This is a genomic window from Schumannella sp. GW821-FHT10F01, from assembly GCF_058809295.1.
This window is the reverse complement of record NZ_JBXASM010000001.1, coordinates 1-220,099: the sequence shown is the minus strand read 5'-3', so window position 1 is coordinate 220,099 and position 220,099 is coordinate 1. Positions and strand designations below refer to the sequence as shown.

Annotated in this window: 224 protein-coding genes, 3 tRNA genes and 2 pseudogenes (1 of these 229 cut by a window edge); 112 read left to right on the top strand and 117 right to left on the bottom strand. The window is 72.7% G+C overall.

Translation table 11 applies throughout. From position 1 onward, the window contains the following. Together AC1RSJ_RS01145 and AC1RSJ_RS01140 are read left to right on the top strand one after the other, a co-directional pair. Positions 1 to 482 carry the 3' portion of an alpha/beta hydrolase gene (locus AC1RSJ_RS01145; RefSeq protein ID WP_493116841.1) on the top strand. The gene continues 172 nt to the left of window position 1, outside the view, so only the last 482 of its 654 coding nucleotides appear in the window; the start codon falls outside the window, past its left edge; its stop codon occupies positions 480 to 482. Further along, positions 479 to 889, top strand: a complete 411-nt coding sequence (locus AC1RSJ_RS01140) for a nitroreductase/quinone reductase family protein (RefSeq protein WP_493116477.1) — start codon at positions 479 to 481, stop codon at positions 887 to 889. Before AC1RSJ_RS01145 ends, AC1RSJ_RS01140 begins: the two co-directional genes overlap by 4 nt. A 113-nt stretch (positions 890 to 1,002) precedes the next feature. Here the strand turns inward: AC1RSJ_RS01140 and AC1RSJ_RS01135 are convergent, their stop codons facing one another. The 6 genes from AC1RSJ_RS01135 to ddaH form a co-directional block, all read right to left on the bottom strand. Continuing rightward, complete coding sequence (locus AC1RSJ_RS01135) at positions 1,003 to 2,130, bottom strand: acyl-CoA dehydrogenase family protein (RefSeq protein WP_493116476.1); 1,128 nt, start codon at positions 2,128 to 2,130, stop codon at positions 1,003 to 1,005. Between the two features lie 9 nt (positions 2,131 to 2,139). Further along, entirely contained in the window at positions 2,140 to 3,009 is an 870-nt protein-coding gene (locus AC1RSJ_RS01130) for a GDSL-type esterase/lipase family protein (RefSeq protein WP_493116475.1), read from the bottom strand. A 10-nt stretch (positions 3,010 to 3,019) separates the two neighbouring features. Next, on the bottom strand, positions 3,020 to 4,240 hold the full coding sequence (locus tag AC1RSJ_RS01125) for a low temperature requirement protein A (protein WP_493116474.1): 1,221 nt from the start codon (positions 4,238 to 4,240) through the stop codon (positions 3,020 to 3,022). Further along, a complete protein-coding gene (locus AC1RSJ_RS01120; RefSeq protein WP_493116473.1) occupies positions 4,237 to 5,424 on the bottom strand; it encodes a kynureninase in 1,188 nt (395 codons plus the stop codon). Before AC1RSJ_RS01120 ends, AC1RSJ_RS01125 begins: the two co-directional genes overlap by 4 nt. A 136-nt stretch (positions 5,425 to 5,560) precedes the next feature. Continuing rightward, a complete protein-coding gene (gene rocD, locus AC1RSJ_RS01115; RefSeq protein ID WP_493116472.1) occupies positions 5,561 to 6,823 on the bottom strand; it encodes an ornithine--oxo-acid transaminase in 1,263 nt (420 codons plus the stop codon). Next, on the bottom strand, positions 6,820 to 7,674 hold the full coding sequence (gene ddaH, locus AC1RSJ_RS01110; RefSeq protein ID WP_493116471.1) for a dimethylargininase: 855 nt from the start codon (positions 7,672 to 7,674) through the stop codon (positions 6,820 to 6,822). Before ddaH ends, rocD begins: the two co-directional genes overlap by 4 nt. 106 nt (positions 7,675 to 7,780) lie before the next feature. Here ddaH and AC1RSJ_RS01105 point away from each other — a divergent pair, with 106 nt between their 5' ends. Beyond that, positions 7,781 to 8,218, top strand: a complete 438-nt coding sequence (locus AC1RSJ_RS01105; RefSeq protein ID WP_493116470.1) for an Lrp/AsnC family transcriptional regulator — start codon at positions 7,781 to 7,783, stop codon at positions 8,216 to 8,218. A gap of 520 nt (positions 8,219 to 8,738) precedes the next feature. Then, on the top strand, positions 8,739 to 9,077 hold the full coding sequence (locus tag AC1RSJ_RS01100; RefSeq protein ID WP_493116469.1) for a GntR family transcriptional regulator: 339 nt from the start codon (positions 8,739 to 8,741) through the stop codon (positions 9,075 to 9,077). 76 nt (positions 9,078 to 9,153) lie between these two features. On the opposite strand, the gene AC1RSJ_RS01095 is transcribed toward AC1RSJ_RS01100, so the two are convergent. The 4 genes from AC1RSJ_RS01095 to AC1RSJ_RS01080 form a co-directional block, all read right to left on the bottom strand. Next, complete coding sequence (locus AC1RSJ_RS01095; protein WP_493116468.1) at positions 9,154 to 9,987, bottom strand: aldo/keto reductase; 834 nt, start codon at positions 9,985 to 9,987, stop codon at positions 9,154 to 9,156. Positions 9,988 to 10,039: 52 nt separating this feature from the next. Then, positions 10,040 to 10,798 (bottom strand): class I SAM-dependent methyltransferase, encoded by a 759-nt coding sequence (locus AC1RSJ_RS01090; protein ID WP_493116467.1) that lies wholly within the window; start codon positions 10,796 to 10,798, stop codon positions 10,040 to 10,042. A gap of 54 nt (positions 10,799 to 10,852) precedes the next feature. Beyond that, entirely contained in the window at positions 10,853 to 12,214 is a 1,362-nt protein-coding gene (locus tag AC1RSJ_RS01085) for a D-alanyl-D-alanine carboxypeptidase family protein (RefSeq protein WP_493116466.1), read from the bottom strand. Positions 12,215 to 12,581: 367 nt separating this feature from the next. After that, entirely contained in the window at positions 12,582 to 16,031 is a 3,450-nt protein-coding gene (locus AC1RSJ_RS01080) for a bifunctional proline dehydrogenase/L-glutamate gamma-semialdehyde dehydrogenase (RefSeq protein ID WP_493116465.1), read from the bottom strand. 163 nt (positions 16,032 to 16,194) lie between these two features. Here AC1RSJ_RS01080 and AC1RSJ_RS01075 point away from each other — a divergent pair, with 163 nt between their 5' ends. Both AC1RSJ_RS01075 and AC1RSJ_RS01070 read left to right on the top strand, forming a co-directional pair. After that, entirely contained in the window at positions 16,195 to 16,704 is a 510-nt protein-coding gene (locus AC1RSJ_RS01075; protein WP_493116464.1) for a MarR family winged helix-turn-helix transcriptional regulator, read from the top strand. Between the two features lie 32 nt (positions 16,705 to 16,736). Continuing rightward, complete coding sequence (locus AC1RSJ_RS01070; RefSeq protein WP_493116463.1) at positions 16,737 to 18,338, top strand: phytoene desaturase family protein; 1,602 nt, start codon at positions 16,737 to 16,739, stop codon at positions 18,336 to 18,338. 67 nt (positions 18,339 to 18,405) lie between these two features. On the opposite strand, the gene AC1RSJ_RS01065 is transcribed toward AC1RSJ_RS01070, so the two are convergent. The 5 genes from AC1RSJ_RS01065 to AC1RSJ_RS01045 form a co-directional block, all read right to left on the bottom strand. Then, positions 18,406 to 18,948, bottom strand: coding sequence for an acyl-CoA thioesterase (locus AC1RSJ_RS01065; protein ID WP_493116840.1), 543 nt, complete (start codon positions 18,946 to 18,948; stop codon positions 18,406 to 18,408). Positions 18,949 to 19,022: 74 nt separating this feature from the next. After that, the gene (locus tag AC1RSJ_RS01060) at positions 19,023 to 19,850 is read right to left on the bottom strand and encodes an amino acid ABC transporter ATP-binding protein (protein ID WP_493116462.1); all 828 of its coding nucleotides are present in this window, start codon (positions 19,848 to 19,850) and stop codon (positions 19,023 to 19,025) included. Continuing rightward, on the bottom strand, positions 19,834 to 20,499 hold the full coding sequence (locus AC1RSJ_RS01055; protein WP_493116461.1) for an amino acid ABC transporter permease: 666 nt from the start codon (positions 20,497 to 20,499) through the stop codon (positions 19,834 to 19,836). The genes AC1RSJ_RS01060 and AC1RSJ_RS01055 overlap by 17 nt, the downstream gene beginning before the upstream one ends. Positions 20,500 to 20,529: 30 nt before the next feature. Continuing rightward, entirely contained in the window at positions 20,530 to 21,366 is an 837-nt protein-coding gene (locus tag AC1RSJ_RS01050; protein WP_493116460.1) for an amino acid ABC transporter substrate-binding protein, read from the bottom strand. Positions 21,367 to 21,487: 121 nt separating this feature from the next. Continuing rightward, positions 21,488 to 22,396, bottom strand: coding sequence for a DNA-3-methyladenine glycosylase family protein (locus AC1RSJ_RS01045; RefSeq protein ID WP_493116459.1), 909 nt, complete (start codon positions 22,394 to 22,396; stop codon positions 21,488 to 21,490). A gap of 77 nt (positions 22,397 to 22,473) precedes the next feature. Between AC1RSJ_RS01045 and AC1RSJ_RS01040 the strand changes: the two genes are divergently transcribed. From AC1RSJ_RS01040 to AC1RSJ_RS01020, 5 genes are all read left to right on the top strand, one after another. Next, a complete protein-coding gene (locus AC1RSJ_RS01040) occupies positions 22,474 to 23,499 on the top strand; it encodes a 6-phosphofructokinase (protein ID WP_493116458.1) in 1,026 nt (341 codons plus the stop codon). Positions 23,500 to 23,584: 85 nt separating this feature from the next. Next, a complete protein-coding gene (locus tag AC1RSJ_RS01035; protein WP_493116457.1) occupies positions 23,585 to 24,568 on the top strand; it encodes an MDR family oxidoreductase in 984 nt (327 codons plus the stop codon). Between the two features lie 5 nt (positions 24,569 to 24,573). Then, positions 24,574 to 24,975 carry a DUF1304 domain-containing protein gene (locus AC1RSJ_RS01030; RefSeq protein ID WP_493116456.1) on the top strand — a complete coding sequence of 134 codons (402 nt, stop codon included), beginning with the start codon at positions 24,574 to 24,576 and terminating at the stop codon, positions 24,973 to 24,975. 139 nt (positions 24,976 to 25,114) lie between these two features. Next, the gene (locus AC1RSJ_RS01025; protein WP_493116455.1) at positions 25,115 to 26,203 is read left to right on the top strand and encodes a CAP domain-containing protein; all 1,089 of its coding nucleotides are present in this window, start codon (positions 25,115 to 25,117) and stop codon (positions 26,201 to 26,203) included. 5 nt (positions 26,204 to 26,208) lie between these two features. Further along, entirely contained in the window at positions 26,209 to 27,834 is a 1,626-nt protein-coding gene (locus tag AC1RSJ_RS01020; protein ID WP_493116454.1) for a cellulase family glycosylhydrolase, read from the top strand. Positions 27,835 to 27,886: 52 nt separating this feature from the next. Here AC1RSJ_RS01020 and hemL read toward each other — a convergent pair whose 3' ends face one another. The 11 genes from hemL to hemE are packed head-to-tail and all read right to left on the bottom strand — an operon-like array spanning position 27,887 to position 37,412. Beyond that, positions 27,887 to 29,215, bottom strand: coding sequence for a glutamate-1-semialdehyde 2,1-aminomutase (gene hemL / locus AC1RSJ_RS01015; protein ID WP_493116453.1), 1,329 nt, complete (start codon positions 29,213 to 29,215; stop codon positions 27,887 to 27,889). Positions 29,216 to 29,228: 13 nt separating this feature from the next. Further along, positions 29,229 to 30,209, bottom strand: a complete 981-nt coding sequence (gene hemB, locus AC1RSJ_RS01010) for a porphobilinogen synthase (protein ID WP_493116839.1) — start codon at positions 30,207 to 30,209, stop codon at positions 29,229 to 29,231. Positions 30,210 to 30,226: 17 nt separating this feature from the next. After that, positions 30,227 to 30,985 carry a uroporphyrinogen-III synthase gene (locus AC1RSJ_RS01005; RefSeq protein WP_493116452.1) on the bottom strand — a complete coding sequence of 253 codons (759 nt, stop codon included), beginning with the start codon at positions 30,983 to 30,985 and terminating at the stop codon, positions 30,227 to 30,229. Then, positions 30,982 to 31,950: a hydroxymethylbilane synthase gene (hemC, locus tag AC1RSJ_RS01000; RefSeq protein ID WP_493116451.1), complete on the bottom strand. Its 969-nt coding sequence runs from the start codon at positions 31,948 to 31,950 to the stop codon at positions 30,982 to 30,984. The genes AC1RSJ_RS01005 and hemC overlap by 4 nt, the downstream gene beginning before the upstream one ends. After that, positions 31,947 to 33,122 carry a ferrochelatase gene (locus AC1RSJ_RS00995; protein ID WP_493116838.1) on the bottom strand — a complete coding sequence of 392 codons (1,176 nt, stop codon included), beginning with the start codon at positions 33,120 to 33,122 and terminating at the stop codon, positions 31,947 to 31,949. The genes hemC and AC1RSJ_RS00995 overlap by 4 nt, the downstream gene beginning before the upstream one ends. A 20-nt stretch (positions 33,123 to 33,142) precedes the next feature. After that, positions 33,143 to 33,811 (bottom strand): hydrogen peroxide-dependent heme synthase, encoded by a 669-nt coding sequence (gene hemQ / locus AC1RSJ_RS00990; RefSeq protein ID WP_493116450.1) that lies wholly within the window; start codon positions 33,809 to 33,811, stop codon positions 33,143 to 33,145. Positions 33,812 to 33,869: 58 nt separating this feature from the next. Beyond that, positions 33,870 to 34,103, bottom strand: coding sequence for a DUF3618 domain-containing protein (locus tag AC1RSJ_RS00985; RefSeq protein WP_493116449.1), 234 nt, complete (start codon positions 34,101 to 34,103; stop codon positions 33,870 to 33,872). Beyond that, a complete protein-coding gene (locus AC1RSJ_RS00980) occupies positions 34,100 to 34,534 on the bottom strand; it encodes a phage holin family protein (protein ID WP_493116448.1) in 435 nt (144 codons plus the stop codon). Before AC1RSJ_RS00980 ends, AC1RSJ_RS00985 begins: the two co-directional genes overlap by 4 nt. A 24-nt stretch (positions 34,535 to 34,558) precedes the next feature. Continuing rightward, entirely contained in the window at positions 34,559 to 34,912 is a 354-nt protein-coding gene (locus tag AC1RSJ_RS00975) for a YtxH domain-containing protein (protein WP_493116447.1), read from the bottom strand. A 45-nt stretch (positions 34,913 to 34,957) separates the two neighbouring features. Further along, positions 34,958 to 36,346 carry a protoporphyrinogen/coproporphyrinogen oxidase gene (locus AC1RSJ_RS00970; protein ID WP_493116446.1) on the bottom strand — a complete coding sequence of 463 codons (1,389 nt, stop codon included), beginning with the start codon at positions 36,344 to 36,346 and terminating at the stop codon, positions 34,958 to 34,960. Between the two features lie 10 nt (positions 36,347 to 36,356). Beyond that, entirely contained in the window at positions 36,357 to 37,412 is a 1,056-nt protein-coding gene (hemE, locus tag AC1RSJ_RS00965) for a uroporphyrinogen decarboxylase (RefSeq protein WP_493116445.1), read from the bottom strand. Positions 37,413 to 37,593: 181 nt separating this feature from the next. On the opposite strand from hemE, the gene AC1RSJ_RS00960 reads away from it, so the two are divergent. The 4 genes from AC1RSJ_RS00960 (at position 37,594) to AC1RSJ_RS00945 (ending at position 41,572) form a co-directional block, all read left to right on the top strand. Then, positions 37,594 to 38,871: a glutamyl-tRNA reductase gene (locus AC1RSJ_RS00960; protein WP_493116444.1), complete on the top strand. Its 1,278-nt coding sequence runs from the start codon at positions 37,594 to 37,596 to the stop codon at positions 38,869 to 38,871. Beyond that, on the top strand, positions 38,868 to 39,464 hold the full coding sequence (locus AC1RSJ_RS00955) for a GNAT family N-acetyltransferase (RefSeq protein WP_493116443.1): 597 nt from the start codon (positions 38,868 to 38,870) through the stop codon (positions 39,462 to 39,464). Before AC1RSJ_RS00960 ends, AC1RSJ_RS00955 begins: the two co-directional genes overlap by 4 nt. A 114-nt stretch (positions 39,465 to 39,578) precedes the next feature. After that, entirely contained in the window at positions 39,579 to 39,911 is a 333-nt protein-coding gene (locus AC1RSJ_RS00950; RefSeq protein ID WP_493116442.1) for a DUF485 domain-containing protein, read from the top strand. Beyond that, positions 39,908 to 41,572 carry a monocarboxylic acid transporter gene (locus AC1RSJ_RS00945; protein ID WP_493116441.1) on the top strand — a complete coding sequence of 555 codons (1,665 nt, stop codon included), beginning with the start codon at positions 39,908 to 39,910 and terminating at the stop codon, positions 41,570 to 41,572. The genes AC1RSJ_RS00950 and AC1RSJ_RS00945 overlap by 4 nt, the downstream gene beginning before the upstream one ends. Before the next feature lie 122 nt (positions 41,573 to 41,694). On the opposite strand, the gene AC1RSJ_RS00940 is transcribed toward AC1RSJ_RS00945, so the two are convergent. Beyond that, the gene (locus tag AC1RSJ_RS00940) at positions 41,695 to 42,603 is read right to left on the bottom strand and encodes a serine hydrolase (RefSeq protein ID WP_493116440.1); all 909 of its coding nucleotides are present in this window, start codon (positions 42,601 to 42,603) and stop codon (positions 41,695 to 41,697) included. Next, on the bottom strand, positions 42,597 to 44,564 hold the full coding sequence (locus tag AC1RSJ_RS00935) for a M13 family metallopeptidase (protein ID WP_493116439.1): 1,968 nt from the start codon (positions 44,562 to 44,564) through the stop codon (positions 42,597 to 42,599). Before AC1RSJ_RS00935 ends, AC1RSJ_RS00940 begins: the two co-directional genes overlap by 7 nt. 57 nt (positions 44,565 to 44,621) lie before the next feature. On the opposite strand from AC1RSJ_RS00935, the gene AC1RSJ_RS00930 reads away from it, so the two are divergent. The 6 genes from AC1RSJ_RS00930 to AC1RSJ_RS00905 all read left to right on the top strand — a co-directional run bounded on the left by AC1RSJ_RS00930 (position 44,622) and on the right by AC1RSJ_RS00905 (position 51,109). Further along, on the top strand, positions 44,622 to 45,638 hold the full coding sequence (locus AC1RSJ_RS00930) for an NAD-dependent epimerase/dehydratase family protein (RefSeq protein WP_493116438.1): 1,017 nt from the start codon (positions 44,622 to 44,624) through the stop codon (positions 45,636 to 45,638). Between the two features lie 79 nt (positions 45,639 to 45,717). Then, a complete protein-coding gene (locus AC1RSJ_RS00925; RefSeq protein ID WP_493116437.1) occupies positions 45,718 to 46,092 on the top strand; it encodes a YciI family protein in 375 nt (124 codons plus the stop codon). Between the two features lie 7 nt (positions 46,093 to 46,099). After that, entirely contained in the window at positions 46,100 to 47,371 is a 1,272-nt protein-coding gene (locus AC1RSJ_RS00920) for an RNA polymerase sigma factor (protein WP_493116436.1), read from the top strand. A gap of 9 nt (positions 47,372 to 47,380) precedes the next feature. After that, positions 47,381 to 48,709, top strand: coding sequence for an MATE family efflux transporter (locus AC1RSJ_RS00915; protein ID WP_493116435.1), 1,329 nt, complete (start codon positions 47,381 to 47,383; stop codon positions 48,707 to 48,709). Positions 48,710 to 48,836: 127 nt separating this feature from the next. After that, complete coding sequence (locus AC1RSJ_RS00910; protein ID WP_493116434.1) at positions 48,837 to 49,592, top strand: aminoglycoside phosphotransferase family protein; 756 nt, start codon at positions 48,837 to 48,839, stop codon at positions 49,590 to 49,592. 173 nt (positions 49,593 to 49,765) lie between these two features. After that, on the top strand, positions 49,766 to 51,109 hold the full coding sequence (locus AC1RSJ_RS00905; RefSeq protein ID WP_493116433.1) for an FAD-binding oxidoreductase: 1,344 nt from the start codon (positions 49,766 to 49,768) through the stop codon (positions 51,107 to 51,109). Here the strand turns inward: AC1RSJ_RS00905 and AC1RSJ_RS00900 are convergent. The 4 genes from AC1RSJ_RS00900 to AC1RSJ_RS00885 form a co-directional block, all read right to left on the bottom strand. Continuing rightward, positions 51,106 to 51,573 carry a GbsR/MarR family transcriptional regulator gene (locus AC1RSJ_RS00900; RefSeq protein WP_493116432.1) on the bottom strand — a complete coding sequence of 156 codons (468 nt, stop codon included), beginning with the start codon at positions 51,571 to 51,573 and terminating at the stop codon, positions 51,106 to 51,108. The two genes, AC1RSJ_RS00905 and AC1RSJ_RS00900, sit on opposite strands and share 4 nt — an antisense overlap. Further along, the gene (locus AC1RSJ_RS00895) at positions 51,570 to 53,177 is read right to left on the bottom strand and encodes an ABC transporter permease (protein ID WP_493116431.1); all 1,608 of its coding nucleotides are present in this window, start codon (positions 53,175 to 53,177) and stop codon (positions 51,570 to 51,572) included. Before AC1RSJ_RS00895 ends, AC1RSJ_RS00900 begins: the two co-directional genes overlap by 4 nt. Further along, positions 53,174 to 54,076 (bottom strand): ABC transporter ATP-binding protein, encoded by a 903-nt coding sequence (locus tag AC1RSJ_RS00890; RefSeq protein WP_493116430.1) that lies wholly within the window; start codon positions 54,074 to 54,076, stop codon positions 53,174 to 53,176. Before AC1RSJ_RS00890 ends, AC1RSJ_RS00895 begins: the two co-directional genes overlap by 4 nt. 79 nt (positions 54,077 to 54,155) lie before the next feature. Beyond that, the gene (locus AC1RSJ_RS00885) at positions 54,156 to 55,193 is read right to left on the bottom strand and encodes a substrate-binding domain-containing protein (protein WP_493116429.1); all 1,038 of its coding nucleotides are present in this window, start codon (positions 55,191 to 55,193) and stop codon (positions 54,156 to 54,158) included. A gap of 112 nt (positions 55,194 to 55,305) precedes the next feature. Here AC1RSJ_RS00885 and AC1RSJ_RS00880 point away from each other — a divergent pair, with 112 nt between their 5' ends. The 3 genes from AC1RSJ_RS00880 (at position 55,306) to AC1RSJ_RS00870 (ending at position 58,126) form a co-directional block, all read left to right on the top strand. After that, a complete protein-coding gene (locus AC1RSJ_RS00880) occupies positions 55,306 to 56,532 on the top strand; it encodes an MFS transporter (RefSeq protein WP_493116428.1) in 1,227 nt (408 codons plus the stop codon). Positions 56,533 to 56,542: 10 nt separating this feature from the next. Next, positions 56,543 to 57,238 (top strand): endonuclease NucS, encoded by a 696-nt coding sequence (gene nucS / locus AC1RSJ_RS00875; RefSeq protein WP_493116427.1) that lies wholly within the window; start codon positions 56,543 to 56,545, stop codon positions 57,236 to 57,238. 216 nt (positions 57,239 to 57,454) lie between these two features. After that, a complete protein-coding gene (locus AC1RSJ_RS00870) occupies positions 57,455 to 58,126 on the top strand; it encodes an HAD hydrolase-like protein (protein ID WP_493116426.1) in 672 nt (223 codons plus the stop codon). A 10-nt stretch (positions 58,127 to 58,136) separates the two neighbouring features. Here AC1RSJ_RS00870 and AC1RSJ_RS00865 read toward each other — a convergent pair whose 3' ends face one another. The 3 genes from AC1RSJ_RS00865 to AC1RSJ_RS00855 are packed head-to-tail and all read right to left on the bottom strand — an operon-like array spanning position 58,137 to position 60,825. After that, positions 58,137 to 59,171 carry an NAD(P)/FAD-dependent oxidoreductase gene (locus AC1RSJ_RS00865; protein ID WP_493116837.1) on the bottom strand — a complete coding sequence of 345 codons (1,035 nt, stop codon included), beginning with the start codon at positions 59,169 to 59,171 and terminating at the stop codon, positions 58,137 to 58,139. A gap of 5 nt (positions 59,172 to 59,176) precedes the next feature. Further along, positions 59,177 to 59,758, bottom strand: coding sequence for an isoprenylcysteine carboxyl methyltransferase family protein (locus AC1RSJ_RS00860; RefSeq protein ID WP_493116425.1), 582 nt, complete (start codon positions 59,756 to 59,758; stop codon positions 59,177 to 59,179). 5 nt (positions 59,759 to 59,763) lie between these two features. Continuing rightward, on the bottom strand, positions 59,764 to 60,825 hold the full coding sequence (locus AC1RSJ_RS00855) for a type III polyketide synthase (RefSeq protein ID WP_493116424.1): 1,062 nt from the start codon (positions 60,823 to 60,825) through the stop codon (positions 59,764 to 59,766). Positions 60,826 to 60,959: 134 nt separating this feature from the next. Between AC1RSJ_RS00855 and AC1RSJ_RS00850 the strand changes: the two genes are divergently transcribed. The 7 genes from AC1RSJ_RS00850 to AC1RSJ_RS00820 all read left to right on the top strand — a co-directional run bounded on the left by AC1RSJ_RS00850 (position 60,960) and on the right by AC1RSJ_RS00820 (position 65,637). Then, a complete protein-coding gene (locus tag AC1RSJ_RS00850) occupies positions 60,960 to 61,364 on the top strand; it encodes a YbaB/EbfC family nucleoid-associated protein (protein WP_493116423.1) in 405 nt (134 codons plus the stop codon). A 41-nt stretch (positions 61,365 to 61,405) separates the two neighbouring features. Then, on the top strand, positions 61,406 to 61,726 hold the full coding sequence (locus AC1RSJ_RS00845; protein ID WP_493116422.1) for a hypothetical protein: 321 nt from the start codon (positions 61,406 to 61,408) through the stop codon (positions 61,724 to 61,726). A 4-nt stretch (positions 61,727 to 61,730) separates the two neighbouring features. Continuing rightward, positions 61,731 to 62,834 carry a hypothetical protein gene (locus AC1RSJ_RS00840; protein WP_493116421.1) on the top strand — a complete coding sequence of 368 codons (1,104 nt, stop codon included), beginning with the start codon at positions 61,731 to 61,733 and terminating at the stop codon, positions 62,832 to 62,834. Positions 62,835 to 62,870: 36 nt separating this feature from the next. Further along, positions 62,871 to 63,203, top strand: coding sequence for a hypothetical protein (locus tag AC1RSJ_RS00835; RefSeq protein ID WP_493116420.1), 333 nt, complete (start codon positions 62,871 to 62,873; stop codon positions 63,201 to 63,203). A gap of 106 nt (positions 63,204 to 63,309) precedes the next feature. Continuing rightward, positions 63,310 to 64,680: a polymorphic toxin type 15 domain-containing protein gene (locus tag AC1RSJ_RS00830; RefSeq protein ID WP_493116419.1), complete on the top strand. Its 1,371-nt coding sequence runs from the start codon at positions 63,310 to 63,312 to the stop codon at positions 64,678 to 64,680. Positions 64,681 to 64,693: 13 nt separating this feature from the next. Continuing rightward, positions 64,694 to 65,074, top strand: coding sequence for a hypothetical protein (locus tag AC1RSJ_RS00825; RefSeq protein WP_493116418.1), 381 nt, complete (start codon positions 64,694 to 64,696; stop codon positions 65,072 to 65,074). Further along, positions 65,071 to 65,637, top strand: coding sequence for a T6SS immunity protein Tdi1 domain-containing protein (locus AC1RSJ_RS00820; protein WP_493116417.1), 567 nt, complete (start codon positions 65,071 to 65,073; stop codon positions 65,635 to 65,637). The genes AC1RSJ_RS00825 and AC1RSJ_RS00820 overlap by 4 nt, the downstream gene beginning before the upstream one ends. Positions 65,638 to 65,652: 15 nt before the next feature. On the opposite strand, the gene AC1RSJ_RS00815 is transcribed toward AC1RSJ_RS00820, so the two are convergent. The 4 genes from AC1RSJ_RS00815 to AC1RSJ_RS00800 are packed head-to-tail and all read right to left on the bottom strand — an operon-like array spanning position 65,653 to position 69,929. Further along, entirely contained in the window at positions 65,653 to 66,792 is a 1,140-nt protein-coding gene (locus tag AC1RSJ_RS00815; RefSeq protein ID WP_493116416.1) for a bifunctional 2-methylcitrate synthase/citrate synthase, read from the bottom strand. After that, the gene (gene prpB, locus AC1RSJ_RS00810) at positions 66,789 to 67,703 is read right to left on the bottom strand and encodes a methylisocitrate lyase (protein ID WP_493116415.1); all 915 of its coding nucleotides are present in this window, start codon (positions 67,701 to 67,703) and stop codon (positions 66,789 to 66,791) included. Before prpB ends, AC1RSJ_RS00815 begins: the two co-directional genes overlap by 4 nt. A 25-nt stretch (positions 67,704 to 67,728) precedes the next feature. After that, positions 67,729 to 69,228: an MmgE/PrpD family protein gene (locus AC1RSJ_RS00805; protein WP_493116414.1), complete on the bottom strand. Its 1,500-nt coding sequence runs from the start codon at positions 69,226 to 69,228 to the stop codon at positions 67,729 to 67,731. 26 nt (positions 69,229 to 69,254) lie between these two features. Further along, positions 69,255 to 69,929 carry a TetR/AcrR family transcriptional regulator gene (locus tag AC1RSJ_RS00800; RefSeq protein ID WP_493116413.1) on the bottom strand — a complete coding sequence of 225 codons (675 nt, stop codon included), beginning with the start codon at positions 69,927 to 69,929 and terminating at the stop codon, positions 69,255 to 69,257. 81 nt (positions 69,930 to 70,010) lie between these two features. Between AC1RSJ_RS00800 and AC1RSJ_RS00795 the strand changes: the two genes are divergently transcribed. Continuing rightward, a complete protein-coding gene (locus AC1RSJ_RS00795; RefSeq protein WP_493116412.1) occupies positions 70,011 to 71,444 on the top strand; it encodes a DHA2 family efflux MFS transporter permease subunit in 1,434 nt (477 codons plus the stop codon). Between the two features lie 120 nt (positions 71,445 to 71,564). Here the strand turns inward: AC1RSJ_RS00795 and AC1RSJ_RS00790 are convergent, their stop codons facing one another. Continuing rightward, positions 71,565 to 72,470 (bottom strand): aldo/keto reductase, encoded by a 906-nt coding sequence (locus AC1RSJ_RS00790; protein WP_493116411.1) that lies wholly within the window; start codon positions 72,468 to 72,470, stop codon positions 71,565 to 71,567. 75 nt (positions 72,471 to 72,545) lie between these two features. On the opposite strand from AC1RSJ_RS00790, the gene AC1RSJ_RS00785 reads away from it, so the two are divergent. Then, positions 72,546 to 72,914, top strand: a complete 369-nt coding sequence (locus AC1RSJ_RS00785; RefSeq protein ID WP_493116410.1) for a DUF2255 family protein — start codon at positions 72,546 to 72,548, stop codon at positions 72,912 to 72,914. Here AC1RSJ_RS00785 and AC1RSJ_RS00780 read toward each other — a convergent pair. Beyond that, a complete protein-coding gene (locus tag AC1RSJ_RS00780; RefSeq protein WP_493116409.1) occupies positions 72,911 to 73,900 on the bottom strand; it encodes an NAD-dependent epimerase/dehydratase family protein in 990 nt (329 codons plus the stop codon). The two genes, AC1RSJ_RS00785 and AC1RSJ_RS00780, sit on opposite strands and share 4 nt — an antisense overlap. Before the next feature lie 72 nt (positions 73,901 to 73,972). Next, positions 73,973 to 74,425 carry a rhodanese-like domain-containing protein gene (locus tag AC1RSJ_RS00775; protein ID WP_493116408.1) on the bottom strand — a complete coding sequence of 151 codons (453 nt, stop codon included), beginning with the start codon at positions 74,423 to 74,425 and terminating at the stop codon, positions 73,973 to 73,975. A 108-nt stretch (positions 74,426 to 74,533) separates the two neighbouring features. On the opposite strand from AC1RSJ_RS00775, the gene AC1RSJ_RS00770 reads away from it, so the two are divergent. After that, positions 74,534 to 75,463: an EamA family transporter gene (locus tag AC1RSJ_RS00770; protein WP_493116407.1), complete on the top strand. Its 930-nt coding sequence runs from the start codon at positions 74,534 to 74,536 to the stop codon at positions 75,461 to 75,463. A gap of 259 nt (positions 75,464 to 75,722) precedes the next feature. Here AC1RSJ_RS00770 and AC1RSJ_RS00765 read toward each other — a convergent pair whose 3' ends face one another. From AC1RSJ_RS00765 to AC1RSJ_RS00750, 4 genes are read right to left on the bottom strand one after another with little or no spacing between them, the layout of a single operon-like run. Further along, entirely contained in the window at positions 75,723 to 77,372 is a 1,650-nt protein-coding gene (locus tag AC1RSJ_RS00765) for a glycoside hydrolase family 13 protein (protein WP_493116406.1), read from the bottom strand. 2 nt (positions 77,373 to 77,374) lie between these two features. Further along, positions 77,375 to 78,286, bottom strand: a complete 912-nt coding sequence (locus AC1RSJ_RS00760) for a carbohydrate ABC transporter permease (protein WP_493116405.1) — start codon at positions 78,284 to 78,286, stop codon at positions 77,375 to 77,377. Next, positions 78,286 to 79,206: a carbohydrate ABC transporter permease gene (locus tag AC1RSJ_RS00755; RefSeq protein WP_493116404.1), complete on the bottom strand. Its 921-nt coding sequence runs from the start codon at positions 79,204 to 79,206 to the stop codon at positions 78,286 to 78,288. The genes AC1RSJ_RS00760 and AC1RSJ_RS00755 overlap by 1 nt, the downstream gene beginning before the upstream one ends. A gap of 31 nt (positions 79,207 to 79,237) precedes the next feature. After that, positions 79,238 to 80,509, bottom strand: a complete 1,272-nt coding sequence (locus tag AC1RSJ_RS00750; protein WP_493116403.1) for an ABC transporter substrate-binding protein — start codon at positions 80,507 to 80,509, stop codon at positions 79,238 to 79,240. 180 nt (positions 80,510 to 80,689) lie between these two features. Here AC1RSJ_RS00750 and AC1RSJ_RS00745 point away from each other — a divergent pair, with 180 nt between their 5' ends. The 3 genes and pseudogenes from AC1RSJ_RS00745 to AC1RSJ_RS00735 all read left to right on the top strand — a co-directional run bounded on the left by AC1RSJ_RS00745 (position 80,690) and on the right by AC1RSJ_RS00735 (position 84,552). Beyond that, a complete protein-coding gene (locus AC1RSJ_RS00745) occupies positions 80,690 to 81,721 on the top strand; it encodes a LacI family DNA-binding transcriptional regulator (protein ID WP_493116402.1) in 1,032 nt (343 codons plus the stop codon). Positions 81,722 to 81,782: 61 nt separating this feature from the next. After that, positions 81,783 to 83,045 (top strand): annotated as a pseudogene (locus tag AC1RSJ_RS00740) (M20/M25/M40 family metallo-hydrolase); the annotation flags it as partial. A 118-nt stretch (positions 83,046 to 83,163) separates the two neighbouring features. After that, the gene (locus AC1RSJ_RS00735) at positions 83,164 to 84,552 is read left to right on the top strand and encodes an MFS transporter (RefSeq protein WP_493116401.1); all 1,389 of its coding nucleotides are present in this window, start codon (positions 83,164 to 83,166) and stop codon (positions 84,550 to 84,552) included. A gap of 6 nt (positions 84,553 to 84,558) precedes the next feature. Here AC1RSJ_RS00735 and AC1RSJ_RS00730 read toward each other — a convergent pair whose 3' ends face one another. The 7 genes from AC1RSJ_RS00730 to AC1RSJ_RS00700 form a co-directional block, all read right to left on the bottom strand. Next, a complete protein-coding gene (locus AC1RSJ_RS00730) occupies positions 84,559 to 87,030 on the bottom strand; it encodes a bifunctional lysylphosphatidylglycerol flippase/synthetase MprF (RefSeq protein ID WP_493116400.1) in 2,472 nt (823 codons plus the stop codon). Continuing rightward, the gene (locus AC1RSJ_RS00725; protein WP_493116399.1) at positions 87,027 to 88,364 is read right to left on the bottom strand and encodes an alpha/beta hydrolase; all 1,338 of its coding nucleotides are present in this window, start codon (positions 88,362 to 88,364) and stop codon (positions 87,027 to 87,029) included. The genes AC1RSJ_RS00730 and AC1RSJ_RS00725 overlap by 4 nt, the downstream gene beginning before the upstream one ends. Positions 88,365 to 88,466: 102 nt before the next feature. Then, entirely contained in the window at positions 88,467 to 88,847 is a 381-nt protein-coding gene (locus tag AC1RSJ_RS00720; RefSeq protein WP_493116398.1) for a hypothetical protein, read from the bottom strand. Between the two features lie 10 nt (positions 88,848 to 88,857). Then, complete coding sequence (locus AC1RSJ_RS00715; protein ID WP_493116397.1) at positions 88,858 to 89,256, bottom strand: hypothetical protein; 399 nt, start codon at positions 89,254 to 89,256, stop codon at positions 88,858 to 88,860. Between the two features lie 50 nt (positions 89,257 to 89,306). Continuing rightward, positions 89,307 to 89,660 carry a hypothetical protein gene (locus AC1RSJ_RS00710; RefSeq protein ID WP_493116396.1) on the bottom strand — a complete coding sequence of 118 codons (354 nt, stop codon included), beginning with the start codon at positions 89,658 to 89,660 and terminating at the stop codon, positions 89,307 to 89,309. A 13-nt stretch (positions 89,661 to 89,673) separates the two neighbouring features. Next, positions 89,674 to 91,389 (bottom strand): sodium:solute symporter family protein, encoded by a 1,716-nt coding sequence (locus AC1RSJ_RS00705; RefSeq protein ID WP_493116395.1) that lies wholly within the window; start codon positions 91,387 to 91,389, stop codon positions 89,674 to 89,676. 126 nt (positions 91,390 to 91,515) lie between these two features. Next, on the bottom strand, positions 91,516 to 92,463 hold the full coding sequence (locus tag AC1RSJ_RS00700) for a cation diffusion facilitator family transporter (RefSeq protein ID WP_493116394.1): 948 nt from the start codon (positions 92,461 to 92,463) through the stop codon (positions 91,516 to 91,518). A 49-nt stretch (positions 92,464 to 92,512) separates the two neighbouring features. Between AC1RSJ_RS00700 and AC1RSJ_RS00695 the strand changes: the two genes are divergently transcribed. The 4 genes from AC1RSJ_RS00695 to AC1RSJ_RS00680 all read left to right on the top strand — a co-directional run bounded on the left by AC1RSJ_RS00695 (position 92,513) and on the right by AC1RSJ_RS00680 (position 95,218). Further along, entirely contained in the window at positions 92,513 to 92,869 is a 357-nt protein-coding gene (locus AC1RSJ_RS00695) for a hypothetical protein (protein ID WP_493116393.1), read from the top strand. Positions 92,870 to 93,242: 373 nt separating this feature from the next. Next, the gene (locus AC1RSJ_RS00690; RefSeq protein ID WP_493116392.1) at positions 93,243 to 93,737 is read left to right on the top strand and encodes an RNA polymerase sigma factor; all 495 of its coding nucleotides are present in this window, start codon (positions 93,243 to 93,245) and stop codon (positions 93,735 to 93,737) included. Continuing rightward, entirely contained in the window at positions 93,734 to 94,870 is a 1,137-nt protein-coding gene (locus AC1RSJ_RS00685) for a hypothetical protein (protein WP_493116391.1), read from the top strand. The genes AC1RSJ_RS00690 and AC1RSJ_RS00685 overlap by 4 nt, the downstream gene beginning before the upstream one ends. Before the next feature lie 3 nt (positions 94,871 to 94,873). Next, positions 94,874 to 95,218 carry a hypothetical protein gene (locus AC1RSJ_RS00680; protein WP_493116390.1) on the top strand — a complete coding sequence of 115 codons (345 nt, stop codon included), beginning with the start codon at positions 94,874 to 94,876 and terminating at the stop codon, positions 95,216 to 95,218. Between the two features lie 197 nt (positions 95,219 to 95,415). Here the strand turns inward: AC1RSJ_RS00680 and AC1RSJ_RS00675 are convergent, their stop codons facing one another. The 3 genes from AC1RSJ_RS00675 to AC1RSJ_RS00665 all read right to left on the bottom strand — a co-directional run bounded on the left by AC1RSJ_RS00675 (position 95,416) and on the right by AC1RSJ_RS00665 (position 98,293). Beyond that, positions 95,416 to 95,742: a nuclear transport factor 2 family protein gene (locus AC1RSJ_RS00675; protein WP_493116389.1), complete on the bottom strand. Its 327-nt coding sequence runs from the start codon at positions 95,740 to 95,742 to the stop codon at positions 95,416 to 95,418. 436 nt (positions 95,743 to 96,178) lie between these two features. Then, entirely contained in the window at positions 96,179 to 97,195 is a 1,017-nt protein-coding gene (locus AC1RSJ_RS00670) for a Gfo/Idh/MocA family protein (RefSeq protein ID WP_493116388.1), read from the bottom strand. Positions 97,196 to 97,279: 84 nt separating this feature from the next. Then, positions 97,280 to 98,293 (bottom strand): Gfo/Idh/MocA family protein, encoded by a 1,014-nt coding sequence (locus tag AC1RSJ_RS00665; RefSeq protein ID WP_493116387.1) that lies wholly within the window; start codon positions 98,291 to 98,293, stop codon positions 97,280 to 97,282. Positions 98,294 to 98,461: 168 nt separating this feature from the next. Between AC1RSJ_RS00665 and AC1RSJ_RS00660 the strand changes: the two genes are divergently transcribed. From AC1RSJ_RS00660 to AC1RSJ_RS00645, 4 genes are all read left to right on the top strand, one after another. Next, a complete protein-coding gene (locus tag AC1RSJ_RS00660) occupies positions 98,462 to 99,439 on the top strand; it encodes a carbohydrate ABC transporter permease (protein ID WP_493116386.1) in 978 nt (325 codons plus the stop codon). Positions 99,440 to 99,450: 11 nt separating this feature from the next. Next, the gene (locus tag AC1RSJ_RS00655) at positions 99,451 to 100,386 is read left to right on the top strand and encodes a carbohydrate ABC transporter permease (RefSeq protein WP_493116385.1); all 936 of its coding nucleotides are present in this window, start codon (positions 99,451 to 99,453) and stop codon (positions 100,384 to 100,386) included. After that, positions 100,383 to 101,756, top strand: a complete 1,374-nt coding sequence (locus tag AC1RSJ_RS00650) for an ABC transporter substrate-binding protein (RefSeq protein WP_493116384.1) — start codon at positions 100,383 to 100,385, stop codon at positions 101,754 to 101,756. Before AC1RSJ_RS00655 ends, AC1RSJ_RS00650 begins: the two co-directional genes overlap by 4 nt. Positions 101,757 to 101,819: 63 nt before the next feature. Then, complete coding sequence (locus tag AC1RSJ_RS00645; protein WP_493116383.1) at positions 101,820 to 103,196, top strand: ABC transporter substrate-binding protein; 1,377 nt, start codon at positions 101,820 to 101,822, stop codon at positions 103,194 to 103,196. 268 nt (positions 103,197 to 103,464) lie between these two features. On the opposite strand, the gene AC1RSJ_RS00640 is transcribed toward AC1RSJ_RS00645, so the two are convergent. After that, positions 103,465 to 106,014 carry an MMPL family transporter gene (locus AC1RSJ_RS00640; RefSeq protein ID WP_493116382.1) on the bottom strand — a complete coding sequence of 850 codons (2,550 nt, stop codon included), beginning with the start codon at positions 106,012 to 106,014 and terminating at the stop codon, positions 103,465 to 103,467. A 131-nt stretch (positions 106,015 to 106,145) separates the two neighbouring features. Between AC1RSJ_RS00640 and AC1RSJ_RS00635 the strand changes: the two genes are divergently transcribed. Beyond that, the gene (locus AC1RSJ_RS00635) at positions 106,146 to 106,730 is read left to right on the top strand and encodes a TetR/AcrR family transcriptional regulator (protein WP_493116381.1); all 585 of its coding nucleotides are present in this window, start codon (positions 106,146 to 106,148) and stop codon (positions 106,728 to 106,730) included. Positions 106,731 to 106,832: 102 nt separating this feature from the next. Here AC1RSJ_RS00635 and AC1RSJ_RS00630 read toward each other — a convergent pair whose 3' ends face one another. Both AC1RSJ_RS00630 and AC1RSJ_RS00625 read right to left on the bottom strand, forming a co-directional pair. Next, a complete protein-coding gene (locus tag AC1RSJ_RS00630) occupies positions 106,833 to 107,510 on the bottom strand; it encodes a metal-dependent transcriptional regulator (protein ID WP_493116380.1) in 678 nt (225 codons plus the stop codon). Further along, complete coding sequence (locus AC1RSJ_RS00625) at positions 107,510 to 108,778, bottom strand: calcium:cation antiporter family protein (RefSeq protein WP_493116379.1); 1,269 nt, start codon at positions 108,776 to 108,778, stop codon at positions 107,510 to 107,512. Before AC1RSJ_RS00625 ends, AC1RSJ_RS00630 begins: the two co-directional genes overlap by 1 nt. Positions 108,779 to 109,133: 355 nt before the next feature. Here AC1RSJ_RS00625 and AC1RSJ_RS00620 point away from each other — a divergent pair, with 355 nt between their 5' ends. Beyond that, positions 109,134 to 110,138 carry a hypothetical protein gene (locus tag AC1RSJ_RS00620; protein WP_493116378.1) on the top strand — a complete coding sequence of 335 codons (1,005 nt, stop codon included), beginning with the start codon at positions 109,134 to 109,136 and terminating at the stop codon, positions 110,136 to 110,138. 177 nt (positions 110,139 to 110,315) lie between these two features. Here AC1RSJ_RS00620 and AC1RSJ_RS00615 read toward each other — a convergent pair whose 3' ends face one another. Then, entirely contained in the window at positions 110,316 to 111,050 is a 735-nt protein-coding gene (locus AC1RSJ_RS00615) for an ABC transporter permease (RefSeq protein ID WP_493116377.1), read from the bottom strand. Between the two features lie 50 nt (positions 111,051 to 111,100). Here AC1RSJ_RS00615 and AC1RSJ_RS00610 point away from each other — a divergent pair, with 50 nt between their 5' ends. Both AC1RSJ_RS00610 and AC1RSJ_RS00605 read left to right on the top strand, forming a co-directional pair. Next, positions 111,101 to 112,573 (top strand): NUDIX domain-containing protein, encoded by a 1,473-nt coding sequence (locus AC1RSJ_RS00610; protein ID WP_493116376.1) that lies wholly within the window; start codon positions 111,101 to 111,103, stop codon positions 112,571 to 112,573. 31 nt (positions 112,574 to 112,604) lie between these two features. Beyond that, a complete protein-coding gene (locus AC1RSJ_RS00605) occupies positions 112,605 to 112,994 on the top strand; it encodes a tautomerase family protein (protein ID WP_493116375.1) in 390 nt (129 codons plus the stop codon). Between the two features lie 221 nt (positions 112,995 to 113,215). On the opposite strand, the gene AC1RSJ_RS00600 is transcribed toward AC1RSJ_RS00605, so the two are convergent. Next, the gene (locus AC1RSJ_RS00600) at positions 113,216 to 113,713 is read right to left on the bottom strand and encodes a hypothetical protein (protein ID WP_493116374.1); all 498 of its coding nucleotides are present in this window, start codon (positions 113,711 to 113,713) and stop codon (positions 113,216 to 113,218) included. Positions 113,714 to 113,783: 70 nt separating this feature from the next. Continuing rightward, entirely contained in the window at positions 113,784 to 114,278 is a 495-nt protein-coding gene (locus tag AC1RSJ_RS00595; RefSeq protein ID WP_493116373.1) for a VanZ family protein, read from the bottom strand. A 155-nt stretch (positions 114,279 to 114,433) separates the two neighbouring features. Here AC1RSJ_RS00595 and AC1RSJ_RS00590 point away from each other — a divergent pair, with 155 nt between their 5' ends. Continuing rightward, positions 114,434 to 114,634, top strand: coding sequence for a three-helix bundle dimerization domain-containing protein (locus tag AC1RSJ_RS00590; protein ID WP_493116372.1), 201 nt, complete (start codon positions 114,434 to 114,436; stop codon positions 114,632 to 114,634). A gap of 21 nt (positions 114,635 to 114,655) precedes the next feature. On the opposite strand, the gene AC1RSJ_RS00585 is transcribed toward AC1RSJ_RS00590, so the two are convergent. Further along, positions 114,656 to 115,756, bottom strand: a complete 1,101-nt coding sequence (locus AC1RSJ_RS00585) for an alpha/beta fold hydrolase (protein WP_493116371.1) — start codon at positions 115,754 to 115,756, stop codon at positions 114,656 to 114,658. A gap of 61 nt (positions 115,757 to 115,817) precedes the next feature. Here AC1RSJ_RS00585 and AC1RSJ_RS00580 point away from each other — a divergent pair, with 61 nt between their 5' ends. Then, a complete protein-coding gene (locus AC1RSJ_RS00580; protein ID WP_493116370.1) occupies positions 115,818 to 116,723 on the top strand; it encodes a phosphotransferase enzyme family protein in 906 nt (301 codons plus the stop codon). A 98-nt stretch (positions 116,724 to 116,821) separates the two neighbouring features. Next, positions 116,822 to 117,916 (top strand): SDR family NAD(P)-dependent oxidoreductase, encoded by a 1,095-nt coding sequence (locus tag AC1RSJ_RS00575; protein ID WP_493116369.1) that lies wholly within the window; start codon positions 116,822 to 116,824, stop codon positions 117,914 to 117,916. Positions 117,917 to 118,000: 84 nt separating this feature from the next. Here AC1RSJ_RS00575 and AC1RSJ_RS00570 read toward each other — a convergent pair whose 3' ends face one another. Continuing rightward, on the bottom strand, positions 118,001 to 118,543 hold the full coding sequence (locus tag AC1RSJ_RS00570; protein ID WP_493116368.1) for a TetR/AcrR family transcriptional regulator: 543 nt from the start codon (positions 118,541 to 118,543) through the stop codon (positions 118,001 to 118,003). A gap of 93 nt (positions 118,544 to 118,636) precedes the next feature. Here AC1RSJ_RS00570 and AC1RSJ_RS00565 point away from each other — a divergent pair, with 93 nt between their 5' ends. Next, positions 118,637 to 118,936 (top strand): Dabb family protein, encoded by a 300-nt coding sequence (locus AC1RSJ_RS00565; protein ID WP_493116367.1) that lies wholly within the window; start codon positions 118,637 to 118,639, stop codon positions 118,934 to 118,936. A gap of 42 nt (positions 118,937 to 118,978) precedes the next feature. Here the strand turns inward: AC1RSJ_RS00565 and AC1RSJ_RS00560 are convergent, their stop codons facing one another. Continuing rightward, positions 118,979 to 119,884, bottom strand: coding sequence for a helix-turn-helix transcriptional regulator (locus AC1RSJ_RS00560; RefSeq protein ID WP_493116366.1), 906 nt, complete (start codon positions 119,882 to 119,884; stop codon positions 118,979 to 118,981). A gap of 102 nt (positions 119,885 to 119,986) precedes the next feature. On the opposite strand from AC1RSJ_RS00560, the gene AC1RSJ_RS00555 reads away from it, so the two are divergent. Further along, positions 119,987 to 120,877, top strand: a complete 891-nt coding sequence (locus AC1RSJ_RS00555) for an aldo/keto reductase (protein WP_493116365.1) — start codon at positions 119,987 to 119,989, stop codon at positions 120,875 to 120,877. Between the two features lie 29 nt (positions 120,878 to 120,906). After that, positions 120,907 to 121,878, top strand: coding sequence for an aldo/keto reductase (locus tag AC1RSJ_RS00550; protein WP_493116364.1), 972 nt, complete (start codon positions 120,907 to 120,909; stop codon positions 121,876 to 121,878). On the opposite strand, the gene AC1RSJ_RS00545 is transcribed toward AC1RSJ_RS00550, so the two are convergent. From AC1RSJ_RS00545 to AC1RSJ_RS00535, 3 genes are read right to left on the bottom strand one after another with little or no spacing between them, the layout of a single operon-like run. Then, on the bottom strand, positions 121,848 to 122,441 hold the full coding sequence (locus AC1RSJ_RS00545) for a GtrA family protein (protein WP_493116363.1): 594 nt from the start codon (positions 122,439 to 122,441) through the stop codon (positions 121,848 to 121,850). The genes AC1RSJ_RS00550 and AC1RSJ_RS00545 overlap by 31 nt on opposite strands. Beyond that, complete coding sequence (locus AC1RSJ_RS00540; RefSeq protein ID WP_493116362.1) at positions 122,434 to 123,228, bottom strand: polyprenol monophosphomannose synthase; 795 nt, start codon at positions 123,226 to 123,228, stop codon at positions 122,434 to 122,436. Before AC1RSJ_RS00540 ends, AC1RSJ_RS00545 begins: the two co-directional genes overlap by 8 nt. Next, on the bottom strand, positions 123,225 to 124,748 hold the full coding sequence (locus tag AC1RSJ_RS00535; protein WP_493116361.1) for a glycosyltransferase family 39 protein: 1,524 nt from the start codon (positions 124,746 to 124,748) through the stop codon (positions 123,225 to 123,227). The genes AC1RSJ_RS00540 and AC1RSJ_RS00535 overlap by 4 nt, the downstream gene beginning before the upstream one ends. 259 nt (positions 124,749 to 125,007) lie before the next feature. Here AC1RSJ_RS00535 and AC1RSJ_RS00530 point away from each other — a divergent pair, with 259 nt between their 5' ends. Together AC1RSJ_RS00530 and AC1RSJ_RS00525 are read left to right on the top strand one after the other, a co-directional pair. Continuing rightward, entirely contained in the window at positions 125,008 to 125,745 is a 738-nt protein-coding gene (locus tag AC1RSJ_RS00530) for a response regulator transcription factor (protein ID WP_493116360.1), read from the top strand. Continuing rightward, a complete protein-coding gene (locus tag AC1RSJ_RS00525) occupies positions 125,742 to 127,121 on the top strand; it encodes a sensor histidine kinase (RefSeq protein ID WP_493116359.1) in 1,380 nt (459 codons plus the stop codon). The genes AC1RSJ_RS00530 and AC1RSJ_RS00525 overlap by 4 nt, the downstream gene beginning before the upstream one ends. Here AC1RSJ_RS00525 and AC1RSJ_RS00520 read toward each other — a convergent pair. Beyond that, a complete protein-coding gene (locus AC1RSJ_RS00520; RefSeq protein ID WP_493116358.1) occupies positions 127,075 to 127,770 on the bottom strand; it encodes a phosphatase PAP2 family protein in 696 nt (231 codons plus the stop codon). The genes AC1RSJ_RS00525 and AC1RSJ_RS00520 overlap by 47 nt on opposite strands. A gap of 157 nt (positions 127,771 to 127,927) precedes the next feature. On the opposite strand from AC1RSJ_RS00520, the gene AC1RSJ_RS00515 reads away from it, so the two are divergent. After that, complete coding sequence (locus AC1RSJ_RS00515; protein ID WP_493116357.1) at positions 127,928 to 128,527, top strand: hypothetical protein; 600 nt, start codon at positions 127,928 to 127,930, stop codon at positions 128,525 to 128,527. Between the two features lie 99 nt (positions 128,528 to 128,626). Then, the gene (locus AC1RSJ_RS00510; RefSeq protein WP_493116356.1) at positions 128,627 to 128,965 is read left to right on the top strand and encodes a hypothetical protein; all 339 of its coding nucleotides are present in this window, start codon (positions 128,627 to 128,629) and stop codon (positions 128,963 to 128,965) included. Positions 128,966 to 128,993: 28 nt separating this feature from the next. On the opposite strand, the gene AC1RSJ_RS00505 is transcribed toward AC1RSJ_RS00510, so the two are convergent. Next, positions 128,994 to 129,431, bottom strand: coding sequence for a MarR family winged helix-turn-helix transcriptional regulator (locus AC1RSJ_RS00505; protein ID WP_493116355.1), 438 nt, complete (start codon positions 129,429 to 129,431; stop codon positions 128,994 to 128,996). Between the two features lie 201 nt (positions 129,432 to 129,632). Between AC1RSJ_RS00505 and AC1RSJ_RS00500 the strand changes: the two genes are divergently transcribed. Beyond that, positions 129,633 to 129,806, top strand: coding sequence for a hypothetical protein (locus tag AC1RSJ_RS00500; protein ID WP_493116354.1), 174 nt, complete (start codon positions 129,633 to 129,635; stop codon positions 129,804 to 129,806). Between the two features lie 50 nt (positions 129,807 to 129,856). Beyond that, a complete protein-coding gene (locus AC1RSJ_RS00495; RefSeq protein ID WP_493116353.1) occupies positions 129,857 to 130,222 on the top strand; it encodes a hypothetical protein in 366 nt (121 codons plus the stop codon). Positions 130,223 to 130,269: 47 nt separating this feature from the next. Here AC1RSJ_RS00495 and AC1RSJ_RS00490 read toward each other — a convergent pair whose 3' ends face one another. Further along, on the bottom strand, positions 130,270 to 131,289 hold the full coding sequence (locus AC1RSJ_RS00490) for a formylglycine-generating enzyme family protein (protein WP_493116836.1): 1,020 nt from the start codon (positions 131,287 to 131,289) through the stop codon (positions 130,270 to 130,272). Positions 131,290 to 131,293: 4 nt separating this feature from the next. Further along, complete coding sequence (locus AC1RSJ_RS00485; RefSeq protein WP_493116352.1) at positions 131,294 to 132,280, bottom strand: helix-turn-helix transcriptional regulator; 987 nt, start codon at positions 132,278 to 132,280, stop codon at positions 131,294 to 131,296. A 103-nt stretch (positions 132,281 to 132,383) separates the two neighbouring features. On the opposite strand from AC1RSJ_RS00485, the gene AC1RSJ_RS00480 reads away from it, so the two are divergent. After that, on the top strand, positions 132,384 to 132,803 hold the full coding sequence (locus AC1RSJ_RS00480; protein WP_493116351.1) for a VOC family protein: 420 nt from the start codon (positions 132,384 to 132,386) through the stop codon (positions 132,801 to 132,803). A gap of 96 nt (positions 132,804 to 132,899) precedes the next feature. Here the strand turns inward: AC1RSJ_RS00480 and AC1RSJ_RS00475 are convergent, their stop codons facing one another. Further along, the gene (locus tag AC1RSJ_RS00475; protein WP_493116350.1) at positions 132,900 to 134,222 is read right to left on the bottom strand and encodes an alpha-amylase family glycosyl hydrolase; all 1,323 of its coding nucleotides are present in this window, start codon (positions 134,220 to 134,222) and stop codon (positions 132,900 to 132,902) included. A 72-nt stretch (positions 134,223 to 134,294) separates the two neighbouring features. Here AC1RSJ_RS00475 and AC1RSJ_RS00470 point away from each other — a divergent pair, with 72 nt between their 5' ends. Beyond that, complete coding sequence (locus AC1RSJ_RS00470) at positions 134,295 to 135,305, top strand: aldo/keto reductase (protein WP_493116349.1); 1,011 nt, start codon at positions 134,295 to 134,297, stop codon at positions 135,303 to 135,305. Positions 135,306 to 135,311: 6 nt separating this feature from the next. On the opposite strand, the gene AC1RSJ_RS00465 is transcribed toward AC1RSJ_RS00470, so the two are convergent. Next, positions 135,312 to 135,593 (bottom strand): helix-turn-helix domain-containing protein, encoded by a 282-nt coding sequence (locus AC1RSJ_RS00465; protein WP_493116348.1) that lies wholly within the window; start codon positions 135,591 to 135,593, stop codon positions 135,312 to 135,314. A 90-nt stretch (positions 135,594 to 135,683) separates the two neighbouring features. Here AC1RSJ_RS00465 and map point away from each other — a divergent pair, with 90 nt between their 5' ends. After that, positions 135,684 to 136,457 (top strand): type I methionyl aminopeptidase, encoded by a 774-nt coding sequence (gene map, locus AC1RSJ_RS00460; protein WP_493116347.1) that lies wholly within the window; start codon positions 135,684 to 135,686, stop codon positions 136,455 to 136,457. A gap of 68 nt (positions 136,458 to 136,525) precedes the next feature. Further along, positions 136,526 to 137,017: a GNAT family N-acetyltransferase gene (locus AC1RSJ_RS00455; RefSeq protein ID WP_493116346.1), complete on the top strand. Its 492-nt coding sequence runs from the start codon at positions 136,526 to 136,528 to the stop codon at positions 137,015 to 137,017. Positions 137,018 to 137,050: 33 nt separating this feature from the next. Here AC1RSJ_RS00455 and AC1RSJ_RS00450 read toward each other — a convergent pair whose 3' ends face one another. Then, complete coding sequence (locus tag AC1RSJ_RS00450; protein ID WP_493116345.1) at positions 137,051 to 137,959, bottom strand: helix-turn-helix transcriptional regulator; 909 nt, start codon at positions 137,957 to 137,959, stop codon at positions 137,051 to 137,053. Between the two features lie 126 nt (positions 137,960 to 138,085). Here AC1RSJ_RS00450 and AC1RSJ_RS00445 point away from each other — a divergent pair, with 126 nt between their 5' ends. Both AC1RSJ_RS00445 and AC1RSJ_RS00440 read left to right on the top strand, forming a co-directional pair. Then, a complete protein-coding gene (locus AC1RSJ_RS00445) occupies positions 138,086 to 139,126 on the top strand; it encodes an NAD(P)-dependent alcohol dehydrogenase (protein WP_493116344.1) in 1,041 nt (346 codons plus the stop codon). A 74-nt stretch (positions 139,127 to 139,200) separates the two neighbouring features. Then, positions 139,201 to 139,782: a dihydrofolate reductase family protein gene (locus AC1RSJ_RS00440; protein WP_493116343.1), complete on the top strand. Its 582-nt coding sequence runs from the start codon at positions 139,201 to 139,203 to the stop codon at positions 139,780 to 139,782. Here AC1RSJ_RS00440 and AC1RSJ_RS00435 read toward each other — a convergent pair. Beyond that, positions 139,767 to 141,272: an SPFH domain-containing protein gene (locus AC1RSJ_RS00435; protein ID WP_493116342.1), complete on the bottom strand. Its 1,506-nt coding sequence runs from the start codon at positions 141,270 to 141,272 to the stop codon at positions 139,767 to 139,769. The two genes, AC1RSJ_RS00440 and AC1RSJ_RS00435, sit on opposite strands and share 16 nt — an antisense overlap. A gap of 104 nt (positions 141,273 to 141,376) precedes the next feature. Here AC1RSJ_RS00435 and AC1RSJ_RS00430 point away from each other — a divergent pair, with 104 nt between their 5' ends. After that, positions 141,377 to 142,045: a pentapeptide repeat-containing protein gene (locus AC1RSJ_RS00430; protein WP_493116341.1), complete on the top strand. Its 669-nt coding sequence runs from the start codon at positions 141,377 to 141,379 to the stop codon at positions 142,043 to 142,045. A 33-nt stretch (positions 142,046 to 142,078) separates the two neighbouring features. On the opposite strand, the gene AC1RSJ_RS00425 is transcribed toward AC1RSJ_RS00430, so the two are convergent. From AC1RSJ_RS00425 to AC1RSJ_RS00390, 8 genes are all read right to left on the bottom strand, one after another. Then, positions 142,079 to 142,723: a hypothetical protein gene (locus AC1RSJ_RS00425; RefSeq protein ID WP_493116340.1), complete on the bottom strand. Its 645-nt coding sequence runs from the start codon at positions 142,721 to 142,723 to the stop codon at positions 142,079 to 142,081. A gap of 123 nt (positions 142,724 to 142,846) precedes the next feature. Further along, positions 142,847 to 143,218, bottom strand: coding sequence for an ArsR/SmtB family transcription factor (locus tag AC1RSJ_RS00420; protein WP_493116339.1), 372 nt, complete (start codon positions 143,216 to 143,218; stop codon positions 142,847 to 142,849). A gap of 28 nt (positions 143,219 to 143,246) precedes the next feature. Next, positions 143,247 to 144,146 (bottom strand): cation diffusion facilitator family transporter, encoded by a 900-nt coding sequence (locus AC1RSJ_RS00415; RefSeq protein WP_493116338.1) that lies wholly within the window; start codon positions 144,144 to 144,146, stop codon positions 143,247 to 143,249. A gap of 82 nt (positions 144,147 to 144,228) precedes the next feature. Continuing rightward, entirely contained in the window at positions 144,229 to 145,071 is an 843-nt protein-coding gene (locus AC1RSJ_RS00410; protein WP_493116337.1) for a hypothetical protein, read from the bottom strand. A gap of 58 nt (positions 145,072 to 145,129) precedes the next feature. Continuing rightward, entirely contained in the window at positions 145,130 to 146,317 is a 1,188-nt protein-coding gene (locus tag AC1RSJ_RS00405; RefSeq protein WP_493116336.1) for an MFS transporter, read from the bottom strand. Continuing rightward, entirely contained in the window at positions 146,314 to 146,451 is a 138-nt protein-coding gene (locus tag AC1RSJ_RS00400) for a hypothetical protein (protein WP_493116335.1), read from the bottom strand. The genes AC1RSJ_RS00405 and AC1RSJ_RS00400 overlap by 4 nt, the downstream gene beginning before the upstream one ends. A gap of 23 nt (positions 146,452 to 146,474) precedes the next feature. Further along, positions 146,475 to 147,128 carry a GNAT family N-acetyltransferase gene (locus tag AC1RSJ_RS00395; protein WP_493116334.1) on the bottom strand — a complete coding sequence of 218 codons (654 nt, stop codon included), beginning with the start codon at positions 147,126 to 147,128 and terminating at the stop codon, positions 146,475 to 146,477. A 137-nt stretch (positions 147,129 to 147,265) separates the two neighbouring features. Beyond that, positions 147,266 to 147,817, bottom strand: a complete 552-nt coding sequence (locus AC1RSJ_RS00390) for a hypothetical protein (protein ID WP_493116333.1) — start codon at positions 147,815 to 147,817, stop codon at positions 147,266 to 147,268. A gap of 127 nt (positions 147,818 to 147,944) precedes the next feature. Between AC1RSJ_RS00390 and AC1RSJ_RS00385 the strand changes: the two genes are divergently transcribed. Next, positions 147,945 to 150,599: a family 78 glycoside hydrolase catalytic domain gene (locus AC1RSJ_RS00385; RefSeq protein WP_493116332.1), complete on the top strand. Its 2,655-nt coding sequence runs from the start codon at positions 147,945 to 147,947 to the stop codon at positions 150,597 to 150,599. Then, positions 150,596 to 152,668, top strand: a complete 2,073-nt coding sequence (locus AC1RSJ_RS00380; protein WP_493116331.1) for a hypothetical protein — start codon at positions 150,596 to 150,598, stop codon at positions 152,666 to 152,668. The genes AC1RSJ_RS00385 and AC1RSJ_RS00380 overlap by 4 nt, the downstream gene beginning before the upstream one ends. 39 nt (positions 152,669 to 152,707) lie before the next feature. On the opposite strand, the gene AC1RSJ_RS00375 is transcribed toward AC1RSJ_RS00380, so the two are convergent. Next, positions 152,708 to 152,971 (bottom strand): hypothetical protein, encoded by a 264-nt coding sequence (locus AC1RSJ_RS00375; RefSeq protein ID WP_493116330.1) that lies wholly within the window; start codon positions 152,969 to 152,971, stop codon positions 152,708 to 152,710. Positions 152,972 to 153,136: 165 nt separating this feature from the next. Between AC1RSJ_RS00375 and AC1RSJ_RS00370 the strand changes: the two genes are divergently transcribed. From AC1RSJ_RS00370 to AC1RSJ_RS00350, 5 genes are all read left to right on the top strand, one after another. Beyond that, positions 153,137 to 153,892, top strand: a complete 756-nt coding sequence (locus tag AC1RSJ_RS00370) for a hypothetical protein (RefSeq protein WP_493116329.1) — start codon at positions 153,137 to 153,139, stop codon at positions 153,890 to 153,892. Positions 153,893 to 153,902: 10 nt separating this feature from the next. Next, positions 153,903 to 154,115, top strand: coding sequence for a hypothetical protein (locus AC1RSJ_RS00365; RefSeq protein ID WP_493116328.1), 213 nt, complete (start codon positions 153,903 to 153,905; stop codon positions 154,113 to 154,115). Positions 154,116 to 154,193: 78 nt separating this feature from the next. Beyond that, a complete protein-coding gene (locus tag AC1RSJ_RS00360; RefSeq protein ID WP_493116835.1) occupies positions 154,194 to 154,583 on the top strand; it encodes a phosphotransferase family protein in 390 nt (129 codons plus the stop codon). A 57-nt stretch (positions 154,584 to 154,640) separates the two neighbouring features. Next, positions 154,641 to 155,414, top strand: coding sequence for a class I SAM-dependent methyltransferase (locus tag AC1RSJ_RS00355; RefSeq protein WP_493116327.1), 774 nt, complete (start codon positions 154,641 to 154,643; stop codon positions 155,412 to 155,414). Continuing rightward, on the top strand, positions 155,414 to 156,358 hold the full coding sequence (locus tag AC1RSJ_RS00350; protein WP_493116326.1) for an aminoglycoside phosphotransferase family protein: 945 nt from the start codon (positions 155,414 to 155,416) through the stop codon (positions 156,356 to 156,358). The genes AC1RSJ_RS00355 and AC1RSJ_RS00350 overlap by 1 nt, the downstream gene beginning before the upstream one ends. A 96-nt stretch (positions 156,359 to 156,454) precedes the next feature. On the opposite strand, the gene AC1RSJ_RS00345 is transcribed toward AC1RSJ_RS00350, so the two are convergent. Then, a tRNA-Leu gene (locus AC1RSJ_RS00345) sits at positions 156,455 to 156,538 on the bottom strand. Between the two features lie 332 nt (positions 156,539 to 156,870). On the opposite strand from AC1RSJ_RS00345, the gene AC1RSJ_RS00340 reads away from it, so the two are divergent. From AC1RSJ_RS00340 to pknB, 7 genes are all read left to right on the top strand, one after another. Next, positions 156,871 to 157,560 (top strand): FHA domain-containing protein, encoded by a 690-nt coding sequence (locus AC1RSJ_RS00340; RefSeq protein WP_493116325.1) that lies wholly within the window; start codon positions 156,871 to 156,873, stop codon positions 157,558 to 157,560. Then, a complete protein-coding gene (locus AC1RSJ_RS00335; RefSeq protein WP_493116324.1) occupies positions 157,557 to 158,114 on the top strand; it encodes an FHA domain-containing protein FhaB/FipA in 558 nt (185 codons plus the stop codon). The genes AC1RSJ_RS00340 and AC1RSJ_RS00335 overlap by 4 nt, the downstream gene beginning before the upstream one ends. Before the next feature lie 5 nt (positions 158,115 to 158,119). Then, the gene (locus AC1RSJ_RS00330; RefSeq protein WP_493116323.1) at positions 158,120 to 159,445 is read left to right on the top strand and encodes a PP2C family protein-serine/threonine phosphatase; all 1,326 of its coding nucleotides are present in this window, start codon (positions 158,120 to 158,122) and stop codon (positions 159,443 to 159,445) included. Continuing rightward, a complete protein-coding gene (locus tag AC1RSJ_RS00325; protein WP_493116322.1) occupies positions 159,445 to 160,827 on the top strand; it encodes an FtsW/RodA/SpoVE family cell cycle protein in 1,383 nt (460 codons plus the stop codon). Before AC1RSJ_RS00330 ends, AC1RSJ_RS00325 begins: the two co-directional genes overlap by 1 nt. Further along, the gene (locus AC1RSJ_RS00320) at positions 160,824 to 162,281 is read left to right on the top strand and encodes a peptidoglycan D,D-transpeptidase FtsI family protein (protein ID WP_493116321.1); all 1,458 of its coding nucleotides are present in this window, start codon (positions 160,824 to 160,826) and stop codon (positions 162,279 to 162,281) included. The genes AC1RSJ_RS00325 and AC1RSJ_RS00320 overlap by 4 nt, the downstream gene beginning before the upstream one ends. Then, positions 162,278 to 163,984: a serine/threonine protein kinase gene (locus tag AC1RSJ_RS00315; protein WP_493116320.1), complete on the top strand. Its 1,707-nt coding sequence runs from the start codon at positions 162,278 to 162,280 to the stop codon at positions 163,982 to 163,984. Before AC1RSJ_RS00320 ends, AC1RSJ_RS00315 begins: the two co-directional genes overlap by 4 nt. A gap of 125 nt (positions 163,985 to 164,109) precedes the next feature. Further along, positions 164,110 to 165,831, top strand: a complete 1,722-nt coding sequence (gene pknB / locus AC1RSJ_RS00310) for a Stk1 family PASTA domain-containing Ser/Thr kinase (RefSeq protein ID WP_493116318.1) — start codon at positions 164,110 to 164,112, stop codon at positions 165,829 to 165,831. Positions 165,832 to 165,950: 119 nt separating this feature from the next. Here the strand turns inward: pknB and AC1RSJ_RS00305 are convergent, their stop codons facing one another. From AC1RSJ_RS00305 to AC1RSJ_RS00295, 3 genes are read right to left on the bottom strand one after another with little or no spacing between them, the layout of a single operon-like run. Next, entirely contained in the window at positions 165,951 to 166,583 is a 633-nt protein-coding gene (locus tag AC1RSJ_RS00305; RefSeq protein WP_493116316.1) for an anthranilate synthase component II, read from the bottom strand. Then, entirely contained in the window at positions 166,580 to 166,738 is a 159-nt protein-coding gene (locus AC1RSJ_RS00300; RefSeq protein ID WP_493116314.1) for a hypothetical protein, read from the bottom strand. The genes AC1RSJ_RS00305 and AC1RSJ_RS00300 overlap by 4 nt, the downstream gene beginning before the upstream one ends. 3 nt (positions 166,739 to 166,741) lie before the next feature. After that, positions 166,742 to 167,533 (bottom strand): class E sortase, encoded by a 792-nt coding sequence (locus AC1RSJ_RS00295; RefSeq protein WP_493116312.1) that lies wholly within the window; start codon positions 167,531 to 167,533, stop codon positions 166,742 to 166,744. A 32-nt stretch (positions 167,534 to 167,565) separates the two neighbouring features. Here AC1RSJ_RS00295 and AC1RSJ_RS00290 point away from each other — a divergent pair, with 32 nt between their 5' ends. Next, positions 167,566 to 167,802 (top strand): cell division protein CrgA, encoded by a 237-nt coding sequence (locus tag AC1RSJ_RS00290; protein WP_493116310.1) that lies wholly within the window; start codon positions 167,566 to 167,568, stop codon positions 167,800 to 167,802. Between the two features lie 139 nt (positions 167,803 to 167,941). On the opposite strand, the gene AC1RSJ_RS00285 is transcribed toward AC1RSJ_RS00290, so the two are convergent. Both AC1RSJ_RS00285 and AC1RSJ_RS00280 read right to left on the bottom strand, forming a co-directional pair. Then, complete coding sequence (locus tag AC1RSJ_RS00285) at positions 167,942 to 168,865, bottom strand: hypothetical protein (protein ID WP_493116308.1); 924 nt, start codon at positions 168,863 to 168,865, stop codon at positions 167,942 to 167,944. Continuing rightward, positions 168,862 to 169,404, bottom strand: coding sequence for a peptidylprolyl isomerase (locus tag AC1RSJ_RS00280; RefSeq protein WP_493116306.1), 543 nt, complete (start codon positions 169,402 to 169,404; stop codon positions 168,862 to 168,864). The genes AC1RSJ_RS00285 and AC1RSJ_RS00280 overlap by 4 nt, the downstream gene beginning before the upstream one ends. Before the next feature lie 147 nt (positions 169,405 to 169,551). Between AC1RSJ_RS00280 and AC1RSJ_RS00275 the strand changes: the two genes are divergently transcribed. Continuing rightward, positions 169,552 to 170,118: a DNA helicase gene (locus AC1RSJ_RS00275; protein WP_493116304.1), complete on the top strand. Its 567-nt coding sequence runs from the start codon at positions 169,552 to 169,554 to the stop codon at positions 170,116 to 170,118. Between the two features lie 168 nt (positions 170,119 to 170,286). Here the strand turns inward: AC1RSJ_RS00275 and AC1RSJ_RS00270 are convergent, their stop codons facing one another. Together AC1RSJ_RS00270 and AC1RSJ_RS00265 are read right to left on the bottom strand one after the other, a co-directional pair. Beyond that, the gene (locus AC1RSJ_RS00270) at positions 170,287 to 172,209 is read right to left on the bottom strand and encodes a M3 family metallopeptidase (RefSeq protein WP_493116302.1); all 1,923 of its coding nucleotides are present in this window, start codon (positions 172,207 to 172,209) and stop codon (positions 170,287 to 170,289) included. A gap of 9 nt (positions 172,210 to 172,218) precedes the next feature. After that, positions 172,219 to 173,121 carry an aldo/keto reductase gene (locus AC1RSJ_RS00265; protein WP_493116300.1) on the bottom strand — a complete coding sequence of 301 codons (903 nt, stop codon included), beginning with the start codon at positions 173,119 to 173,121 and terminating at the stop codon, positions 172,219 to 172,221. A gap of 81 nt (positions 173,122 to 173,202) precedes the next feature. On the opposite strand from AC1RSJ_RS00265, the gene AC1RSJ_RS00260 reads away from it, so the two are divergent. From AC1RSJ_RS00260 to AC1RSJ_RS00235, 6 genes are all read left to right on the top strand, one after another. Next, entirely contained in the window at positions 173,203 to 173,757 is a 555-nt protein-coding gene (locus AC1RSJ_RS00260; RefSeq protein WP_493116298.1) for a TetR/AcrR family transcriptional regulator, read from the top strand. A 32-nt stretch (positions 173,758 to 173,789) separates the two neighbouring features. Then, positions 173,790 to 174,332: an AAA family ATPase gene (locus AC1RSJ_RS00255; protein WP_493116296.1), complete on the top strand. Its 543-nt coding sequence runs from the start codon at positions 173,790 to 173,792 to the stop codon at positions 174,330 to 174,332. Positions 174,333 to 174,351: 19 nt separating this feature from the next. After that, complete coding sequence (locus tag AC1RSJ_RS00250; protein WP_493116294.1) at positions 174,352 to 174,912, top strand: TetR family transcriptional regulator; 561 nt, start codon at positions 174,352 to 174,354, stop codon at positions 174,910 to 174,912. Positions 174,913 to 174,974: 62 nt separating this feature from the next. Then, entirely contained in the window at positions 174,975 to 175,421 is a 447-nt protein-coding gene (locus tag AC1RSJ_RS00245; protein ID WP_493116292.1) for a hypothetical protein, read from the top strand. A 71-nt stretch (positions 175,422 to 175,492) separates the two neighbouring features. Beyond that, positions 175,493 to 176,179: a hypothetical protein gene (locus AC1RSJ_RS00240; RefSeq protein ID WP_493116290.1), complete on the top strand. Its 687-nt coding sequence runs from the start codon at positions 175,493 to 175,495 to the stop codon at positions 176,177 to 176,179. Between the two features lie 43 nt (positions 176,180 to 176,222). Continuing rightward, positions 176,223 to 176,777, top strand: a complete 555-nt coding sequence (locus AC1RSJ_RS00235) for a P-loop nucleotide/nucleoside kinase family protein (protein ID WP_493116288.1) — start codon at positions 176,223 to 176,225, stop codon at positions 176,775 to 176,777. On the opposite strand, the gene AC1RSJ_RS00230 is transcribed toward AC1RSJ_RS00235, so the two are convergent. The 13 genes from AC1RSJ_RS00230 to dnaA all read right to left on the bottom strand — a co-directional run bounded on the left by AC1RSJ_RS00230 (position 176,759) and on the right by dnaA (position 188,842). Further along, complete coding sequence (locus AC1RSJ_RS00230; protein ID WP_493116286.1) at positions 176,759 to 176,965, bottom strand: hypothetical protein; 207 nt, start codon at positions 176,963 to 176,965, stop codon at positions 176,759 to 176,761. The two genes, AC1RSJ_RS00235 and AC1RSJ_RS00230, sit on opposite strands and share 19 nt — an antisense overlap. A gap of 5 nt (positions 176,966 to 176,970) precedes the next feature. Then, positions 176,971 to 177,043, bottom strand: a tRNA-Ala gene (locus tag AC1RSJ_RS00225). 74 nt (positions 177,044 to 177,117) lie between these two features. Continuing rightward, positions 177,118 to 177,477 (bottom strand): hypothetical protein, encoded by a 360-nt coding sequence (locus tag AC1RSJ_RS00220; RefSeq protein ID WP_493116284.1) that lies wholly within the window; start codon positions 177,475 to 177,477, stop codon positions 177,118 to 177,120. Between the two features lie 4 nt (positions 177,478 to 177,481). Beyond that, the gene (locus AC1RSJ_RS00215; RefSeq protein ID WP_493116282.1) at positions 177,482 to 177,907 is read right to left on the bottom strand and encodes an NUDIX hydrolase; all 426 of its coding nucleotides are present in this window, start codon (positions 177,905 to 177,907) and stop codon (positions 177,482 to 177,484) included. A 4-nt stretch (positions 177,908 to 177,911) separates the two neighbouring features. Continuing rightward, positions 177,912 to 177,985, bottom strand: a tRNA-Ile gene (locus tag AC1RSJ_RS00210). Between the two features lie 79 nt (positions 177,986 to 178,064). Continuing rightward, positions 178,065 to 178,472 carry a DUF3566 domain-containing protein gene (locus tag AC1RSJ_RS00205; protein WP_493116280.1) on the bottom strand — a complete coding sequence of 136 codons (408 nt, stop codon included), beginning with the start codon at positions 178,470 to 178,472 and terminating at the stop codon, positions 178,065 to 178,067. Continuing rightward, a complete protein-coding gene (gyrA, locus tag AC1RSJ_RS00200) occupies positions 178,472 to 181,003 on the bottom strand; it encodes a DNA gyrase subunit A (protein WP_493116278.1) in 2,532 nt (843 codons plus the stop codon). Before gyrA ends, AC1RSJ_RS00205 begins: the two co-directional genes overlap by 1 nt. Before the next feature lie 44 nt (positions 181,004 to 181,047). Next, the gene (gyrB, locus tag AC1RSJ_RS00195) at positions 181,048 to 183,033 is read right to left on the bottom strand and encodes a DNA topoisomerase (ATP-hydrolyzing) subunit B (protein ID WP_493116276.1); all 1,986 of its coding nucleotides are present in this window, start codon (positions 183,031 to 183,033) and stop codon (positions 181,048 to 181,050) included. A 144-nt stretch (positions 183,034 to 183,177) separates the two neighbouring features. Continuing rightward, positions 183,178 to 183,741 (bottom strand): DciA family protein, encoded by a 564-nt coding sequence (locus AC1RSJ_RS00190; RefSeq protein WP_493116274.1) that lies wholly within the window; start codon positions 183,739 to 183,741, stop codon positions 183,178 to 183,180. Continuing rightward, entirely contained in the window at positions 183,738 to 184,895 is a 1,158-nt protein-coding gene (gene recF, locus AC1RSJ_RS00185; RefSeq protein ID WP_493116272.1) for a DNA replication/repair protein RecF, read from the bottom strand. Before recF ends, AC1RSJ_RS00190 begins: the two co-directional genes overlap by 4 nt. Next, positions 184,892 to 185,779 carry a phosphogluconate dehydrogenase (NAD(+)-dependent, decarboxylating) gene (gene gnd, locus AC1RSJ_RS00180; RefSeq protein ID WP_493116270.1) on the bottom strand — a complete coding sequence of 296 codons (888 nt, stop codon included), beginning with the start codon at positions 185,777 to 185,779 and terminating at the stop codon, positions 184,892 to 184,894. The genes recF and gnd overlap by 4 nt, the downstream gene beginning before the upstream one ends. Positions 185,780 to 185,811: 32 nt before the next feature. Further along, positions 185,812 to 186,957 carry a DNA polymerase III subunit beta gene (gene dnaN / locus AC1RSJ_RS00175; protein WP_493116268.1) on the bottom strand — a complete coding sequence of 382 codons (1,146 nt, stop codon included), beginning with the start codon at positions 186,955 to 186,957 and terminating at the stop codon, positions 185,812 to 185,814. 478 nt (positions 186,958 to 187,435) lie between these two features. Then, positions 187,436 to 188,842, bottom strand: coding sequence for a chromosomal replication initiator protein DnaA (gene dnaA / locus AC1RSJ_RS00170; protein ID WP_493116266.1), 1,407 nt, complete (start codon positions 188,840 to 188,842; stop codon positions 187,436 to 187,438). A gap of 295 nt (positions 188,843 to 189,137) precedes the next feature. Here dnaA and rpmH point away from each other — a divergent pair, with 295 nt between their 5' ends. From rpmH to AC1RSJ_RS00130, 8 genes are all read left to right on the top strand, one after another. Further along, positions 189,138 to 189,275 (top strand): 50S ribosomal protein L34, encoded by a 138-nt coding sequence (gene rpmH, locus AC1RSJ_RS00165; protein WP_003800212.1) that lies wholly within the window; start codon positions 189,138 to 189,140, stop codon positions 189,273 to 189,275. 18 nt (positions 189,276 to 189,293) lie between these two features. Continuing rightward, positions 189,294 to 189,632: a ribonuclease P protein component gene (rnpA, locus tag AC1RSJ_RS00160; RefSeq protein WP_493116263.1), complete on the top strand. Its 339-nt coding sequence runs from the start codon at positions 189,294 to 189,296 to the stop codon at positions 189,630 to 189,632. Between the two features lie 3 nt (positions 189,633 to 189,635). Then, complete coding sequence (gene yidD / locus AC1RSJ_RS00155) at positions 189,636 to 189,935, top strand: membrane protein insertion efficiency factor YidD (protein WP_493116261.1); 300 nt, start codon at positions 189,636 to 189,638, stop codon at positions 189,933 to 189,935. 12 nt (positions 189,936 to 189,947) lie between these two features. Next, entirely contained in the window at positions 189,948 to 190,961 is a 1,014-nt protein-coding gene (yidC, locus tag AC1RSJ_RS00150) for a membrane protein insertase YidC (protein WP_493116259.1), read from the top strand. Between the two features lie 11 nt (positions 190,962 to 190,972). Beyond that, positions 190,973 to 191,620 carry a Jag family protein gene (locus AC1RSJ_RS00145; RefSeq protein WP_493116834.1) on the top strand — a complete coding sequence of 216 codons (648 nt, stop codon included), beginning with the start codon at positions 190,973 to 190,975 and terminating at the stop codon, positions 191,618 to 191,620. Beyond that, positions 191,617 to 192,282 carry a 16S rRNA (guanine(527)-N(7))-methyltransferase RsmG gene (gene rsmG / locus AC1RSJ_RS00140; protein WP_493116257.1) on the top strand — a complete coding sequence of 222 codons (666 nt, stop codon included), beginning with the start codon at positions 191,617 to 191,619 and terminating at the stop codon, positions 192,280 to 192,282. Before AC1RSJ_RS00145 ends, rsmG begins: the two co-directional genes overlap by 4 nt. Positions 192,283 to 193,229: 947 nt before the next feature. After that, a complete protein-coding gene (locus AC1RSJ_RS00135) occupies positions 193,230 to 194,192 on the top strand; it encodes a ParA family protein (RefSeq protein WP_493116255.1) in 963 nt (320 codons plus the stop codon). Then, complete coding sequence (locus tag AC1RSJ_RS00130; protein ID WP_493116253.1) at positions 194,192 to 195,151, top strand: ParB/RepB/Spo0J family partition protein; 960 nt, start codon at positions 194,192 to 194,194, stop codon at positions 195,149 to 195,151. The genes AC1RSJ_RS00135 and AC1RSJ_RS00130 overlap by 1 nt, the downstream gene beginning before the upstream one ends. Before the next feature lie 36 nt (positions 195,152 to 195,187). Here AC1RSJ_RS00130 and AC1RSJ_RS00125 read toward each other — a convergent pair whose 3' ends face one another. From AC1RSJ_RS00125 to AC1RSJ_RS00100, 6 genes are all read right to left on the bottom strand, one after another. Further along, complete coding sequence (locus tag AC1RSJ_RS00125) at positions 195,188 to 196,147, bottom strand: D-alanine--D-alanine ligase family protein (protein ID WP_493116251.1); 960 nt, start codon at positions 196,145 to 196,147, stop codon at positions 195,188 to 195,190. Positions 196,148 to 196,154: 7 nt separating this feature from the next. Further along, the gene (locus AC1RSJ_RS00120) at positions 196,155 to 197,471 is read right to left on the bottom strand and encodes an aminotransferase-like domain-containing protein (RefSeq protein ID WP_493116249.1); all 1,317 of its coding nucleotides are present in this window, start codon (positions 197,469 to 197,471) and stop codon (positions 196,155 to 196,157) included. Between the two features lie 102 nt (positions 197,472 to 197,573). Next, positions 197,574 to 197,897 (bottom strand): thioredoxin, encoded by a 324-nt coding sequence (gene trxA, locus AC1RSJ_RS00115; protein WP_493116247.1) that lies wholly within the window; start codon positions 197,895 to 197,897, stop codon positions 197,574 to 197,576. 56 nt (positions 197,898 to 197,953) lie between these two features. Then, positions 197,954 to 198,958 carry a thioredoxin-disulfide reductase gene (trxB, locus tag AC1RSJ_RS00110; protein ID WP_493116245.1) on the bottom strand — a complete coding sequence of 335 codons (1,005 nt, stop codon included), beginning with the start codon at positions 198,956 to 198,958 and terminating at the stop codon, positions 197,954 to 197,956. Positions 198,959 to 199,055: 97 nt separating this feature from the next. Continuing rightward, on the bottom strand, positions 199,056 to 200,747 hold the full coding sequence (gene murJ / locus AC1RSJ_RS00105) for a murein biosynthesis integral membrane protein MurJ (protein WP_493116243.1): 1,692 nt from the start codon (positions 200,745 to 200,747) through the stop codon (positions 199,056 to 199,058). Then, entirely contained in the window at positions 200,744 to 202,501 is a 1,758-nt protein-coding gene (locus AC1RSJ_RS00100; protein WP_493116241.1) for a DUF6049 family protein, read from the bottom strand. Before AC1RSJ_RS00100 ends, murJ begins: the two co-directional genes overlap by 4 nt. A 77-nt stretch (positions 202,502 to 202,578) precedes the next feature. Here AC1RSJ_RS00100 and AC1RSJ_RS00095 point away from each other — a divergent pair, with 77 nt between their 5' ends. From AC1RSJ_RS00095 to AC1RSJ_RS00060, 8 genes and pseudogenes are all read left to right on the top strand, one after another. Next, on the top strand, positions 202,579 to 204,033 hold the full coding sequence (locus AC1RSJ_RS00095) for a CCA tRNA nucleotidyltransferase (RefSeq protein ID WP_493116239.1): 1,455 nt from the start codon (positions 202,579 to 202,581) through the stop codon (positions 204,031 to 204,033). Positions 204,034 to 204,235: 202 nt separating this feature from the next. After that, positions 204,236 to 204,601 (top strand): annotated as a pseudogene (gene rpsF / locus AC1RSJ_RS00090) (30S ribosomal protein S6); the annotation flags it as partial. 92 nt (positions 204,602 to 204,693) lie between these two features. After that, positions 204,694 to 205,224, top strand: a complete 531-nt coding sequence (locus AC1RSJ_RS00085; RefSeq protein ID WP_493116237.1) for a single-stranded DNA-binding protein — start codon at positions 204,694 to 204,696, stop codon at positions 205,222 to 205,224. Positions 205,225 to 205,263: 39 nt separating this feature from the next. After that, positions 205,264 to 205,524 (top strand): 30S ribosomal protein S18, encoded by a 261-nt coding sequence (rpsR, locus tag AC1RSJ_RS00080; RefSeq protein WP_493116235.1) that lies wholly within the window; start codon positions 205,264 to 205,266, stop codon positions 205,522 to 205,524. Positions 205,525 to 205,536: 12 nt separating this feature from the next. Beyond that, positions 205,537 to 205,989, top strand: coding sequence for a 50S ribosomal protein L9 (rplI, locus tag AC1RSJ_RS00075; RefSeq protein WP_493116233.1), 453 nt, complete (start codon positions 205,537 to 205,539; stop codon positions 205,987 to 205,989). A gap of 514 nt (positions 205,990 to 206,503) precedes the next feature. Then, the gene (gene dnaB / locus AC1RSJ_RS00070) at positions 206,504 to 207,892 is read left to right on the top strand and encodes a replicative DNA helicase (protein WP_493116231.1); all 1,389 of its coding nucleotides are present in this window, start codon (positions 206,504 to 206,506) and stop codon (positions 207,890 to 207,892) included. Positions 207,893 to 208,048: 156 nt separating this feature from the next. Beyond that, positions 208,049 to 208,741 carry a hypothetical protein gene (locus tag AC1RSJ_RS00065; protein ID WP_493116229.1) on the top strand — a complete coding sequence of 231 codons (693 nt, stop codon included), beginning with the start codon at positions 208,049 to 208,051 and terminating at the stop codon, positions 208,739 to 208,741. Continuing rightward, entirely contained in the window at positions 208,738 to 208,971 is a 234-nt protein-coding gene (locus AC1RSJ_RS00060) for a hypothetical protein (RefSeq protein WP_493116227.1), read from the top strand. Before AC1RSJ_RS00065 ends, AC1RSJ_RS00060 begins: the two co-directional genes overlap by 4 nt. 177 nt (positions 208,972 to 209,148) lie before the next feature. Here the strand turns inward: AC1RSJ_RS00060 and AC1RSJ_RS00055 are convergent, their stop codons facing one another. The 4 genes from AC1RSJ_RS00055 to AC1RSJ_RS00040 form a co-directional block, all read right to left on the bottom strand. Next, positions 209,149 to 210,318: a beta-1,3-glucanase family protein gene (locus tag AC1RSJ_RS00055; protein ID WP_493116225.1), complete on the bottom strand. Its 1,170-nt coding sequence runs from the start codon at positions 210,316 to 210,318 to the stop codon at positions 209,149 to 209,151. A 151-nt stretch (positions 210,319 to 210,469) separates the two neighbouring features. Then, positions 210,470 to 211,747 (bottom strand): glycoside hydrolase family 18 protein, encoded by a 1,278-nt coding sequence (locus AC1RSJ_RS00050; RefSeq protein WP_493116223.1) that lies wholly within the window; start codon positions 211,745 to 211,747, stop codon positions 210,470 to 210,472. A 260-nt stretch (positions 211,748 to 212,007) separates the two neighbouring features. Beyond that, positions 212,008 to 213,393: an adenylosuccinate lyase gene (gene purB / locus AC1RSJ_RS00045; RefSeq protein ID WP_493116221.1), complete on the bottom strand. Its 1,386-nt coding sequence runs from the start codon at positions 213,391 to 213,393 to the stop codon at positions 212,008 to 212,010. Further along, entirely contained in the window at positions 213,390 to 213,908 is a 519-nt protein-coding gene (locus AC1RSJ_RS00040) for a low molecular weight protein-tyrosine-phosphatase (protein WP_493116219.1), read from the bottom strand. Before AC1RSJ_RS00040 ends, purB begins: the two co-directional genes overlap by 4 nt. 150 nt (positions 213,909 to 214,058) lie before the next feature. Between AC1RSJ_RS00040 and AC1RSJ_RS00035 the strand changes: the two genes are divergently transcribed. Further along, positions 214,059 to 214,298 carry a hypothetical protein gene (locus AC1RSJ_RS00035; RefSeq protein WP_493116217.1) on the top strand — a complete coding sequence of 80 codons (240 nt, stop codon included), beginning with the start codon at positions 214,059 to 214,061 and terminating at the stop codon, positions 214,296 to 214,298. After that, entirely contained in the window at positions 214,295 to 215,896 is a 1,602-nt protein-coding gene (locus AC1RSJ_RS00030) for a hypothetical protein (RefSeq protein WP_493116215.1), read from the top strand. The genes AC1RSJ_RS00035 and AC1RSJ_RS00030 overlap by 4 nt, the downstream gene beginning before the upstream one ends. Before the next feature lie 17 nt (positions 215,897 to 215,913). Here the strand turns inward: AC1RSJ_RS00030 and AC1RSJ_RS00025 are convergent, their stop codons facing one another. After that, the gene (locus AC1RSJ_RS00025) at positions 215,914 to 216,327 is read right to left on the bottom strand and encodes a phage holin family protein (protein WP_493116213.1); all 414 of its coding nucleotides are present in this window, start codon (positions 216,325 to 216,327) and stop codon (positions 215,914 to 215,916) included. A gap of 106 nt (positions 216,328 to 216,433) precedes the next feature. On the opposite strand from AC1RSJ_RS00025, the gene AC1RSJ_RS00020 reads away from it, so the two are divergent. From AC1RSJ_RS00020 to AC1RSJ_RS00005, 4 genes are all read left to right on the top strand, one after another. After that, positions 216,434 to 217,501, top strand: a complete 1,068-nt coding sequence (locus tag AC1RSJ_RS00020; protein WP_493116212.1) for a histidinol-phosphate transaminase — start codon at positions 216,434 to 216,436, stop codon at positions 217,499 to 217,501. 23 nt (positions 217,502 to 217,524) lie between these two features. Then, entirely contained in the window at positions 217,525 to 218,664 is a 1,140-nt protein-coding gene (locus AC1RSJ_RS00015; RefSeq protein ID WP_493116210.1) for a thiamine pyrophosphate-dependent enzyme, read from the top strand. Further along, positions 218,661 to 219,638 (top strand): alpha-ketoacid dehydrogenase subunit beta, encoded by a 978-nt coding sequence (locus AC1RSJ_RS00010; protein ID WP_493116207.1) that lies wholly within the window; start codon positions 218,661 to 218,663, stop codon positions 219,636 to 219,638. The genes AC1RSJ_RS00015 and AC1RSJ_RS00010 overlap by 4 nt, the downstream gene beginning before the upstream one ends. A 16-nt stretch (positions 219,639 to 219,654) precedes the next feature. Continuing rightward, positions 219,655 to 220,099: biotin/lipoyl-containing protein (locus tag AC1RSJ_RS00005; protein ID WP_493116205.1), on the top strand; the 445-nt coding region annotated here is incomplete at its 3' end.

Here is a 220,099-nt window from a genome sequence, read left to right as displayed (position 1 = left end):
CCGAGATCGCCCGGGTGCGCGCGGCGGGCGCGGACGTCGTCGGTGTGCTCGGCTTCTCGGCCGGCGGCCACGCGGCCGGCTTCGCGGCGCTCGCACCGGACGCCGGACCCGGCGAGCTGCCCGACTTCGCGATCCTCGGCTACCCCGTCACGTCGATGCTGACCTCGACGCACAGCGGCAGCCGTGTGAACCTGATCGGCGAGGACGCCTCGCCCGAGCTGCGGGCGGCGGCGACCCTCGACCGCATCGTGACGGACGGCGCCCCGCCGTTCTTCATCTGGCACACCGGCGAGGACGAGGGCGTGAAGGTCGAGCACGCGTACCTGCTCGGCACGGCGCTCGCCGAGCACGGCGTGCCGCACGCCCTGCACGTCTACCCGCGCGGGCCGCACGGCATCGGACTCGCGGCGGGCACCGGGCTGGCCGAGCACTGGACACGCGACTGCGCGGAGTGGCTCCGCGAGAACGGATGGATCGCATGAGCGACTGGAACACCGCCGTCATCGAGCAGTTCCGCGAGACGGGCCGCGCCGAGCGCTTCGGCGACGGCCTCGTACTGCTGCACACGGTCGGCGCGAAGAGCGGCGAGGAGCGGGTGAGCCCGGTCGCCGCGATCCGCCAGGACGACGGCACGATCCTCGTCGCGGCCTCGTTCGCCGGCCAGCCGCGCAACCCGGCCTGGTTCCACAACCTGGTGGCGCGGCCCGACATCCGCATCGAGACGAGCGACGTGCACGACGGCGTCGGCATCCCGGCCCGCGCCGAGGTGCTGCCGCCCGAGGAGCGCGACGCCGGCTGGGCGCAGTTCACCGCCATGTCGGACGGCTTCAAGGGCTACGAGCAGAAGACGACCCGGGTCATCCCGGTCGTCCGGCTGACGCCGGCGTAGCGCCCCCCGAGCCCGCCGGCTGAGGAGGCGCGCCAGCGCCGTCTCGAAGCCTCGCGCTCGCAGACCTGAGGCTTCGAGACAAGCCGCAGACGGCCTTCCTCAGCCAGCGGGTCTCAGACCGGGCCGAGCAGGTTCGCGGCCACCGTCGAGTGCACCGACTCCGTGTCGCTCGGGTGGTAGATGCCGGCGAGCACGTCGCGCTGCAGCCGCGCGAGCTCGCCGCCGGCGGTGTACCCGCCGCCGCCCGAGAGCCGCATGGCCTGATCGACCACGTACCGCGCCGTCTCCGTCGAGCGGTGCTTCGCGCCGGTGAGCAGCCGGAACCACGCCGCGCCGTGGTCGGCGACCCGGTCCACGTCGTCCGCGAGCGCCTCCAGGTCGGGGCGGAGCGCGTCCAGCGCGAGCGCAGCATCCGCGACGCGCCAGCGGATGTCGGGGTCGGCCGCGTACTCGGCGCCGTCGTTCTTCAGACTGCGCCGCCGGTGCGCAGCGGCGACGGCGAGCTCGAGCGCGCGGTCGGCGATGCCCGCGTAGACCGACCCGATCGTGAGCAGGAAGTTCGCGAAGATGCCGAACACGAACGGGTCGGCGTTCGGGCCGACCGGCAGCATCCGGCTGATCCGCTCCGCGGGCACGACGGCGCCCTCGAGCGCGGTCGTGTGCGACTGGGTGGCGCGCATGCCGAGGGTGTCCCAGTCGTCGAGGCTGCGCCAGCCCGGGGTGTCGCGGGTGAGGAAGCCGTGCACGAGCCGCGGGGCGCCGTCGCCGTCGACCTGCTTGCCGAACACGCCGAGACGCGTCCAGGCCGGCGACAGCGACGTGAAGATCTTCGTGCCGGTGAACGCGAAGCCACCGTCGGCGTCCGGCTCGGCCCGCGTCAGCGAGTCCCAGAGCACGAGGTCGTTCCCCGGCTCGCTGTTGCCGAACGCGAACAGCTCGCCGGCCTCCGCGTCGCGCAGCACCCACGCGAGGCTGTCGTCGCCGCGGTCGTGGAGCACCCGGGCGACGCCGACCCAGACGAGGTGCATGTTGATGCCGAGCGCGGTCGCCGGCGCCGCGGCCGCGAGCCGGCGCTGGTCGCGCGCGCTCGCGAGCAGGCTCCGCGGCGCCAGGTACCCGGCCGCGCGGAGCTCGTCGAGATCCTCGGCGAAGAACGCGTTCTCGCGGTCGTAGCGCGGCGCCCGCTCCCGGATCCGCTCGAGCAGGTCGTCGGCGAGCAGTGACGGGGTCGGCTCCGGCATGGCGTCAGGCTAGCCCGACGTCGCGACCCGCCGCCCGGCATCCGGCAGTCCGGCCGACGCCCACGAGCGCGCCAGCACGGCGTAGCCGCGCTCGTTCGGATGCACCGTGTCGAGGTAGAGGTCGCGCCGCCAGTCGCCGGATGCGGTGACGAACGCCGCGTAGGAGTCGACCAGGTCGATGTCGACGCCCTGGGCGAGCAGGGTCGGCCAGACCTCGCCGACGAGCCGCCGGTTGAAGTCGCGCACCTCGTCGTCGCGGCCGTCCTCGATCGGGATCAGCGTCGAGACGACGATCCGCAGCGAGCCGTCGCGCTCGGCCAGGTGCGCGAGCAGCTCGCCGAGCCTGCCGACCGCGGCCGAGGTGTCGGCGCCGGCCGAGCCGTCGGCGTCGCTCGCGCCGCCGGGCGCGTCCGTCCCGCCGGCCGGGTCCGCACCTCCGAGCAGGTGCTGCTGCAGGATGTCGTTCGTGCCGAGGTGCACGAGCACGACGTCCGGTCGAGCCGAGTCGAGCCAGCCGTCGATGCGCGCCCGCACCTCGTCGATGCGCCAGCCCGGATGCCCCTCCGACCGCGTCTGCCCCTGCAGCGCGAGCCGCTCCGTCGCGTTGCCGCCGCGGCTGCCGACGAAGCGGAAGTCGGCGCCCGCCTCCGACCAGGCTCGGGCGAGCGGATCGCGGTAGGCGCCCGGCGTGAGGATGCCGCCGAAGCCCATGCCGTACGTGATCGAGTCGCCGAGGGGCATCACCCGCACGGCCGACGCGTCCGGCGTGGAGGTCGCGGGCGCGGGGCGGACGACGATGCCCGCCACGAGGAGGGCCGCGACGGCCGCCCCCGCCGCGAGCGCCAGGCGCACCCCGCGACGCGGTCGGCGCGCGGTCACCGTCCCGTCCTCACGCGCGATCGCCCGCGTCCGCGCCGCCCAGCATCCGCCCGACGGGGTTCGCCGCCGGACGGGCGCCGCGCAGGACGGCGATCGCGACGACCGCGATGAGCACGAGGGCGATCCCGACGAGCACGCCGGCTGCGCCGATCGCCCCCGTCGCGGTCGGCAGCACGAGCACGAGCAGCGCGGCCGGCAGCACCAGCTGCGGGGGCAGGCTCGACTCGAGCACGACCGGTCGGTTCAGCACCCAGAGCAGCACCATCGTGAGCGCCACCGGCACCGCGACGACCCAGCCCGCCGTCGACTCCGGGAGCTCGCCGTGGTGACCGGCCACCTCGACCGCCACCTCCAGCCCGGCGCCCACGGCCGCGACGGACGCGAAGACGAGCACATGGCCGTAGCCCCAGAAGTAGGCGAGCCGGCGACGCGCCAGGCCCTCCTCCGGCGAGTCGAGGAAGTACAGCCACCAGAGCCCGACCAGGATCACGAGCCCCGCCACGCCGACCACGACGAGCGTCGCGGAGCCGCCCGCGCCGGCGAGCGCCGCCTGCACCCCGTTGCTCGCGGCGAGCACCCCCTCGCCGAGGATGATGATCACGAACAGCCCGTAGCGCTCGGCGATGTGGCCCGGATGCCACGGGTCGTCGCCGGACCGGTTCGCCCAGACCGGCACCGCGAACTCGAACAGCACGAGCACCACGAACGTGGTCACCTGCCATTCGGCGGGCAGCAGGAGCCGCAGCAGCCAGAGCACCTGCACGGCGGCGATGCCGACGGCGTAGCGGGTGGAGACGTGGCGCGTCGCCGCGTTCTCGACCGCCGCGCGGATCCACAGCACGACCTGCGCGAGCCGCATCACGAGGTAGCCGGCCGTGACGAGGCGGTAGTCGATGTGCTCGAACGCCGCCGGCACGCCCGCCGCGAGCACGAGCACCCCGGCCATCTGGACGACGCCGAGCACGCGGTAGATCGCGTCGCCGGGGTCGTAGCCGGAGGAGAACCACGTGAAGTTCATCCACGCCCACCAGATGGCGAAGAACACCATCGCGAACGGGCCGACGTGATCCGCGAGGTGGCCCTCGACGATCGTGTGGGCGAACGCGGTGACGAGCGAGGCGATCGCCACGACGAAGACGAGATCGAAGAGCAGCTCGAACGGGGTGGAGACGCGGTGCTCCTCGTCGGCGTCCCGGGCGCGCATCCGCACGTGGAGGCGTCCGAGGCTCATCGCCCCAGCTCGTCCGCGATCGCCGCCACCCCGACCTCCACCTCGCCGAACGAGGTCGACAGCGGCGAGAGCCCGAGTCGGATGCCGGAGGGGCGCCGGAAGTCGGGCAGCACGCCGCGCTCCCAGAGGCGCGGCATGATCCGCTCGAACGCCGGATGGTCGAGCGTGATGTGGCCGCCGCGCCGCTCGGGGTCTCGGGGCGTCGCGACCGCGGCATCCGGCAGCAGCGCGTCGGCCAGGTCGAGTGCGAAGCCGGTCAGCGCGATCGACTTGGCGCGGATGGCGTCGACGCCCGCCTCGGCGACGAGGGCGACCGCGTCGACGAGCGGCGTCAGCGCGAGCAGCGGCGGCGTGCCGCTGAGCAGTCGGCGGATGCCCGGGGCCGGCCGGTAGCCCTGCCCCATCTCGAACGGGCGGTCGCTGCCGAGCCAGCCCTGGATCGGCTGGCGGAGGTCGTCGAGGTGTCGATCGGCGACGTACGCGAAGGCGGGCGCGCCGGGACCGCCGTTGAGGTACTTGTACGTGCAGCCGACGGCGAGGTCCGCGCCCCAGGTGTCGAGTTCGACCGGCACGACGCCGGCGCTGTGGCAGAGGTCCCAGAGCATCAGCGCGCCGGCGTGCTGCACGAGCCGGGTGATCGCGGGCGCATCCGCTCGCGCGCCGGACCGGTAGGCGACGTGCGAGAGCGCGACCAGGGCGGTCCGATCGGTCAGCGCGGCGTCCACGGCGTCCGGCGTGACGTCGCCAGGGTCGATCCAGCGCAGGGTCGCGCCGCGCTCCTCGGCGATGCCCTCGAGCACGTAGCGGTCGGTCGGGAAGTCGTCGCGCGACACCACGATCTCGTCGCGGTCGGGGCGCAGCCGCAGCGCCGCGCGAACGAGCTTGTAGAACAGCACACTCGTCGAGTCGCCGACGACCGTCTGGCCGGGTGCGGCGCCGATCACGTCAGCGGCGAGGGCGTCGCCGAGGGCGACCGGCAGGTCCATCCAGCCCTCGTCCCAGCCGCGGATGAGGCGGCCGCCCCACTGCTCCGCCGCGAACCGCTCCACCCGCTCCGCGCTGGCGCGCAGCGGACGGCCGAGCGAGTTGCCGTCGAGGTAGGCGACGACCCCCGGCGCCGGGAGGAAGCGCTCGCGGAACGGCGCGAGCGCGTCGCCGGCGTCGAGCTCCGCGGCGGTGTCCATGGGATGACGCTAGCGGGAGTCCGCGATCTCCGAGCCCGGCGGAGCGACAGCCGCACCCCGGGTTCCCTGAGCCTGTCGAACGGATCCCCGAGCCTGTCGAAGGGGCCCTTCGGCAGGCTCAGGGAACCGAGTGGGGTCAGCCATCCGAGGCGCGCAGCTCCCCGAGCACGGCCGCGAGCTGGTCGACCGCCCAGTCGAGGTCCTCCTCCGAGACCACGAGCGGCGGCGCCAGCCGCAGGGTCGCGCCGTGGGTGTCCTTCGCGAGCACCCCGCGCTCCGCCAGCAGCTCGCAGACGAGACGCCCGGTCGCGAGCTGCGGGTCGACGTCGATGCCGGCCCAGAGCCCCGCGCCGCGGACTGCTGTGAGGCCGTGGCCGACGAGCGCCGTGAGCCGCTCGTGGAGGTGCGCGCCGAGCTCGCGGGCGCGGGCCTGGAACTCGCCCGTCTCGAGCAGCTCGACGACGGCCGAGCCGACCGCCGCCGCGAGCGGGTTGCCGCCGAACGTCGAGCCGTGCTGGCCGGGACGCAGCACGCCGAGCACGTCCGCGTCGCCGACGACCGCGCTGACCGGCACGATGCCGCCGCCGAGCGCCTTGCCGAGCAGGTAGAGGTCGGGCACGACGCCGGCGTTGTCGCACTGGAACGTGGCGCCGGTGCGGCCGAGGCCGGACTGGATCTCGTCCGCGATGAAGAGCACGTTCCGCTCGCGGGTGATGCGCCGCACCTCCGGGAGGTAGTCGGCCGGCGGCACGACGATGCCGGACTCGCCCTGGATCGGCTCGAGCAGCACCGCGACGGTGTCGTCGTCGATCGCCGCGGCGATCGCGGCCGCGTCGCCGTAGGGCACGGTGACGAATCCGGGCGTGAACGGACCGAAGTCCTGCCGCGCGTCCGGGTCGTCGCTGAAGCTGATGATCGTGGTGGTGCGGCCGTGGAAGTTGCCCGCCGCGACGATGATGTTCGCCCGGCCCTCCGGCACGCCCTTCACCCGGTAGCCCCAGGCGCGCGCGACCTTGATGCCCGACTCGACCGCCTCGGCGCCCGTGTTCATCGGCAGCACCATGTCCTTGCGCGCCAGCCGGGCCAGGCCCTCGAGGAACGGGCCGAGCCGGTCGTTGTGGAACGCACGGCTCGTCAGCGTGATGCGGCCGAGCTGCTCCGTCGCGGCGGCGACGAGCGCGGGGTGCCCGTGCCCGAAGTTGACGGCCGAGTACGCGGCGAGGCAGTCCAGGTAGCGGCGGCCCTCGACATCCGTGATCCAGGCGCCGTCGCCGGTCGCGGCGACGACGCCGAGCGGGTGGTAGTTGTGCGCGCCGTAGCGCTCGGTCTCGGCGATGAGCTCCGCGCTGCGGGCCCCGGTGCTCGTCCCGGCGGTGCCGGTCGTGCTCGTGCCGCTCATCGCCGGAGCTCCAGCGTGCAGCACTTCACGCCGCCGCCGCCGAGCAGCAGCTCGGAGAGGTCGACGCCGATCGGGGTGTAGCCGCGCTCGCGCAGCTGGCGCTCGAAGTCGACCGCGCGGCTGGCGATGACCACGTTGCGGCCGTCGCTGAAGGAGTTGAGGCCGAGCACCGCCGCGTCCTCGTCGTTCACCAGGATCGCGTCGGGGAAGCGGCGCTGCAGCCAGGCCAGGGAGTCGGGCGAGAACGCCTTCGGCAGGTAGGCGACGTTCGCGTCCGCGGCGGAGGCCGCCGGGTCGAGCACCGCGAGCGCGGTGTCGAGGTGGTAGAAGCTCGGGTCGACGAGCTCGAGCGTGACGACCTCGCGGTCGAAGAGGCGGCGCAGCTCGTCGTGGCTGGCGGCGTCGCTGCGGAAGCCGGTGCCGGCGAGGATCGCGTCGCCGACCAGCAGGAAGTCGCCCTCCCCCTCGTTGACGGAGACCGGCTCGCGCACCTCGAAGCCGTGCGCGGCGAACCAGTCCATGTAGGCCGGGCCCTCGGGGCCGCGCTCGTCGTACTGGAAGCGCGCGCCGTAGGCGATGCCGTCGAGCGTGAAGCCGCCGTTGGCCGCGTAGACCATGTCGGGCAGGCCGGCGATCGGGTCGATCAGCTCCACCTCGAAGCCGAGGTCGAGGTAGGTGCGGTGCAGCACCTCCCACTGGCGCACGGCGAGGCTGGTGTCCGTGGGGTCTTCCGGGTGCATCCAGGGGTTGATGCGGTAGCTCACGGTGAAGTGCTCGGGTCGGCACATCAGCACGGTGCGGCGAGAGGCGACGCGGTCGGTCGCGGAGGGCGCAGGCGAGGTCATCGTCATAGTGATTCCAGTGTCACACGCGGCATTCCGGTGTTTCCCGCCGCGATGCGCACGGAATCGGCGCTCACGAATAGCCTCGCGCAACGATCGTCCGTAGGCTTCGCGCATGGACAACCTGGACTACGGCATCATCGACCTGCTGCGCCAGAACGCGCGCGCCGGCTACGGCGACATCGGCGACCGGATCGGGCTGTCCGCCTCCGCCGTGAAGCGCCGCGTCGACCGCCTCGTCGCCGACGGGGTCATCCGCGCGTTCACGATCCAGGTCGACCCGGCCGTCGACGGGCTCGGCACCGAGGCCTACGTCGAGCTGTTCTGCCGCGGCACCGTCGCACCGGAGGAGCTCAAGCGAATCCTGTCGGCCGTACCCGAGGTCGTCGACGCCGGCACCGTGACCGGCTCGGCCGATGCGATCGTGCACATGCGCTCGCGCGACATCCCCTCGCTGGAGGACGCCCTCGAGCGGGTGCGCATCGCGCCGAACGTCGACCACACGCGCTCGGCGATCGTGCTGTCGCGGCTGATCCACCGACGGGTGGACTGAGCGGGCACGGCACCGGCGGGTGGACTGAGCGGGCACGGCACCGGCGCGTGGCGGACTGAGCGAAAGCCTCGACGGGGCGCTGCCCCGGAGGCGGAGTGCCCCCGTCCGGCCTCTGGGGGGCCGGACGGGGTGCGTCCACTTCGGTGCTGCGGATTCGGGTCTCGCAGCAACTCGTTGCTGCGGATTCGGGTCCTGCAGCACCGTCCGGGTCCGGCGGGTTCGGGTTCCGTCGGTTCCGGTCTCGCGGCTGGGTTCGGGTTCCATCCGCTTGTATGAAGTATGGGGGACTGGACCGTGTCCTCACAATGGAGGACAGCCCACCAATCCGGGGGGCATCCCAGTGGCCGATACTGCGGATTCCGTCGTTTGACGCACGGATCACGACGGAATCGGCACCTCGCGCACGATTCCGCTATCTATGCGCACGCATGCGAATCGGACCCTGGGACGGCTTTCGGCGCGCATTCCGACGCGTCGACCCGATCGTGACCCGGCGGGACGGAGCGGGCAGGATGGGCGGATGACCGATGCCGTCCCGCCGTCCGAGCGGCTGCAGCGCGACCTCGTCGCCCGGATCGCCGCCGGCGAGCTCACGCCCGGCACCCGGCTGCCGACCGTCCGTGCGCTGGCCGAGGCGGAGGGGCTCGCCGTCAACACGGTGGCGAAGGCGTACCGCCGGCTCGAGCAGGACGGCGTCATCGAGACCCGCGGTCGCGCCGGCACGTTCGTCGCGTGGTCGACCGGCTCGGCGGATGGCGAGGTGGAGCGGGCGGCGAGGGCCTACGCCGAGCTGGCTGCCCGGTCCGGTGTGGACGCCGCCCGGGCGCTCGAGCTGGTGCGCGCGGCGCTGGGCGGCTGATCCCCTCGGTTCCCTGAGCCTGTCGAAGGGGCTTCGGCAGGCTCAGCCGCCCGAGGAATCGGCATGGCCCGCGGCGTCAGTGCCCGGAGACCCGCGGGTCCACCCCGGCACCGGGCGTCGCGAGCGCGTCGATCGCGGCCACGTCGTCCGATCCGAGCCGGAGGTCGAGCGCGCCGAGGTTCTCGCCCAGCCGCTCGGCCGACTTCGTGCGCGGGATGACGACCCGGCCGTGCGCGAGGTGCCAGGCCAGCACGACCTGGCCGGTCGTCGCCTCGTGCGCGCCGGCGATCCGCTCGATCACCGGGTCGCGCAGCACGTCGCCGTTGCCGCCGAGCGGGCTCCACGCCTCCGTGAGGATGCGGTGCTCACGGTGGTACGCCTCCTCGTCAGGACGCTGCACCTCCGGGTTCAGCTGGATCTGGTCGACGACCGGAACGACCCCGGTCTCCGCCTCGAGCACGTCGAGGTGCTCGGGCAGGAAGTTCGAGACGCCGATCGACCGGGCGAGCCCCTCCTCCCGCAGCCGGATGTAGGTGCGCCAGGTGTCGACGAACTCCCCCCGGTCCGGCAGCGGCCAGTGGATGAGCAGCAGATCGACCTGCTCGACGCCGAGCCGGTCGAGCGAGCCGCGGAGGCCCTCGACGGCGCGGTCGGCTCCCTGGTGCTCGCCGTCGAGCTTCGTGGTGATGAAGAACTCGTCGCGCGGCAGCCCGGTGCGGCGCACGCCCTCGCCGACGGCCTCCTCGTTGTCGTAGCGGAGCGCGGTGTCGAGGTGGCGGTAGCCGAGCTCGGCGGCGGCGACGATGAGGTCGGCGAGCTGATCGTCGTGGAGCGAGGCGGTGCCGACGCCGAGCTGCGGGATCGACCCGCTGTCGGAGAGCGGAAGGAGGGGGATCGTGCGGATGCTCATGCCGCAACGCTAGGACCGCGGACGCCCGCGCCGCAGGCTGCGGAGCGCTCCCTCAGGCTCGCGCCGTCGCCACCCAGGCGACCGCCTCGATCGAGCCGGGTCCATCGCCGATCCGCTCGAGGCAGCGAGCCCGCAGCTCGGCGCGATGCGCATCGTCCAGCCCGGCGACGTACTCGCCGACCGGGCCGACTCCGAACGTGTACGGCTCCCACCAGTCCTGCGCATCGAGGTGCGACGCGCTGACCCGCAGCTCGCCCGACTCGACGTCGCGGCCGCCGGCCTCCGCGAGCAGCTCGGCCGCGTGCCCCTCTCGCGCACCGACGCGGCCCGACTCGTCGTCCACGGCCGGATCGAGCTCGGCGGCGACGCTCCAGAACAGCGCCAGCGGCGAGCGCGCGCCGGCGAAGTCCCAGGCCGAGACGGCGACCAGGCCACCCGGTCGCGTCACGCGCAGCATCTCGCGGAGACCGCGCACCGGATCGCTCATGAAGTGGATGACGAGCTGGGCGAACGCGAGGTCGACCGCTGCGTCCGGCAGCGGCAGCTCCTCGGCCGTGCCACGATGCACCTCGACGTCGGGAAGACGCTGCCGGAGCGCGGCGACGAACGCCGCCGACGGCTCGACCGCCACGACGGCGTCCGGGCCGAGCCGCGCGGCCAGCGGCTCCGTCAGCGCGCCCGTGCCGGCGCCGACGTCGACGGCCCGCTGTCCGTGGTGGGCGCCCGCGAGCTCGAGCGTGCGCTGGGCGAGCGGGTCGGCGAACCGCCCCATGAACCGCTGGTAGGCGTCGGCGCCCACATCGAAGGCCATGCGCACACCGTACTCAGCGGCGCCGAGGACGCCAGCCCCTGCACCGGCGCGCACTCACCAGTGCAGCAGCTCCTTCGGATGCGTCAGCCGCCACCAGGTGCTCGGCGGCGCGATGCGGCCCTGCAGCACCACCGGCGCCGTCGCGGTGCTCGTGCCCGCGGTCCAGGTCACGGTCGCGACCTGGTCGCCGTCGCCGCCGTCCGCGAGCACCGGCGTCGTCATCGTCGCCGCGATCGGGGTGTCCGACCAGGTGAACACCGACGCGTCGGCCCCGAGCACCATCTTCGCGGTGCTCCCCCACGGCGTGTGCCAGGTGCCGACGGCCGCGCCCTCCGTGCCGACGACGACGGCGTGGAATCCGGCCTTGATGCTCTCGATCAGCGCCCGCACGTCGCGGTCGAGCACGTCGCGGCTGCCGCCGCCGAGCACGACGCCGATCATCGTGAGCGGCTGGGCGAGCCCGTCGACCGGCACCGTCGCCGAGAAGAGCAGGTTCGACCCGGTCTCCTCGAGCGTGCCGGTCTTGAGGCCGTCGATGCCGTCCTTGCCGAGCAGCGGGTTCGTGTTCGGCATGCCGGCGAGGGTCGGGTTCTTCACGACCGGCTCGGCCACGATCGCCGCGATGACCGGATCGGCCTTCGCGAGCCTGCCGAGCGCGATGAGGTCGGAGGGGGTGCTCGTGTTGCGGGTGTCGAGGCCGGTCGGCTCGACGAACGTGGTGTGCGTGAGCCCGTGGGCGCGCAGCCACGACTTCGCGGCCGCCACGAAGGCGGGCTGCGAGCCGAACGCCCACGTCGACACCGCCTCCGCGTAGTTGGAGGCGGACACGACGAGCATCGTCTCGACGGCGTCGTGCAGGGTCATGGTGCTGCCCGTCGGCATCGGCGCGATCGTCGCGCCGCGCACGTAGTACGCGTCGTAGAGGTCGTGGTCGGCCTTCGAGAACGTGATCGTCGGGCCCTGACCGGATGCGCCGAGCGGCTTGCGCTCGAGCACGGTCATCGCGGTGATGAGCTTGCTGATGCTCGCCATCGGCATCGCCGCGTCGCCGCCGTTCGCGGCGAAGATGCCGCTCGCGCCGGCTCCGAGGTACTCGTCGGCACCCGAGACGCTGATCGCCGACTCGCCGTTCACCGGCATGGCGATCTTCGCCGCCGGCGACACCGCGGCCGGCGGCGGTGTCACGGTCGAGGTCGCGGCGCCGGCGGGTGCGGTCAGCGTGAGCGAGGCGTAGCCGACCACGAGCCCGACGACGGCGATCACCGCGACGAGCACCGTGATCCGGCGGACCCGGCGCCCACGACGCCGGCGCGCGACGACGGCCGGATCGATCGCCGTGGGCGGGGCGTCCTCGGCCTCCCGCATCATCGCGGACAGCCGGGAGACCCCGTCGAGGGGGCGACGGCTGGCGGGCACGGAGATCCTTCGGTCGGAGGGCGGAGCCCGCACATCGTAGGCACGACCGGACCGGATCGGGGTCCGGGCGAGCCCTCGGAGCGGGAGCGGACCCTGGATCGAGGGGGTGGACGGCGGGGGTCGGGGGCTCGCGAAGCTGCCGAATGAAGGAGACCCGCCCCTCCGAGGCGTCCGAATCCCGTATCTCGCGCCGCTTCGCGTGCCGACTCCTGCATTCGGCGCCGAATCCGCCCGATGTTCCCTCATTCGGCAGCGGGCAGGCACGCGAGAGTCGGCAGGAGTTCGGCGCGGCGACCCGGCGACCCGGCGGCCTCGGCCCGGTGACCCGGCGGCTCGGGATCCCGGAGGCCGGATCCCTGTCGACCCCTCAGACGCGGAGGGAGGCCATCGCGCGGTCGGGGTTGCCGAACCGGTGCGCCGTGATCGACACGGCCTGCTCGTGCAGGAACGGCAGCAGCTCGATCCGCCCGGCGGCGGTGACCGGCCCGGCCCAGACGGCGAACGACGGGTCGCCGCCGAGGGCCCGCTCGAGTGCGCGGCCGTCGCCGCCGACGAGGCGGATGCGGGCGCCGGGGCCGCGGGAGATGCGCGCCGCGAACGCGGCATCCGACTCGATCACGGTCTCGGTCACGTCGATGAGCGGCAGCGGGCCGCGGGTGAGCGCACCGAGCCCGGCCGGCAGCGGCACCGCCGAGCTGAGGCGGACGCGGGCGCGGGCGCGCACCGCGCCGACGAGCAGCCGGAGCGCCTCCGGCAGCGAGCCGCCCTCCGCGAGCCGGATGACGGCCTCGGCCGGGCGGTAGCGCAGCACGTTGCGCTCCACGCCGAGCGCCGACGGATCGCGGCCCTCGGCGAACTCGGCGCGCCAGGCCGCCTCGTCGCTGATCGCGCCGGTGCGGATGACCTCGAAGCCGGCGTAGTCGACGCCCGGCTGCAGCGCCTCGATCGTCTCGCGCACGCGGGCGTCGAGTCCGTCGAGGCGGAGCTCGCCGGTGGCCTCCGTCGCGACCGGACGCCACGAGCCGAGCGCGAGCAGCGTGTTCGGTCCGCCCGCCTTGGCGCCAGGACCGACCTGCGAGCGCTTCCAGCCGCCGAACGGCTGCCGCCGCACGATCGCGCCGGTGATGCCGCGGTTCACGTAGAGGTTGCCGGCCTGCACGGTGTCGAGCCAGGTGGCGACCTCGTCGGCGTCGAGCGAGTGGATGCCGGCCGTGAGCCCGTAGTCCACCGCGTTCTGGAGCGCGATCGCCGCCTCGAGCGTCGGCGCGGTCATGATGCCGAGCACGGGGCCGAAGTACTCGGTCAGGTGGAATTCGCTGCCGGGGCGCACGCCGTCGCGCACGCCGGGCGACCAGAGCCGGCCCTCGTCGTCGAGCCGGCGGGGCTGCACCAGCCACGACTCGCCCTCGCCGAGCTGCGTGAGTCCGCGCTCCAGCTTGCCGGCGGCCGGCTCGATCACCGGGCCGACCGTCACGGTCGGATCCTCCGGCCAGCCGACCACCAGGCTCGAGACGGCGTCGACGAGCTGACGGCGGAAGCGCTCCGAGTCGCCGACCGACCCGACGAGGATCGCGAGCGAGGCGGCGGAGCACTTCTGACCCGCGTTGCCGAACGCGCTCTTCACGAGGTCGGAGGCGGCGAGGTCGAGGTCGGCCGAGGGCGTCACGACGATCGCGTTCTTGCCGCTCGTCTCCGCCAGCAGCGGCAGGTCGGGCTTCCACGACCGGAACAGCGCCGCCGTGTCGAAGCCGCCGGTGAGGATGACGCGGTCGACCTCCGGCGCCGTGATGAGCGACTGCCCGAGCGCGTCCTCGTCGACGTCGACGAGCGCCACCAGGTCGGCGGGCACGCCGGCCTCGCGGATGGCCTCCGTCAGCACCGCGCCGCAGCGTCGGGCCTGCGGCGCCGGCTTGAACACGACCGCGCTGCCGGCCGCGAGCGGCGCCAGCACCGACCCGCACGGGATCGAGATCGGGAAGTTCCACGGCGGCACGGCGAGCGTCAGCGCGGCCGGCACGAACTCGGCGTCGGCGATGGACCCGAGCAGCCTCGCCCGCTCCGCGTACCAGTGGGCGAAGTCGACCGCCTCGCTCACCTCCACGTCGGCCTCGGCGACCGTCTTGCCCGTCTCGGACACCATCACCTCGATGAGGCGCCCGCGGTAGGCCGAGAGCACCTCGCCGATGCGGTCGAGCACGTCCGCCCGGCGGCCCGCCGGCACGGCGCCCCACTCCGCGCCCGCCTGCCGGGCACGGCCGAGGAGCGCGGTCAGCGCCGCGCGGTCGTCGATCCGCGCGGCGGCGACGGCATCCGCGCCGAGGCGGGAGGCGGCCGCGCGGCCGAGGATGGCGCGCGCCCAGTCGCGGTTGCCCGCGATCGCCGGGTCGGTGTCGGCCTCGTTCTCGAAGTGCACGGGCGACTCCGGCACCGGCGGGGTGCGGCGGTCCTGGGTGCGGCTCGGCGCCGGCACGGTGCGGTCGAGCGCGGCCAGCGAGGCGCGGAAGCGGTCGGCCTCCCTCGTGAACGCGGCGGGGTCGTCGGCGAGGTCGAAGACCGCCGACATGAAGTTCTCCTCGCTCGCGTTCTCCTCGAGCCGGCGCACCAGGTAGCTGATCGCCGCGTCGAACTCGGCGGGCTGCACGACCGGCGTGTAGAGCAGCAGGCCGCCGACGTCGGCGCGCACGGCCTCCGCCTGGCCGGGCGCCATGCCGAGCAGCATCTCGACGTCGACCCGGGCGCTCACGCCGCGGCGCTCGGCCAGCAGGTGCGCGAAGGCGAGGTCGAACAGGTTGTGGCCGGCGACGCCGATCTTCACCGCGGCGGCGTGATCCGGCAGGAGCGCCCAGTCGAGCATCCGCTTGTAGTTGGTGTCGGTGTCCTGCTTCGTCGTCCAGGTGGCGAGCGGCCAGTCGTGCACGGCCGCATCCACCCGCTCCATCGCGAGGTTCGCGCCCTTCACGACGCGCACCTTGATCGGGGCGCCGCCCGCCGCGACCCGGGCGCGGGCCCAGGCCGTCAGCTGCTGGAGGGCCGCCACCGAGTCGGGCAGGTAGGCCTGCAGCACGATGCCCGCCTCGAGGTGCTCGAGGCCCGGCTTCTCGAGCAGCCGGGTGAAGACCGCGATCGTGAGGTCGAGGTCGCGGTACTCCTCCATGTCGAGGTTGATGAACTTCGGCTCCGCGGCCCGCACGGCCGTGCCGTAGAGCGGAGTGAGGCGCTCGACGACGCGCTCGACCGTCTCGTCGAAGCCCCACATGCTGAGCTGGCTCGCGACCGACGACACCTTCACCGACACGTAGTCGACGTCGTCGCGGCCGAGCAGATCGAGCGTGCCGGTGAGCCGGCGGTCGGCCTCCGCGTCGCCGAGCACCGCCTCGCCGAGCAGGTTGACGTTGAGGCGGGTGCCGTCGGCCCGGAGGCGGCGGAAGTGCTTCTCGAGGCTCGCCGGCGTCGCGTCGATCACGAGGTGCGCGACCATGCCCCGCAGCACGCGGCGCGCGATCGGGATGATCGGCCAGGGCAGCAGCCGCGCGAAGCCGCCGCCGACCGCGATCGCCGCGCGGAGGTGCCACGGCAGGAAACGCGGGATGCGCTGCGCGAGCCGCTCGAGGTTGCGCGCCGCGACCCGCCGGTCCTCCGGCCGCATGACGCGGTCGACGAAGCCGAGCGTGAAGTCGAGCCCCACCGGATCCTTCAAGACGCCGGCCAGGCGGGCGGCCGACGGGTCCGGCGCGGCCTTCGCGCCCTCCCGGGCCCAGCGCCGAGCCAGCTCGATCGTCGCATCCGCGGTGGGCAGGTCGGAGTCGGGGGCGCTCATCCTCGCCAGCGTAGCCAAGCGGGCCGCGCCGTTTCCGTGCTCCGGGCGCAGGATTCCGCCGTCATCCCGGGGTCGACGGGTCGCGAATCGACGTCGCCGGCGCCCCGGACGCGTCGATTCGCCACCCCTCGACGCAGGGGGCCCGGTCGTTAGAATTCCGGCCATGGCGGAGACCCGGACTCTGTCCCCGGAGGAGTGGGACCTGTGGCGCACCTGGATGCGGGCGCAGCGCCTGCTCGCCCGTGAGCTGGAGCGCGGGCTGCAGCGCGAGTCCGGCATCTCGCAGGCCGAGTTCCAGGTGCTGATCGCGCTGCGCGAGGCGCCCGACCGCCGGCTCCGCGTCGGCGAGCTGGCCGAGGTGCTCGGCTGGGAGAAGAGCCGCGTCTCGCACCAGCTCACCCGCATGGAGCACCGCGGCTTCGTCGAGCGCACCGAGTGCGACGCGGACGGCCGGGGCACCTGGATCGGGATCACCGCCGAGGGCCAGCGAACGGAGCTCGCGGCGCTGCGGGCGCACGCCGGCGACATCCGCCGCTGGTTCCTCGACGACCTGGCCGAGGGCGAGGCCGACGCGATGCGCGGCTGGGGCCGCCGCACGATCGAGGGCATCGAGCCGGGCTGCGCGATCGCCGAGGGCGACGGCGATCTCGAGCGCGAGTCCGACCTGGCCTGACCGGCTCGGCCGCCATCGCTAGGCTCGCGCCCATGACGAGCCGCGCCCGCCACGACGTCGCCATCGTCGGCGGAGGCCACAACGCCCTCACCGCCGCCGCCTACCTCGCCCGGGCCGGGCTCCGCGTGATCGTGCTGGAGCGGCTCGACGCCTTCGGCGGCGCCGCGGTCAGCGAGGAGCCGTTCGCGGGCATCCCCGCGCGGCTCAGCCGCTACTCGTACCTGGTGAGCCTGCTGCCGCGGCGCATCGTCGACGACCTCGGGCTGCGCATCCGCCTCGCCCGCCGCCGCTACTCCTCGTTCACGCCGGTGCCCGGCGGCGACCGCGGGCTGCTCATCGACACGGCGGACCCGATCCGCACGGCGGTGTCGTTCCAGATCATCGGCGCGGGCGCCGATGCCCGCCCGTTCGAGCGCTGGAACGAGCGGACGGCGCGCCTCGCCCGCGCCGTGTTCCCGACCGTGACCGAGCCGCTGCCGACCCGCTCCGAGCTGCGCCGCGCGCTCGGCGACGACCGCACCTGGGACGAGCTCGTCGAGCGGCCCGTCGGCGAGGCGATCGCGACCGCGTTCGGCGACGACCTCGTGCGCGGCATGGTGCTGACCGACGGCCTCATCGGCACCTTCGCGCCCGTCGTCGACCGCAGCCTCGCCGCCAACCGCTGCTTCGCCTACCACGTCATCGGGGGCGGCACCGGCGACTGGGACGTGCCGGTCGGCGGGATGGGCGGCGTGACCGCCGAGCTGCGCCGAGTGGCGCTCGCAGCCGGCGCGGAGATCGTCACCGGGGCCGAGGTCACCGCGGTGACGCCGGACGGCGAGCTGGAGGTGCGCGGCGCGATCGAGGGCGTGATCGCCGCGGACCGGATCCTCGCCGGCTGCTCCCCCGCCGAGCTCGCGCGGCTGCTCGCCGTCGGCACGAGGTCGGCGTCCGCGCCCGCGCCGACCCCGGCGCCCGACGACCGCCCGGGCGCTCAGGGCGCGCAGGTGAAGGTCAACCTGCTGCTCTCCCGGCTGCCGCGGCTCCGCGACCCCAACATCGACCCGGCCGCGGCCTTCGGCGGCACGTTCCACATCAACGAGACCTGGACCCAGCTCGACCGCGCCCACGCGGCGGCGAGCGAGGGGCGGCTGCCCGATCCGCTGCCGTGCGAGATCTACTGCCACTCGCTCACCGACCCGACGATCCTCTCGCCGGAGCTCGCCGCGACCGGCGCCCAGACCATGACCGTGTTCGCGCTGCAGGCGCCGCACTCGCTGCTCGCCGGCCGCGACCCGGACGCGGCGCGCGAGGAGCTCGAGCGCGCAGTGCTCGCCTCGCTCGACTCGGTGCTGGCGGAGCCGATCCGCGACGTCGTGATGACGGATGCCGACGGGCGGCTCTGCATCGAGACGCGCACGACGGCCGATCTCGAGTCGAGCCTGCGACTGCCGGGCGGCAGCATCTTCCACGGCGCGCTCGACTGGCCGTTCGCGGAGGACGACGAGGTGCTCGACTCGGAGGCCGCCCGCTGGGGCGTCGCCACCGGCCACGAGCGCATCCTGCTCTGCGGCGCCGGCGCGCGGCGCGGCGGCGGGGTCAGCGGCATCGGCGGCCACAACGCCGCGATGGCCGTGCTCGGCTCGCTGACCTAGGCCACACCTCGGGTGCCTGAGCCTGTCGAAGGCCCTTCGACGGGCTCAGGGATCCGGAAGACGGGGATCAGTCCCAGATGCTCGGAGCGGGCTGCCGGGTCGAGGGCAGCGCGACGTCGGCGGCCCAGCGCGCGAGCGCGGCATCCGGCGGGAAGACCTCGGCGTCGACGCCGAGCAGGCGCACGAGCTCGTCGGTCGACACGACGCCGCCCGCACGCTTGAGGAACCTGCCGCGCACGATGCCGCGGGCGTAGATCTCGCCGCGCACCGTGAAGCGCTGCTCGAGGTAGATCGACCGGTCGTCGTAGCCGACGACCTTCGACTCGAGCACGTAGCGCTGGCCGAGCTGCAGCGACCGGCGGTACGTCATCGTCGACGACGCGACCACCGGGTAGACGCCCTCGCGGAGCATCCGCTGCCAGACGCCCGCCCGCAGCATGAGGTCCCAGCGCCCGAGGTCCATGAGCGAGAGGTAGATGCCGTTGTTGACGTGGCGCAGCACGTCGATGTCGGTCAGCGTCACCCGCATCGGCAGCCGGCCGACGTCATGGATGCCGACCCGGCGGCGGAGGCGCCAGGTGAACTGCAGCAGGAGGGTCCGGAACCACATGTGCACCCCGCGACGGTACCTTCCGTCAACCGCGGTCGCGCATCCATTGGAGGAGCGCTACAACGGCGCCCGGATCAGTCGGCCGCCGGTGTGCCCGGATCGAGCGGACGCAGCAGCCGGTCGAGGAACTCGCGCGTGCGCGGCTCCCGCGGGGCGCGGAACACGTCGCCGGGTGCGCCGCGCTCGACGATCACCCCGCCGTCGAGGAACAGCACCTCGTCGGCGACTTCGCGCGCGAACGCGAGCTCGTGCGTGACGACCACCATCGTCCAGCCCTCGTCGGCGAGCTCCTTCATGATCGTCAGCACGTCGCCGACGATCTCCGGATCGAGCGCGGAGGTCGGCTCGTCGAACAGCAGCAGCCGGGGCCGCAGCGCGAGGGCGCGCACGATGCCGACCCGCTGCTGCTGCCCGCCGGACAGCTGGAACGGGTAGGCGTCCTCGCGGCCTTCCAGTCCGACGCGGGCGAGCAGCCGGCGGGCCTCGTCCTCCGCCTCGGCCCTGGGACGCCCCTGCACGATCACGGGCCCCTCGACGATGTTCTGCAGCACGGTCCGGTGCGGGAAGAGGTTGTAGTGCTGGAACACCATGCCGGCGCTGTCGCGCAGCCGCGCGCGCTGCGCCGTCCGCACCCGGCCGGACACGGCGGCGCCGAAGTCGATCGTCTCGCCGTCGAACTCGATCGTGCCGGCGTCGGCGGGTGTGAGCGCGTTGAGCGCGCGCAGCACGGTCGTCTTGCCGGAGCCGGACGGCCCGATCAGCACGAGCACGCGGCCGCGACGCACCTCGAGGTCGACGCCCCGCAGCACCGCGCGGCCGTCGAACGACTTGGTCAGGCCGGCGGCCCGGAGCACGACCTCGCCGGCCGAGCCGCTTGAGCGGGGATCAGACGTGGGCGACATAGCGGTCGAACCTCCGCTCGAGACGACCCTGCAGGAACGACAGCGCGATGCAGATCACCCAGTAGATCAGCGCCGCCTCGATGTACACGACCATGAACTGCAGCGAGGCCGCGGCGATCCGCTGGGCCTCCTTGAACAGCTCGGGCACCAGGATGAGCGACGCGAGCGAGGTGTCCTTCACCAGGCTGATGAAGGTGTTCGACAGCGGCGGCACGGAGACGCGCGCGGCCTGGGGAAGGATGATGCGCCGCAGCGTGGTCAGGCGCGACATCCCGACCGTGTACCCGGCCTCCCACTGCCCGGCCGGCACCGACAGGATCGCGGCGCGGATGGTCTCCGCCGCGTAGCCGCCGACGTTGATCGACAGCGCGATGATCGCGCTCGGCCACGGCGGCAGGGTGATGCCGATCGCCGGCATGCCGTAGAAGATCACGAACAGCTGCACGAGCATCGGGGTGCCGCGCACCACCGAGATCACGAAGCGCGACGGCAGCGACAGCGCCCGGAAGCGCGACATCCGCCCGAGCGCGAGCAGCAGCGCCAGCACGAGGCCGAGCGCGAACGAGGCCAGCGCGAGCGGGATCGTGCCGACCAGCGCGCCGCGCACGAGCGGCCAGAGCGAGTCGAGCGCGAGCTGCCAGACGTCCATCGCGGTCCGCCCGCCGTCCCCGGCGGAGTCCTACTCGCTCACGTCCTCGCCGAAGTACTTGTCGCTGATCTTCGCGAGCGTGCCGTCGGCCCGCAGCTCGTCGAGGGCGGTGTCGATCGCCTTCACGAGCGTGGTGGAGCCCTTGCGGAGCGCGAACGCGTTCTTCGACACATCGTCGGTCTCGGCGGCGATCTTCAGGCCGTCGGTGTCGCCGGTCTTCTTCGCGTCGAGGTAGGTCAGCTTGTCGTTGATCGTCGCGTCGACGCGGCCCTGCTTCAGCAGCTGGACGGCCTGGGCCCAGCCCTCCACCTGCTCCACCTGGGCGCCGGAGTCCTGCGCGACCTTGTACCAGTTGCTCGTCAGCGACTGCGCGCTCGTCTTGCCCGACAGGTCGTCGAACGAGGCGATCGCGCTGCCGTCGGGCACGATGAGCACGCCCGGCGAGACCGTGTACGGCTCGCTGAAGTCGTACTTCTTCTCGCGGTCCGGGTTGATCGAGATCTGGTTGGCGATGATGTCGAAGCGCTTCGCGTCGAGGCCGGCGAAGATCGCGTCGAACTGCGTCTCCTGGAACTCCGGCTCGACGCCGAGCTTGTCCGCGACGGCGGTGATCACCTCGACGTCGTAGCCGGTCAGCTTCCCGCTGCCGCCGTCCGCGTGGTACGTGAACGGGCGGTAGGTGCCCTCCGTCGCCACGACGAGCTTGCCCGCCTTCTTCACGTCGGCGAGGCTCAGCCCGCCCGAGGAGGATCCGGTGCCGTCCGACGCGCCGCCGGAGGAGCCGCCGGCGGCGCAGCCGGTCACCGCCAGAGCGGCGGCGGCCGCCACGGCGACGAGGACGGTGCGGATGCGGGGCGCGGTGGGCATGCGGGGGCCTCTCTGCCGGGATGCGCACGGAGCGCTGGATCGGGTCACCCTAACCGCGACCTCCGCGGCCGCGCTCGCCGGATGACGCCCGGTGACGCGACACCCAGGCGGGACGCACGGGTCAGCTCGCGCGGTGCGCCGGGATCGTCATGCGCGGGGCGTGCCGCTCGTAGGAGATGCCCGCGTGCGTGATGAGCCGCACCACCCGCTGCCGCTGGCCGCGCCACGGCTCGAGCAGCTCGCGCATCCCGTCGTCGTCGACCCGCCGGCCGGTCAGCGCCCAGCCCACCGTCTTCGCGACGTGGAAGTCGCCGAAGCTCACCGCGTCCGGGTCGCCGTGCGAGCGCTGCAGGGTCTCCGCCGCCGTCCAGACGCCGACGCCGGGCACGCTGCGCAGCTTGCGCCGCGCCTCCGCGGGGTCGTCGTGCGCCGCGCGCTCGAGCGCGTCCGCCACCGCGAGCACGCGCTGGAGGGTGTCGCGGCGCTGCGGCGTCACGCCCGCGCGGTGCCACTCCCACGACGGGATGCGCCGCCACGCCGCGGCCGTCGGGAACGCGCGCATGCCCTGCGGCGCCGGCCCGGGCGCCGGCTCCCCGTGCGCGCGCACCAGCGTGCGCCAGCTCTGCGCCGCCTCGCGACCCGTCACCTTCTGGAAGAACACGGACTGCACGAGCGCGGCCAGCACGAGCCCGGTGCGCGCGAGCCGGAGACCGGGCGCGCGCCGATGCAGCTCCGCGACGAGCGGATGACGGTGCGCCTCGAACGCGGAGTCGTCATCCGACGCCCCGCAGAGCTGCGGCACCCGGTGCAGCGCCTCGCCCGCGCCGTCGCCCCAGGCGGTCGCGAGCACCGCCCCGCCGGCCGCGCGGAGGCAGAGCGTCGCCGTGCCGGCGGGGGTGCGCAGCACCAGCCACCACCGTCCGTCGACGTGCCGCGCGGTCGGGTCGACGCCGAACTGCCCGAGCGCCCCGAGGGTCGGCGCGAGTGCGACCTCCCGGTCGGGCGCGTAGCGGGTGGTCAGCGGCGTCATGTCGCGCCCAGGTTAACCCGGGCGGCGGACAGGGTCCGGGATTGGGGCGAACCCCTCCCGACCGGCAGGATGGGGTCATGAGCATCGGCATCCTCACCTCCGGCGGCGACTGCCCCGGGCTCAACGCGGTCATCCGCGCCGCGGTCCTCAAGGGCGCGATCGAGCACGACGAGACGTTCGTGGGCTTCAAGGACGGCTGGCGAGGCGTCGTGCAGGGCGATGTCGTGCCGCTGGGACGCCCGGAGGTCATGGGCATCTCGAAGCAGGGCGGCACCATCCTCGGCACCAGCCGCACCAACCCGTTCGAGAACGGCGGCGGCCCGGAGCGCGTGGCCGAGGTGATGGAGCAGCACGGCATCACGTCCATCGTCGCCATCGGCGGCGAGGGCACGCTCGCGGCGGCGAAGCGCCTCACCGACGAGGGCATCAAGATCGTCGGCGTGCCGAAGACGGTCGACAACGACCTGTCCGCCACCGACTACACGTTCGGATTCGACACCGCCGTGCAGATCGCCACCGACGCCATGGACCGCCTCCGCACCACCGGCGACTCGCACGGCCGGTGCATGGTCGCCGAGGTCATGGGCCGCCACGTCGGCTGGATCGCGCTGCACTCCGGCATGGCCGCCGGCGCGCACGCCATCCTCATCCCCGAGCGCAAGACGAGCATGGACGAGATCACCGGCTGGGTGGAGTCGGCCCGATCGCGCGGACGCGCGCCCCTCATCGTCGTCGCCGAGGGCTTCAAGCTCGACACCATGGACGACGCCCACTCCGAGCGCGGACTCGACGCCTTCGGCCGCCCCCGCCTCGGCGGCATCGGCGACATGCTCGCCCCCGAGATCGAGGCCCGCACCGGCGTCGAGACCCGCGCCACCACGCTCGGCCACATCCAGCGCGGCGGCACCCCGTCGGCGTACGACCGCGTGCTCGCCACCCGGTACGGCATGGCCGTCGTGGATGCGGTGCGCGAGGAGCGCTGGGGCCGCATGGTCGCGCTCCGCGGCACGCAGATCGTGCACGTGCCGTTCGAGGATGCGCTGGGCCGGCTGAAGACGGTGCCGCAGAGTCGGTACGACGAGGCTGCGCTGCTGTTCGGGTAGGCGGAAGTCGGACGGCTGAGCCTGTCGAAGCCTCACGCCGTCTGGTCGGGACCCGCTCCGCGGGATCCGGGATGAGGGGTCTGAGATGGTGCGAGCACTGGTCGTCGAGCGCGACGGCGATTCGTCCGACGTCAGCGTCGGCATCCGCGATCTGAGCCCGGACGACCTCGGCGAGGGGGATGTGGTCGTCGACGTGGCGTGGTCCGGGGTCAACTATAAGGACGGGCTCGCGCTGAGCGGCAGTCCCGGGGTCATGCGGGTGTCGCCGCTGGTGCCCGGGATCGACCTCGCGGGGACGGTGTCCGAGAGCTCGTCCGACGCGTGGTCGGCCGGCGACGAGGTGGTGCTGACCGGGGCCGGACTCGGCGAGACGCGCAACGGCGGCTACGCGGAGGAGGCCCGCGTGCCTGGCGAGCTGCTCGTCCGGGTGCCCGCGGCGTTCGGCACGCGCGGGGCGGCCGCGATCGGCACGGCGGGGTTCACGGCCGCGCAGGCGGTGCTCGCGCTGGAGCGCCACGGCATCCCCGACGGCCCGGTGATCGTCACGGGCGCGACCGGCGGCGTCGGCTCGATCGGGGTGGCGCTGCTCGCGCGGAGCGGCCGCGAGGTCGTCGCGGTCAGCGGCAAGCCCGAGCAGCACGACCTGCTGCGTCGCCTCGGCGCGTCCGAGATCCTGCCGCGGGAGGCGGTGGCGGAGGCCGGACGCCCGCTCCAGCAGCGGCGGTGGGCCGGTGCCCTCGACGGCGTCGGCGGCGCGGTGCTGCACAACCTGCTCGCGCAGACCGCCCAGTGGGGTGCGGTGGCCTCCTACGGGCTGGTCGGCGACGCCCGCCTCGACACGACGGTGCAGCCGTTCATCCTCCGCGGGGTGAGCCTGCTGGGCATCAACTCGGTCGAGGCGACGCCCGCGATGCGCCGCGACGTCTGGGCCCGGCTCGAGCGCGACCTCGACCCGGCGCTGCTCGAGGAGCTCACGACCGAGGTGGACCTCGACGGGGTCGCCGCGGCCGCCGCGGACATCCTCGCCGGCCGGCTGCACGGGCGCACCGTCGTGCGCGTGCGAGACTGATGGCGATGGCACCACTGACGATCGCCGGCACGGCGTTCGCCGCGATCGCGGCGCTCGTGCACATCTACATCTTCCTCGCGGAGAGCATCCTCTGGCGACGCCCCGCGACCTGGCGCCGCTTCGGCATCGCGAGCCAGGCGGATGCCGACACGGTGCGCCCGATGGCCTACAACCAGGGCTTCTACAACCTGTTCCTCGCCGTCGGCGTGCTCGTCGGCATCATGCTGCTGGCGCTGACCCCGTTCGCGAACGTGGGCATGGCCGTCATCGGCTTCGGGCTGCTGTGCATGCTGCTCGCGTCGATCGTGCTCGTGACCTCGCTGCCCGCGCTCTGGCGCGCCGCGGTGCTGCAGGGCGGGGCGCCGCTGCTCGGGCTGCTCCTCTACATCCTCGGCGCCGTTCTGTAGCACACCACGCCGGTGTACCCCGAAACGGGGGACTCGCGCCGTCTCGTGCGCCGCGGCATCCTTGACGGCGGGGGATGTGTGCCGTGTGCGATCTGCGCGCGGAGGGGCGCACGGTCGTTCCCCCATGGGGGAAATCAGGATGCAGAGCATCATCACGTCGCGGGTCGACCGTCAGCGCCGCAGGACGGCGCTGCTCATCGGGGTGATCGTCGCGACGCTGCTCGCCGTCGTCGCCGCGGTGCCGGCTCCCGCGCAGGCCGCCGCCCGTCCGTCGGACGAGAACGTGATCCTCCGGATCCTCGGCGACACGAACCGCCTCCGCATCGCCAACGGCCTCGCGCCGCTGTACCGCAGCACCGCGATCGACCAGGTAGCCGCGACGTGGTCGCAGCAGCAGGCCTCGAACCAGGCGATGAGCCACAACCCGAGCTTCGCGTCGCAGATCCCGTCGGGCTGGGCCCGCGCCGGTGAGAACGTCGCCTACGGCTACGACCCGGCCGGCACCTCCGAGGGGCGCCTTGCCGTGGTCACCGCGTGGAAGAACTCCCCCGGTCACCTCGCCAACCTCCTCGGCGACTACACCGACATCGGCATCGGCATCGCCTACGGCGCGAACGGCTACCCGTACTACACGCAGAACTTCGGGAAGTACCCGGCCGCACGCGCCGCCTCGACGAGCGCGCCGGCGATGCGGGCCGTGCAGCTCGAGGACGGCTCCACCGTCGACTGGTCGACCGGCCTCGCGCTGCCCGACTCCGGCAGCACGGCGCCCGCGCCGATCTACCGGTTCTGGAGCCCCGTGTTCTCCGGTCACTTCTACACGGCGAGCGCCGCCGAGCGCGACAGCGTCATCGCGAACATGCCCACGATCTGGAACTACGAGGGCGTCGCCTACGAGGCCGCGTCGTCGCCGCGGACGCCGGGCGTCGTGCCCGTCTACCGGTTCTGGTCGGACTCGAAGAAGGGCCACTTCTTCACCACCGACCGCGCCGAGCGCGATCGCGTCATCGCCACCTGGCCCGGCATCTGGAGCTACGAGGGCGTCGCGTTCTACACCTACCCGGCCGACTCGACCCAGGCGGACACGAAGCCCGTCTACCGCTTCTGGTCCGACGTCTACCAGCACCACTTCTACACGTCGGACCCGGCCGAGCGCGATCGCGTCATCGCCACCTGGCCCGGCATCTGGAGCTACGAGAAGGTCTCCTACCGCGTCTCGGCGGGCTGATCGCCATGACGGCGACGCGGCGGTGGCGGCCCTCCCGGGTCGTCAGGACCGCCCTGGTCGCCGGCGCGACCGCGGCTGTCGTGCTCGCCGGGGTGCTGAGCGGCCCCGCGACCCCGGACGCCGTCGCCGCGACCGGCGCGACGGCGCCGACCCCGGTCGTGCAGGGCGCGCGGCTCGTCGACTCCAGCACCGGAACCGCCTGGACCGCGCACGCGGTGAACGTGCCCGGCTTCGAGTACGCCTGCCAGCAGGGCTGGGGCTACTCGGGCAGCGCGACGGATGCCGCCTCCGTGCAGGCGATGCGCTCGTGGGGCGTCACCGCCGCGCGTGTGCCGCTCAACGAGGCGTGCTGGCTCGGAGCGGACGGCGCGCCCGCCTACGGCACCGCGGCCGGCTACCGCGCGGCGGTGACCGCCTTCGTCGGCCGGCTGACCGCCGCCGGCCTCGTCGCGATCGTCGACCTGCACTGGAGCTCGCCGGCCGGCACGGCCTCCGACGGCCAGCGCGCGATGGCGGATGCCCGCAGCGTCGACTTCTGGCGCGGGGTCGCCGGCGCCTTCGCGGCGAACCGCTCGGTGCTGTTCGAGGCGTTCAACGAGCCCTACTCGCGCGGCGCCTTCCGGCTGACCTGGGCGTGCTGGCGCGACGGCGGCTGCGCGGCGCCGGTCGAGAACGACACCCAGGCGACGCGGGGCGCGACGTATCCGGTGGTCGGCATGGCCGCGCTCGTCGCCGCGATCCGCTCGGCCGGCGCGCCGCAGCCGGTGCTGCTGGGCGGCCTCGACTACGCCAACGACCTCCGCGGCTGGCTCGCCGCGCGCCCCGATGACGGGCAGCTCGTCGCCGCCTGGCACAACTACCCCGGCCAGCGCTGCTCGACCGTGACGTGCTGGAACGCGGAGATCGCGCCGGTCGCCGCCACGGTGCCGGTGATCGCGACGGAGTTCGGCGAGACCGACGGCGGATCGTCGTTCCTCACGACGTTCATGAGCTGGGCCGACACCGCGATCTCCGGCTACGCGCCGTGGGCATGGTGGGACGTGGACGCGTCCGAGTCGCTCGAGAACAGCCGCTACGCCCTCATCGCCGACGCGACGACCTATGCGCCGAAGGCGCCGTCCGGCACCGCCTACCACGACCACCTCGCGTCGCTCGGGGGCGCTCCCGGCTCGACCGCGGGCGTGCCGGTCTACCGGTTCTGGAGCCCCGTCTACGCCGGGCACTTCTACACGGCGGATCCGGTCGAGCGGGACCGGGTCATCGCCACCTGGCCGAGCATCTGGCAGTACGAGGGCACGGCGTTCCGCACGCCCGCCGCAGGCACCGCCGGCACGGTGCCGGTGTACCGCTTCTGGTCGGACTCGAAGCGCGCGCACTTCTACACCGCGGATGCCGCCGAGCGGGACCGCGTCATCGCCACCTGGCCGGGCATCTGGCAGTACGAGGGTCCGGTCTGGTCCGCGTTCCCGGCCGACTCGACCGCGTCGGGCACGACGCCGGTGTTCCGCTTCTGGTCCGACCCGTACCAGCACCACTTCTACACCGCGGATGCCGCCGAGCGGGACCGCGTCATCGCCACCTGGCCCGGCATCTGGAGCTACGAGAAGGTCGCCTACCGCGTGCTCGGCTGAGCCGGCGCGACTCCGCCGATCGGCTCAGGTCGCCGCTCCGGCAGGTCGCGGCTCAGGTCGCGGCGGCCGCCGCCCGGGCCGCCCCCGGCAGCGCGGCCAGGATGCGGTCGATCGCCGCGTCGTCGTGCGCCGCGCTGAGGAACCAGGCCTCGAACACGCTCGGCGGGAGCGAGACCCCCTGCTCGAGCATCGCGGCGAAGAACGGGCCGTAGCGCCAGGACTCCTGGTCGCGGGCGTCGTCGTAGTCGCGCACCGGCTCCTCGCGGAACGCGACGGAGAACAGGCTGCCCGCACGCGAGATCGTGTGCGCGACGCCGGCCTCCGTCAGCGCGGCGTCGAGGCCGGCGGCGACCGCGTCCGCGGCGTGGCCCACCCGGCGGTAGACGTCGTCGGTCGCGTTCCGCAGCGTCGCGATGCCGGCCGCCACGGCGACCGGGTTCCCGCTCAGCGTGCCCGCCTGGTAGACCGGGCCGTCGGGCGCGAGCAGCTCCATGATCGCGGCGCGGCCGCCGAGCGCGGCGAGCGGCAGCCCGCCGCCGACGACCTTGCCGAACGTGACGAGGTCGGGCACCCAGCCGGCGCCGTCGGGCACGACGCGCGAGGCCTCGAGGCCCCACCAGCCGGCCGGGCCGACGCGGAAGCCGGTGAGGACCTCGTCGAGGATGAGCAGCGCGCCGTGCTGGTGCGCGAGCCGCAGCAGCGCGCGGTTGAAGCCGCGGGTCGGCGCGAGCACGCCGGCGTTCGCGCCGGCGGCCTCCGTGATGACCGCGGCGATCCGACCGGGGTGCGCCTCGAAGGCCGCCCGAACCGCGTCGAGATCGTTGTACGGCAGCACGAGCGTCAGCCCGGCGATGTCGGAGGGCACCCCCGCGGAGCCCGGCAGGCCGAGCGTGGCGACGCCCGACCCGGCCTCCGCCAGGAGCCCGTCCGAGTGCCCGTGGTAGTGGCCGGCGAACTTCACGATGACGTCGCGGGCGGTCGCGCCGCGGGCGAGGCGGATCGCCGTCATCGTCGCCTCGGTGCCGGTGGAGACGAGCCGCAGCCGCTCGACCTCGCGCGTGCCGTCGACGGTCGTGCGCTCGCGGATCAGCTCCGCCAGCTCGGTCTCGGCCGGGGTGGTGGCGCCGAACGAGAGCCCGCGCTCGGCGGCGCGCTGCACGGCCTCGACGACCGCCGGATGCGCGTGCCCGAGCAGCGCGGGACCCCAGGAGCAGACGAGGTCGACGTACTCGCGGCCCTCGACGTCGGTGACGTACGGCCCCCGGGCCGAGACGAGGAACCGCGGGGTGCCGCCGACCGAGCGGTACGCCCGCACCGGGGAGTTGACACCGCCCGGCAGCACCGCCCGCGCCCGCGTGAAGTGGAATGCGTTGTCGCCCACGGCGGGCCTCCGCTCAGTCCTGGCGGCGGATCAGCTCCGCCGCCTCGATCGCCCAGTAGGTGAGCACGGCCTCCGCGCCCGCCCGCCGGATGCCGGTCAGGGTCTCGAGGATCGCCCGCTCGCGGTCGATCCAGCCGTTCGCCGCGGCCGCCTCGACCATCGAGTACTCGCCGCTGATCTGGTAGCCCCAGACCGGCACCGGGCTCACCGCGGCCGCGTCGGCCACCACGTCGAGGTTGATCATCGCGGGCTTCACCATGACGACGTCGGCGCCCTCCTCGACGTCGAGCAGCACCTCGCGCAGGCCCTGGCGGCGGTTCGCCGGATCGATCTGGTAGCTGCGGCGATCGCCGGTGAGCGAGGACTGCACGGCCTCGCGGAACGGGCCGTAGAACGCCGAGGTGAACTTGGCGGCGTAGGCGAGCAGCGCGGTGCCCGGATGGCCGGCCTCGTCGAGCGCGGCGCGCACGGCGGCGGTCTGGCCGTCCATCATCCCGCTGAGCCCGAGCAGCGCCGAGCCCGCCTCCGCCTGCGCGACGGCCATGTCGCGGTAGCGGAGCAGGCTCGCGTCGTTGTCGACCCGGCCGTCGGCGTCGAGCACGCCGCAGTGGCCGTGGTCGGTGAACTCGTCGAGGCACAGGTCGGTCTGCACGACGAGCGCGTCGCCGGCCTCCTCGACGGCGACCCGGGTGGCGACGTTGAGGATGCCGTCCGGGTCGGTCGCACCGGAGCCGATCGCGTCCTTGCGCTCGGGCACGCCGAACAGCATCACGCCGCCGATGCCGGCCGCGGTCGCCCGGGCCAGCTCGACGCGGAGCGAGTCGAGGTCGTGCTGCACGACGCCGGGCATCGACGAGATCGGCACCGGGCCGCCCGACCCCTCGCGCACGAACAGCGGCAGGATCAGCTCAGCGGGGTGCACCCGGGTCTCGGCGACGAGCCGCCGCATCGCCGCCGTCTCGCGCAGCCGGCGAGGGCGGACGAGCGGATGCAGGGTGCGGTCGACGCCGGTCACGCGCTCTCCACGCAGTCGATCAGCGTGTCGATGAGCGAGTCGACGCTGCGCTCCTCGGCGATGCCGTCGACGACGAGCCCGGCGGCGCGGGCGTCGAACGCGGTGCGCGGGCCGATGCAGACGACGATCGTGTGCTCCGGCAGCGGTGCGAGCTGGTCGGCGACCTGCCGCGCGACGCTTCCCGAGGTCACGAGCAGCGCGCCGATGCGCCCGGAGGCGACATCCGCCCGCACGTTCTCGGCGACCGGCACGCCGACCGTGCGGTACGCGGTGACGAACTCGACGGCGAAGCCGAGGCGCGACAGGCCCGCGACCAGCGTCGGCTCGGCGATGTCGGACTGCGGGATGAGCACGCGGCCGCGGATGTCGCTGTGCGGCCACTCCTTGACGAGCCCGCGCGCGGAGTTGTCGCCCTCCGGCACGAAGTCGACGGCGTACCCGGCGAGCGACAGGGCGGCGGCGGTCGTCTCGCCGACGGCCGCGATGCGCGTGCCGGCGGGCACCCGCACGCGCTGGCTCATGAGCACGTCGACCGTCGTCGCACTCGTGACGACGAGCCAGTCGAAGCGGCCGGCCTGCAGGTCGGCGAGCGCCGCGTCGAGCGCCGCCGGGTCGTCGGAGGAGGCGAAGTTGATGAGCGGCGCGATGACCGGGATGGCGCCGTGCGTCCGCAGCGTGGCGGCGACGCCGTCGCCCCACTTGCCGCCGCGCGGCACGAGCACGCGCTGGCCGGCCAGCGGCTTCGGCGAGGTCACGGGGCCTCCTCGGGGTCGCCGGTGCGCACGGCGGTGCCCGCCGCGTCGGCCGGACCGGACGTGCCGAGCGGCGCGAGGTCCGCGGCGCCGGCCGCGAGCAGCTCGGTGGCGACGCGCTCCGCGAGCTCCGCCGCCGGATCGGCCGCGTCCTCCGGGTACAGCGCGTGCGAGGCGGTGAGCTGCTGGGCCCCGTCGGGCGAGTAGACGCGGGCGGTGAGGAAGAGCAGGCCGCCGTCCAGCACGGCGGTCGCGCCCACCGGGGCGGCGCAGCCGGCCTCGAGCCACGCGAGCACCCCGCGCTCGGCCGCGACGGTGAGCCGGGTCGGGCGGTGCTCGAGCTTCGACACGAGCGCCGCGTCCCCGGCGCGCACCTCGACGGCGAGTGCGCCCTGCCCGGGCGCGGTCGGCCAGTCGCCGAGGTCGAGCAGCTGGGTGATCGGCTCGAGCCGGTTCAGCCGCTCCAGCCCGGCGGCCGCCAGCACGACGGCGTCGAGCGCGCGCTCCGGGTCGTCGGCGCCGACCCGGGCGAGCCGGGTGTCGACGTTGCCGCGGATGTCGACCAGCACCAGGTCGGGACGCGCGGAAGCGAGCTGCGCGCGCCGTCGCGGCGAGCCGGTGCCGACGCGGGCGCCCTCCGGCAGGTGCTCGAGATCGAGCCCGTCGCGGGCGCAGAGCGCGTCGCGGGCGTCAGCCCGCTTCGGGATCGCCGCGATCTGGAGGCCCGGCGCGCTGGCGGTCGGGAGGTCCTTCAGCGAGTGGACGACGACATCCACCTCGCCGGCGAGGAGCGCCTCGCGCAGGGCCGACGCGAAGACGCCGGTGCCGCCGAGGGTCGCGAGCGACTCGGCGCTGCGGTCGCCGTCGGAGGTGATCTCCACCAGCTCCGCGCCGGGCAGGCGCGCGGCCACCCGCCCCGCCTGCGCGAGCGCGAGGGCGGAGCCGCGGGTGCCGATCCGGAGCGTCACGGGGCGATCCCCGCCGCGGCCGGCTTGAAGCCCGCCCGCACGTTCTCGCAGCAGCCGGGACGGCACACGTCGAACCACGGGCCGAGGTCCGTCTCGTGCGGCCGCTCGGCGGTCGGCGTGCCGTTCACGCGCTCGAGCACCAGGTCGACGAGCCCGGTCACGTAGGCAGGGTCGACGCCGGGCGTCGGCGTGCGGATGCCGATGAGCCCGTGCTCCTCGCAGGTCTCCAGCGCCTCGGTGTCGAGGTCCCAGAGCACCTCCATGTGGTCGCTGACGAAGCCGAGCGGCACGATCACGATGGCCGTGGCGCCCTCGGCGGCCGCCGCCGCGATGGCGTCGTTGATGTCCGGCTCCAGCCAGGGCTGCGTCGGCGGACCCGAGCGCGACTGGTAGACGAGCTGCCAGGGCAGACTGCTGCCGAGCTCGCGCATGATCTCGGTCGCGACGGCCTCGTGCTGGGCGGCGTACGCCCCGCCGGGTCCGAAGTCGCGGTCGCGCGGCCCGGACCGCAGCGCGTCCTCGGTCGGGATGCTGTGGGTCGAGAACAGCACGCGGATGCCCTCGTCCGCGACGCCGCGACCGGCCAGGTCGGCGAGCGCCGCCCGCACGCCCTCCGTGAACGGCGTGACGAAGCCGGGGTGGTCGAAGAACTGGCGCACCTTGTCGATGCGGATCGCGCCGGCGTGGCCGGTCTCCTCGAGCGAGCGCGCGAAGTCCTCGCGGTACTGGCGGCAGCTGGAGAACGAGCTGTAGGCGCTCGTCGCGAGCCCGATCAGCTGCGTGAAACCGCGCTCGGCGGCCTCGTCGAGCGCGTCGCCGAGGTACGGGTCCCAGTTGCGGTTGCCCCAGAGCACCGGCAGCGCGACGCCGCGGCGGGCCAGCTCGTCCTCCAGGGCGGCCTTGAGGGCGCGGTTCTGGGCGTTGATCGGGCTGACGCCGCCGAAGTGGCGGTAGTGGTGCGCCACCTCCTCGAGCCGCTCGTCGGGGATGCCGCGCCCGCGCGTCACGTTGCGGAGGAACGGGATGACGTCGTCCTGGCCCTCGGGCCCGCCGAAGCCGGCGAGCAGGATCGCGTCGTACGCGACCGGCACCTCGACGTGCTCGGGCCCGGCGGCGGCCGCCTCGGAGGCGTACGGGACGACCCCGTCCGCCTGCACGGTGCCGTTGCCGATCCCGGTCCCGCCGCCGGCCGTCACGACAGCACCTCGGGCAGGTCGGTCCACTCGATGCGGCGGCCCGCGAAGAACGGGACCTCCTCGCGCACGTGGCGGCGGGCCTCCGTGTTGCGCAGGTGCCGCATCAGGTCCACGAGGTCGACGAGCTCGTCGGCCTCGAGGGCCAGGATCCACTCGTAGTCGCCGAGCGCGAAGCTGGCGACCGTATTGGCCTGCACCTGCGGATACTCGGAGCCCTTGCGTCCGTGGTCGCGCAGCATCGTGCGGCGCTCGTCCTCCGGCAGCAGGTACCACTCGTAGCTGCGCACGAAGGGGTAGACCGTCACCCACTGCTTCGGGGGCAGGCCCTTCATGAAGGCCGGCGAGTGGTCGCGCGTGAACTCGGCCTCGCGGTGCACGCCCATCGCCGACCAGCTCGGCTCGAGCACGAGGAACGGGGGCAGCCGCCGGAGCGAGCGGATGGCCGCCTGCAGCGCCTCCGGCTCCTCGCCGGTCAGCCAGAGCAGGATGTCCGCGTCGGCGCGCATGGCGGAGAGGTCGTAGACGCCGCGGACCACGACGCCGCTCGCGTCGATGTCGGCGAGGGTGCGCTCCAGGCCGGAGAGCGATCCGTCGGAGGGCTCCGTGCGCCGGTACACCGCGTAGAGGGTGTAGCCGAGTCGCTCGGCGGAGGTGTCGGGACTCACCGTCCTATCCTCGCACCGTTCGGCTGAACCCTCCCGCGAGCCGTCTCGGCGACGCGGCTCAGCGCCGCGAGCGCGCGATGCCGGCGGCGATGAGGCCCCCGACCGCGACCACGGCGGCACCGGCCGCCGCGAGGAACGGCACCGGGTTCTCGGCGTACGAGTCCTGCGCCTTGCGGCTCAGCTCGCCGATCTTGCGCGGCACGTTCACCTTGTCCTCGATCGCGTCGAGCGTCTGGGCCAGTCGCTCCCGCGCATCCGCCGCAGCGGCGCGGGCGTCATCGGTGTTGCTCATCGGTAGTCCCCTCGCTTTCCCAGTCCCCTGATCGCACGGACGTCCTTCTGGAGGCTCTCGATCCCCTCGCTGGGGATCGGCGGGATGCCGTGCTTCATCCGCGACCAGCCGAGCAGGCCCAGCACGACCGCCACGATCAGCAGCACCGCGGAGACGATCAGCGCCGCGAGCCACGGGGGCATCACGGTGCCGAGCCCGAGGATCGCGGCCGTGAGCAGCGTGCCGACCATGAACAGCAGCACGCCGAGCGCGCCGACCAGCAGGCCGGCGCCGATGCCGAGCGCCTTGAGCTTGCCGATGAGCTCCGTCTTGAGCAGCTCGATCTCGGCGTGCACCAGGTCGGTGACGAGCTCCGGCAGCTCCGTGACGAGCGTCACGAGCGAGCGGCGGCGCGGCGCGGGGCGCGCGCCGGGTGCGGTGGGGTCAGGCATGAGGCTCGCGCCCTCCTGGTCGGTCTACAGGCTGGAGTCGGAGTCGCCGGAGGCGCTGCCGCCGCGCGTTCCGCCGGAGCGGGTGCCACCGGCGCGGCTCGAGGCCGAGCGGGTGGTCGAGCGCCTCGACGACGTGGCGGTGCCGCGGCGCGTGGCGGCGGTGACGGCCTTCTTGGCCGCCTCGCCGACGAGCTCGGCGACGTCCGGCGCGTGGTCCTTGACGAAGTCCTCGGCCTTGACGACCTGCTTCTGCACGCCCGGGCTGTTCCACAGGCGGGAGGTGGCCTTGGCGATCTGGTCGTAGCGCTCGCGACCCGCCTTCGCGCCCAGCACGTAGCCGACGCCGATTCCCACGACGAGCAGGATCTTGCCTCGCATGCGCTCTCCGATCATCAAGGCGTCCGGAAGGACGCGGTCCCCACGCTATTCCGGCGACGCCGCGGCCCGGTCCGTTCCCAGGATGCGTCCAGCGGCCTCCCGGGCACTCGCCACGACGGCCGCCAGCCCGGTGCTCGACCCAGCCTCCCCCACGCGGTGGCTCCCGTCAACGCCGCTCATGCCGCTCTCGGCATGAGCTCCCGTCAGCACCCGCGACCACGTGCGCACGTCCGACGCCAGCACCTCGCGCACGGTCGACCCGGTGAGCGCGTCGGCGTCGCGACGGGCGGTCTCGACGGCCCCGGCGTCGCCGCCGGCGGGCGCCTCGTCGTAGCTGAGCCGGAGCACGTGCCGGCCCGCCGCGGCCTGCCCCAGCCACGACCACTTGGCCGTCGCGTGCGTGAGGGCCCGGGCCTCGACATCCGGCGCCGCGGCCGCGACGAGCACGCCGGTGCCGCGCGGCGCCGCATCGAGCTCGGGGGCCTCGACGAGCAGTGTGACGAGCGTGATGCGGCGCACCGCCGGGTCGGCGCCGTCGGCGCCAGCGGCCGCGAGCACGACCTCGCCCTCGAGCTCCGTGCCGTCGGCGAGCCGCACGCGGTCGGCGTCCGCCTCGACCACGCGGACGCCGGTGCGGATGTCGCCGCCGAACCGGCGCAGGCTCGCCTCGAGCGCCTCCGCGAGCCGCCAGACGCCGCCGCGGATGCCCGCGACCTGCGAGCCGGCGGGCGCGGTCTCCCGCAGCACGCGCACCGCGTGGGCGAGCGATCCGCGCCGCAGCAGCTCGTCGCGGAGCCGCGGCTGGGCGCGCTCGACGGGCACGTCGTCCGGGTGGGCGGAGTGCACGCCGCGCACGACGGGCGCGACGAGCTGCTCGAGCACGCCGTCGCCCATCCGCCGCCGCACCAGCTCGCCGAGGGTCGCCGCCTTCGCACCGACGACCGAGGGGAGCAGCAGGTCGAGCTGGGCGCGGAACGCGGCCCGGCCCCCGATCGCCGCGATCACGTCGGCGGCCAGCGGGACCCCGGGGATGCCGAGCACGCTCGTCGCGGGGAGCGGATGCGTGCGGCCGTCCTCGCGGTGCAGCCAGGCGGGGTCGTCGCGCGGGGTCACGACGTCGTCGGCGAGGCCGAGCTCGGCGGCGAGCCGTGCCACCGTGCCGCCGCGCGTCGCGAACGACTCCGCCGCGGCATCCGTCACGACCTCGCCGAGGCGGAGCGGCACGACCTGCCCGCCGAGCACGTCGGACGCCTCGAGCAGCACGACCTCGCGGCCACCGCGCGCGAGATCGCGGGCGAGCACGAGGCCGGCGATGCCGCCCCCCACGACGATCACCGGACGGGGCGCCGCGTCCTCGTCGTCGCGCTGGTCCTCGTCCGCGAGCGCCGCGTCGTCCGCCGCCTCGGGACCGAGCCCGTCGCGCTCGTCGCTCACCGGCCGACCGTCACTCGCCGTGGACGGCGCGCACGATGCGGGTCAGCACGTCCGGGTCGGTCTCCGGGGGCACGCCGTGCCCGAGGTTCACGATGTGCGCGGGCGCGTCGCGGCCGCGGTCGAGCACGTCGCGCACGTGCGACTCGAGAGTCGACCACGGCGCCGAAAGCAGCGCGGCGTCGATGTTGCCCTGCAGCGGCGTCGTGCCGCCGAGCCGCTCGTTCGCCACGTCGAGCGGCAGCCGCCAGTCGACGCCGACCACGTCGGCGCCCGCGTCGCGCATGACGTCGAGGAAGTCGCCGCCGCCGAGCCCGAAGTGGATGCGCGGCACCTCGGTACCGCGGAGGGCGCTGAAGGCCCGCGTCGAGTGGGGCGCCACGCGGCGCTGGTAGTCGCGGCGGCTCAGCGATCCGACCCACGAGTCGAAGAGCTGCACGACGCTCGCGCCGGCGTCGACCTGGGCGCGGAGGAACGCGCCGGACACGTCGGCGCACCAGTTGAGCAGCGCGGCCCAGGTGCGCGGGTCCGAGTACATGAGCGAGCGCGCGCGGAGCTGGTCCTTCGACGGCCCGCCCTCCACGAGATAGCTCGCGAGCGTGAACGGGGCGCCCGCGAAGCCGATGAGCGGCGTGGAGCCGAGCTCCGCGACGGTCATCGCGACGGCCTCCCGGATCGGGTCGAGCGCCGCAGGGTCGAGCGGACGCAGCGCCAGCACGTCCGCCGCCGTGCGGATCGGGTGCTCGAGCACCGGGCCCCGGCCCGCGACGATCTCCACGCCGACGCCGGCCAGCTTCACCGGCACGACGATGTCGCTGAAGAACACGGCCGCATCGACGCCGTGGCGGCGCACCGGCTGCAGGGTGATCTCACTCGCGAGCGACGGGGTCAGGCAGGCGTCGAGCATCGCCGTGCCGACGCGCAGCTCGCGGTACTCCGGCAGGCTGCGGCCCGCCTGGCGCATGAACCAGACCGGCGGCACCTCGGGGCGGTCGCCGCGCGCGGCGCGGACCAGCGGCGAGGAGGCGGTGCGCCCGTCGACGAGCGGATGATCGGAGGGCAGCGGCACCCGTCCATCCTCCCACCCGAGCGATGCCCGCCCGCTGAGACCCCTCGGGTGGCTGGTCGGCACTCCGGATGGCTGAGCCTGTCGAAGCCCCGCCCTTCGACCGGCTCAGGGATCCGGGGCGGAAGCTGAGTGAGGACACCCTTCCTATCCCGGGCGCACCCGCGGTTCTACCATGAAATACGTGCTCGTCTGCCTCACGGCGAACCACCGCAATGCGGGGTTCGACCTCCTCGACCGCCTGTCGGTCGCGGCTCCGCAGGCGACCGCCGAGCTGGTCGCCACGGGCCCCGCGGTGCGCGGCGCCGTCGTGGTCGCGACCTGCAACCGCTTCGAGGCCTACCTCGACGTCGACGCGGAGGCGGAGGACGCCCCCGCCTCCGTCGACCACACGATCGCCGTGATGAGCGCCGCGGGCGGCGTGTCCGCCGACGAGCTGCGCGACGCGGTCTCCGTCGTCGTCGGCGACCGGGTTCCGCGGCACCTCTTCGCCGTGTCGGCCGGGCTCGAGTCGGTCGTCGTGGGCGAGGACGAGATCTCCGGCCAGGTCAGCCGCTCCTACGAGACGGCGCGCGGCGACGGCACGACCACGCCCGAGCTCGACCGGATGTTCCAGCGCGCGGCGCGCACCTCGCGCGCCGTGCGCGGCGCCGCCGACCTCGGCGGCGCGGGGCGCTCGCTGGCCCGGCTCGCCCTCGACCTCGCCTCGAGCCGCGTCACCGACTGGGCGCACGCCCGCGTGCTGCTCGTCGGCACCGGCACCTACGCCGCGACGACCATCGCCGCCCTGCACGACCGCGGCGCCGCCGACATCGGCGTCTACTCGGCCACCGGCCGCGCCGCGCTGTTCGCGGCCCGGTACGGCGTGCGCGCGGAGCCCTCCCTCCGCGACGCGATCGCCGCGGCCGACGTGATCATCACCTGCACCGCGCGCTACACCGTCGGGCCCGACGACATCGCCGAGGGCGGGCGCCGGCTCGTCATCGACCTCGGCCTGCCGCGCAACGTCGACCCCGCCGTCCGCTCCGTGCCGGGCGTCGAGCTGCTCGACCTCGAGATCATCGCGCTGCACGCGCCGCTGCCGGAGTTCGGCGCCGACGACGCCCGCGGGCTCGTCGACGACGCCGCCGCCGAGTTCGCGGCGGAGCGCGCAGCGGCCCCGTCGATCGTGGCGCTGCGCCGGCACGTGTTCGACGCGCTCGACGCCGAGATCGCCCGCGCCGAGAAGCGCGGCGCCGCCGACACCGACGGCACGGCGCGCACGATCGAGTCGCTGCGCCACCTCGCCGGCGTGCTGCTGCACACCCCGTCGGTGCGCGCCCGGGAGCTGGCCGCCGACGGCCGTGCCGACGAGTTCGCCGCCGGACTCGCCTCCGTGTTCGGCGTGACGCCCGCGGAGGACGCGGTGCCGATCGCCGGCGACGCCGCCCCCGACGCCGACCCGCACCGCGCCTCCGCGTGACCCTGTCGCCGCTGATCGCGCCGGATCTCGAGACGGCGCGGACGCGGCTGCGTCCGCTCGCCGACGCCGACGTCGCGGCGCTCGCGGAGTACCAGGCCGACCCGGAGGTCATCCGCTACCTGCCGTACGCCGCGCGCTCGCGGTCGGAGGTCGCCGAGTACGTGACGCGGTTCGCCGGCCGGCGACGGCTGCGCGACGACGCCGATCGCGTCGTCTATGCGATCCTCGCCGACGCGGCGACGGCCGCCGAGCTCGGGGTCGACGAGCGCTCCGCCCTCGGCGAGCTGCACCTCGTGCTGCACTCGGCCTCCGGTGCGGAGTTCGAGCTCGGCTGGGTGCTGCACCCGCGGGCGCAGGGCCGCGGCATCGCGCTCGAGGCCGCGCGGGTCGTGCGCGACCTCGCGCTCGACCACGGCGCCCACCGCATCCGGGCCGTGCTCGACCCGCGCAACACCGCGTCGGCGGCGCTCTGCGCGCGGCTCGGGATGCGGCAGGAGGCCCACCACCGCCAGGACTTCGCGGAGGTCGGCGGGGGCTGGTCGGACACCGCGATCTGGGCGCTCGTCGCGGGCGACGACCTCCCCGCCGGCTGAGTTCTGCGGACATCACCCTCGACACCCGGGCGCCCCGGCACCTAGCCTGGGGCGCACCACGGAGCCGGGGATCCCGCGGGGTGCCGGCGCCGCCGAGGACGAGGAGGTCCGCCGGTGTCCGATGCCAGTCCGCGCTCCGAGCGATTCGACGAGGTCGTCGCATCCGAGCGCTTCACCGCCCTGCGACGGCGGCACCGGGGATTCGTGTTCCCGCTCGCCGTGCTGTTCCTGATCTGGTACTTCGTCTACGTGCTGCTCGCGGCCTACGACCACGAGCTCATGGCGACGCCGGTGCTCGGCGACGTCAACGTCGGCCTGCTGCTCGGGCTCGGCCAGTTCGTGACGACGTTCGCGATCACGATGGCCTACGTCGTGTTCGCCAACCGCCGGCTCGATCCGCTCGCGACCGAGCTGCGCGAGGAGCTCGAGGCGGGAGGCACGCGATGACCGCGCTCGCGGCCGCCGGCCCCGCCGGCATCCACGCCGCCGCCTCCGCCGCGGTCGAGAACAACCCGGTGCTGAACATCTGCATCTTCCTGGGGTTCGTGGCCGTGACGCTGATCATCGTGTTCCGCGCCAGCCGGAACAACCGCACCGCCGCCGACTACTACGCCGCCGGCCGCTCGTTCACCGGTCCGCAGAACGGCATCGCCATCTCGGGCGACTACCTGTCCGCGGCGTCGTTCCTCGGCATCTGCGGCGCGATCGCGGTGAACGGCTACGACGGCTTCCTCTACTCGATCGGGTTCCTGGTCGCCTGGCTCGTCGCCCTGCTGCTCGTCGCGGAGCTCATGCGCAACACCGGCCGCTTCACGATGGCCGACGTGCTGAGCTTCCGACTGAAGCAGGGCCCGGTGCGCACCGCGGCCGCGATCACGACGCTCGTCGTCTGCTTCTTCTACCTGCTGGCCCAGATGGCCGGCGCCGGCGGGCTCGTCGCCCTGCTGCTCGGCATCGAGGGGTCGGTGAACGTCGGCATCGTCATCGCGGTCGTGGGCGTGCTCATGATCCTGTACGTGCTCATCGGCGGCATGAAGGGCACGACCTGGGTGCAGATCGTCAAGGCCGTGCTGCTCGTCGGCGGCGCCGCGGTGATGACGGTGTGGGTGCTCGTGTCGAACGGCGGCTTCGACGCGGTGCTCGAGCGGGCGGTCGACACGTTCGGTGCCTCCGACAAGGCGCAGGCGGCGGGTGCCGACGGGGCGGCCATCCTCGCCCCCGGCCTCCAGTACGGCGCGAATCCCCTCGACTTCGTCTCGCTCGCGCTCGCGCTGGTGCTCGGCACGGCCGGGCTGCCGCACGTGCTCATGCGCTTCTACACGGTGCCGACGGCGAACGAGGCACGGCGCAGCGTCGTCTGGGCGATCTGGATCATCGGCGTCTTCTACCTGTTCACGCTCGTGCTCGGCTACGGCGCCGCGGCGCTCGTCGGCCCGGATGCGATCCTCGCCGCTCCCGGCGGCGTCAACTCCGCCGCGCCCCTGCTCGCGCTGCAGCTCGGCGGACCCGTGCTGCTCGGCATCATCTCCGCGGTCGCGTTCGCGACGATCCTCGCGGTGGTCGCCGGGCTCACGATCACGGCCGCCACGAGCTTCGCGCACGACATCTACGCGAACGTCCTGAAGCGCGGGTCCGGCACGTCCGGCTCGGTGGACGAGGTGAAGGTCGCGCGGCGCACGGTCGTCGTCATCGGGCTGGTCGCGATCCTCGGCGGCATCCTCGCGCAGGGGCAGAACGTCGCGTTCCTCGTCGCGCTCGCGTTCGCGGTGGCGGCGAGCGCCAATCTGCCGACGATCCTGTTCTCGCTGTTCTGGCGCCGGTTCACCACCCGCGGCGCCGTCTGGAGCATGTACGCCGGGCTCGGGTCGGCGCTCATCCTCATCGTGTTCTCGCCGGCGGTCTCCGGCGGCGCGACGCCGATGGTGCCGGGCGTCGACTTCCACTGGTTCCCGCTGTCGAACCCCGGCATCGTGTCGATCCCGATCGGGTTCCTGGCCGCGATCGTCGGCACGCTGACGTCGAGGCCGACCGAGGACCCGCACCTTCGGCACGAGATGGAGGTGCGCTCGATGACCGGCTACGGCGCCGAGAAGGCCGGGGAGCACTAGCGGTCCGGATCGCTGAGCCCGTCGAAGCGCCCTTCGACGGGCTCAGGGATCCGAACGGCGGCTCAGGGATCCGGACGGCGGCTCAGGGATCCGAACGACGGCTCAGGGATCCGAACGGCGGCTCAGTGCACGTACTCCAGCAGATCCAGCCCGATCGTGCGCATCGTGTCGAGCACGCGCAGCCGCGACCAGACGTGGGCGTCGTTGAACTGGATCGCGACCGCGTAGGAGACGGCGGTGCGGGGGCCGCGCAGGATTCCCGCCTCGGCGCGCACGCCGGCATCCGATCCGGTCTTGTTCACGAGGGCGACGCCGTGGTCGGGCTCGCGGTGGGCGAGGGGATCGAGCCCGAACGCGCTCGCCACCATCGACAGGTCGGTGTTGAGGGCCAGCCAGCCCATCACCCGGGCCGAGGTCTCCTGGTCGACGACCTCGCCGCGCGCGAGCTTCGCGAACAGCCCGGCGAGCTCGGCCGTGGCGCCGACGGAGAGCTGGGGCGCGTCGTCCGGACCGCGCTCGTCGCGCACCCGGTCGAGCATCGCGGTGCGCATGAGCCCGAGCGACTCGGCGCGCTGGCGCACCGCGGGCAGCCCGAACTGGCGCAGCAGCACGTTCGTCGCCACGTTGTCGCTCACGCCGCCGACGAGCGCCGCGAGGTCGGCGACCGGGAACGACGGCACCTGCAGGAACTGCCACATCCCCGAGTCGCCGACCGAATCGCGCGGCGTCTTCTCGAGGATGCCGAAGCCCGCGAAGTCGCGCTCCGTCAGCCGCGCCGACACCTCGATGAGCAGCAGCACCTTGCCGAGGCTCGCGGTGGGCAGCACGATCCGGTCGTCGATCGACACCAGCGGAGCGCCGGTCTCGAGGTCGATGACCGACGCCGAGACCCGGGCGCCCTGGTAGGCGAGGTCCCCGAGCGAGGTGAACGTGCCGAGGAAGTTCTCCGCCGACTGCGGGGCGCGATGGCGAGGAGCGCGACGGGCGCGCCCGCGCTCTCTGCGTCCCTGCTGGACGACGGCATCTACCAAATCGTGACTCGATCCTCCGGGTCCAGCCACAGCCGGTCGCCCGGCTGGAGGCTGTAGGTCGAGGCGAACACGTCGAGGTTACGCACGATCTGGTTGCAGCGGAACTCCGGCGGCGAGTGCGGGTCGATCGCCATGAGCCGCAGCTGCTCCTCCGGCCTGCGGGTCTCCCGCCAGGCCTGCGCCCAGCTGAGGAAGAAGCGCTCAGCGCCCGTGAGGCCGTCGATCACCGGCGGCTCGGCGCCGTCGAGCGAGAGCAGGTAGGCCTTCCAGGCGATGCCGAGGCCGCCGAGGTCGCCGATGTTCTCGCCGATGGTGAGGGCGCCGTTGACGTGCTGGTCGTCGGCGAGGCCCGCGGGCACGAGCGCGTCGTACTGGGCGATGAGGCTCGAGGTGCGGGTCTCGAACGCGGCGCGGTCCTCCGGCGTCCACCAGTCGGTGAGCCGGCCCTCGCCGTCGTACTTCGAGCCCTGGTCGTCGAAGCCGTGGCCGATCTCGTGGCCGATGACCGCGCCGATCGCGCCGTAGTTCGACGCCGCGTCGCGCGTCTCGTCGAAGAACGGCGCCTGCAGGATCGCGGCGGGGAAGACGATCTCGTTGAATCCGGGGTTGTAGTACGCGTTGATCGTCTGCGGGGTCATGAACCACTCGTCGCGGTCGATGGGCCCGCCGATCTTGCCGAGCTCGCGGCGGAACTCGAACTCCGCCGTCGCCCGCACGTTGCCGAGCAGGTCGCCGGCGTCGACCTCGAGGGTCGAGTAGTCGCGCCACTTCTCCGGGTAGCCGATCTTCGGGGTGAAGCGGCTGAGCTTGTCGAGCGCGCGCTCGCGCGTGGCCGGCGTCATCCACTCCAGCGTCGAGATGCTGTCGCGGTACGCCTCGATGAGCTTCTGCACGAGCGCGTCCATGCCGGTCTTCGCGGCCGGCGGGAAGTGCCGCCCGACGTAGATGCGGCCGACGGCCTCGCCCATCGAGCCCTCGACGAACGAGACGCCGCGCTTCCAGCGGGCGCGGATCTCCGGGGTGCCCGAGAGCGTGGTGCCGTAGAACGCGAAGTTCTCGGCGACGAGCGGGCTCGAGAGGTACGCGGCGGCGGAGCGGATGATCTGCCAGCGCAGCCAGTCCGTCCATGCCTCGAGGCGGTCGGCCGTCAGCAGCGAGGCGAGGCCCTCGGTGTAGCTCGGCTGGAACACGACGACCTCGTCGAACGTGCCGGCGGGCGCGCCCATGGCGTCGAGCCAGCCCTGCAGGTCGGCACCGGCGGCGAGCTCGCCGAGCTGCTGCCAGCTGCGGAGGTTGTAGGTCTTCTCAGCGTCGCGGCTCGCGACGTTGTCCCAGTGGTGGGAGGCGAGGGCGGTCTCCAGCTCGAGGATGCGCGCCGCGCGCGCGGCGCCATCGTCCACGCCGGCGAGGCCCAGCATCCGCTCGACGAACGCGGCGTACTTGCCGCGCAGCTCCGCGTGCTTCTCCTCGCGGTAGTACGACTCGTCGGGCAGGCCGAGGCCGCTCTGCACCACGTGCACGAGGTAGCGCTGCGGGTCGCCGGGGTCGGTGTCGATGTAGAGGCCGTAGAAGCCGCTCGTGCCGCCGCGCTCCAGGCGGCCGACGGCCGGGAGCAGCTCGTCGAGGGAGCCGATGCGGTCCACGTCGTCGAGGAGGGCGCGGATCGGCTCGGCGCCGAGCTCGTCGACCCGGGCCTCGTCGAGGAAGCTCGCGTAGAGGTCGCCCACCTTGCGGGCCTCAGTGCCCGGCTCGGCGGCCTGCGACTCGATGATGATGTCGCGCACCGCCTCCTCCGCCGCCTCGTGCAGCCGGTAGAACGTGCCGTAGCGCGCCTTGTCGGCGGGGATCGGCGTGCGGTCGATCCAGCGCTCGTTGACGTGGCGGAACAGGTCGTCCTGCGGCCGGATGGCGGGGTCGAGCTCGTCGGTCTCGATGCCGGAGGGGAGGGGGGCGTCGGTCATGCCGGGAAGCCTAGCGACGGGGTCCCCCGGCTGGCTGGGGGCCGATACGGTGAGCACATGTCCGGACTGCGCATCCTCTTCATCGGCGGCAACGGCACGATCAGCGCGGCGTCGAGCCGACGCGTGATCGAGCAGGGGCACGACCTCACCCTCCTGAACCGCGGGGTCTCGGCCGCGGCCGCCGCCGACTCCCCCACCGCCCGCGCGCCGATCGAGGGGGCGCACTCGCTGGTCGGCGACGCCGGCGATCCGGCCTCCCTGCGGTCCGCGGTCGAGGGCACCGAGTGGGATGTCGTCGTCAACTTCCGCTCGTTCACCGCGGAGCAGGCCGCCGCCGACGTCGAGATCTTCGCCGGCCGCACGGCGCAGTACGTCTACATCTCGAGCGCCTCGGCCTACCAGAAGCCCGTCGAGCAGCTGCCGATCACCGAGTCGACGCCGCTGAAGAACCCCTACTGGCCCTACTCGCGCGACAAGATCGCGAGCGAGCTCGTCTTCCAGGAGGCGTACCGCGAGCGCGACTTCCCGGTCACGATCGTGCGGCCGAGCCACACCTACGACGAGCGGAGCGTGCCGATCCCCGGCCGCTGGACGGCGATCGACCGGATGCGCCGCGGGCTGCCCGTGCCGATCGTCGGCGACGGCACCTCGCTGTGGACGCTGACCCACACCCGCGACTTCGCGGTCGCGTTCACCGGCCTGCTCGGCAACCGGCGCGCGGTCGGCGACATCTTCCACATCACCTCCGACGAGGTGCTCACCTGGGGCCAGATCTGGAAGATCCTGGCCCGCGCGGCCGGCGCCCCGGAGCCGACCCTCGTGCCGGTCACGGGCGAGCAGTGGGGCACCGAGCGCCCGGACGACCTCGACGGACTGCTCGGCGACAAGATCCACTCGGTGATCTTCGACAACAGCAAGGTCAAGGCCCTCGTGCCGGAGTTCGAGGCGACGACCCGCTACTGGCAGGGGGCGGCCGAGACGATCGCGTGGCACGACGCCGACGCGCGCCGCACGCCCGAGGACCCGGAGATGGATGCCGCGCTGCAGCGGCTGATCGACCGCTTCGGCGTCTGATGTCGAGAACGGCCGCGCGGCTCCGTCTCATCTCCGACAGCGCCGCCGGCCGAGGCGGCGCACCTCAGAAGGAGTCGCCATGAAGTACCTCATCCTCATCCACCAGAACAAGGACGCCCGCGAGCAGTTCGCGGGCTTCCCGGCCGAGGTCCGGGCCGCCGCCATGCAGGGCTACTTCGACCTCAACGCCGACCTGCAGGCCTCCGGCGAGTACGTCGCGGCCGAGGCGCTGGCCGACGACAGCACCTCGACCGTGCTGCGCATGCACGACGGCGCCGCCACGACGACGGACGGGCCCTTCGCCGAGTCGAAGGAGCTGCTCGCCGGCTTCTACCTCGTCGACGTCGCCTCCCTCGAGCGGGCCGTCGAGATCGGCACCCGCATCCCCGAGGTGCAGGCCGGGGCGGCCCAGGTCGAGGTGCGCCCGGTGCTGGACTACAGCGCCGAGGGCTGATCGACCCGTGCCCGGCACGTCAGCGGACGTCGAGGGCCTGCTCCGCGAGCTCGCGCCGCAGGTCCTCGGCGTGCTGGTGCGCCGGTTCCGCACCTTCGACGACGCGGAGGACGCGGTGCAGGAGGCGCTGGTCGCCGCCGCCGGCGCCTGGACCGCCTCCGGCCTTCCCGACTCGCCGCGTGCCTGGCTCGTCACGGCCGCGTCGCGGCGGCTCATCGACGGCATCAGGAGCGACGGCGCGCGGCGGGAGCGCGAAGCGGCGTTCCTGGCCGAACCGGCTCCGGAGCCGAGCGCCCGCGACGACTCGCTCGAGCTGCTCGTGCTCTGCTGCCATCCGGCCCTCACCCCGCCGTCGCAGATCGCCCTGACGCCGCGCGCGGTCGGCGGGCTCACCACCGCCGAGATCGCGGCGGCGCTGCTCGTGCCGGAGGCGACGGTCGCGCAGCGGATCTCGCGGGCGAAGGCCGCCATCCGCCGGGCCGGATCGGCGTTCGGGCTGCCGGAGGACCCGTCCGAGCGGATCGCCTCGGTCGCGGCCGTGCTCTACCTCGTCTTCACCGAGGGCCACGCCGCGACCGCCGGCGAGAGCCTCTACCGGGTGGACCTCACCGCGGAGGCCATCCGGCTGGCCCGGATGCTGCTCGCCGCCGCCGAGGCCGAGCCACGGCTCGCGGCCGAGCGCGACGAGCTGCGCGGACTGCTCGCGCTCATGCTGCTCACCGACGCGCGACGTCCCGCCCGGCTCGACGCGACCGGCGCGCTCGTGCCGCTCGACCGGCAGGACCGCGCGCGCTGGGACCGTGCGCTGCTCGACGAGGGTCGCGCGCTCGTGGTCCGGGCGCTGCGGGACGGCCCAGTCGGCCCGTACCAGCTGCAGGCCGCCATCGCGGCGGCGCATGCCGACGCGCCCGACGCGTCCCGCACGGACTGGGCCGAGATCGTGGCGCTCTACGACCTCCTCCGGGTCGTGGCGCCGGGGCCGGTCGTCGAGTTGAACCGCGTCGCGGCCCTGGCGTTCCGCGACGGGCCGGCGGCCGGACTCCGCGAGCTCGACCGGCTCGATGCCGCCGGGGCGCTCGCGGACCACCGGCGCATCGGCGCGGTGCGCGCGCACCTGCTCGAACGGCTCGGCGACCCGGCCGCGGCCGAGGCGTTCCGCGATGCCGCCCGCCGCACCTCCAGCGGTCCGGAGCAGCGCTTCCTGCTCGCCCACGCCGCCGAGCTCGACGGCGGCCGCGGCCCCGCCGATCCCCCGCCGGGCGGACGCGCTTCGCCCTAGCCTGAGGGGATGCCCGCGCTCCGCTCGTCGTTCGACCGGGAGATCGCGGCGCTCGCCGTGCCGGCCCTCGGCGCGCTCGTCGCGGAGCCGCTGTTCGTCGCGACGGACACGGCGCTGGTCGGGCATCTCGGCTCGGTGCCGCTGGCCGGGCTCGGCATCGCGGGCACGGTGCTGCAGACGGCGGTCGGCCTCCTCATCTTCCTCGCCTACGCGACCACGCCCGCGGTCGCCCGCCGGATGGGGGCCGGCGACCGCGCCGGGGCGATGCGCGCCGGCGTCGACGGGCTCTGGCTCGCGCTCGGCATCGGCGCGGTGCTCGCGGTCGCCGGCGCGGTCGGGGCTCCCGCTGTCGCGGGCTGGTTCGGCGCCGCGTCGGACGTCGTGGCCGCCGCCGTCGTCTACCTGCGGATCGCGGTGTGGGGTCTGCCGGGCATGCTCGTCGTGATCGCCTCCGCCGGGATGTTCCGCGGGCTCCGCGATACCCGCACCCCGTTCGTCATCGCGCTTGTCGGCTTCGCCGCGAACGCCGTGCTCAACGCCGTGCTCATCTACGGCGCCGGCTGGGGTCTGGCCGGCTCGGCGCTCGGCACGGTGCTCGCGCAGACCGGGATGGCCGTCGCGGCGGCCGCCCTGTGCCTCCGGCACGCGCGCCGTGCCGGCGTGACCCTGCTGCCGGGACGCGGCGGCGTGCTGGCCTCGGCGAGCGCGGGCGGCTGGCTGTTCGTGCGCACCCTCTCGCTGCGCATCGCGTTCGTCGGGATGGTGGTCGCCGCGACCGCGCACGGCACGGTGGTGCTGGCCGCCACCCAGGTCGTCTTCACGCTGTTCACGCTGCTCGCCCTCGCCCTCGACGCGCTCGCGATCGCGGGGCAGACGATGATCGGGCACGCGCTCGGCGCCGGCGACCTGCCCGGCGCACGGGCCGTCCTCCGCCGGCTCCTCGAGCTCTCGGCCGTCGGCGGCGCGCTGCTCGGGCTGCTGCTGGCCGCGGCCTCCGGCGTGCTCGGACGGCTGTTCAGCTCCGACCCCGAGGTGCTCGCGGTGCTGCCGGCCGGGCTGCTCGCGCTCGCGGTCTCGCTGCCGCTCGGGGCGCTCGTGTTCGCACTCGACGGCGTGCTCATCGGCGCCGGCGACGCGCGCTACCTCGCGCTCGCGGGCATCGCGAACCTGGTCGTCGTCGTGCCGCTCCTCGTCGCCGCCGCGCTCCTGCCGCTCGACGCCGTCGGCGCGGTGGTGGCCGTGCAGCTCGCGATCTCGGTCGGCTACATGGCGATCCGCCTGCTCACGCTCGGCATCCGCGCGCGGGGCGGACGGTGGGCCCGCCTCGGCGCGGTCTGACCCGGCGGTAGCCCTCCGTTCTGCAGGACGCATCCGTTCTGCAGGACCGGCAGCCGCGCAATCGTGTGGATGGCGCGCGGAACTCCTGCAGAACGGACGCGCGCGGAGGTCGTGCCACGATTGGCGGATGCCGAACGCCGAGCCCCAGCACCTCCACGGCGCCGTCGCGGGCGTCGTGCGCGAGGGCGACACGGTGCTGCGTCCCGCCGGCGCGTGGACGCCGGCCGTCCACGCGCTGCTCGAGCACCTCGCCGCCGCGGGGCTGCCGGGCGTGCCGCGCGTGCTCGGCGTCGAGGGCGACCGCGAGCGGCTGAGCTACCTGCCGGGTCGGACGCTGTCGCCCGACGACGAGGTGTCCGACGACGTCGAGCTGCTCGGCGCGGTGAGCTGGCTCCGCGCGTTCCACGACGCGGTCGCCGACTTCCGTCCCGCGGGCTCCGTCGTCTGGCGCGGGCATCCGCAGGGGGCGGAGCTGCCGGCCGACCGCATCATCTGCCACAACGACCCCGGGCTCTACAACTGGATCGTCGACGGCGGCCGCTTCGCCGGGATGATCGACTGGGACATGGCCGGCCCTGGCGACCCGATCGACGACCTCGCGTTCCTGTGCTGGACCGGCCTGCCGCTGTTCCGCGAGCGCCCGCCGGCCGAGGTCGGCCGGCGCCTCCGCCTCGTCGTCGAGGCGGACGGCCGCTGGACCGCCGCCGAGCTGCTCGACGCCGTCGACCGCCGGATGACGACCGCCGTCGAGCGGATCGCCGCCGGGCAGCGCCGCGGCGACCCGGGCCTGCTGCGGCTGGCGGAGATCGGCGAGCCCGACCGGACCCGCGCGCGGGTCGAGGCGTTCCGCGGGCGGCGCGCCGCGATCGAGGCCGCGACCTAGCCGCTCCGGATCGCCACGACCGGATCCCCGAGCCTGTCGAAGGGCCACCGGATCCCCGAGCTTGTCGAAGGGCGAGGCTTCGACAAGCTCAGCCACCCGCGCTTCGACAGGCTCAGCCGTCCGAGGCCGTTCCGCCCTTCCCCCGTGTCCGACCCCGTGGTTACGGTGTCCACATGTCGCTCGCGCAGCTCCGCGCCGCACTTCCCGACGGCGCCGTCATCACGCCCTCCGACCCCGGCTACGCCGAGGCCGCACGCTTCCACTCCGGCGTCGGCACCCCCGACGTCATCGTCCGTCCGACCGATGCCGGCCAGGTGGCCGAGGCCGTCCGCACCGCCGCCGAGGAGGGGCTCGCGGTCGTCGTGCGGGGAGGCGGGCACAGCGCCTGGGGCGCGGTGGCCGGCGGCATGACGATCGACCTCGACGCGTTCCGCGGCGTGGAGGTCGCCGGCGGCGGCATCGTCCGCGTCGGCGGCGGCGCGATCTGGGGCGACGTCGCCCGCACGCTCCAGCCGCACGGCCTCGCGCTGAGCTCCGGCGACACCGCGTCGGTGGGCGTGGGCGGCAACACGCTCGGCGCCGGCATGGGATGGATGGTGCGGTCGTGGGGCCTCGCCATCGACCAGCTCATCGGCGCCGAGGTCGTCACGGCCGACGGCCGCGTCGTGGCCGCGTCGTCGAGCGAGAACCCCGACCTGTTCTGGGCGCTCCGCGGCGGCGGCGGCAACTTCGGCGTCGTCACGCGCTTCGACTTCCGGGCGCACCCGATCCCGGGCGTCGTGTTCGGCGACATCCGGATCGCGGAGGACGCCGATCTCGCCCCGGTGCTCCGCGCGTGGCGCGATCTGACCCGCACGGCGCCCCGCGAGCTCACCTCGACGTTCCTCGACGTGCCGCCGATGGACCCGAACGCCCCTCCCGGCAGCGCGATCACGGTGTGCTGGGCAGGCGACGACGAGGCCGCCGCACGCGCGGCGATCGCGCCGCTGCTCGACGTGCCGGGTGTGATCGGAGCGGACCTCGCGGTGAAGCAGTACGCCGACGTGCTCATGGACATGCCGGCCGGCGACCCCGACGCCCCGGTGCCGACGATCGTCGACGCGAACGGATTCCTCGCCGAGCTCGACGACGCCGCGATCGACACGCTCGTCGCGATGCACCGGGCGCAGGGCCCGTCGATGTTCATGATCCGCCTGCTCGGCGGCCACTACGCGGAGGTGCCCGCCGACGCGACCGCCATCGCCTACCGCGATGCCGAGGCCTTCGTCGTGACGGCGGCCTTCTCGGCGCCGGGCACGCCCGTGGAGGAGGCGCAGTCGGCCCTCGACGCGGTCTGGCAGCCGGCCGGTGCCCTGACGATCGGGATGTACGGCAACTTCACCAACTCGACCGACCCCGCGATCACCGCTCGGATGTACCCGGCCGCGACGCGGGAGCGGCTCGCCGAGGTGAAGCGCGCCTGGGATCCGCACAACGTGCTGTCGCGCAACCACAACGTGGTGCCGGCGACCGCCTAGCCGCCCGCCGGGGTGTCGCGCTGCGCCCGCCACTCCTCCAGCATCCGCGGCAGCGCGTCGCGGATGTAGCCCAGGAAGTCGCGCATCTCGTCGATGCGGTCGCGGGCGCGCGACCCCTCGGGCAGCCGCGCCACCTCGTCCTCGCTGAGTCGCACGATGTAGTCGTACAGGTCGGGCGACCGGAAGCTCACCGTGTACCAGCTGTGGTCCGCGATCTCCCAGGTGTAGCGGCGCTCGCCCGGCGCACGGTGGCGGCGCACCATCCCGAGCTGCTCGAGGTAGCGCACGGCGCCGGAGATCGCGGCGGCGCTCGCGCCCACCCGCTCGCCGAGCTCCTCCGCGGTCAGGGATGCGGCACCGCTGCCCATGAGCGCCATGAGCACGTTGGCCGGCATCCGCGGGAAGCCCGCTCCGGCGAAGGCGGACGCGACGCGGGCGACGTACTCGGGACTCGCATCCGTCACGTGGTCACCTGCCTCCTCGACATGGCGGCGGTCGCGAGGATCGCGAGCACGACGCCGACCGCCAGCACGATCATCGCAGGGCCCCAGTTGGGGTCGGCGCCGGGGATCTGCGGCGTGTGCTCGAACGGGCTGACGTCGCGCACGGCCTGCTTCAGCCGCAGGATGCCGCCGAGCGGCCCGAGCAGGTAGCCGACCGCGAGCGCGGCCCACGAGATCGCGACGGCCGCGCGGGGCAGCACGGCGAGCGCGAGCGCGGCGATGCCGAGGAAGCACACCACCATCGGCAGCTGGGCGACCCCGGCCGCGAGGCTCGAGCCGAGCCGGTCGGCGCCCTTCCCGGCGGCGAGGAACGACAGGCCGGCGACCAGTCCCGACACCAGGCAGATCACGACGGCCGCCACGACGGCCATGAGCAGGGAGCCGAGCAGCCAGCGCACCCGCGACAGAGGCGCGGAGAGCAGCAGCTCGGCGCGGCCGTCGGCCTCGTCGCCGCGCATCCGGAGCAGGGTCTGCAGCCCGGCGGCGACCGCGACGAGCCCCGCGATCGCCATGATCGCGACGACGAAGGTGTCGACGAGGCTGCCCGCGTCGCCGCCGGCGAGGCTCGACAGCACGTCCCCGACGCCGGCCGTGCTGTCGCCGACCGCCTGCTCGAGCGCGTCGGACAGCGACCCCGCGATGCCGCCGAAGAGCGCGCCGACCACGACCCAGCCGATCAGCGCGGGTCCGGTGAGGCGCCAGAGCAGCCCCACCCACCCGCGCAGCCAGCCGGGCGCGGTCGCCCGCCCGGCGCGCTCGGGCACGAGGCTCGAGCCGAGATCGCGGGAGCGCTGCACGACGACCGCGACCGCGACCGTGACCGCGGCCAGCGCGAGCAGCAGGAGCAGCGGCGCCGGATCCTGCCGCCGGAACGGGCTGACCTGCTGGGCCCAGCCGATCGGGCTGAGCCAGCTCGGCCAGCCGACCGTGCTGACGCCGGTGCGCACATCGCCCTCGCTCAGCGCGTCGCCGACGGCCCGCAGCAGGTACGCCGCGCCGACCAGGGCGACGCCGAGGGTGTTCGCGCTGCGGCTCGTCGGCATCAGCTGGGACGCGAGCACGCCGACGCCGAGGAACGCGACGCCCACCCCGCCGAGGGCGAGGCCCGCGAGCAGCGCCCCGACGGGTTCGAAGCCGAGCGCGACCATCGCTCCCCAGCTCGTCAGCACGACGAGGAGGTCGGCGCCGACCCCGACGACGAGCACCGCCCGGAGCGCGGCCGTCCGCGACACGGGCGTGGAGCCGACCAGCTCGAGCCGCCCGCGCTCCTCGTCGGCCCGGAGCGCGCGCGTGGCGAGGAACGTGCTCATCAGACCGGCGAGCACGGCCAGGAAGCCGAAGATCTGGAAGAACACGAGCGCGCCGGCGCTCTGCCCGTCCGGCAGCCCGCGCAGCGCGAGGATCGTCGGGTTCACCATCACGGTCGCGAGCAGCTTCCCGCGCTCCGCGTCGGTGTCGCCGAACTCGGTCGCGATCGCGTTCGCGCTCACGGACCAGAACAGGGCGAGCACGAGGATCCAGACCGGCAGCTGGATGCGGTTGCGCCGCAGCTGGAACCGGATCACGACGCCGCACTCCCCACGTCATCCCCGTAGTGCCGCAGGAACAGCTCCTCCAGCGACGGCGGCGTGACGGTCAGCCCGGTGACGCCGGCGGCCGCGAGCTCGGGCAGCACGGCCCCGAGCGCCTCCGAGTCGACGCCGAACACGAGCGCGTCGCCCTGCCGCTGCACGTCGTGCACCCCGCCGATCCGCGCGAGCCCGTCGGCGGATGCGCCTGACACGACGCGGAAGCTCGTCCGGGTCAGGTGCCGGAGGTCCGACAGGGTGCCCGACTCGACCGCCCTGCCGGCCCGGATGATCGTCACCCGCTCGCAGAGCCGCTCCACCTCGCTGAGGATGTGGCTCGAGAGCAGCACCGTCGCGCCCTCGCCGCGCACACGCTCCACCTCGCGGCGGAAGACCTCCTCCATGAGCGGATCGAGCCCGCTCGTCGGCTCATCGAGCAGGTAGAGCCGAGCCCGGCGCGCGAACGCGGCGATGAGGGCCACCTTCTGCCGGTTGCCCTTCGAGTAGCCGCGCGCCCGCTTGCCCGGGTCGAAGTCGAAGTCGCGGATGAGGCGGGCGCGGAGGTCCTCGTCGGCGCCGCCGCGCATCCGTGTCAGCAGGTCGATCGCCTCGCCGCCGGAGAGGTTCGGCCAGAGGCTCACGTCGCCCGGCACGTACGCGAGGTCGCGGTGCACCGCCACCGCGTCCGCCCACGGGTCGCGGCCGAGCACGCTCGCCGCGCCGCCGCTGCGGCGCACGAGGCCGAGCAGGATGCGGAGGGTCGTCGACTTGCCGGCGCCGTTCGGCCCGAGGAAGCCGTGCACCTCGCCCTCACGCACGGAGAGGTCGAGCCCGTCGAGCGCGACCGCGCGCCCGAATCGCTTGGTGAGACCGGAGGTCTCGATCACATCGCTCACGGAGCGCGACGATACGCCCGATTCAGGGGTTTGTGAATCATGAAAAGGCGCACTGCCGCCCGCGCTCCGCTCGGGCCGCTCAGAGCGCGGGCGCCGGTCCCGTCGTGGTGCCGACCCTGAGCTCGGCCTGGAACACCCGGCCCTCCGGACGACCGCCCTCGAGCGCGGCCAGCAGCGCGGCACCCGTCGCCCGGCCCTTCTCGGCGGAGGGCTGCCACAGCGTCGTCATGGTGTGGCTCGTGAGCCCGTCGAGTCGCACGCCGTCGAACCCGACGACGCTGAGCTCGCCGGGCACGTCGATGCCGAGCTCCTCGGCGGCGCGCAGCACCCCCACGGCGAGCAGGTCGCTCTGGGCGAGGATCGCGGTCGGCCGCTCGTGCACCGGCACGTCGAGCAGCATCGTCGCCGCCTCCTGGCCGTCCGCGACCGTGCTGCCACGCGTGCTGACCCCGCCGATGCCCGGATACACGTCGCGGGCGCCGAGGATCCGCTCGCGGGTCGTGACGACCTCCGCCGCGGCCTCGCGCTCGGGCGTGAGCGGACGGCAGGTCCGGTCGCGTCCGAGGTTCAGCGTCACGAGGGCGACCCGCTCGTGCCCGAGCTCGCGCAGGTGCCGCGCGGCCGCGGAGGTCGACTCGCGGTTGTCGAGGTCGATCGGGATGACGCCCTCGACGTGCGGCGCCTCGATCGCGACGAGCGGCACGCGTCGGCGCAGCAGCGGCACGAGCGCCGCCTGGATGTCGGAGCTGCAGCCGAGCAGCACGGCCGCGTCGAGCGGCACCGACGCGAGCCGCGACGGGTCGTCGATCGCATCCGGGATGAGCAGCAGCGAGAGCCCGGACGACTGCAGCGCGACCGCGAGGCCGTCGAGCTGCGCGACGTTGACCGGGTCGCGGAACGACGAGCTCAGCGGATCCTCGAGCACGACCGCGACGATGCCGGAGCGCCCGCGGCGCAGGGAGCGGGCCCGCGGATCGGGTCCGGCGTAGCCGAGCGCGGCCGCGGCGGCGAGCACCCGGTCCCGGGTCGCGGGCGCGACCGGCCCGGATCCGTTGAGCACGAGCGACACCGTCGAGTTGGAGACCCCGGCCTCCACGGCGACGTCCGCGAGGCGCACGCGTGCCGGGTACCGGGGTCGCGTTGATCGGTCGTCCATCGGGGGCTACAGTACTCGAAACGATTCGATCGAATCGATTCGACTCTGCCCGCCGACGACGCACGGACATCTCATGAGCACCACTCCCGCCCCCTCGCGACAGCCCTCGGTCCGCGCCTGGCGCATGGCCGTCTTCCTCGTCTTCGCACTCAACGGCGCGGGGATGGCGACCTGGGTGGCGCGCGTGCCGGCGTTCCGCGAGCAGCTGCGGCTGGAGAACGACGCGGTCGGGCTGCTGCTCGTCGGCGTCTCCGTCGGCTCGATCGTCGGCCTGCTGCTCTCCAGCCAGGTCCTGCACGTGCTCGGCGGGCGCCGCGTCATCCTGTTCACCCTCATCGGCCAGTCGGCGGGCCTCGTCATCGCGGGCATCGGGGCGACGTACACGACCTCGTTCGCGGCGGTGTTCGCGGGGCTGCTGCTCTACGGCTTCATGACGTCCACGTGCGACGTCGCGATGAACGTCGAGGGCGCGGGCGTCGAGCACGCGACGGGCAAGACGCTGCTGCCGCTCATGCACGGCATGTGGAGCGTCGGCACCGTGATCGGCGCCGGCATCGGCTCGCTCGCGGCCTTCGCGGACGTGCCGCCGGCGTTCCACCTCGGCGGGATGGCGGTGCTCGTGCTCGTCGCCGCCACGATCGTGACGCGCTCCATCCCGAGCGCCGACGCGGACGCGGATGCCGAGGCGAAACCGCCCCTGCGGGAGCGTCTGCGCATCTGGCGCGAGCCGCGCACGCTGCTCATCGGCGCGATCATGCTCGGCATGGCGTTCGCCGAGGGCGCCGCCAACGACTGGCTGCAGATCGGGCTCATCGACGGCCGCGAGCTCGGGCAGGGCGAGGCCGCCGCCGTGTACGCGGTGTTCGTGACCGCGATGACGATCGGCCGCGTCGTGGGCGGTCCCGTGGTCGACCGGATCGGACGCGTGCCCGCCCTCCGCGGCGCCGCCGTGCTCGCGTTCGTCGGACTGGCGATCGTGATCTTCGTGCCCGTCGTCTGGATCGACATCGTCGCCGTCGTCATCTGGGGCGTCGGCGCGTCGCTCGGCTTCCCGATCGGGATGTCGGCGGCCGCGGACGACCCCGCGAAGGCCGCCGCGCGCGTGAGCGCCGTCGCGACCGTCGCCTACACGGCCTTCCTCGCAGGTCCGCCGATCATCGGCTTCCTCGGCCACGAGGTCGGCGTGCTCAACGCGCTCATCCTGGTGCTCGGCCTGATCGCGCTGTCGCTGCTGGCCACGCCGGCCGCCCGCGAGTCCGGCGTGCGCACCCGGCCGGAGGCGTCCGCCTCCGACGCCTAGACTCGTCGCCGTGCGCCTGGTCATCGCCCGCTGCTCCGTGGATTACGCCGGACGCCTCAGCGCCCACCTGCCCCTCGCGACGCGGCTGCTGGTCTTCAAGGCCGACGGCAGCGTGCTCGTGCACTCGGACTCCCTCAGCTACAAGCCGCTGAACTGGATGTCGCCGCCGTGCACGCTCTCGGTCGACGAGGTGGACGAGGAGCGCGCGGCCGCCGGCGTCACCGCGCTCTGGCGCGTCACGAACGCGAAGACGGCCGACCTGCTGATGATCTCGGTGCACGAGATCCTGCACGAGTCGGAGCACGACCTCGGCGTCGACCCGGGCCTGCAGAAGGACGGCGTCGAGGCCGACCTGCAGCGCCTCATGGCCGAGCAGATCGACGTGCTCGGCGACGGCCACACCCTGGTGCGGCGGGAGTACATGACCGCGATCGGGCCGGTCGACATCCTCGCCAAGGACCCGGACGGCGGCTCGGTCGCCGTCGAGATCAAGCGCCGTGGCGACATCGACGGCGTCGAGCAGCTCACCCGCTACCTCGAGCTCATGAACCGCGACCCGCTGCTCGCCCCGGTGCAGGGCGTGTTCGCGGCGCAGGAGATCAAGCCGCAGGCCCGCACCCTCGCCGAGGACCGCGGCATCCGCTGCGTCGTGCTCGACTACGACGCCCTCCGCGGCCTCGAGACCGGCCACGCCCGCCTGTTCTGACGCCGACTCGGACCGTTCCGGCGATCGCGGACGGTCCTGCCAATCCCGAAGCGCCGAAACCGTCCGCCCCTCGGATGGCTGAGCCGCCCCTCGGATGACCGAGCCGCCCCTCGGATGACCGAGCCGCCCCTCGGATGGCTGAGCCCGTCGAAGCCCCGGTGACCCGCGGACTGGGCGGATCGGACGGACATCCGCGCGCCCTAGGCTGAGCGCGCCATGCCCGAGCCCCTCCCGTACACCGCCGTCCTGTTCGATCTCGACGGCACGATCGTCGACTCCGCGCCGGGCATCACCGCGTCGCTCGCCCTCACCTTCCAGCGGATGGGCCTGCCGGTGCCGTCGCCCGCGAAGCTGCTCGAGTGGGTGGGGCCGCCGATCCTCGACTCGTTCCGCGACCTCGCCGGGTTCGACGCCGAGCAGTCGCGCCGTGCGCTCGACATCTACCGCGAGATCTATAAGGGCGACGGGGTGTTCGACGCGTCGCCGTACCCCGGCGTGCTCGACGTGCTCCGCGCCATCCGCCCCGCCGGCCTCGCGCTGAGCCTCGCGACCTCGAAGCCGGAGAGCCTCGCGAGCGCGATCCTCGGGCGCCTCGAGGTGCTCGACGCGTTCGACGAGCTCACCGGCGCGAGCGAGGACGAGGTGCGGAGCGCGAAGGCGGATGTCGTGGCCGAGGCCCTGCGCCGCCTCGAGGCCGACGGCGCCGACCTGTCGCGGCCGATCATGATCGGCGACCGCATCCACGACGTCGAGGGCGCTGCGGCGCACGGCGTGCCGACGGTGTTCGTGACCTGGGGGTACGGCGCCCCGGCCGAGGCGGTCGGGGCGGTGGCCGTCGTCGACGACGCGGCCGGACTGCGCCGCGAGCTCGGGCTGCCGGCCGGCTGATCGCCCGCCCTCACCTCGCGAGCGCGTCGACCGCCGCGCCGAACACGCTCGGCAGCCGCGCGGCCGTCGGCACGATCGCGCCGCGCAGCGGCGAGCTCGCGGCCCAGGCCAGCGCGGAGGTGAGCCGCCGCGACTCCGCGCCGAGCGCTCGCACGTCCGCCGGATACCGCCCGGGCTGCCCCGAGTACACGCGCGCCACCGCGGCGGCGGCCTGCGAGAACCCGAGCCGCAGGCCCTCCCCCGTGATCGCGTCGACGTAGCCGGCCGCGTCGCCCGCGAGCAGCACGCGGCCTCGGACGACCCCGCGCACCCGCCGCCGGAACGGCCCGGCGCCGGCCAGCCCGCTCGCCTCTGGCGCGTCGCGGATGCGCTCTGCCACCTCCGGCGCGCCGGCGAGCACGTCGCCGAGCGACCCGCCCTGCCGCACGAGCGCGGCGATGCCGACCACCCGGTCGTCGACGGGCGTCACGTAGAGCTCGCCGGCCGGCGTCCAGTGCACCTCGATGAGCTCGCTCCACGGCTCCATGCGCACGTGCCGCCGCAGCCCGAACCGGCGACGACCGCGCGGGGCGGGCGCCTCGAGTCCGACCAGCCGCGCCACGGTCGAGTGGAGGCCGTCGCAGCCGAGCAGCCAGGCCGCGCGCAGTCCGGCCGCCGTCACGCCGTCCGCGTCCTGCCGCAGCGCGTCGACCTTCGCGGTGACCCGGCGCACGCCCGCCTCGTCGGCGCGTAGGGCGAGCTCGGCCTGCAGCGCCGTGCGGCGCACCCCGAGGCCGACGGATCCGGCCGCGAAGCGGTGCTCGACCGAGCGCCGTCCGTCGGCGTAGCGCACGCCGCGCAGCGCCATCCCGTGCGGCCGCACCCCGAGACGACCGAGCACGGGCACGGCGCCGGGCATCAGGCCTTCGCCGCACGCCTTGTCGATCGGAGTGGTGCGCGGCTCGATCACGATCACGTCGAGCCCCGCGCGCCGGGCCTCCAGGGCCGCGACGAGCCCCACCGGCCCGCCGCCGACGATGAGGAGGTCGGCATCCGCCCCCGGCATCCTGCTCACGGACGCACCGTAGCCCCGCTGCCGCGACTCGTCGACGGGCTGTCGGATCCGGCCGAGCCGAGCGCACGCAGCGCGCGGTCCTCGACGGGGATGCGGAAGGCGAGGAGCAGCACCGCGTTGAGCACGGTGAACGCGATCGCCGTGATCCACGCCGTGTGCACCAGCGGCAGCGCGATGCCCTCGATCACGACGACGACGTAGTTCGGATGCGGCAGCCACGCCCAGCGGTACGGGCCGCGCCGCACCCGGTCGGCACCCGGGACGACGATGACCCGGGTGTTCCACTGCGTACCGAGCGAGCGGATGATCCACAGCCGCGCGGCCTGGCAGCCGAGCGCGACGGCGAGCATGGGCCAACCGAGCGCGGGGAGGAAGGGCCGGTCGAGCAGCAGCACCTCGGCGATGGCGCCCGCCAGCAGCCCGGTGTGCAAGGCGACCATCCAGGGGAAGTGCCGGCGGCCGTGCTCGGTGCCGCCGCGAGCGAACGCCGCGGCGGCGTTGCGGCGCGAGATCCGCAGCTCGTTGAGCCGCTCCACCCCGACGAGCACCAGCAGCACGGCGTAGAGCGCCGCGGACACGGGCACTAGGCCACCCAGTCCAGCAGCACGACCTCGCTGGTCACGCCAGGCCCCAGCGCGAACAGCAGGCCGCGTGTGCCGGGATCCTGCTGCCAGGAGTCGGCGAGCACGTGCAGCACGGAGGCCGACGACAGGTTGCCGACCCGCCGCAGCGAGTCCCAGCTCGCCGCGAACGCGCCGTCCGGTGCGCCGATCGAGCTCTCGAATGCCTCGAGCACGCGCGGGCCGCCCGGATGCGCGATCCACGCGCCGATGTCGCCGACGCCGAGCCCCGCGCCGTCGAGCAGCCGTCGCACGTCGCCGGGGAAGTTCGCGGCGATGGCCCCGCTGACCTCCGCCGTGAGCACGATCCGGAAGCCCGAACCGCCGAGGTCGAAGCCGAGCACGCTCGCGCTGTCGGGGTAGAGGCTCGAGAGCGTCGCGACGACGTCGGCGCCGGGGAGGCCGAGCTCGACGGCCCGCTCGTCGCCGACGACGACCACGGCGGCCGCCCCGTCGCCGAACAGCCCGCTCGCGACCGCGTTCGCTACCGAGTCGTCGTCGCGCTGCAGCGTGAGCGAGCAGAGCTCCAGCGCCACGACGAGCGCGACGTCGCGCGGATGCCCCTCCAGGTAGTCGTGCACGCGCGCGATGCCCGCCGCACCGGCCACGCACCCGAGCCCGAACGACGGGATGCGCTTGAGGTCGCGGCGGAAGCCGAGCTCGCCGGCGAGCCGGGAGTCGATGGAGGGGGCCGCCGCACCGGTGACGGAGGTGAAGAAGAGGTGGTCGACCTGCTGCGGCTCGAGGCCGACCGCGTCGAGCGCGTTCCGCACGGCGCGGGCGGCGAGCGCGGTGCCCGCCTCGGTCCAGATCCGGTTCGCCTGGTCGAAGCCGCCGAGCCCGCGGTAGTCCTCGAGGGGCAGCACCGTGGAGCGCGTCGCGATGCCGGCGGAGGCGTGCATCCGCTCGAAGACGGCGCGGTGCCGCGCGTCGAGGCCGAGCACGTCGGCGAGCTCAGCGGTGATGTCCGCCTGCGCCGCGGAGTGCTCGGGCAGCACGGGCGCGACGGCGACGATGCGGGACATGGCCTCATCCTCCCCTCACCGGAGAGAACGCGCCCGGGGGTGGCCGGGTTCACAGGCTCCGCGATGCCGCTCGGCTCCCGCGATCCGACCCGTCTCCGGGTTGCCACGGACTCCGGGACGGATATAGTTGAGGAATGAGCGATTTCCCCTCCGCCTGGGGCGACCCGGACGCCGCGATCGCCCGGGTCAACGCTCAGATCAAGGAGGCGCAGGAGCGCGCGGTCCGCGCGTCAGCGATGCGCGAGCAGGTGGAGTCCGTCCGCGGCCAGGCGCAGTCGCCGCGCCGCGAGGTCACGGTGACCGTCGACGTCAGCGGCCGCATGGTCGATCTCGACATCTCCGAGTCCGGGATGGAGCTCAACCCCCGCGATCTCGCGCGCCTCGTGGTCACCACGGTCGAGCAGGCCCGCCGCAATGCCGGCGACCAGTCGATCGCGCTCGCCGCCGAGGTGTTCGGCGAGGACTCCATGGTCGTGGACCGCCTCCGTGCCGAGGTCGCCCGCCCGATCATCACCGACGAAGGTCTGCAGAAGAACTGATCCGACCCCCGGCCCCCGCCGGGTCCCTCGAGGAGAAGAACATGGCTGAGACGATCACCATCGACCCCGACCTGATCGCGGCGCACGCCGCGCGCGTCGACCAGGTCGCCAGCGACATCGGCGTGGCGCGCAGCGCCGGCGGGTCGACCAACATGGCCGGCGGCGCGTTCGGCGTCATGTGCGCGTTCCTCGTGCCGGCCGCCTCGATGGTCGCGAGCATGGCGATGAGCGCCATCTCCTCCGCCGAGGACATGGTGAAGCGCTCCTCCACGGAGCTCAAGGGCGTCGTGACCGACTTCACGACGACCGAGGACGCGATCATCGCGGACGTCAAGCAGATCCAGTCCGGCCTGGAGAAGTAGTCCGATGGCCACCGCGACGGCGACCGCCACGACCACGGCCGGTGCGACCGGCGCCGCCTTCGGCGGATCGAAGCTGCTCTCCGACGGCAAGAAGCTCAGCACCGCGCTCGACAACGGCGACTGGGTCTCCGGCGGCATGGCCGCGTTCGACCTCATCGACGACGCGCTCGACGCGGCCGCCGACCCGGTGGGCACGCTCGTCGGCGCCGGCCTCGGCTGGCTGCTCGAGCACATGCAGCCGCTGAAGGGCTGGCTCGAGGCCCTCGCGGGCGACCCGGGCGAGGTGCAGAAGCACGCGCAGTCGTGGGCCGCGATGTCCGGCAAGCTGGCGCAGTCCGGCTCCGACCTCGAGCGGCTCGTGTCGGATGTCGACAGCCAGGCCGGCGCGGTCGTCGAGGCCTACCGCGAGTACCAGACGCAGGCCGCCGAGCACGTCAAGGGCGCGGCGCAGTGGGCGCAGGGCATCTCGGCCGGCATGGCGGGCGCCTCGAAGATCGTCACGATCGTGCACGACCTCGTGAAGAAGGCGTTCTCCGAGCTCGTCTCGGCCGCCATCCAGTGGGTCGCGGAGGCGATGGCCACGCTCGGCCTCGGCATGCCGTTCGTGATCGCGCAGGTGATCAACAAGGTGCGCACCCTGGTGAACAAGGTGATGGGCCCGCTGAAGAAGCTGCTCGAGTCGATCAAGACCCTGCAGCAGCTCTGGGGACAGCTCACCTCGCTGTTCGACCAGCTCAAGTCGGTGGTCTCGGGCGTCGTGCCCGGCACCGCGAAGGTCGAGAAGCCGACGCTGACGACCGTCACCGCCGACCAGACGGTCACGCGGCCGGACGACTACAAGGTCGGCTCGACCACCGACTTCGCGGCGCCGACCGGCCTGAGCCAGGCGGATCGCGCGAAGCTCGACACGATCGCGGCCGGGTTGGACTCGGGCATCCAGAAGGTCGACGGCGAGTACCGCCTCAGCGGCTCGACGGCCTCGGTCGACGCCCTCACCGGTGCCGGCGGCACTGGTGGCTCCGCCGGCGCCGGCGGATCGGCCACCGCCACGCTCGACGCGAAGGCCCAGGCCGAGCTCGACGAGTGGCGCCGGAACGCCCAGGCCTGAGCCCGGGCCCCGCACGAGCAGCACGAGGAGACGGCCGTGAGCGACCGCTACGCCGACGGGGTCCGCACCCGGGCGCTCGACGCCTACGTGCTCGACAGCATCGGGCTGCTCGACGCGTCGACCTCCGCCGACCTGGACGGACGCCGCGACGAGATCGCGGCCGCGCTCGGCGCCCCACCGGCCTCCTACGACGGCGCGGGGAGCTGGCGCGAGGTGGTCGAGGCGGCGACGTCGATGCCGGACGGCGCGGATGACGAGCTGCGCCGCATCTGGGCGTTCGCCGTCCTCGCAGCGGAGTCCGAGGGCCGAGAGCCGGACGCGCTCGCGTTCGCGCACGAGACCGTCGACGCGACGTTCGGATCCGAGTAGAGGAAATCTCGATCCTGGGTCGACGGACGCCGCGCTCAGGGCTACCATGGAGATGGGATTGACGATCCCTCTGGTTTCAGACCCGGTTCGGAAGGACGGTGACGGCGTGGCCGACAACCCCCTCGTGGCGGCACCCGTCGACACCGCGACCGCGTTCAGCGGCGCCAGCCTCCTCGACGACGGCGCCCAGCTCAAGCAGGCCGTCGAGTCCGGCGACTGGGTCATGGGCGGCGTCGCCGCCTTCACCACCGCGCTCGACGTCGCGGCGACCGTCTCCGACCCGCTCGGCAGCCTGATCGCCCACGGGCTCGGCTGGCTGATGGACCACCTCGAGCCGCTCAAGGGCTGGCTCAACGACCTCACCGGCGACGCCGGCGAGGTGCAGGCGTTCTCGCAGACCTGGGCGAACATCGCGCAGCAGCTCACCAGCTCCGGCGAGGAGCTGACGCGCATCGTGCAGGACGTCGAGGGCCAGGCCGGCGCGACCATGGACGCCTACCGCGCGTTCCAGCGCGAGGCCGGCCAGCACATCGTCATGGCCGGCGGGCTCTCGTCGGCGTTCTCGGCCGGACTCGGGATCGCCTCCACCATCGTGCAGGTCGTGCACGACCTGGTGCGCGACGCGATCGCCCAGATCGTCGGCTCCGCCATCTCGTGGGCGGCGGAGGCCGTGTTCTCACTCGGCCTCGCGACACCGTGGATCATCGAGCAGGTCTCCACCCGCGTCTCGTCGCTCGTCGCGAAGATCGGCGGCAAGCTCAAGGAGCTGCTCGAGTCGGTCAAGGCGCTGCGGGGACTCCTCTCCAAGGTCGACGAGCTGCTGACGAAGTTCAAGAGCGTCGTCGACAAGGCGCTCCACGGCAAGAGCTCGCCCGTCCGGGCGGCGGACGATGCCCCGACCCGGATGCCCGACGGCGGCACCACGACGATGCGCGGCTACGACATCCCGGCTGAGCTCAGCGCCGCCCAGCGCCACCAGCTCGAGCAGATGGCGTCCGGGCCGGATGCGCCGATCGTGCAGCTGCCCGACGGCACGTTCCAGATGCGCGAGCCGATCGACGTCGACTTCACGATGAACCCGAACCACGACGCGGCCGAGTTCCAGCGCCAGCTGCAGCTGCAGAACGCCGGTGCGAACGACCTCTCGGTCGCCGAGTGGCAGCACAACGTGAACCACTACCAGGAGATGGCGGCCGAGACCGGCAACGGCCGCATGGGCGCCGCCGAGCAGCGCCAGGCTCGCATCGACGCCGGCGGCGTGCCCGGCGACGGCCAGGCCGTGCTCCACGGGCCCGACCAGGTGGCCGGCGGCCGTCCCGACCGCTTCGACGGGCTCGGCGACTCCGGCATCAACTCCTCGCTCGGCAGCCAGTGGAACACCCGGATCGGCGACCTCTACGACGAGGTCGACGCGGCGACGCAGGGCATCGATCCCTCGCTGCTGCCGTACATCCACCTGAACGTGAACCTGCGCTAGATAGCCTGGACCCGTGGCCAGCGAGATCCTCCCCGCCCCCGTCCGCGCCCTCCTGCAGGCCGTGTCGTCGATCGACGCCGCCGGCTGGGCCGCCGCGTTCGAGACGCGCGCGTCGACGCTGAAGACCGGCTACCTCGACGCGCGCAAGAAGCCGAAGGCGTCGGCGTCCGTCTCCTCGGCGCTGAGCAAGGCGACGCTCGAGGCCCTGCGCGAGCGCGTCGACGTGCTGAAGTCCGTCGACGCTCGGGGGATGATGACCGCCTCCGGGATCGTCGAGGCGAGCGCCCTCGCGATCATCTCGCGCGACGCCGTCGACGACGCCGAGTTCGAGCTCATCGTCGCACCGCTGGTCGCGGCCGGCGTGCCGCGCGAGACCTTCGAGGCGGGCGAGTGAGCGTCTTCGCGCACGTCACGACCACCGGCGTGCTGGCGGAGGAGACCATCGCCGGCCGGGTCGGACGCGTGCCCGGCGAGATCGTCGAGGCCTGGCGGGAGCACGGCACCGGCTACCTCGGCGACGACGGCTTCCTGCGACTGGTCGACCCGGACCGCGCGGACGCGATGCTCGAGGGGCTCATCGGATTCCCCGACGGCGGCACGGTCGTGTTCACGACCGGTCTCGGCGACCTCGTCGCCTGGGTCGGCGACCGGTGGTGGGTCGTGCTGTTCCGCTGGGGCGTCATCGACATCACGGACGTCGGCGCGACGCCCGCGTTCCTGGCCGCCCTGCAGACCGCCGACGGGCTCGACACGCTCCTCGCACGTCAGCCGTACCCGGCCGCGGCGCGGGCGGGCGGCATCCCGGGCCCCGACCAGTGCTACGGCTTCGTGCCGCTGCTCGCGCTCGGCGGGCCGCCGACCGCCGACCACCTGCAGCTCGGCGGGATGTGGGAGCACATCTCGCTGATCCTCCAGCTGGCCGGCCCGCCGCAGGCCCGCAAGCAGCTCGAGCTGTAGTCCTCGGGCGCGCCCCTAGCTCAGGTGGCGCTCGTCCGGGCCCACGTACTCGGACAGCGGGCGGATCAGCGCGTTCGCGGCGAGCTGCTCGCGGATGTGCGCGGTCCAGCCGACGATCCGTGCCGCGACGAACAGCGGCGTGAACGTCTCGGTGTCGAAGCCGAGCAGGTGGTACGCCGGACCGGACGGATAGTCGAGGTTCGGCTTGATGTTCTTGCGCTCCTGCATCGCCGACTCGAGCGCCTCGTAGAGGTCGAGCAGCGCCTGCGGCTCGGCGCCGCCCTCCGGGCGCCCGTCGACGCCCGCCTCGACGAGCCGGTCGAGTGCGGCCTTCATCGTCGGCACGCGCGAGTCGCCGTTCTTGTAGACACGGTGGCCGAAGCCCATGATCTTGCGCTTCTCGGCGAGCGCGGCGTCGAGCCACGCCTCCGCGCCGTCGGCCGAGCCGATCTCGTCGAAGACGTGCATGACGGCCTCGTTCGCGCCGCCGTGCAGCGGCCCCTTCAGCGCGCCGATCGCCGCCGTCACCGCGGAGTGGAGGTCCGCGAGCGTCGAGGTGACCACCCGCGCCGTGAACGTCGAGGCGTTGAACGAGTGCTCGGCGTAGAGGATCGCCGAGACCCGGAACACGTCGGCCGCGGTGTCGTCCGGCTCCTCGCCGAACGTCATCCAGAGGAAGTTGCGCGACCAGTCGAGGTCGTCGCGCGGCGCGATCAGCTCGAGGCCGTGGCGGCGGCGCTGGTCGTACGCGACGACCGCCGGGATGGCGGCCCAGAGCGAGACCGCCTTGCGGAGGTCGGCCTCCGGGCTGGAGTCGCCGGCCTCCGGATGCTGCGCACCGAGCAGGCTGACGGCCGTGCGGACGACGTCCATCGGATGCGCGGTCGTCGGGCACGCGTCGATCACGTCGCGCACCTCGTCGGTCAGCGCGCGCTGGGCGCGCTCGTCGCGCTCGAGCCCGGCGAGCTCGTCGTCGGAGGGCAGCTCGCCGTGCCACAGCAGCCACGCGACCTGCTCGGCGTTGCACGAGGCCGCGAGCTCCTGCACCGGATAGCCGCGGTACAGCAGCGAGTTGGTCTCCGGATTGACCTTGGAGACCGACGTGACGTCGACGACGACGCCCGCGAGCCCCTTCTTGATCTCGGTCTCGGTCACTGGCCGCTCCTGTTCGTCGAGAGGTCGAAGGTGAAGACGCCGTCGTCGAACGCGGAGTAGCCCGCGTAGTCGACGACCTCGTAGAGCCGCGCCCGGGTCTGCATCGCCGGCACCTGGCTCTGCAGCGAGCCCTCGGCGACGAGCGCGTCGAGGCCCCGCTCGATGGCGCCCATCGCGAGCCGCTGCAGCGACACCGGGAAGATGACGAGGTCGACGCCGACGTCGGCGAGCTGCTGCACGGTGTAGAGGTCGCTCTTGCCGAACTCGGTCATGTTGGCCAGGATCGGCACGTCGACGGCGGCGCGCATCGCGGCGAACTCGTCGAGGGAGGCCATCGCCTCCGGGAAGATCGCGTCGGCACCCGCCTCGACGAGCTTGTGCGCCCGGTCGAGCGCGGCATCCATCCCGGCGACCCCGCGGATGTCGGTGCGCGCCATGATGACCAGCTCGGGGTCGCGGCGGGCCTGCACGGCGGCCCGGATCCGGTTCAGGGCGGTCGTCTCGTCGACGACCTCCTTGCCGTCGAGGTGGCCGCAGCGCTTCGGGTTGACCTGGTCCTCGATGTGGAGCGCGGCGACACCGGCGTCCTCGAGCGCCTGCACCGTGCGCGCGACGTTCATCGGCTCGCCGAAGCCGGTGTCCGCGTCGACGAGCGTCGGCAGGTCGGTCATCCGCGAGATCTGCGCGGCGCGGGTCGCGACCTCGGTGAGCGTCGTGAGGCCGATGTCCGGCAGCCCGAGCTCGTTCGACATGACGGCGCCGGAGATGTAGACGCCCTCGAAGCCCTTCTCCTGGATGATCGGGGCGCTGAGCGGCGTGAAGGCGCCGGGCATCCGCACGATCTCGGAGCCGGCGAGCTTCGCCCGCAGGTCCTTCCGCTTCGCGGTCGCGGTGAGCGTCGACTGCAGCACGGCGGTCCTCCCTCTCGTCTGGGGCTCAGAACAGCCCGGCCGGGGCGGCGGGCAGTCCCTCCGCGGTGATGGTGAGGCCGCCGAGCTCCTCGGCCGACAGCTCCGGAAGCCGCTGGGCGGTGTCGAGGAACCGCGCGATCTCGGCGGGCGCGAGCACGTCGGCGGCGAGCTGCTCGAACTTGCGCACGTAGTCGGCGCGGGCGAACGGCCGGGCGCCGAGCGGATGCGCGTCGGCGACGGCGATCTCGTCGACGATCCGCGTGCCGTCCGCCAGCTCGGCCTCGAGCCGGCCGCCGAACGCCTGCTCGGCCGGGTCGGTCGAGTGGTAGCGGCGGGTCCACTCCGGGTCCTCCGCCGTCGTGATGCGCTGCCAGAGCGCGACGGTGTCGGGCCGGGCGGCGCGCTCCGGCGCGTAGGAGTCGGCGTGGTGCCAGCGTCCGTCCTGCAGCGCGACCGCGACGATGTACGGGATCGAGTGATCGAGCGTCTCGCGGCTCGCGTGCGGATCGTACTTCTGCGGGTCGTTCGCGCCCGACCCGATCACGTAGTGCGTGTGGTGGCTGGTGTGCAGCACGATGCTGCGCACCCGCTCCGGGTCGCGCAGCTCGGGGTGCTCGGCGCCGAGTCGGCGAGCCAGATCGATCCAGGCCTGTGCCTGGTACTCGGCGCTGTGCTCCTTCGTGAAGCTGTCGAGGATGGCCCGCTTGCGCTCGCCGGCGCCGGGCAGCGCCACGTCGTAGCGGCCGTCCATGCCGTCGAGCAGCCAGGCGATCACGCCGTCCTCGCCCTCGTAGATCGGGGCGGGGCTGGTCTGCCCGCGGAGTGCGCGGTCGACGGCCTCCACGGCGGTCTTGCCGGCGAGCGCCGGCGCGTACGCCTTCCAGGTCGAGATCTCGCCCTTGCGCGACTGGCGGGTCGCCGTCGTCGTGTGCAGCGCCTGGCCGACGGCTTGATAGATCGTCTCGACGGGCAGGCCGAGGAGCGTGCCGATGCCGGCCGCCGCGCTCGGGCCGAGGTGGGCGACGTGGTCGATCTTGTGCGCGTGCAGCGAGATCGCGCGGGCCAGGTCGATCTGGATCTCGTAGCCGGTCGCGATGCCGCGCAGCAGCTCGGCGCCGGAGCGGCCGGCGTGCTGGGCGACGGCGAGGATCGGCGGGATGTTGTCGCCCGGATGGGAGTACTCGGCGGCGAGGAACGTGTCGTGGAAGTCGAGCTCGCGCACGGCGACCCCGTTCGCCCAGGCGGCCCAGGCCGGATCGAAGCGCCCGCCGACGCCGAATACGGTGCTGCCGCTCCGCGCGGCGGGATGCGCCTCCGCCTGCCCTCGCGCGGCGACGACCGGGGCGCGGCGCAGGCTCGCGGCCGCGACGGCGGCGTTGTCGATGACGCGGTTCACGACCATGTCGGCGACGTCGGGCTCGACGTCGACGGGATCGGCGGCGACCTCGGCGATCCACCAGGCGAGCTGGCGCTCGCGGGGCAGGTCCTCGTCGCTGCGGTGGGCTCGGATCTCGCGGCTCTGCATCGCTGCTCAGCCTACGGCCGAGCGCCTCACCAGGGCTCGTCGCCCTTCGGCAGCATCCCGACGGTCTCGTCGAGCGACTCGGGGAAGCACATCCGCAGCATCTCGGTCATCGACGCATCCTCGCCGTAGCCGTCGACGACCCGGAGGCCGATCAGCGTGGTGATGAGCATGCCCTGCGAGAGGAAGCCGTGCGCCTCCTCGGCGCTGAAGCCGGCCTCGTGGCGCACGAAGTCCCAGACCTCCGCGAAGGCGGCGCGCGAGACGGGGCCGATCACGGGGTGGGCGCCGAGCATGAAGCACTGCTGCAGCGTGAGGTGCAGGCCGCGCACCTTCAGGAGGTCGACGTAGGCGATGCCCATCCGCTTGGCCTTGAGGTGGAACGGGGCGAGCTCGCCGTCGTGCTCGAACTCCGGCAGCGGCGACTCGTCGGCGATCGCGACGCGGAATTCGGCGAGCAGGCGGTCGACGACCCAGCGGGCGGCCGAGAGGAACAGCTTCTCCTTGGTGCCGAACAGCCGGACGACGTAGGGCTGGCTGACGCCGGCCGCGCGCGCCACCTCGTCGGTCGTCGACCCCTCGTAGCCCTTCGCGCCGAACACGGCGATGGCCGCCAGGAGGATCGACTCGCGACGCTCCTCGGACGACATCCGCTTCGCCGCGGTGCCCTCCGTGCGGGTCTCGGTGATGGTCGGGGAGCTCATGCTTGACATGTTATCAGTCGATTACTACAGTCGCCAGAGTCGAAGTAATCATCCGATAACAACACTGATCCGGAGTCCGAGATGACCGCCACCCTCGAGCAGCCGCCTGCTCCCCTCGCGACGCGCCGGCTGCGCGCGCTCCCCCTCGTCCTGATCGCGTCGGCGCTGCCGATGTTCATGGCGACGCTCGACAACCTCGTCATGACCAACGCGCTTCCGGTGCTGCACCAGAAGCTCGGCGCCGGCGTCGACGAGCTGCAGTGGTTCGTCAACGCGTACACGCTCGCGTTCGCGTCGACGATCCTGCTCGCCTCCGCGCTCGGCGACCGCCTCGGCCGCCGCACGGTGTTCATCATCGGCATCGCGGTCTTCGGCGCCGGCTCGACGCTCGCCGCGCTCTCGACCGAGCCCTGGCAGCTCATCGTCGCCCGCGCCATCCAGGGCTTCGGCGGCGCCGGCGTGCTGCCGCTGTCGCTCGCGCTGCTCACCGGCTCCGTCCCGCGCGAGCGCCGTGCCCTCGCCATCGGCATCTGGGGCGGCGTCAGCGGCCTCGGCGTCGCGCTCGGCCCGCTCATCGGCGGCGCCATCATGGAGGGCTGGAACTGGCAGGCCATCTTCTGGATCAACGTGCCCGTCGCGATCATCGCGATCCCGCTCGCCTGGCTCGCGCTGCCGAACGCGTTCGGCGAGCGCAAGCCGATCGACCTGCTCGGCGTCGTGCTCGCCGGCGCCGGCGTGCTCGCGCTCGTCCACGCCATCGTGCGCGGCAACGACGACGGCTGGGACTCGCTCGGCGTGATCGCGGAGATCGTCGCCGGCGCCGTGCTGCTCGGGGCGTTCGTGCTCTGGCAGCTGCGCTCCCGCGCCCCGATGATGCCGCTGCGGCTCTTCCGCGACCGATCGTTCTCGGTCACGAACGTCGTCGGCTTCACGTTCAGCTTCGGCGCGTTCGGCGCGATCTTCCTGCTGATCCAGTACCTGCAGGTCGTGCAGGGCTCGACGCCGCTCGAGGCCGCGGTGCAGACCACGCCGTGGACGCTCGCACCGGTCATCGTCGCCCCGATCGCCGGTATCCTCGCTCCGCGCATCGGCACCCGCACCCTGCTCGTCGCGGGGCTCGTGCTGCAGGGCGTCGCGCTGATCTGGCTCGCGGTCACCATGGGTGCGGACACCCCGTACGCCGAGATGGTGGCGCCGTTCATCATGGCCGGGGTCGGGATGGCGCTGACGTTCGCCCCGTCGGCGACCGCCCTGCTCTCCAGCCTCTCGGAGATCGACCACGCGACGGCGTCGGGCGTGAACAACACGCTCCGCGAGCTCGGCACCGCGCTCGGCATCGCCGTGCTGACGGCGATCTTCACCGGCGCCGGCGGCTCGCTCACCGCCGACGGGTACGTCTCGGCGACGCAGCCGGCCGTGGTCGTCGGCGGCGCGGTGCTGCTGGTCGGCGCGATCGTGGCGCTCGCGCTGCCCTCCGGGCGGCGCGAGATCGTGACGTCCGCCGCGGCCGAGTAGCGGACAGAACCCGCGGGCTGAGGAGGACGCCCTGGCGCCCGTCTCGAAGCCTCGTGTCTGCAGACAGGGGGCTTCGAGACGGGCCTGGCGGCCCTCCTCAGCCGTCGGGTCCGCCGGAGTTCAGGCGAGCGCGGCGAGCTCCTCGGCCGTGAGCTCCAGCTCGAACGACTGCACGAGGTCCGCCAGCTGCTCCGTCGTCCTGGCGCTGGCGATCGGCGCGGCGACGGAGGGCTGCTGCCGGAGCCAGGCCAGCGCCACGGCCGCGACGCTCACGCCGCGTGCGGCCGCGATCCCGTCGACGGACTCGAGCAGGGCGACGGCCCGCGGGTCATCGAGGTAGCGTGCGGCGCCGCCGGCACGGGCGGAGTCCACGCTGACGCCGGCGCGGTACTTGCCGCTGAGGAAGCCGGACGCGAGACCCGAGTACGGCAGCTCCACGACGTCGAGGTCGAGCAGCGCCGGCACCGTCGCCGCCTCGATGTCGCGGTGCACGAGGTTGTACGGGTCCTGCGCGACCGTGAACGGCACGAGGTCCGAGCCGCGCGCGATGTCGACGGCGCTGCGGAGGCGCTCGGGGCTGAAGTTCGAGGCGCCGGCCTCGCGGATCTTGCCGTCGGCGACGAGCTGGCTGAACGCGGCGACGTACTCCTCCTGCGCCACATCCTGGTCGTCGCGGTGCGCGTAGTAGAGGTCGAGGTGGTCGGTCTGCAGCCGGCGGAGGGAGTCGTCGACGGCGGCGCGGATGTTCGCGGGCGACAGCCCGGGACGCGCCTCGAGCGAGAACACCTTCGTGGCGATCACGACGTCGTCGCGGCGGCCGCGCGACGCGACCCACTCGCCGAGGATCGTCTCGCTCTCGCCGCCCGAGTTGCCGGGCACCCACGCGGAGTACACGTCTGCGGTGTCGATCGAGCGCCCGCCGGCGGCCACGAAGGCGTCGAGCACGGCGAAGCTCTCCTCCCGGTCCGAGGTCCAGCCGAAGGTGTTGCCGCCGAGCACGAGAGGTCCGAAGTCGAGAGAGGTCATGCGATCAGTCAACAGTCCTCCGGGCGTCGGATTCCCGCCCTGCAGGTTCCTCACTGCCGGGCGTAGCGTGGCGTCATGGACGCAGCCACGCTGACCCGGCACCTCGCGGACGACACCGAGGTCGACATCGCCACGACGAAGCGCGACGGCGATGAGGTGACCACGATCATCTGGTCGGTCGGCGCCGGCGACGGCGCCTACGTCCGCTCCGTGCGGGCCGATCGTGGCGGCTGGTACCGGCGCGCCCTCCGCACCGGCGGCGGCGGCTTCGTGCTCGACGGCGAGCGCGTCGCCGCGCGCTTCGAGCACGTGACCGACGACGCGGAGCTCGACGCCGTCGACGCCGCGTACGAGGCGAAGTACGGCCGCCGCTGGCGCACCTCGACGGATGCGGTGCTCACGCCCGAGACCCGGGCCTGCACGCTCCGGGTCGTCGCCGCCTAGCCCGCGCCGAGCTCCGCGAGCAGCGCGCGCTCGGTCCCGTCGTCGAGCCCGGACCGCCGCGCGATCGCGTCGCGCGCGAGCTGCCAGTCCCGCGAGTCGGCGAGCGTCTCCTCGAGCGGACGGGTCACGAGTCCCGCCTCCGCGGCGAGCCGTGCCGCCCGCGCGTTCATCCCGATCGACTCGTCGGGCAGCCAGAGCGGCAGCGAGCGCACGCCCGCCCACGGCGAGACGTCGTGCGCGGCGAGCCAGTCCGGATCCGCCGGCAGCGCCCAGCCGACGCCGCCGACCGCCTCCGCTCGCGCGAGGTGCTCCGGCAGCGGCAGCACCTCGCCGACGGCGTCGCGCGGTCCGGGCGCCCGGCTCTCGCCGAGCGTCACGATCCACTCGGCGAGGTCGCGCGCGTCGAGCACTGAGACGGGGTGCCCCGCGTCGGGCACGAGCACCGCGCCGCCGGGCACGGCGGGCGCCGCGAACCGGTACGGCCACCATCCGGTGCGGTCCGACTCGTCGCCGGGACCGCCGATGAGCCCGGCGCGCACGATCGACGCCCGGCCGTCCGTCGCCGTCGCCCAGGCGAACTCGCCGGCGGCCTTCGCGGCGCCGTAGTCCGACGGATCGTCGTAGACCTCGGCCTCGAGCGGCGGCAGCGTGGCCGCCGTCTCGTCGTCGAACAGCATCGAGTGGTCTGCGTAGACGGACGCGGACGAGACGAAGACGACGTGCCCGGCGACCGGGGCGAGATCGCGAGCCGCCCGGCGGGCGTGCCCGGGCTGCCGGCTCAGATCGACGACCGCATCCCAGCGCTCCTCCGCGAGCGCGGCGAGCCCGTCGTCGCGGTCCCGGTCGACGACGGCGAACCGGACGCCGGCCGGTGCGGAACCCGAGACGCCGCGCGCCGCCGCGACCACCTCGTGCCCGCGGGCGAGCGCCGCCGTCGCGATCCGGGCGCCGAGGAGGGCCGTGCCGCCGAGGAGCAGGATGCGCATGCGCTCAGTCCACGCGGCGCGGCGCTCCGACGGAAGGGGCCTTCGCTGTCGGCAGAGACGGCAGGTCGCGGGTCAGCAGCCGCAGGCGTCAGCGACCGGCATGACGAGCGGGTCGATGACCGCGGGCACCGGCCCGTTCCGGTCCTCGACGTCGAAGCCCTCGCGCGCCCAGTACTCGAAGCCGCCGAGCATCTCGCGCACCCGGTAGCCGCGCTCGGCGAGGGCGAGCGCGGCCTTCGTGCCGCCGTTGCAGGCCGGGCTCCAGCAGTAGACGACGACCGGCACGTCGAGCGGCAGCACCTCGGCCGCGCGCTCGGCGATCGCGGCGCGCGGCAGGTGCACGGCCTGGGCCGCGTGGCCCTGGTCCCACGACTCGACGCTGCGCACGTCGACGAACGAGAAGCGCTCGCCGGCCTGCAGCGCCGCGTGCACGTCGCTCGGGTCGGTCTCGAAGCGGAGCCGGGCGGCGAAGTGCTCGACGGCGGCGAGGTCGGGTGCGGCGGTCGCGATGGTCGTGTCGGTCATGCGCTCATCCCAGCGGATGCTGGCCCCGGCGGTCGCGCCCGATCCCGCCAGCGGGCCGCGAGATCCGGCCGCCGCGGCCGGCTCCTGCCCCGCCCCTAGGCTGAGCGGATGGCGCACGACACGGCGATCGCGCACCGGAGCGGCGCCGCCGGCGTGCCGGTGCTCGCGGCCGGACTCGTCGTCGTCGGGCTCGCCTGTCAGGACGTCGGCGCCTCGATCGCGGTGCTGATCTTCCCGCAGGTCGGGGCGCTCGGCATGGTCGCCCTGCGGCTCGTGTTCTCGGCGATCGTGCTGCTCGTCATCGCCCGCCCGAGCCTGCGCGGACGCACCCGCCGCGACTGGCTCACGGTCGTCGGCTTCGGGCTGGCGATCGCCGTGATGAACGGCGCCTTCTACCTCGCCATCGACCGCATCCCGCTCGGCATGACCGTGACGATCGAGGTGCTCGGCCCGCTCGCGCTCTCCGTCGTCGCCGGCCGCAAGCCGCTCGCGTTCGTCTGGGCGGGGCTCGCGGTGATCGGCGTCGTGCTGCTCGGCGGCGTGGACCTCGGCCGGCTCGAGACGATCGGCGTCGTCTGCGCGCTCATCGCGGCCTCGTGCTGGATCGTCTACATCCTCGCGTCGGCGGAGACGGGACGCCGGTTCGCGCGGCTCGACGGGCTCGCGCTCGCGATGGCGATCGGCGCGGTCGTGAGCCTGCCGTTCGGCATCGCCTCCGCCGGACCCGCGCTCGTGCAGCCGGGCATCCTCGGCATCGGGCTGGCCGTCGCGATCCTGTCGTCGACGATCCCCTACGGCCTGGAGCTGTTCGCGCTGCGGCGCATCCGCGAGGGCACGTTCGGCGTGCTCATGAGCCTCTCGCCCGCGCTGGCCGCGACGGCCGGCCTCGTGGTCCTCGGGCAGTCCGTGCATCCGCTCGACCTCGTCGCGATCGCGCTCGTCATCGCGGCGAGCATCGGCGCGGTCGTCACCGCGCAGCGCCGGGATGCAGCCGGCACGACCGCGCCGGAGCCGGGTGCGGCCGAGCCGATCGCCTGACGACCGCACGGACGACGCCGAGGCGGACGACGCGGCCGCGGCCCCGCGTCAGTTGATGATCGCGGGGACGATGAGCACGACGGCGGCGACGATGATCAGCGCGGCCATCACGCAGAGGATGGCGGTGCCGGCGACGGCGCAGAACCTCAGGAATCCGTTCACGATGGTTCCAGCCTAGACGGTCGGCCCGGGCGCCCAGGGCTGGGATGGCGGGCGCCCGGGAGTCGGGTCGGGCTCGACTCTGCCGTCGGCACGGCGGTCAGACCCGCAGCCACACCGTGGTGCCGCCGGGCAGCACGCCGTCGGCACGGCTGCCGCTGCAGAGCAGCGCGACGCCCACCGGCATCCGCACGTCGTCGACGCCGAAGTTCGTCACCGTCTCCCAGTCGCCGCGGCGGAACCGGAGCACGTCGTCGGAGCCGGACTCGATCCACTCGAGCGGCGCCTCGGACGACATCCGCCGTCGCAGCGCGAGCGCCGCGCGGTAGAGCTGCAGCGTCGACGCGGCGCCCGCCTCCTCCGCCTCGACGGACGAGCCGGCGAACCACGCCGGCTGCGGCAGGTGCGCGCTGCCCGTGCCGAACCCGAACGACGGACCCGTCCGGGTCCACGGCAGGGGCACCCGGCAGCCGTCGCGACCGGGGTCGGCGCCGCGGGTGCGCTGGAACGTCGGGTCCTGGCGTGCGTCGTCCGGCAGGTCCGCGACCTCGGCGAGCCCGAGCTCCTCGCCCTGGTAGAGGTAGGCGGAGCCCGGCAGCGCGAGCAGGAAGAGCGTCGCCGCGCGGGCGCGGCGAAGTCCCCCGGCCGTGTCGGCGACGGGGCTGCGTCCGCGGGACACGAGCCAGTCCAGTCCGTGCTTCACCTCCGGCCGCCCGTCCGCGGTGCGCGGCGGATCGGGGATCGCGTAGCGGGAGGCGTGCCGCACGACGTCGTGGTTCGAGAGCACCCAGGTGCTCGTCGAGCCGGACAGCGCGGCGATCCGGAGGTTGTCGTCGACCGCGTCATGGAACTGGCGGGCGTCGAAGTCCGCCTCGAGGAGCTCGAAGTTGAACGCCTGCCCGAGGCTGTCGCTGCTCGCGTACCGCGGCCGCCGGTCGAGCGCGACCCACGCCTCCGCGACCGCCGGCCGGGGCGGGTCGTAGGAGTCGAGCAGCGCGCGCCACTCGGCGTAGACCTCGTGCACGTCGTCGCGGTCGACGAGCGGATGCCGGCCGTCGACCGGCATCGCCTCCAGCTCGGCGCGGCTCGGCAGCGGCTCGGTCAGGTCCTTCGTGAGCATGTGCGCGACGTCGACCCGGAACCCGTCCACGCCGCGGTCGGCCCAGAAGCGGAGCGTGTCGAGGTAGTCGCGGCGCACGTCCGGATGCGTCCAGTCGAGGTCCGCCTGCTCCGGCGCGAAGTTGTGCAGGTACCACTGGCCGTCGGGCACGCGCGTCCAGGCCGGCCCGCCGAAGATCGACTCCCAGTCGGTCGGCGGGTCGGCGCCGCCCGGCCCGGTGCCGTCGCGGAACAGGTAGCGCGCCCGGGCCGGCGATCCGGGGCCGTCCGCGAGCGCTTCCCGGAACCACGGGTGCCCGGTCGAGCTGTGGTTCGGCACGATGTCGACGATCACCCGAAGGCCGGCCTCGTGCAGCGCCGTGACCATCGTGTCGAAGTCGGCGAGGGTGCCGAGCCGGGGATCCACGTCGCGGTGGTCGTCGATGTCATAGCCGCCGTCGGCGAGCGGCGACGGGTAGAACGGCGAGAGCCACACGGCGTCGACGCCGAGGGAGCGCAGATACGGCACGCGCGAGGTCACGCCGCGGAGGTCGCCGATGCCGTCGCCGTCGGCGTCCGCGAACGAGCGCGGGTACACCTGGTAGACGACGGCCTGGCGCCACCAGTCGGGATCGGATCGGATGACGGGCACGGTCAGCCCTTCACGGCCCCCTGCGTGACGCCCTCCATCACCCAGCGCTGGGTGAACAGGTAGACGACGATCGCCGGTGCCATGGCCATGAGGTACGACGCGAACGACACGTTGTAGTTGTTGCTGAACTGGGTCTGGAAGATCGACTGCACCACCGGCAGCGTCTGCTGCGCCGGGTCGGAGATGATCAGCGACGGCATCATGAAGTCGTTCCACGAGGCGAGGAACGCGAAGATGCCGACCGTCGCGCTCATCGGCGCGAGCAGCGGGAAGATCAGCTGCCAGAACGTCTGCCACGTCGTCGCGCCGTCGATGCGCGCGCTCTCCTCGAGCTCGGCGGGTATCGAGCGCAGGAACGCGGTGAACAGCAGGATCGAGAAGCTGAGCTGGAACATGATGTGCAGCACCGTGACGCCCGCGGGGTTGTCGAGGTGCAGCAGCCCGGTGAGCTGGATCTGCGGCAGCGCGACGACCGGGAACGGCAGGAACATCGCGGCGAGCAGGTAGAAGAACGAGCCCCGGAAGAACCCGTGATCCCAGTTGCGGATGATCGCATACGACGCGAGCGCCGCGACCAGGATCGTGCCGACGACGGTGGCCGCGGTCACGAGCACCGAGATGCCGAACGCGACCGGGAAGTTCGTCAGGTTCCAGGCCTGCACGAAGCCGTCGACGCTGAACGGAGCCGGCAGCGAGAACGCGTTGCCGTCGACGGCCTGCGCGGTCGTCTTGAACGCCATCGACAGGGTGACGTAGAGCGGCACGAGCACCGTGAACGCGCAGAGCACGAGCACGATGGTGCCGGACACGTTGACGCGCTCGGCGCGCATCCGCACGCGGGGGACGCGACGACGGCTGCCGAGCACCGCGCCGGCGTCGACATCCTCGATGACGAGGGCTGACTGCATGGCCATCAGACGCTGTTCCTTCCGCGCGAGATCCGGAGCTGGATGACGGAGATGAGGATGGCGACGACGAAGAAGATCGTCGCGTTCGCCATCTGGTACGCGTAGTCGCCGCCCGAGAAGCCGGTGAAGATCGTCATCGCGATGCTGCGCGTCGCGGTGCCGGGGCCGCCGTTCGTGAGGCCGACGATGATGTCGTACGCGTTGAGGAAGTTCTTGAAGCCGAGGATGACGTTGATCACGACGTATCCCACGACGAGCGGCAGGGTGATGCGCACGAGCTGCTGCAGCTTGCCGGCGCCGTCGATGTCCGCCGCCTCGTAGACCTCGCCCGGGATCGCGAGCAGGCCGGCGATGTAGATCAGCAGCGTGCCCGGCACGGCCTGCCAGGCGGTCACGATGACGATCGCGATCCAGGCGAGGTTTGGGTCGGCGAGGATGCTCGTCGCCAGCGGTCCGCCGCCCAGTGCGGCGCCGAGCGCCGGCACCGAGTTCGAGAAGAGGAAGTTGAAGACGTAGGCGATGACGATGCCCGAGATCACCATCGGGATCACGAACACGGTGCGCAGCGCGGTCTTCATCCGGATGCGCGACGTCAGCCCGACCGCGAGCAGGAACGCGACGATGTTGACCACGATGACGGTCACGGCCGAGAAGCCGAACGTGAACAGGTAGCTCGTGACGATCGCGGGATCGCCGAACACGGCGATGAAGTTCGTCAGCCCGATGAAGTTCCAGTCGCCGAACCCGATCGAGTTCGTGAGGCTGAAGAAGATGCCGATGAGGGCGGGGATGGTGATCGCGAGCGTGAACAGCACCAGTGTCGGCACGAGGATCACGTAGTAGATCGGCTCCACGCGGCGACGGGAGTGCCGCGTGGTGACGGGCGGCGCGGCGGCCGTCGGCGTCGGGGCGAGTGCGCTGGTCATCGCTGGTTCTCCTCCTCGGTGGTCACGATCGTCACTGCCGGAACGCCAGCCGTGCCCAGTCGGCGTCGAGCGTGCGCAGCGTGCCCTCGACGCTCGATCCGGTGACGATGCCCTGCAGGTAGTTCTCGGTCGGGATGGTGAGCGGGATCGCCTTCGAGGCGCCCTGGTAGAACGCGGACCGCTCGTAGTACTCCCGCATCCCGACGATGCGCGGGTCGGTGACCGGGGCCGCGTCGGTCGTCGTGCCGTAGCCGAGGAACGCGGCGTTGTACTCGTCGGAGACGTCCTTCTGGAACAGGTACGAGAGGAACTTGCGCGCCTCCTCCTGATGCCGGCTCGCCGTCGGCACCCAGGCCGCGAGGTCGAGGTTGACGCGCACCTTGAGGTCGCCGTCGTCGTCGGTCATCGGCAGCGGGAAGGTGCCGACCTCGAGGTCCGGAGCGGTCTTCGCGATCTCGCCCAGCGCCCACGGGCCCTGCAGGTACATCGCCGACTTGCCCTGCGAGAAGGCGAGGTTGCCGTCCCCGTAGCCGCGGCTCGCCGCATCCGTCTGCACGTACTTCTCGGAGAGCATCCGCATCCGGTCGACCGGCTCCTTCAGCGTCTTCTCGAACGAGACCTTCGACGAAGGTCCGACATCGGTGCCGAGCGAGCTCATCTGCTTGTAGAACGCGGCGACGTCGACCATGCCGCCGACCGAGTAGTCGAACCAGCCCTGGGCGATCGTCCACGGATCCTTGAAGGTGGCGTAGAACGGCGCGATGTCGGCGGCGAGGAAGCGGTCGCAGAGCTCGGTGAGCTGCGTCCAGGTGGTCGGCACCTCGACGCCCTGCTCCGCGAAGAGCTGCTTGTTGTAGATGACGGAGGCGGCGGTCACCGAGAACGGCAGCACGCTGGTGCGGCCCGGGTAGACCGCGTACTGGTTCACCAGCTTCTGCACGTCGGGGAGGATGCGGCCGGCCTCCGGCATGTCGGCCAGGTCGCTGAGCGTGCCGCGCTCCATGAAGCGCGCCATCTGCAGGTCGTAGCCGAGCAGCCCGATGTCGGGCGGGTTGTTGCGGAGGAAGTCCGCCTGCAGGCTCGACGAGCTGTCGATGACCACGGTGGCCTTGCTCTGCGAGGCGTTGTACGACTTGACCAGGTCGCGGAAGTACGGGATCGCCTCCGGCTTGGAGAAGTAGAACCGCACCGGCTCTCGTCCGGATGCCGCGCAGCTCGCGAGCGCGGCCGCGACGGCGGCGCTGCCGGCGACGGCCGCGGTCATCCTGAAGACGGACCGCCTGGTGATCTCGGGGGTGCCCACGGTGATGCCCCTTCCCCCACCCGTCCGCGTCGACGTTCCTGCGACGTCGGCGTCGCGAGGGGTGGAACCGCTTTCTGAACTGAACCACCCCCGGATGGGGGATGTCAACGTCTATCTAGCGCATACCTTGCGGAAGCGCTTCCCATCCGCGGATGACCGGGAGAGGACTAGCCTTCGGTCGTGACCGGAGTGCGCCCCGCCAACATGGTCGACGTCGCCCAGCAGGCCGGCGTCGGCACCGCCACGGTCTCGCGCGCGCTCAGCGGGGCCGCCGGGGTCTCCGCGGCGACCCGGCGCCGCGTGTTCGAGGTGGCGGCCGAGCTCGGGTACGTGGTCTCGCCGGAGGCCTCGCGCCTGGCCCGCGGCGTCACCGAGCGCGTCGCCGTGATCGTGCCGCACGCCGACCGCTGGTTCTTCGGCGCGCTGCTCTCGGGCATGATGCCCGTGCTCAGCGCCGCCGGGGTCGACGTGCTGCTCTACGAGGTGCCCGACGAGGCGCACCGGCACGCGTTCTTCGCCGCGCTGCCGGCCCGTCGGAAGGTCGATGCCGTGCTCGTGCTCGGCCTCCCCGTGACCGACGCCGAGCAGGCGGCGCTCGAGCGGATGGGCGTGCGCATCCTCTCGGTCGGCGGGCAGATCGCCTCGTTCCCGAGCATCCTCATCGACGACCACGAGGCCGGCCGGCAGGCGACGGCGCACCTGCTGTCACTCGGGCACCGGCGCATCGGCATGATCGCGACGAGCGACCCGCAGATCCCGGAGTGGTCGGTCGCGACCGGCCGCGCGGACGGCTACCGCACCGCGCTCCGCGATGCGGGGGTGCCGTTCGACCCGGAGCTCGTCGTGCGCGTCGCGTGGGACTCGGAGGCAGCCGGCGCCGCCACCGGCCGGCTCCTCAGCCTGCGCGAGCCGCCGACCGCGATCTACGCGCACTCCGACGAGATCGCGGTCGCGGCCATCCGCACGCTGCGCCGCGCCGGGCTCGACGTGCCGCGCGACCTCTCGGTCATCGGCATCGACGACCACCCGATCGCCGCACTGACCGACCTCACCACCGTGGCCCAGCCGGTCGCACAGCAGGGCGCACTCGCAGCCCGCACCATGCTCGACATGCTCGGCGGCGGCGAGACGCCCGAGGAGCTCGTCGTGCCGACCTGGCTGGTGCCGCGCGGGAGCACGGCACCGCCGCAGGCCGGGCCCGCGCCGCGCTAGCGGCCGCGGCGCGTGGCTCGGGCGCATCGCACGCGCAACACCGTTGCGCTACGTTGTCGAAATGAGTGACGCCGTCGACCGCTACCGCCGCATCGTCGCTGTGCCGACCGTCTCGCGGGTGCGCGACGAGGGCACCGACTGGACGGCGTTCGCCCGCCTCCGCGACGTGCTCGCGGAGCTCTACCCGCTGCTCCACGCGCGGCTGGAGCTGACACGCATCCGCGAGCATGCGCTGCTGTTCCGCTGGCCCGGGGCGGATGCCTCCGCCGCACCCGCCGTGCTCATGGCGCACCTCGATGTGGTCGACGCCGACCCGGAGGGCTGGTCGAGCCCGCCGTTCGCGGCGGAGCTGCGCGAGGTCGACGGCGCGCTGTCGGTCGTGGGCCGCGGCGCGATCGACGACAAGGCCTCGCTGGTCGGCATCCTCGAGGCGGTGGAGGCGGCGCTCGCCGACGGCGTCGTGCCGTCGCGGGACGTGCTGCTCGCGTTCACCCACAACGAGGAGGTCCTCGGCGAGGGCACGCCCTCGATCGTGCAGCACCTCGCGGACCGCGGCATCCGCCCGGCCTGGGTGCTCGACGAGGGCGGCATGGTCGGCGAGCACCTGTTCGGGCCGGTCGAGCGCGACGTCGTCTACATCGGGGTCGGCGAGAAGGGCACCGGCACGCTGCGGCTGCACGCCCGCGCGCCGGGCGGCCACACCTCCGTGCCGCCGGCCGAGACCTGCACCGCGAGGCTCGTGCACGCCCTCGAACGGGTCGTGAGCGCACCGGCCCGCCCGATCCTCGGCCCGGTGACGCGCCGGATGATCGAGACCGTCGGGCCGATCGGCGGCGGCGGACTGCGCGACGCGGCGGACCGGCTCGCGGCGGGCGACGACGACGGTGCGATCCGCGCGTTCGCGGCGATCAGCCGCGACGCCTGGGCGATGGTGCACAGCACGGTCGTGCTCACCATGCTGCGCGCCGGTCACTCGGTGAACGCGATCCCCGAGCACGCGATGGCGAACGTCAACGTGCGGGTCAGCCCCGGCCATCCGGTGGAGGAGCTCATCGGCTGGGTGCGCGAGCTCGTCGCCGACGACGGAATCGAGATCGAGGTCGTCGAGTCGCGCGACGCCAGCGCGGTGTCGCCGGCCGAGGGGCCGGCCTGGGACCTGCTCGTCGAGCAGGTGCGGGCGGTCTACGGCGACGTGCTCGTCGCGCCGTACATCAACAACGGCGGCACCGACAGCCGCAACTACACCGGCATCAGCGACCACGTGTACCGATTCAACCCGGTCGAGATGACGGCCGCCGAGCGCGGCACCCTGCACGCGATCGACGAGCGCCTCCGGGTGTCGAGCCTGCTCGACGGCGTGCGCTTCTACACCGGCCTGGTCCGCTCGATCTTAGGCGCCGGCACGCGGCGGCGCCGCCGCGCGCGGGTCTACGCTCGGACGGGTGACCGACGGCCATCCCGACGACGGCGCGGGCGCCGGCACCTCCCCGCTCGACGTCGTCCCCGAGCCCCGCCGCCGATTCGTCGATCTGACCCCGCTGCGCGCGAGCCCCGTCTTCGCGCGGCTCTGGATCGGCAGCTCGGTCGCCGGCATCGGCGCGCAGCTGACCGTCGTGGCCGTCGGCCTGCAGATCTACGACATCACCCGCGACACGTTCGCCGTGGCGCTCGTCGGCGGCATCGGGCTGCTGCCGATGATCGTCGCCGGGCTCTGGGGCGGGATGCTCGCCGACGCCTTCGACCGCCGCGCCGTGCTGCTCATCAGCGCGATCGTGTCGTGGTGCAGCACGATCGGGCTCGTCGTGCTGTCGGCCGTCGACGCCGCCCTCACCGCCGGCGGCGACCGGGTCGACGCGTGGCCGTTCTACGTCTTCACCACCATCACGGCCGTCTCGGCGACGATCCAGAACGCGGCGCGGATGGCGGTGACCCCGCGCATCCTGCCGGCCGACCTCGTGTCGCGGGCCGCGGCGCTCGGCGGCATCGGCATGGGGATCTCGCTCACCCTCGGACCGGCCCTCGCGGGCGTCCTGGTCGCGGCGGTCGGCTTCTGGCCCACCTTCCTGGTCGACGCCCTGCTGTTCACCGCCGGGTTCCTGGGCATCCTCGGGCTGCCGAAGCTGCCGCCGCTCACCGCGACCGCGCGACCGGGCCTGCAGTCGCTCAAGGACGGCATCGCGTTCCTGCGCAGCGCGCCGAACATCCGCATGAGCTTCATCGTCGACATCGTCGCCATGTCGTTCGGCCGGCCGTTCGTGCTGCTGCCCGCGGTCGGCGCGACGGCGATCGGCGGCGGATCGATCACCGTCGGCGTGCTCACCGCCGCGGCGGCGATCGGCACGTTCGGCACGAGCCTGTTCAGCGGACCGGTCGCCCACGTGCACCGGCACGGCCTCGCCGTCGGCCGCGCGATCACGGTCTACGGCGCGTTCGTGGTCATGCTCGGGCTCGTCATCGCCGGCATGCAGACCGGCTGGTTCGGACCGGTCGGCCGCGGCTTCGATCAGGTCAACTGGGTCGCGCTCGGGCTCGCGGCGATCGCGATGGCGGGCACCGGCGCGAGCGACGAGGTGAGCGCGATCTTCCGCTCGACCATGCTGCTCACGGCCGCGCCCGACGAGATGCGCGGGCGCCTGCAGGGCATCTTCACGGTCGTCGTCACGGGCGGCCCGCGCATCGGCGACCTCTACGCCGGCGCACTCGCGAGCCTCGTCGCGCTGTGGTTCCCGCCGGCGCTCGGCGGGATGATCATCATCGCGCTGCTCGCCGTGCTGCTCCGCGTCGTGCACCCGGCGTTCCGCCGCTACGACGCGCGCACCCCCGAGCTCTGACCGCCCTCAGGTGCGGCGCAGCAGCACCCGGGGCAGCCGCGAGAGCCGCAGCCCCGGCAGGTAGCAGCCGGCGACGGCGAGTCCGATGCCCGGCAGGTCGAGCGGATCCGCGTAGCAGAGGTGCATGGTCCGCTCGACGGGCGCGAACTTGCGCTTGAACCGGAGCAGGGAGCGGAAGCCGTACAGCGGCTCGAGCATCCGGGCGATCGCGCCGAGCACGCCGCCGAGGAGCGCGGGGGTGCCCGCCTCGGAGGCCAGCGGCGACCCCGACAGGCTCGCCTCCGCAACGCCCTCGTCGCGGAAGCGCGCCACGGCGTCCGCGAGCAGGAACTCCATCACCCCGTTCGGAGAGTCCGACGCGCGGCGCATGAAGTCGAGCGTCCAGCCCGTGACGGCGCCGTCCGTCCACACCGGCAGCCAGCTCGTCACCGCGAGCACCCGCTGGCCGGCGTCGACCGCGACGGCGACGCGCACGTCGTCGTCGCGCAGCTCGTCGAGCCCGCCGAGCGTGAATCCGAGCTCCGGCAGGTCGCGGTGCGACATCCACTCCTCGCTGAGGGCGTCGATCTGCAGCGTGACGCGCAGCGGCAGCTCGGCCCACGCGCCCCAGCGCACCGTGATGCCGTCGCGGGCGGCGCGGTTGATCGACGTGCGCACCTCCTGCATCCGGCGCCCGGACGTCGTGAAGCCGGCCGGATCGAGCACCGCCTCCTCCGCGACCGGCAGCGACCGCCAGCCCTGCGCCGCGAGCACGGCACGCCACGCCTCGTGGACCGAGTAGAACACCGGCGTCCACGCGTGCCGGTCGCAGTGCCGCAGGAACTCCGCGGCGATCCGGGCCCGCTCCTCCGCTCCCCCGGTCTCGCCGAACGGGTCGGAGAGCGTCACGGCGTGCCCGGCGACGACCCGGAACGCGATGCCGGCACGGCCGGTCGAGTCGGTCCACAGCCGGTTGCCCGCCCACGTCGCCATGAACCCGAGCGAGCCCGAGCCGCGCCGCAGGAGCGAGCGGATGCCGTCCGCCTCCGCCGCCTCGACCGGCGCGCCGCGCCGCACGCCGAGCACCACCAGCGTGGCCACGACGACCACGATCCAGAGCAGCGGTCCGACGCCCTCGGTGAGCAGGCGGCCGAACGGGCTCGCCGGCAGCAGGTCCGGCGTCTCGTGCCGGAGGAACGACACCGGCACGAACCGGTCGGGCAGCTCGTCGAGGAGGCGCGGCAGCGTGGCGATCGGCCGGAACGCGCGCGGATCGGCCAGCCCGCCCGCCACGAACACGGCGCTCGGCACGACGACGGCGCCGACCAGCGCGCCGAGGTAGCCGAGCAGCCGGCGCCGCGACGGGAGCACCGGCAGCACCCGCGCGCTGGAGAGCACGACGACACCGAAGCCGAGCGGCACGAGGGTGCTGATCACGATCCAGAGGCTCAGCTCCCAATAGCGCTCCGGCGCCAGCGCCGCGAACCACCGCGAGCCGGTGAGCGGCAGCACGCCGAAGTACCAGGCCGCGACCGCGGACTCCCCGACGAACAGGATGCCGAGCACCCAGGCCGCGGCCCGGCGGCCGGCGAGCAGCCCGCGCGCCGCGACGAGCATGAGGGTCAGCGGCAGCAGCGACACGAGCGTGGCCCCGACGCCGTGCAGCCGCAGCCGGGTGAGCTCGCCGACGCAGCCCGGGGCGACGTGGCCCGCGACGCAGGCGACCGTGTGCAGCGGGTGGCCGTGCGCCGCCATCGGCGTCAGGTCGGCGAGCGCGATGCCGAGCGGCGACAGCAGCCCGTACCGGGTCGACGACAGCAGCGTCAGCAGCGGACCGACCGCGAACACGGTCGTCGCCAGGGCGAGCAGCGCCCGCGTCTCGTGCCGTGAGGCCGGCACCCGCGGACGAGCGGGCGCGGTGAACCGGCCGCCGAGCAGGCCGAGCGCGACCGCCAGCAGCAGGTAGAGGTCGGCCGGCTGGCCGGAGTAGAGCAGCAGCGCGGACGCCGTCGCGAGCAGCAGCACCCGCACGCGGCGCGACCACGGCGCGGGCGCCGAGGCGGAGGCCCAGGCGATCGCCCCCGCCAGCGGGGTCAGCGGGTCGAGCGCGTCGAGGTGCACGACGGCCGACGACCAGAACTCGTGTGCGCGGGCGCCGACGGCCTCGATGCCGACGCCGAGCAGCGACGCAGCGATGCCGGTGGCGAGGAGGGCGGCCAGCGCGCGGCGCCATCCGATCGTCCGCTCCGCCCAGCCGAGCCCGACGAGCGCGACCACGATCGCGATCACCGACTGCAGCGCCGACCCGGCGACGAGCAGCGAGGTGCCGACCGCCCACCAGTGCCGCGAGCCGAGCGCCGCCGGGTCGAGGCCGGCCAGCTCGGGACCGAGTGCGCGCCGGGTGGCCGGCAGCGCGGTGAGCAGCGAGGTGAGGGCGAGCAGCGCGGCGACGGACACGGCGAGCGGATGCCGCCGCAGCCAGCCTCCGACGACGCTCACGACGCGCTCGCGAGTCCGAGATGCGCGGCGAGCACGGGCAGTCCGTTCCGCAGCGACCAGCGCACCGTGCTCCAGTCGTGGGCGGTGCCGGGCGACGTGAGCCGGGTGGTCTCCATGCCGGCCGCCCGGGCCGCCGCGGCGATCTCCGTCACGCCCGGCCCGTAGCGCGAGTCGAGCGCACCCGAGGCGAACACCGCGACGACGCCGCGGTAGGGCGCGTGGGCCGCGAGCAGGGTGGTGGGCAGCGCCTCCCGGTACGCGGCCGCGTCGCCGCCGAAGCCCGTGCGGATCGTGTTCGCCACGCTGCCGCTGAACGGCGCCACCTGGCCGGAGATGTCGAGCAGGCCGCCGAACAGCTCGGGATGCGCGGCGCCGAGCTGGATCGTGCAGGTGCCGCCCTGCGAGAAGCCGCCGATCGCCCAGGCGCCGACGCTCGTCTGCACGTCGAGGTGCGTGCGGATCCAGTGCGGCACGTCGACCGTGAGGTAGGTCGCCGAGTGGCCGAGCGGCGAGTCGAGGCACATCGGGTTGTCCTGCGGCTCGGCGAGCTGATCCGGCACGACGACGATCGGCGCGAGCCCCTCGTGCGCCGCGGCGTACGCGTCGACGATCCGCGCGACGGCGCCGGACCGGATCATCGTGTCGGGTCCGCCGGGCTGGCCCGACAGCAGGATGAGCACGGGCAGCGCCGGCGGATCCGCCGTCAGCGCGCGCGGCGGCAGCACGACGTACGCGTCGCGGGCGGCGAAGTGCGAGACGGTCGCCGGGATGCGCACCGTGCCGACCAGTCCCGCCGCCGGCTGGCCCGCCGGCGCCGGCGACCCGGCGAGCGCCGTCGCGGGTCCGGCGCGGAGCGGGCCGTCGTCACCCGGCGCGAGTGCGGCCTGACGGGCGAGCGCATCCGCCGGCAGCGGCGGCGCGACGGCCGTGCCGGCGATCGAGCCGATCGTCGGGTACTGGCCGAAGTCCGCGTTGACGCCCAGCGCTCCGGCGAGCAGCGCGAGCACGATGCCGGCCGCCGCGGCCGTGCGGCGCGCCGCCCCGCCGCGCACGAGGCCGACCACGAGGACGGCGGCGACGGCGAACGCGAGCGCGATCCAGGTGCGCGAGCGCGGGCTCAGCGAGACCTCGAACAGGTCGAGCAGGTCGGACGTGATCCAGCAGGCGAGCAGGCCGGACGCGGCCCCCGCGAGCGCCGCGCCGCCCTCGATCGCGATCCAGCGCGGGCGTCCGCGGCGCGCGACCACGACGACGACCGCGAGCAGCGCGAGCGCGCCGACGACCGGGCGCAGCGCACCGTGCACGAGCTCGATCCCCGCCAGCCAGCCCGGCATCCGGCACCCCTTCCACCGCGCACCCTGCACGACCGGGAAGCAGTGTGCTCCGACCGGACTGAGCGGGAATCGGCAACCGGCGCCGCGGACCTGAGAGGGGACTCAGCCCTCGCTGGATGCGCGGAGCACGGGCGGCATCGGGGCGCGCACGAGGTAGTGCTCGACCGGCGGGCCCCCCGGGGTGCCGTGGTCGATCGCCCGCAGCCAGATCCGGTCGTCGTCGACGAGGCGGTCCGCGGCGAGGCGCACCCGGATCCAGTGCTCGCCCGCCGGACCGCCGCGCGACAGCCGCAGCTCGAGCGGCTCGTCCAGCGGCAGCCCGAGGCGCTCGAGCTCGGCCTCCGCCTGCGCGGGTTCGAGCGGATCGGTGCGGGCGCGGCCGAGCCGGTCGTGCACGACAAGTCCGCCGTCCGCGGGTGCGAGCCAGCCGAGCAGCACGCCGCGGGCGTCGTGATGGGGCAGCCAGTCCGCCGGGATCGCCATGGCGGCCTCCTCAGCCGTCCGACTCGGAGAACGGCACGACGACCGGGGCGGCGGGGTCGAGCGGCCGCAGCTGCGGCGGCATCGGGAAGGCGACCTCGAACTCCACCAGCGGCACGTCGATCGCGCCCCAGTCGTCCTTCTTCACCCGGATGCGCTCCGTCGAGACCTCCGTGATCCGCACCCGCAGCGGGCGCGCGCCGCCGGACGGCACGTCGAGCTCGTAGGGGTCGGCCAGGTAGCCGATGCCGAGCGCCTCGAGGTGCTCCTCGGCTGCGAGCCAGTCGAGCTCGCCGGTGCGCTCGCGGCCGAGCCGATCGACCACGGCGAACCCGTCGCCGAGCGGACGCATCCAGCCGAGCAGCTCGCCGTCGCCGCGGCGATGCGCGATCCAGTCGGCGGGCACGGGCATGCGTCGAGGCTAGCTGCGGGGGCTTCGACAGGCTCGGCCATCCGAGGTGGTCAGTCGGAGACCAGGCCTTCGGACCTCTCCGCCTGCTCCTGCTCCTCCTCGAGCTCCTCGCTCTTGAGGATGTCCTCCGCCGGCACCGGCGCGAGTCGGTCCCACAGGAAGAACAGGAGGCCGAGCACGAACATGGCGGCGCCGGTCCACAGGTTGATGTGGATGCCGCCGGTCATCTTCATCTCCTTCTCGCCCGTCGCGACGAGGCCGACGATGAAGACGATCACGCCGTAGAGGGTGAAGAGCGCGCCGAGGATGCGCCGGAGGTCGAAGCGCCGCGTCGAGGCGACGGTCTTCTCCTCCTCGGGGGTCAGGGTCCTGCCGTCGTCGACGGTCTTCCCACTGTCGTTCATTGCACTGCTCCGATCAGAGGAACGGGAGGTAGAGGGCGACGCACAGTACGAGCGCGACGGTGCCGAGCAGCGCGGGCGAGCGGTACCACTTGGTGTCGCTCGCGACGTTGTCGGCCTTCACGTCGATCTTGCCGACGCCGTAGACCAGGCCGGTGAGCTCCGAAACCGGCTTCGGCTTCGTCAGCATGCTGACCCCGACCCCGACGACCACCACGGTGCCGAAGGACACCATCGCGCCGTAGAGCGTCTCCGCGGTCGCACTGGCGAAGATCGGCTCCTTGTTCGCGACGCTGACCGTGTACCAGATGAAGACGATCGTGGGCGTGATGATGCCGGTGATGTAGCCCCAGAGCGCGCCCTGCGTCGTCATCCGCTTCCAGAGCAGACCGAGGATGAAGACACCGAACAGCGGGGCGTTGAAGAACGAGAACAGCGTCTGCATGTAGGTCATGATGTTCTGCGCGCCGGAGGCGATGAACGCGGTCGCGATGCCGACCAGCACGCCGACCACGGTGACCCAGCGGCCGAGCTTCAGGTAGTACGCGTCCGGCTTGTCCTTCTGGATGTAGCGCTGCCAGATGTCCCACGTGAACACCGTGTTGAAGCTCGAGACGTTCGCCGCCATGCCGGCCATGAACGAGGCCATGAGGCCGGTGACCGCGACGCCGAGCACGCCGGTCGGCAGGTACATCTGGATGAGCTTCGGGATCACCTCATTGTACGTGACGCCCGAGTTCTGGTCGGCGAGCAGGTTGCCGATGGTCGCGGCGCCGATGAGGCCGGGGATCACGACGATGAACGGGATGAACAGCTTCGGGATCGCGCCGATGAGCGGGGTGCGGCGGGCCGCCGACATGTTCTTGGCGCTGAAGGCGCGCTGCACCTCGGTGAAGTTCGTCGTCCAGTAGCCGAAGCTCAGCACGAAGCCGAGGCCGAGCACGATGGCCAGCCAGTTCGCGCCGATCGGGTTCGAGACGTCGCCGATGCCGGTGCCGGCCCAGGCGTGCAGCAGCTTGCCGCCGTCGCTCTTCTCGAGGGACTTGACCAGCCCGTCCCAGCCGCCGACGCGGTTGAGGCCGACGATCGTCAGCGGCACGAGGCCGGCGATGATCACGAAGAACTGCATGACCTCGTTGTAGATCGCGCTCGAGAGCCCGCCGAGGGTGATGTAGACGAGCACGAACGCCGCGGCGACGATGATCGCCACCCAGAGCGGCCAGCCGAGCATCGCCTCGATGACGATCGCCATCGCGAACAGGTTGATGCCGGCGATGAGCACGTTCGACACCGCGAACGCGAGCGAGTTGACGATGTGGGGTGCCGTGCCGAAGCGGCGCAGCATGAACTCCGGCACGCTGCGCACCTTCGACGAGTAGTAGAACGGCATCATCACGAGGCCGAGGAACACCATCGCCGGCACGGCGCCGATCAGGTAGTAGTGCAGCGTCGACATGCCGATCTGGGCGCCGTTCGCCGCCATGCCGAGGATCTCGGTGGCGCCGAGGTTGGCGGAGACGAAGGCGAGCCCGGTGATCCAGGCGGGCATCGACCGGCCCGAGAGGAAGAAGTCCATGCTCGACTTCACGCGGCGGCGGGCGATGAAGCCGATGCCGATCACGACGCCGAAGTACACGATGAGCATCACGTAGTCGACGGGCTGGAGATCGAGTCGGATCCCCTGATCTGCTGCGTGCAGCAGCGGTCCGGTGTGGATCAGTCCGGTGGTCACTTGCTTCCTCACGTCCGTGTGATCGTTCACTTCAGTGAAGCACTTCGGCACGGATCCGGAGAACCGGCCCAGCCCGCTCCCAGCCGGACCGGAGGTCCGCCGTCTAGGCAGGTCGGCGGCCGGCCGCTACTCGGAGGGCGGCGTCCCCTCGGACTCGCCGGCCTCCTCCGCCGTGATCGCCGGCTCCCGGTACGACGCGATCGTGAGGATCGCGGTCTGGATCGGCGGGCTCGCCTCCAGCCGGTCCTCGATCTCGCGCAGCCGGTCCGCGACCGCGTGCTCCGGGTCGTCGCCGACCAGGTCGACGGCGGCGACGACGAACAGCGAGGTCGGACCCACGACCTCGACGTGCAGGTACGTCACGTGGTCGACGGCCGGCTCGTCCTCGAGCATCCGCACGATCCACTCGCGCACCCGGCCCTCGGTGGCGCCGCCGATGAGCAGCCGGCGGTTGCGGTCGATGAGGAACAGCGCCACCACCGCGAGCAGCAGGCCGATCGCGATCGAGGCCGCGGCGTCGAAGGCCGCGATGCCGGTCGCCTGGTGCAGGAAGACCCCGAGCGCGGCGATCACGATGCCGATGAGCGCGGCGCCGTCCTCGGCGAACACCGCCCGCAGCGTCGACTCCGGCGTGCCCGCCAGGTACTCCAGCACGTCGCGGTCCCGCTCCCGCGCGCGCTTGCGGGCCTGCCGCACCGACTGCGCGAACGAGACGCCCTCGAGCACGAACGAGACGGCGAGCACGACGTAGTTGATGACCGGCGACACCGACTCGCCGGGCTCGAACAGCTCCTGCACGCCGTGCACGACCGAGACCGTCGACCCGACCGCGAAGACGCCGATCGCGGCGAACAGCGACCAGACCCAGGCGTCGCGGCCGTAGCCGAGCGGATGCCTCCGGTCGCGCGGACGCGCCCCGGCGCGGTCGGCGACGAGCAGGAAGATCTCGTTGCCGGCATCCGCCCACGAGTGCGCGGCCTCCGCGAGCATCGCGGCGGATCCGGTCAGCAGGGTGGCCGCGGTCTTCGCGACGGCGACGAGCACGTTCGCGATCAGGGCGAGGACGACGGTCACCGGGACAGGCTAGGACCGGACCGTCGGTGGGCGCCGACTACGATCGCGGATGCAGGGCCGGCTGCGTCGGATCGCCGTCGAGGAGCCCGCCGTGCAGCATCACCAGCGTGACGCGCCCGCCGCCGCGCGCCGCGCGCAGGACGGCTTCCAGCGGGACTGGCATCCGCTGCTCTCCGCCGTCGAGGTGGCGCCCGGCGAGTGGCACATGCTGTCGCCGTCCGGCGAGCGCTACGCCGTCATCCGGGCGCTCGAGATCGGCGGCGAGCGCGGCTACCGCGTGGTCAGCGGCGAGCCGGAGGCGCGCACGCTGATCGGCTACTTCCGCACGCTGCGATCCGCGGCGATGCGCGCCCACCGGCGCTGGCTCGACGGGCACGCCCGTGCCGGCGGCGTCAACGGAGGGTGACTCCGCAAGCCGGGCGCGGCCCGTCGTCGCCCGGACGGCACAGCCCCGCTCCCCGGAACCCGAACGTCCGAGGAGGGGCTCCCGCTGGCCGCCCACCCGAACAAGGGCGGCCAGCGGGGTCAGGCCCGGCGTCGCGCCCCGACCACCGACCCGAACGGTGGGACCGAGCGCAGATTGACGCCGTACATGGAGGACATTTCCCCCTCAGGGCGATCCCTTACACGGACGTCGGAAAAAACTTTCCGCGGGTCCGGATCCGGGCGCGCCGTGAGGATCCGCGACGCCCTTGTAAGGTCGGGGCCAGCGCCGGAAATGTAACGGATGACAACGCATCGAGTCAGGCTTCGCCGGCGCAGCAGGGGGAAACTGCCGCGTGGGCGAGGACACGAGCGAGTTCGCCGATTTCTATCGGCGGACGTACTCGCTCGTGCTGACGACATGCGAGCGGCGCCTCGGCGACCGCTCCACAGCGGAGGACGTGGCCTCAGAGGTGTTCCGCGTCGCGTGGCAGCGATGGCAGAGCGGCGATGAGCTGTCCGTCCCGTGGGTCTACGGGGTGGTCAGGAACGTCATCGGCAACGAGTACCGCCGAGCCGGCAGGGCAGACGCCCTCTGGACGAGGATGTCGCTCGAACCCGATGCCCCCGTCGACGACGAGCAGAACCGCCGCGTGCGCGACGCGATGCTCGTGCTTCGGGAGAAGGATCGCGAGCTGCTCTTCATGGCGTACTGGGAGGAGCTCTCGGGCGCTGAGATGGCCGAGATCCTCGGCATCACGACCACCGCACTCTGGGTCCGGCTCAACCGGGCCCGCACCGCATTGAAGAAAGTGCTCGACGAGCAGGACGAGAAGGGAGGCCCGCGATGACCGGACGCGACGACCGCCTCCCCCGTCCGTCGGACGAGCCCTCCGAGTCGCTGCACTCCGCGCCGCTCTCCGACGCGATGCTCTCCGACGACCTCGCCGCGCGCCTCCGCGCCGCGAGCCCGCTCGAGTCGCGCCGCGATGCGCCGCTCACGCTGCGGGCGCAGGACGACCTCCGCCGCATCCTCGAGGGCGCACCCGCCCTCGCACCCGCTTCTGCAGACCGGGGGGTCGCCGGCACGAGGGCGGCGCGATCGCGGACCCTCGGCGCGCGCCTCGCCGCGCTCGGGGCTCGTCTGCGGCCGCGCCGCCTCGTGATCGGCGGTGGGCTCTCGCTGCTCACCGTCGGCGCCGCCGCGACCGTCGTCGCGATCGCCGTCACCCTCGGCGCGCCGGCCACGGCCAGCTGGGCCGTCACGCCGCCGCCGCTGAAGACCACCCCGATCTCGGGCACCGTGCAGAGCGTCGCGGCGGAGCTCGCCGCGACGGCGGCGGCGCAGCCGGCGGCCGCCCCGGCCGCCAACGGCGACGTGACGGTGAGGTGGACGAGCTGGTCGCTGGCCATCCAGGACGACGGCTACGACGCGGCTCCCACGTCGTGGACCGCTCCGGAGAACGTCACCCGCGTGCGCCACGCCGACGGCTCCGGCGAGGACGCCTTCACGGTGGGCTCGTGGGCCTACGGCATCCCGCCGGGATCGTCGAGCAGGAAGCCGGGATCGGCGATCGGAAGCCAGCCGCTTGCGACGCTCCGAGCGAGCGACTACCCGGCGGCGCCGAACTCGGTGGCGGAGCTCGTAGCACCGCTGCCTGCCGACTTCGGCGGCAGCGCCACCGCGAGGACTTTCGCCGCAATCGAGCGTGCGTCGTTCGAATGGCCCGCTGACACGGTCACCTACCTTGCGGCCATCTCGGCTTCGCGCTCGGCCCACCTCGACGGCATCGCGGTGGACCGGCTCGGGCGGACTGGCGTCGCCTTCTCGACCGAGGCCACCGCCGATTCGGTCAAACTCACCCGCACTCTCATCTTCGATCGCTCGACAGGAGCCCTGCTTTCTAGTGAAGTTGCGTACAGGTCGGGAGCGGATTCGTCCCTTGCTCCCGGCACACCTGTCACGTATCTCTGCTGGGAGTAGATCTTGAAGAAACTCGTCCTGTCCGCGGCGGCTGCCGCGGGCCTCGTCCTCGTGGCCGTCGCCCCCGCGAACGCCGCGAACGTCTCGCCGCAGTCCGTCGAGCAGTGCAAGTCCGGCTACTCGTGCGCCTGGGCTGCTGCCGGCTACACCGGCGGCTTCCTGTCCACGACGGTCTGCAACGGAACCGACCGCTCGGTCGGCAGCATCGGCGGGGGACAGTCCGCCAAGCTGAACCGCAGCTCCGGCCGCCTGTACCTCGACTACAACGGCTCCAACGTCGCGATCCTCGGCCCGGGCGGCAAGATCAGCGGCATCGCGTTCACCACCATGAGCTGCGAGCCCAGCTGATCCTGCTGGGAGCACACCGGGGATCTCCGGTCTGCGGCCGGGACGCCGCAGACGGGCCGTTACCGTGAGCGAAGGTCGGAAGACCGGCAGACCACGGGTCGGACCAGGAGCGCCCGACACGGTGTAGCAGCTCCATCCGAGCCCCCGTCGCATCCTGCGGCGGGGGCTCGTAACATCCCCGCCTGTCAGAGCACGGCTCAGTCGGCCTCGATGATCATCCGCGCGAGCAGTCCGTCGCGCACGGTGAAGCGGATGTCGCTCGTGCCGTTGAAGCCGCCGCCGGTGACGACGAGCGTGACGATGTCGTCGCCGCCGTCGCGGCGGGATCCGGTCGCCTCGAAGTGCGCGTGCCGGCCGATGTTGTCGGTGCGGTCCCACGACCGCACGCCGTCGTGGCCGTCGAACGCGCGCCCCCAGTCGACGAGGTGCGCGTCGTCGGTGAACGACGCGACGAACGCGTCGGTGTCACCGGCGTTGGTCGCGTCGATCATGCGCTGCACGGCCTCGGGGATGCTCTCGCTCATGACCCGATCCTGCCGCCGAGCGCGCCCCGCATCCAGGACCCGTCGATCCCCCGCTCGCCAGTCGCTTGCTCGCCGGTCGCTTGCTCGCCGATCGCTGGCACGGGCGGCCCCCGTCCGAATCTTCGGCCGACTCGGGGCCCACGGGGCGGGCGTTGCTCAGCGGCCCATCCGTCACAGCTTGTCCGAAGACCTGGGCGTTCTCGCCGTCGCATCGCGCGGGGCGCGCGCCCGGACCGATGCACTCCGTCCGGGCCGACGGAACACCCGGCCCGGCGCGCGGAGCACCCGAGGAGCCCGAGAAACCCGCAAGACGACATGACCGCCGGCCCGGTAGCGGCCGGGCCGGCGGTCATGCGGTCGGACCCGGAAGGTCGCGGTGCGGCCTCCCGGGCTCCGGCGAGGCCGTCCGGGGATCACCCGGCCGGCCCCACAGGGATCAGGCGCCCACGGACTCCGCCTGGAGCACGGGCGCGATCGTCTTGGTGCGGGCGCCCTCGTACGCGGCGAGGATCATGCCGAGCACGGCGATGCCCTCCTTCTCCGTGTGGAGGGGGCGGGTGCCGTCGCGCAGGCTCTCGCCGAACGCGCGGATCTCCGCGCCGAAGGTGTCGATGTCCTCGAACGACTCCGACTGCTCCTCGCCCTCGTAGATCTTCCAGGTGAGCGAGGTGCCGTCGCTCGACAGCGAGCCGAGCTCGCCGACGACGCTGAACCGCTCGGTGCCGGGCGCCGGGTTGTAGGCCCAGCTGGTGGCGAGCTGGCCGACCACGCCGTTGTCGAAGCGGAACAGCACCTGCGCCGAGTCCTCGCCCTCCATGAACTCGAGGCGGTGGGTCGACAGGAGCGCCACGGCCTCGGTCGGCACGCCGCCGGCGAGGTGCATGAGCAGGTAGCTCGGGTGGTAGCCGGTGTCGATGAGCTCGCCGCCGCCGCTGGTGGAGGCGTGGGCACGCCAGCCCATGTTCTTCGGGTCGAAGTTGTTGAAGAAGCTGTCGGTGGTGCGCACCTCGTAGACCTTGCCGAGCACGCCGCCGTCGAGCAGCTCCTTGGCCTTGGCGACGGCCGGCATGAACAGCTGGTTGTGGGCGCACATCAGCGTGACGCCGGCCTCGGCGACCGCCGCCTGCACGTCCTTCGCCTCGTCGGGGCTCAGGCAGAGCGGCTTCTCGCACAGGATGTGCTTGCCGGCCTTCGCCGCCGCCACGATCGCGTCGCGGTGCAGGTGGTGGGGCAGGCAGATGTCGACCGCGTCGATGTCCGCCGAGGCGAGCATCTCGTTGTAGTCGGTGAACGAGGGCACGCCCAGCTCGGTGCCGCGGCGCTCCGCGGTCTCCGGCACGGCGTCCGCGATCGCGGTGACGGCGATGACGTCGGGGTTGGCGGCGTAGCCGCGGATGTGCGCGGAGGCGATGCCGCCGCCGCCGATGATGCCGACCTTGATGATCTCGGCCATGGTGTTCTCCTTCTCGAGGTTCTGGGTTCTGGGAGTTCGGGCTTCGGCAGGCTCAGCCACCCGCCGTGGCGGCCCGCCGAGAGGTCAGGCTGCGGTGCTGACCGATCGGCCGCTCGCGGCGGCCTCGTTCGCGGCGACGACGAGGCGCGTGAGCTCGACGGCTCGCGCGAGGTTGTCGTCGGCGCGGGTGCCGGATCGGATGTGGTCGACCCACTGCCCGAAGGCGTCCTGGCCGTGCTCCGGCACCGGCAGGTCGACGACGCCCTCGCCGAAGGCGGCGCCCGACGCGGTGAGGCGGTTGCCCGTGTCGGTGTAGCTCAGCGCGCCCTCGGTGCCGAACACGTCGATCGTGAACGGGTTGCCCGAGACGAAGCCGGCCTCGATCACGCCGATCGCCTGGTCCGGGTAGCCGACGGTGACGACCGCGTGGTCCTCGACCGCCCGGTCCGTGACCGAGCGGTAGATCGCGTCGACGGTCTCCGGACGGGCGCCGAGGAACAGCTGCGTCAGGTAGACGGGGTGGCAGCCGAGGTCGGTGAGCGCCCCGCCGATGGCCGTCGCCGGGTCGAAGAAGCGCTCCGGCAGCCACGGCTCGCCGCCGTCGTGCGAGATGGCGCCGTCGTGCGACAGCCGCACCCGCGCGTAGTTCACGGTGCCGAGCTTGCCGGCGTCGAGCTGCTCGCGGATCGCGGCGGTGTAGCCGTGGTAGAGCCGCGGCAGCGAGACGATGAGCTTCACGCCGTTCGCGTCGCAGGCGGCGATGATCTCCTCCGCCTCCGCCACGGTGGGGGCGAGCAGCTTCTCCGTGAAGATGTGCTTCCCGGCGTTCGCGGCCTTCACCATGAGGTCGCGGTGCACGTCCGTCGAGGTCGTGATGGTCACCGCATCGACATCGTCGCGGGCGAGCAGTGCGTCGAGGTCGGCGGTGTACTCGACGCCGAAGCGCTCGGCGCCGGCGCGTCCGCGCTCCTGGTCGTCGTCCCAGACCGCGACCAGCTCGGTGCCGGGGTGCTGGACGGTCGAGTTGGCGTAGTCGCCGGCGTGCACGTGCCAGAAGCCGAGCACGGCGACGCGGAGTGGTGCGTCAGACACTGTCATCCGTTTCATCGTCGAAGGGGGATGTCTCCATCCGAGCAGATCCTGGGGGGTTATTCAAGTCGTTGGAGAAAAGTCGTATAGTCGACCGATCGAGGGTCCCTCCGACCCCCGAACGGGGGTGGACGCCCTCGCCGAACGAGTACGACGTAGTACGACGAGGAGGGTTCGATGGCGAACTCCATCCCTGCCGGGAGCGCGGTGGCGCGACCGGCATCGACCGCGAGAGCGGAGACGCCGCGCAAGCGGCATCCGCTCTCCCTGCGAGAGAAGCGGGCCCTGCGACTGGGCCTGCTGTTCGTCTCGCCCTGGATCGTCGGCGTGCTCGTCTTCGTCGCGTACCCGCTGATCTACTCCATCGCCGTGAGCCTCACCCGCTACTCGGGCATGAGCGACCCGGTGTGGGTCGGACTCGGCAACTACCTGACGGCGTTCACCGACCCGCTCGTGGCGACGTCGACGGGCAACACGCTCTACTACGCGGCGCTCGCCGTGCCGATCGGCCTCGTCGTGGCCCTCGTGCTCGCGATGGCGATGAACCGCAACGTGCGCGAGGTCGCGGTCTACCGCACCGCGCTCTACATCCCGTCGCTCGTCCCGGCGTTCGCGATGTCGTTCATCTTCGTGGTGTTCACGAACCCGAACTTCGGCGTGCTGAACCAGTTCCTCAAGCTGTTCGGCGGCGAGAACACCAACCTGCTCGGGGAGCCGACCAGCGCCAAGACGGTCATCGTGCTGATGGCCCAGCTCGGCGCCGGCAACGCGGCGCTCATCTACCTCGCGGGACTCCGCAACATCCCGACCACGCTGTACGAAGCGGCCCGCATCGACGGCGCCGGCCCGATCCGCCAGTTCTGGTCGCTCACGCTGCCGCTGCTGAGCCCGGTGATCCTCTTCAACCTCATCACCGGCATCTCCGGATCGCTGCAGGTCTTCACCGAGGCGTACGTGCTGACGAACGGCGTCGGCGGCCCGGACAACGGCACGTTGTTCTACATGCTCTACCTCTACAAGAACGCCTTCAGCTACGCCTCGCTCGGCTACGCGTCGGCCCTGGCGGTGCTGCTGTTCATCGTGGGCATGCTCATGGCCGGCCTCGTGTACTGGCTGTCGCGGCGCTTCGTGAACTACGACGTGAGCGCGGGATAAGGAGACCGACGATGACCACCATCACCACGCCTCCCAGCTCGTCGCAGTCCGTCGACGACGGCGACGGCACCGAGGAGCGCACGCTCCGCCGCGACAACGGGTTCAACAGCGACGGCAGCCGCCGCACCTGGTACTCCTCGATCCTCGCGCGCGTCGTGCTGATCGCCCTCAGCCTGCTCTTCCTGCTGCCGCTCTACTGGATGGTCGCCTCGGCCCTGAAGGGCGACCAGGAGCTCGCGGCCTACCCGCCGACCTGGTTCCCGACCGAGCTGCACTGGGAGAACTTCGTCAACGCGGTGAACGCGTTCCCGTTCTGGCAGTTCTTCCGAAACTCGGTGATCATCACCGTCGTCGGCACGCTGTTCGCCGTCGTGTCGAACTTCGTGGTCGCCTACGGCTTCTCGTGCATCGAGTGGCCGGGCCGCGACCGGGTGTTCTACATCGTGCTCGCCACGCTGTTCCTGCCGTTCCCGGTCACGCTGATCCCGATGTTCGACCTCTGGGCGAAGCTCGGGGCGGTCAACACCTTCCTGCCGCTGATCCTGCCGAACCTGTTCGCCAGCGCGTTCTTCACCTTCCTGCTGCGGCAGTTCCTGCTGCAGGTGCCGAAGGACATGCTCGACGCCGCCCGTCTCGACGGTGCGAGCGAGTGGCGGATCGCGTGGCGCGTCGTGTTCCCGTCGGCGCGTCCGGCGATCACCGCCGTCGCGATCTTCGCCGCGGTCGGCGCCTGGAACGACTTCATGGGCCCGCTGATCTACCTGCAGGACCAGGACGTGCAGACGCTCTCCATCGGAATGCAGGCGTTCCGCCAGACCAACGCGCAGGACATCCAGTTCAACGAGCTGATGGCCGCCTCGTTCCTGGTGATCATCCCGCTCATCGTCCTGTTCTTCGTCTTCCAGCGGTACTTCATCCGCGGCATCACCATCGGAGGGTTCAAGTGATCGACCGGCGCACCTTCCTCACCGGCGCGGCCGGCATCGGCGCTCTCGCGGGCGCCGGTGCCCTGGCCGGCTGCGCGCCACGGTCGACGCCGGGCCAGCTCACCTACTGGGGCATCTCGGGCGACAACGCGAAGAACGAGCAGCTCATCTTCGACGCCTTCAAGAAGACCTCGGCCGGCGCCGACGTCGCGATCGACAAGAGCATCGTGCCCTCGAACGGCACCGGCGACGCGACCAGCGTCATCACCGCCGTCCGCGGCGGCACGGCGCCCGACGTGTGGTTCATGGACCGCTTCAGCGCGGCCCAGTACGCCTCCCTCGGGCTGCTCGAGCCGATCGACAAGATGATCGAGAAATGGGGCGACGACGTCGACGACGTCCGCTCCAAGTACCTCGGCTTCGCGGTGAACGAGCTCACCTATAACGGCGAGCTCTACGGCCTCCCGACCGAGGCGGACACCCGCGGGCTCTACTACAACGTCGACATGATGAAGGAGGCCGGGGTCGACCTCGACGAGCTCGACCCCGCCAACGGCGCTCTCACCATCGACCGCGTGCGGGAGATCAGCGAGACGCTGACGAAGAAGGACGGACGCGGCAACTACACCCAGCTCGGCCTCATCCCCTGGGATCAGGAGGGCTGGGGCTACACCTGGGCCCTCGGCAAGAAGGCGACGTTCTTCGACGACGACTCGTGCGAGATCACGATCGATACCGACAAGACCCTCACCGCGTACCAGTACCTCTACGACGAGGCGCGGCGGATGGACTTCCCGAAGGTCGACGCGTTCAAGGCGACCTACGAGCCGCCGAACCACCCGCCCGCGCAGACGTCGTTCTTCAGCGGCAAGCAGGGCTTCATGATCTCGGGCCCGTTCTTCCAGTTCTCGATGCGCAAGTACGTGCCGAAGCTGAAGTTCGGCGTCACGTACCTGCCGGCGTTCGAGCAGGGCGACGATCCGTACACCTGGTCCGGCGGGTTCAGCCTGGTCTGCCCGAAGGGCTCGTCGCTGTCGAAGGACGTGTGGGAGTTCATGAAGTTCTACACGTCGCGCCAGGCGCAGGAGATCTACCACCCCCGCGCCTACACGCTGCCGACGAACCTCGAGGTGCTGAAGACCTCCGAGAACCCGGTCTTCACGAAGGACCTGAAGTTCTTCATCGACCTGTACTCGTCGTCGACCTCGCGGCCGCCGTTCCCGGTGAGCCAGCTCTGGTGGGACTCGATGTCGCAGGCGCAGGAGAACGTGAAGCTCGGGTCGCGCACCGCCAAGGGCGCCCTCGAGGCGGCGCAGGCCCGCGTCGCACCGCAGATGCAGCTGTACTGCCCGTTCGAGATGCCCAAGGGCTACGGAACCGTCGGCGACTGACCGGCACCACCTCACCTCACATCACCACGATGGGCAACGGAGCCCGATCGGAGGCGTCACACCATGGATCGACGCACATTCCTGACCGGCGGCGCCGCCGTCGCCGGTCTGGCCGGAGTCGGCGCGCTGGCGGGCTGCCGCCCGGCGAGCGAGCCCGGCACGGTCACCTACTGGGGCCAGTCCGGCGATCTCGGGAAGGTCGAGGACCAGATCCTCGCCGCCTTCGCGAAGACCGACGTCGGCCGCGACATCAAGGTCATCAAGAAGACGGTGCCGTCGAACGGCACCGGCGATGCGACCAGCGTCATCACGGCCGTGCGCGGCGGCACCGCGCCCGACGTCTGGTTCATGGACCGGTACACGTCGGCGCAGTACGCGGCGCTCGGGCTCATCGAGCCGATCGACGGCATGGCCGAGAAGTTCGGCGACGGGGTCGACGCGATCCGGTCGCAGTACCTCGGCTTCGCCGCCGACGAGCTGACCTACAACGGCAAGCTCTACGGCCTGCCCACGGAGTCGGACACCCGCGCGCTGTACTACAACCGCAAGATGATCCGGGATGCCGGACTCGACCTCGACGAGCTGGATCCGGAGCAGAACCCGGATCCGATCACCGTCGACCGCCTGCGGGAGCTCGGCGACAAGATGACTGAGAAGGACGGGCGCGGCAACTACACGAAGATCGGCAACATCCCCTGGGACGGCCAGGCGTTCTGGTTCACCTGGATGGTGCAGAACGGCGCGACCTACTTCGACCAGAAGTCGTGCACGATCGACCTGCTGCAGAAGCCGATCGTCGACGCGTTCCAGTACATCTACGACGAGGCGCGGCGCATCGGCTACGCGAAGGTCGACGCGTTCAAGGCGACCTACGAGCCGCCGAACCACCCGCCGGCCCAGACCTCGTTCTTCAGCGGCAAGCAGGGCTTCCAGGTGCAGACGCCGGCGTTCCAGCAGGCCATGCGCAAGTACGTGCCGAAGCTCGACTTCGGCATCACGAACCTGCCGGTCTTCAACGAGGGCGATCCGAACCGCACCTGGTCGGGTGGTTTCAGCGTCGTGTGCCCGAAGGGCTCGTCGCTCTCCCGCGAGACGTGGGAGTTCATGAAGTTCTACGCCGGGCCCGAGGGGCAGGCGATCTACATGCCGCAGGGCTACACGCTGCCGACGAGCAAGAAGGTGCTCGAGACCACGAAGGACCCGGTGCTGACGAAGGACCTGAAGTTCCACATCGACCTGTTCGACGTGTCGACCTCGCGCCCGCCGTTCCCGGTGAGCCAGCTCTGGTCCGACTCCCTCAGCGCCGCGTGGGGCAGCATCACGCTCGGCTCGAAGAGCGTGAACCAGGCGCTCACCGAGGCGCAGGTGCGCGTCGCGCCGCAGATGGAGCTGTACTGCCCCTTCGAGATGCCGAAGGGGTACGGCACCTCCGAGGGGTGAACCGCGTCTCCGCGGACGTGGTGGTGCGCGGAGAGACCGTCCGGGCCGACCGCCATTCGGGTGAGCGGCCGGCCCGGAGCCGGTGCGCCCGGGGATCCGATCCCCCGATGGGATCCCCGAGCGGGCCCGCGGTGGACCCCGCGTGGCGTCGACGGCGGTGGCGGCTGGGTCCGCCCCGTCGTGATGTCAGGAGTTCGGCGCCCGGCGATCCGCGGTTCGGTCGAGGTGCGTCCCCAGTCCGGGGGCGTGCGGAGCGGTCTGCGTCCGGTCAGACCCGGGCGGCCTCCGCCTCGGACGAGCCGGGCTCGGCGACGCGCTCGCCGGGGCCCGCGCCGATCCCATGGCTGCGCTCGAGCGCGGCCCCCTCGATGTCGACGTCCGGGAGGATGCGGCCGAGCCAGCGCGGGAGCCACCAGGCCGAGCGCCCGAGCAGGTGCATGATCGCGGGGATCAGCAGCATCCGCACCACGAACGCGTCGAGCAGCACGCCCGCCGCGAGACCGAATCCGATCGGGCGGATCAGCGAGGCCTCCGAGAAGATGAACCCGCCGAAGACGGCGATCATGATGATGCCGGCGGCGGTGACCACCGAGCGGCCGGCACGGAAGCCGGCCACGACCGCGGGCCGCGCGGCCATGCCGTGCGCGTGCGCCTCGCGCATCCCGGACACCAGGAACAGCTGGTAGTCCATCGCGAGCCCGAACAGGATGCCGACGAGGATCACCGGCAGGAAGTTCAGCAGCGGGCCCGGATCGTGCACGCCGAACACGGGCGCGAGCCAGCCCCACTGGTACACCGCGGTGAGCGCGCCGTAGGTCGCGAGCAGCGAGAGCACGAACCCGCCGGTCGCCAGCAGCGGCACGAGCAGGGACCGGAACACGAGGATCATGATCAGGAACGAGAGGCCGACGACCACGACGAGGTAGAGCGGCAGCACGTCCTGCAGCTTCTGCGACACGTCGATGTTGCCGGCCGCCTGGCCGGCGACGCCGACCCGGGCGTCCGCGAGCAGCGCGTCGATCTCCGGGTGGCCCGAGTCGACGCCGTCGAAGGACAGGGTGCGCAGGTCGCGCACGAGCGTCTCGGTCTCCGCGTCGAGCGGGCCGCTCTCCGGCAGCACCTGGAACGCGAGCAGCTTCCGGTCGTCCGCGACCGCGATCGGCGCGACCGCGGCGACATCCTTCCGGTCGGCGAGCGCCGCGGCGATCGCGACCTGGGTGGCGAGCTCGTCATCCTCCGAGACCGCATCGCGGGTGTCGACCGTGACGAGCAGCGGGCCGTTCGAGCCGGTGCCGAAGCGCTCGTCCATCACCTTGTAGGCGCGGTACTGCGACGAGTCGACGGGCTCGGACGAGCCGTCGGGGAGGCCGAGCCGCATGGACCCGGCCGGGATCGCGACGGTCAGCAGCGCCGCCGCGGCGACCAGCACGGTCACGATGGCCCGCCAGGTGGGCATCGCCTTCGGGGTGGCGTGCTCCCGCTCCGCCTTCGCGGCCAGGCGGGCGCGGGCGCGCTTCGAGAGCACGCGCCCCCCGGCCAGCGACAGCAGCGCCGGTGTCGCGCTGATCGCGACGAGCACGGCGATCGCGACGCAGACCGCGCCGACCGTGCCCATCATCCCGAGGAACGGGATGCCGACGACGTTGAGCGCCAGCAGCGCCACGAGCACGGTCGTGCCCGCGAACACGACGGCGTTGCCGGCGGTGCCGACCGCGAGGCCGATCGACTCGTGCGTGTCCATGCCCTGCGCGAGCTGCCGCCGGTGCCGGTTCACGATGAACAGGGCGTAGTCGATGCCGACGGCGAGGCCGAGCATGACGCCGAGCACCGGAGTGACCGAGCTCATGTCGACGAGCCCGGAGAACGAGAGGCTGGCCATGGCGCCGACGCCGACGCCGACGAGCGCGGTGACGAGCGGCAGCGCCGCGGCGATGATCGTGCCGAGCATGACGAGCAGCACGACGGCCGCGACGATGACGCCGACGACCTCGCCAGGGCCGAGGATGTTCGGCACGCCCTGCGCGATCTCGGTCGAGAGGTCGATCCGCACGCCTGGGATCGACGCGCCGTCGAAGTGCTCGACGACGCCGTCCTTCACCGACTGGCTGAGCTCCATCCGGCTTTTCGTGAACTGCACCGTCGCCACCGCGGCGCTGCCGTCGTCGGAGACCTGGCGGATGCCGTCGGCGAGCTCCAGCAGGCGGGCGCCGTCGTCGAGCTTCGCCTGCGCCGCGATCGCCTGGGCTCGACCCTCGTCGAGCTGCGCCCGCTGCGCGTCGAGCTGCGTCTGCCCTGCCGCCAGCTGGGCGAGGGCCGCGGCGCCGGCCAGCCCGGCGGCCTCCGCCTGGGCCTTCTGGGCGTCGAGGCCCGCCTGCGCGGCGTCGAGCTGGGTCTGCCCTGCCGCGAGCTGGGCGGTGGACGCGGTCAGCTGCGCCTCGCCGTCGGCGAGCTGCTTCGCCTGGTCGGCTCGCTGCGCCTCCGTCGCGAACGGGTCGACGACGTGGCGTACGCCGGAGAGGTCGTCGCCGGAGGAGATGAGGTCGGAGATCGCGGTCTGCTGCTCCGTCGTGAACGCGGAGCCGTCGGCCGTCGAGAACACGACGCTGCCGGTGCCGCCGCTGAGCGACGAGAGCCGGTCGGCCAGCTCGTCGGTCACCTTCTGCGTCGCGGTGCCGGGGATGTCGAAGCCGGAGGCGAGCCGGCCGCCGCCGATGAGGTAGCCGCCGGCGGCGATGCCGAGCACCACCACCCAGGCGATGAGCACGGTCCAGCGCCGGCGTGCGGCGAATCGTCCGAGGCGGTAGAGCAGTGCGGCCACGCGGCGGATCCTGTCGTCGGGCATCCGGGTGCGGATGCAGAGCGGAGCGGCCCGGCGTCGGCGGCGGACTCGATCGGCCGCAACTCTAATACGAGACGTATCGTCTCGACTAGCCGACTAGGCTTTCTCCCATGTCGATCGCCCGTCGCGGACCCGTGCGCAGCGACGAGGCGCGCGCCGCGATCCTCGCCGCGACATCGGAGCTCATCTCGCGCAACGGGTACGACAAGGTGTCGATCGAGGGCATCGCGAGTGCCGCCCACGTCGGCAAGCAGACGATCTACCGCTGGTGGCCCTCGAAGTCCGCGGTCGTCGCGGAGTGCCTCGTCGAAGGCGCGCTCATGCCCGACTCGGTGCTCCCGGACGACACCGGCGACCTCCGCGCCGACCTCCGGGACTGGCTCGAGCGCGTGTTCGCGTTCCTGGCGGAGCCCGGCAGCGCGACCATGGTGCTCTCGCTGCTCGCGGCCGCCGTCGAGAACGCCGAGGTGGGCCTCCGCCTGGCCGAGCGGCTCGGGGTCTCCCCCACGCACCTCGAGGGCCGGCTGCAGAGCGCGTTCGACGCCGGGCAGCTCGCGAGCGCCGCCTCGGTCGAGGCGATCAACGAGGCGCTGCTCGGGACGGTGATCACCCGCGTCATGTCGCGAACGCCCATCCGCGCCGAGGATGCCGACGGCGTGATCGACGGACTGCTCGGCGGCCTCCGCGCGCCCTGACCGGCCACCGCTCCGCGACCCGTTCTGCAGGAGGAATCGGCCTGGATCACAGGATCCAGGGCCGACCGGTCCTGCACGACCGCGAGGTCCTGCAGAACGAGGTCAGGAGACCCGGACCGCCTCCGCCGCCGCGGCGCCGAGCTCGACGTCGAGCCCGTCGACCCGCACGGTCATCGCCCCCGGCGCACCCGGCTCCTGCACGACCGCGAGCTCGACCCCGACGCGCACGCCCTTCTCCGCGAGGTAGCGCAGCACCTCCGGGTGGCGGTCCGCCACCCGGGCGACGGTCGCCGTCTCGCCCGCGGCCAGCTCGACGAGCCGGCGGGTCTCCGGTCGCGCGATGGTGCCGTCCGCCTGCGGGATGGGATCGCCGTGCGGATCGGCGGTCGGGTGGCCGAGCGCGCCGTCCATCCGCTCGAGCACGAGGTCGCTCACCGCGTGCTCCAGCCGGTCGGCCTCGTCGTGCACCTCGTCCCAGCCGAAACCGAGCCGACTGACCAGGTAGGTCTCGAGCAGACGGTGCCGGCGGACGATGCGCGTCGCCACCGCCTTCCCCGCGGCGGTCAGGACGATCGGCCCGTACGCCTCGTACTCGAGGTAGCCGTCGCGGGCGAGCTTCTTGAGGTTCGCGCTCACGGTCGACGGGGTGACCCCGAGCCGTGCCGCGAGGTCGGTCGTGGTCGGCCGGTCGCCCGGCCACTCGTACGCCTTCCAGACGAGCGTGAGGTAGTCCTCCGCCATCCGCCCCGGCTGCTCGGCGTTCATGCGCGCATCGGCCATCACCGCGATGCTAGGCCCGCTGCCGCCAGCTCGTGCTCGCGCTCGGACGACTCCGCGCGCGGACGCCGGAACGGCGCGGTCAGCGCGGGCAGGATGTCGCGGCGGTGCACGACCAGCGCCACGATCGCGATGGCGAGCTGGATCGCGCTGAGCACGAGCCGGCCGCTCGTGTCGGTGACGGCGAACTGCACCGCGAAGATGCCGGCGAGCGCGATCGCCGACCACCAGTGGAAGCGGAGCGCGAGGATCACGGCGACGCCCATGACGGTCTGGCTCGCGGTGAGCGTGAACTCCTCGATCTGCCGCGCGTCGAGCTCGACGCCCGCGCCGCCGCCGCCGAGCAGGTGGGCGAGCGGCAGGGAGCCGACGAGCAGGCTCCACTGGTTCACCTTCGACGCGATGAGGGTGGCGATGGCCGCCGCCCCGTTGCCGCGCAGCGCGAACATGACCGCGACGATGAACTCCGGCGCCTCGGACGCGAGCGGCGCGAGCCACTGCACGAGGAAGAAGCTGTCGATGCCGAGGGCCGAACCGGACTCGACCAGTCCGTCGGCGAAGGGCTCCGCGGAGGAGAGGATGATCGCCGCGGCGACGACGAACAGCCCGGTGAACACCACGCGGCGCGGCGTCCGCGGCAGGTCGGCGATGAGCGCGGCGGTGCCGACGACCGGCTCGTCGTCGTCGGAGGCGACCTGGCCGGCCCGCCACAGGTACGCGACGAACACGAGGATGAGCAGCACGCCGAACCACCACGGGATCGCCCCGAGCACCGGGATGACGAACGCGACGATCGCGAGGATGGCGAGGAACCCGATGTCGAGGCGGCTCTCCCGCGGGAGCGCGAGGAAGCGGGGTGGTGGTGCACCCGGCCCGGTGCGGCGGAGCGCCTTCCGCGCCACGAGCAGCGCGACGATCGCGACGAGCGGCCAGCCGAAGCCCATGAGCAGCCGGTTCGACCCGGTCATGTTCGCGGCGGCGTACTGGGCGTACTCCGGCTCAGACCCCGACCGGAACGCGTAGTAGAGGTCGACGGCGTACTCCGGCAGCACGGCGATGAGCGCGAGGATCGCGATCGCCAGGGCGCCCGAGATGTCCTTGCGCGCGGCCTCGGCGGCCCACGCCAGCAGGAACGCGGCGACGACGACGGCGGCGCCGAACACCACCAGGTCGATCACGGGCGACGGGCGCAGCCCGGTGATGCGGAGCAGGATCGCCGGCGCGGCGATCGCCAGGCAGACGGCGATGCGGATGATGAGGGCTCGAGGCACGAGGACTCCGTTCGGAGGCGGCCGAGATCGAGGGGGTCCCGGCCGCACGACAGCGGCCGAAGGTCTCGCTCGCCGCGGCCTCCGAGATCCGGTGCCGGGGTGGGGCGCCGGGCTCGTCTCCGTGACGGCCAGTGTGTCGACGCTCCCGCATCCGGACGGGCCGGACGGAGCTACTCCCCTTCGGGATCCGATGCTCCCGGGCTCGCCGCCGGTGTGTCTACGCACACCTCGATGTGTGAGGTGTCCAACATCTGTCGGCTGCGCGTCGGTGCGGTCGGGACCTGAGCGCGACTCTGCGTATCCTGTACCGGCGCGCGGACCCGGCCGCGGCGCGACAGGCAGCAGCGGAGGGGCCATGCCGAGCGAGCAGACGTCGCGCGAGCGCGCGGACTCGCGCGTGACCGTCCGCCGCATCGGCTTCGTCACCCTCGCCCTGCTGCTGGCCGGGGCGCTCGTCGGCGGCGTCGTCTTCGCGGTGAACGTGATCGGGCTCGCCGGATGGCGCGGCAGCGCTCCGGAGGACACCACCCGCGTGCTCCGCGCCGCGGCGGCCGCCGCAGACCGCACGGTCGATCCGCAGGTCGGGCCGGGGCAGTACCGGCGCATCACCCTGCATGCGGTCACGCTGACTTCCGGTGACGACGTCGACGGCACGCTGTACGCCTGGCTCGACGAGACGACCGAGCACAAGTACGTGCCGGCCGATCCCGATGACGACTGGGTGTGGACGAGGCCCATGCCGAAGCCGGTCACCGGCCTGACCTCGGACTCGCTCGCCTTCGCGATGAAGAACTACGACGAGGCGGTCGCGAAGTCGCCGGACGGCGACGGCATCATCCGCGCCCCGGGCGGCGCCTTCTACGCAGCCCCAGCCGACTGGGGGCCGGCTCAGCTCGCGACACTGCCGGATGAGCCGCGACAGCTGCTCAACGCCCTGTACCGCACCCTGCCGGAGGAAGCGTCCGGCCTCGACGGCACCGCGTTCCGCTTCCTGGCGGACCGCCTCCTCTCCGGCTACCTCACCTCGCCCCAGCGAGCCCTCTACTTCCGGGCGCTCGTGCTCATCCCGGGCACGAAGACCGCCGCCGAGCACGCGAGGTGGGACGACACGGACGGGGTCGTGATCGAGCGCAACGAGGGCGCGATCATCGATCAGCTGCTCATCGATCCCGACCGGGGCATCGCCGTCGGGCAGCGGCAGCTGACGACGAAGGCGGACGGACCGGTGCCGGCCGGCACCGTGATCGTGTGGAACCGGGTCACCGTCGACGTCGTCGACTCGGCGCCGTCCGGTGGCACGGTCTGCGGCACGGGGACGGGCATGAAGCTCGTCGACGGCGACTGCCTCGGGGTCGGCTGACTCCTCGGCGGTCTCGGAGGCCCCGGCCATATGGTTGCCGAATGAAGGAGTCGCCAGTCATGTGGCTTCCGAATGAAGGAGATTCGGCATCGAGGAGGCCGTTGTCGAGGTATCGGGGCGGTGGCTGCCCGGATCGCCTTCATCCGGCAGCGAGCACGAGGCGGCGGAGCGCTCCGCTCAGTCGCCGAGCCGCTCCGGCCGCGTGGTGACGGGAGCGAGCATCCCGACCAGGATCGCGGCCGTCACCGCGCCGGTCGCCAGGATCGCGGCGAGCACGACGATCTGGAACCGTCCCGCCTCGATCGGCGACACCCCGCCGAACACCGCGCCGACGAACGCACCGGGCAGCGTGACGACGCCGGTCGTGCGGGTCTGGTCGATGGTCGGGATGATCGCGGACGAGATGGCCTGCCGCGCGGGATCGGAGGTCGCCTGCCGCGGGGTCGCGCCGAGGGCGAGCCAGCCCTCCACCTCGTCCCAGCGGTCGTGCGTCGCCTCCCGCAGCCGGCGTCCGGCGATCGTCGCGATCGTCATCGCATTTCCGACGACGATGCCGCCGATCGCGAGCGCATAGCGCGGCGTGAGCTCGAGGGCGCCGGTCGCGAACACGACCGTGAGCGCCGTGCCGACCCCCGAGGCGATCGCGAGCGCGACGATCCCGAGCCGTCGCGGCGACCAGCCGAGTCGTCCGGTCGACGTGGCGACCGCGACGCCGAGCATGATGACGAGCGCCACGGCGACCCAGACCGGGCTCGTGATCACGCCGGTCAGCACGACGCTGAGCACGGCGAGCTGCACCAGGCCGCGGAGGATCGCGGTGAGAGGCGCGAGCGGACGCGGCGCCCGCACCGCCGTCAGCACCGCGAGTGCGACGGCGACGAGCACACCCACCCCGAGCAGGGTGCGCAGCACGGTCGCCGGATCGATCTCGATGTGCCGACGCTAGCGCGTAGCCTCGCGGGGTGATCGACGACGACGCCGCCCCGCAGCCGATCCGCTATCGACGAGCTCCGGAGCTCCTGGAGGAGCCGCTCGAGTACGCGCCCGGTCCCGATTCGAGCCGACGCGCGGGAGCCGCTCCCGGGCGGGTCGAGAGCTTCGAGTGGACGACCAGCCGCGTGTATCCGGGCACGAGCAGGACCGTCCGCATCCACATCCCCGCCGGATACTCACCGGACCACCCGGCCGCGCTGATCGTCTTCCAGGACGGCGCGTTCTATCTCGACGAGTCGCTCGACATGCGAGCCGGCATCGTGCTCGACAACCTCGTCGCCGCCGGCGAGATGCCGGTCACGATCGGCGTGTTCGTCGATGCCGGCGAGCCCGGTCACCGCAACGCCGAGTACGACCCGGCGGACGGCCGCTACGCCGACCTGCTGCTCGAGGAGATCATCCCGGAGGTGCGGCGCCGGGTCGCGATCACGGATGATCCCGACCTCTGGGCGATCGCCGGCGGCTCCAGTGGCGGCAACGCGGCCTTCACCGTCGCCTGGAATCGCCCGGACCGCTTCCGCCGCGTGCTCGGATTCGTGAGCAGCTTCGCCCAGATCCCCGGCGGCGACCCGTATCCCGAGCTCATCCGCTCGGAGCCGGTCCGCCCGCTGCGGGTCTTCCTGCATGCCGGCCGTCGTGACCTGGGCTTCGATCAGCCCGAGCTCAACTGGTACCGCGACAACCTGCTCGTCGCCGCGGCGCTGGCCGAGCGCGGCTACGTGCACCGGCTGGAGCTGGGCGACGGCGGGCACAGCCCCCAGCACGGCGGCGCGATCCTGCCGGACGCGCTCCGGTGGCTCTGGCGCGACGTCGCACCCGGCCGCGCGGCGAGCGCGTCGTCCGCGGGCGATGACGATGCCGCGGGCGAACCGCATTGGGAGACCCTCGGCAGCCGGGTGCTCGTCGACGGACGGATGCGGCTGGTCGACCGCGAGGCGCGGCTCGGCGACGGCAGCATCATCCGCTACGCGGTGGACGAGACCGTGCCGTTCGCGGCGGCCGTGCTCGTGGTCGACGGCGATCGGGTGCTGCTGACGCGGCAGTACCGCTACCCGCTCGACCGATGGATCCACGATCTGCCGGCCGGCGGTCCGCGTCCCGGCGAGACTCCGGAGCAGACCGCCCGTCGCGAGCTCGAGGAGGAACTCGGGCTCGTCGCCGGCGAGCTGGTGCCGCTGTGCACGTTCGCTCCCAACCCGGGTCGGACGGCGTGGCCGGTGCACGTGTTCGCCTGCACCGACTCGGAGGCGACCGGCGCAGTCGACCGGAGCGACCCGTCGGAGCAGGTGCGGCTCGCGTCGATGACGGTCGACGAGCTGGATGCGCTCATCACCGCCGGTGACATCGTCGATGCGACGCTGCTCATCGCCCGCGCCGCGGCGGCGCGTGCCGGCATCCTGCCGCCGGTCGGGCCGAGCGCCGGATCGGCGCCGGGCGCCTGAGGGACCGCAACCCCCGCCCTAGGCTTCCGGCATGGCGCAGATCGTGATCTGGGGGCACCGCGAGCCGCTCGCCCGTCGGCGGGATCGGCTGTCGTCCGCGGTGCACGGCGCCGTCATGGCGGCGCTCGACTACCCGGCCGACAAGCTGTTCCAGCGGTTCGTCGGGCTCGACGATGAGGACTTCCGGCATCCGGCCGACCGCGGCGACGACTACACGATCATCGAGATCTCGCTGTTCGAGGGCCGGAGCGGGGCCGCGCTGCGGGCGCTGATCCGCGAGCTGTTCGCCCGTGCGGAGGCGGAGGCGGGCATCCCGCCGCACAGCCTCGAGATCACGATCACCGAGACGCCGCGCCGCAACTGGGGCATCCGGGGCCGGAACGCCGCCGATCTGGAGCTCGGCTACCGCGTCGACGTGTGACGGGTCCACGCGCCCGGGCGGAGAACGCCGGAGGCGCGACCGCGGTCTCGCGGGCGCCTCCGGCAGGGCCTCGAGACGGGATCAGGGGACGTCTCGAGGCGGACGACGACCAGTCTGCCTCAGTGCTAGCCCTGAGGGGAGCACCAGTGCGCGGGTCGACCGGGACGTCCACCGCCCTCCGAGGGGACGGCTCCCGGACCGCGCGACGGCGACGCGCGGCGCTAGCCGCCGAGCAGCAGCAGTCCGCCGATGGCCGCCTGGAACCAGCTGCCGATGAGCACGACCATGATGGCCGCCGCGGTCGATGCGATCGCCCACGGGATCGGCGCACCGGCATCGCGGTCGTGTCCCGCGCAGGCGCGCGCTCGGACGACGAGGTAGAGGATCGGCGAAACCAGCGCGAGCGCGGCGGTCGGCAGTCCGGCGAATCCGCGGTCCTCGAGCACGCCGCGGTCGCGGCGCGCGACGACCCAGGCCGCGACGGCGGTGACGACGGCCGCGGCGACGACGAGCTGGAGACTCCAGCCGCCGACGAACATCACGCCGAGCATCCCGACGCCGGGCGGCACCAGGGGCAGCAGCTCCAGCGTCACCGCCTGCCGGGTCTCGGCGCGCGGCCGCATCACGATCTGCTGACGTCGCGGGAACACGCGGACCGTCTCCTCGACGGCCGGCGGGCGCGGCGCATCGTCGGGATGCGGTCCCGCCTGCCAGCCCATGCCTCGACGGTAGGACGCCGGCCCGTCCCGGTCGCGCCCCAGTGGGAGGGGCGGAGCGGCCGGGCCGGAGTCAGGCCGGCGTGACGCGCGGACGGGCGAGCCGCCGCGCGACGAGCACCCCGATGCCGCCGAGCACCGCACCGAGCACCGCACCGGTGGAGTTCGAGATCCAGTCGGCGGTGTCGCAGGCGCGGCCGAGCACCGGCGCGACGGCCTGGACCCCCTCGATCGCCGCCGAGAGCGCGGCGCCGGCCAGCGGCCAGACCCAAGGCCGGCCCCATCGCGCGGTCGCGAGGAGCGCGGGCACCGCGAACAGCAGCGCGTTCGCGAGCGGCTCGGATGCGAGCAGCGACGGAGGGTCGGACACCGTGCAGCCGCCGAGGGTGCTGCCGCGGCTCGGCGACAGGGTCAGCACCAGCACGCCGACGAGCGCGATGCCGAGCAGCGCGGCGGCGGCGCGCGGACGGCGCGAGAGCACGCCGGCGAGCAGCGGACCGGCGACCAGCACCACGATCAGGCCGACGGATCCGAGCCATCGGTTCTCGGCGATGAGTGTGGAGACCATCCGGTCATCCTCGGTGAAGGGAATGGCCGCGCGCGTCCGCCGGGAGGCTGACTCGGGGCCGACCCGAAGCCGACTCCGGGCCGACTCCACCGGCGCCGGCGGCCGGCGCGGGATCCGTGCGCCCGCGTTCACCTGCGACGGCTACGCTCGCGCCCATGGCAACCGAGTTCGACCCCGACGCGGTCGTCGCGCAGGTCACGGAATCGCTGACGAAGCGCTTCCCCGACGCATCCGCCGACGACATCACCGCCCTGGTGCGCGCCGAGGTGGACACCCTCTCGAGGCGCCCCGTGCACGACTACGTCGCCGTGCTCGCGGAGCGCGAGGTCAAGAAGAGGCTCAAGCACCGGAGCTGACCGGCGCGACGTCGTGCGCGCTCAGCCGGCGGCGGCGATCGCCGAGCGCAGCCCTGCCGCCCATGCGTCGGGGCGCTCCCAGGCCGCGAAGTGCCCGCCCGCGTCGTGATCGGTCCAGCCGCGGAGGTCGAAGAACCGCTCCGCGTACGTCCGCGGGGCGCCGACGAGGTCGCCGGGGAACTGGTCGACCACGGTCGGCACCTCGATCCGCCCGGGCACCGGATCCGCCCACTCGACGTAGCTCGTGAACCACGAGGACGCGGTGCCGGTGACCCACACCAGCGTCGCCCAGGTGAGGATGTCGTCGCGCGGGAACACGGTCTCGACGTCGCCGTCGTGGTCGCTCCAGCCGTGCAGCTTCTCCAGCAGCCATGACAGCAGGCCGACCGGGCTGTCGGCGAGGGCGGCGGCGAGGGTCGCCGGCTTCGTCGACTGCTCGTGCTGATACCCGCCCTCGGCGTCGCGCCAGGCCTCGCCGCGCGCGAGGTAGTCGCGCTCGTCGTCGCTGAAGGCCGCCGGATCGAGCGTGAACAGGTGCGAGAACGGCACGTCGGTGAGGTGGAGCGCGGCGACGAGTCCCGGATGCCGGTGCGCGAGCCGCTCGGCCACCCCGCTGCCGACGTCGCCGGCGGAGACGATCACCCGGCCGCGTCCGAGCTCGACGAGCAGGCCGGCCACGGCATCCGCCATCGCATCCGTCGACATGCCGTCGCGCGCGAGCGGCCCGGAGTAGGCGAAGCCGGGCAGCGACGGGATGACCACGTCGAGATCGCCGAGCAGGGGCAGCGCACGGTCGAAGCGGAGGAACGAGTCCGGCCAGCCGTGCAGCAGCACCACGGTCGGCGCGCCGTCGCGGCGGTGGTGGACGGCCCGGATGACCCGGTCGCCGACCTCGGCACTCACCCACGGCCGGGCGAGGATCTCGGCCTCGCGCGCGCGCCAGTCGAAGTCGATCCAGTCGTGCACCAGCTCGGCGAGCAGCACGGGGTCGGTGCCGCGTGCCCAGGGATCGCCGCCCGTCGCGGGCCCGGCGATGGGCACGGTGCGGGTGCGCCGGAGCCGGTCGCGGAGGTCGTCGAGCACGGCATCGGGAACGGGCTGGAGCGGAGCGAGGTCGTCCATGCGTCCACGCTCCCCCGCACCCCCGACATCCGCCGTCGATCGCGCTCGCTAGCCTGCACGGATGACCGACGATGCGACGCAGCCCTCCGCAGAGGCGCTCTCCCGCCTCGGGGTCCGCGTGCTCGCACCCCTCGGCGGCCGGGTGAACCGGCACTGGCGCGCAGCTCCGCGGCGCTCCGACGGCGCGACCGGCGAGCGCGACACGGCCGCCGGCGACCTCGTCCTCCGACGCTGGGGGTACGGCGAGGACGACGTGCGCTACGAGACGGCCGTGCTCGCCGCACTCGCGGACGCCGGCTGGCCCGTGCCGATCGTGCTCGGCGAGCCGGTGCACGCGGACGGCGCGTGGTGGAGCGTCTCGCCGATGCTGCCCGGCGCCGCGGCCGAGTCGGAGACCCCGGGCGAGGAGGCGGCCCGCGGCGCGCTGCTCGCCGAGCTCCACGCCGCCACCGCCGCGCTCGACGGGATCGGTCGGCGACCCGGCTGGCGCACCGCCGCCGAGGTGCTGGCCGATCCGGACCTCGAGCCGCAGTTCCGCGCCGCGGAGGCGCGGCTGCCCGCCGAGATGCGGATCGTGCGCCGGCACCACGACCTCGCCCGCGGCGCGTTCGACGCCGGCGCGTTCGCGGCGCTGCCGACCGTCGTGATCCACGGCGACTGGGCGGTGCACAACCTGCTGCGGGTCGGCGGCCGGATGTCGGGTGTCATCGACTTCGAGCTCGCGCGCCGCGACGTGCGGATCTCCGACTTCTGCCTCGGCTGGCGCGGCCGCCACGACGACCTGGTGCGCGGGTACGACGCCGTCGCGCCGCTCTCGGATGCGGAGCGCCGCCTGCTCGCACCGGTCTGGTGGGCGTTCCTCGTCGAGTCGGCCGGGCAGCTGGTCGCGCGCGGCGAGTGGGACGACGGCTGGATCGCGGCGAAGCTCGAGCGCCGCAGTCCGCTGCTCGAGGAGTGGACCCGCTGACGGTCCGCTCCGAGCCGTGTCAACACTGTTGACACCCGCGCGGCGCCTGCTCCACACTCGCGGTACGAGCGCACCGCAGCGCCGGAAGGGACCCGATCATGGCCGAGAAGCAGCTGTCCGCGAAGTCCTCCATCGGGGAGTGGCTCAAGCATCCGGTGGGCGGTCCGCTCATCCGCGACATGCTCGCGCAGGCCGGGATGGACGAGAAGGTGCTCGCGCCCGTCCGGCTCTTCAGCCTCCAGCGGCTGCAGTCGATGAGCGGCGGGCAGATGAGCCAGGAGATCGTCGACGACCTCGTCGCCCGCGCGAGCAGCGGCGCGGCCCCTGAGGGATCGACGGACCCCACCGCTGCGCCCGCCGCCGCGACTGACACCACGACCGACACCGACACCGCCGCCGACTCCGACTCCGACGACGCCGCGGCCGCCGAGGGCTGGGCCGAGCGGATCACGCCCGGTCGCTTCGCCGGCCGCACCGTCATCGTCACCGGCGCCGGCTCCGGCATCGGCCGGGCGACCGCCTCCCGCATCGCCCGGGAGGGCGGCCGGGTCGTCGGCGTCGACGTGTCCGCCGAGCGGCTGGAGGCCTTCGCCGCCGAGCACGCGGAGGCCGACGTCGTCACCCTCGTCGCCGACATCACGAGCGCGGACGACGTGGCGCGAATCGTCGCGGCCGCGGGCGGCCGGATCGATGGCCTCGCGAACGTCGCGGGGATCATGGACGACATGACCCCGCTGCACGAGGTCGCCGACGCCGTCTGGCGGCGGGTGTTCTCGGTGAACGTCGACGGCATGTTCCTCCTGACGCGCGCGGCCCTGCCGGCGATGCTCGCCGCCGGGTCCGGCTCGGTCGTCAACGTGGCATCGGAGGCGGGACTGCGCGGCTCGGCGGCCGGCGCGGCCTACACCGCGTCGAAGCACGCGGTCGTCGGCCTCACGAAGAGCTCGGCGTTCATGTACGCCGAGTCCGGCGTACGCTTCAACGCCGTCGCGCCCGGCCCGGTGGCGACGAGCATCTCGGCGACGTTCGCCTCGGAGCTCGGCCAGGCGCGGGTCGGCGGCGCCATGGCGATCCTGCCGGCGATCGCGGAGGCATCGCAGCTGGCGGCCTCGATCACCTGGCTGCTCAGCGACGACGCGACGAACGTGACCGGCGTCATCCTGCCGTCGGACGGCGGCTGGTCGGCGACCTGACGGTCACGCCTCCGGCGTACCCTGCCGACGTCACGCCTCCGGCGTACCCTGCCGACGTCACGCCTCCGGCGTACCCTGCCGACGTCACGCCTCCGGCGTGATCAGCCCCTGGAGCACCGCGCCGTAGCGGCGCGCGAGCTCGTCAGCGCCCGCCTCGGCGAGCGCGGCATCCTCGACGATCCAGAGCGAGTACAGCAGCCCGCCGACGACGGCCGCGGCGAGCCGCGCACGAAGCTCCGCGTCGGCGCCCTCGAGCCGCGCCCGCAGGGGCTCGACGAAGAACCGGTCGTGCACCTCGCGGAGGCGCAGGCTCACGCCGCCGGCGTCGCTCGCGCGCAGCAGCGCGAGGAAGATGCCGCGCACGTGCTGGTCCGAGTCGAGCAGGGTGCGCAGGAACCGCTCCCCCAGCCCGTCGAGCGGGCCCTCGAGGGCGAGGTCGAGCGGCAGCGCCTCGTCGACCGTGCCGAGGAAGAGCGCCTCCTTCGACCCGAAGTGGCGGATGACGAGGGCCGCGTCGATGCCGGCCTCGCCCGCGATGTCGCGCACCGAGGCGCCCGCGTACCCGCGCTCGGCGAACAGCCGCGCCGCTGCCTCGCTGATCGCCTGGCGGGTGTCGGCTGCGCTCACCGGGTCAGGCTAGCGAGTCGGCGAGGATGGGGTGTCGACCCCGCCGACCGGCGATCCGACCCCGCCGTCCGTTCTCGCACGAGAGGCCCACCCGTGATCGTCCACACCGTCTGCTTCACGCTCGCCCACACGCCCGGCTCGCCGGAGGAGGCCGACTTCCTCGGCACCGCCCGCCGCACGCTGCCCGGCATCCCCGGTGTCGAGGACTTCACGGTCTCGCGCCAGATCGGCACGCAGAGCGACCTGCGCTTCCAGTTCTCGATGCGCTTCGCCGACCAGGACGTCTACGACGCCTACAACGTGCATCCCGATCACGTGGGCTTCGTCGAGGGCCGCTGGAAGCCGGAGGTCGCGGCGTTCACCGAGTTCGACTTCGTGCCGCTGGAGGGCTGAGCGCTCCTCGACGCGCTCGCGGTGGTCGCGACCGACCGCGCGCTATCGCGCCGGGTCCTCCGCGTCGCGGATCGAGTCCGCGCCCTCCGGTGCCACAGCCCGCGCCGCCTCCTCGGTCGCACCCCAGCTCGCCAGCAGCTGCAGCCGCTCGCGGGTCGGCTCATCGGCCGGGTGGTAGATGAACACGTGGAAGGTCGGCTCGTCGGGCAGCGTCAGCGCCTCGAAGCGCAGGTCGAGGTCGCCGACGACGCCGTGGTGGAGTCGCTTGCTCCCCGTGCGGTGGTACTTCACGTCGTGCGCGGCCCAGCGGGTCGCGAACTCAGGGCTCTGCGTCGCCAGCTCGCCGACGAGGTTCGAGAGCCGCCGGTCGGTCGGGTTGGCGCCGACGTAGCCGCGCAGCACGGCGACGATGTCGTCGGCGCTCTTCTGCCAGTCGCGGTAGAAGCCGCGGGCAGCCGGATCGAGGAAGGTGAAGCGGGCGTTGTTGCCGCGGGCCACCGGGCTGGCGAGCACCTGGGCGTAGAGCGCCCGGGCGAGGGCGTTGGTGCCGAGGATCTCGAAGCGGTGGTTGCGCACCCACGCCGGCACGCCCTGCATCGAGTCGAGCACCGTCTGCAGGCCGGGGCTCACCGTGGTGCCGGCGGGGCGGGCGGCGCGGCGCGAGCCGCCGTGCGCGGCGCGCGCGAGATCGAGCAGGTGGGCGGTCTCGGCGTCGTCGAGCTGGAGCGCGCCGGCGAGCGCGTCGAGCACCTCGTCCGAGACGCCGGACAGGTTGCCGCGCTCGATGCGCACGTACCAGTCGACCGAGATGGAGGCGAGCACCGCCACCTCCTCGCGGCGGAGACCCGGCACGCGGCGGGTGCCGCCGCTGCCGAGGCCGGCCTGCTCCGGGGTGATGCGGGCCCGGCGCGAGCGGAGGAACTCCGAGATCTCGAGCCGCAGGTCCATGCCCTCACGGTACGCGCCGCACCCGAGCCGAGGGAGGGAGAGCCGGTACCCCGGACAGCCGCCCACTGCCGCGCCCGCGAGGAGCAGGATCGGATGGTGCACATGGACACCCTCACCCTCAACAACGGCGTCACGCTGCCCGCTCTCGGGCTCGGCGTCTTCCAGAGCGCTCCCGAGGAGACGGCCTCCGCCGTCGAGTCGGCGCTGCGGCTCGGCTACCGCCACATCGACACCGCCGCCGCGTACGGCAACGAGCGCGAGGTCGGCGAGGGGCTCCGCGCCTCCGGCGTCGACCGCGACGACGTGTTCCTCGAGACGAAGGTCTGGGTCAGCGACTACGGCCGCGACGAGACCCTGCACGCGTTCGACAAGGCGGTTGCGAAGCTCGGCGTCGACCGGCTCGACCTGCTGATCCTGCACCAGCCCGCCCCGACGCGATGGGAGCAGACGGTCGCGGCCTACCTCGCCCTGCAGGAGCTGCTCGCCGACGGCCGCGTGCGGGCGATCGGCGTCAGCAACTTCATGCCCCACCACCTCGCCGACCTGCTGGCCGCGAGCGATGTGATCCCGACCGTCAACCAGATCGAGCTGCACCCCTACTTCTCGCAGCCGGACGTGCAGCGCGCGGACGCAGAGCACGGCATCCTCACCCAGGCCTGGTCGCCGATCGGCGGCATCACCTTCTATCCCGGGCCGTGGGGCGACGACCGCCGCAGCGTGATGGACGACCCGGCGATCGCGGGTATCGCGGCCGCACACGGCAAGTCGCCGGCGCAGGTGATGCTGCGCTGGGGCATCCAGCACGGCCGCTCCGTCATCCCGAAGTCGACGAACCCGGAGCGGATCGCGCAGAACCTCGACGTGTTCGACTTCGAGCTCGACGCCGAGGAGCTCGCCGCGATCGACGGGCTCGACCGGGGTGTCCGCAACGGGCCCGATCCCGACGGCACGACCATGCTCGAGCGCTTCGACCGCGTCATCCCGGAGGCCTGAGCAGGATGGACAACAGCGACAGGAGCTCCATGGAGTACACCAACCTCGGCTCGACCGGCCTCACCGTCAGCCGCCTCACCCTCGGCTGCATGTCGTTCGGCGACACGTCCACCGGCTGGAACGGCTGGTCGCTCGGCTACGACGACGCGCTGCCGATCCTCCGTGAGGCCGTCGAGCACGGCATCACGTTCTGGGACACGGCGAACATCTACAGCCTCGGCACGAGCGAGGAGATCGTCGGCCGGGCGATGCGCGAGCTCACCCGCCGCGAGGACGTCGTGCTCGCGACGAAGCTGAACTTCCGGATGCACGACGGTCCCGGCGGCGCCGGCCTGTCGCGCCGCGCCGTCATGGAGCAGGTCGACGCGTCGCTGCGGCGGCTCGGCACCGACTTCATCGACCTGTATCAGATCCACCGCTTCGACCCGGCGACGCCGGTGGAGGAGACGATGGAGGCGCTGCACGACGTCGTCAAGGCCGGCAAGGTGCGCTACCTCGGCGCCTCGTCGATGTGGGCGTGGCAGTTCGCGAAGCTCCAGTCGGCCGCCCGCGAGCACGGCTGGACGCCGTTCGTCTCCATGCAGAACCAGTACTCGCTGATGATGCGCGAGGACGAGCGCGAGATGTTCCCGCTGCTCGCCGACCAGGGCGTCGGCAGCATCCCGTGGGCACCGCTCGCGAAGGGCCGGCTGGCTCGGCCGTGGGCGCCCGGGTCGACGACCCGCAGCGGCGACGACCCGACGGCGGCGCGGCAGTTCAGCGACGACGACGAGCCGATCGCCCGCGACGTGGAGGCGGTGGCGCGCGAGCGCGGCGTGCCGATGGCCCAGGTCGCCCTCACCTGGGTGCTGCGCAACCCGGTCGTCGACGCCCCGATCGTCGGCGCGACGAAGCCGGGCTACCTGGCGGATGCCGTCGGGGCGCTCGACCTGGAGCTGACGGACGACGAGGTCGCCCGCCTCGAGTCGCACTACACGCCGCGGCTCCCCACCGGGTTCTGATCCGCGTCCGGGGCGGCGGCGGAGGTCGTCGCCCCGGACGGCGCGAGCGCGGCATCCGCCGCACCCGCCGGGGCCCGGAACACCCACAGCCGGTACAGCGCGAAGCGCACGGCGGTGCCGAGCCCCAGCCCGATCACGTTGGCCGAGACGTTGTCTGCCGCCGCCGACGTGAGGCGCAGTCCGTAGTGGCTGACGGCGAGGCAGACCAGCGCGATCACGCTCCCGATGAGGCTCGCCGCGGCGAACTCCGCCGCCTCGCGCAGCACCGCACGGCCGCCGCCGGTGCGCCGCTCGCGGCGGAACGTGATCGAGCGGTTGCCGATCCAGTTCACGAGGATCGCGAGCGACACCGAGATCGTCTTCGCCCAGAGCGCCCCGGCGACCACGTGCTCCGGCGAGAGGACGGTGGCGCGGAGGGCGTTGAAGACGCCGACGTCGACGAGGAACCCGACGCCGCCGACCGCGAGGAACGAGCCGCCCTGGCGCACGAGCGCGCGGAGGCGGTCCGGCACGACCAGGACGGCGGCGGTCTGCAGCGGCACGGTGCCGTGCGACTCAGACATGCGCGGGCATCCGTCCGCTCGCGGCGCGACGTGCCCGCACCCTGATCAGGCGGGTGGGCAGGCCCGCGAGCCCCCAGCGCGTCACCCGCAGCATCGCCTCCACGACGATGCGCGAGCTCATCTTGCTGCGGCCGAGCGTGCGGTCGGCGAACGTGATCGGCACCTCCGCGACGTCGAGGCCGGCGAGCACGGCGGTCCAGAGCATCTCGATCTGGAAGGCGTAGCCCTCGCTGACGATGGCCTCGGGGCCGATCGCCCGGATGGCGTCCGCCGTGTAGGCGCGGAAGCCGCTCGTCGCGTCGCGCTGCCGGATGCCGAGGGCGAGCCGGGCGTACAGCGAGCCGGCGCGGGAGATCAGCAGGCGCGAGAGCGGCCAGCCCTCGACCGCGCCGCCGTGCACCCAGCGGGAGCCGATCGCGACGTCGGCGCCGCGGCTGCCGTCGCCGGCCTCGACCGGTGCCTCGAGCGCGGCGAGGAGCGCCGGCAGCTGCTCCGGCCGGTGGGAGCCGTCGGCATCCATCTCCACGAGCACGTCGAAGCCGTGCCGCGAGCCCCACGAGAACGCGGCGCAGTACGCCGCGCCGAGGCCCTGCTTGGCCGTGCGGTGCATCACGTGGACGTGCGCGTCGGCGAGCGCGAGGCCGTCGGCGATCGCGCCCGTGCCGTCCGGCGAGTCGTCGTCGGCGATGAGCAGGTGGGCGTCCGGCACCGCGGCGCGGGTGCGGGCGACGATCGCGGCGATGTTCTCCGCCTCGTCGTAGGTGGGGATGCAGACGAGCACGGTCATGATGTCTCCTTCACGAGGCGGTGCACCACGGTGCGGTGCAGCGGGTACGAGGCGGTCTCGACGTAGCCGAGGCGACGCAGCTCGGCGAGATCGGGCGATCCGCTGCCGTGCACCTCCAGCGCCCAGACCACGGGATGCGCGGCCAGCTCCGGCGCGAGCGCCGAGACCGGCTTCGCCGTGTCCCAGATGCCCGCCCGGTCGAAGGCCGGGGTCGAGAGGCCGACGTCGTCGAGGCCGGCGACGTCGGCGGCGTAGAGGTGCGTGATCACGCGCGGCCGCTGCGACGGCTTCACGGTCTGGTCGAAGACCACCGCATCGCCCGCGGCCGCGTGCGCGTGCAGCACCTCGGCGGCCTGGCGGAGGTCGGCACCGCCCTTGCCGTACGGTCCGCGCTGGGCGAGGTACGACGGCGCGGCGCCGGCGGCGAGCGCCACGGCGAGCACGGCCGACACCGCGGCCGCGAGCCGCCGTCGCGAGGCGAGCGTCCGGGCGATCGCGACCAGCCCGATCCCGATCCCGAGCGCGACGCCCGGCATCGAGAACGCGAGGTAGCGCTGGTTGTAGATCGGCGTGACCCAGGCGCTGACCGCGAGCAGCACGATCGTCGGCGCCGCCAGCCAGACGGCGACCGCGAGGGCGCGGCGACGGCGGTCGCGGCGCATCCGCACCCCGGCGACGACGGCGACCGCGATGAGCGCCCAGGCGAGCACCGCGAGCGGCCAGGTGCCGAACCACTGGGTGACGAGCACGTTGTACGGCGTCGCGTAGCCCCGGGCCGCGAGGAACGCGACCTGGTGGCGCTGCGCGAAGGTCACCACCGCGATCGGCATCATCGCCGCGGCGGCGATCGCGGTATAGCCCGCCCAGCGGGTCCAGGTGCGCCGGGGCGCCCGGAGCGCCCACAGCACCGCGACGTGCACGACGACGATGAGCGCGAGGAACACCCAGAGCCAGACCGCGGCGACCGCCCCGGCGGCGTAGGCGATCCACATCCAGCGGGGCGCGCGCCGACGGCGCACCAGCTCGACCAGCAGCAGCGTGAGCCAGGTGACCGCCGCGACGCCCAGCTCGTAGGAGCGGGCCTCGATGCCGAGGCGCGTGAACTCCGGCAGCACCGCGAGCACCGCGCCCGCGGCGACACCCGTCGCGAGGCCGAACAGGGTGCGGCCGAGGAGCACGACGCCGGCGACCGCGAGGCCGGCAGCGACCGCGCTGGGCAGCCGGGTGGCGAGCTCCGAGTCGCCGACGAGCCGGATCCAGCCGTGCAGCAGCAGGTAGTAGACGCCGTGGACGGCGTCGATGCGCGAGAGCTCGGTGGCGAGGCTGGGGAGGCTGCGCTGCGCCGACATGACGCTCGCCGCCTCGTCGCCCCAGTACGACGGGGTGCCCGCCCCGATGCCGACGAGCACGCCGGCGGCGGCGCCGAGCAGCGGCGCCGCGAGCCGCTCCGCCCGCCGGCGCAGGATCGACGGGTCGAACCGCGCCGCGAGCGCCGCCGTCGTCGTCGGTGCTGTCGTCATCGGTGCTGTCGTGACCATGGGATCCCCTTCCGTCGAGCCGATCGTCGGACGGGCGGTCGGGACGGAGGCGGGGAGAACGGCCGTCGTGCCTGAGAGGCCGCAAAGGATGGGCCGGACCTGTCCGGGTGCTCAGGTCCGGAGGGCTCCGGCACCGGCTCATGCCCAGCGGGCGTGGGGAGGGTGATGCAGCTGCGCACACGGCGGTACGACGCCCGGCCCGCGATCTAGGATCGGGCGCAGCGTGGAGGGAGGCTCACGGGTGCGGATCCTGGTGATCGACGACGAGCCGGAGATGGCGGCCGCCCTCGAGCGGGGGCTCGCCGACGACGGGCACGACGTGACGGCGGTCGGCGACGGCATCGCCGCGCTGGAGGCGTTCCGCGCCGCGGCCGGCGACCCGGCGGAGGCATCCGCCCAGCGCACCGGCGACGACGGCGCCGCCCCGGTCGGCGGGTTCCACGCCGCGGTCGTCGACGTGATGCTGCCCGGCATGTCGGGCTTTGAGCTCACGCGGCGCCTCAAGGAGCTGCAGCCGGCGCTCATGGTGATCCTGCTGACGGCCCGCGACGCGGTCGACGACCGGGTGCGCGGGCTCGACGCCGGCGCGGACGACTACCTGACCAAGCCGTTCCACTTCGCCGAGCTCACCGCCCGCATCCGCGCCATCCAGCGCCGCGATGCGCTCGCAGCGCCGCAGTCGATCGAGGTGGGGCCGATCGTGCTCGACCTCACCCGCAACCGCGCGCGGCTCGGCCGCCGCGAGCTCGCGCTGAGCCGCACCGAGTTCGACGTGCTGCGGGTGTTCGCCGCGAACGCGGGCACGCCGGTGACCCGGCAGCAGCTGCTCGACGAGGTCTGGGACACCGGCCGCCACATCGACGGCAACGTCGTCGATCAGTACCTCTCCTACGTGCGCCGCAAGCTGGCCGAGTACGAGACGGGGCTGCGCATCACCACCCGCCGCGGGGTGGGCTTCACCCTCGTCGTCGACGGATGATGCCCCGCCCCGGCATCCGGGTCCGGCTGGTCGGCGGCGGGGTGCTCATCGCCGTGCTCATCTCGATCGCGGCGGGGCTCGTCATCCAGAGCCAGATCGAGCGGATCGTCCGCGACGGCACGATCGCGGTGCTCCGCAGCGACGCGTCGACCTACGTCGCGGCGATCCGGAGCGAGCCGGGCGAGTCGTTCGACACCCCCGGCTCCGGACAGCTCGTGGCGGTGGTCGATCCGAAGTCCGACATCGTGCTGTCGTCTCTGCCGACGGTGCTGGTGCACGAGATGCCGGCGATCCTCCGCGACGACGAGACCCGCGACTTCACCGCGCAGGACGGCACGCACTACATCGTGCGGGCGATGCACGTGACGTCCGCGGACGGCACCTGGCGCGTGGTCACGGCTCGCACTGCCGAGTCGGAGCAGACCGTGCTCACCCAGATGCGCACCCTGCTCGTGGTCGGACTCGTCGTGGTCGTGCTCGCGGTGGCGGTGACCGCCTGGCTGCTGACGTCGGCGTCGCTCACGCCGGTGCGGCGGATGCGGCGCACGGCCGAGCGGCTCAGCTCGACGCCGTCGAACGAGCTGCTGCCCGTCGGCCCCGCCCGCGACGACATCGCCGGACTGGCCGAGACGCTCAACGGCCTCATCGAGCAGCTGCGCGACTCCGCGGATCGCGAGCGCCAGCTCGTGTCGGATGCCAGCCACGAGCTGCGCACCCCGCTCGCGATCCTCCGCGCCCAGCTCGACGTGGCGCTGCGCGATCCGGTCTCCCTCGAGGCGCTGGTCGGCGACCTCCGCGGGGTGGACCGGAGCGCGGACCGGCTCGCCCGGCTGCTCGACTCGCTGCTGGAGCTGTCGCGCATCGAGTCGGGCGACCGCACGGCCGGGGCGTCGGGCGCGGCGCTCGCCGACGAGGTGGCGGATGCCGTCGAGCGCGGCGAGGTGCGCCTCCCCGCCGGCGCGGCGATCGAGCTCCGCACCGACGTGGACGTGACGGACGCGGGGGCGCGGGCGGCGTTCGCGATCGCGCCGGACGAGCTCGGCCGCATCCTCGACAACCTCGTCGGCAACGCGCTGCGGGCGATCGGCGACGGGCCCGGCACCGTGCTCGTCGGCTGCGCGGTCGACGGCGATGAGCTCGTGCTCACCGTGGCGGACGACGGCGGCGGCATGGCGGAGGACTTCGCGCCGCACGCGCTCGACCGGTTCCGCCGCGACGATCCGGCGCGCGCCGCGGACGGCGGCGCGGGACTCGGACTCGCGATCGTGGCGGCCCTCGCGCGACGCCCCGGCGGCGACGTGCAGCTGCTCAACCGGCCGGGCGACGGCCTCACCGTGCGGGTGCGGATCCCGGCGGAGCTGCACCCCGGCGGCTGAGGCGCGCGGCGAGCACGGCCCAGACCAGCACCGCGACGGCGGCGCCGAGCAGCATCCCGCCGAGCGTGTCGGTGATCCAGTGCGCGCCGAGGTAGGTGCGGCTCAGCGCCATCGCCAGCGTGTAGATCGCGCCGATCGTCCACACCCACCAGCGCCAGAGGATGATGCCGAGCACCGCCGCCATGGTCGCCGCGTTCGCCGTGTGGCCGGACGGGAATGAGCCGCGATCGGCGACCACGAGGATGTCGGCCGGCCGCGCGCGGTCGAACAGCGCCTTGAGCAGCTGCACCAGCCCGGCGCTCAGCGCCGTCGCGACCACCCAGAAGACGGCGGCCCACCAGCGCCGGCGCAGCAGCAGCACGGCGAGCACGATCAGCGGCACGACGAGGGTCGCCACGATGCCGCCGCCGAGCCAGTCGAACACGAGCGCCGGGCCCTCCCAGGCCGGACTGCGGTGCTCGATGATCTCCTCCATCCACTCGGCGTCGACGTGGTCGGTGGTCCGGCCGCGCACGGCCACGAGCAAGCCGAGCCCCACCACCGCCGCGAGCAGCGCGACGCCGCCGATGACGGCGAGCGTGCGCGGGCTGCGCGGGCGGGGCACGGGAGACGACGGCGGCGGCTCGGGGAGCCCGTCGGGAGCGGTCATCGTGCCACCGTAGCCGCGGGGCGCCGGTGCACCGGCTGAGAAGGTCAGCAGGCTCCCCCAGCCCGTTCCCAGCGTCGCGCGATGCGCCGCATAGGGTGCGCGCCTAGCGTCCGCGGAACAGCACGCGGCCCTCCGCCGCGAACCCGAGAGGACTCCCGTGGCCGAGAAGCAGACCCCGTCACCCGTCGATCCCGCCGACGAGCCGACGCCCGCCGCGGCCGAGGCCGAGGCCGAGGCCGAGGCCGAGGCCGCCGAGCCTCAGGCCGTCGCGTCCGAGCCGGCGCCGGCGACCGCGCCCACCGCCTCCTTCGCCCCCGCCCCCGCCGCCGCGCCGACCGCCGTCGCGCCCGTGGCCGTCGCGCCCGTCGCGGCCTCCGGCGGGTCCGGATTCGGCCGGTTCCTCCGGCGCCGCTGGGTGCCGATCGTCGTCGTGGCCGCGGCGCTCGTCGTCGGGCTGGCCGCGGGCGGGCTCATCGGCGCGGCGATCGCGGGCCACGATCACGGACCGCGCTTCGCCGAGTCGGGCTTCGACGGCGGTCCCGGCGGCGACCGCGGCGGCCCGGGCGGCGGGTCGGGAGGCGACCGCGGACCCGGCTCCGACCGGCCCGACGGCGGCCGCGACAGCGCCCCTGGCGGCGACTCGCACCGGGGCGGCGGCGCCGACGGCTCACGCGACGGCGGCCCGAAGGACGACGGGTCGACTGACTCGAACGGGTCGGACGGGTCGGACGGATCGGACGACTCGAGCGGGAGCTGACGGCTCCCGGCTCTCCGCTTCGCGCACCGGATATCGCATACTGGGTGCCACGCGGTCGCGGTCCTCGCGACGGCGCGTGCTCCGAGGGCGAGGTGGGCGATGCCGTTCCGCAGCAAGGCGACGCTCGAGTCCTGGCTCGACGAGTTCCGCGCGCTCGGCTACGCCATCGACGGGTCGCTCCGCGTGGTCGAGCAGGATGGCGACGAGGGTCAGAACACCGGGTTGATCACGGTGCTGCTCGCGAACGCGTCGACGAGCGTCTTCATCCAGCCGATCGTGCAGGGCAGTCCGCGCTGGGTGGTGACGTTCGAATCGCGTGAGGACGCGATCGAGCTCGATCCGGCCGGTGTCGCCGGGCTCGCGGCGGAGCTCGCGGTCGTCTCGGCGCTGTGCGCCTTCCTGCAGGCGAAGGCCTCGAGCTTCAGCGCGCCAGGCTAGTCCGCCGAGCGGCGGAGCCCAGACCGGCTCAGCGTCCCGCGACCGACCTGGTCAGCGCGGAGATGAGCTCGGCGGCGGCCGAGCTGTCGCCGCCGGCTCGGGCATCGACCGCCCCGGTGAACGCCGTGTCGAACTCGGTCAGCGCAGACCACGGCTCCCGCTCGAGATCGACGGTCGCCGTGAGGCGGATCACGCGGCGATCCGCCAGATCGGCGTCGCGCCGCATCGCTCCGCGCTGCACGAGCCGGTCGATCAGGGTGGTCGTGCCCGCCGACGTCAGGCCGAGGTAGTCGCCGACGTCGCGGGCGCGGGCACCGGGGTTGTCGACGACGAAGAGGAGCGCCCGCGCATCCAGTTCGCCGATACCCAGGGACTTGCGCGCCGCGAGCAGTGCCGCGCCACGGGCCTCGACGTACTCGCGGAGCGCTCGGGGGAGGGAGACGGCCTCTCCACCCGATCCGGTCATGGCCTCATGCTCTCCCGTCGGCGGGCGATGCGGTCAGGATGACAGCCCGCTCCAAGGCGACGGCGACGACGGGGAGAACTCTAGACCGGGAAACCTCGCGGATCTAGCCCCTCGGGAAACTACCTAAATACGCGAGGTATCGCTAGCGTGGGTCTCAACAGCCGCCGCGCCGTCCGCGCGGCAGCGGAGAGCGAGGTCGCCATGAGCGTCCGCACCGCATCCACCCTCGAACTCGAGCCGGTTCTTCCGGCTCCCGACCAGATCCCCGTCCGGCGGCTCCGTGCCCGCCTCCGGATCATGGCCCTCGCGGCCATCCTGTCCGGCTCCGCCGCGGTCGTCATCGCCGTCCTCGGCGTGATCGCGCTCTCCCGCTGACGCGTCCCGCGTCGCCGTCCGTCCCCCTCTCCCCCCTCCAGGAGTCCCCGATGCTCAACCGCCGCGACGACCACGTCAACAGCGTCTTCCTCCGCGCCATCGGCGCCCTCGCCCTCGCCGCCCACGAGCTCGACCAGCTCCGTCACTCGGGCACCGCCGTCGACGACGCGTGGCACGACTTCGCCGAGCACCTGGCTCAGGGTGCCGCATCCGTCATGGACGGCGCCGCCGGCAGCACCTTCCCCGGCAACACCATCTCGATCCTCCGCGACGGGGTGCACGTCGCCGTCGACGAGCAGTTCATCGAGAAGCTCACCGACAAGATCCACCGCCACGTCCGCGTCGGACGGGCACTCGGGCTGACCGAGGTCGGCACGGCCGCGGACCTCGCGGGCGCGGAGTCCATCCCCGCCTGACCGCATCCGCCTCGCGCGGTGACGGCGCGCCGTCCGGGTGCGCGCCGCTACCGCGCGACGGTGCGGAATCCGGTGTTGCCCATCGACGAGTCGGGCGTGTTCGACGACCGCGCGGCGTTCCGGTAGCGGTTGCAGTACGAGTCGTGGCAGAGGTACGAGCCGCCGCGCATCACCCGGGGCGACTCCGGTCCGCCCCGCGGCCCGGTCGGATGCCGCACCTCCCCCGCCGCGGCGTCGCGGGCGTACGTGTCGACGGCCCAGGCGTCCGCGCACCACTCCCACACGTTGCCGACCGTCTGCCAGAGGCCGTAGGCGTTCGGCGCGTACGTGCGCACGGGCGCCGTGGTGAGGAAGCCGTCGTCGAGCACGTTCTCCACCGGGAACCGGCCCTGCCAGATGTTGACCCGCCAGCCGTCGGCGTCGCGCTCGACCGCACCGAGGTCGTCGCCCCACGGGTACCGGGCGCCGTCGAGCCCGCCACGGGAGGCCGCCTCCCACTGCGCCTCGGTCGGCAGCGCGCGGCCGGCCCAGTCGCAGTACGCGAGGGCGTCGTTCCAGCTCACGTGCACGACCGGGTGGTCGCCCATCCCGTCGATCCCGGAGTTCCGTCCACCCGGATGCCGCCAGTCGGCTCCGCGCACCCCGATCCACCAGGGCGTGCCCGGCGGACGGCCGAGCAGATCCGCGTCGTCGGCCGCGAGGGCGAGGTGGAACACGGCGGAGAACCCGAAGGCCTCGGCCTCCGTCGTGTACCCGGTCGCGTCGACGAAGGCCGCGAACGCATCGTTGGTGACGCTCGTCGCGTCGATCAGGAACGCGTCGAGCCGCACCGGATGCACCGGGCCCTCACCGTCATCCCATCGTCCGTCGCCGCGGGCGTCGCCCATCAGGAAGGTCTGCGCCGGCACCGTCGCCTGCTCGACGGCGTGCGCGCCGTGCTCGTGCGCGCCGTGCTCGTGCGCGCCGTGCTCGTGCGCGCCGTGCTCGTGCGCGCCGTGCTCGTGCGGCGCCGCGCCGAGCAGCGCGTCCCGCCCCGCCGGGGCGCAGCAGTCGTCCGTGTCCACGATGCCCTCACGCTAGCCGGGAGCCCGAGCCGGCAGCGGAGAACCGCGCACTCAGCTCCCCGAACGCCGCGACGAGCTCGGGCGGCTCGACGTCCGAGATCTCCGCGTCGAAGCGGCCGAACGTGGCGGCGAGCGCCGTCCACGACCACGCGCCCGCGCTGACGCGGCAGCGGCCGTCGTCGATCGGCTCGACCGCGCCCGCCGCGAGATACGGCGCGAGCTCCCGCGCGGGCACCGCGACCGTCGCGGCGCCGCGGCACGGCCAGACGTCGGGTCCGTCGCTGCCCTTCATCCGCGCCTCGAGGTACTCGGCGGCACCGGCACCGGCGGGCAGCTCTCGGCGCCGGAACACCCTGCCGGCCGGCGTCCTCGGCGTCACCCGGTCCGCGCGGTAGATGCGCCAGTCGCCGCGGTCGAGGTCCCAGCCGATGAGGTACCAGCGTCCGCTCCGTGCGACGAGATGATGCGGCTCGATCCGCCGGCGCGGGGCGGGCGCGGCATCCGCATCCGCGCCCACGCGCTCGTAGTCGATGCGGAGCACCCGCGACTCGTGCACGGCGCCGGCGAGCACCGCCAGCACCTCGGCGCCGATCGGCGCCGCGTCCTCCCGCGGGGATGCGTCGATCGCCGATCGGAGCACGTCGATCCGGTGACGCAGCCGCGACGGCATGACCTGGCGGACGGTGGTGAGCGCTCGCACCGCCGCCTCCGACAGCTCGCCGTCGACCGCGACCGTCTGCAGCGCGATCGCGAGCACGATCGCCTGGTCGTCGTCGAACAGCAGCGGCGGAAGGTCGGCGCCCGCATCGAGCCGGTAGCCGCCGTCCGGACCCTTCACCGCGCGGATGCGGTACCCGAGCTCGCGGAGCCGGTCCACGTCGCGGCGCACGGTGCGCTCGCTGATCTCGAGCCGTCCGGCGAGCACCGGCCCCGGCCAGTCGCGCCGCACCTGGAGCAGCGACAGCAGGCGGAGCATCCGGGTCGTCGTGGCCATATCGCCATCCTGCCGGAAGTAGCGGACGGAAACTGACCTGTACTGCCGGAAGGCTGGTCTTCGACGGCGGGAACGACCCGCCGCAGAACCGAAGGAGCCGGCGATGTCCAGCACCACGACCGTCCACCTCAACTTCCGCGGCGAGGCCCGGGAGGCGCTCGAGTTCTACCGCGGCGTCTTCGGCGGCGAGGTCAGCGCGTTCACCTACGCCGACTTCCACGACCCCCGCAACCCGGAGACCGACCAGATCGTCTGGGGCCAGGTGCTCAGCGTCGACGGACCGCACGTGATGGCCTACGACGTGCCGCCGACCATGCCGTTCGAGCGCGGTGCGAACTCGTTCTTCGTGTCGCTGCGCTGCGGCGACGCCGACGCGATCACCCGCTACTGGGCCGGACTCGCCGACGGCGGCGACGTCGCCGTCGACCTCGCCCCCGCCCCGTGGTCGCCGCTCTACGGGATGGTCACGGACCGCTTCGGCATCGTCTGGGTGCTCGACGTGGTCGTGGAGCACGCGGGCTGACCCGAGTCCATCGATTCGTGCCATCGGGGCGCTCTCGGAGCGCCGGACCGCCCCGATGGCACGAATCGTCGGAGGTGGAGTCGGGGGGCGGCGGCGTCAGCCCTCGAGCACGGCCCAGCCGCGCGGCTCCAGCGTCAGCCGTCCTCCGGCGAGCGCGGCGGTGCCCGCGAGCACCTCCCGGGCTCCGGCGGCGGGCAGCGAGACCGGCTCGTCCGCGAGGTTGAGCGCCACCACGATCGCGCCGTCGCCGGTCGCCGTGCGGAGCAGCATCGCCGTGTTCGACACCTCGACCACGTCGGTGTGCGCGCGGTGCAGCCACGGATGGCGGCGGCGCACGGCGAGCAGCTCGCGATGCAGGTCGAGCACGGCGCGCTGCGCGGTATCCGGCTCCTGCGGATGCGCCGGGAACTCGGGACGGATCGCGTCGTCGCCGCCGATCCGCTCCTCCTTCAGCCCGGTCATGCCGAGCTCGTCGCCCGCGTAGACGCCCGGCACGCCCGCGACCGTCAGCAGCACGGCGAGCGCGTGCGGCACGAACCCGGTGCCGACGGCGGTCGCGATGCGGGTGACGTCGTGGTTGCCGACGAAGGTCGACGGCACGAAGGTCGCGAGCAGCGCATCGTGCCGCTCGATCGCGTGCTTCGTCTCGAAGAGGTTGCCGTCGGCGATGCCATGCCAGATGCCCTGCCACAGCTCGTACTGCGTCACGGAGTCGTAGCCGGCCTCGGCCACGAGCTCGGCGTAGTCGCCGTGGATGACCTCGGCGCTGAACCACGCGTCGGGGAACCGCTCGCGCACCCGCGGCAGCACCCGAGCCCAGAACGCCGTCGGCGTCGCGTACGCGGCATCGAGCCGCCAGCCGTCCGCGCCGCGCTCGAGCCAGCGGCGGAGCGCCTCGACCACGAGGTCCTCCACCATCGGCGAGGCGTGGTCGAGGGCGACGAGCATTCCGTGGCCCTCGAAGTCGCCGACCGGCACCGGATCGCCGGCGGTCCAGCCCTCCGGCCAGTCGATCGCGAACATCCCGGCCGTCGGCGCCGCCGGCCCGGACTCCTCCACCGCGCGGAACGCCGGATGCGCGCGCCCGACGTGGTTGAAGACGCCGTCGAGCAGCACCCGGATGCCGCGCTCGTGCGCCGCGGCTACGAGCCCGTCGAAGTCGGCCTCGTCGCCGAGCCGCGGGTCGATGCGCAGGTGGTCGACCGTGTCGTAGCCGTGCGTCGCCGACGCGAACACCGGCCCGAGCTGCAGCCCGTTGAGCCCGAGCTCGACGAGGTGGTCGAGCCACGCCTCGATGCGCGGCAGCCGGTGCACGACCTCCGTCTCGATCGCCTCCGGCCGGATCGGGGCGCCGACGAAGCCGAGCGGATAGACGTGCCACCAGATGACGTCGCGGGTCCACGCGGGGGCTGATGGCATGCCTCCAGTCTGTCGTGCCCGCCGGTGCGCGACCCGAGCGCGATCCCCCGCCGGCCCAGTAGCCTGTCGCGCGTGTCCTTTGAGCCCAGCTCCGACCGGTACGACTCCCTCGACTACGTGCGCATCGGGCGCAGCGGCCTGAGGCTGCCCCGCATCTCGCTCGGACTCTGGAACAACTTCGGATTCGACCGCCCGCTCGACCGGCAGCGCGCGATCGTGCGCCGCGCCTTCGACCGCGGCGTCACGCACTTCGACCTCGCCAACAACTACGGCCCGCCGATCGGATCCGCCGAGTCCGACTTCGGGCGCCTCCTCGAGCTCGACCTGCGGCCGTTCCGGGACGAGCTCGTCATCTCGACGAAGGCCGGCTACACGATGGGCGTCGGGCCCTACCAGGACGGCGGATCGCGCAAGTACATGCTGTCGTCGCTCGACGCGTCGCTCGGTCGGCTCGGGCTCGACTACGTCGACATCTTCTACTCGCACCGCTTCGACCCGGAGACCCCGCTCGAGGAGACGATGGGCGCGCTGGCGACGGCGGTGACGAGCGGCAAGGCGCTCTACGTCGGCGTCTCGAACTACAGCCCGGAGCAGACCCGCGAGGCGGCCGCGATCCTCGACCGGCTCGGCGTGCCGCTGACGATCCACCAGCCCTCGTACAGCATGTTCAACCGGCGCAACGAGCCGCTCTTCCCGGTGCTCGGCGAGCTCGGACTCGGCTCGATCGTGTTCTCGCCGCTCGCGCAGGGGCTCCTGACCGAGCGCTACATCGACGGCACGATCCCGGCCGGTTCGCGCGCCTCCGAGGGCCGCTGGCTGCAGCCCGGGCCCGTCAGCGAGACCTACCTCGAGCGCGTCCGCGCGCTGCGGGAGATCGCCAGGGGCCGCGGCCAGACGCTCGCCCAGCTCGCGCTGGCGTGGGTGCTGCGCGTGCCGGAGGTGACGAGCGCGCTCATCGGCGCCTCGAGTGTCGAGCAGCTCGACGACAACCTCGATGCGCTGGCCGCCGCGCCGCTCGACGACGCGGAGATCGCGGCGATCGAGCCGTTCGCCGTGGACAGGACGTCGCTGCACGACGACTGAGCCGGATCAGCCGGCCGCTCGGTCCGATCCGCTGACAGTCCCGGCGTCGACCGCGATCTCGGCCCACACGTCGTCGAGCGAGAGGCCGAGCACGCCGGCGATCGCCGCGATGGTCGAGAACGCCGGGGTCGCGACACGGCCGGACTCGATCTTGCGCAAGGTCTCGGGCGAGAGGCCCGCGTCCAGCGCTGTGAGCAGCATCGAGCGATCGCCGCGCGCGCGTCGGAGCACGGCACCCAGCCGTCGCCCGCGCTCCAGCTCGTCGGGCGTGAGCGGCAGGCGGACCATGCCACCGATTCTAGTACCGGGATAGTATTACCGTGATAGTCATCCCGTGAACGGCACGACGCCCGGCATCCCGCACTCCGAAGGAGTCCCGTGATCGAGATCCTGACCCCGCCCGAGATGGAGCGCGCCCGTCGCGCCGGCGCGCTCGTCGGCGACATCCTGCAGGCGCTGAGGGGACGGACCGCGGTCGGCACGAACCTGCTCGAGATCGACCGGTGGGCCCGCGAGCTGATCCTCGAGTCCGGCGCCGCCTCGTGCTACGTCGACTACGCGCCGTCGTTCGGCCGCGGGCCCTTCGGTCATTGGATCTGCACCGCGGTGAACGACGCGGTGCTGCACGGGATGCCGCACGACGAGGTGTTGGCCGACGGCGACCTGCTCACGCTCGACCTCGCGATCGTGCTCGACGGCGTCGCGGCGGATGCCGCCGTCAGCTTCGTCGTCGGCGATCGGCGCCCGGCCGGGAGCCTCGACCTGATCGAGACGACAGAGCGCGCGCTGGCGGCCGGGGTCGCGGCCGCAGGTCCCGATGCCCGCATCGGCGACCTGTCCGCGGCGATCGGCGCGGTGCTCGAGGGTGCGGGCTATCCGGTCAACCTCGAGTTCGGCGGGCACGGCATCGGCTCGACCATGCACCAGGACCCGCACGTCGCCAACGCCGGGCGTCCCGGTCGCGGCTACCGGCTGCGGCCCGGACTGCTGCTCGCACTCGAGCCGTGGATCATGGCCGACACCGACGAGCTCGTCGTCGACGCAGACGGCTGGACGCTGCGCAGCGCCACCGGATGCCGCACCGCGCACACCGAGCACACCATCGCCATCACCGACGACGGCGCGGAGATCCTGACCCTCCCATCGCGCTGAGCGGCCGCACGGCCGGGGCCCGACCACCCGCACCGCCGGCGTCGGACCCCGCGCGTAGCGTCGCGCGCATGACGACGGTCGAGCTGGTGCGCTGGACGGATGCCGACCTCCCGCTGCTGCACCTCGGCAACACCCCGGAGATGACCAGGCACCTCGGCCGGCCGGAGACCGCCGAGGAGCTCGAGAGGCGGCACGCGAACGTGCTGCGGCTGCAGGAGGCGGGCCAGGCGCGCATGTTCCGCATCGACGCGGACGGCGCGGCGGCGGGCAGCATCGGCTGGTGGGACTCCGAGTGGGACGATCAGCCGGCGTACGAGGCCGGCTGGTTCACGCTGCCCGCGTACCAGGGCCGGGGCATCGCGACGCTCGCCCTCGGCCTGCTGATCGCCGACGTCCGAGACGACGGCCGGTTCCCGCTGCTGACGGCGTTCCCCTCGGTGGACAACCCGCCGTCGAACGGGCTGTGCGCCCGCGCCGGGTTCGAGCGTCGCGGCGAGAAGGACTTCCCGTTCCGGGAGCACATGCTCCACGTCGCGGCCTGGGTGCTGCGGCTCCGCTGACCCGGCGCTGCGCTGACCCGGCCGCGACCGCCGTCAGCCCTCGACTCCGGATGCCGCCGGCACCGCCGCGGCCGAGAACGCGGCCAGTCGCTCCGTCGCCGCCCACGACGCGAGCAGCCGCAGCCCCTCGGCCGACGGCGAGCCCGGCTCGGCGGAGTAGATCATGAGGATCGTGCCGGGGTCGGCGGTCACGGCGAGCTCCTCGTAGGCGAGCACCAGCTCGCCGACGACGGGGTGGTGGAAGCGCTTCATGCCGGCGCCGTGCTGCCGCACGTCGTGCGCGCCCCACAGCCGGCGGAACACCTCGCTGCGGGTGGACAGCTCGCCGACGAGGTCCTGGAGGCCGCGGTCGTGCGGATCACGGGCCGCCTCCGCCCGCATCACGGCGACGCACATCTCCGCGAAGCGGTCCCACTCGGGATAGAAGTCGCGGGCGGCGGGATCCAGGAACTGGAAGCGCGCGAGGTTCGGCAGCCGCCCGCCGTCGCCGATCACGGGCGCGTAGAAGGCGCGCCCGAGCAGGTTCGTCGCGATGAGGTCGTGCCGGTAGTTGCGCACGAAGGCGATGCCGTCGGTGATCGCGTCGAGCGCCCAGCCGAGGCTGGCCCGCGGCGTCTCGGCGCGGCTGGACCGCCGGCGGTTGCGGCCGGATGTCGGGATGCCGTCCTGCGCGCGCGCGAGGTCGAGCAGGTGCGCGCGCTCCGTGTCGTCGAGCTGCAGCGCCGTGCCGACCGCGTCGAGCACCGCCGCGGACGCGCCGCCGATGTCGCCGCGCTCGAGCTTCGCGTAGTACTCGGGGCTCAGCCCGGCCAGGGTGGCGACCTCGCCGCGACGAAGGCCGGGCACGCGGCGGTTGCCGCCGCCCACGATGCCAGCCTGGTCCGGCGTGATCCGGGCCCGCCGCGACATGAGGAACTCGCGCACGTCGGCTCTGGTGTCCATGCCCGAACCCTAGGCATATCGGCGGTACGGCTGGGGTCCTCTGCGGGTACACCCTCCGACAGGACGTCCCGCGCACCCGCCCGGAGGTGATGGGCTTGCTCCCGAACCACCCGAGAAGGAGAACCGTTGCTCACCGTCAACGCCTACGCGGCCCCGTCCGCGACCGAGCCGCTCGTCCCCACCACGATCGAGCGCCGGGATGTCGGCCCCGCGGATGTGCTGATCGCCATCCGCTACGCCGGCGTCTGCCATTCCGACATCCACACCGTCCGCGGCGAGTGGGGGCCCATCGCCTATCCGCAGGTCGTCGGCCACGAGATCGTCGGCGAGGTCGTCGAGATCGGCGCCGACGTCACCAAGCACGCCGTCGGCGACCGGGTCGGCGTCGGCTGCATGGTGAACTCGTGCCGCGAGTGCGAGAACTGCCTCGCCGGCATGGAGAACTACTGCCTGAAGGGCAACACGCAGACCTACACCGGCGTCGACCGCGATGGCACCATCACCCAAGGCGGCTACTCGACGCACATCGTCGTCGACCAGGACTTCGTGCTGCGCGTCCCGGAGTCGATCCCCTACGAGGGCGTCGCGCCGCTGCTGTGCGCCGGCATCACCACCTACTCCCCGCTCGCGCACTGGAACGCCGGGCCGGGCAAGCGCGTCGCGGTCGTCGGCATGGGCGGCCTCGGCCATCTGGCCGTGAAGATCGCCGCCGCGATGGGCGCCGAGGTCACGGTGCTCTCGCGCACCCTCGCCAAGCAGGAGGACGCGCTCGCCTTCGGCGCGACGGCCGCCTACGCCACAGCCGACGATGCCACCTTCGACGAGCTGGCCAACCGGTTCGACCTCATCGTCAACACGGTCAGCGCGCCGCTCGACCTCGACCGCTACCTGTCGCTGCTGCGGCTCGACGGCACGCTCGTCAACGTGGGTGCGCCGCCGGAACCGCTGCCGATCACCGTCTTCACCCTGTTCGGCAACCGGCGCTCCTTCGCCGGCTCCGGCATCGGCTCGATCGCGGAGACCCAGGAGATGCTGGACTTCTGCGCCGAGCACGGCCTCGCGCCGGAGATCGAGCTCATCGCGGCCGACCAGATCAACGAGGCCTACGAGCGCGTGCTCTCGAGCGACGTGCGCTACCGCTTCGTGATCGACACCGCGACGCTCTGACGTCGCGCGGCCGCCCGGATGACACCCGTCCGGGCGGCCGCTAGCGTCGGGACACCGGATCGAGGGAGACCAGCATGGGCAGGATCATCGTGGCGGCGTTCGTGAGCGTCGACGGGTACACCGAGGGCGCCGGCGGCGACCTGTCGCAGCTGCCGCTCGACGAGTCGTTCAACCAGCACAACGCGGATCGCATCCGCGACGCCGCCCGGCTGATGTACGCGACCCGCACCTACGGGCAGATGCTCTCGTACTGGCCCTCGCGCGTGGACGCTCCCGACGCCTCCCCCGCGGAGGCGGAGATCGCGCGGCGCCTCGCCGACGGGATGCCGGTCATCGCCGTCTCGGACTCGCTCACCGCCGACGACACCGGTGTGTGGCGCGAGCAGACCGAGATCGTGCGGCGAGCCCACCTCGACGAGGCGATCGCCCGGCTGCGCGCCGCCGACGGCGACACCCTGATCTTCGGCAGCCTCACGCTCTGGACCGATCTGCTGGCTCGCGGCCTCGTCGACGACCTCTACCTGCAGCTCGGGCCGAAGATCGTCGCCGGCGATCGGCGCACGTTCACGGGCGTGCCGTCCACGCCGCTGCACCTCGTCGACGTCATCCGCTATCCGGGCAGCGAGAGCGTCGTGCTGCACTACAGCGTGGGCTGATCCTCCGAGGAGGGGCCCGCCGGCGGCTGCGCGACGTCGGCCGAGGACCGCTGCCGCGTCCCCGCCGACGTCAGCACCGCCTCCGCCGCCTCGGTGCGCGACGCGGAGTCGGCCGCGATCGCGCGACCGGCGGCCGCACCCGACACCGACGAGTTCACGAGGTCGGAGATGTCGATGCCGGTGACGTCCTTCACGATCTGCGTCGTCGTCGCGAGCTGACCGGCGACGTTGCGGCCGACCTGCTCCGCGCCGGACCCGTCGCTCGAGATCACGGTCATCGACGAGATCGCGGCGAGCGGCTTCGCGGCGGCCTCGATGATCTCCGGCAGCAGGGCGATGATCTGCTGCTGCAGCAGCGCCGCGGCGTTGTCCTCGAGCGCGTCCGTCTTCGCCTTCGTGGCCTCCGCCTCGGCGCGGCCGCGGGCGAGAATGGCGTGCGCCTCGGCGTCGCCCTCCGCCCTCGTGGCGTCGGCCCGAGCCAGACGTGCGTCGCGGTCGCCCTGTGCCACGGCCACGTCGCCCTTGGCCCGGGCGGACTGCGCCTGCTGCTCGGCCTCGGCGGCCACGCGGGTCTTGTACGCCTCGCCGTCGGCGACCGCGTTGACCTCGGACTCGATGCGCTTGCGGGTCAGCTCGACGCGGCGCTCCGCGGCCGCCGCCTCCGCGTCGATGACCTCCTGCTCGGCCTGCGCCTTCGCGAGCGGCGCGGCCTGCTGCGCCTTCGCCTTCGCCTGGTCCGTCTCCGCGGAGATCGCGGCGATGCGCAGGTCGAGGTCGCGCTGCTTCTCGGCGATCGCCTGCTGGGCGTCGATCTTCGCCGCGTCCGTGTTGCGCTGCATCTCGGTCTCGGCGAGCTCCGCCTGCTGGCGCACGCGCGCCTGCTCCGCCCGGGAGAGGTTGTTGATGTACTCGTTGCGGTCGCTGATCTCCTTGATCTGCAGCGTGTCGATCTGCAGGCCCTGGATGTCGAGCGCCTCCTTCACCGCGTCGAACGCGCGCGTCTGGAACTCGGCGCGGTTCGTGATGATCTCCTCGACCGTCAGCTCGCCGATGATCGCGCGGGTCGAGCCGGCCAGCACCTCCTCGGTGGCGCGCTCGATCTCGTTCTGCTGGTTGAGGAAGCGCTGCGCGGCCGTGCGGACCATCTCCAGATCGCCGCCGACCTTCACGACCGCGACCGCGTTGACCTCGATCGTGACGAAGTTCTTCGTCTGCGCGGTCGACGTCACGTTGAGCTGCCGGGAGGCGAGGCTCAGCTTCGAGTACGACTCCACGAACGGCTTCACGAAGACCCGCGAGCCGACGACCACGCGCTGGCTCGACTGCACCGACGTGTCGTTCTTCTTCTGCTTCGAGGTCACGATGATCGCCTCGTCGGGCTTGGCGATCTTGATGCCGCGCAGCACGAACAGCAGGACGATGATCACGACGACGACGAGCGCCGCGATGATCCCGGCGGTCGTGGCCGCCGAGGCGAGGAAATCGATCATGCCTCGGAGAATATCGGGGTGATGACGGTCTCCGCCTCCGGAGTATCACGGGGGCCCCGATCGCATCGCCACCCGGGTCGGATGCCGCTCCTAGGCTGGACCCGATGGCCGGCAGGAAGCAGACGAGCACGCGACCCGAGTTCGATCCGATCGTGCTCCGCGACCTGACCGCCGGCGACCGGTACGACCTCGAGGACGGGGCCGCGCTGGACGGGTTCGCGTTCGACGACCTCGCCCTCGACCGGCTCGCCCTCAACGGCGCGCACCTGGACGCCTGCCGGCTCACCGGCATCCGCGCGCCGGAGGCGGACCTCCGGAGCACGATCGTCGTCGAATCGCTGCTCGAGCGGATGGACGTGCCGGTGCTGCGCGCCGCGCGCACCCGCTGGCGCGACGTGCGCATCGAGGGCGGCCGGGTCGGCTCGGCGGAGCTGTACGAGGCGGCCTGGGAGTCGGTGCACTTCGTCGGCTGCAAGCTGACCTTCGTGAACCTGCGCGGCTCGAGCCTGCGTGACGTGCAGTTCACCGACTGCACGATCGAGGAGCTCGATCTCGGTCAGACGGAGGCGCGCCGGGTCGCGCTGCCCGGCACGCGGATCGCGCGGCTCGACGTGTCGGGCGCGACGCTCCGGCACGTCGACCTGCGCGGCGCCGAGTTCGACGAGATCACCGGCGTCGGCGCGCTCCGCGGCGTCATCGTCGACGACGCGCAGCTGTACCGGCTCGCGCCGCTGCTCGCGAGCGAGCTCGGGATCGTCGTCTCCGACGACTGAGTGCCCGAGCCCGCCCGCGAGCGGGATGCGGGATCAGGCGGAGCAGGCCGAGCCGACGCCGCCCGTGCCGATGTAGTGCGTGTCCGCTGCGCTCGACGGGAGCACGAAGATGAAGGCGACGGGCGTGCTGTCGGCGACCGCGGTGCCGTCGGCGGTCGTGACGCTGAGGGTGATGCGGTTGCCGCCGGCGACGACCGAGTACCAGCCGACATCGTCGATGCCGTAGACGTCGGCGACCTGGTACGGCGCCTCGGGCAGCGCGGCCTTGACCTCCGCGTTCGTGCTGCCGACGTGCAGGCCGGAGGGCGTGACGACCGCCGGGTCGCTCACCTGCACTCCGGTGACCGGGTCGGTCTGGGCGGCGCCGGCGCTGATGGAGAACTTCCGACCTCCCGACGTCTCCCAGCCTCCGACGCCGGCAGAGCAGAGGTCGGGATTCCAGGCGACCAGCCCGTTGCCGGCCGGAACCTGCTGCCCCAGCTTGAGCGGGCCGAGACCGTCGGTGGAGACCGTGAGTGCGCCGGGAGCTGAGGTCGGCGAGGCGCTGGGGGTGCCGGAGGGGGCCGGCGTCGTCGTCGTGGGAGACGGCGATGGGGAGGCGGGGGTGGCGCAGGCGGTGAGCGCGAGGGCGGCCGTCAGGACGGTGATCGCGAGCGCTGCATTGCGGGTGATCATCATGGCCGGGACGGTAGCAACCACCCATTCGGGGGCCATCCGGGGTGACCCTCGGGAGGCCGCATCGGAATCCGATCGTGATGCGGGCCCTGGACGACCGGGCGTCCACGCGGTCCCGCCGTCCGGTCAGTGCCCGTCGACCTCGTGCAGCGGATTGGCGTGCCCGACGTGGTCGAGGGCCAGCTGCAGGAGCGCGCGCACGTGCGCGTCGTCGATCTCGTAGTGCGCCTCGCGGCCGACCCGGTGCACGCCGACGACCCGGTGGGCGCGCAGCAGCCGCAGCGCGTGCGAGACGCCCGACTCGCTGATGCCGACGACGCCGGCGAGGTCGCGGACGCGCATCCGTCCGTTCAGCAGCGCCGTGAGGATGCGCACGCGAGCGGGATCGCCGAGCAGCGAGAACACGTCGGCGACGTGGACGACATCGGCATCGGCCGGCATCGCAGCGCTGACCGCCTCGGGATCGGCGAGATCGAACGGCAGGCGGGATCCGGACATCGGGGACATCATCACATCGGAGTCCGGATCACACCGGGAGCGCGTCGTCCTCGGCGAACGCGACCGGCTCGCATTGAATGGTGGCGTGGTGCACACCGTGCCCGCCGAGCACCTCGAGCACGTCGCAGAGCACCTCGTCGTACGGCCGCGAGCCGTCGAGCCGGACGTGGCCGGAGGCGCTCTCCATGCCCGAGGTGATCGTCCAGATGTGCAGGTCGTGCACGCTCGCGACGCCCGCGACGCCGCCGATCTCGGCGACCACGCCGTCCACGTCGATGTCGGGTGGCGCGACCTCGAGCAGGATGCGCAGCGCCTGGCGGGTGAGGCTCCAGGTGCGCGGCAGGATGAACAGCCCGATCGCGACGCCGATGATCGGGTCGGCGTACACCCAGCCGGTCGTCCAGAGCACGATCGCGGCGACGATGACGCCGACGGAGCCGAGCAGGTCGCCGAGCACCTCGAGTGACGCGCCGCGGAGGTTCAGGCTCTCCCGTGCGCCGCGGCGCAGCAGCAGGAAGCTGACGATGTTGACGGCGAGCCCGATCACCGCCGTGATGAGCAGCGGCGGACCCGGCACCTCGGGCGGGGCGGCGAACCGGCGGATCGCCTCCACGATGACGTAGCCGGCGACGCCGAACAGCAGGATGCCGTTCGCGAGCGCCGCGAGCACCTCCAGGCGGTAGAACCCGAAGGTGCGCTGCGGGGTCGACCGCCGGCGCGCGACGAGGATCGCGGCCAGTCCCATGCCGAGCCCGAGCACGTCGGTGCCCATGTGGGCGGCGTCCGACACGAGCGCGAGCGAGCCGACCGAGAAGCCGACCACGAACTCGACGACCATGTACGCCGCGGTGAGGGCGAAGGCGATGACGAGCGGGCGCAGGTGCCGCGCGCCGGCGCTCAGCGCGCCGTGATCGTGCGATCCGCCCATCCCGCTCTCCATATCTGATCAAGTGATCAGATATTATCGCGACCCGGCCGGCGACGCGAGCGGGCTCCGGTCCGGTCCGGGCTCACCGGCTCGCGAAGACCACGACCTCGTCGTCGTCCGCGTCGTAGACGAACTGGAGCGCCTCGCCGCCGGGGAACGCGTCCTTCAGCGCTCGCGGGAGCCCGGCGGACGAGGAGTCGAACTGGAACGACGCCGGGAAGCCGCCCGCCGAGCAGCCGGAGAAGATCGTGCCGGAGAACTCGTAGCGGTCCTGGGTCACGTTCGCGACGGCGTAGCCGACGAGGCAGTCGTCGTCCGGGCCGACGCCCTGCCCGAGGTAGGTGCCGTTCGCGATGACGCGGATGCCGTGGAACTCGGTGAAGACGCGGGCGCGCGCCGGCGCATCCTCGCCGCCGAAGAACGGCGGCATGGGGTAGTCGGGGTCGACGGAGAGCCGCGCGACCTGGCGTGCACCCACCTGGAGCGGATCGACCTGCACGCGCTGCACGACGGTGAGCACGGTCGCGATGACGGCGGCGATCGTCACGGCCCCGACGACGAGCAGCACGGTCGACCGGCGCGGCCGGACCGCGCGGACGCGATCCCAGGCTCGGCGTCCCCAGCGGCTCCACCACGACGGCGCGGGATCGTCGGCGGGGAGGTCTCGCGCCTCCGGCACTGGCTGCTCGGGCGCGGTGCGCTCGCGCTCAGTCGGCTCGATCGCGGACGGATCCGGATCGGTCGCGACGGCCCCGGCGGGTCCGGTCGCGACGGCTGCCGACTCGGCCGGCGCCGACTCCACCGCGCGCATCCGCTCGAGCGCCCGCAGCCGCTGGACCGCCTCCGCATCGAGCCGGGTGTCGCCGTCGCGGCCGTACGCACGGCGCCGCAGCTCCGCGAGCTCGCCGTCCTCGGCCTCGGTCACGTGAGCGATCCTCCCAGCCCGGAGGCCGACGGGCGAGACGCGACGCGACGCGACGCGTTCAGGTCTCGCGCTCGGCTCCCGCGCGACGGGACGACACGACGAGCATCGCGAGCACGAGCAGCACCGCGGCACCGACGCCGATCGCGGCCGCGATCAGGGCGACCGGCAGCGACCCGAGCGCGAGCAGCGCACTGAGCGCGATGACGCCGATCGCGTTCGCCGTCCGCAGCAGCGCGAACAGCTCGGGTCGGCGCTCCGGCGGCGCGAGGCGGTCCATCGTCAGGGAGTAGAAGGTCGCCAACGGTGCGAGGAACGCGCCGATCAGCGCGGCACCCGCGATCGTCGTCGCGATCGACACCTGGCTCGCGACGAGGATGCTGCCCGCCGCCGTGCCGAGCACGAGCAGCAGGGCGGTGCGCGGTCGAGGGTGCACGCTGCGCACGCTGACTACGACGCCGCCCGCGATCGACATGACGCACAGCGCCACGGTGAAGATCGCGCCGGCACTCGGCGGCAGGTCGAAGCGCACCGCGAGCGCGACGGCGGCGATCTCGACCGCCGCCGTCGCGCCGGCGGTCGCCGCCGCGCAGAGCAGCCACACCATCACGACGGGCGTGAGCATCCGCGACGGCGGAGCCGCGTCGACCGACGGCGCCTGCCGGGGGACGGCAGGGATCGCGACGACCTGCACGAGGCCCATCGCCGCCACCACGAGCACCGCGGTCAACGGCGACACCGCGCCGACGACCGCCGCCAGCACGGGAGCGGACACGAAGACGATCTCGTTGAGCGTCGCGGCGAGCCCCAGCGCCCGCGGCAGCCGCTCGCGGACGACGAGCTGGTTGAGGATCGCGCGCTGATATCCGAACGCCGCCCCGTTCGTCAGCCCCGCACCTGCCGCCGCCACGAGCAGCGCCGCGAACGGCGCCGAGGTGGCCGCCGCGACCGCGACGCCGGCGACGAACACGGTGCGGATCAGGATCAGCGCGCGCAGGTACGACGATGCGTGGAAGCGGCGGCCGAGCCGCGCGAACGGCACGGCCGCGACGATCTGCGCGACGGTCGAGACCAGCACCATCGCCGCCCCGCTGGTCGCGCTGCCGGTGATCGGCAGGGCGATGAGCGCGAACAGGATCGGCGCGGACGCGAGCGGCACGCCATAAAGCGCTGCGGCGAGGTACCACCGCGCGAGGGCACGACGAGGCGTCGGGGACGCAGTCTCGGGCACCGGGATCCCGGCGGTCATCCGCTCAGCCCCGCGGTCGCCCACTCCTCGACCGGGATGCCCTGCCCGCCGTCGAGGCTGAGCCGCTCGCCGAGCGCCGTCGCGAGCGTGCTCATACCCGCGAACGACCGACCGGACATCAGCACCAGCGCCATGGTCCGAGGCTAGAGCGAGCCCGTCAGGTCAGGTCGGCGGCGGTCAGCAGCGGCAGTGCGCGCTCGGCGCCCTCGACCCGAAGGCGCCACTCCGGCCGCCGGAACTCGTCACGCCCGACGATGAGCCGCCGGATCTCGACGAGCTCGTCGCGCACGCGATGGCGCTCGACGCCGTTCTCGCGATATCCGAGCTTCTTCGAGACCGCGAGCGACCGCGCATTCCAGATCGCCGCGCCCGACTCGGCCCAGTCCGCGCCGAGGTGGTCGAAGGCGAACATCAACAGCGCCGCCCGCATCTCGGTACCCAGCCCGGCGCCCTGCTCGCCGCGGGTCAGCCATGATCCGCTGCTGACCGTCCTCGTCGTGTCGAACGCGCGGGCGCTGGCGTCCTGCACACCGATCGGCCGGCCGTCTCGGAGGATCGCGAAGCTGATCCCCCAGTCACCTGGTCGGACCGCGGCCCGCCGCGCCCAGTGGAAGCGGGCGAAGTCGAGCGCGAGTCGCTCCGGTTCTGCGTCGGTCCACGGAGACGAGAACGGCATCCGACCCGGGTCGTGGATGCCGGCAAGCGCCGCGTCGACGAGACCCGGCAGGTCCTCGTCGCGGATGGGCCGCAGCTCGAGCCGCGGGGTGATCAGCCGGAGTCCGAACAGCGGCCAGACGTCATCGAGGAGCATGCCTCAGAGTAGGAGGCCGGATCGGCCGCGCTCCACGCGAGCGGCCTGCGCGACCTCGAGATCCGGCGTTCAGCGACCGCTGCCTCGCCGAGCGCCAGCACCTCATCGCGTCCGTGTGATGAGGGTCGGGAAGTCCACTAGCTCTTGGACAGCGCGTCGCGAAGGTTCCCGAGCGCGTTCACCTGCTCGCGCGCGGTCCCACGGATCGATGAGGCGAATCGATCGTAGGCGTCGGCCCACTGGGCCTGCGCGTCATCATCCACGAGGCCCAGCGCAAGGCAGGTGAGGTACGCGCCCGAGATCTGGAACCCGGCGTCCTGATAGGACTGCACAGACACCGGCGAGACGGCGAGCTCCTCCGTCTCATCGTCGTCGTCTGCATCCGCCATGTCGACGAGGTCCAGTGCGTCGACTGTCGGCGTGATCAGGTTGACGTACCCGCGAGCAGCGCTGACCTTCGCCTGCGCACAGGTATTCGTCTGATCCTGCTTCCGCTCAGCGGCGGCACGCTGGTCGGCGTGGGCTCGCACTCGCGCGTCGTCCGCCCGGTTCGCCTGCTGGACACCCAGCCCCACGACAGAGATCACGAGAGCGACGATCGCGGCGAAGGCCGACGCCATCGCCGAGCGGTTGAGGATGCGCTGGTCATCGGTCAAGCGCGCACGGGTAGCGCTGTTCGGGTCAGCCATGGCCGGGATGGTCCTCCTGGGGGGCGACCAGCACAAGACCTTTCATCGCGGCGGTTGACAGGCCCGAGAAACTCCTGAATCGTTTCACAGTCGCCGGTGACCACGCCGCGGCGGAACGGAGGCGGCGATGGAGCTGCGGGACCTCGAGGTCGACGGGCGACCGGATCCGATCGGCACGCCGACGGGCGCACTGCGGTTCTCGTGGCGGTTCCCGCCGGCGGACGGCCCCGACGAGCAGCACTGGTGCCGGATCCGGGTGATGGCCGACGGCCGCGAGGTGTGGGACTCCGGCCGCGTCGAGACGAGCTCGCCGTCGATCGCCGCACCCGAGTGGGTGGTCTTCGCGCCGTGGATCGACCACTCCTGGGAGGTCGTGGTCGGGCTCCGCGAGCGCGAGGCGGGCGGCTCGGGCCGCTTCACCCCCGCTCCCGTCGCCGACGTCGACTGGCACGGAGCGGTGTGGATCGCCGCACCGCCCGAGCAGCACGTCGACGACTCCCGTTCCCCGCGCACCCGCGCGCATGACGGCACGCTCGCCGCGCCGGTGCTCTCGACGACCGTGACCCCGACGCCCGGCTCCCCGACCGTCCGCGCCCTGCTCGCCCTGACCGCCGGCGGCTTCGCCGATGTGCGGGTGGACGGCGCGCTCGCGACGGACGAGGTGCTCTCGCCGAGCACGACGCACTACGACCGCCGCGTCGAGGTCGTCGTGCACGACGTGACGGCGGCCTTCGCGGCACCCGGGGCGCACGAGCTCGCGCTGGAGGTCGGCCGCGGCTTCTTCGGCATGACGAACGCGAACGAGTGGGCGTGGGAGCGCGCGCCGTGGCACGACGAGCCCTGCGTCCGCGCCGTCCTGCGGCTGGAGCACGCCGACGGCACCCTGACCACGCACGCGACCGGGCCGGACTGGTCCTCGCGGCGCGGCGCCATCCTGCTCGACGACCTCTACGGCGGCGAGGTCGTCGACCTGCGCCGGGCGGCGGGCGGGGCGCTCGAGGCGCCGGCGCATCCGGTGGCCGTCGTCCGCGGGCCGGCAGGCCGTGTGGAGGCGCGCCGCGAGCAGCCGCAGCGGATCGTCGAGACGCTCGACGCCGTCTCGGTGCGCGAGCACGCGCCCGGCGACTGGATCGTCGAGTTCCCGCACGTCACGGCCGGCTGGGTGCGGCTGGCGCTGCCGGGCGGCCACGACGGCGCGACGATCACCGTCCGGCACGGCGAGCGCCTCCTCGGCGACGGGCTGCCGCTGTCGGACGACGCGAACCACTTCACGAGCGACGGCTTCCAGACCGACGAGGTGACGCTCGGGCCGGATGCCGCGAGCTGGGAGCCGCGCTTCTCGTACAAGGGCTTCCGGTACGTCCGCCTCACCGGGTGGCCGCTCGCCCACCTGGATCCCGCGGACGTCGTCGCCTGCGTCGTGCACAACGACCTCGCGAGCACCGCGCGGCTCGAGGTGGCCGATCCGCTGCTCCAGTGGATCCACGACGCGACCGTGCGCACCATCGAGAACAACCTGCAGGGCTACCCGACCGACACGCCCGTCTACGAGAAGAACGGCTGGACCGGGGATGCGGCGGTCGGCGCCGACATGATGCTCACCGCCCTCGACGCCGGGCCGCTGCTGTCGAAGTGGGTCGCCGACCTCGCGGAGACGACCGCCGAGGATCGCGCCCCGGACCTCACCGCGCCGAACGCCGGCATCTTCGGCGTCGGCACGACCGCGCCCACCTGGCACTCGGCGCTGGTGACCGTGCCATGGGACGTGTTCCGGCACACCGGCGACGCCGGCGTGCTCGAGCGCCACGTCGACGTGATCGAGCGGTACGCGCGGTTCGAGGCCGGCCGCACGGTCGACGGGCTCGCCGACACGATCCTCGGCGACTGGGTCGCGCCCGAGACCGGCGCCGGGGGCGGCAACCCGGCGGAGGACACCCGCATCCCCGCCACGGCGTTCCTGGTGCGGATCCTCGACACGACCGCGGCGATCCAGCGGGTGCTCGCGCGGGACAGCCGATGGGCGGAGGCGGAGGCCGAGCGCATCCGTGCCGCCTTCGCCACGGCCTTCCTCCGCACGACGTCCGCCGACACCGACGACGCGGGCCGCACGATCGTGACCGGCCCCGGCGATGCACGCTATCGGCAGTCGCACCAGGTGCTCGCGCTCGCATTCGACGTCGTCCGCGATCCGGCGGTGCGCGCGTCGATCGCGGCGGCGCTCGCGGCCGACGTGCGCGACCGCGGCGACCGGCTCGACACCGGCGCACTCGGCACCAAGTGGCTGCTGCCGGTGCTGACGGACGCCGGCTACCCCGAGCTCGCCGTCCGCCTCGCGCGCCAGACGAGCGCGCCGTCGTGGGGAGCCTGGCGGGAGGCCGGGGCGACCAGCATGTTCGAGACCTGGGACCTCGACGCCCGCTCGCACGGCCACTACTTCCTCGGCACCGTCGACGACTGGCTGACCGGATACGTCGCCGGCATCCGCCCGGGCGCGCTCGGCTGGTCGGCGTTCGAGATCGCCCCGGCCGTCACCGAGTGGGTGGCCTCCGCGTCGTGCGCGGTGCGGACGCCGTTCGGCACGGCCTCCGTCGCCTGGCGGTCGGCGGACGGGACGGTCGAGCTCGACGCGGTCGTGCCCGTCGGCGCGACCGCGTCGGTGCGGATGCCGGACGGGTCGGTGCGGGAGGTGCCGTCGGGTGCGCACTCGTTCACGGCGCCCGGAGCACGCTCGTCCGCGGCGCCGGGAGCGCGCTCGTCCACGGCGCCCGGGGCCCGCTCGTGATCGACCGGAGGGCGGTGGTCGGGCGCCACGACCCCGTCATCACCGAGCCGTCGCCCGAGGGCGTGATCACGCTCGGCAACGGCGACTTCGCGGTCACCGTCGACATCACCGGCATGCAGACCTTCACCGCGTTCCACGACCAGTCGCGCGCGTCCGACGACGGTCCGACCACGATCGACACCACGACCATGTCGAACTGGGGCTGGCACGAGATGCCGGATCCGGACGGGTTCACCCTCGACGACGCGACGACGCTGCACGAGTCGTCGCGCGGCCCCGTCCCCTACCCCGACCTCTATCCCGACAGCGCGTACCGCGACGACTCGGAGCGCGACCTCCGCGCCGGGATCCACCTGCACCGCAACCCGCACCGCCTCGACCTCGGACGGATCGGGTTCGCGTTCCGCGACGAGGACGGCGGCCTGGTCGACATCCACCCGTCCGAGCTCGAGCGGCCACGGCAGACGCTCGACCTGTGGACCGGCGCGCTGACCTCCGAGTTCGGCTGGGGCGGCGAGCGGGTGCGCGTCGTGACGGTCGCATCGCCGTCCGCGTCGCGGGCGGGGTTCCGCATCCACTCGCCGCTGCTGGCGAGCGGCCGGCTCGTGGTGCGCCTCCGTTTCCCGTACGGGAGCACGCACTTCTTCGCGAGCGGCGACTGGACGGCGCCGGAGCGCCACTCCTCGACGCTGCGGATCGAGGGCGACCGCGCCGTGATCGACCGCGAGCTCGACGCGATGCGGTACCGGGTCGAGCTCCCGCTCGATCGTGCCCGGGTGTCGGCGGAGGGTCCGCACGTGTTCGAGGTGCGCGCCGACTCCGACGAGCTCGACCTCGTCGTCGACTTCCTCCCGGACGCCGATGCCGCACCCGCGGCCGAGTCGTTCGACGCGCTGCGGGAATCGTCCGCCGGCGCGTGGTCGTCGTTCTGGTCGAGCGGCGCCGCGATCGACCTGTCCGGCAGCACCGACCCGCGTGCGGTCGAGCTCGAGCGGCGCGTGATCCTCTCCCAGTGGCTGACGGCGGTGAACTGCTCGGGGCATCTGCCGCCGCAGGAGACCGGGCTGATCACCAACTCGTGGTCGGGAAAGTTCCACCTCGAGATGCACTGGTGGCACGCCGCGCACTTCCCTGCGTGGGGCCGGCCGGAGCTGCTCGAGCGGAGCCTCCCCTGGTACCGCGGCATCCTCGACCAGGCGGAGGGCACGGCGCGGCGGCAGGGCTTCGCGGGAGCGCGCTGGCCGAAGCAGGTCGGCCCGGACGGACGCGAGAGCCCGAGCTCGATCGGGCCGTTCCTCGTCTGGCAGCAGCCGCACCTGCTCTCGCTGCTCGAGCTCGTCTGGCAGGCCAGCGGGCCGTCGCGGCGGAGCGCGGTCGTCGACGAGCACCTGCCCCTCGTCCGGGCGACCGCCGACTTCATGGCGTCGTTCGCCGAGGAGCGCGACGGGGTCTTCCACCTGCCGGCGCCGCTCATCCCGGCGCAGGAGTCGTACCGATCCGAGATCACCGAGGACCCCGCTTTCGAGCTCGCCTACTGGGCGTGGGGGCTCGAGCTCGCGCAGCGCTGGCTGGAGCGCGCCGGACTCTCGCGGGATGCCGGCTGGGAGCGGGTGCGCACCGGACTCGCGACGCCGCACATCCGCGACGGCGTCTACACGGCCATCGCGGTCGAGCCGTTCCTCCGCACCGTCGACCATCCGGCGCATCTGGCCGCGTTCGGGGTCGTGCCGCCGACGCCGCTCATCGATCCGGAGATCATGCGCGCGACCCTCGCGTCGGTGCGCGAGACGTGGGATTTCGCGACCGCGTGGGGATGGGACTTCCCGGTCATGGCGATGACGGCGACGCGGCTGGGGCTCCCCGAGCTCGCTCTCGACCTCCTGCTCGCCGACGAGCCGAAGAACGGCTACTCGGCGGTCGGCCACAATCGCCAGCTGCCCGCGACGCTGCCGCTCTATCTGCCGGGCAACGGCGGACTGCTCGCGGCGGTGGCGCTGCTCGCGTCGTCGCTCGGCGAGGAGGCGGAGTTCGCCGGCTGGTCGTGGCACGCGGAGGGGTTCGCGCCCTGACCGGAGTGAGGAGCGGTCGGCCGCGGGGCCGCCACGGCGTCAGCGGCCGTCGAGCAGGACGGCCACCAGCAGTCCCGCGACCCACAGCAGCACCGCGAGCGCGCCGACGAGGATGACGACGCCCCGGGCCGACCATCGCCCCGAGGCGCCGCCTCGGATCCAGTTCCGGGTCACCGTCTGCTGGGCCCGCTCGACCTCCGCGAGCACCTCGGGCGCCGAGAGATCGAGGGAGCCCGCCTCCGCGTTCCGGATGATGGCGCGCGCCTCGTCCAGCCGCATCCGGTCCTGCCGTCTGGTGGCCATAGTCCAGAGTGGACCCCCTCGCCGCGGAGCGGAACCTGCGTCGGAATCTGCGCTGGAGTCTGCCCGGGCCGGGGCTGTCGCCGACACTTCGCGCGCGCGGAGGCGTAGACAGGACCGATGCGGCCGGGCCGACCCGGCACACGGACGCGGGGAGCGGAGGAGTCGATGACCGACTCGCGTGACACCTGTCTCGCGGCCACCTGTCACGACCCGCTGGGCCGGTACGCGGCGGGGATCGAGCGCACTGGCCGCCTCGTCGCGGACGTCTTCGGATCGCTCGCGGTCAACGTCACCGCGGAGACGCACCCGGCCACCGTCGCGGCGCTGCGTGCGCTCGACCTGCCGATCCTCCTCGGCGAGCACGGTGCCGGCACGGTCGGGATCGGCACGGCGAGGAAGGATGCGCTCGCACTCGGGCTGCGGAGCGACAGCGCCCGGCTTCTCTACTCCGACCTGGACCACATCCTGCGCTGGCTGAGCACGTCGCGAGCCGAGGTGGAGGCCTGTCTCGCCGAGCGCGGCCACGACCTCGTGGTCATCGGGCGCTCGCCGAGCGCGATGCAGGAGGCGCCGGAGCGGCTGCGACGCACCGAGGAGCTGGTCAACCACGTGTACGGGCTGGCGAACGGCCTCGACGAGCGTTGGGATCTCATGATCGCGATGCGCCTGATGACCCGCGACGCCGCCCGGATGATCGTCGAGCACAGCCGGGAGATCACGATCTCGAACGACGTGACCTGGCCGATGCTCGTGGCCTCGCGGGGCGGCGCGGTGGGCTGGTTCGAGGGGGACGGCATCCGCTTCCTCGACGGACGCGACTTCGGCGACGACGCGGACCGCCGCGACCACGATCCGCGGGAGTGGCGCAAGCGCCTCGCCATGGCGACCGCGCACGTGACCGCCATCGCCGAGTTCGAGTAGCGTCGCGCGGATGGGCGACGTGGATGCGCGAGGACGGCTGGACGCCGACCCCTTCGATGCGAGGGTCACGGCATCCGGCGAGGTGCGGATCTCGCGGGGCGGACGGGTGGTGACCGTGCTGCGCGGCGCCGCGGCCGAGCGCCTCGTCGCCCGCCTGGCGACGGCCGACGAACGCGGCGCCCAGCTGCTCCTGGCCAAGGCGACCGGGCACTACAAGCACTGAGCTCGGGCTGCCGCGGGCGGGTCCGGCGCGACTCGATCGGCAGCGAGGTCAGGGTCTCGTGCTCGTCGCGGATCGCGCATCCGGTGGCGCGAGCACCCGGGCGAACGTGGCGTACACACGGCCGACCCCGCCCGTCCCGTCGAAGCGGTCCCGACCCATGGCGACTGGCAACCGCGCAACTGGCTCATCGACGGCGACCGTGTGCGCGTCATCGACTTCGGCCGGTTCGACTGGCGCCCCGCCGCCACCGACCTCCAGCGGATCGCCGTGCGTCACTGGCGCGCGGAGCCCGCGACCGAGGAGGCCTTCGTAGCCGGGTACGGAGGGGATCCACGCGACCCCGACCGGTGGCGGATGATGCTGCTGCGGGAGGCGATCGGAACCGCGGTCTGGGCCCGTCAAGTGGACGACGCCGTCTTCGAGGCGGAGGGCCTCGCCCAGCTGCCGGACGCCCTCGCACTGTTCTGAGGCGACAGCCGGAGCGCCGGCCGATGCCGGGCTTCCACCGGCACGTATGGTCGGGCCATGTCCTCTCCCGGAGACGTCGTACGGCGCAACGCCGAGTACTGGGAGGCGCTGGCCCCATTCCGACGGGGCGAGCCGGTCGACTTCTTCAAGTCCGGCGGCTCCGCGCTCACGGATGCAGAACTGGCGGCTGTCGGTGACGTCGCGGGCCGTCGCGTCCTCCAGCTGGCCTGCGCCGTGGGAGACGAGGCGATCTCCTTCGCACGACTCGGCGCTGACGTCACTGCGGTCGATCTCGCCCCATCGCACCTCGCTACCGGCCGCGCCAAGGCGGCCGCGCTGGGACTGAGCATCGACTTCATCGAGCGCGACATGATGCGGCTTGAGGAGCTCACCGGGTTCGACGTGATCTTCATCTCGGCCGGCGGTATCTGCTGGGTGCCCGACATCGACGCATGGGCGGACGATCTGAGTCATCGACTCGTGTCCGGTGGCGTCGTGGTGATCCACGAGCACCATCCGCTGTGGGAGGTGCTGAGAGTCGGAGGCCCCAGACGCCTCGATGTGATCGGCGACTACCTCTCACCAGCCCGGGACGGGTACCCCGATCCACTCAAGGCTCCGAGCGTGACGCGCGAGCGAAAGTTCGACACCGTCGCGCCCCGCAGCTTCGTCTGGAGCATCGGACGCGTCGTCTCCGCACTCGTCGGTGCGGGACTGGTCATCCGGATGCTTGTCGAGGAAGCAGACGAAGACCTGTATCCCGGCCTCGGCTCGGCCGCCGCACGGCTGCCCGCGGCCTACCTGCTCGCGGCCGCGCGCCCGGAGCACTGATGGAGCTCACGGATGAAGCCGGGAGAATCCAACGTGGGCCCGAGGTCGCTGCGCGGATCCTGCGACTCATCGAGCAGGAGCCGGCCCTCGCCGACCTCGCCGGGCCGGCCTCGCAGGCGATCCCGTGGGGCGCCACCAGCCTCTACTACAGCGGCCGCTGGCCAGAGCCCGATGTCCCCGCTCTCCTCAAGGTCGGGGTCTCCGCCTCTCAGCGCTTCTGGAGCCGGGCGGTCGCGGATCGCGACCCCACCCTCGCGCCGCCCGTGCTCGCCACCGGGGATCGCCTCGGCGGCACCGACATCGGCTGGGTACTCATGGAGCGGCTCCCGGGCGGTCTGCACCCCGGCTGGGGCGGCGCCGAGTTCGGGCTGCTGATGGATGCCGGTGCGCGGTTCCAGCGGATCGCCCGCACCATCGACCCGGCACCGGCGTCCGAACTGACCATGGACGACGTGCGGGGCTGGATCACGACCGCCGCGGACCGCGACGCTCCGGGCCCCGTCGACACGCTCCTCCGGCGGCTCCCGGACGACTGGGACTTCATCACGGCGGTCTGCGGCGTCGAGATCTGCCACGGCGATCTGCACATGGCGAACGTGCTGATGCGTGCGCCGGCACCGGAGCGCGCGCCCGCACTGCTCATCGACTTCGAGCCGTGCCGCATGCCCTGGGTCTTCGACGCGGCCTACCCGCAGATCCTCAACTCCAATCCCGCCCACCCCGGCTGGCACGACATGGTCGGCCAGATGGCCGAGCACCGCCGCGTATACGGCCTGCCGGTGTGCGCGGACCGCGAGCTGACCCGAGCGGCGTCGATCGCACTCGCCTGGTACGCGGCGCGCATGTGGGGCATGATCGGCGCCGCCCCTGACCCGGCCTGGCGGGACCCCGCGATCTGGCACGAACAGAACCGCGGCTACATCGAGGCCGGCGCAGCCATCTGAGCAACGAAGAAGGGCCCCGGACACCGTCCGAGACCCTTCATCGAGGCTGTAAAACGTATGTAGACACTGTTCTAAAACGTATACAGCCCATCGATGTGCGCGAGGGGGGACTTGAACCCCCACGCCCTTGCGGGCACTGGCACCTGAAGCCAGCGCGTCTGCCAATTCCGCCACTCGCGCGCGTGCCGTGTTCCCACGACAACCGTGCGAGATTACCACAGCGGATGCCCCTCCTCAGGCCGACGACCGCGCTCGCGACGAGGCCGACCGCGGGGCCGACCGCCGCATCCCGGAGGGTTCCGGCGCTTCCGGCCAGGCGTATCCGTCCGCGAGCGCCGGAACGGGCCGGATGCCCCCGCCCGCGCACCCCGAGAGCGCCCCGGAGCACCCCGGCGGCACCTCATCCAGCCCGCCATCAGGGAGATCAGCCTGCAGGCTGACCCGCCGCCGCGGGATATCCGAGGTGTGACGGCTAGCATCGTCACGACCTGTCCGGCCGAGAGGAAGCTTGCGTGGGGATTCTCGACAGCTTCGAGAAGGGCCTCGAACGCGTCGTGAACGGCGCGTTCGCGAAGACCTTCAAGAGCGGTCTCCAGCCGCTGGAGGTCACGGCCGCCCTCCGCCGGGAGCTCGACACGAAGGCCGCCGTCATGGCGCGCGACCGCATCCTCGTGCCGAACCGGTTCACCGTGCGCCTCGCGCCCGGCGACTACGAGCGGATGACCGGCCTCGGCCCGACGCTCGTCGACGAGTTCACGCAGCTCGTGCAGCAGCACGCCGTGGCGCAGCGCTACGCGTTCGCCGGCGGCATCGACATCTCCCTCCAGCGCGACGACGCGCTCGGCGAGGGCGTCGTGCGCATCGACTCGGAGGCCGTGAAGGGCTCGGTCACCTGGACCCCCGTGCTCGACGTCAACGGCGTGCGGCACGAGATCCGCCGCTCCCGCACCGTGCTCGGCCGCGGCAGCGAGGCCGACGTCACGATCGACGACACCGGCGCCTCCCGCAAGCACGTCGAGGTGCTGTGGAACGGCACCCGCGCCGAGGTGCGCGACCTCGGCTCCACGAACGGCACGCGCCTCAACGGCCAGCCGCTGAGCCACTCGCCGCTCGAGCCCGACAGCGTGATCGAGATCGGGCGCACGCGCATCGTGTTCCGGGTGCTCGCCCGCTCCGATGACGCCCGGGGGTCGCGCCGATGAGCGAGCTGACCCTCCTCCTGCTGCGCCTGGGGTTCCTGGTGCTGATCTGGGTGTTCGTCTTCGTGATCGTCTACACGCTGCGCTCCGACCTGTTCGGCACGCGCGCGCGCAAGGCGAAGGGCGATGCGGCGAGCGCCTTCCCCGCGGGAGCGGGCGCTCCGGCCGGAGCCGTCGCCGCCGGCGCCGCCTCGATGGCCGGCGGCACCGCCGTCGCCCTCGAGACCGAGCAGATCGCGGCACCGCGGCCGCTCGCCTCCGAGCGCACCGCGCGACACCTCGTCATCACCGAGGGACCGCGCCAGGGCATGGAGCTCGACCTGCCGGCCGGCGAGCTCACCATCGGGCGGTCCAGCGAGTCCGGCCTCGTGATCCGCGACGACTACACCTCGACGCATCACGCGCGCCTCATGCTCTGGAACGACGAGTGGGTGGTGCAAGACCTAGACTCGACGAATGGCACGTTCGTGGGCGGCGACCGCGTGACGGTGCCGACCCCGGTGCCGCTCGGCACCCCGGTGCGGATCGGGCAGACGACCTTCGAGCTGCACCGGTAGCCGCGATGGTCACGCCCACCAGCGCCGCGGTCTCGCACGTCGGCAAGATCCGGTCCAACAACCAGGACTCGGGCTACGTCGGCGCGCACCTCTTCTTCGTGGCCGACGGGGTGGGCGGCCACGCGGGCGGCGACGTCGCCTCCGCGATCGCCGCGAAGCGCATCGCCGAGGCGGACCAGGTGTTCACCTCCGCCTCCGATGCCGAGTTCGCGCTGCAGTCGGCCCTCATCGCCGCGAACCAGCTGCTCGCCGAGACGGTGTTCGAGCACTCCGAGCTCACCGGCATGGGCACCACGGTCAGTGCGATCGCCCGCGTCGGCGACGAGATCGTCATGGCGCACATCGGCGACTCGCGCGTCTACCGCTGGCGCGACGGCGAGCTCGAGCAGATGTCGGCCGACCATACGTTCGTGCAGCGCCTGGTCGACAGCGGCCGCATCACGCCGGAGGAGGCCGCGGTGCATCCGCGCCGGTCCGTGCTCATGCGCGTGCTCGGCGACGTCGACGCGGCACCCGAGGTCGACACCCGCGTCATGGACACGAAGCCGGGCGATCGCTGGCTGGTCTGCTCCGACGGCCTCTCGAGCTACGTGCCGGAGGACCGCCTGGCCGCGGTGCTCGAGGGCGTCCCGGGCGCGGAGCAGGCGGCGTACCGGCTCGTGAAGGAGGCGCTCGACCACGGCGCCCCCGACAACGTGACGGTCGTGCTGCTCGACGTCGACGGCGGGCCGGGCGTGCCGCATCCGCCCCGCTTCGTCGGCTCGGCCGCGATCCCGCTCCGCTTCGAGGGCGAGAGCACGCGGCGTCCGCTGCGGCTGCCGACCCTGCTGCTGCATCCGCTCAAGGCGACCCAGCCCGACCCCTCGCACTTCGAGCCGGAGAGCGACGACTACCTCGACGAGCTCATCGAGGAGGACAAGCGCCGCGCCCGCCGACGCCGCGCGGTCTGGCTCAGCATGGTCGCCGTCGCGGCGCTCGCCATCGCGGGCGCGGTGCTGCTCGGCTACCAGTGGACGCAGTCGCGCTACTTCGTCGGCGAGAGCGACGGGCGCGTGGCGGTCTACCAGGGCGTGCAGCAGAACATCGGCCCGATCTCGCTCTCGACGGTCAAGCAGACGACCTCGATCGAGCTGTCGGCGCTGCCGGAGTCGCAGCGCGACTCGGTGCGGCACACCATCAATGCCGAGGACTTCAGCGACGCGCGCGCGATCGTCGACCGGCTGAGCCGGCTCGCGGCGAACGGCACGGAGGACACCGGCACGGGCTCCGGCTCGACCGCGACGCCGACCCCCACCCCGACCGCGACTCCGGACCCGGGCGCCGGCGGCTGATGAGCACCGCCGCCCAGAGCGTGACGAGCTTCACCACCACGATCACGCTGAAGCTGCGCCGGCCCGCGCGCCGCCGCAACGCCGAGCTCGCGCTCCTGCTGTTCGCGATCGGCCTGTCCGTGGCGGCCATGGCGCTCGTCGAGGTCGGGGCGACCGGCACCATCGACCAGGGCATGCTCGGCCTCGTGACGGCCCTCGGCGTGCTCGGGCTGATCGGCCACGTCATCCTGCGCATCACCGCGCCGGAGGCGGACCCGCTGCTGCTGCCGATCGCGGTGCTGCTCAACGGCATCGGCATCGCCGAGATCGCGCGCATCGACATCGCGAAGGACCTCGTCGGCTGGGACGCGCGCGGCGTCAAGCAGATCGTCTGGACGGCGATGGCGATGATCATCGCGTTCGTCGTGCTCGTCGCGTTCCGCAACCACCGCATCCTGCAGCGCTACCGCTACATCGCGATGTTCACCGGGCTCGTGCTGCTCCTGCTGCCGATGCTCCCGGGCATCGGGCAGAACATCAACGGCGCCCGCGTCTGGATCCACATCGGCGGGTTCTCGTTCCAGCCGGGCGAGCTCGCGAAGATCGCCCTCGCCGTGTTCTTCGCCGGCTACCTGGTGACGGCACGCGACTCGCTGTCGATGGTGGGCCGCACCTTCCTGGGGGTGCGCTTCCCGCGCGTGCGCGACCTCGGCCCGATCCTCGTGATCTGGGCCGCCGCGATGGCGGTGCTCGTGTTCCAGCGCGACCTCGGCACCGCGCTGCTCTACTTCGGCCTGTTCCTCGTGATGATCTACGTCGCGACGGCGCGGCTCAGCTGGGTGCTGCTCGGGCTGGCGCTGTTCGTCGGCGGGGCGCTGCTCGCGAGCCGCCTGCTCAGCTACGTGCAGGCGCGCTTCGACGGCTGGCTCGACGCGTTCAGCGACGAGAACTACGACAAGCAGTTCGGCGGCAGCTACCAGCAGGTGCAGGGGCTGTTCGGCATGGCGGACGGCGGACTCGCCGGCACCGGCCTCGGCCAGGGCCGCCCCGACATCACCCCGCTGGGCTACAGCGACTACATCGTCGCCAGCCTCGGCGAGGAGCTCGGCCTCATCGGCCTGTTCGCCATCCTCGGCCTGTACCTGCTGCTCGTCTCGCGCGGCCTGCGGATCGGCTACCGCGGCACGGACGACTTCGGCCGGATGCTCGCCGTCGGCCTCAGCTTCGTCATCGCGCTGCAGGTGTTCATCGTCATCGGCGGCGTCACCCGGGTCATCCCGCTCACCGGCCTCACGACGCCGTTCCTCGCGGCCGGCGGCTCCTCGCTGGTGGCGAACTGGATCATCGTCGCGCTGCTGCTGCGGCTCTCGGACACCATCCGCGACCAGGAGGTGACCGCATGACCAAGGAGCTCCGCCGGGTCAGCGTCGTCGTGGTGCTGATGTTCCTCACGCTGTTCGGCTCGACCACGATCATCCAGGCGCTGCAGAGCGACAACCTCAAGGCCGACGGCCGCAATACGCGCACGCTCTACGCCAGCTTCTCGACCCAGCGCGGCGACATCTCCGCCGGCTCGACGCGCATCGTGACGAGCACCCCGGTCGACGACGTCTACAAGTTCCAGCGCGTCTACGCGAACGGGCCGCTCTACGCGCCCGTCACCGGCTACACCGTGCTGTTCGGCGAGCCGCGCGGCGTCGAGGGCGCGCTCAACCAGGACCTCGCCGGCACCGGCAGCTCGCAGTTCCTGCAGCGCGTGAACCAGATCATCACCGGCCAGGACGCGCGCGGCGCCGACGTGCAGCTCACGATCGACCCCGCCCTGCAGCAGACCGCCTGGGATGCGCTCGGCGACCAGCGCGGCGCGGTCGTCGCGATCGAGCCGTCGACCGGCCGCATCCTCGCCATGGTGTCGAAGCCGTCGTACGACCCGAACACGCTCGCCGTGCACGACACGAAGACCGCGAACGCGACCTACCAGTCGCTGCTCGACGACCCGCTGAAGCCGCTCGTGAACCGCGCCATCGGCGGCGACCTCTACGCGCCCGGCTCGACGTTCAAGCTCGTCGTCGCGACCGCCGCGCTCGAGAGCGGCGACTACACGCCCGACAGCGCGTTCCCGAACCCGGCGACGTTCCAGCTGCCCGGCACCAGCTCGGTGATCAACAACGCGGAGGGCGGGGCCTGCGGCGGCGGCGACCAGGCGTCGATCGCGACCGCGCTGCGGCTCAGCTGCAACATCCCGTTCGCCCAGCTCGGCGCCGCGATCGGGCAGGACGCGATCCGCTCGCAGGCGGAGAAGTTCGGCTTCGGCGACAAGGACCTGCGCATCCCGATGCGGGTCACGCCGAGCCAGTACCCCGAGAACGACAGCGAAGCGCAGACGATGCTGTCGTCCTTCGGCCAGGCGAGCGACCGCGTGACGCCGCTGCAGATGGCGATGGTGTCGGCCGCGGTCGCCAACGGAGGCTCCCTGATGACGCCGAACCTGATCCAGAGCGTGACGAGCAGCGACCTCCAGCCGCTGCAGACGTTCCAGGCGACCCAGTACAGCAAGGCCATGAGCGAGGAGACGGCAGCCGCGATGACCACGATGATGATCGCCGACGTCGCCAACGGCGCCGCCAGCAATGCGAGAATCGACGGGATCGATGTCGCCGGCAAGACCGGCACGGCCGAGAACGGCAAGAGCGATCCGTACACGCTCTGGTTCACCGGGTTCGCCCCCGCGCAGAACCCGAAGGTGGCGGTCGCGGTCGTGCTCGAGAACGGCGGCGGTCAGGGACAGAACTCGTTCGGCAATCGGCTCGCTGCGCCGATCGCCAAGAAGGTGATGGAGGCGGTGGTGAGCCGATGAGGCCGAGCAGTGGACTGACCTTCGGAGGCCGGTACCAGCTGTCGTCCCGGATCGCGATCGGCGGCATGGGCGAGGTCTGGCAGGCGACCGATCTGGTGATCGGGCGCACGGTCGCGCTGAAGATCCTCAAGGACGAGTACATGGGCGACCCGGGGTTCCGGGAGCGGTTCCGCGCCGAGGCGCGCCACGCCGCGCTCGTGAACCACGAGGGCATCGCCAACGTCTACGACTACGGCGAGGAGGACGGCAGCGCCTACCTCGTGATGGAGCTCGTGCCAGGCGAGGCGCTCAGCGCCGTGCTCGAGCGCGAGCGCGTGCTCAGCACCGACCGCGTGCTCGACATCGTCTCGCAGACGGCGTCCGCGCTGCAGGCCGCGCACATGGCCGGCCTCGTGCACCGCGACATCAAGCCCGGCAACCTGCTCATGACGCCGGACGGCCGCGTCAAGATCACCGACTTCGGCATCGCGCGCATCGCCGATCAGGTGCCGTTGACCGCGACCGGGCAGGTCATGGGCACGGTGCAGTACCTGTCGCCGGAGCAGGCGAGCGGGCATCCCGCGTCGCCGTCGACCGACATCTACTCGCTCGGCATCGTGGCGTACGAGTCCCTCGCGGGCCGTCGCCCCTTCACCGGCGAGTCGCAGGTCGCGATCGCGATGGCGCAGATCAACGAGGCGCCGCCGGAGCTGCCGGTCACCATCTCGGAGCCGGTGCGCAACCTCGTCTACTCGTGCATCGCGAAGCGCCCGGATGACCGCCCCGCGACCGCGGCGCACCTGGCGCGCGCCGCCCAGGCGCTCCGCCGCGGCGATGTCGGCGGCGCGATCGCCGCCGTGCCGGGGGTCGGTGGCCGCAACCCGGTCGCGCTGCTCCCCGGGACGGATGCGCCCACCGGCGCCACCCGCGTGCTGACCTCGCCGGTCGGCACGATGACCGGGGGCTTCACCGGCGCCACGGCCACCGCCGGCTACCCGGCGGCCGAGGGCGAGCGCAAGCGCCGCAGCCCGTGGGTCTGGCCGCTCATCGCGATCATCGTGGTGCTCGCGCTCGCGATCGCCGCGATCGTCGTGGCGATCCTCATCCGGCCGAACGGGGAGGGCGATCCGACCTCGTCGCCGCCGTCGAAGTCGGCGCCGTCGAAGACACCGAGCTCGACGCCGACGAGCGATCGGATCACGATCACCGGCAGCGACTACGTCGGCAAGAGCGTCGACGACGCGACGGCCCTGCTGCAGGGGAAGAGCGACGAGTTCACGATCAGCACCCAGCCGGCCGGCACCGCGCCCGATCCGAGCCAGGACAACACGGTCACCCGCATCTCGCCGATCGGCCCGGTGGAGCCCGACGCGACGATCACGCTGTACTACTACCAGCCGTGGGCCGGCCCGACGACGACGCCGGCCACGCCGACGTTCACGCCGTCCGGCACCTACAGCATGGCCGACAGCGACAGCCTCGTCCTGAACTGGACCGCCTACACCGGCTGCCCGACCTCGCGCGCGCTCGATCACTACACGATCACGCTCAGCAGCGGTCTGCAGGCCGAGCCCGGCAGCTCGACCACCGTGCCGGCGACGACCACCACCCTCGGGCTCGAGGCGACCACGGCCGGCCAGCAGACGGCGAGCGTGACCGCGGTCTGCGGCGGTGACGCCTCGTCCAAGGCGTCCGCGAACGCGACGATCACGATCACGCCGTAGGGTCCGGAGCGCTGGGGTCGCCTCGGGGTCATCCCGGAGCGATCCCGGCCTCCAGCCTGTCGTTACCTCCCGCTCGGTACACTGGCGAGGTTCCGCACCAGCGACGACAGAGCGAGGAGACCGCCGTGACCGACCGGGTGACCGAGTCCGTGCGCGTGCTCGCCGGTCGCTACCAGCTGGCCGAGCGCATCGGCCGCGGCGGCATGGCCGAGGTCTTCTCCGGCACCGACGCCCGCCTGGGGCGCCGCGTCGCCGTGAAGCTGCTGCGGCCCTCCCTCGCGAACGACCCCGCCTTCCGCACCCGCTTCCGCCAGGAGGCGCAGGCCGCCGCGAAGATGGCCCACCCGACGATCGTGCGCGTGTACGACGCCGGCGAGGAGACCGTCCGCGATCCCAGCGGCGTCGAGGTGCAGGTGCCCTTCATCGTGATGGAGCACATCGAGGGCCGGCTGCTCAAGGACATCATCGCCGCGGGTCCGGTGCCGGCCGCGGAGGCCGTTCGCATCATCGACGGCGTGCTCACCGCGCTCGAGTACTCGCACCGCGCGGGCGTCGTGCACCGCGACATCAAGCCGGGCAACATCATGGTCACCTCCAACGGCCAGGTGAAGGTCATGGACTTCGGCATCGCCCGTGCGATCTCGGAGTCGTCGGCGACGATCGCGCAGACCAGCGCCATCCTCGGCACGGCTCAGTACTTCTCCCCCGAGCAGGCACGTGGCGAGGCGGTCGACGCCCGCACCGACCTGTACTCCACCGGCGTGGTGCTCTACGAGCTGCTCACCGGCCGTCCGCCGTTCGCTGCCGACACCCCCGTCGCCGTCGCCTACCAGCACCTCAGCGAGGAGCCGGTGCCGCCGAGCTCCGTCGTGCCGACCGTGTCGCCGGCGCTCAACGCGGTCGTGCTGCGCGCGCTCGCGAAGGACCGCTTCGAGCGGTACCAGTCCGCCGCCGAGTTCAAGGCGGAGGCCGACGTCGCCGGTGCCGGCAAGGTGCCCGACCGCTCCCCCGCCCGCTCCGACGAGTTCAACGCGACGCTGTTCGGCGTGAACCCGGGCGCGACCGCGGCCTCCGACCAGACGCTCCGCCGCCTCGCGAGCATCGACGACGACCGCGCCCCGCGCCAGACCCAGTCGCGGCCCCCGGTCGCCTGGATCTGGGGCGGCATCTCGGTGATGGCCGTGATCGTCGTCGCCGTCATGTTCTGGGTGTTCTCGCTGCAGCCCTCGACCGGGTTCATCAACTCGGCCTCGGTCAAGATCGCCGACGTGAGCGGCAAGAGCTGGGCGGCGGCGGAGAAGGAGCTCAAGAAGCAGGGTCTTGATCCGCAGCAGATCGAGAAGGCGAGCTCGTCCGTCGACAAGGCCACGGTCATCCGCTCCGATCCGCAGGCCGGCGAGACGGTGTCGAAGGGCACCGTCATCAACGTCTGGGTGTCGTCCGGGCCCTCGACCATCACGATGCCGAGCCTCATCAACCAGACGCAGTCGGTCGCGGTGCAGACCATCGCCGACAGCGGGTTGAAGTACAAGGAGTCGGTGGAGGCCAACTCGCCGACCGTGCCGAAGGGCCAGGTCATCTCGAGCGACCCGTCGCCGGGCACGAGCAACGTGCAGACCGGCTCCGAGGTCACGCTGACGATCTCCACCGGCCTCACGACCGTCCCGGACGTCACCGGCAAGACCCCGGAGGACGCCACGACGACGATCCAGGGCACGGATGTCGGCCTCACGGTCAAGCTCGTGAAGGACCCCGGCTGCACCGGCGGCAACGTGAGCAAGCAGTCGGTCGTCGGCGACACCCCGCAGGGCACGGTCGTCGAGGTCACCTACTGCTCCGGCACCTGATCCCGCGCGATACCGCCGGCTGAGGAGGGCGCACTCGCGCCCGTCTCGACGCCTCGCGCTTGCAGCCATGCGGCTTCGAGACGGCGCTGGCGCGCCTCCTCAGCCATCGGCCGCGGAGCTCACCGCACCAGCGGGCTGAGCCCCTTCGCGCGCTCGGCGGCCTCCGGCAGCCCGACGACGGCGAGCCAGTTGCCGAGCATCCGGTAGCCGCCCTCCGTGAGCACCGACTCCGGGTGGAACTGCACGCCGTAGACGGGCGCGTCGCGGTGGCGCAGCCCCATGATCACGCCGCCGGCCGTGCGCGCGGTGACCTCGAGCTCGTCGGGCACGGTGCCGTCGACGACCGCGAGCGAGTGGTACCGCGTCGCGCGGAACGGCTGCGGCACCCCCTCGTAGAACGGGCTGCCGTCGTGCGCGACCTCGCTCGTCTTGCCGTGCATGAGCTCCTCGGCGTGGGTCACGGTCGCGCCGAGCGCCTCCGCGATCGCCTGGTGCCCGAGGCACACGCCGAGCAGCGGGCTCCCTGCCGCGAGCGCCGCGTGGACGATCGGGATCGAGACGCCGGCGGCGCCGGGAGCACCCGGGCCGGGCGAGAGCAGCACGGCGTCGTAGCCGGCGATCGCGTCCGCGACCGCGTCGGCGGCGATCCAGTCGTTGCGCACGACCTCGGTCTCGGCGCCGAGCTGCTGCAGATAGCCGTCGAGCGTGTAGACGAAGCTGTCGTAGTTGTCGACGACGAGGATGCGGGTCACTTGGACACCGTCACATCGGTCGGCGCGAACAGCGGCGTGATCGCCGGGAACACCCAGTACACGAGAGCGGTCAGCACGGCGGCGGCCGCGACGACGAGGATGAGCACCCGCACCCACCAGGGTCCGGGGAGCACCCGCCAGAGAGCTGCGTACATGCGCTATCCCTTCGCCGCCACGGTCGCCGCGATCTCCTTCGGAGCGCCGTCGGCGCGCGGCGTGAACTGCTCGAAGACGCCGTAGGCCGCCATCCGCTCCTGCGTGGAGAGCAGCGGGTTGCAGGTCGTCATCGTGATCACGCGGTCGTCGGCGGTGACGCCGATCTGCTCCGGCACCGGCTCGAGCACCTGCACCTCGGTCGGCGGCATGTACTGCAGGTTGCGGAACCCGTACCGGTACCAGCCGTCCTGCGTCTCCACGTAGATGTGGTCGCCGAGCCGCAGGTCGGGCACGTTGTGGAGCGCGCCGCCGTAGAAGGTGCGGTGGGAGGCGATGGCGAAATTGCCGACGGCGCCGGGCATGCCGGTGGTCGGGTAGTGCCCGATGCCCTTCGGCTGCAGCACCTGCGTGTTCGAGACGCCCTGGGCGATCGGCCGGTAGAAGGCGGGATCCGTGGCGGTGTTGAAGCGCGGGATGATCAGCGCCGCGAACACCTCCGCGTTCTTCGCCGGGGCGGTGCCGACCGGCACCACGTCGCCGCCGTCGTCCGTGCCGTCGGTCGGCGTGGGAGTCGGCGACGGGTCGTCTTTCGCCTTCTCGTCCCACTGCTGCGACAGCGATCGCGCCTCCGACGAGAACTGATTGCCGGTGATGATGTCGGAGAGCCAGACCTGCCAGCCGATGTAGAGCAGCACCAGCACGCCGGCGGTGATGAGCAGCTCGCCGGCCACGCCGATGACGCTGAGCCGGCGGCGGGGGCGCGCCGGGCGGTCCCCCTCGGCCTGCTCGCTCATGGCGTCGATTCTAGGTCAGCTAGAATCCGAGCATGGCCCGAGAGAGAGTCCGCCCCGAGCCCGCTGAGCAGCGCTCGGGGGACGACGCCCCCAACCCGGTGTGGTTCAAGCCCATCATGTTCGGGTTCATGCTCATCGGCCTGGTGTGGATCATCGTCTTCTACGTCTCGAAGACGACCCTCCCGATCCCCGCGCTCGGCGCGTGGAACATCCTGATCGGCTTCGGGATCATGTTCATCGGCTTCCTGATGACGACCCGCTGGCGCTGATCTCCGCTCGAATTACACGCGTGTGATTCGTCCACACTGTGGACGGGCCTGTGGATAACCCTGCCGGCCGACTGCGCAGACGACGATGCGCCGATCCCCTTCGGGGTCGGCGCATCCGACGTCCTGCTGCTGCTCCGGGTCAGCCGAACGCGACCAGCCGGAGCGTCGCGAGCACGATCAGCACCGCCGCACCACCGCCTGCCGCGAGATAGGGCGTGTTCGACTGGCGACCGCTGGAGTGCCGCTCGAGCAGCCACCACATCCCGGCGCCGGCGAGCAGTCCGCCGATGAGCTGCGGCAGCCCGGCCGTGTACGCGACCGCGGTGTAGAGGATGTTGAACCCCATGAGGATCCAGAGCAGCAGCGGGTTCGATCCGCTCCGCATCGCCGTGATGCCGTAGACGATGAAGACGCCGTAGAGCCCGGGGGTGAGGCCGGAGGCCGCGCCGCCGGCGAGCACACCCACCGCGGCGCCGATCACCGCGGCCGTGCCGAACACGAGCGCGAAGCGCGCGCGGCCGATGAGCCCCTCGATGAAGGGGCCGAAGTACGCGAAGAGCCCCATGTTGAACAGGAACAGCAGGATCGAGCCGCCGTCGGGGATCGACGGGTTCGCCGCCCATGAGGTCACGTAGCGCCAGACCTGCCAGGCGGGCATCCCGTCGAAGGCGGCGAGCAGCACGAACGGCAGGCTCTGGGTGAAGAAGCCGACGAGCCAGAGCACGAGCGACGTGCCCGCGATGATCCAGCTCAGGTGCGGGCCGGACCCCGAGGCGAAGAACGTGGCGAACGCGCTGCCGGCGTTCGACCGCCGGGTGGAGCTGCGGCGCTGCGAGCCGCCGCGGGACCTGCCGCCGGAGATGACGGTCGGCGTCCAGCGGACGCTGCCTCCGGCCTCCCGAACGCACTCCGGGCACTGCACGCCGACCGGTGCCTGGATCTGGCACTCGGGGCAGATCGTGCGGCCGCAGCGCTGGCAGAGCACCCAGCTCTGCCGGTCCGGGTGGCGGTAGCAGACGGAGGGATCCGCGTCGGCGTCCGCCGGATAGCCGAATCCGCTCACGACACCTCGGTCACGTCGATGGACCGGATCACCACCGGCTCGAGCGGCTTGTCGCGGCCGTCGGTCGCGACGGCCTCGATCGCGTCGACGACGCGCTTCGACTCGTCGTCCGCGACGATGCCGAAGATGGTGTGCTTCGCCTGCAGCCAGGGGGTGGCGACCGTGGTGATGAAGAACTGCGAGCCGTTCGTGCCGCGACCCGCCTGCTTGCCGGCGTTCGCCATGGCGAGGATGTAGGGCTCGTTGAAGGTCAGCTCGGGGTGGATCTCGTCGTCGAACTGGTAGCCGGGACCGCCGATGCCCTGACCGAGGGGGTCGCCACCCTGGATCATGAAGTCCTTGATGATGCGGTGGAACACGGTGCCGTCGTACAGCGGCCCGGTCTGCTTCTCGCCGCTCTGCGGGTGCGTCCACTCCTTCGATCCGTCGGCCAGGCCGACGAAGTTCGCGACGGTGGCGGGGGCGTGGTTGCCGAGCAGGTCGACGCGGATGTCGCCGAGCGAGGTGTGGATGGTGGCGACAGCGGTGGAGAGAGACATGCGCATATCGTGCCATGACCGGCCGGGATTCTCCGGAGCCCGCGTGCACTGCGCTCTCAGGCGACATCCAGCCCGTCGAGGTTGACCGTCCGGACTGACGTGGAAGGATGGGCCGGAACAGCAGCCTCGACGACAGGAGTTCATCGAATGGCATCGACACGCAAGCGCGCCCGGGCGTTCAAGAAGCTGAAGGGCTCCGCGGCCACCGTGGCCGACGAGCAGCGCGAGGTCCTCGAGCACGCGAACAAGGTGCTGCAGGAGGCCCGCCGCCAGCTCGGCGACTACGCCCGCAGCGACCTCGCCCCGGCGGCCATGTCCGCCTACGACAAGCGGATCAAGCCCGGCGTCGACCGCGGCGTCCAGGCCGGTCGGGCCGCGGCCTACGAGGGTCGCACCCGCGTCGCGAACGACGTGATCCCCGCGATCTCGACCGCGGTCGGCTCGACCCTCGCCGTGCTCGCCTCGGCGCGCGACCCGCGCGTGCGCGACGTCGCGAAGAAGGCCGGCAAGGCAGCGAAGAAGTACAGCAAGCAGGCGACCAAGACGGTCCGCCCCGCCTCCTCGGGCGGTGGCGCCGGCAAGTTCATCCTGCTCGGCATCGGAGTGGCCGCCGTCGCGGCCGTCGCCTACGCGGCGTGGCAGACGCTCCGCGCGGACGACGAGCTGTGGATCGAGGACGTCGCCGACGTCGAGCCCGTGAACCCGGAGGCCTGAGCACGTGGCCGCAGCGATCCTCTGGGGAGTGGTCGGCGTGATCGCCGCCCTCGGTCTCGTCGGCTCGGTCCTGGCCATCGTCGGCCTGGCCCGGGGCGGCTACTGACCTCCCCCACCTGAACGCGCGAGCGCCCCGTCCCGGATCACCGGGGCGGGGCGCTCGTCCGTTCACTCGGCGGTGAGCCACTCCTGGTAGGCGCGCTCGTCGGTCGGGCGCCCGAGGAAGTCGGCGACGAGGTCCGCCGCGTCACGGCGTCCGCCCTGGGCGAGGATGCGGTCCCGGTAGCGGTGTGCCGCGGCGGGGGCGAACAGGTCGGCCGGGTCGAACGCCGAGAACAGGTCCTTCGCGATGACGAGGCTCCACTGGTACGTGTAGTACGCCGAGCTGTAGCCGCCGAGGTGCCCGAACGACGCGTGCATATGCGTGCCGTCGATGTGCCGGAACAGGTCGTAGCGCTCCTGCAGCTCGCGCAGCCTCGCGGTGAGGTCGCCCGGCAGCTCCCGGTGCAGCACGTACGAGAGCGCCGAGTAGAAGAGCTGCGTGCGCACGGAGAGGCCGGTGCCGAACTCTTCGGCCTCGCGCATCCGCTCGACCGTCTCGACCGGGATCGGCTCGCCGTCGGCGTCGAGGGCGAAGGTGCGCAGCACGTCCGCGTCCCACGCCCACTCCTCGAGCATCTGCGACGGCGCCTCGACGAAGTCCCACTCGGTCGCCACGCCGCTGAAGCGCGCGTAGCGCTGGGCGCCGCCGAGCACGTGGTGCAGCAGGTGCCCGAACTCGTGGAACAGCGTCACGACCTGGTCGTGGTCCATGAGCCCGCGGGGGAAGTTGCACACCAGCACGCCCTCCGGCAGCCGCCGGCCCTCGACGCCAGTCGCCAGGTCGAACTGCGCCGCGTGCTTGTACTTGCCCTCGCGCGGGTGCAGGTCGAGGTGGATGCGGCCGATCCGCTCGCCGTCGAGCGTCACGTCGTAGGCGGCGACGTCGTCGTGCCAGCTCGCCGCGTCGGCGACCGGCGCGTACTCGACGCCGAACAGCCGGCCCGTGACCGCGAGCAGGCCGGCGCGGACGCGGGCGAAGTCGAAGTACCGGCGCACCTCCTGCGCGTCGATGCCGAAGCGTTCGCGGCGCACCAGCTCGGAGTAGTACGCGTTCGACGACGAGTCGAGGCCCTCGACGGCCGGGTCGTCGCGGCGCGCGCGCTCGAGCAGCACCTCGAGGTCGCGGCGGCCCGCCGGCTCGGAGACCTCGGCGAGCCGGTCGATGAACGCGGCGATCGCCTCCCCGTCGCCGATCATCTTCACCTCGGCGTCGTAGTCGGGCCAGCCCCGGTAGCCGAGCAGGCGCGCCTTCTCATCGCGCAGTTCGAGCAGCTCGTGCAGCACGCCGTCGTTGTCGGGCCAGGCGCGCTCCAGGTACTGCCGCACCAGGGCGAGCCGCGCCGCGCCGTCGCGCGCGTAGGTGCGGAACGGCACGTAGTCCGGGTAGTCGGTGGTCACCTCGACGAGCCCGTCCGCGCCGGCCGGGTGCGCCTCGATCCAGTCGGCCGGCAGCCCGTCGAGCGACGCCGGCGCCACCCGGATGGAGCGCACGTCGTCGCGGATCGCCCGCGAGAACGCCTGGTCGAGCACCACGAGGCGCTCCTCGATCTCGGCGAGCCGGGCGAGCACATCCGGCTCGCGGTCGATGCCGCTGCGCCGGTAGTCGAGCAGGATGCGGTCCCGCAGCCGGAGCGACTCGGGGTCGTCGGCGATGCCGTCGGCGTCCGCATCCCGCACCGCCGCGAACAGCGCCGCGTCCTGCCCGCGGGCCGTGCGGACGCGCACGACGTCCTGCAGCCGCGACTCCGCGCGCTCGCGCACGGCTGCGTCAGGATGCACCTCGCTGAGCAGGGACGTGATGGAGGCCGCGTCGTCGAGGGCGACGTCCGCGTCGTTCCAGGCGGCGAGCACCTCGATCGCGGCCCTCGGCGGCGAGGTCCGCAGCACGGCGAGGGCGGACTCGGCGGCGGCGAGGTCGGCATCGACGCGGGCGTCGATCCAGGGCGTCCAGTCGGCGGCGGGCAGGTCGAGCGGCGCGGGGAAGGTCACCGTCCGAGCCTAGGCTCCGTCGGTCGCACCCAGCCCGTCGAGCACGGCCATGGCCGCCCCGTCGAGCGCGACATCGCCCGCGCCGAGGTTCTCCTCGAGGTGGCCGACGCTGCTCGTGCCGGGGATGAGCAGCACGCCGTCCCACCGGGTGAGCTGCCACGCGAGCCCGACCTGCGCCGGCGTCGCCCCGACCCGCGTCGCGACCTCCTGCACCTCGGGCCGATCGGCGACGCTCGGCATCCGATCGAAGGCCGACCCGAGCGGGAAGTACGGCACCCAGGCGATGTCCTCCGAGCGGCAGAGCTCGAACGCCGGGTCGCGGTGCAGCGGATTGTCGGCGTTCTGGACGCACACGATGCCGACCGGCAGCGCGGCGCGGATCTGCTCCGGCGCGACGTTGCTGAGGCCGATCGCGCCGATCAGCCCCGCATCCCGCAGCTCCATCAGCACCGCGAGCTGGTCCTCGATGGGGACGATCTGATCGCCCGCGGCGACGAGGCCCGGGCCGGTGTCGGCTCGACGCAGGTTGACCACGTCGATCCGGTCGACCCCGAGGGTGCGCAGGTTGTCGTCCACCTGCGCCCGCAGCTGATCCGGATGCTGCGCGAGCGCGAGCGGCACGCCGCCGGTCTCGACCCGGACGGCGCCCACCTTGCTCACGACCGTGAGGCCGTCGAACGGGGAGAGCGCGTCGCGCAGCAGCGCATTGACCGTGCCGGGCCCGTAGAACGCGGCGGTGTCGACGTGGTCGACGCCGAGCTCGACCGCGCGCCGGAGCAGCGCGATGGCGTCATCCCGGCGCGCCGGGTCCTCCGCGCTCCGCTCGAGCTGCATGGCGCCGTAGCCGATTCGCCCGACGGTGGACGCGCCGAGTCGTGCCGTGCCGCCGGGTCGCGAGGTCGTTCCCGTCATGGCGTGCTCCTTCACTAGAGTCGACGAAGCGGAGGATCCTCCGCATGACCCGACCGTAACATAAACGGAGGAGGCTCCGCTTTGGTCCGTGCCGATGCGCAGCGGAACCGCGTCGAGATCGTCCGCATCGCGGGCGAGGCGCTGACCCGTGACGGGGAGGTCTCGCTCGACCGCATCGCCCGGGAGGCCGGGGTCGGCATCGGCACGCTCTATCGACACTTCCCGACCCGCGAGGACCTCATGCTCGCCGTGTACCGCAGCGGCCTCGACGAGGTCTGCGCCGCGGCCGACGACCTCCTCGAGCGGATGCCCCCGGCCGACGCGCTCCGCGCCTGGATGGACGCCTACGCCGCCTTCGTCGGCACGAAGCGCGGCATGGCGGAGTCGCTGCGAGCGATGAGGGAATCCGGCGCCATCGACGCCGCCTCGACGGTGTCGCGGATCCACGGCGCCATCGGCTCGCTGCTCGCCGCCGGTGAGGCGGACGGGTCGCTGCGCGCCGGGGTGCGGGCGGACGACGTCGCCGCCGCGCTGATCGGCGTGCTGTGGTCGCTCGGACGAGACGACCGCGAGCCGGGCGAGCAGCTCGCCAGGATGCTCGACCTGCTGTTCGCCGGCATCCGCACCCCCGCGTAACAGCGCCGGCCCGCCTCCGTAGCCTGGAGCGCGTGACCGCCGTCGGCTCCGCCTCCACCCGGCTCGTGATCCTGCGCGGCGACTCGGCGTCGGGGAAGACGACCACGTCGCTGGCGCTGCGACCGCACCTCGGCGAGCGCACCGCGCTCGTGCATCAGGACGTCATCCGCCGGGACCTCCTCCAGGGCGGCCGGAAGGAGGAGCGCGCCGCGCATGCCGCCGCGCTGATCGACTCCATCGCCCGGCAGTCCCTCGACGCGGGCTACGACGTGATCCTCGACGGCATCTTCAACCTGCGCGACTACGGCGAGCGCTTCGAGGCACTCGCCCGGGACCACCGCGGCATCACCCGCGTCGTGCAGTTCGACGTAGGCCTCGACGAGACGCTGCGGCGTCACCGCGACCGGCCGCTCGGCGCGATCGTGCCCGAATCCGACCTCCGCGACTGGTACGACGGCTGGCAGCCGCTGCCGACGGTGGCCGAGCGCCGGATCGACGCGACCTGGTCGACCGCGGCGGTCGTCGCCGCCGTCCTCGACGACCTGCGACCGCGCGCATCCGATGTCAGCGCGTGACGTCACCTAGACTCGGCGCATGGGTCGCTGGCTGCCGGGTGCCGCGGATCGTCTCGCCGCGGCCGCGATGGGCCTCTACGCGGAGCAGGGCTTCGAGCGCACCACCGTCGCCGAGATCGCCGAGCGGGCCGGAGTGACGGAGCGGACGTTCTTCCGCTACTTCGCCGACAAGCGCGAGGTCGTGTTCTCCGGTCAGGAGCGCTTCCTCGCCGCCTTCACGGAGGGGGTGCGCAGCGCACCGGCCGGCCTGTCGCCGATCGCCGTCGTGTCCGCCGCGCTGACCGCGGTCGCCGAGTTCTTCGACGATCGGGAGCACTCCCGGATGCGCGACGCGATCATCGCCCAGAACCCCGGGCTGCGCGAGCGCGAGGTCTTCAAGATGACCGTCACCGCGGAGGCGATGCGCCGCGAGCTCGAGGCCCGCGGCGTCGAGCCGCTGCCGGCCGCCCTCGCCGCGGAGGCGGGGGTCGCCGCGTTCAAGCTCGCGTTCGAGCGCTGGCTGGCCGATGGCGAGACGCGCGGCATGGCCGAGCTGAGTCTCGCCACCCTCGCCGAGCTGCGCGCCGTCACCGCGGGCTGACCCCAACGCTCCCCGCAGTCCCCGTCGTCTCAACGGGTGAGGGCATCGGACGAGGAGGACCCGTGACACGACACCGACATCTGCCGGGACCGGCCGCGGCGGCTGCGGCGATCATCCTGGTCGCCGTCGTCGGCCTGACCGGATGCGCGCCCGACATCCCCGTCGACGGACCGGAGCCCGTCACGTACCCGGTCACCAGCACGCCGGTGGACGACCCGGTTCCGGGCTCCGCGACCGACGGGTCCGCGCGCGCCGCGATCGACGGCGACCGCGTGCTGGTGACCACCTCCGGATCGAGCTCCTGCCCGCCGATCGCGACCTCGCTCCGCAGCGCCGGGGCGGAGCTGCGCATCCAGCTCGCCGAGCAGGACGGCGCCTGCACGGCGGACTACGGCCCGCGCACGATCGCGGTGCCGATCCCTGACGACCTCGCCGCCGCGACCTCCGACTGGACCGTCATCGTGCTCGTGGCCCACGACGGCGGATCGACCCGCATCGACCTCGACTGAGCCGGCCCGCGAGGGGGCCGTGGACCGGTCGTCCAGCTCGCGCGCGGCCGTCGTGCACTGCACACTGGGGTGTGGCCTCCGGCACGCGACGACGTCGTCCGCTCCTGATCGGCGCCGGCGTGGTCGTCGGCGCCGTGCTCGTCGTGTGCGGCGCGACCGTCGTGCGTGGCTGGACGCTGACCGGCGACGACCGGCTCCGCGAGCGGCTCGACTGCCGCGACACGGTCGAGTTCGAGTCGGACCTGTACCAGTACGCCCCGATGCGCGGCTACGACTGCGTCGTCGACGACGGCCGCACGGTGTCGGTGCGGCAGTACGAGAGCACCGCGGCGGTCGACTTCGCCTGGAGCGCCTGGGAGGCGCCGGTCGGGCCCGACATCCGCGCGCTCATCGCCGGCGACCTCCTCGTCGTGGGGCCGACGAAGGTGCTCGAGGGGCTGCGCGCCGACTATCCCGGCAGCGCGCTGACCGCCTCGCCGTACCCGACGCCTCGGCTGTCCGACCGCCAGCGCGAGCGAAACGCGTGCATGCAGACCGCGACCGCGGAGCTCGTCGACCAGGTGGAACACGGGTCGAGCCGCGGGGACAGCAGCAGCGCCGCGGCTCCGGAGGAGCTCCGCAAGCGGATCGCGGACCTCCTCAGCGGCGCGGACCTCCCGCGACTGCGGCTGCTCGAGTCGCGGTCCGCCACCGAGTTCGAGGGCGCGATCTCGGTCTACGGATCCGACCTGCGCGGGTACTGCGGCGCCGAGGCCTAGCTCGAGCGGAACCGTCGGCACGCGGCCCGGCTAGCCTCGTCGGATGATCGTCTGGCTCAACGGCACCCACGGCGTCGGCAAGACCACGACGAGCACGCTGCTGCAGCAGCGCATCACCAGATCCCGGGTGCTCGACGCCGAGAAGGTCGGCGAGACCCTCATGGACATCCGTCCCGGACTGCCGGCGACCGACGACTTCCAGCACTGGGACCCGTGGCGTCCGCTCGTCGTCGAGACCGCGCGCAGGGTGCTCGAGTTCACGGGCGGCACCCTGATCATGCCGATGACGGTGCTGGTCGAGGCCTACTGGCGCGAGATCTCGGACGGACTCCGCGCCGCCGGCATCCCGGTCCGGCACCTCGTGCTGCACGCCGACCGCGAGACCCTGCTGCGTCGCATCCGCGACGACCGCCACATGGGCCCGTCGGACTTCCGCCTCAGCCGGGTCGAGCCCTACCTCGCGGCGTTCGACTCGTGGCTCGGCACGGAAGCCGAGGTCGTCGACACCGTCGGCATCACACCGGACGACGTCGCCGACCGGATCGCGGCGGCGGTCGGCGTGCGCACCCGGCCGCCGGCTCAGCGCTCGACGCGGTAGCGGAGGTGGAGCACGCCCTCCCCCTCCACGGCGCGGTCGCCGGCCGCGGACTTCGCCGCCGCGATCGCGCCCGGCAGGTCGGACGTGGAGTGGATGACGCCGCGGTCGGGCGGCTCCGGCGGCGTGCGGGTCAGCACGTACACCGGTACGCCATCGTGGTGGTCGCCGCCCCAGTCGCCCGCCCACACTTCGGTGGAGCCTAGGGGAATCGAACCCCTGACCTCCTGCTTGCAAAGCAGGCGCTCTACCAATTGAGCTAAGGCCCCGCGACCAGTCGATCGTAGCCGAGGCGGCGGAGCGCGGCGCACGAGCGGATGCCGCGGCCGGAACCGCCCCGCCGTCAGCGCCGGCCGGGCGTCGCGATCTCGACGGTGTAGCTCGTGATCGCGGTGACCGTGCCGGCGTCGAACTCGTAGATGTCGCACGACGCCACGGACGTGGTGTCGTCGCCGCGGTAGGTCGCGACGCTGTCGACGACGATCGTGCCGTCGCCGCCCGCGATCACGCGGAACGACGAGAACTCCACCTCGACGCCGTCGAGGTCGTCGAGCAGCGAGTCGCAGCTGCGCATGAGCACCTGCTTGCCGGGCAGCACCGCCGCACCGACCACGTTCCACCGCACGTCGTCCGCGATCCGCGGATACGCGTCGCGGAAGCGGTGCTCCGAGAACGCGCGGGCGACCTGTTCATCCGTCATCACGCGCTCACTGTACGGCGGCGGCCCGCTCCCGGTGCATGCGGATCCCGATGTCGATGAGGCCGACCCGGCGCTCGTCCGCGACCCGCTCGAGCGGCACCCAGTCGGCGCCGTCCGTCGTGCCGTGGATCTCGGCCGCGAGCTCCCCGCCGATCACGTGCGCGCGGTAGACGATGCGCAGCCCGCGCATCGGACCCGTGCCGCTGATCCGGTCCTCGGCGGCGACGTAGATCGCGTCGACCCCGAGCAGGGCGTCGAGCTCGACGTCGTAGCCGGTCTCCTCGCGCACCTCGCGGACCACCGTCTGCTCCGGCGACTCGCCGTCCTCCATGCCGCCGCCGGGCAGCTGCCATCCGGAGCCGTCCGTGCCGACCGAGAGGAGGATGCGGTCCGCGTCGACGATCACCGCGTACGCGGCCGGACGTGTCTGCATGGGGTGGGGCTACGAGGACTTGAACCTCGGACCTCTTCGTTATCAGCGAAGCGCTCTAACCGCCTGAGCTATAGCCCCGAAGGCCGGGATCCCGGGCGCGAAGCGCCGGACGGCCGGATAGAACTGTACATCACCGCCCGGGCGGGCGACGAATCGGCTAGTTGTTGGTGAAGCCGACGAGCAGGCCGCCGGTGAGCCGCACGCTGAGGTTGTAGAGCAGCGCGCCGATCGCGCCGAGGGCCGTGCCGCACACCGTGTTGAGGATGGCGATCACGAACGCGAACAGCATCACCTGGGCGAGCCCGAAGGTGTCGGCGATGTCGAACCCGGGCGTCGTCAGCACATCCGACAGCAGCGAGTTGACCTTGTCGAACACGCCGGTCGAGTTCAGCACCACCCAGATCAGGAACGTCGCCACGATGAGCACGATGCCGAGGCAGATCTGGATGAGGAAGGTCAGCTTCACCACGGACCAGAAGTCGATGTAGACGAGCTTCAGGCGCACCTGCTTGCTCGACACGCTCCTCTGCGACTTGCGCTGGAGCTTCTCGGCCACGCTCGACATCAGTCGGATCCCTTCGCGTCGTCGGCCGGCTCTACCTCCACCGGCTCGTCCGGCTCCTGGGACACCAGGTTCCGTTCGGAGTTGCGGGCCACGGCGATGATGCGGTCATCCTCGGCGAATCGGGCGAACACGACACCCATGGTGTCGCGGCCCTTCGCCGGCACCTCGGCCACGGCAGACCTTACCACCTTGCCGGAAGCCAGAACCGTGAGCACCTCGTCGTCCTCGCCGACGATGAGGGCGCCCGCGAGCACCCCCCGCTCGTCGTTCAGCTTGGCCACCTTGATGCCGAGTCCGCCGCGGTTCTGGCGCCGGTACTCCTCGACGCTGGTGCGCTTCGCGTAGCCGCCCTCGGTCACCACGAACACGTAGCCGTCGTGGTCGACGACCGACGCGGAGAGCAGCGTGTCCGCCGAGCGGAAGTCCATGCCCTTCACGCCGGAGGTGGCGCGGCCCATCGGCCGCAGCGCGGCATCCGTCGCCGTGAAGCGGATGGACTGGCCGTGCCGCGAGACGAGCAGCACGTCGCTGTCCTCCTCCACGAGCATCGCCGAGACCAGCTCGTCGGCGTCGCGGAGGTTGATCGCGATGATGCCGCCGGTGCGGTTCGTGTCGTACTCGGTCAGCGCGGTCTTCTTCACCAGGCCGTTGCGGGTCGCGAGCGCGAGGTAGCGGGCGACGCCGTAGTCGCGGATGTCGAGGATCTGCGCGATCTGCTCGTCCGGCTGCAGCGCGAGCAGGTTCGCGACGTGCTGGCCCTTCGCGTCGCGGCCGCCCTCCGACACCTCGTAGGCCTTGGCGCGGTAGACCCGGCCCTTGTTCGTGAAGAACAGCAGCCAGTGGTGGGTGGTGGTCACGAAGAAGTGCTCGACCACGTCGTCCGCGCGCAGCTGGGCGCCGCGCACGCCGCGGCCGCCGCGGTGCTGCGACCGGTAGTTGTCGCTGCGGGTGCGCTTGATGTAGCCGCCGCGGGTGACGGTGACGACCATCTCCTCCTCGGGGATCAGGTCCTCGACGCTGACGTCGCCGTCGAAGCCGAGCAGGATCTCGGTGCGGCGGTCGTCGCCGAACCGGCTCACGATGTCGGTCAGCTCCTCGCTGATGATCGTGCGCTGGCGGGTCGGCGTGGCGAGGATGTCCTTGAAGTCGGCGATCTTCGCCTCGATCTCGGTGGCCTCGTCGATGATCTTCTGGCGCTCGAGCGCGGCGAGCCGGCGCAGCTGCATCGCGAGGATGGCATCCGCCTGCAGCTCGTCGACCTCGAGCAGCGCCATGAGGCCGGAGCGCGCCTCGTCGACGGTCGGCGAGCGCCGGATCAGCGCGATGACCTCGTCGAGCGCGTCGAGCGCCTTGAGGTAGCCGCGCAGGATGTGGGCGCGCGCCTCCGCCTCGGCCAGGCGGAAGTTCGTGCGCCGCACGATCACGTCGATCTGGTGGTCGATCCAGTGCGTGATGAACTGGTCGATCGACAGCGTGCGCGGCACGCCGTCGACGATCGCGAGCATGTTCGCGCCGAAGTTGTCCTGCAGCTGCGTGTGCTTGTACAGGTTGTTCAGCACGACCCGGGCGACGGCGTCGCGCTTGAGGATGATGACGAGCCGCTGGCCGGTGCGGCCGGAGGACTGGTCCTCGATGTCGGCGATGCCGCTGAGCTTGCCCTCCTTGACGAGCTCGGCGATCTTGATCGCGAGGTTGTCGGGGTTCACCTGGTACGGCAGCTCGGTGACGACGAGCGCCTGGCGCCCGCGCACCTCCTCGACCTCGATGACGGCGCGCATCGTGATCGAGCCGCGGCCCGTGCGGTACGCGTCCTGGATGCCCTTGATGCCGAGGATCTGCGCGCCGGTCGGGAAGTCGGGTCCCTTGATGCGCTGGATGAGCGCCTCGACGAGCTCCTCCTTGGTGGCGTCCGGGTGCTCGAGCGCCCAGAGCGCGGCCTCGGACACCTCGCGGAGGTTGTGCGGCGGGATGTTCGTCGCCATGCCGACCGCGATGCCGACCGAGCCGTTGACGAGCAGGTTCGGGAACCGCGCCGGCAGCACGACCGGCTCCCGGGTGCGGCCGTCGTAGTTGTCCTGGAAGTCGACCGTGTCCTGGTCGATGTCGCGCACCATCTCCATGGCGAGCGGCGACATCTTCGTCTCCGTGTACCGGTGGGCGGCGGCGCCGTCGTTGCCCGGCGAGCCGAAGTTGCCCTGACCGAGCGCGAGCGGGTAGCGCAGCGACCACGGCTGCACGAGGCGCACGAGCGCGTCGTACACCGAGCTGTCGCCGTGCGGGTGGAACTGCCCCATGACGTCGCCGATGACGCGGGTGCACTTCGAGAACGCGCGGTCGGGCCGGTAGCCGCCGTCGTACATCGTGTAGATCACGCGCCGGTGCACCGGCTTCAGGCCGTCCTCGACGCGCGGCAGCGCTCGGCCGATGATGACGCTCATCGCGTAGTCGAGGTACGACCGCTGCATCTCGAGCTGCAGGTCGACCTGCTCGATCCGGTCGCCGGCGGGCTCGATCGTGGTCTCGTCCGTCATGTTCTCTCGGTTCTCGTCCTGGGTGCCGTGGGATCCGTCGTCGATCAGATGTCGAGGAAGCGGACGTCCTTGGCGTTCTGCTGGATGAAGCTGCGGCGCGCGTCGACGTCGTCGCCCATCAGCGTGGCGAAGATGCCGTCGGCGACGGCCGCGTCATCGAGGGTGACCTGGCGCAGGGTGCGGGTCTCCGGGTTCATGGTCGTGTCCCACAGCTCCTGGTGGTCCATCTCGCCGAGGCCCTTGTAGCGCTGGACGCCGTTCTCCTTCTGGAGGCGCTTGCCGGAGGCGAGGCCCTCCTTGAGCAGGGCGTCGCGCTCGCGGTCCGAGTACACGTACTCGTGCTCGGAGTTGGTCCACTTCAGGCGGTACAGCGGCGGCTGCGCGAGGTAGACGTAGCCGATCTCGATGAGCGGGCGCATGTAGCGGAACAGCAGCGTGAGCAGCAGCGTGGTGATGTGCTGGCCGTCGACGTCGGCATCCGCCATCAGCACGATCTTGTGGTACCGGGCCTTCTCGCCGTCGAAGTCCTCGCCGATGCCCGTGCCGAAGGCCGTGATCATCGCCTGGATCTCGGCGTTCGAGAGCGCGCGGTCGAGGCGCGCCTTCTCGACGTTGAGGATCTTGCCGCGCAGCGGCAGGATCGCCTGCGTGCCCGGGTCGCGGCCCGTCTTCGCGGAGCCGCCGGCCGAGTCGCCCTCGACGAGGAAGATCTCGCTGCGCGCCGGGTCCTTGCTCGAGCAGTCGGCGAGCTTGCCGGGCATGCCGCCGCCCTCGAGCAGGCCCTTGCGGCGGGTCTGCTCGCGCGCCTTGCGCGCGGCGAGCCGCGCCGAGGCGGCCTGGATCGACTTGCGGATCACGTCGCGCGCCTGCGCCGGGTTGCGGTCGAACCAGTCGGCGAGCTGGTCGCCGACGACGCGCTGCACGAACGACTTCGCCTCGGTGTTGCCGAGCTTCGTCTTCGTCTGGCCCTCGAACTGCGGCTCGCCGAGCTTGACGGAGATCACGGCGGTGAGGCCCTCGCGGATGTCGTCGCCGGAGAGGTTCTCGTCGCGCTCCTTGAGCAGCCCCTTCTCGCGCGCGTAGCGGTTCACGAGTGTCGTCAGCGCCGCGCGGAACCCCTCCTCGTGCGTGCCGCCCTCGTGGGTGTTGATCGTGTTCGCGTAGGTGTGGACGCTCTCGGAGTACGCCGTCGTCCACTGCATCGCGACCTCGAGCGCGATCTTGCGCTCGGTGTCCTCCGCCTCGAAGTCGATGATCTCCGGGTGGATGACGTCGGCCTTCTTCGCCGCGTTGAGGAACTCCACGTAGTCGCGGAGGCCGCTCTCGTAGAGGAAGTCGTCGTTGCGGTGCAGCCCCTCGTCGTCGACCTCGCGCTCGTCGGAGAGCGTGATGCGCAGGCCCTTGTTGAGGAACGCGTACTGCTGGAACCGGGTGCGCAGCGTCTCGTAGTCGAACTCGACGGTCTCGAAGATCTCGGCGCTCGGCCAGAAGGTGATGGTCGTGCCCGTGTCGGAGACCGGCTCGCCCTTCGCGAGCGGCTCGCGCGGCACCCCGATGTCGTAGGACTGCGTCCAGGCGAAGCCCTGCCGGTGCACCTCGACATCGAGCCGGGTCGACAGCGCGTTGACGACCGAGCTGCCGACGCCGTGCAGACCGCCCGAGACCGCGTAGCCGCCGCCGCCGAACTTGCCGCCGGCGTGGAGGATCGTGAGCACGACCTCGACCGTCGACTTCTTCTCGACCGGGTGGACGTCGACCGGGATGCCGCGGCCGTTGTCGACGACGCGCACGCCGCCGTCCGGGAGGATCGTGACGTTGATCGTGTCGCACGCGCCGGCGAGCGCCTCGTCGACGGCGTTGTCGACGATCTCGGTGACGAGGTGGTGCAGACCGCGCGGACCGGTCGAGCCGATGTACATGCCGGGGCGCTTGCGCACCGCGTCGAGGCCCTCCAGGACCTGGATCGCGCTGGCTCCGTAGCTGTCGTCGTCGGGGGTGGTTCCGGTGCCGGAGTTCGTCGCGTCGGTCATGAAGTCGTCATGCTCCTCGGGGGATCGCGTCGCCGCGAGCGCGAGCCCGGACAACTGACTCATTCTACCCCAGCGGGGTGTCCGAATCCGGGAGAATCGGCGATCTGCGGCGTCGGAATCCGTCCGACGGATGATTTTGCCTTCTCAGCCGTAGGTGTCGCGCGGACCGCGCCCTGGAACCGTCCTGGGACCGTGTTTCCACGAGGGGGCGTTGGGTGCCAGAAAGCGCACCGCCTCGATGCCCGCCGAGGGATGCCGCTCCGTGATGCGTCCGGCGACCGCCGACTTCATCCGGTTCATCTGGTGCGCCCACGCCGTGGAGTCGCACCGGACGACGAGCACGCCCTCCTCGATGCCGACCGGCTCGGTGTGCATCGCGGTCTCCTCGCCCACCAGCTCGGGCCAGCCGACGATGAGCTCCGTCTTCGCCAGCGGCGACGTCCAGCCCATCTCGCCGGTGAGCCGGGAGAGCACCGCGTCGAGTCCGCGCGGGTCGCGGCCGGTGCCGAACGGCACGGTCGTCTCGTCCTCCGCCGCCCGCGCCCGACGGCGCGCGTCGCGGCCGGGACGGCCGGCGCCCGGTGTGCCGAACACGCCACGCAGCCGCTCGAAGACGGCGACGTGCTCGGGCAGCTCCTCGGCTCGGGTGGCCGATCCTGGCGAAGACCCGTCGACGGGCTCAGGGGGTCGTGACAGCGACTCGTTCACTCCGCCACCACCTCCCCGCCTCGGATCCTGATGACATTCTGCGCCAGCTCCGACGGCACGTCGTCGAAGACCGCCGCCGTGATGAGCACCTGCTCGTAGTCGCCGATCGCGGCGGCCAGCCGCGCGCGGCGGGCCTCGTCGAGCTCGGCGAAGACGTCGTCGAGCACGATCACCGGGTCGCCGGTCAGCGACTCGCGGCGCAGCACGCCGGCCGCCGCCAGCTTGAGCGAGAGCGCGAACGACCACGACTCGCCGTGGCTCGCATAGCCCCGCGCCGGCAGCCCGTTGAGCTCGAGCAGCAGGTCGTCGCGGTGCGGGCCGACGAGCGTGAGCCCGCGGTCGAGCTCAGACCGGCGCACCCGCACCAGGGATTCGCGGAACGCGGCCGCCGCCGTGGCCGCGTCGACGACGGCGTGCTCGGCTGGCACCTCCGCCTCGTCCTCGTCGTCCGGCTGGTCGCCGCGCACGCTGAGCCGCAGTGCGAGGTCCGCCGCGTGGTCCTCCCCCGCGATCGCCGCGTAGGCCTCCGCGACGCCCGGGCGCAGGTCGGCGACGAGCGCGGACCGCGCCGCGATGAGCTCCGAGCCGAGGGCGACGAGCCGGTCGTCCCAGACGTGGAGCGTCGACAGGTCGCCGGTGCGCTGCGCCGCACGCGAGGTCTTCAGCAGCGTGTTGCGCTGCCGGAGCACCCGGTCGTAGTCGCCCTGCACGCCGGCGAGCCGCGGGGTGCGCTGCACGAGCAGCTGGTCGAGGAGGCGACGGCGGCCCGAGGGCTCGCCGCGCACGAGCGCGAGGTCCTCCGGCGCGAACAGCACGCTCGAGATCGAGCGCGGCAGCTCGCGCGGCTTCACCGGGCTGCTGCCGACCTGGGCGCGGTTCGCGCCGGTGCGGTTGAGCTGCAGCTCGACCCGCAGCTCGCGGTCCCGGTTCACGAGCAGGGCGCGGACGACGGCGGCGTCCGCCCCGGCGCGGATGAGCGCGGCATCCGACGACACCCGATGCGAGCCGAGGGTCGCGAGGTAGCCGATCGCCTCGACCAGGTTCGTCTTGCCCTGGCCGTTGCTGCCGACCACCAGGTTCGCGCCCGGCCGGAGCTCGACCTCCGCGCTCCGGTAGTTGCGGAAGTCCGTCAGCTGGAGACGGGAGACGATCACGCAGGCCGCACGGCGTGGCCGCCGAACTGCTTGCGCAGCGCCGCGACCGCCTTCATCGAGGGCGAGTCCTCCTGGCGCGACACGAAGCGCGCGAAGATCGAGGCGCTGATCGTCGGCAGCGGCACCGCGTTGTCGAGGCCCTCCTGCACGGTCCAGCGGCCCTCGCCGGAGTCCTCGACGTAGCCCTCGATGTCCGCGAACTCGGGATCCTCGTGCAGCGCCTTGACGAGCAGCTCGAGCAGCCAGCTCCGCACCACCGTGCCGCGCTGCCAGGCGGTGAACACGCCGGCGACGTCCTCGATCATGTCCTCGCGGGCCTCCATGAGCTCATAGCCCTCGGCGTAGGCCTGCATCAGCGCGTACTCGATGCCGTTGTGCACCATCTTCGCGTAGTGGCCGGCGCCGGGCTTCGTGCCCGCGTGGACGAAGCCCTCCTCGCGGGGGCCGTCGGGGCGCAGGGCGTCGAAGACCGGCATGGCCAGCTCGACGTCGTCCTTCGCGCCGCCGACCATGAGGCCGTAGCCCTCGGTCACGCCCCAGATTCCGCCGGAGACGCCGACCCCGAGGTAGTGGATGCCGCGCTCGGCCGCGGCGGCCGCGTGCACCTCGTCGTCGGTGAACCGGCTGTTGCCGCCGTCGATGATGACGTCGCCCTCGGCGAGCACGCCGTGCAGCTGCTCGAGCACCGAGTCGGTGACCTTGCCGGAGGGCACCATGACCCAGACGACGCGGGGCGACGGGAGGGCCGCGATGAGCGCCGGGAGGTCCGGCACGTCGGTGACGTCGGGATTCGGGTCGTAGCCGGTGACCTCGACGCCGTGCTCGCGCAGGCGGGTGCGCATGTTGCCGCCCATCTTGCCGAGGCCGATGAGTCCGATGTGCATGCGCGCGCTCCTGAGGTGGCGCCGCCCCGGCGTCAGCGGAGCAGCAGGTTGGGCTGGAGCAGGTACTTGTAGTTGTCCGCTCCGGGCTGGTCCTTCGACGACTGGCTGGTGATGAGCACCGGGCCGGGCTTGTTCGGGTTGTCGGTCTTCGTGAACGACACCCGCACGAACTCGGAATGCACGGCGCTCAGCGCGTCGAGGAGGAACGAGGGCTTGAGCGAGACGACCGTGTCCTGCCCGTGGAGGTGCGCGTCGATGGTCTCCGAGGCCTGGGCCTGCTCGGAGCCGGCCGCTTCGAGCCGGAGCCCGTCGATCGAGAAGCTGAAGCGCAGCGCGGCCTCGCGCTCGAGCACGAGCGCGACGCGGCGGACCGCGTCGACGAGCTCGCCCGTGTTGAGCACCGCGTAGTCCTCGACGACGTCGGGGAACAGGCGGCGGACCGGCGGGAAGTTGCCCTTGATGAGCAGCGACGTCACGGTGCGCTTGTCGGCGCTGAAGGCGATGAGCTCGCGGTCGTCGCGGCGGATGATCGAGACGGCGACGGTGCCGCTGTGGCCGAACGTCTTGCCGATCTCGGAGAGTGTTCGGGCCGGGACGAGCGCGGTGGTGCCCTCGGCGGAGGTGGTGCCCGAATCCCAGTCGATCTCGCGGATGGCGACGCGGTAGCGGTCGGTGGCGACGAGCGACAGGCTCGTCTCGCCGACCTCGAGCTGCACCCCGGTGATGACCGGGGTGACGTCGTCGCGGGAGGCGGCGACGGCGACCTGCGCGACGGCGGCGGCGAAGTCCTCGGACGGCAGCACGCCGGTGGTCTCGGAGACCTCGGGCAGGGTCGGGTACTCCTCGACCGGCATGCTCAGCAGCGTGAACTTCGCGGAGCCGCAGCTCACGGCGATCTTGCCCTCGACGGTCTCGAAGACGACGGGCGCGTTCGGGAGCCGGCTCGCGATGTCGGCCAGCAGCCGGCCGGAGACGAGCGCGGTGCCGTCGTCGTCGACCTCGGCGGCGATCTCGGTCTGCGACGACACCTCGTAGTCGAACGACGACAGCGTCAGCGAGCTGCCCTCGGCGTGGAGGAGCACGCCGCTGAGGATCGGCTGCGTGGTGCGCTGCGGGAGGAGCTTGACCGCGAAGGACACCGCCTCGCTGAACACGTCGCGGTTGACCTGGAACTTCACAGGCGGTTCTCCTCGTCCGGTTCGGGCGTCTTCACGGGTCTGAGCGCGGGGTGCGCGCACGAGCATCCTGGCACAGTCCCGCGGGAGGTGAGCAGTGGAGGGCCGCCGGGCGAGGGGGTCCGAGGCCGCCGGCGCTCGGGTTGTGGAATCGGCGAACAGGAGGAAGAACTCTGTCTTCTTCTTAACGGCTGTGGACGGTGTGGAGAACATCCGGCATCCCAGCCGGCGGCGGGGAACTACAGCCGTGGAAGTTGTGGGCGGGGTCCGGACGACGCGCCGCCCGGGTGGGGAGAGCGCGGACCGCCCCCTCGTCCCGTCCACAGCCCGGACCCGATCCGTCCACACCCCGGGGGCGGTTCTGCACAGTTATCCACAGGTCGTTCACACATGTGGACTTCATACCCTGCGGGCTCACAGGAATGCCCGGTGGCAGCCGGGTTCCGGATGGGCCGAGGCCGTGCGGCGCGGTCGACGGCGCTCAGCGCGCGGTGAAGCGCTGGTTCTGCTTGATGCGGCTGGTCAGCTCGGTGACCTGGTTGTAGATCGAGCGGCGCTCCTTCATGAGCTCGCTGATCTTCTTGTTCGCGTACATCACCGTCGTGTGGTCGCGGTTGCCGAACAGCTGGCCGATCTTGGGCAGCGACAGGCTCGTGAGCTCACGGCACAGGTACATCGCGATCTGACGCGCGGTGGCGACCGCCTGCGACCGGCTCGATCCGTAGAGGTCGTCGACGGTGAGCTTGAAGTAGTCCGCGGTGTGATTGATGATGTCGACCGGCGCGATCACGTTGTCCTCGTCGAGGGTGATCAGGTCCTTCAGCACCGTCTGCACCAGCTGCAGGTCGACCGGCGTGCGGTTCAGGCTCGCGAACGCGGTCACGCGGATGAGCGTGCCCTCCAGCTCGCGGATGTTCGACGACACCTTCGTCGCCATGAACTCGAGGATGTCGTCCGGCACCTGCAGCCGCTCCGACTGCGCCTTCTTGCGCAGGATGGCGATGCGGGTCTCGAGGTCCGGCGCCTGCACGTCGGTGATGAGTCCCCACTCGAAGCGCGACCGCATCCGGTCCTCGAAGCCGGTCAGGTGCTTCGGCGCGACGTCGCTGGTGATGACCACCTGCTTCGAGTGGTCGTGCAGCGTGTTGAAGGTGTGGAAGAACGCCTCCTGCGTCTCGACCGCACGCTGCAGGAACTGGATGTCGTCGATCAGCAGGATGTCGATCTCGCGGTACCGCGACTGGAAGGCGGCCGACCGGTTGTTCGCGATCGAGTTGATGAAGTCGTTCGTGAACTCCTCCGAGCTCACGTAGCGCACCCGGATGCCCGGATACAGGTTCTCGGCGTAGTGGCCGATGGCGTGGAGGAGGTGCGTCTTGCCGAGCCCCGAGTCGCCGTAGATGAACAGCGGGTTGTAGGCCTTGGCCGGCGCCTCCGCCACGGCGACCGCGGCCGCGTGGGCGAAGCGGTTCGATCCGCCGATGACGAAGTTGTCGAAGTTGTACTTCGGGTTCAGCCGGCTCTCGGCCCGTCGGCCCTGGATCGGCGTGACGTTCGAGTCCTGCCACGGGGCCGGGTCCTCGACGGTCGGCTCGGCGCGGGGCAGCGAGGCCGTCTCGATGTCGGGGTTCACGACGATGGCGAAGCTCGACACGTCGGTCTCGCCGGCGGAGGTGATCGCGTCGAGCAGCGGGATCCGGATGCGGTGCTCGAGCATCGTGCGGGTCAGGTCGTTCGCGACCTCGAGATAGAGGGTGCCGGCCAGGACGCCCTTTGGCTCCACCAGGTTGAGGAAGCCTCGCAGCTGCGGGGTGACGCGGTCGTCGTGCTGGAGTCGTCCGAGGATGCCGTTCCAGAGCTCCCAGGTGGGGTCGGATTCCTCGGCCATGGTCCCTTTCCGTGTTCGAGCGCGCGCAGTTATCCACAGGATTATCCACGACGGTGGACATCTGTGGAGATGCGGACGCCGACCCGCCCCCCGGATCGACTGAGGGACACCCTAGTTCTCTCCGGCGCGTCATTGCCAACCGTTTCGGGGTCGTGGTGGAAGGATTCGCCGGTTTGCGCGCGCGGGTTTGACCGAAGCACGCGGACCGCCTATTTTTAACCGGTTGTCGTCAGCCCCGTCGTGCGGCTGACTCGAGATCTTCCCGGGATGCCGCCGGGCAAACGGAGATACCACTATGAGCAAGCGCACCTTCCAGCCGAACAACCGCCGTCGCGCCAAGAAGCACGGCTTCCGCCTCCGCATGCGCACGCGTGCGGGCCGCGCCATCCTCGCCGCGCGTCGCGGCAAGGGGCGCACCGAGCTCTCCGCCTGAACCGACGCGGCCGGCGTCGTGCTCGCTCGAGCGAACCGCGTGGTGCGGGCTGACGAATTCCGCACCGCCGTCCGCCGCGGGCGCCGCACGACGACACCGCTCGCCGTCTACTACGCGCTGGATCGCCACGGCGATCCGGCGCGTTTCGGCTTCATCGTGTCGAAGGCCGTCGGCGGCGCCGTGCAGCGCAACCGGCTCCGCCGTCGCCTCCGGGCGATCGGCCGGGAGCTGGTGGACAGCGGTGCCGGCGGTGCCGACATCGTCGTCCGCGCTCTCCCCGGGTCGGCGGAGCGCAGCTGGGACGAGCTGCGCACCGACGCCCGCGCGGCGATGCTGCCGCGGCTCGGGATCGGCTGAGCGATGACCTTCCTGCTCCTGCTCCCCCGCAACGTCTGCGTCGCGATCCTCCGTGCCTACCGCGCCGTGATCTCGCCGCTGTACGGAGACGTCTGCAGGTACTACCCCAGCTGCTCCGCCTACACTCTCGAAGCGATCCAGCGTCACGGCGTCGTGCGCGGCGTGTGGCTGGGCGGCCGACGGCTTCTGCGCTGCCACCCGTGGTCCCGTGGGGGCGTCGACGACGTGCCGGGCCACAGCTCGGACCCCCGCTACCCCATCACCCGCTCCGGCTTCGTCGTCGCGAGCTCGCGAAAGGCCTGACCTCACACCGCCATGGACATCTTCGGCTTCTTCCAGACCCTGCTCTGGCCCATCAAGTGGGTGATCGAGGCGATCCTGGTCGGCTTCCACCAGCTGCTGTCGATCCTGGGCATGGACCCGGCGGCGGGTCTCACGTGGGTCCTCTCCATCGTCGGCCTCGTGCTGATCGTCCGCGCCGCGCTCATCCCGATCTTCGTGCGGCAGATCAAGAGCCAGCGCAAGATGCTCGAAGTCGCGCCGCAGCTCAAGAAGATCCAGGACAAGTACAAGGGCAAGAAGGACCAGTACTCCCGCGAGGCGATGCAGCGGGAGACCATGAACCTCTACCGCGACGCCGGGACGAACCCGTTCGCGTCGTGCCTGCCGCTGCTGATCCAGATGCCGATCTTCTTCAGCCTGTTCTCGGTGCTCAACGAGGCCCGCAACGACAAGGCCGGCGTCGGCTTCCTCACCAAGGAGCTCTCCGACCAGTTCGGCAAGGCGTACCTCTTCGACGGCGACTGGAAGGCGCCGCTGAAGGACAGCATGCAGTCCGCGTGGACCGCCCAGAACTGGGTCGTGCTGGGCATCGCGGTCGTGATGATCGCGATCATGACGGCGTCGCAGTTCATCACGCAGCTGCAGATCATGTCGAAGAACCAGACGCCGGAGATGAAGGCGAGCCCGATGTACCGCCAGCAGCGGATGCTGCTGTACGTGCTCCCGATCGTCTTCATCTTCTCGGGTATCGCGTTCCCCATCGGCGTCATGTTCTACTGGCTCACCTCCAACATCTGGACGATGGTGCAGCAGTACGTCGTCATCCGGAACTCGCCGACGCCGGGCAGCGACGCGGCGCTCGAGCGCGAGGCGCGCCTGGCCAAGAGGGCCCGCGCCAAGATGACGCAGGAGCAGCTGCTGGCCGAGGAGGCCGAGCAGGAGCGGGCGCTCGAGGAGCGCCGCAAGACCAACAGCCAGCGCGTGCAGCCGGTAGGCAAGAACCGCGCCAAGAAGCAGGGCCAGAGCCAGAACGGGAACCAGGCATGAGCGACTCCGACGTGACGAGCACCGAGACCAGCGACGTGACGAGCACCGAGACCAGCGACGTGACCAGCGACGTGACGAGCACCGTGGTCGAGGAGTCGACCGCCGCCGCCGCTTCCGAGTCAACCCCCGCCGGCGACGCTCCGGCCGGCGGCGACGCGGCCGACGCTCCCGCGGAGAGCGACCCGCCGACCCAGGACGAGCTGGTCGAGGAGGGCGACGTCGCCGCCGACTACATCGAGGAGCTCCTCGACATCGCGGACATCGACGGCGACCTCGACATCGACGCCCGTGCCGGCCGTGCCTACCTGTCGGTGACCGCCGGCGAGGACGCCGAGGGCCTCGCGCTGTCCACGCTCTCGAAGCCCGAGACCGTCGGCGCGCTGCAGGAGCTCACCCGCCTCGCCGTGCAGAACCGCACCGGCCGCTTCTCGCGCCTCATCCTCGACATCGGCGGCTCCCGCGACGCGCGCGCCGGCGAGCTCGCCGCCCTCGTGGACCACGCCGTGCAGCGCATCGAGGGTGGATCGTCGTCCGCCTCCCTCCCGCCCATGTCGAGCTACGAGCGCAAGCTCGTGCACGATCTCGTCGCCGAGCGCGGCTACACCTCGGAGTCCGAGGGCGAGGGTCGCGACCGCCACACCGTCATCACCAAGGCGTGACCGGCGACTCCCCCGTCGATGTTCCACGTGGAACACCGACACCGTCGGAAGCCGAGCCGGCCGTCGCCGCTCAGCTGTTCGGCGACCGGATCGACCTCGCGCGCTCGTACACGGATGAGCTGGCGTCGCGCGGGGAGGAGCTCGGGCTGATCGGCCCGCGGGAGCTCCCCCAGCTCTGGACGCGGCACGTGCTGAACTGCGCGCTGCTCGCTCCGCTGCTGCGACCCGGCCGCGTCGGCGACGTCGGCAGCGGCGCGGGTCTGCCGGGCCTCGTGCTGGCGATCGCCCGACCGGACGCGCACCTCGTGCTCATCGAGCCGATGGAGCGCCGCATCGACTGGCTGCGCAGCGAGGTCGACCGGCTCGGCCTCGACAACGTGGATGTCGTCCGTGCGCGAGCCGAAGAGGCCCGCCTCGACCAGCCGCTCGATCAGGTCACGGCTCGTGCGGTCAGCGCGCTGTCGAAGCTGCTGCCGCTCACCGCTCCCCTGCTCCGCTCGGGCGGCGAGTTCCTCTTCCTCAAGGGCGCCCGCGCGCAGGAGGAGATCGACGGCGCCGCAAAGCAGCTGCGGAAGGCGCGCGTGCAGGACGTCGAGGTCGTCGTGCTCGGCGAGGGCCTGCTGCCGGACGTGACCCGGGTGGTCCGCGGGACGATCGGATAGGTCCGGGGTAGTTCGTCCCGGTTCCTCGGCGCTCGCGGATCAGGAGCGGCGGACGCGCGCCGTGCCCATGGATGCCGGCCACACCGCGGCGGGCCGCCGTTGCCCCCGACCGCCTTCTCGCAGAGGCAGGCGTTCTGAACCCACCGCGTGCCGGTAGGGATGGCTCGTTCCGATCGTGCGACGTTGTGGTCCCGGTATATCGGCGGTCGGACGGCGAACGGGATGCCACGGAGGAGGCTTGTCGATCAGCGGTCCTCCTGCTGCTTTCGGCGCCGATGTTCCACGTGGAACATCCGCGCGGTGGCCCGACCAGGCGGCACGGACGTCGCTTCACTGGTTCGCCCTCATGCCTGTCCGGCTCGATGTTCACGTGGAACATCGAGTGCTCGCAGTGATCTCCCGACACCGTCGGCACAGAGGCGGCGAAGCGGCCGGCCGACGCGGTCACGCGCCGCGAGCATGTGGGCGAGGTGCGGATGTTTCACGTGGAACATCGACCGTTGCCTCGGCCCGCGGTATCGATACCCGACTCCCCCATCGCTGCTCACCGGGATGTGCGGGCGCCGGCGCGAATTGACCCGATGCGTCGCGCGGCAAGCATTTGCGGCCGAAGCCACCGCCGGCGACCCAGCCGCTGAGCCACGACGCGTTCTCGACGAGGCAGTCGCTCGCCCGACTCCGAGACGGTTCTCGATCGTCCCCGCGCCCCATCCGGGCATGGCCGTGGGGAGTCCCGCCCGGGCCGATGGCAGATGAGGATACAACTGCCTCACCCCTTCACCCTCACGGAGACCTCGCGGTCGGTCTTCTTCCGCGGGCCCGACCGCGGAGAAAGCCACCCCCGGAGACACCCGCGCTCCGGCTCCCGATGTTTCACGTGGAACATGCGCCGCCCTGCGCCGCCGCACACCGTCGTGGCCATCCCCAGGACAGTGCCCGCCGGAGGGATGCACCGGGCGCGGCGGTTAGAGTTGGGCGATCCCCCCACGAACCAGGAGACGGACGGCTCGGTGACCTCCCCCAACGCCTTCGACGCGTCGACGCCGCTCGCGCGCGAGATCGCCGACCTCACCCGTCGACGGATCGCCCTCGCCGAGCAGGAGCTGCCGCACCCGGCCTCGACGCGCATCTTCACCATCGCGAACCAGAAGGGCGGCGTCGGCAAGACCACGTCGACCGTGAACCTCGCGGCCGCCCTCGCCCGAGCCGGCCTGCGCGTGCTCGTGATCGACCTCGACCCGCAGGGCAACGCCTCCACCGCGCTGGGCGTCGAGCACCGGTCGGAGACGCCGAGCGTCTACGACGTGCTCATCAACGACATCCCGATCGACGACGTCGTGCAGCAGAGTCCGGAGTCGCCGAATCTGCTCTGCGTGCCGGCCACCATCCACCTCGCCGGAGCCGAGATCGAGCTCGTGTCGCTCGTCGCCCGCGAGCAGCGGCTCGGCCGCGCGCTGCGGGACTACTTCGAGGAGACGGACACCCCGGTCGACTACGTCTTCATCGACTGCCCGCCGTCGCTCGGCCTCCTGACGATCAACGCGTTCGTCGCCGCCCGCGAGGTGCTCATCCCGATCCAGTGCGAGTACTACGCGCTCGAGGGCCTGAGCCAGCTGCTCGACAACATCGCCCTGGTCGGCAAGCACCTGAATCCCGACCTGGCCGTCTCCACGATCCTGCTGACGATGTTCGACCCGCGCACCAACCTCGCCAACCAGGTGGCGGCAGAGGTGCGCGAGCACTTCCCCGAGCAGGTGCTCAAGGCGGTCATCCCGCGGTCGGTGCGCATCTCGGAGGCGCCGAGCTACGGCCAGACCGTCGTCGGGTACGACCTCAACTCCGCCGGCGCGCTCTCCTACCGCGAGGCCGCGGCGGAGATCGCCACCCGCGGCGCGACGGCGGTGCGCTGATGGCCGCGGCGAAGCGGACCGGGCTCGGCCGCGGCATCGGCGCGCTCATCCCGACTGCGCCGGCCGGTGCGGAGCGCCCGGTCGACGTGTTCTTCCCCGACGGCGGCTCCGAGGGGGTCGACGACCAGTCGGGCCTCGTCGCTGTGCCTGGTGCGCGGCTGGCGAGCCTCTCCCCCGACGACATCGTGCCCAACCCGGTGCAGCCGCGGCACGAGTTCCGGGAGGAGGAGCTCGCCGAGCTCGTCACCTCGGTGCGCGAGTTCGGCGTGCTGCAGCCGATCGTGGTGCGCCCGCGGCCGAACGCCGCCGAGGGCGAGCCGCAGTACGAGCTCATCATGGGCGAGCGCCGGCTCCGGGCCACGAAGGCCTCGGGTCGCGACAGCATCCCGGCCATCGTGCGCGACACCGCCGACGAGGACATGCTGCGCGACGCGCTGCTCGAGAACCTGCACCGCGCGGAGCTGAACCCGCTCGAGGAGGCGTCGGCCTACCAGCAGCTGCTCGCCGACTTCGGCATCACCCAGGAGCAGCTCGCCGAGCGGATCGGCCGCTCCCGCCCCCAGATCACCAACACGCTGCGGCTGCTCCGGCTGCCGGAGGGCGTGCAGCGGCGCGTCGCGGCGGGCGTGCTCACCGCGGGCCACGCGCGCGCCATCCTGTCGGCCGGTGACGCGGACTCGATGGAGCGGCTGGCGGCGAAGATCGTCGACGAGGAGCTCTCCGTGCGGCAGGCGGAGGCCATCGCCTCCGGTACCGCGAAGAAGACCCGCGCCGCCCGGCCGAACGCCGGACGGCTGCGCGGCGGGCTCGACGAGATCGCGGAGTCGCTCGGCGACCGCCTCGACACCCGGGTGAAGATCTCGCTGTCGGCGCGCAAGGGCCAGATCGTGATCGACTTCGCGAGCGTCGGCGACCTCAACCGCATCCTCGGCGAGCTCGGCCAGGAGGGTTTCCGCTAGATCATGCCGTGACCGGCATGATCGGGAAAGACCTGTTCAGAGGCTCTTTTCGCGGAGCGCTGACTCCGCCAGCGCCGCGTACACCCAGCCGAGATCGTGCCCGGCCGCCTCGAGCGCCTGCGGGTAGAGCGAGGTCTCGGTGAGCCCCGGCAGCACGTTCGCCTCGAGGAACCACGGGGTGCCGGCGCCGTCGACGATGAGGTCGACGCGGCTGAGGTGACGGAGGCCGAGGGCGCCGTGCACGACGAGGGCGGTCTCGGCCGCGCGCGCCGCGATCTCGTCGGAGATCCGCGCCGGCGTGTAGAAGCGGGTCTCCCCCGCGTTGTAGCGCGCCTCGAAGCTGTAGACCCCGGAGAGCGGCTCGATCTCGACCGCCGGCAGCGCGACCGGACCGTCGCCGGTGTCGAGCACCCCGACGGCGATCTCGGTGCCGGTGATCTGCTGCTCGACGAGGGCGACGTCGGCGTAGGTGTACGCGTCGACCATCGCGCGCGGCAGGCCGGCGGGCTCGGTGACGATTGTGACGCCCTGGGCCGAGCCGCCGCGGGCCGGCTTCACGACCAGCGGGGTGACGAGCTCGTCGGCGATCGCGGCGAACACCGCGTCGGCGCCGAGCTCGCGGAACGCGTCGCGGCCGAGCGTGATGGAGCGGGGCGTGGCGACGCCGGCACGCGCGGCGAGGGTCTTCGCGGTCGGCTTGTCCCAGGCGAGGCGGGACGCGTCCGCATCCGAGCCGACATAGGGCAGGCCGAGGAAGTCGAGGAGGCCGCGGAGCGCGCCGTCCTCCCCGCTCGCGCCGTGGAGCGCCGGCCAGATCACGTCCGGACGGTCGTCGCGGAGTGCGGAGAGCAGTCCGGCGTCCGGATCGCGCAGCTCGACGGCGATGCCGTGCTCGCGGAGCGCATCCGCGACGCGGCGTCCGGAGCGCAGCGAGACGTCGCGCTCGTGGGAGATGCCGCCGGCGAGCACGACGACGCGGTTCAGGGGGGAGCTCATGGGGACCTCAGCCGACGTTCGGGGGCAGGATGTTCGAGAGCGGGCCGGTGTCCGACGACGCGGGGAGCGAGAGCGATCCGGTGAATTCCCCGATCAGGGCCGCTTCTCCGCTGATCACCCTGGCGAGGCGTCGGATGCCCTCGCGGATGAAGTCGGGCGTCGGGTAGCAGAACGACAGCCGCATGGCGCTCCGGCCGCCGCCGTCGGCGTAGAACGCCGTGCCGGGCGTGTAGGCGACGAGCTCCGTGACGGCACGCGGCAGCATCGCCTTCGAGTCGAGACCATCCGGCAGGGTGAGCCACACGTAGAAGCCGCCGTTCGGCACGGTCCAGCGCAGCGTCGGCAGGTGCTCGCCGAGCGCGCCGAGCATGGCATCGCGCCGCTCGCGGTAGACGTCGCGGAACGTGTCGATCTGGCCGCGCCAGTCGGCGGTGTCGAGGTACTCGGAGATCACCGTCTGCGAGAACGAGCTCGGCGACAGCACGGCGGCCTCGTTCGCGAGCACGAGCTTCTCGCGGATGGCGTGGGGCGCCACCGCCCAGCCGACCCGGAGCCCCGGCGCCAGCGTCTTCGAGAACGTGCCGAGGTAGATGACCCCGTCCTCCTCGACGGAGCGCATCGCGTGCGGCGGCGCCTGGTCGAAGTACAGCAGGCCGTAGGGGTTGTCCTCGACGACGAGGATGCCGTGCTCCCGGCAGATCTCGAGGATTTCGGTGCGCCGCGCCCACGGCAGGGTCACGCCCATCGGGTTGTGGAACGAGGGGATCGTGTAGAGGAACTTGATGCGGCGGCCCTCGGCGCGCAGCGACGCGATCCGCTCGCGCAGCGCCTCGGGCACGAGGCCCTCGTCGTCCATCGTCACGTGCGAGATCTCGGCCTGGAACGACTTGAACACGGTGATCGCCGTGACGTAGCTCGGCCCCTCGGCGATCACGACGTCGCCCGGATCGAGGAACAGCTTCGCGATGAGCTCGAGCGCGTGCTGCGACCCGGTGGTCACCACGACGTCGTCGGCGCTGGCGCGGATGCCCTCGAGCGCCATCACGTCGAGGATCTGCTCGCGGAGGTGCGGGTCGCCCTGGCCGGAGCCGTACTGCAGCGCCACCCCGGCGCGGTCGCCGACGGTCTTGTCGACGGCCGCACGGAGGAGCTCCTGCGGCAGCGCGGACACGAACGGCATCCCGCCCGCGAGCGACACGACCTCCGGACGGCTCGCCACGGCGAACAGCGCGCGCACCTCCGAGGCGGCCAGCCCGGCCGTGCGGGCGGCGTAGGTGCCGTACCACGGGTCGAGGTTGGTGCCCTGCTGGGGTGCGTTCGTCATCGGCTGGTCCGCTCTCTCGGAGAGCCCAGGCTACAAGGGGAACGCCGACGGCCCCGCTCCCCGGACGGGGAACGGGGCCGCGGACTGCGGGGTGGACCGGCTCTAGGCCAGGAACTCCGCGAGGTCGGACTCGAGGGCCGGCTTCGGCTTGGCGCCGATGACGCGCTTGACGACCTCGCCGCCCTTGAAGACGTACATCGCCGGGATCGAGGTGATGCCGTACTTCATCGCGGTCTCGGGGTTGTCGTCGACGTTGAGCTTGACGATGTCGAGCTTGTCGGCGTGCTCGGTCGCGATCGCGTCGAGGATCGGCGACACGGCGCGACACGGGCCGCACCACTCGGCCCAGAAGTCGACCATGATCGGCTTGTCGCTGGCGAGCACGTCGCTCGCGAAGGTGTCGTCGGTGACGGTCTTGGCGCTCATTCTTCTTCTCCTTGGGTGGAAGCTCTGGTGGGGATGACGGGGATGTCGGGCCGCGCTCAGCCGGCGGTCGCCGAGGCGGTCTCGGGCGCGATCTCGTCGACCGGCTGATCGCTGCCGGTCGCCTGGGCGAGCAGCTCCTTCGGCAGCGCCGCCAGGAAGTGCTCGGCGTCGAGGGCGGCGACCACGCCGGAGCCCGCCGCCGTGGCGGCCTGCTTGTACGTGGGGTCGATCACATCGCCGGCCGCGAACACGCCGCTCACGCTGGTGCGCGAGCTGCGTCCGTCGACGGCGATAGTGCCCTCGGGCGTGAGGTCGAGCTGGCCGTGCACGAGGTGCGTGCGCGGGTCGGCGCCGATCGCGACGAACAGGCCGGAGAGGTCGAGCGTCGTCTCGGTGCCGTCGACGGTGTCGACGAGGCCGATGCCCGCGACCTTCTCGTCGCCGTAGATGTGCGCGACCTCGGCGTTCCAGACGAAGTCGATCTTCGGGTCGGCGAACGCGCGCTCCTGCATGGCGGCGGAGGCGCGGAGGCTGTCGCGACGGTGCACGAGCGAGACCTTGTCGGCGAAGCGCGTGAGGAAGGTGGCCTCCTCGAGCGCGGAGTCGCCGCCGCCGACGACCGCGACGTGCTTCTGCTTGAAGAACGCGCCGTCGCAGGTGGCGCACCACGAGACGCCGTAGCCCGACAGGCGGGTCTCGTCGTCCAGTCCGAGCTTGCGGTAGGCCGAGCCGGTCGCGTAGATCACGGCGAGGGCCTCGTGCGTGACGCCGCTGCCGAGGGTGACGGTCTTGACGTCGCCCGCGAGCTGCAGGTCGGTGACGTCGTCGTAGACGATCTCAGCACCGAAGCGTTCGGCCTGGGCTTGCATCTTCATCATGAGATCGGGGCCCATGATGCCGTCAGGGAAGCCCGGGAAGTTCTCCACCTCGGTGGTCTTCATCAGCTCGCCGCCGAACTCGACCGAGCTCGCGATGACGAGAGGGTTCAGGTTCGCGCGGGCCGCATAGATGGCGGCCGTGTAGCCGGCGGGTCCCGAGCCGATGATGATCAGCTGACGCATCCGACGCTCCTCCTTCTGCGGCCCTCCTGGGGCTGCGACGGGTAGAACACATGATAGGTCGCGGGTGTTCCCGGCCCCTGCGAGCCCGGCGACCGGGTCAGCGTCCCGGCAGGAACCGCGTCAGCACCCGGGTTGCGGCGCGCAGCTCCGGCACGCGCAGCGCGGTCAGCACGCCGAGGTAGACCACCATGGCCGCCGCCCCGACCACGATCACGCTGAGCACTGACGCCGGCTTGCCCGAGAGCGCGAAGCCGTCCGATCCGCCCAGTCCGCCGAGCGCCCAGAGCGCGAGGATGCCGGCGCCGGCAGCCGGCGCGGTCGCCGCGAGGAAGGTGCCGACGCGGCGCACGAGACGCCGTCCGACGAGCCCGCCGAGCCGCCGGCGCAGCACGGCGAACGAGATGGCGAGCTGCACGATCTCGCTCAGCGACGTCGCCAGCGCGATCCCGATCGCGATGAGCGGGCTGGCGAGCGCGGCCGAGATCACGGCGCCGACGATGAAGACGCCGGTCTGCGCGAGCTGGATGAAGAACGGGGTGCGGGTGTCGGCGAGCGCGAAGAACGTGCGCTGCGCGAGGAACAGCATGCTGAACGGCACGAGCGCGAGCAGGTAGGCGAGCAGGACGCCGGCCACGCCCCTCGCCTCCTCCGGACTCGAGGCGACCACGTTCGCGAACGGGATCGCCGCGCACGCGACGGCGGCCGCGGCGCCGGCGATGATCAGCGTGACCGTGCGGAGCGCCTCCGAGAGGTCGCTGCGGAGGTCGGCGATCCGGCCGTCGCGGGCGTGCCCCGCCATCCGGGTGAAGTAGGGCGTCGCGAGCGACATCGTGACGATCGAGTGGGGCAGGATGAACAGCTGCCAGGCGAGCAGGATCGAGCGGGCCGACGGGTCGCCCGGATGCGCGACCAGCGAGACCTGGGTCTGCACCACGCCGCCGATCTGGCTGACCACGAGCATCCCGAACGTCCAGGCCGCCGCGCGTCCGGCGCCGCCGAGCCCGACGCCGCGCCAGTGGAAGTCGGGCCGGTAGCGCAGGCCGGTGCGGCGCCAGAAGGCGACGAGGCCGAGCGTCTGCAGCACGATGCCGAGCGTCGCCGTGCCGCCGATGAGGGCGATCTCCCCCGGCCCCCAGGTGCTGACGTCGCGGTGGGCGGGATCGCCGCCGTAGAGCTGCACGAAGACGATCGCGCCGATGATGACGACGACGTTGTTGATCGCGGGCACCCACGTGACGGGGCCGAAGACGCCCCGCGCGTTGAGCACCTCGCCGAGCAGGCTGTAGAGCGCGTAGAAGAGGATCTGCGGCAGGCACCAGTACGCGAAGGCGATTGCGAGGTCGAAGCCGTCCGGACCGAGCTGGCCCGTGCGTCCCGAGTTCGCGTACAGGGTCACGAGGGCCGGTGCGGCGAGCGTCGCGGCGGCCGTCACCGCGACGAAGACGACCCCGGCGAGGGTCAGCAGGCGGCTGACGAAGCGCGATCCGCCGTCCTCGTGCTTCGCCGCCCGCACGATCTGCGGCACGAGCACCGCGCTGAGCAGGCCGCCCGAGATGAGCAGGAACAGGTTCGTCGGCAGCGTGTTCGCGACCGTGAAGGCGCTCGCCGCCGGGTTGCTGACGCCGATCGCCCAGCTCAGCACCGCGGCGTTGATGAAGCCGAGCACCCGGGAGACCAGGGTGCCGGCCGCGAGCACGGCGCCGGCGCGGCCGATCGAGGCGCCGCGAGGTGCGGCGGGCGGCGGCGTTGCGGCCGGCTGGTCGGCGGGCGTCGGCTCCGGATCGGTCACGGCGCGGTCGTCTCGTCGGCCCTGTCGGCCTTGTCGGCCCGCGCATCCGCGCCTGCCGCATCCGCGTCCACCGAGCCGGCCGCAGCCTCGCGCCGCGTGCGGCGCCCGCGCAGGATGCGGCGCGTGATGCCGAAGCCGAACACGCCGAGCACGAGCACGACGGCGATGAGCGTGCCGATGTTCTCCCAGCCGGCCTGCACGTTGATCACCGAGACGCGCGGGCTGCCGACGGCGAGGCCCGACGACGCCTGCAGCGAGAACTCGACCCGCACGTTGCCGTTCGACACCGACTCCGACGGGATGAACACACGCTGCGACGAGTCCGGCTGCACGACCACCTCGACGCGGCGCTTGTCCGCCGGGATGGTGAGGCCGAGCTGCAGCGGCCGGGCGATGACGTAGACGCGGATCGGCACGGCGAGCGTGTTCCGCACCGTGACGGGCAGCGGGGCGTTGGCGCCGAGGGCCGTCGCATCGCTCGACTTCACGAGCTGCACGCCGTTCCGCAGCGTCCGCGAGTCGTCGGCGTACGCATCCACCTGATCGGACCAGTCCGAGCGGCCGATCCAGTGCACCGACAGCAGCGAGAGCAGCTCGCGGCGCCGGGGCGAGGTGACGTCGGTCGGCTCCTGCGCGACCGCGGCGTACTCGGCGTCGAGAGCGGAGAGGCGCAGGGTGTCGGCGATCGCGGAGATCCGATCGGCGGACTCCGGATGATCGGCCACGGTCGTGGTGGTCGTCGGGGACGCGGTGATGGAGCCGAGGGACTCCAGCCGTGCGTTCGGCGACGCGGCGATCGCGCCGAGCACCTGCGGCAGTCGGTCGACGCCGGTGATGCCGTTGCGGCTCAGGGTGACGATCCGGTGCGCCGAGATCTCGTCCGCGGCGGCCGAGTCGAGCGAGGCCTGGAGTGAGACGAGCGAGTTCTGGAAGGCCTCGTCGGTGAGGGAGGCGGCGGATCCCTCGACGGCCTCGGTGAGGTCGGTGTCGGCGACGAGCCCGGTGATGCCGGGCGACGCGGCGAAGTCGACGTGCGCGGTGGCGCCGCCGGCGACGTCGCCCTCGTCGAGCAGGACGCTGCGGTAGCCCTGCGCGCCGAGGCGGGGCAGGTCCGCGGCGGTCGTGGTGGACGCGGCCGGCCAGGCGAGGCCCGTGATCGACCAGTCCCAGCCGATGACGTCGTCGAGCGTGGTCGGCAGCGGCGGCCGCTCGCCGGGCTGGAGCGTCGGCTCCGGGCTCGCGGTCGACGTCGCGGCCGTGAACCGCGACTCGTCGATGAGGTCGTCGAAGCCGAGCGGCGCGAGCGCCTCCGTCGCCCCGGCCTGTCCGGGTCCGACCACGTCGGCGTCGGCATAGGAGAGGGAGAAGGTCTCGTTCGAGACGTCCGCGAGGCGGGCGAGCCACTGCTCGGCGGAGGCCGGGGCGGCGGATCCGAGGACGCGGATGGACGCGATGATGCGCGGATCGATCGCGAGCGCGACCTGCTGTCCGGCCGCCGCGTCGAGGTCGCGGGTGAGGCGCCCCTGCGGCGAGGTCAGCGTCGTGAGGTCGTCGGCCGAGAGGATCGGGTCCGGGATCGAGGTGGTGATCGGCATCACCACGGCGATGGCGATCCGGCCGTCCGAGCCCACGGCGGCCTCCGCGGGAGCACCGGCCGCGAGCGGTGCTGCGGCCAGCGCGAGCACGGCCGCTCCGGTCAGCACCCGGAGCGGGATCCGCCGCGCGGGCGCACCGGTATCCCGCCTCGACGCCATGGCGCAGAGTCTACGGTCTGGTGCCTGACCGCCCCGGAGGCGCGACCGCCCCCGCACCGGCTCCCTAGGCTGGTGCCATGCCCGCCGATCTCGACATGGCCGGTGCCCTCGGGCGGCTGCGCGCCGTCGCGGCGCACCCCGCGATCCGCGTGCTCGCCGACCGCTTCGCCGCCGCCGGGCACGAGCTCGCGCTCGTCGGCGGCCCGGTGCGCGACGCGTTCCTCGGCCGGCCCGTGCACGACCTCGACCTCACCACCGACGCGCGTCCCGACCGCATCCTCGAGCTTGTGACGCCGGTCTCGGACGCGCAGTGGGACATCGGCCGCGACTTCGGCACGATCGGCGCGCGCATCGGCGCCGACACCGTCGAGATCACGACCTACCGCTCCGACGCCTACGACTCGGAGAGCCGCAAGCCGGAGGTGCGCTTCGGCGACCGGCTCGACGACGACCTCGTGCGCCGCGACTTCGCCGTCAACGCGATGGCGCTCTCGCTGGTGCCGGGCGGCGGCGAGCCGCGGCTCGTCGATCCGTGGGGCGGCGTCGACGACCTGCTCGCCTCGCGCCTGCGCACGCCGGGGGCGCCCGAGGTCTCGTTCGGCGACGACCCCCTCCGGATGCTCCGCGCCGCGCGCTTCTCGGCGCAGCTCGGCTTCGACGTCGACCCCGCCGCGGTCGTCGCGATGGAGGCGATGGCCGAGCGGCTGCGCATCGTCTCGGCCGAGCGGATCGGCGTCGAGCTGACGAAGACGATGCTCGCGCCGGATCCGGTGCGCGGCCTCCGGCTGCTCGTCGACACCGGCCTGGCGGCGGAGGTGCTGCCGGAGCTGCCGGCGCTGCGGCTCGAGATCGACGAGCACGCGCACCATAAGGACGTGTACGAGCACACGCTGACCGTGGTGCGGCAGGCGATCGATCTCGAGCGCTCGCGCGGGCACGAGCCGGACCTGGTGCTGCGGCTCGCCGCCCTGCTGCACGACGTCGGCAAGCCGGCCACCCGCCGCATCGAGCCCGGCGGCGCGGTGAGCTTCCACCACCACGACGTGGTCGGCGCGAAGCTCGCGACCCAGCGACTGCGCGCGCTGCGCTTCCCCTCCGACGTGATTAAGCCGGTGGCCGAGCTGGTGCGCCTGCACCTCCGCTTCTTCGGCTACACCGACTCGGCGTGGACCGACTCGGCCGTGCGCCGCTATGTGCGCGACGCCGGCGACCTGGTCGAGCGGCTGCACATCCTCGTCCGCGCCGACGTCACCACCCGCAACCGCCGCCGTGCCGAGCGGCTCGAGTTCGCCTACGACGACCTCGAGGCGCGGATCGCGACGCTCGCGGAGCAGGAGGAGCTGGACGCGATCCGGCCCGATCTCGACGGCGAGCAGATCATGGGCATCCTCGGCATCGGCCCAGGGCGCGAGGTGGGCGAGGCGTACCGCTTCCTCCTCGAGGCGCGACTCGACGAGGGCGCGCTCGGCGCCGAGGAGGCCGAGCGGCGCCTCCGCGACTGGTGGGCGGACCGCTCCCGCTCCGACGGCTGAGCAGCGCGCCAGCGCGGATCGAGGCCCCGCCCTTCGACAGGGTCGGGGATCCGCTACCATAGACAGGTTGCCCGGACGGTCCCACGACCGTCGTCGCCCGCCTCGCGGTCGGCTGCCGCTCGCATCGCGATCGGCAGGGCAGATGCTGAACCCTCCTGCTGCAGACCGTCTGCAGCCGTTCCAGACCAAGGGAGGTGGGTGAATGACGCATCAGTACGAGTTGATGGTGATCCTGGACCCCGAGATCGACGAGCGCACTGTCGCTCCGAGTCTCGACCGGTTCCTCAACGTGATCCGCAACGACGGCGGAACGATCGACAGTGTCGACATCTGGGGCCGTCGCCGTCTCGCCTACGAGATCAACAAGAAGTCCGAGGGCATCTACGCCGTCGTCAACTTCACTGCCGAGTCGGCCTCGACCAACGAGCTCGACCGCCAGCTGAAGCTGTCGGAGGCCGTCATGCGCACCAAGGTGCTGCGTGCGGAGGAGGCCATCGTGCGCCTCGCCGCGCACCAGGCCGAGGAGGCCAAGAAGGCCGCCCGCAAGCCCGCCGCGGCTGCCGGTGCGACCGACGAGGCGCCCGCCGCCGAGGAGTCGAAGCCGGCCCGCGCGCCGCGTCCGGCCGCTCGCAAGCCCGCCGCGAAGGCCTCGGAGTAGTCATGGCCGGCGAGACGATCATCACGGTCGTCGGCAACCTGACCGCCGACCCGGAGCTGCGGTACACGCAGAGCGGACAGGCCGTCGCGAACTTCACGATCGCGTCGACCCCGCGCACGCTGGACCGTCAGACCAACGAGTGGAAGGACGGCGAAGCGCTGTTCCTCCGCGCGTCGTGCTGGCGCGAGTTCGCCGAGCACGTGGCGGGTTCGCTGACGAAGGGGTCCCGCGTCATCGCGTCGGGCCGCCTCAAGCAGCGCTCCTACCAGGACCGCGACGGCAACAACCGCGTCTCCATCGAGCTGGACGTCGACGAGATCGGCCCCAGCCTCCGCTACGCGACCGCGCAGGTGACCCGCGCGCCGGGTGGCGGCGGTGGCAACGGCGGCGGCGGTGGCCGTCAGCAGTCCGCGGTGGCCGACGAGCCCTGGGGCTCGCCCTCGCAGGGCGGCGGCTCCAACGCCGGCTCCGGCTCGAGCGACGCCGACGTGTGGAACACGCCCGGCTCCTACAACGACGAGACCCCGTTCTGAGCCTGACGGCCGGGACGAACGAATTCCAAGGAAGCAGCAATGGCTGGTAAGGCAAGCGGCGGCGATCGCCGCAAGCGCGGGCCCAAGGGCGGCAAGAACGCCGCGCCCGCGAAGTCCATCAAGGTGGGCGTCATCGACTACAAGGACGTCGCGACGCTCCGCAAGTTCATCTCCGAGCGCGGAAAGATCCGCGCCCGCCGAATCACCGGTGTCTCCGTGCAGGAGCAGCGCCTCATCGCCCGCGCCGTCAAGAACGCGCGCGAGATGGCGCTCCTCCCGTACGCGGGCTCGGGCCGCTAAGGGGGAGCAGACATGTCGAAGCTCATCCTGACCTCCGAGGTCTCCGGCCTCGGCTCCGCCGGCGACGTCGTCGACGTCAAGAACGGCTACGCCCGCAACTACCTCGTGCCGCAGGGCTTCGCGATCCCGTGGACCCGCGGCGGCCAGAAGCAGGTCGACTCGATCAAGGCGGCCCGCACGGCTCGTGCGCTGCACTCGCTCGAGGACGCCCAGGCGCTGAAGGCCCGTCTCGAGGAGGCGCCCGTCAAGCTGTCGGTGAAGGCCGGCCGCGAGGGTCGTCTGTTCGGCTCGGTCACCACGGCCGACGTCGTCGACGCGGTCGAGGCCGCCGGTCTCGGCTCGATCGACAAGCGCGCCGTCGAGCTGTCCGCCCCGATCAAGTCGGTCGGCCAGCACGAGGCCACCGCCCGTCTGCACGACGAGGTCGTGGCCGGCATCACCCTCCAGGTGATCGCCGCCAAGTAAGGCATCGCCGCGCATGCGGCACCGCGACGGCGGGTCCCTCCGGGGGCCCGCCGTCCGTCGTCTCCGGGGCGACCGGAAGCGTATGCGGGCGCTGTCGTCAGTGCTGGCCCTGACGTCCGGAGGGACATCGTCGGGGCCGCCGATAGACCCTCTCCTCGCGCATTGTCAAGCGATTCCTCCACAGCTCGACACTCGTCGTCTGCAACCCTCAACCCGCAGTGCAGGGATCTTCGCCCACACAGGGTGTGGATGTGAAAAGTCCTGATCAGAAGCCGGAATGCGGCTCGGGCGACGGAGCTCTCCACAGATCGCTCCACAGGCTTTCAACACGGCGCCCGGCGTTTCGCCACAACTCTCCACATCGTTATCCACAGGCTCGGTTGGACACGTCCGATCGCCGTACCTACCCTGAACCAGCGTCTCGGAGACGGGCAGGGGGAACGCCCGCTCCGCCCTCGTCCCGACCCGGCTGATGTCGGTGGTCGGCGTCATCGTCGTGCCCAGGAGGTCAGCCATGTCCATCGCCCAGATCGGACTCGCCGACGACGCGCGGGAGTCCCGCGGCGGGGAGTCGCGCAGCGACTGGGGCGGCCGCACGCCGCCGCACGACCTGCTCGCGGAGCAGAGCACCCTCGGCGGCATGCTGCTGAGCAAGGACGCCGTCGCCGACGTGCTCGAGACCGTGCGCGGCGCGGACTTCTACGTGCCGAAGCACGAGATCGTCTTCGACGCGATCATGTCGCTCTACTCCCGCGGCGAGCCGACGGACGTCATCACCGTCACCGACGAGCTCACGAAGAACGGCGAGCTGAGCCGTGCGGGCGGCGTCGACTACCTCCACACCCTCACCGGCGTGGTGCCGACCGCGGCGAACGCCGGCTACTACGCGTCGATCGTCTCCGAGAAGGCCGTGCTGCGCCGGCTCGTCGAGGCGGGCACCCGCATCGTGCAGATGGGCTACGCGAGTGAGGGCGAGGTCGTCGACCTCGTCAACAACGCCCAGGCCGAGATCTACGCCGTCGCCGGCGACGAGCAGGCCGAGGACTACGTGCCGCTCGTCGTCGCGCTCGACGCCGCCTCCGAGGAGATCGACGCGGCCTCCGGTCGCGACGGATCGCTGACCGGCGTGCCCACCGGCTTCGCGCAGCTCGACCAGCTCACCAACGGCCTGCACCCCGGCCAGCTCATCCTCATCGCCGCGCGACCCGCGCTCGGCAAGTCGACGCTCGCCCTCGACTTCGCGCGGGCGGCCGCCATCAAGCACGACATGCCGGCCGTCTTCTTCTCGCTCGAGATGGGGCGCAGCGAGATCGCGATGCGCCTGCTGTCGGCCGAGTCGAACATCTTCCTGCAGAACATGCGCAAGGGCATGATGCGCAACGAGGACTGGACGACGCTCGCCCAGGTACGCGGCCGCATCGCCGACGCCCCGCTCTACATCGACGACAGCCCGAACATGACCCTGGTCGAGATCCGCGCGAAGTGCCGCCGCCTCAAGCAGAAGGCCGGCCTCCGCCTCGTCGTCATCGACTACCTGCAGCTCATGACGAGCGGCAAGCGCGTCGAGTCGCGCCAGCAGGAGGTCAGCGAGTTCTCGCGTGCGCTGAAGCTGCTCGCGAAGGAGCTGCAGGTGCCGGTCATCGCGCTCTCGCAGCTCAACCGTGGCCCGGAGCAGCGCTCCGACAAGAAGCCCGCGCTCTCCGACCTCCGCGAGTCCGGCTCGCTCGAGCAGGACGCCGACATGGTGATCCTGCTGCACCGCGAGTCGGCCTACGAGAAGGAGTCGTCCCGCCCCGGCGAGGCCGACCTCATCGTGGCCAAGCACCGCAACGGCCCGACCGACACCGTGACGGTCGCGTTCCAGGGCGCGTTCTCGCGCTTCGCCGACATGGCGGTCGAGTAGGTCAGCCCGGCAGCCCCTGGGCTCCCGCTCGCCGTCCGCGCGGTGCGGGAGGGGGCGGTCCCGCTCGCGGCGGACGCCCACCTCCGCCGCGCCTAGACTGACTCGGTAGTCCGAGACTCGGCGAACCGAGGCTCGACGGCCGGAAGAAGGGGCGGGATGACCGCATCGCCCGGCGCCGCGGGGAACGCGGCGCGCGCAGCGGCTCCCGCGTACCCGCCGCGGCTCGCGCTCCTCGCGGTCGGCCGCGCCGTGCCCGCCCTGCTCGTGGGGCTCGTCAGCACGTTCACCGGCGCGCACACCCCGGAGTTCGGGCTCCTGCTCGTCGGCGGCTGGGGCATCCTCGACGCTCTCGCGGCGCTCGCGCTCCTCGCCCGCGCCGGGCTCGTGGACGCCGGCACACGTCGGCTGCTGCTCGTGCGCGTCCTCATCGTCGGCGTCGGCGGCCTGCTCGCCGTGGCCCTCAGCGGCACGGGTGCGTTCGCGCTCGTGGCCGTCGTCGGGATCGTCGCGGCCGTGTCGGGCGCGCTCGACCTCGTCGCCGGCCTCCGCTCGCGCGGCGTCAGCCCGATCGCCCGCGACCTCATCGTGGCGGGCGGCGCCTCGCTGCTGCTCGCGATCGGCGCGCTCGTCGTGCCGCCCGGGTTCGAGCAGCCGTTCCCCGGGGCGGAGGGGCACCCCGGCGTGCTCACCGCCGCGATCGTCGTCACCGGCCTCTTCGGGGGATGGGCCGTGATCACCGGCGTGCTCTGGGCGATCTCGGCCGTCGGCCTCCGTCCGGCCCGGTCCCGCGCCACGGCGCTGCCGGTCCGCCCGGACGACGCCGCCGGCCCGACCGGGGACCCACGATGACGCCGCAGCGGCGCGACCGCCTCCGCCCGTGGGAGTTCCTCGGGCCCGCCGCGCTCATCGCGATCGTGATCGGCGTCGTCGTGTTCTTCTCGGTGCGCCGGCTCGACACCGCCGGCATCTGGGCCGGCGTCGCCTTCATCGTCTGCATCGTCATGTTCGCGACCCTCATCCTCACCTCCGACCCGGAGCGCCACCGCCGCGACGAGGACCGCCCCTCCGGGCACGAGTAGTCCGCCGGCCCACGGCGCCGCGGCGCCGTAGCGCCGGCCCACGGCGCCGCGGCGCCGTAGCGCCGTAGCGCCGTAGCGCCGTAGCGAGGATGCGCCTCCCGATTCGTGCGATCGGGGCGGATACGGCGGGCTATACCGCCCCGATCGCACGAATCGACGATGTGGTGGAGGGCCGGGCTAGAAGGCGTCGACCGAGATCTCGACCGCCGTCGGGGCGCCGTCCTCCACGTAGGAGGCGAAGCCGCCCACGTCGTCGAACGCGAAGCCGTAGGCGCGGCCGTCGACCGTGTTCGCGTGCAGCGCCTTCGCGTACGCGTTCGTGCGGGCGCCCTGGTAGAACAGGCCGGGGTCGCCCACCGGCTGGTCGGCGTGATCGAGCAGCGTCGTGCGGTTGAAGCCCGCACCGAGGATCGCCGCGATGGGCCCGCGCACGCCGTCGTTCGGCGCGCTGAGGTTGCCGTCGCAGAACAGCACGTCGCGGGTGCTCGGACGCGCGAAGCTCGTCACCACTCCCCCACCCGAGTACGCGTTGAACTGACCGCCCTCGACCCGGAGGCGGTACGACGCCGCGCCCGCTGACACGTTCAGGTCGGTGCCGGCGTACTTGCTCCAGACGTCGCCGATGTAGCCGTCGAGGTACCCGGCGTCGAAGAGCCCGGAGTCGATGCCGTGGCTCGGCGCGATCACCCGGCGGTCGTCGACCACGAGCGAGCCGTAGCCGTCGGCGTTCCGCACGGCGTCGAAGATCGCGGCACGTCCGCCGCCCTTCAGCGCGCCGGCGACCTGGTGCTGCGACCCGTCGAGCGTCACCGTCAGCGGCACGCTGAACATGTCGACCATGGTCGAGTTGATGTGCATGCCGCTGCCGTTGTTGGTGAACTCGATGAAGTCGTAGGTGACGTCCCAGCCTGGCTGGCCCGGGATCCATCCGATCGGATCCTGGCGTCCGAGGCCGTTGACCGTCTCGACCACCTTGAACGGCAGCTGCGACCCGAGTGAGATGCAGATGCGCCCCGAGAAGTCGGGCAGCGGGACGCTGCGCGAGTCGGTGAGCCGGAACCCCCAGCTCGCGGTGCCGTCGGGGTTCGAGTTGTCGCCGAGGCTCAGCGGATGGAAGCCGCCGCCGCCGTCGATGTGGCCGTCGCCCTGGGTGGGGTGGGTGCCGACGATGGTGATCCAGACATCGGAGTCGGCCCACGATCCGGTGCGGTTGACGAGGTTCACCGGCAGGCCGGCGGTGGCGCGGGCGGACGGGATGCGTCCGAATGCGGTCTCGGCGGCGAACGGTGCGGCCACGGCCGTGGCGAGCGCTCCGCCCAGGAACAGGCGGCGGGACAGATCGGTCATTTCCTTCTTCTCTCCTTCGAGGGTGGGATTTCGATCGGGTGCTGTTCGGGTGGTCGTGCTGCTCGGGTGGGTCGGTGATCGGATGCCGGCGCGCTGGTGAGCGCCGCGTGGCGGGGCGGGAGCGGCTGATCCGCCGCTCCCGCCCGGGGGCTCAGTCGAGCCCGTCCGCGATGGCGGAGATGAGCTCGCCGTCGGCGGTGTCGCCGCTGAGCTCCCAGACGAAGGCGCCGCCGAGGCCCGCGCTCTTCGCGTACGACGTCTTCCCGGCGATGGTCTCCGGGGTGTCGTAGCTCCACCACTGGTCGCCGCAGTGCGCGTACGCGGTGCCGCCGACGGTGCCGGTGGCCGGGCAGGCGGTCTTCAGCACCTTGTAGTCCTCGATGCCCTGCTCGTAGGTGCCGGGCGCGGGCCCGGTCGCCGTGCCGCCGGGGGCGTCCTGGGTGACGCCGCTCCAGCCGCGGCCGTAGAACCCGATGCCGAGCAGCAGCTTCGACGACGGGATGCCGAGGCTCGTCAGCTTCTCGATGGCGGTCTGGCTGTCGAAGCCGGGGTTCGGCGCGGCGTCGAAGCCGGTCAGCGGCGAGTGCGGCGCGGTCGGACCCTGCGCGGCGAACGTCCCGTAGTAGTCGTACGTCATCGGCATGAACCAGTCGACGTACTGGGCCGCGCCGGCGTAGTCGGCGGCGTCGATCTTGCCGCCGTCGGTGCCGTCGGCGGTGATCGCCGAGGTGATGAGCCGGTCCGGGCCGAACGCGCTGCGCAGCGACGAGAGCAGGTTCGTGTAGCCCTCGCGTCCGCTCGTCGTGTCGCAGCTCAGGCCGCATCCGTTCGGGTACTCCCAGTCGATGTCGATGCCGTCGAACAGGCCGGCCCACTTCGGGTCGTCGACGAGCGCCTTGCAGGACGCGGCGAAGGCGGCCGGGTCGGCGGCGGCCTGCGGGAACCCGCCCGACCAGCTCCAGCCGCCGAACGACCAGACGATCTGCAGGCCGGGCTTGGCCTCCTTGAGCTGCTTCATCTGGTTGAACGCGCCGCGGAGCGGCTGGTCCCAGGTGTCCGCGACGCCCGAGACGGACTGGTCGGCCGTGTACGCCTTGTCGGTGTCGGCGTAGCTGTCCCCGATCGCGCACTGCCCGTTCGTGACGTTGCCGAAGGCGTAGACGATGGTGTCGAGCGCGTCGAGCGAGCCCGAGGTGACGATCTTCTTCGGCTGGTAGTCGCGCTGGTAGACGCCCCAGTCGGTGAAGTAGCCGACGACGCGGCCGCCGGCGGCGGCGGCCTGGTCGGAGGCGCCGGATGCCTGGGCGGCGGCGCCGGTCCGCTCGGTCGCGGTGACGGCCGTCGGAGCGGAGGCCCGGGCGGCATCCGCCGCCGCGGGAGCGGCACTCGCGAGCGCCGGCGTGAGGCAGGCCGCGACGACGGCGCCCACGGTCAGGCACAGCGTTCCTAGCGCTGTGCGGGTGGTTCGAGACATGCGGTGGTTTCCCTTCCGTTGCCCCGTCGCCGGTCCCCGCCGTATCCGGAAACGTTTACGGTGACGGTTCTCGGAAGCTAGCACGGTCAGTGCTCCCCCCGAAAGGGGGGCACGGCGAAGTCACCGAGCATCGGTGCCGAGCACGACGCCGACACGACGGCGGCCGCGAGGGAAGATCTCCCTCGCGGCCGCAGATGAGGCGGTCCGGTGTCCGCTCAGTCGTCCAGGTGGTCGACCAGCGCCTCGGCGAGGCCGGTGTAGCCGGCCGGTGTCAGCGCCGCGAGCCGCGCCTTCGCGTCCTCGCCGATGTCCAGCCCGTCGACGAACTCGACGAGCTCGTCCTGCGTGATCCGGTGCCCGCGGGTGAGCTCCTTGAGCAGCGCGTACGGGTCGGAGATCGAGCTGCGGCCGGCCACGACCTCGGCGCGGATGACGGTCTGGATGGCCTCCGCGAGCACCTCGCGATTGCCCTCGAGGTCCGCGGCGAGCACGGACGGGGCGACGGCGATGCTGCCGAGTCCGCCGTGCAGGTTGTCGAGCGCGAGCAGGGAGTGCGCGAGGGCGACGCCGATGTTGCGCTGCGTGGTCGAGTCGGTGAGGTCGCGCTGGAGGCGGCTCGTCACCAGGGTGGCGGCGAGCGAGTCGAGCAGGGCGCAGCTCAGCTCGAGGTTCGCCTCCGCGTTCTCGAAGCGGATCGGGTTCACCTTGTGCGGCATCGTCGACGAGCCGGTCGCGCCGGCGACGGGCACCTGCGAGAAGTAGCCCATCGAGATGTAGGTCCACACGTCGGTGGCGAGGTTGTGCAGGATGCGGTTCGCGTGCGAGATGGACGAGAACAGCTCCGCCTGCCAGTCGTGCGACTCGATCTGGGTGGTCAGAGGGTTCCAGGTGAGCCCGAGCCCGGTGACGAAGTCGCGCGAGATCGCGGGCCAGTCGGCCTCGGCATCCGCGGCGACGTGCGCCGAGAACGTGCCGGTCGCGCCGCTGAACTTGCCGAGGAACTCGGCGGACTCGATCCGCCGCAGCTGGCGCTGGAGGCGGTGCACGACGACGGCGAACTCCTTGCCGACCGTGGTCGGGGTCGCCGGCTGGCCGTGGGTGTGCGACAGCATCGGCGTCGCGCGCTCGGCCTCGGCCCACTCGCGGAGGCGCGCGATGACGTCGCGGAACCGCGGCAGCCAGACCTCGGCGATGGCGCTGCGCACCGTGAGGGCGTAGCTGAGGTTGTTGATGTCCTCGCTCGTGCAGGCGAAGTGGGTGAGCTCGGCGATGTCGTCGAGGCCGAGGTCGTGCAGGCGCTCGCGCACGAGGTACTCGACCGCCTTCACGTCGTGCCGCGTGGTGGCCTCGAGCTGCGCGAGGCGGTCGATCTCCGGCTGCCCGAACTCGGCGGCGAAGGCGCGGAGGGCGCGCTGCTGCTCGGCGTCGAGCGCGCGCGAGCCGAACATCCCGCGGTCGGTGAGGGCGATCAGCCACTCCACCTCCACATGGACGCGCGCGCGGTTGAGCCCCGCCTCGGACAGGTGCTCGCCGATCGAGCCGACGGCGGCGCGATAGCGCCCGTCGAGGGGGCTCACGGGCTGAGGGGGAAGCGGGCTCATGGGGCTCCCTGACGGATTCCGGGTTCGATCTGGCGGAAGAGCGCGATGCTCGAGCGCTCGATCATGGTGAGCACGCTGTCGAAGAGCGCGGCGTCGGAGTAGTACGGATCCGGCACGTCGAGCTGAGTCCCGTGCTCCGGATCGAACGACAGCAGCAATGCTACCTTCGCGCGATCCTGGTCGGTCGCCGCCCAGTGGCGGAGGATGCGCTCCTGGCCGCGATCGAACGCGACGACGAGGTCCACCTGGTCGAAGGCGCTGCGGTCGAACTGGCGTGCGCGGTGCGTCTCGGCGTCGTAGCCGCGGGCGGCGAGCGCGGTGCGGGTGCGCGGATCGGCGCGCTCCCCCACGTGCCAGTCGCCGGTGCCGGCCGACCAGACGTGCAGGCGGTCCTCGTACGCGTGCTCCGCCACGAGCCGGCGGAACACCGCCTCGGCCATCGGCGAGCGGCAGATGTTGCCAGTGCAGACGAACACGACGCGGAACGGGCTGTGCTCGCCGCCCGCGTCCGCCATGACCTCCATCATGGCCGGACGCGCTCCCCTCCTCCACAGCCGGATCTCCGCGGAGGCAGTTCACCGATCCGCTTCCGGTCGCTCCGGGCGCCCGCTCCGCGGAGGAGTCTCGGACCGAGGGCGCGTGCGGCGCCCGGAGCGGAGACGACGATGGCGGAGCTCACCGAGGTGCTCGAGCGGCAGCGGATCCGGGCCGTCGCGCTCGCCGACCTGCTCTCCGCCCAGCGCGGGGGCGCCCCGCGCATCGACCCGGCCGAGTGGCGAGGTCCGGCGGCGACGGCGGAGAGCGCGGCCGCCGACCGGCTGCTCGCGCTGCTCTCGGCGGTGATCTCAGCCGCGAACCGGGCCGAGGAGGCGGTCGCGACCGCGGCGTCCGCGGCCCGGGGATGAGCGGGTCGAGCCAGCCGGATGCGTCGGTGCTCGCCGGGCTCGTCGATCCGGCGCCACCCGGCGCACCGCCCGCCGCATCGTCCATCGCCGCCCACGGGGACGTGCCCGTCGACGACGGCGACCCGTCGCCGAGGCTCGCCGCGCGCAGCGACCGCGCCCGCATCGACATCGGCGGTCCGCTGCTGGTCTCGGGATCCGGCGCCGCCTACGTGTCGACGGACGCGATGCGCGCCTACCTCGAGCGGCTCGCCGTGCTGATCGACGCGCTCGAGCAGGCCGCGTCGCAGTCCCGCGTGCTCGCCGCGGATCAGCGCGCGATCGGCGCCGGTGCCGCACTGCCCGGTCCGGTCGCCGCCGCGCTCCCGCCGGTGGAGCGGGTCGAGCTCGCCATCGCCGCCGTGCTCGAACGCGCGCGCAGCCATCGGGCCGGCATCATCACGGCCGCCGAGGTCTACTCGCGCGCCGAGCAGCTCTCGCTCGACGCGTTCCGCGGCGCCCGCGGGGTCATCGCGACGCTGTTCGGCTCGGTGCTGCGCCTGGCCGCGCCGCTCGTGCTGCTGTCGCCGGTCACGTGGGCCACGATCGCGAGCGCGGTCGCGGCGTGGCACGCGCTGCCCGGCACGGAGGAGCAGAAGGCGGCGGCCGTCGAGCGGTTCGTGCGCGAGCATCCCGAGCTGCTCGCGAACCCGCTGTTCGTGGAGGGCGTCCGCGGCGTCGCGATGGACCTCGACAACGTCGCGCTCGGCGGGCTCCTGCCGCCCGCGATCGCGGCGCTGATCGCCGACGACCGGTTCGGGATCACCGGGGTCGAGGGCAGTGGACTCGCGCTCATGACCCTCGCATCGCCGTTCGGGCTGCTGCGGGACTCCGAGCTGACGGTGACGCGCACGTCCAGCGCGCGGCTCGCCGCGCCGGCGCAGGGCGTGGCCCAGCGCCTGGCCCGCGTGCCGGACGGCGACGACCAGGTGCGGATCGAGCGGTACACCGCGCCGGGCGCTCCCCCGCGCTACGTGGTGTACGTGGCGCCGACCGGCACCTTCAGCCCCGCGCAGACCGACGAGCCCTGGGACCTGCAGAGCAACATCGCGGGGGTGGCCGGGCTGCCGGCGGCCTCGTTCCGGGCGACGGAGGAGGCGATGCGCGACGCCGGCATCACCTCGGCCGACGAGGTGCAGTTCGTCGGCTTCTCGCAGGGCGGCCTCGTCGCCGGAATGCTCGCGGCGTCGGACGACTGGACCTGTGCCGGGCTGGAGACCTTCGGTGCGCCGACGGCGACGCTCGGCATCGCCGACGACGTGCCGGGCATGGACGTCCGGCACACCGAGGACTTCATCCCGGCGCTCGGCGGCGCGCAGCCCCCGACCGACCGGCTGCAGGTGGAGCGATCGGCGTTCCACCTCGCCTCGCCGCCGACCCACGAGGTCGTGCCCGGGCATCAGAAGGACACCTACGTGGCGACGGCCCACGCGATCGACCGGGCGCACTCCGATGCGGTGCGCGGGCAGATTGCGTCGATGGACGCGTTCACCTCGGAGTCCGCATCACGGCCGGGGGCGCAGCTCACCGTGATGACCTACCACGCGGAGCGGAGGCGATGAGGCCGCGGCGGCGGGCGCTAGGACCGAGCGGCGGCGGAGCGGCGGGTGAGCGGCCGCAGGATCAGGCCGAGGATGAACGCGATCACGCCGAGCACGAAGGCCCCCAGCACGCCCCACCAGAACGATTCGATCACGAGGCCGAAGCCGAACAGCCCGGTGAACCAGGCGACGAGCAGCAGGAGCAGCCCGTTCACGATGAAGGAGATGAGGCCCAGCGTCAGGATGTAGAGCGGGAACGCGACCACGCGGATGAGGTTGCCGACGATGCCGTTCACGACGCCGAACACGAGCGCGACCAGCAGGTAGGTGAGCACCGTCTCGAGCGTCCCGGCCGGAGCGAAGGCGACCACCGCGACGTGAGGCGCGAGGATCGCCGTGGTGAGCCAGAGCGCGAGGGCGTTGACGACGAGTCGCACGAGGAACCGGGTCATGCGCCCATCATGGCAGGACGCGCCCCGGCACCGGCAGGGATCCCGGCGCATCGGCGTCCGTCCGTCCGTCGCGGACGCGGGCCGCCGCGCCTCGTAGTCTGGGCGCATGGCCGTCGTGCTCCGCCCCGAGATCGCCTCCCTGCCCGCGTACCGGCAGGGCAAGCCGGCCGCCGCGGACGCGTTCAAGCTCTCATCGAACGAGTCGCCGCTGCCGCCGCATCCGGCGGTGCTCGAGGCCGTGTCGTCGGCGACGCTGAACCGGTACCCCGACGGCTCGGCCGCGGCCCTCCGCGAGCGGCTCGCCGAGCGCCACGGCGTGACGGTCGACGAGGTGCATGCGGGCGCCGGATCCGTCGCGCTGCTGCATCAGCTCGTGCAGGCGGCCGCGGGCCCGGGCGACGAGGTCGTCTACGCCTGGCGGTCGTTCGAGGCCTACCCTGGCATCGTCACGGTGTCGGGGGCGACGAGCGTCCGGGTGCCGAACCGCGCCGACGCCGGGCACGATCTCGACGGCATGCTCGCGGCGATCACCGACCGCACGCGGGTGCTGATCGTCTGCACCCCGAACAACCCGACGGGCCCGATCGTCACGGGCGCGGAGTTCGCCGCATTCATGGACCGCGTCCCCGACACGCTGCTCGTGCTGCTCGACGAGGCGTACCGGGAGTTCGTCGACGACCCGGCCGCGGTCGAGGGCATCCCGCTGCTCGAGCGCTACCCGAACCTCGTCGTGCTCCGCACCTTCTCGAAGGCGTACGGGCTCGCCGGGCTGCGGATCGGCTACGCGGTCGGGCCGGCGTACGTGCTCGACGCGGCCCGGAGCGCGCAGATCGCGCTGTCGGTCACCGAGCCGGCACAGCGGGCCGCGATCGCCGGCCTCGAGCACGAGGCCGAGATCCTCGAGTCCGTGGCGGTCATCCGCGAGCGGCGCGACCGGATCGTGACGGGCCTGCGCGAGCAGGGCTGGACGATCCCGGCGGCACAGGGCAACTTCGTCTGGCTGCCGACCGGCGACGCGACGACCGCCGCCGCCGAGGTGCTCGAGCGGCACGGCATCGTCGCCCGGGTGTTCGCGCCGGAGGGCATCCGCGTCACGGTCGGCGAGGAGGAGTCTGTCGATCCCCTCCTCACCGCGACGCGGGAGGTTGTGGAGACCCTCTCACCGGGGGCCTGATCGGCGCGGCTAGGGTTGACCGCATGCCCAGTGCGACCGATCTCGCCGAGACGAGCACGGGCGGCCCGCTCCAGCTGCTCTCCCCCGAGGGCGCGATCGTCCGCGACGCCGCCTCCGAGCGCTTCCTCCCCCTGGTCGAGGCGATCCCCGACGACCAGCTCCGCGACTTCCATCGCCAGATGGTCGCCATCCGCCGCTTCGACCTCGAGGCCGGCAACCTGCAGCGGCAGGGGCAGCTCGCGCTCTGGATCCCCAGCACCGGCCAGGAGGCCGCGCAGGTCGGATCGGGGTACGCCGCTCGCGCCCAGGACCACATCTTCCCCGCGTACCGCGAGCACGTCGTGGCGCGCATCCGCGGCGTCGACCTCATGCGCCTCATCGAGATGCTCCGCGGCCTCGACCACGGCGGCTGGGTGCCGGCGGAGCACGGCAACTACCACCTCTACACGCTGGTGATCGGCTCGCAGTCGCTGCACTCCACGGGCTACGCGATGGGCATCGGCCTCGACGGCGCGAGCGGCACCGGCGACCCGGAGCGCGACGAGGCGGTCGTCGTCTACTTCGGCGACGGCGCGACGAGCCAGGGCGACGTCAGCGAGGCGCTCGTCTTCGCCGCCAGCTACCAGACGCCGCAGCTGTTCTTCCTGCAGAACAACCACTGGGCCATCTCCGTGCCGGTCGAGCGCCAGTCGCGCACGCCGCTGCACCTCCGCGCCGCCGGCTTCGGCATCCCGAGCGTGCAGATCGACGGCAACGACGTGCTCGCGAGCTATGCCGTGAGCCGCACGTTCCTCGACGAGGCCCGCGCCGGCCAGGGTCCGCGCTTCATCGAGGCGCTGACCTACCGCATGGGCGCGCACACCTCGAGCGACGACCCGACGAAGTACCGGCAGAACGAGGAGCTCGCCTACTGGGGCGCCCGCGACCCGATCACCCGGTTCGAGACCTACCTCCGCTCGCGCGGCGAGGGCGACGCGTTCTTCGCCGAGGTCGCGCAGGAGGCCGAGGACCTGGCCGCGGATGTCCGCCGCCGCACGCAGGAGCTCGTCGATCCGCCCACATCGAAGATCTTCGACCACGTCTACACCGACCAGCACCCGGGCGTCGACGCCCAGCGCGCCTGGCTCGAGTCGTACGAGGCGTCGTTCGGGGAGGACGCATGACCGAGACGCTGACGATGGCGAAGGCCATCAACGCGGGCCTGCGCGCCGCCCTCGAGGCGGACGAGAAGGTCCTGCTCATGGGCGAGGACATCGGCACGCTCGGCGGCGTGTTCCGCGTCACCGAGAACCTGCAGCGCGACTTCGGCGAGCGGCGGGTGCTCGACACCCCGCTCGCCGAGTCCGGCATCGTCGGCTCCGCGATCGGGCTCGCCATGCGCGGCTACCGGCCGGTCTGCGAGATCCAGTTCGACGGGTTCATCTACCCCGGCTTCGACCAGATCACCTCGCAGCTCGCGAAGATGACCTACCGCCACGGCGGCTCGCAGTCGTTCCCGGTCGTCATCCGGGTGCCCTACGGCGGCCACATCGGCGCCGTCGAGCATCACCAGGAGAGCCCGGAGGCGTACTTCGCGCACACGGCCGGCCTCCGCGTCGTGGCGCCGGCGACCGCGCACGACGGCTACTGGATGATCCAGGAGGCGATCGCCTCGAACGACCCGGTCATGTTCTTCGAGCCCAAGAGCCGCTACTGGCAGAAGGGCGAGGTCGACACCGAGCGCTCCGGCACGCCGTTCCACAGCAGCCGCGTCGTCCGCACCGGATCCGATGCGACGCTCGTCGGCCACGGCGCCATGGTGGCCGTGCTGCTCCAGGCGGCCGAGATCGCGGCCGAGGAGGGCACCAGCCTCGAGGTCATCGACCTCCGCTCGCTGTCGCCCATCGACTACGCGCCGATCCTCGAGTCCGTGCAGCGCACCGGCCGCCTCATCGTGGCCCAGGAGGCGCCGGGCGAGGTCAGCGTCGGCTCCGAGATCGCCGCGACCGTCGCCGAGCGCGCGTTCTACTCGCTCGAGGCGCCCGTGCTGCGCGTGTCCGGCTTCGACACCCCGTTCCCGCCCGCCAAGCTCGAGACCGTCTACCTCCCCGACGCCGACCGCGTGCTCGAGGCCGTGGACCGGTCGCTCGCCTACTGAGACGGAAGGACCGCGCATGGTCGCATCCGAGTTCCCCCTCCCCGATGTCGGCGAGGGCCTGACCGAGGCCGAGATCGTCTCGTGGCGGGTCGCCCCCGGCGACAGCGTCACGGTCAACCAGGTGCTCGTCGAGATCGAGACGGCGAAGTCGCTCGTCGAGCTGCCGTCGCCGTTCGCCGGCACCGTGCAGGAGCTGCTCGTCGAGGAGGGCGCCACCGTCGAGGTGGGCACCCCGATCATCCGCGTGAACAGCTCGGGCGGCTCGATCGAGCTGCAGGCCGCTGGCGCCGGCGAGTCGGACTTCGTCGCCCCGCTCGACACGAACGACCGCCGCGCCGAGCAGCCGCCGGCCGCGCCGGCGCCGGCCGCGCCGCTGACGCCCGCCGCCGCCGCGCAGGCCGAGGAGGGCGGGGGCGCCGTGCTCGTCGGCTACGGCAGCGCCGGCGGTCACGCCCGCACCC

Bases quoted from the DNA above. Each gene is read 5' to 3' on its own strand.
- AC1RSJ_RS00025 (WP_493116213.1), bottom strand. From the start codon at position 216,327: ATGACCCGGTTCCTCGTGCGACTCGTCGTCAACGCCCTCGCGCTCTGG.
- AC1RSJ_RS00435 (WP_493116342.1), bottom strand. From the start codon at position 141,272: ATGATCGATTTCCTCGCCTCGGCGGCCACGACCGCCGGGATCATCGCG.
- AC1RSJ_RS00760 (WP_493116405.1), bottom strand. From the start codon at position 78,286: ATGGCCATGCAGTCAGCCCTCGTCATCGAGGATGTCGACGCCGGCGCG.
- AC1RSJ_RS00535 (WP_493116361.1), bottom strand. From the start codon at position 124,748: ATGACGACAGCACCGACGACGACGGCGGCGCTCGCGGCGCGGTTCGAC.
- AC1RSJ_RS00520 (WP_493116358.1), bottom strand. From the start codon at position 127,770: ATGACCGCTCCCGACGGGCTCCCCGAGCCGCCGCCGTCGTCTCCCGTG.
- AC1RSJ_RS00930 (WP_493116438.1), top strand. From the start codon at position 44,622: ATGTCCGGACTGCGCATCCTCTTCATCGGCGGCAACGGCACGATCAGC.
- AC1RSJ_RS00775 (WP_493116408.1), bottom strand. From the start codon at position 74,425: ATGACCGACACGACCATCGCGACCGCCGCACCCGACCTCGCCGCCGTC.
- AC1RSJ_RS00655 (WP_493116385.1), top strand. From the start codon at position 99,451: ATGACCACCATCACCACGCCTCCCAGCTCGTCGCAGTCCGTCGACGAC.
- AC1RSJ_RS00800 (WP_493116413.1), bottom strand. From the start codon at position 69,929: ATGAGCTCCCCGACCATCACCGAGACCCGCACGGAGGGCACCGCGGCG.
- AC1RSJ_RS01100 (WP_493116469.1), top strand. From the start codon at position 8,739: ATGACCGATGCCGTCCCGCCGTCCGAGCGGCTGCAGCGCGACCTCGTC.
- AC1RSJ_RS01020 (WP_493116454.1), top strand. From the start codon at position 26,209: ATGACGGCGACGCGGCGGTGGCGGCCCTCCCGGGTCGTCAGGACCGCC.
- AC1RSJ_RS00770 (WP_493116407.1), top strand. From the start codon at position 74,534: ATGGCGCACGACACGGCGATCGCGCACCGGAGCGGCGCCGCCGGCGTG.
- AC1RSJ_RS01140 (WP_493116477.1), top strand. From the start codon at position 479: ATGAGCGACTGGAACACCGCCGTCATCGAGCAGTTCCGCGAGACGGGC.
- trxB (WP_493116245.1), bottom strand. From the start codon at position 198,958: ATGCGTCAGCTGATCATCATCGGCTCGGGACCCGCCGGCTACACGGCC.
- AC1RSJ_RS00450 (WP_493116345.1), bottom strand. From the start codon at position 137,959: ATGGACACCAGAGCCGACGTGCGCGAGTTCCTCATGTCGCGGCGGGCC.
- AC1RSJ_RS00945 (WP_493116441.1), top strand. From the start codon at position 39,908: ATGACCGCGCTCGCGGCCGCCGGCCCCGCCGGCATCCACGCCGCCGCC.
- AC1RSJ_RS00335 (WP_493116324.1), top strand. From the start codon at position 157,557: ATGAGCGAGCTGACCCTCCTCCTGCTGCGCCTGGGGTTCCTGGTGCTG.
- AC1RSJ_RS00545 (WP_493116363.1), bottom strand. From the start codon at position 122,441: ATGTCTGAGTCGCACGGCACCGTGCCGCTGCAGACCGCCGCCGTCCTG.
- AC1RSJ_RS00585 (WP_493116371.1), bottom strand. From the start codon at position 115,756: ATGGACGACCTCGCTCCGCTCCAGCCCGTTCCCGATGCCGTGCTCGAC.
- AC1RSJ_RS00575 (WP_493116369.1), top strand. From the start codon at position 116,822: ATGGCCGAGAAGCAGCTGTCCGCGAAGTCCTCCATCGGGGAGTGGCTC.
- AC1RSJ_RS00290 (WP_493116310.1), top strand. From the start codon at position 167,566: ATGGCCCGAGAGAGAGTCCGCCCCGAGCCCGCTGAGCAGCGCTCGGGG.
- AC1RSJ_RS00475 (WP_493116350.1), bottom strand. From the start codon at position 134,222: ATGCCATCAGCCCCCGCGTGGACCCGCGACGTCATCTGGTGGCACGTC.
- AC1RSJ_RS01095 (WP_493116468.1), bottom strand. From the start codon at position 9,987: ATGAGCATCCGCACGATCCCCCTCCTTCCGCTCTCCGACAGCGGGTCG.
- AC1RSJ_RS00480 (WP_493116351.1), top strand. From the start codon at position 132,384: ATGTCCAGCACCACGACCGTCCACCTCAACTTCCGCGGCGAGGCCCGG.
- AC1RSJ_RS00670 (WP_493116388.1), bottom strand. From the start codon at position 97,195: ATGGCCGAGATCATCAAGGTCGGCATCATCGGCGGCGGCGGCATCGCC.
- AC1RSJ_RS00420 (WP_493116339.1), bottom strand. From the start codon at position 143,218: ATGTCCGGATCCCGCCTGCCGTTCGATCTCGCCGATCCCGAGGCGGTC.
- AC1RSJ_RS00495 (WP_493116353.1), top strand. From the start codon at position 129,857: ATGCTCAACCGCCGCGACGACCACGTCAACAGCGTCTTCCTCCGCGCC.
- AC1RSJ_RS00415 (WP_493116338.1), bottom strand. From the start codon at position 144,146: ATGGGCGGATCGCACGATCACGGCGCGCTGAGCGCCGGCGCGCGGCAC.
- AC1RSJ_RS00370 (WP_493116329.1), top strand. From the start codon at position 153,137: ATGACCGACTCGCGTGACACCTGTCTCGCGGCCACCTGTCACGACCCG.
- AC1RSJ_RS01120 (WP_493116473.1), bottom strand. From the start codon at position 5,424: ATGGACACCGCCGCGGAGCTCGACGCCGGCGACGCGCTCGCGCCGTTC.
- AC1RSJ_RS01050 (WP_493116460.1), bottom strand. From the start codon at position 21,366: ATGCCCACCGCGCCCCGCATCCGCACCGTCCTCGTCGCCGTGGCGGCC.
- AC1RSJ_RS00805 (WP_493116414.1), bottom strand. From the start codon at position 69,228: ATGCAGAGCCGCGAGATCCGAGCCCACCGCAGCGACGAGGACCTGCCC.
- AC1RSJ_RS00685 (WP_493116391.1), top strand. From the start codon at position 93,734: ATGACCGGACGCGACGACCGCCTCCCCCGTCCGTCGGACGAGCCCTCC.
- AC1RSJ_RS00630 (WP_493116380.1), bottom strand. From the start codon at position 107,510: ATGGCCGATGCGCGCATGAACGCCGAGCAGCCGGGGCGGATGGCGGAG.
- AC1RSJ_RS00595 (WP_493116373.1), bottom strand. From the start codon at position 114,278: ATGGTCTCCACACTCATCGCCGAGAACCGATGGCTCGGATCCGTCGGC.
- AC1RSJ_RS00325 (WP_493116322.1), top strand. From the start codon at position 159,445: ATGAGCACCGCCGCCCAGAGCGTGACGAGCTTCACCACCACGATCACG.
- AC1RSJ_RS00870 (WP_493116426.1), top strand. From the start codon at position 57,455: ATGCCCGAGCCCCTCCCGTACACCGCCGTCCTGTTCGATCTCGACGGC.
- AC1RSJ_RS00845 (WP_493116422.1), top strand. From the start codon at position 61,406: ATGGCTGAGACGATCACCATCGACCCCGACCTGATCGCGGCGCACGCC.
- AC1RSJ_RS00440 (WP_493116343.1), top strand. From the start codon at position 139,201: ATGGGCAGGATCATCGTGGCGGCGTTCGTGAGCGTCGACGGGTACACC.
- AC1RSJ_RS00500 (WP_493116354.1), top strand. From the start codon at position 129,633: ATGAGCGTCCGCACCGCATCCACCCTCGAACTCGAGCCGGTTCTTCCG.
- AC1RSJ_RS00375 (WP_493116330.1), bottom strand. From the start codon at position 152,971: ATGGCCACCAGACGGCAGGACCGGATGCGGCTGGACGAGGCGCGCGCC.
- AC1RSJ_RS00485 (WP_493116352.1), bottom strand. From the start codon at position 132,280: ATGGCCACGACGACCCGGATGCTCCGCCTGCTGTCGCTGCTCCAGGTG.
- gyrB (WP_493116276.1), bottom strand. From the start codon at position 183,033: ATGACCGACGCGACGAACTCCGGCACCGGAACCACCCCCGACGACGAC.
- AC1RSJ_RS01035 (WP_493116457.1), top strand. From the start codon at position 23,585: ATGGTGCGAGCACTGGTCGTCGAGCGCGACGGCGATTCGTCCGACGTC.
- AC1RSJ_RS01045 (WP_493116459.1), bottom strand. From the start codon at position 22,396: ATGACGCCGCTGACCACCCGCTACGCGCCCGACCGGGAGGTCGCACTC.
- AC1RSJ_RS00095 (WP_493116239.1), top strand. From the start codon at position 202,579: ATGCCCGCCGATCTCGACATGGCCGGTGCCCTCGGGCGGCTGCGCGCC.
- AC1RSJ_RS00395 (WP_493116334.1), bottom strand. From the start codon at position 147,128: ATGCTCCTCGATGACGTCTGGCCGCTGTTCGGACTCCGGCTGATCACC.
- AC1RSJ_RS00540 (WP_493116362.1), bottom strand. From the start codon at position 123,228: ATGACCGTGCTCGTCTGCATCCCCACCTACGACGAGGCGGAGAACATC.
- AC1RSJ_RS00865 (WP_493116837.1), bottom strand. From the start codon at position 59,171: ATGCCGGGGGCGGATGCCGACCTCCTCATCGTCGGCGGCGGGCCGGTG.
- AC1RSJ_RS00065 (WP_493116229.1), top strand. From the start codon at position 208,049: ATGACCGCATCGCCCGGCGCCGCGGGGAACGCGGCGCGCGCAGCGGCT.
- AC1RSJ_RS00040 (WP_493116219.1), bottom strand. From the start codon at position 213,908: ATGGCGGACGCGGGCGGCGAGCACAGCCCGTTCCGCGTCGTGTTCGTC.
- dnaB (WP_493116231.1), top strand. From the start codon at position 206,504: ATGTCCATCGCCCAGATCGGACTCGCCGACGACGCGCGGGAGTCCCGC.
- AC1RSJ_RS01025 (WP_493116455.1), top strand. From the start codon at position 25,115: ATGCAGAGCATCATCACGTCGCGGGTCGACCGTCAGCGCCGCAGGACG.
- AC1RSJ_RS00385 (WP_493116332.1), top strand. From the start codon at position 147,945: ATGGAGCTGCGGGACCTCGAGGTCGACGGGCGACCGGATCCGATCGGC.
- AC1RSJ_RS01125 (WP_493116474.1), bottom strand. From the start codon at position 4,240: ATGAGCCTCGGACGCCTCCACGTGCGGATGCGCGCCCGGGACGCCGAC.
- AC1RSJ_RS00665 (WP_493116387.1), bottom strand. From the start codon at position 98,293: ATGACAGTGTCTGACGCACCACTCCGCGTCGCCGTGCTCGGCTTCTGG.
- AC1RSJ_RS00400 (WP_493116335.1), bottom strand. From the start codon at position 146,451: ATGGCGCTGGTGCTGATGTCCGGTCGGTCGTTCGCGGGTATGAGCACG.
- AC1RSJ_RS00790 (WP_493116411.1), bottom strand. From the start codon at position 72,470: ATGACCTCTCTCGACTTCGGACCTCTCGTGCTCGGCGGCAACACCTTC.
- AC1RSJ_RS01135 (WP_493116476.1), bottom strand. From the start codon at position 2,130: ATGCCGGAGCCGACCCCGTCACTGCTCGCCGACGACCTGCTCGAGCGG.
- AC1RSJ_RS00755 (WP_493116404.1), bottom strand. From the start codon at position 79,206: ATGACCAGCGCACTCGCCCCGACGCCGACGGCCGCCGCGCCGCCCGTC.
- trxA (WP_493116247.1), bottom strand. From the start codon at position 197,897: ATGAGCGCCAAGACCGTCACCGACGACACCTTCGCGAGCGACGTGCTC.
- AC1RSJ_RS00635 (WP_493116381.1), top strand. From the start codon at position 106,146: ATGTCGATCGCCCGTCGCGGACCCGTGCGCAGCGACGAGGCGCGCGCC.
- AC1RSJ_RS00720 (WP_493116398.1), bottom strand. From the start codon at position 88,847: ATGGCGATCCCGGCGGACTGGCTGCCCCATCACGACGCCCGCGGCGTG.
- AC1RSJ_RS00425 (WP_493116340.1), bottom strand. From the start codon at position 142,723: ATGATGATCACCCGCAATGCAGCGCTCGCGATCACCGTCCTGACGGCC.
- AC1RSJ_RS00015 (WP_493116210.1), top strand. From the start codon at position 217,525: ATGCCCAGTGCGACCGATCTCGCCGAGACGAGCACGGGCGGCCCGCTC.
- AC1RSJ_RS00525 (WP_493116359.1), top strand. From the start codon at position 125,742: ATGATGCCCCGCCCCGGCATCCGGGTCCGGCTGGTCGGCGGCGGGGTG.
- AC1RSJ_RS00910 (WP_493116434.1), top strand. From the start codon at position 48,837: ATGCCGAACGCCGAGCCCCAGCACCTCCACGGCGCCGTCGCGGGCGTC.
- AC1RSJ_RS00205 (WP_493116280.1), bottom strand. From the start codon at position 178,472: ATGTCGAGCGTGGCCGAGAAGCTCCAGCGCAAGTCGCAGAGGAGCGTG.
- AC1RSJ_RS00840 (WP_493116421.1), top strand. From the start codon at position 61,731: ATGGCCACCGCGACGGCGACCGCCACGACCACGGCCGGTGCGACCGGC.
- AC1RSJ_RS00795 (WP_493116412.1), top strand. From the start codon at position 70,011: ATGACCGCCACCCTCGAGCAGCCGCCTGCTCCCCTCGCGACGCGCCGG.
- AC1RSJ_RS00510 (WP_493116356.1), top strand. From the start codon at position 128,627: ATGCCGTTCCGCAGCAAGGCGACGCTCGAGTCCTGGCTCGACGAGTTC.
- AC1RSJ_RS00125 (WP_493116251.1), bottom strand. From the start codon at position 196,147: ATGAGCTCCCCCCTGAACCGCGTCGTCGTGCTCGCCGGCGGCATCTCC.
- ddaH (WP_493116471.1), bottom strand. From the start codon at position 7,674: ATGACGATGACCTCGCCTGCGCCCTCCGCGACCGACCGCGTCGCCTCT.
- AC1RSJ_RS01080 (WP_493116465.1), bottom strand. From the start codon at position 16,031: ATGAGCGCCCCCGACTCCGACCTGCCCACCGCGGATGCGACGATCGAG.
- AC1RSJ_RS00555 (WP_493116365.1), top strand. From the start codon at position 119,987: ATGGACACCCTCACCCTCAACAACGGCGTCACGCTGCCCGCTCTCGGG.
- AC1RSJ_RS00330 (WP_493116323.1), top strand. From the start codon at position 158,120: ATGGTCACGCCCACCAGCGCCGCGGTCTCGCACGTCGGCAAGATCCGG.
- dnaA (WP_493116266.1), bottom strand. From the start codon at position 188,842: ATGGCCGAGGAATCCGACCCCACCTGGGAGCTCTGGAACGGCATCCTC.
- AC1RSJ_RS00215 (WP_493116282.1), bottom strand. From the start codon at position 177,907: ATGCAGACACGTCCGGCCGCGTACGCGGTGATCGTCGACGCGGACCGC.
- AC1RSJ_RS00455 (WP_493116346.1), top strand. From the start codon at position 136,526: ATGACGACGGTCGAGCTGGTGCGCTGGACGGATGCCGACCTCCCGCTG.
- AC1RSJ_RS00660 (WP_493116386.1), top strand. From the start codon at position 98,462: ATGGCGAACTCCATCCCTGCCGGGAGCGCGGTGGCGCGACCGGCATCG.
- AC1RSJ_RS00725 (WP_493116399.1), bottom strand. From the start codon at position 88,364: ATGCCGGGCTGGCTGGCGGGGATCGAGCTCGTGCACGGTGCGCTGCGC.
- AC1RSJ_RS00675 (WP_493116389.1), bottom strand. From the start codon at position 95,742: ATGAGCGAGAGCATCCCCGAGGCCGTGCAGCGCATGATCGACGCGACC.
- gnd (WP_493116270.1), bottom strand. From the start codon at position 185,779: ATGCACATCGGACTCATCGGCCTCGGCAAGATGGGCGGCAACATGCGC.
- AC1RSJ_RS00985 (WP_493116449.1), bottom strand. From the start codon at position 34,103: ATGAGCAACACCGATGACGCCCGCGCCGCTGCGGCGGATGCGCGGGAG.
- AC1RSJ_RS00465 (WP_493116348.1), bottom strand. From the start codon at position 135,593: ATGGTCCGCCTGCCGCTCACGCCCGACGAGCTGGAGCGCGGGCGACGG.
- AC1RSJ_RS00120 (WP_493116249.1), bottom strand. From the start codon at position 197,471: ATGACGAACGCACCCCAGCAGGGCACCAACCTCGACCCGTGGTACGGC.
- AC1RSJ_RS00280 (WP_493116306.1), bottom strand. From the start codon at position 169,404: ATGTCTCTCTCCACCGCTGTCGCCACCATCCACACCTCGCTCGGCGAC.
- AC1RSJ_RS00695 (WP_493116393.1), top strand. From the start codon at position 92,513: ATGCAGGGCCGGCTGCGTCGGATCGCCGTCGAGGAGCCCGCCGTGCAG.
- AC1RSJ_RS00980 (WP_493116448.1), bottom strand. From the start codon at position 34,534: ATGCCTGACCCCACCGCACCCGGCGCGCGCCCCGCGCCGCGCCGCCGC.
- AC1RSJ_RS00905 (WP_493116433.1), top strand. From the start codon at position 49,766: ATGTCGCTCGCGCAGCTCCGCGCCGCACTTCCCGACGGCGCCGTCATC.
- AC1RSJ_RS00010 (WP_493116207.1), top strand. From the start codon at position 218,661: ATGACCGAGACGCTGACGATGGCGAAGGCCATCAACGCGGGCCTGCGC.
- AC1RSJ_RS00035 (WP_493116217.1), top strand. From the start codon at position 214,059: ATGGCGGAGCTCACCGAGGTGCTCGAGCGGCAGCGGATCCGGGCCGTC.
- AC1RSJ_RS00100 (WP_493116241.1), bottom strand. From the start codon at position 202,501: ATGGCGTCGAGGCGGGATACCGGTGCGCCCGCGCGGCGGATCCCGCTC.
- AC1RSJ_RS01070 (WP_493116463.1), top strand. From the start codon at position 16,737: ATGACGAGCCGCGCCCGCCACGACGTCGCCATCGTCGGCGGAGGCCAC.
- AC1RSJ_RS00710 (WP_493116396.1), bottom strand. From the start codon at position 89,660: ATGAACGACAGTGGGAAGACCGTCGACGACGGCAGGACCCTGACCCCC.
- AC1RSJ_RS00250 (WP_493116294.1), top strand. From the start codon at position 174,352: ATGGGTCGCTGGCTGCCGGGTGCCGCGGATCGTCTCGCCGCGGCCGCG.
- AC1RSJ_RS00275 (WP_493116304.1), top strand. From the start codon at position 169,552: ATGGCATCGACACGCAAGCGCGCCCGGGCGTTCAAGAAGCTGAAGGGC.
- AC1RSJ_RS00590 (WP_493116372.1), top strand. From the start codon at position 114,434: ATGGCAACCGAGTTCGACCCCGACGCGGTCGTCGCGCAGGTCACGGAA.
- AC1RSJ_RS01060 (WP_493116462.1), bottom strand. From the start codon at position 19,850: ATGTCGCCCACGTCTGATCCCCGCTCAAGCGGCTCGGCCGGCGAGGTC.
- AC1RSJ_RS00975 (WP_493116447.1), bottom strand. From the start codon at position 34,912: ATGCGAGGCAAGATCCTGCTCGTCGTGGGAATCGGCGTCGGCTACGTG.
- AC1RSJ_RS00060 (WP_493116227.1), top strand. From the start codon at position 208,738: ATGACGCCGCAGCGGCGCGACCGCCTCCGCCCGTGGGAGTTCCTCGGG.
- gyrA (WP_493116278.1), bottom strand. From the start codon at position 181,003: ATGACGGACGAGACCACGATCGAGCCCGCCGGCGACCGGATCGAGCAG.
- AC1RSJ_RS00600 (WP_493116374.1), bottom strand. From the start codon at position 113,713: ATGGGCTGGCAGGCGGGACCGCATCCCGACGATGCGCCGCGCCCGCCG.
- AC1RSJ_RS00605 (WP_493116375.1), top strand. From the start codon at position 112,605: ATGGCGCAGATCGTGATCTGGGGGCACCGCGAGCCGCTCGCCCGTCGG.
- AC1RSJ_RS00085 (WP_493116237.1), top strand. From the start codon at position 204,694: ATGGCCGGCGAGACGATCATCACGGTCGTCGGCAACCTGACCGCCGAC.
- AC1RSJ_RS01055 (WP_493116461.1), bottom strand. From the start codon at position 20,499: ATGGACGTCTGGCAGCTCGCGCTCGACTCGCTCTGGCCGCTCGTGCGC.
- AC1RSJ_RS00935 (WP_493116439.1), bottom strand. From the start codon at position 44,564: ATGACCGACGCCCCCCTCCCCTCCGGCATCGAGACCGACGAGCTCGAC.
- AC1RSJ_RS00715 (WP_493116397.1), bottom strand. From the start codon at position 89,256: ATGCCCGTGCCCGCCGACTGGATCGCGCATCGCCGCGGCGACGGCGAG.
- AC1RSJ_RS00355 (WP_493116327.1), top strand. From the start codon at position 154,641: ATGTCCTCTCCCGGAGACGTCGTACGGCGCAACGCCGAGTACTGGGAG.
- AC1RSJ_RS00135 (WP_493116255.1), top strand. From the start codon at position 193,230: ATGCACCGGGCGCGGCGGTTAGAGTTGGGCGATCCCCCCACGAACCAG.
- AC1RSJ_RS01075 (WP_493116464.1), top strand. From the start codon at position 16,195: ATGGCGGAGACCCGGACTCTGTCCCCGGAGGAGTGGGACCTGTGGCGC.
- AC1RSJ_RS00405 (WP_493116336.1), bottom strand. From the start codon at position 146,317: ATGACCGCCGGGATCCCGGTGCCCGAGACTGCGTCCCCGACGCCTCGT.
- rpmH (WP_003800212.1), top strand. From the start codon at position 189,138: ATGAGCAAGCGCACCTTCCAGCCGAACAACCGCCGTCGCGCCAAGAAG.
- AC1RSJ_RS01105 (WP_493116470.1), top strand. From the start codon at position 7,781: ATGGACAACCTGGACTACGGCATCATCGACCTGCTGCGCCAGAACGCG.
- AC1RSJ_RS00550 (WP_493116364.1), top strand. From the start codon at position 120,907: ATGGAGTACACCAACCTCGGCTCGACCGGCCTCACCGTCAGCCGCCTC.
- AC1RSJ_RS00785 (WP_493116410.1), top strand. From the start codon at position 72,546: ATGGACGCAGCCACGCTGACCCGGCACCTCGCGGACGACACCGAGGTC.
- yidC (WP_493116259.1), top strand. From the start codon at position 189,948: ATGGACATCTTCGGCTTCTTCCAGACCCTGCTCTGGCCCATCAAGTGG.
- purB (WP_493116221.1), bottom strand. From the start codon at position 213,393: ATGAGCCCGCTTCCCCCTCAGCCCGTGAGCCCCCTCGACGGGCGCTAT.
- AC1RSJ_RS00320 (WP_493116321.1), top strand. From the start codon at position 160,824: ATGACCAAGGAGCTCCGCCGGGTCAGCGTCGTCGTGGTGCTGATGTTC.
- AC1RSJ_RS01030 (WP_493116456.1), top strand. From the start codon at position 24,574: ATGGCACCACTGACGATCGCCGGCACGGCGTTCGCCGCGATCGCGGCG.
- AC1RSJ_RS00915 (WP_493116435.1), top strand. From the start codon at position 47,381: ATGCCCGCGCTCCGCTCGTCGTTCGACCGGGAGATCGCGGCGCTCGCC.
- AC1RSJ_RS00295 (WP_493116312.1), bottom strand. From the start codon at position 167,533: ATGAGCGAGCAGGCCGAGGGGGACCGCCCGGCGCGCCCCCGCCGCCGG.
- AC1RSJ_RS01040 (WP_493116458.1), top strand. From the start codon at position 22,474: ATGAGCATCGGCATCCTCACCTCCGGCGGCGACTGCCCCGGGCTCAAC.
- AC1RSJ_RS00880 (WP_493116428.1), top strand. From the start codon at position 55,306: ATGAGCACCACTCCCGCCCCCTCGCGACAGCCCTCGGTCCGCGCCTGG.
- AC1RSJ_RS00850 (WP_493116423.1), top strand. From the start codon at position 60,960: ATGAGCGATTTCCCCTCCGCCTGGGGCGACCCGGACGCCGCGATCGCC.
- rocD (WP_493116472.1), bottom strand. From the start codon at position 6,823: ATGAGCGGCACGAGCACGACCGGCACCGCCGGGACGAGCACCGGGGCC.
- AC1RSJ_RS00130 (WP_493116253.1), top strand. From the start codon at position 194,192: ATGGCCGCGGCGAAGCGGACCGGGCTCGGCCGCGGCATCGGCGCGCTC.
- AC1RSJ_RS00055 (WP_493116225.1), bottom strand. From the start codon at position 210,318: ATGACCGATCTGTCCCGCCGCCTGTTCCTGGGCGGAGCGCTCGCCACG.
- AC1RSJ_RS00780 (WP_493116409.1), bottom strand. From the start codon at position 73,900: ATGCGCATCCTGCTCCTCGGCGGCACGGCCCTCCTCGGCGCCCGGATC.
- AC1RSJ_RS00620 (WP_493116378.1), top strand. From the start codon at position 109,134: ATGCCGAGCGAGCAGACGTCGCGCGAGCGCGCGGACTCGCGCGTGACC.
- AC1RSJ_RS00645 (WP_493116383.1), top strand. From the start codon at position 101,820: ATGGATCGACGCACATTCCTGACCGGCGGCGCCGCCGTCGCCGGTCTG.
- AC1RSJ_RS00430 (WP_493116341.1), top strand. From the start codon at position 141,377: ATGGCCGGCAGGAAGCAGACGAGCACGCGACCCGAGTTCGATCCGATC.
- AC1RSJ_RS00560 (WP_493116366.1), bottom strand. From the start codon at position 119,884: ATGGACCTGCGGCTCGAGATCTCGGAGTTCCTCCGCTCGCGCCGGGCC.
- AC1RSJ_RS00390 (WP_493116333.1), bottom strand. From the start codon at position 147,817: ATGGCTGACCCGAACAGCGCTACCCGTGCGCGCTTGACCGATGACCAG.
- AC1RSJ_RS00855 (WP_493116424.1), bottom strand. From the start codon at position 60,825: ATGTCCCGCATCGTCGCCGTCGCGCCCGTGCTGCCCGAGCACTCCGCG.
- AC1RSJ_RS00020 (WP_493116212.1), top strand. From the start codon at position 216,434: ATGGCCGTCGTGCTCCGCCCCGAGATCGCCTCCCTGCCCGCGTACCGG.
- AC1RSJ_RS01090 (WP_493116467.1), bottom strand. From the start codon at position 10,798: ATGGCCTTCGATGTGGGCGCCGACGCCTACCAGCGGTTCATGGGGCGG.
- AC1RSJ_RS00315 (WP_493116320.1), top strand. From the start codon at position 162,278: ATGAGGCCGAGCAGTGGACTGACCTTCGGAGGCCGGTACCAGCTGTCG.
- AC1RSJ_RS00925 (WP_493116437.1), top strand. From the start codon at position 45,718: ATGAAGTACCTCATCCTCATCCACCAGAACAAGGACGCCCGCGAGCAG.
- AC1RSJ_RS00505 (WP_493116355.1), bottom strand. From the start codon at position 129,431: ATGACCGGATCGGGTGGAGAGGCCGTCTCCCTCCCCCGAGCGCTCCGC.
- AC1RSJ_RS00265 (WP_493116300.1), bottom strand. From the start codon at position 173,121: ATGACGGGAACGACCTCGCGACCCGGCGGCACGGCACGACTCGGCGCG.
- AC1RSJ_RS00580 (WP_493116370.1), top strand. From the start codon at position 115,818: ATGACCGACGATGCGACGCAGCCCTCCGCAGAGGCGCTCTCCCGCCTC.
- yidD (WP_493116261.1), top strand. From the start codon at position 189,636: ATGACCTTCCTGCTCCTGCTCCCCCGCAACGTCTGCGTCGCGATCCTC.
- rpsR (WP_493116235.1), top strand. From the start codon at position 205,264: ATGGCTGGTAAGGCAAGCGGCGGCGATCGCCGCAAGCGCGGGCCCAAG.
- AC1RSJ_RS00365 (WP_493116328.1), top strand. From the start codon at position 153,903: ATGGGCGACGTGGATGCGCGAGGACGGCTGGACGCCGACCCCTTCGAT.
- rplI (WP_493116233.1), top strand. From the start codon at position 205,537: ATGTCGAAGCTCATCCTGACCTCCGAGGTCTCCGGCCTCGGCTCCGCC.
- AC1RSJ_RS00030 (WP_493116215.1), top strand. From the start codon at position 214,295: ATGAGCGGGTCGAGCCAGCCGGATGCGTCGGTGCTCGCCGGGCTCGTC.
- AC1RSJ_RS00300 (WP_493116314.1), bottom strand. From the start codon at position 166,738: ATGTACGCAGCTCTCTGGCGGGTGCTCCCCGGACCCTGGTGGGTGCGG.
- AC1RSJ_RS00350 (WP_493116326.1), top strand. From the start codon at position 155,414: ATGGAGCTCACGGATGAAGCCGGGAGAATCCAACGTGGGCCCGAGGTC.
- AC1RSJ_RS00235 (WP_493116288.1), top strand. From the start codon at position 176,223: ATGATCGTCTGGCTCAACGGCACCCACGGCGTCGGCAAGACCACGACG.
- AC1RSJ_RS01065 (WP_493116840.1), bottom strand. From the start codon at position 18,948: ATGTGGTTCCGGACCCTCCTGCTGCAGTTCACCTGGCGCCTCCGCCGC.